The organism is Serratia sp. BNK-33-b, from assembly GCF_048684565.1.
Classification (GTDB): Bacteria; Pseudomonadota; Gammaproteobacteria; order Enterobacterales; family Enterobacteriaceae; genus Serratia; species Serratia marcescens.
On sequence record NZ_JBLQTZ010000001.1, the window covers coordinates 625,181 to 855,211 of the forward strand.

The window sequence follows — 230,031 nt, forward strand, 5'->3', positions numbered from 1 at the left end:
TCAAATCGCCGTGACCGAAGCCGCTCACAACGTTGTGTTACTTCACCTGCTACGCTGCATGGGGCCGATGCTGGAACAGAACGTGCGTCAGAACTTTGAATTGCTCTACTCGCGCCGTGAGATGTTGGCAAAAGTGAGCAGCCACCGCGCCGGAATTTTTGAGGCGATTGTGGCACGCGAGCCGGAAAAGGCCCGTGAAGCCTCGCATCGCCACTTGGCGTTTATCGAGGAAATCTTGCTGGATCTCAGCCGGGAGCATACTCGGCGCGAGAGATCGCTACGGCGTCTCCAGCAACGCAAGGATTAAGAGCTGTCCTCTTCAGGGTACACCAGCCTGCGGGGGTTAAGTTCGAGGTACTTAGTTAAGTACTTAAGCGGCAACTAAACTGATGGGCCTGTCTTCGTGTGTTTTTTCACAGAGCACAGGAAGACAGGCTCCAAACAAACCATTAGACAGATAAGGAATACCACCATGTCAGAACGTTTAAACAATGACGTGGATCCGATCGAAACCCGCGACTGGCTGCAGGCGATCGAATCGGTCATCCGTGAAGAGGGTGTTGAGCGAGCTCAGTTTCTGATTGATCAGGTATTGGGAGAAGCCCGCAAAGGCGGCGTTAACGTTGCGGCCGGTGCTGCAGCGCACAACTACGTCAACACCATCGCGGTAGAAGACGAACCGGCCTACCCAGGCAACCTGGATCTGGAACGCCGCATTCGCTCTGCGATCCGTTGGAACGCGATCATGACCGTTCTGCGCGCATCCAAAAAAGACCTGGAGCTGGGCGGCCACATGGCTTCCTTCCAGTCTTCCGCGACCTTCTATGAAGTCTGCTTTAACCACTTCTTCCGCGCACGCAACGAGAAAGACGGCGGCGACCTGGTGTACTTCCAGGGCCACATCTCTCCGGGCGTTTACGCGCGCGCCTTCCTTGAAGGCCGCCTGACCGAAGAACAGATGAACAACTTCCGTCAGGAAGTGCATGGCAACGGTCTGTCCTCTTACCCGCATCCTAAGCTGATGCCGGAATTCTGGCAGTTCCCGACCGTATCCATGGGCCTGGGCCCAATCAGCGCCATCTATCAGGCGAAGTTCCTGAAATACCTGGAACACCGCGGCCTGAAAGACACCTCTGAGCAGACCGTTTACGCCTTCCTGGGCGACGGTGAGATGGATGAGCCGGAATCCAAAGGCGCCATCACCATCGCGACTCGCGAGAAGCTGGACAACCTGGTGTTCGTCATCAACTGCAACCTGCAGCGCCTGGACGGCCCGGTCACCGGTAACGGCAAGATCATCAACGAACTGGAAGGCATCTTCTCCGGCGCAGGCTGGCAGGTGCTGAAAGTGATCTGGGGCGGCCGTTGGGATGAGCTGCTGCGCAAAGACACCAGCGGTAAACTGGTTCAGCTGATGAACGAGACCCTGGACGGCGACTACCAGACCTTCAAATCCAAAGACGGCGCTTACGTGCGCGAGCACTTCTTCGGCCGTTACCCGGAAACCGCGGCGCTGGTCAAAGACATGACCGACGACGAAATCTGGGCGCTGAACCGTGGTGGTCACGATCCGAAGAAAATCTTCGCTGCACTGAAAAAAGCGCAGGACACCAAAGGCAAACCGACCGTTATCCTGGCCCACACCATCAAAGGTTACGGCATGGGTGAAACCGCGGAAGGTAAAAACATCGCTCACCAGGTGAAGAAAATGAACATGGAAGGGGTTCACCACTTCCGCGATCGTTTCAATGTGCCGGTTGCCGATGCTGACATCGAAAAACTGCCGTACATCACCTTCGAGAAAGATTCCGAAGAATACAAATACCTGCACGAACGTCGCCAGGCGCTGAAAGGCTACGTGCCTACCCGTCTGCCGGAGTTCACCCAGAAGCTGGAAATGCCGGCGCTGGAAGATTTCAGCTCGCTGCTGGAAGAGCAGAACAAAGAGATCTCCACCACTATCGCCTTCGTGCGTGCCCTGAATGTGATGCTGAAGAACAAGTCGATCAAAGATCGCCTGGTGCCAATCATCGCCGACGAAGCGCGTACCTTCGGTATGGAAGGTCTGTTCCGTCAGATCGGTATCTACAGCCCGAACGGCCAGCAGTACACCCCGCAGGACCGTGAGCAGGTTGCTTACTACAAAGAAGACGAGAAAGGCCAAATCCTGCAGGAAGGCATCAACGAACTGGGCGCAGCCTCTTCCTGGCTGGCCGCAGCGACCTCCTACAGCACCAACGATCTGCCGATGATTCCGTTCTACATCTACTACTCGATGTTCGGTTTCCAACGCATCGGCGACCTGTGCTGGGCAGCGGGCGACCAACAGGCGCGCGGCTTCCTGATCGGCGGGACCTCGGGCCGTACTACCCTGAACGGCGAAGGTCTGCAGCACGAAGATGGCCACAGCCACATTCAGTCTCTGACTATCCCTAACTGCATCTCTTACGATCCGGCTTACGCGTACGAAGTGGCGGTGATCATGCACGACGGTCTGGTGCGCATGTATGGCGACAACCCGGAAAACGTGTACTACTACCTGACCACGCTGAACGAAAACTACCACATGCCTGCGATGCCGCAGGGTGCGGAAGAAGGTATCCGCAAGGGTATCTACAAGCTGGAAACGCTGGAAGGCAGCAAAGGCAAGGTGCAGCTGTTGGGCTCCGGCGCCATCCTGCGCCATGTGCGCGAAGCTGCGCAGATCCTGGCGAAGGACTACGGCGTGGGTTCCGACACCTACAGCGTGACCTCGTTCACTGAACTGGCGCGCGACGGCCAGGATTGCGAGCGCTGGAACATGCTGCACCCAACCGAAACGCCACGCGTGCCTTACATCGCTCAGGTGATGAGCGACGCGCCTGCGGTAGCGTCTACCGACTACATGAAACTGTTCGCCGAACAGGTTCGTACTTATGTGCCGGCCAGCGATTATCGCGTACTGGGCACCGACGGCTTTGGTCGTTCGGACAGCCGCGAAAACCTGCGTCACCACTTCGAAGTCGATGCATCTTACGTGGTGGTTGCTGCTCTGGGTGAACTGGCTAAACGCGGTGAGATCGAAGCTTCTGTGGTTGCTGATGCAATCAAGAAATTCGACATCAACCCGGAAAAAGTTAACCCGCGTCTGGCCTAAGAGGTACTGAATAATGTCTATCGAAATCAACGTACCGGACATCGGTGCAGATGAAGTCGAAATCACCGAGATTCTGGTGAAGGTCGGCGATAAAGTTGAAGCGGAACAATCGCTGATCACCGTGGAAGGCGACAAGGCTTCCATGGAAGTGCCCTCCCCGCAGGCGGGCGTGGTGAAAGAGATCAAAGTGGCGGTCGGCGATAAAACCGAAACCGGCAAACTGATCATGATCTTCGAAGCGGCAGGCGCAGCGGAAGCTGCACCGGCGGCGAAATCGGAAGAAAAACCGGCAGCAGCAGCTGCTGCCCCGGCTGCTGCTGCGGCCAAAGACGTTGCCGTGCCGGACATCGGCGCCGACGAAGTCGAAGTGACCGAGATCCTGGTGAAAGTGGGCGATAAGGTGGAAGCCGAGCAGTCCCTGATCACTGTGGAAGGCGACAAGGCTTCCATGGAAGTCCCTGCGCCGTTCGCGGGCACCGTGAAAGAGATCAAGATCGCGACCGGCGACAAAGTGAAAACCGGTTCCCTGATCATGGTGTTCGAAGTGGCTGGCGCCGCTTCCGCTGCGGCCCCGGCTGCGGCTGAAGCACCGGCTGCCGCTGCAGCGCCTGCGGCCTCTGCGGCCAAGGACGTCGCCGTGCCGGACATCGGCGGTGATGAAGTCGAAGTGACCGAGGTGATGGTCAAGGTGGGCGACAAGGTTGCCGCCGAGCAGTCTCTGATCACCGTGGAAGGCGACAAGGCCTCCATGGAAGTGCCTGCGCCGTTTGCGGGCACCGTGAAAGAGATCAAGATCGCGACCGGCGATAAAGTGAAAACCGGCTCCCTGATCATGGTGTTCGAAGTGGAAGGCGCTGCGCCTGCCGCTGCCGCCGCCCCAGCCGCTAAAGCGGACGCTGCGCCGGCGCCGGCGCCGGCCGCCGCTAAAGCCGCCGCGCCGGCTGCGAAAGCTGAAGACAAAGGCGAGTTCGCCGAGAACGCGGCCTACGTGCACGCGACTCCGGTCATTCGTCGTCTGGCGCGCGAATTCGGCGTTAACCTGGCGAAAGTGAAAGGCACCGGTCGTAAAGGCCGCATCCTGCGCGAAGACGTTCAGGCTTACGTGAAAGACGCGGTGAAACGCGCTGAAGCGGCTCCGGCTGCTGCCGGCGGCGGTCTGCCGGGCATGCTGCCATGGCCGAAAGTGGACTTCAGCAAGTTCGGCGAGATCGAAGAAGTCGAGATGGGCCGCATCCAGAAGATCTCTGGCGCGAACCTGAGCCGCAACTGGGTGATGATCCCGCACGTGACTCACTTCGACAAAACCGACATCACCGATCTGGAAGCGTTCCGCAAGCAGCAGAACGAAGAAGCGGCCAAGCGCAAGCTGGACGTGAAGTTCACGCCTGTCGTGTTCATCATGAAAGCCGTCGCTGCCGCTCTGGAGCAGATGCCGCGCTTCAACAGCTCGCTGTCCGAAGATGGCCAGAAGCTGACGCTGAAGAAATACATCAACATCGGCGTGGCGGTAGATACCCCGAACGGCCTGGTGGTTCCGGTGTTCAAGGACGTGAACAAGAAGAGCATCACCGAGTTGTCTCGCGAGCTGATGACCATCTCCAAGAAAGCGCGCGACGGCAAGCTGACCGCCGGCGAGATGCAGGGCGGCTGCTTCACCATCTCCAGCCTGGGCGGCATCGGGACGACTCACTTCGCGCCGATCGTCAACGCGCCGGAAGTGGCTATCCTGGGCGTCTCCAAGTCTGCGATGGAGCCGGTCTGGAACGGTAAAGAGTTCATGCCGCGCCTGATGATGCCGATGTCGCTGTCCTTCGACCACCGCGTTATCGACGGTGCCGATGGTGCGCGCTTCATCACCATCATCAACAACATGTTGTCCGACATTCGCCGTCTGGTGATGTAATGCAAAAGGGGCGCAGCATGCTGCGCCCCTGACGATTCTGTAGCAGTTTTGTCGGATTTTGCATAACTCGACAAAATTGTTGAGACACGGGTCACTCGAACACGCTTTGCAGATTATTAACAATTCTGTAAACTGCTCGCGGTGTAAGCGTCCCGGTGGATGAAGGGCGTTATGAGATCGATTAGCAATAAAAATGACGTCTGACCCGCCGGACAATCAATTAAGAGGTCATGATGAGTACTGAAATTAAAACTCAGGTCGTGGTACTTGGGGCGGGCCCGGCAGGTTACTCTGCAGCCTTTCGTTGCGCTGACTTAGGTCTTGAAACCGTTCTGGTTGAACGTTATTCCACTCTGGGCGGGGTTTGCCTGAACGTGGGATGTATCCCTTCCAAAGCACTGCTGCACGTTGCCAAAGTGATCGAAGAAGCCAAAGCGCTGGCCGAACACGGCATCGTTTTCGGCGAGCCGAAAACCGACATCGACAAAGTGCGCGTCTGGAAAGAAAAAGTCATCACTCAGCTGACCGGCGGTCTGGCTGGCATGGCGAAAGGCCGTAAAGTGAAAGTGGTCAACGGCCTGGGCAAGTTCACCGGCGCTAACACCCTGGTTGTGGAAGGCGAAAACGGCCCAACCACCATCAACTTCGACAACGCCATCATCGCTGCAGGCTCTCGTCCGATCCAACTGCCATTCATTCCTCATGAAGATCCACGCGTGTGGGATTCCACCGATGCGCTGGAGCTGAAAACCGTCCCAGAGCGTCTGCTGGTTATGGGCGGCGGCATCATCGGCCTGGAAATGGGCACCGTATACCATGCGCTGGGTTCACAGATCGACGTCGTTGAAATGTTCGATCAGGTTATCCCGGCGGCAGATAAAGACGTGGTGAAAGTCTTCACCAAACGTATCAGCAAGCAGTTCAACCTGATGCTGGAAACCAAAGTGACCGCGGTAGAAGCCAAAGAAGACGGCATCTACGTCACGATGGAAGGTAAAAAAGCGCCGGCAGAACCACAGCGTTACGACGCGGTGCTGGTGGCGATCGGCCGCGTGCCGAACGGCAAACTGCTGGATGCCGGCAAAGCCGGTGTGGAAGTTGACGAGCGTGGCTTCATCAACGTCGACAAACAGCTGCGCACCAACGTGCCGCACATCTTCGCCATCGGCGACATCGTCGGGCAGCCGATGCTGGCGCACAAAGGCGTGCACGAAGGCCACGTTGCCGCAGAAGTTATCGCCGGCATGAAGCACTACTTCGATCCGAAAGTGATCCCATCCATCGCTTACACCGAGCCGGAAGTGGCGTGGGTGGGTCTGACCGAGAAAGAAGCGAAAGAGAAAGGCATCAGCTACGAAACCTCCACCTTCCCGTGGGCGGCTTCCGGCCGTGCGATCGCTTCCGACTGTGCAGACGGCATGACCAAACTGATCTTCGACAAAGAAACTCACCGCATCATCGGTGGCGCGATTGTCGGCACCAACGGCGGCGAACTGCTGGGTGAAATCGGTCTGGCCATCGAGATGGGCTGCGACGCGGAAGACATCGCGCTGACCATCCACGCTCACCCGACCCTGCACGAATCCGTGGGCCTGGCGGCGGAAATCTACGAAGGCAGCATCACCGACCTGCCTAACCCGAAAGCCAAGAAGAAGTAATTCTGCTGGCTTGACCGGTTAACAAGCGGCTCCTGAGAAGGGGCCGTTTTTTTTGCCCAGATGCACAAAACGGTTTTTTGTGGCCGCTGCGCCAAATTCCGATCCTCATGCTTATATCCGTTTTAATTATGTGGATATAATGCCCTGTTTGTCCGGCAGCCGATTACGCTGCGCTCAACGATTCAGCAAAGATTTAATGTTGCTTTTATGTGAACGAATTAACAACCGTTTCAAATCCTGATATGCTGGCTGAGCGGAACCGGGCACTGTACCTTACAGTCCAGGACATCGACAGCAGTGCCCCGTCAGGATAGATGGCATCAATATCGCCGTGCGCTCTACCCATCAGTCTTTCATGCTGTAACGCTGTTTGACCGCGCTTGTTTGCCCCAGTCACCGTTTCGGGGCCTTTACGGGCCGATCGCCTAGCCACAGAGTGAAACCCAAAGGGTATAAACCCGGTTTGCATATACGCCAGGCACAATAAATGACAATGAGAGCGAGGAGAACGTCGTGCTAGAAGAATACCGTAAGCACGTAGCCGAGCGTGCTGCTGAGGGCATCGCCCCTAAGCCGCTAGACGCCACCCAAATGGCCGCGCTGGTCGAACTACTGAAGAATCCGCCAAAAGGCGAAGAAGAATTCCTGTTAGACCTGCTGATTAACCGTGTTCCACCGGGCGTCGACGAAGCCGCCTACGTCAAAGCAGGTTTCCTGGCGGCCATCGCCAAAGGTGAAGCGACATCCCCCCTGGTTACCCCCGAGAAAGCCATTGAATTGTTAGGCACCATGCAGGGCGGCTATAACATTCATCCGCTGATCGAAGCGCTGGACAACGAGAAGCTGGCGCCGATCGCCGCCAAAGCGCTGTCCCACACGCTGCTGATGTTCGACAACTTCTACGACGTGGAAGAGAAGGCCAAGGCCGGCAACCCGCACGCCAAGCAGATCATGCAGTCCTGGGCTGACGCCGAATGGTATCTGTCGCGCCCTGAGCTGGCGGAAAAGATCACCGTCACCGTGTTCAAAGTCACCGGCGAAACCAACACCGACGACCTTTCTCCGGCGCCGGACGCCTGGTCGCGCCCGGACATCCCGCTGCACGCGCTGGCGATGCTGAAAAACGAACGTGAAGGCATCGTGCCGGATCAGCCTGGCAGCGTCGGCCCGATCAAACAGATCGAGCTGCTGAACAAGAAAGGCTTCCCGCTGGCCTACGTCGGCGACGTGGTCGGCACCGGTTCCTCCCGTAAATCCGCCACCAACTCGGTGCTGTGGTTCATGGGCGACGACATCCCGCACGTGCCGAACAAACGTGGCGGCGGCGTGGTGCTGGGCGGCAAGATTGCGCCTATCTTCTTCAATACCATGGAAGATGCCGGCGCCTTGCCGATCGAAGTGGACGTGTCCGAGCTGAATATGGGCGACGTGATCGACGTTTACCCGTACAAAGGTGAAGTGCGCAACCACGAAACCGGCGCGCTGATCGCCAACTTCGAGCTGAAAACCGACGTGCTGTTGGATGAAGTGCGCGCCGGCGGCCGTATCCCGCTGATCATCGGCCGCGGCCTGACCACCAAGGCGCGCGAAGCGCTGGGTCTGCCGCACAGCGACGTGTTCCGCATCGCCAAACCGGTAGCCGCCAGCAGCAAAGGCTTCTCGCTGGCGCAGAAAATGGTCGGCCGCGCCTGCGGCGTCGCCGGCATTCGCCCAGGCGAATACTGCGAACCGAAGATGACCTCCGTCGGCTCTCAGGACACCACCGGCCCGATGACCCGCGATGAGCTGAAAGACCTGGCCTGCCTCGGCTTCTCCGCCGATCTGGTCATGCAGTCGTTCTGCCACACCGCCGCGTACCCGAAACCGGTCGACGTGACCACGCACCACACGCTGCCTGACTTCATCATGAACCGCGGCGGCGTATCGCTGCGTCCGGGCGACGGCGTGATCCACTCCTGGCTGAACCGCATGCTGCTGCCTGACACCGTCGGCACCGGCGGCGATTCCCACACCCGCTTCCCGATCGGCATCTCCTTCCCGGCCGGTTCCGGTCTGGTGGCGTTTGCCGCCGCGACCGGCGTGATGCCGCTGGATATGCCTGAGTCGGTGCTGGTGCGCTTCAAAGGCAAAATGCAGCCGGGCATCACCCTGCGCGATCTGGTGCACGCCATCCCTTACTACGCGATCCAGCAGGGTCTGCTGACCGTCGAGAAGAAGGGCAAGAAAAACATCTTCTCCGGCCGCATTCTGGAGATCGAAGGCCTGCCGGACCTGAAGGTCGAGCAGGCGTTTGAGCTGACCGATGCGTCCGCCGAACGTTCCGCCGCCGGTTGTACCATCAAGCTGGACAAGGCGCCGATCGAAGAGTACCTGAACTCCAACATCGTGCTGCTGAAGTGGATGATCTCCGAAGGCTACGGCGATCGCCGTACGCTGGAGCGCCGTATTCAGGGCATGAAAAAATGGCTGGCGGATCCGCAACTGCTGGAAGGCGATGCGGATGCGGAATACGCGGCGGTGATCGACATCGATCTGAACGAGATCAAAGAGCCGATCCTGTGCGCGCCGAACGATCCTGACGACGCGCGCCTGCTGTCCGACGTGGCCAACAGCAAAATCGATGAGGTATTCATCGGTTCTTGCATGACCAACATCGGCCACTTCCGCGCGGCCGGCAAGCTGCTGGATCAGCACAAGGGCCAGCTGCCGACCCGTCTGTGGGTGGCGCCGCCAACCAAGATGGATGCGGCTCAGCTGACCGAAGAAGGCTACTACAGCGTCTTCGGCAAGAGCGGCGCGCGTATCGAGATCCCGGGCTGCTCGCTGTGCATGGGCAACCAGGCGCGCGTGGCGGACGGCGCGACGGTGGTTTCCACCTCAACCCGTAACTTCCCGAACCGTCTGGGCACCGGCGCCAACGTCTATCTGGCGTCTGCCGAACTGGCCGCGGTAGCGTCCCTGCTGGGCCGCCTGCCGACGCCGGACGAGTACCAGACCTATATGGCGCAGGTCGACAAGACGGCGGCGGATACCTACCGCTACCTGAACTTTGACCAGCTGGGCCAGTACACCGAAAAAGCCGACGGCGTGATCTTCCAAACCGCCGTGTAAGCCGCTATATTGCGCAACTGTTTAACGGGAGGCCTTGGCCTCCCGTTTTATTTTGCTCAGTTGCCAACTTTGCGAGCGCTCACTGAGTTAGTCAGCCATTTATGTTTACACTAAGAAAAAGGGCTCAGGAGGGCATGCTATGGATTACGAATTTCTGCGTGACGTCACCGGTCAGGTGATCGTCAGATTTTCGATGGGGCATGAAGCGATTGGCCACTGGATCAATGAAGAAGTTAAAGGCGATTTCAACCTGCTGGACCGGATTGAAGCCGGTGCGGCCGAGGTCAAAGGCAGCGAGCGTCAATGGCAGCTGGAAGGCCATGAATATACGCTGCTGATGGACGGTGAAGAAGTGATGATCCGCGCCAATCAGCTGGAGTTCGAGGGCGATGAAATGGAAGAGGGGATGAACTACTACGATGAAGAAAGCCTCTCATTCTGCGGCGTTGAGGACTTCCTGCGGGTGTTGAAGGCCTATCGTTCTTTCATGCTGAAGTACTAAGCATCAGGGCGCGGCGTGCCGCGCCCTTTCCATCATAGATGCGGAATATTGCGGCCGTAATAGATTTCCTGCATCTCTTTCCATAACAGATCGGTGATCTGCTTGCGCTCGGCGGCGCTCAACGCCTCCGGCTCCGCGTTAAACAGGTAGTGCTTCAGATCGAAATCCTTCAGCAACATCTTGGTATGGAAGATATTTTCCTGGTAAACGTTCACGTCCATCATGTGGTACAGCGCCTTGATGTCTTCCGACATAAAGTTCTGGATCGAATTGATCTCATGATCGATGTAATGTTTCACGCCGTTCACGTCGCGGGTAAAACCGCGCACGCGATAGTCCATGGTGACGATGTCGGATTCCAGCTGGTGAATTAAATAGTTCAGCGCCTTGAGGGGCGAAATGACGCCGCAGGTCGAGACCTCGATATCGGCGCGAAAGGTGCACAGCCCGCCTTCCGGATGGCTTTCCGGGTAGGTGTGTACGCAGATATGGCTTTTGTCCAGGTGCGCGACGACCGTATTCGGCAGCGGGCCTGGGTGTTCCGACGTATCGACGTCTTTCGGATCGATCGGCTCTTCGCTGACCAGGATGGTGACGCTGGCGCCCTGCGGCTCGTAGTCCTGACGCGCGATGTTCAGAATATTGGCGCCGATGATCGAGCAGGTTTCGCTCAGGATCTCGGTCAGCCGGTTGGCGTTATATTGTTCGTCTATGTAGGCGATATAGCCATCGCGATCGTCCGCGGTTTTGGCGTAACAAATATCGTAAATACAAAAACTCAGGCTCTTGGTCAGGTTGTTGAAGCCGTGCAGTTTTAGCTTATGCAATTTGGGCCACCTCCTTTATCTTCTCGCTTAACGTGTTACGTTCAGGGCATTGAGCAAATATTGCGGCAGGGCAAAGCTGCCGACGTGAATTGCCGGGTTGTAATAACGGCAGTGTAGGCCGCTTTGGTTAAAGCGCTGTTGCAGGGTAGGCAGATCGCGCTGGCGCAGCGCCGGGTTCTGGCTCGCCCAGGCAAAGGTCATGATGCCGCCGTAATAGGTCGGGATCGCCGCCTGATAGAAGCTGACGTCGCTAAAGTAGCGGCTCAGTTTGGCGTGGCTGTTGACCGCCTCGTCCTGTTGCAGGAAGCAGACGCCGTTCTGCGCAACGAAAATGCCGCCCTCATTCAGGCAGCGGGCGCAGCCTTCATAAAACGCCGAGGTGAACAGGCTTTCGCCGGGGCCGATCGGATCGGTGCAGTCGGAGATGATCACATCGAACGTTTCGTCGGTTTGATTCACGAAGTTGACGCCGTCGTCGATCACCAACTTGAAGCGCGGATCGTCATAGGCGCCGGCGCTGTGGTTGGGCAGGTATTGGCGGCAGAACTCGACGACGCCGGCGTCGATCTCGACCATGGTGATCTGCTCCACGCCAGGGTGCCGGCTGACTTCGCGCAGCATGCCGCCGTCGCCGCCGCCGATGATCAGCACTTTCTTCGCCTGGCCATGCGCCAGCAGCGGCACGTGGGTCAGCATTTCGTGATAGATGAACTCGTCACGCTCGGTGGTTTGCACCACGCCGTCGAGCGCCATCACGCGCCCCAGCACCGGGTTCTCGAAGATCACCAGATCCTGATGATCGGTCTTCTCGCGGTACAGCACCTTCTCTACCGAGAAGTACTGGCCGAAGCCCGTATGCAGCGTTTCGTACCAAATTTCTTTCTGGGTCATGTGCGGGAAACTCCGTAATAACAGCCATGAAAAATCGGCGCAACATCATAGCTAACTCTGTCTGGCGATGCACGGTTGAATTTCAGACAGAGAGAGCGAAAGGCGGGTGGGGGAGAGAGGCGGAATTAGTTGGCGTAGGCCAGCAGGCTCAACGAGTCGCGCGCCAGCGATTTGCACTTCTTAGGCGTTGGAATGGCGATGCCGCTGAGATCGCGATAGCTGTCTTCGCCCAGCGCTTTCATGTTAAAGCTGTTGTAGTTGCTCAAATCCCAGCGGTTTTGTTGTGCGAAATAGACGATAGCGCGTTTGATTTGCACATTTGGCAAATCGTTGTAGCCGCAATCATTTTTCAAATAAATAAATACCGCCGTCAGATCGGCCAGATCTTCCGCCTCGGATTCATTCAGCGCCAGACTGGCGTTGGAGAAGCCCAGCATCGCCAGCAACAGCATCGATAACGTTGTTTTTTTCATCATGAAATAGGCCTGTTTGTCGTCTGTTGACGTTACCACACTTGCCTGTAAAGGCACCAAATTTTATTGCTGCCGGGCCGGCGTCGCGTGTGTCAGTCACACTCTCTGATTGTGAGGCATAGCTTAAAATACCGCCAGGAAAGGCTTGACCTTCCGCCTGGGGGAAGGTTTAGGCTGGCGGCATTGAGTTATGTCACTGAGAAAAGGGAGTCAGCGATGTTACGCCGTGATTTTATTAAATTAACCGCTGCGCTGGGCGCGGCGAGCGCATTGCCGTTATGGAGCCGGGCGGCTTGGGCGGCCGATCGGCCGGCCCTGCCGGTACCGCCGCTGTTGACGCCGGGCGCGCAGGGAAAGATTGCGCTGGCGCTGCAGGCGGGGGAAACCCGCTGGTTGCCCGGCGCCGCCACCAAAACCTGGGGATTCAACGGCGCGCTGCTCGGGCCGGCGGTGAAGCTGCAGCGTGGCCAGCCGGTGACGGTCGATATCAAAAACAGCCTGGCGGAGGCCAGTACCGTCCACTGGCACGGGCTGGAAATTCCCGGAGACGTCGATGGCGGCCCGCAGGCGCTGATCCACCCCGGCGCGACGCGCACGGTGAATTTCACCGTCGATCAACCGGCGGCCACCTGCTGGTTCCACCCGCACACGCACGGTAAAACCGGCAGCCAGGTGATGATGGGGCTGGCGGGGTTGGTACTGCTGGAAGACGATGAAAGCGCCAAACTGCCGCTGCCGAAAACCTGGGGGCAGGATGATATTCCGGTGATCCTGCAGGATAAGCGGCTGGATAAAGACGCGCAGATCGAATACCGCCTGGACGTGATGAGCGCGGCGGTGGGCTGGTTTGGCGATCGCATGTTCACCAATGGCGCGCAGTATCCGCAACATCTGGCGCCGCGCGGCTGGTTGCGTCTGCGTTTTCTCAACGGCTGCAACGCCCGCTCGTTGAATCTGGCGGCCAGTGACAACCGTCCGCTGTATGTTATCGCCAGCGACGGCGGTTTCCTGGCGGAGCCGGTGAAGCTGACCGAGCTGCCGATGCTGATGGGCGAACGCTTTGAAGTGCTGGTCGATGCCTCCGACGGGAAAGCGTTTGATATCGTGACGCTGCCGGTGAAGCAGATGGGCATGACGTTGGCGCCGTTCGATCAACCGCTGCCGGTGCTGCGCATTCAGCCGTCGTTGGCGCAGGGTATCAAAACCATGCCGGACAGCCTGGTGAAGCTGCCGACATTGCCTGCCACCACCGGCATCCAGGAGCGTTGGCTGCAGCTGATGATGGATCCGCAGCTGGATAGGCTCGGCATGCAGGCGCTGATGGATCGCTATGGCCACCAGGCGATGGCCGGCATGAGCATGAATCATGGCGCGACGGGCGCTGGAGACATGAAAGGCATGGAGAAGGGCGGCATGCAGGGCATGGACCACGGCAACATGAAGGGCATGGATCATGGCAAGATGGCCGGGATGGATCACGGCGGCGCGCAGAGCAAAGCCAAACCGTTCGACTTCAGCCACGGCAACATGATCAACGGCAAGGCCTTCGATATGACCAAGCCGATGTTCGCCGCCAAACGAGGCCAGTATGAGAAATGGACCATTTCCGGTGAGGGCGACATGATGTTGCACCCGTTCCACATTCACGGCACCCAGTTCCGTATCTTGTCGGAAAACGGCAAACCGCCGGCGGCGCATCGCAGCGGTTGGAAGGACACGGTGCGCGTCGAAGGGTGGCGCAGCGAAGTGCTGGTACGCTTCGATCATTCGGCAAGCAGCGAACATGCGTATATGGCCCACTGCCACCTGTTGGAACACGAAGATACCGGCATGATGATGGGCTTTACCGTCGACGAATGATCGCGGTTCATCGCTCAGGTGGCGGTGCGCTCGCGTCGCCACCGCTTGGTTCAATGAAAGGAAGCCGTTATACTGATTAAAATATCAGCTTTTGAGGAGTGCGTCATGCCGACAAAATTGGATCCCATCGTTTCTGAGTTTGAGACTCAAGAGCAGGCTGATAGCTACGATCGTTGGTTCAGAAGCACTGTGGAATCTTCCATCAATAGCGACTCCTCCCGTATCCCCCATGACGAAGTCATGGCCGGCGCTCGTCACATTATCGAGCAGGCGAAAGCCAAAAGAAAATCGGCCTGACCCTTATGTTAACCGTCAAATGGACTGACGAAGCAAAAACGGGTTTATATACGCTGCTGGCTTTTATCGCTGAGCGAAATCCACTTGCCGCTGAGGCTTTGTTACAACGCATTGAAGAGTCGGTTATCCCGTTAGCGGAACATCCTTATCTATTCCGGCCAGGCAGGGTGAACGGGACTCGTGAAATGGTTGTTCATCCTAATTACATTGTGGTTTACCGCGTGCTGGCTGCACATATTGAAATAGTGAGTGTCCTGCACGCTCGTCAGGAATACCCTTAATAAAGAAAACTCCCCTGTCCGGGAGAGAGGCAAGTCGTAACGGCCTATGCTAAACTCTGCGCCTTTCTTCCGGCAACTGACCTGAATACTATGAAACACACTGTAGACGTAATGATTTCCGAGCAGGAAGTTAAGACCCGTATCGCCGAACTTGGCCGCCAGATCACCGAACATTACCGCGACAGCGGCAGCGACATGGTGCTGGTCGGGCTGCTGCGCGGCTCCTTCATGTTCATGGCCGATCTCTGCCGCGCGATCGAGGTGCCGCACGAAGTCGACTTTATGACCGCCTCCAGCTACGGCAGCGGCATGTCCACCACCCGCGACGTGAAGATCCTCAAGGATCTGGACGAAGACATTCGCGGCAAAGACGTGCTGATCGTGGAAGACATCATCGATTCCGGCAACACGCTGAACAAAGTGCGCGAGATTTTGGCGCTGCGCGGGCCGAAGTCGCTGGCGATTTGCACCTTGCTGGACAAACCTGAGCGCCGTGAAGTACAGGTGCCGGTCGAATATGTCGGTTTCTCGATCCCGGATGAGTTCGTGGTGGGGTATGGCATCGACTACGCTCAGCGCTACCGTCACCTGCCGTACGTCGGCAAAGTGGTGCTGCTGGACGAGTAATTGGATGTGGGGCGCGGCAAGCCGCGCCCGCGGCGGGGTTATACGCCTTTATCCTGCTTCAGTTTGGCTATCGCTTTGCGGTAGCCCATCTCCAGGCTCTCGCGGCTGGTCGCCAGCACTTCCATATCGCGCAGACGGCCGTCCTGAATGCCGTACACCCAACCGTGGATCATCACCTTCTGGCCGCGCTTCCAGGCGGACTGCATGATGGTGGAGTGGCCCAGGTTGTACACCTGTTCAATGACGTTGATCTCGCACAGCATGTCGAAACGCTGTTCCGGCGGCAGCTCGCCCAGCAGCGAGCTGTGCTTGTACCACAGATCGCGAATGTGCAGCAGCCAGTTGTCGATCAATCCCAGCTCCGGGTTTTCCACCGCCGCCTGCACGCCGCCGCAGCCCAGGTGGCCGCAGATGATGATGTGTTCGACTTCCAGCACATCTACCGCATACTGCACCACCGACAGGCAGTTAAGATCGGTGTGGATCACGAGGTTCGCCACGTTGCGATGGACGAACAGTTCACCCGGCTCGAGGCCGGTCAGGCGTTCTGCGGGAACGCGGCTGTCAGAGCAACCAATCCATAAGAAGCGGGGCTTTTGCGCCTGGGCTAAACGTTCAAAAAATTCCGGGTCTTCCTGACTGATATTGGCCGACCAGGCCTGGTTGTTGGCGATAAGCTCTTCGATTTCTTTCATGAAGGTGATTGACCCGTAACGGACAGATTGCGTTGGGGTAATATAGGGTAAGCGTCACAATTTGGAAATCGGAACAGTGGTGCAGCCTCATTTACCGCACGGATTCGACGCAGTGAAAACGCCGTCGATGCTAGGATTATTGTTAGTGTTTCAAGCCTCGCAAACAGGGGCGCGGCGGCATACTCATCGTTATAAGGTACTATTTTACATATGAATTATGCACTGGAATTAGCGCAGCTGACCAAGACTTACGCCGGTGGCGTCAAGGCGCTGCGCGGCATCGACCTGAGCGTCGAAGCGGGGGACTTTTATGCCCTGCTGGGGCCAAACGGCGCCGGAAAGTCCACCACCATCGGCATCATCAGCTCGCTGGTGAACAAAACCGCCGGCAGCGTGCGGGTGTTCGGTTACGACATCGATAAAGACATCGTCAACGCCAAGCGCCAGCTCGGCCTGGTGCCGCAGGAGTTCAACTTCAACCCGTTCGAGACCGTGTTGCAGATCGTGGTGAACCAGGCGGGTTACTACGGCGTCACGCGGCGTGAAGCGATGGCGCGCGCCGAAAAATACCTCAATCAGCTGGATCTGTGGGGCAAGCGCAACGAGCGCGCCCGCATGCTGTCCGGCGGCATGAAGCGCCGCCTGATGATCGCCCGCGCGTTGATGCATCAGCCGAAGCTGCTGATTCTCGATGAGCCGACCGCCGGGGTGGATATTGAGCTGCGTCGCTCGATGTGGGGCTTCCTGAAAGAGCTGAACGCCCAGGGCACCACCATTATCCTCACCACCCACTATCTGGAAGAGGCGGAGATGCTGTGCCGCAACATCGGCATCATCCAGAACGGGGAACTGGTGGAAAACACCTCGATGAAGGGGCTGCTGGCCAAGCTGAAGTCGGAAACCTTCATCCTCGATCTGGCGGCGAAGAGCCCGCTGCCGAAGCTGGACGGTTACCACAGCCGCCTGACGGATACCTCGACGCTGGAAGTGGAGGTGATGCGCGAGCAAGGGCTGAACGGCCTGTTCGCCCAGCTGAGCGCGCAGGGCGTGCAGGTGCTGAGCATGCGCAATAAGGCGAACCGCCTGGAAGAGCTGTTTGTCACCCTGGTTAACGGCAATGGAGAGAAAGCATGACGCGTTTGTATTGGGTGGCCTTACAGAGCATCTGGGCCAAAGAGGTAAACCGGTTCGCGCGCATCTGGATCCAGACCCTGGTGCCGCCGGTGATCACCATGACGCTGTACTTCATCATCTTCGGTAACCTGATCGGCTCGCGCATCGGCGATATGCACGGCTTCAGCTACATGCAGTTCATCGTGCCCGGCCTTATCATGATGGCGGTGATCACCAACTCCTATGCCAACGTCGCCTCGTCGTTCTTCAGCGCCAAGTTTCAGCGCAACATTGAGGAACTGCTGGTGGCGCCGGTGCCGACCCACGTGGTGATCGCCGGCTATGTCGGCGGCGGCGTGGCGCGCGGCATCTGCGTCGGCATGCTGGTGACCATCATCTCGCTGTTCTTCGTGCCGCTGCAGGTGCACGCCTGGTGGGTGATTGCGCTGACGCTGCTGCTGACGGCGATCCTGTTCTCGCTGGCGGGGCTGATCAATGCGGTGTTCGCCACCACTTTCGACGACATCAGCCTGATCCCGACCTTCGTGCTGACGCCGCTGACTTACCTGGGCGGGGTGTTCTACTCGCTGTCGCTGCTGCCGCCATTCTGGCAGGCGGTGTCCAAGCTGAACCCCATCGTTTATATGATCAGCGGCTTCCGCTACGGTTTCCTCGGCATCAACGATGTGCCGCTGGCGTTCACCATGGCGGTGCTGGTGGCATTTATCGCGGTGTTTTACCTGCTGTCCTGGTACCTGATCGAGCGCGGCCGCGGCCTGCGCAGCTGATCGTATCGCGCCCTCGCTTTCCCGGCGGGGGCGCTTTTCTTGATTTGGCGCAGGCGGCGCGTAAATCAATAGAATTGCTCAAATAACCGCTAGTTCCCCGCTGTTCAAATCGTGCTATGCTGGCGCTCCACATTTCCTCCACTTTTGTCATTACGCACTCGTAAGCAGAACATCATCATGCGGTCTCAATACACGTTAACGGCTGGGTTGCTCGGCATTCTGATGTCGTTGGTTTCCCCTGTGAGCCTGGCTAGTTTGCTGTCGGAAGACAGCGCGGTTAAATCTGAATACATGGAAGCGCAGCGCGATAGCGAAGTCTATGCGTTGGTGGGCGAGCATGTGATCCCGGTAGGGGAGGTGAAGCGCGGGCAACTGATCCAAGTCTTCCCGGCGGATGCGGAATACTACGAATTCAAATTTGGGCATGGTACCGGCTTTATCGATAAAGACGACGTGCGTGAATTGAAGAAGTCGCGCAAGGTGCAAGACGATCTGGGCGAGCTGAACAAACCGCTGACCAACCAGAATCTGATCACGCAAAAAACGATCGACGTATACACCGCAGCGGACAAGGACAGCGAGGTCTTGGGCACGCTGGAAGGCAACCTGCGCTATCCGATCATCGGCAAGCTGAAGGATCGCCTGAACAACACCTGGTACGAGGTCAACATCGGCGAGCGGCTGGGGTTCATTAATGAGTTGGACTGCGAGATCGATAACGGCATACCGGTGCTGACTTACCACCACCTGCTGAAAAACGAAGAGAACAAACGCTTCCGCCACACCTCGACCACCACTTCAGACGTGGCGTTCAGCAACCAGATGACCTACCTGAAGCAGGCGGGCTACGACACCATTTCGCTGTACCAGCTGGAAGCCTACCTGAAAAATCAGATCAACCTGCCGGGCAAGGCGATCGTGCTGACTTTTGACGACGGCCTGAAATCGGTGTATCGCTACGCTTATCCGGTGCTGAAGAATTACGGTTTCCGCGCCACGGCGTTCATCATCTCTTCGCGCATCAAACGCCACCCGCAGAAATGGAACCCGGACTCGCTGCAGTTTATGAGCGTCTCGGAGCTCAAGCAGATTCAGGACGTGTTCGACGTGCAGTCGCATACCCATTTCCTGCACCGCACCGACGGCAATCGCCAGCCGATTTTGCTGAGCCGTTCGCTGCACAATATCGAGTTCGATTTTGAGCGCTCGCGCCGCGCGCTGTCGCAGTTCAATCCGCACGTGCTGTATCTGTCCTACCCGTTCGGCGGCTATAACCAACGGGCGATTCAGGCGGCGCAGGACGCCGGTTTCCATCTGGCGGTGACCACGGTGCAGGGCAAGGTAAAGCCGGGGGATAACCCCTATACGCTGAAGCGGCTGTATATTCTGCGCACCGACTCGATCCAGACCATGGCGGATCGGATAGCCAACAAGCCGGGCACGGTGGTGGTGCAATAAGGAAGAACGGGCGCGCAAGGCGCCCGTTTTATTGTCAGGCGACCTGAACCGGCACGGCTTTCGCCTTGCGCTGCAGGTTGTTGTCACCTTCGAAATAGGCGACTTTCGGGTGGTGCTGGCGGGCGTCGGCGTCGGTCATTTGCACATAGGAGCAGATGATCAGTTTGTCGCCGACGCAGGCGCAGCGCGCGGCGGCGCCGTTGACCGATATGATGCGCGAACCGCGCTCGGCGGCGATGGCGTAGGTGGAGAAGCGCTGGCCGTTATCCACGTTGTAAATATCGATCGCTTCATATTCCAGAATGCCGGCGGCCTCCAGGAAATCCTGGTCGATGGCGCAGGATCCTTCATAGTGCAAGTCAGCCTGAGTGACTTTGACGCGATGCAGCTTGCCTTGCAGCATAGTACGTATCATAGCTTTACCTAACTGAATATCGGCCTTCACAGGCGCTGGGGTTGAACATCTCTCCTGCATCCCTGCAATCTCTATCGTCACCGATTGCTTCGCCATTGTCTACCAATGGCCAGGGCTTCAGGGTGACGACAGTATAAAAAACGGCTTACAGCGTCAGGTCGACCTGCTGGTTGTCGATAAGACGCGCCTTGCCCAGCCAGGCGGCCATCAGCACCACCGCCCGCTGGCTGTCCACCGTCAGCGGCTGCAGGCTGTCGGCGTCGCGAATAAACAACTCATCCGGCGTAAAGCCGGCGGCGCGCAGCTGCTCGGCGGTCTGCTCCAGCAGCGCTTCGACCTGGCGCTCGCCATTGGCCAGCTGTTGCGCCAGCGCGTTCATGATCTTGCTCAGCTGCGGCGCTACCTTGCGCTCTTCGGCGGTCAGGTAGCCGTTGCGCGAGCTGAGGGCCAGGCCGTCTTTGGCGCGCACGGTCGGCACGCCGACGATATTGATGTCGTAACCCATGTCCGCCACCATTTTGCGGATCAGCGCCAGCTGTTGGTAATCCTTCTCGCCGAAACAGGCCAAATCAGGCTGCACCAGGTTGAACAGCTTGCTGACGATGGTGGAAACGCCGCGGAAGTGGCCCGGCCGGCTGGCGCCTTCCAGGATGGTGGAGATGCCCGGCACGTCGACGTAGGTCTGCTGCTCCAGGCCCTGCGGATAAACCGCGGCCGGGGCCGGCGCGAACACCAGATCGACGCCGCGGCGGGTCAGCTTTTCGCTGTCTTCCTGCAGCGTGCGCGGGTAGCGCGCCAGATCGTCCGGGCGATCGAACTGCATCGGGTTAACGAAGATGCTCACCACCACCACGTCGGCGCGGGCGCGCGCTTCATCGACCAGCGTCATGTGGCCGTCGTGCAGGTTGCCCATGGTCGGCACCAGCGCGATGCGTTTGCCTTCCTGGCGCCAGCGGCGGATCTGCTGACGCAGCATCGGCAGGGTTTCGATAATAATCATTGGGTGACTCCTGGAACCATTGCTTAGTTAAAAGAGTGTTCAGCCGCCGGGTAGAGGCCTTGCTCCACTTCCTGAATGTAGTGCTGCACCGCCGTGCGGATATCGCCGCTCTGCGCCAGGAAGTTCTTGGCGAACTTCGGCGTGTGGCCGCCGGTGATGCCGAAGGCGTCGTGCATCACCAGGATCTGGCCGTCGGTGCCGTTGCCGGCGCCGATGCCGATGACCGGAATGGAGAGCGCTTCGGTGATCTGGCGCGCCAGCTCGGTCGGCACGCACTCCAGCACCAGCAGCTGAATGCCGGCCAGCTCCAGATTCTGTGCGTCCTGCAGCAGCTGTTTGGCGGCCAGTTCGTCGCGCCCTTGTACCTTATAGCCGCCGAACACGTTGACCGACTGCGGCGTCAGGCCCAGGTGGCCGCATACCGGCACCGCGCGCTCGGCGAGCATTTTCACCGTGTCGCACAACCAGCTGCCGCCTTCCAGTTTCACCATGTTGGCGCCGGCGCGCATCAGCTCGGCGGCGTTGGCGAAGGTTTGTTCCGGGGTGGCGTAACTCATGAACGGCAGATCGGCCAGCAGCAGACAGGCCGGCGCGCCGCGGCGCACGGCGCGCGTGTGATAGGCCACGTCGGCGACGGTGACCGGCAGCGTGGAGTCGTGGCCCTGCAGCGTCATGCCCAGCGAATCGCCCACCAACAGGACTTTGATGCCTTGCTCTTCAAACAGTTTGGCAAAGCTGGCATCGTAGGCGGTAAGGGTAGCAAACTTGCGTTGCTCCTGTTTCCACTGGCGCAAGTGGGTCACGGTGGTGGGTTTCATCACAACGTCTCCTGAAACGGGCCGTGCGGCGTACGCAGGCCCAGGCTGCAAAAAAGTGCAGTCATTCTACTGTAACCCGATCGGGGTGGGTAGCGCGGATCGCCATGCTTAAGCGGTTCTTAAGAACCTTGTGGTGCAATGGCGCCAAGACTCAAAAGGGATACTCATGCGAATTCTGTTGATCGAAGATGACAAACTGATCGGGGACGGCATCAAGGCCGGGCTGACCAAACTCGGCTTCAATCTGGACTGGTTCACCGACGGCGCCGTCGGCAAAAATGCGCTGGACAGCGCGCCGTACGACGCGGTGATCCTCGATCTCAGCCTGCCGGGCCTCGACGGCCTGGATCTGCTGCGCCAGTGGCGCCAGGCCGGGCAGGACGTGCCGGTGCTGATCCTCACCGCCCGCGATGCGCTGGAGCAGCGGGTCAGCGGGCTGCAAAGCGGTGCCGACGATTATCTGTGCAAGCCGTTCGCGCTGGCCGAAGTGGCGGCGCGCCTGCAGGCGCTGATCCGCCGTCGCCACGGCCAACTGATGCCGCAGCTGACGCATGGCAACGTGGTGTTCGACAGCGCCACCCGCAGCGTGAGCTGCAACGGCGAGCCGGTGACGCTGACGCCGCGCGAATTGGCGGTACTGGAGCTGTTTCTGCACAACAAAGGGCGCGTGCTGGCGCGGCCGTTGATTCAGGAGAAACTGTACAACTGGGACGACGAAGTGAGCAGTAACGCGGTGGAGGTGCATATTCACCACCTGCGGCGCAAGCTGGGTAACGGCTTCATCCGTACCATCCACGGCGTGGGTTACACGCTGGGGGATGCGCCGTGAAGCGTCTCAGCCTGCGGCTGCGTCTGATCCTGATCTTCAGCCTGCTGGCGCTGCTGACCTGGAGCACCGCCAGCGTGGTGGCCTGGGTGATGTCGCGCAATACCATCAACGAAGTGTTCGACACCCAACAGATGCTGTTCGCCAAACGGCTGGCGACCGCCAACCTCGGCGATCTGTTGGCCGATGAAAGCGCGCGCAGCCTGCCGAAAACCAAGAAGCTGGTGCATCACGGCAAGCGTGGCGAGCAGGACGACGACGCGCTGGCGTTCGCCATCTTCGATCGCCAGGGCAAGATGCTGCTCAACGACGGCGAGAACGGTGCCGACTTCCTGTTTGACGGGGAGCGTGAGGGTTTTACCGACGGCGAGCGCAAAGGCGATGACGACAGCTGGCGCCTGGTGTGGCTGACCAGCCCGGACGGGCGCTACCGCATCGTGGTCGGCCAGGAGTGGGATTACCGGCGCGATATGGCGCTGGGCATGGTGACCGGCCAACTGGTGCCCTGGCTGGTGACGCTGCCGGTGCTGATGCTGCTGATCGCGCTGATGGTCGGGCGCGAGCTGCGGCCGTTGCGCACGGTAGCCGCCGGTTTGCGCCGGCGCGCGCCCGATGATGCGACGCCGCTGGACGCGCGTCAGGTGCCGACCGAGGTGCGCCCGCTGGTGGATGCGCTCAATGCGCTGTTTGCCCGCATCAACGCTTTGCTGGTGCGGGAGCGACGCTTCACCTCCGATGCCGCGCACGAGTTGCGCAGCCCGCTGGCGGCGCTGCGGGTGCAGACTGAAGTGGTGCAGCTGGCGGGGGACGATGCGCCGATGCGCGAGCACGCGCTGGACAATCTGACGCTCGGCATCGATCGCGCCACCCGGCTGGTGGATCAGCTGTTGACGCTGTCGCGGCTGGATTCGCTGTCGGATCTGGCCGAACTGGCGCCGATCGACTGGAACGATCTGGTGACGATGACCCTGGCGGAACAGGACCGGCAGGCCCATGCGGCGGGCGTGACGCTACGCTATGAACATCGGGGAACGCCGCCGCCGCGTCAGGGAGAAACCTTGCTGCTGTCGTTGCTGTTGCGCAATCTGCTGGACAACGCGGTGCGCTATACCCCGCAGGGCGGCGTCGTCACCGTGACGTTGAGCGAACGTTCGCTGACGGTGGCGGACGACGGTCCGGGTGTCACCACGGAGCATCTGGCGCGGCTCGGAGAGCGTTTCTATCGCCCGCCGGGGCAGGAACAAACCGGCAGCGGGCTGGGGCTCTCGATCGTACAGCGTATTGCCGGCTTGCATGGTTTACAGATCAGTTTCGCCAATCGCCCGGCGGGGGGATTTGTCGCGCGGTTGGCGCTGTAGGCGGGTCAGGATTTCGGTTTTGGCGAGTGCCACAGCGCCATGCCGTTTTCCGGCACGCGCTTGAGGCAGCTGGCGAGCGGTTCGCCATCGGGGAAAATCAGATCGGGGGCGATTTCCGCCAGCGGGTAGAGCATGAATTCGCGCTCTTTCAGGCCGTAATGCGGCACCGTCAGGCGCTCGGTATGGATCACCTTGTCGCCGTACAGCATGATATCCAGATCGAGCGTGCGCGGCCCCCAGCGCTCATCCTTGCGCACGCGCCCCTGATTGCGTTCTATCGCCTGGGTATGGTCGAGCAGCTGTTCGGGCGGCAACAGGGTATCCAGCGCCACCACCGCGTTGAGAAAGTCCGGCTGGTTTTGCGGCCCCAGCGGCTTGGTGCGGTAAAACGAAGAACAGATGACCAGCCGGGTGCGCGGGAGATGCTCCAGCGCCTCCAGCGCGGTGTTAACCTGTTGCAGCGGCTGCGCCAGGTTGCTGCCCAGCGCGATATAAACGCGGATCATTATGCCCCTTCTTTGCGCGGTGCCCGGCGGCGAGGGCGGCGTTGGCGCGCGCGGCGCGGCGCCGGATCGTCGCCCAGGGTGCTCAGCATGGCTTTCTGCCGCGCCGGCGTGGCGTCCTGGAACTCTCCCCACCACTCGGCCAGACGCAGCATCTCCTGATTGTCTTCCACCTCCGCACGCAGCGCCAGCAGGTCATAGGCGGCGCGGAATTTCGGATGTTCCATCAGTTTGTGCGCGCGTTTGCCCTGACGGCGAGACAGGCGCAGCTGCAGCTGCCAGATATCGCGCACCAGCGTGGTGATGCGTTTCGGGATCGCCAACGAGCGGCACTGCTCGTCGAGCACATCGTTCATCGCCAGCGCGAAGGCGTCGTAGTAGGCCAGGCCGCTTTCCTGCGCCAGCTTCTGCGCGTGCTCCAGCAGCGGGTACCACAGCATGGCGGCGAACAGGAACGCCGGGTTGACGCGCATGTCGTTCTGCAGGCGATGATCGGTGTTCTTCAGCACCTGCACCAGAATGCGCTCCATCGGCGTATCGTGGTTCGGCGTGAAGTTGCGGGCGATCAGCGGGAACAGCGGTTGGAACAGCTGATATTCGCACAGCTTCAGGTAGGTTTGGAAACCGTAACCCGCCTGCAGCAGCTTGAGGGATTCTTCGAACAGACGCGCCGGCGGGATCTCATGCAGCAGCGAGGCCAGGCGCGGGATCGGCTCGGCGGTCTCTTCGCTGATGCGCATGTCCAGCTTGGCGGCGAAGCGCACCGCGCGCAGCATGCGCACCGGATCTTCGCGGTAGCGGGTTTCCGGATCGCCGATCAGGCGGATCACGCCTTGTTTCAGATCGTTCAGGCCGCCGACGTAATCGCGCAGGGTGAAATCCGCCACGCCGTAGTACAGGCTGTTGATGGTGAAATCACGGCGCTGGGCGTCTTCCTCGATCGAACCGAAGATGTTGTCGCGCAGCAGCATGCCGTTTTGCGCCTGCTGGGAGGAATTCTTGTCGGATTCCTGATTCTGTTCGTGGTGACCGCGGAAGGTGGCCACTTCGATGATCTCCGGCCCAAACATCACGTGTGCCAGACGGAAGCGGCGGCCGACCAGGCGGCAGTTGCGGAACAGTTTGCGCACTTGTTCCGGCGTGGCGTTGGTGGTGATGTCGAAGTCTTTCGGCTTTTTGCCGAGCAACAGATCGCGCACCCCGCCGCCGACCAGATAAGCCTCGTAGCCGGACTTGTTCAGGCGATAAAGCACTTTTAGTGCATTCTCGCTGATGTCTTTGCGCGAAATCGAGTGCTGTTCGCGCGGGATCATGGTCATCGAGTCGTTGCTCTCGGCGAGAGGGAAAGGCGGACGCTTGCGCGGCGTTGAGCGGCGGGCAGGGGCGTTGCTGCCGTTATCGGCGGCGCGCGGCTGCGGCGCAGGGCGGCTTGGCGCCGCGGCACGCTCTTCGCGGACTACGTTTTTATCGCCGGCCGCCGCGTCGTCGCGGGGCAGCTTGTCATCGCGGGTCAGTACCTTACGACAGAAGTTGGCTACTCGGGTAAAAATGGTACACCTCGATAGTGACTGATAAAAATGGAGCTAACAAAAAATAGCGGCTAATCATAGCTCACCATGGCTCTTTTGAGAATGCCGGCGTGTTTTCATCCAGAGGGATAGCCTCCTGACGCGGCACGTTTTCCAACCGCCAGTGTTCGATCGCCCAGCTCAATAATAATGGCAGGTCAAGATCTTGCCAGCTTTCCGGCAGCGGTTGGCGCAGAAATTTCAGCGCGGCGATCAGCACCGGCCGCGGATCGCCTGCGGGCAACGCCGGCGCATGATTTTGCTTCGACAGCTTGATGCCGTTGGCGCCCAGCGCCAGCGGCAGATGCACATAAGCGGGCACCGGCGCCTGCAGCTGGCGGTAGAGGGCAATTTGGCGCACCGTCGGTTCGATCAGATCGGCGCCGCGGACAATCTCGGTCACGCCCTGAAAATGGTCGTCGATCACCACCGCCAGGTTGTAGGCGAACAGCCCATCGCGGCGGCGAATGATAAAGTCTTCCCCTGCCAGCGCCGGATCGGCCTGCAATTCTCCCTGCAGGCGATCGTGGAACCGGTAAACGGGCGCGGTCTGGCGCAAGCGGATGGCGGCGCCCTGCGGGCCGAGCTGCAAGTCACGACAGTGGCCGTCGTATAATCCGCCGATGTGCTGGATGCGGCTGCGGGTGCAGGTGCAGTAATAGCTGAGCCCCTGGCGCTGCAACAGATCCAGCGCGGCGCGGTAGGCGTCGTGACGTTGGGATTGATAGATGACCTGGCCGTCCCAGTGGAGACCATAATGTTCCAGCGCGGACAGGATGCGAGCGGCGGCGCCGGGGACTTCACGCGGCGGGTCGATATCTTCGATGCGAACCAACCACTGCCCGCGTTGGGCGCGAGCCTGAAGGTAGCTTCCCAGAGCGGCAATCAGCGAACCGAAATGCAGATCCCCGGAAGGCGATGGGGCAAAACGCCCCACATAATGACTTTCTTGCATATCAGAGGGGAGGGGTTCCCTTTTCTCTGTGCGGCGCACGCGGGTACGCACGCCGCAGCGGTAACATACTCGTTATGCTTGAAACTGCATCTGTGTTAGCTGCGCCTGCTTACCCGAATCACTTACTTGAGTAAGCTCATCGGGATGCGCATTCTTGCCACCTTGATGCAGCTCCAATCATTTAGAGTAGCGGTATTAGCCGGCCATCTGCTTTTCGCGGATCTCGGCCAGCGTCTTGCAGTCGATGCACAGATCGGCGGTCGGACGCGCTTCGAGGCGACGAATACCGATCTCCACGCCACAAGATTCGCAGTAGCCGAAATCATCGTCTTCCACTTTCTTCAGCGTTTTCTCGATCTTTTTGATCAGTTTGCGTTCACGGTCACGGTTACGCAGTTCAAGGCTGAACTCTTCTTCCTGAGTGGCTCGGTCGGCCGGATCAGGGAAGTTGGCTGCCTCTTCTTGCATATGCGATACAGTACGGTCCACTTCGTCCCTGAGCTGGTTGCGCCACGCTTCAAGAATGCGCTTGAAATGCGACAACTGGGCGTCGTTCATGTACTCTTCGCCCGGCTTCTCTTGGTACGGCTCCACCCCAGCGATGGCGAGAATGCTCAAGGACGAGGTTTTACGGTTTTGCCCTTCTTGCATGTTGCTTCTCCTACATACACACGCACTATCGAATCCCCAATGCGGGGGAAAAACAGGCCGCTATAAATAACAGAAGGAAGGTAGGTTGGCAATTATTCCTGTCGCCCGCTTGACAATCGTGTGAAGGAGGGCGTATTTGGCGATCGTGCTGGCCGGTTGTCTATTTATAGGGACCCGACTGCGCTAATCGATAAAAAACGGCAGCTTATCGCAGAGATAAATACCGTCAGGTGATAATTTTGCCCCGTAGCAAACCACTTCCACTCCCAACTGCCGGACCTGTGCCAACAGCGCCGCATAGCGCTCATCTATATGATGTGCCGGTGCGACCTGCTCAATACCGCTGTGTAACACGGCAAAGAACAACACCGCCCGTTGCCCGCTTTCAACCACGCTGAGCAACTCACGCAGGTGCTTTTGCCCTCTGAGCGTTACCGCATCAGGAAAGTAACCACGTTGTTGTTGCAGTAATGTGACTGACTTAACTTCAATATAGCAGTTAACCCGATTTTCTGCCTGTAATAACAAATCGATACGGCTGTTTTCACCGCCGTATTTCACCTCGCCGCTGATTTTACTGTAACCGGATAATTCATTGATTAAATTGTGTTCAATCGCCTCGCGCACCAGCGCGTTGGCGCGCAGGGTATTGACGCAGATCCAGTGCCCCTGTTGGGTATGGGTCAACTCCCAGCTGTGAGCGTATTTGCGCTTGGGATTGTCCGAGGTGGAGTACCAAACGGTGTCGCCGGGCGTGGCGCAGCCGGTCATGGCGCCGGTATTGGCGCAGTGCAGCGTAAAGGTTTCCCCTTCCGGGGTGATCACGTCCGCCAGAAAGCGTTTGTAACGTTTGATCAGCGTGGCGGAACGCAGCGGTGGAGAAAAAATCATGCGGATGCCTGTTTGGCCAGCGGCCACTGTTCGAGGTGTTGATAGCGGGTGCGGCCGTTTTCGAACACCGACTCATATAAGGAAAAGGCGTCGGCGCTGAACGCCCAGCCCGGCGTCGCCGGCGGGATCGCCACCGGCTGGGTGGCGGCGCGCAGCAGCGTGACATGCGGATGGAACGGCAGCGCGCTTTGATGGCAGCCGCTGCGGGCGGCCTGCGATCGCAGCAGCTCGGCCAGCTGCAGCAGCCCGCGCGGCGCGCGGCGGGTGCCGAGCCAGACCACGCCGGGGCGCGGCCAATGGCCGAGATCGTCGAGCCGCATGCTGAACCCGGGTTGTACGATGCGGCCGGCCAGCTTGCGCAGCGCTTGCTCTTTCTGCGCGGTGACCTCGCCGAGAAACGCCAGCGTCAGATGCAAATTGGCCGCAGCCACCGGCCGGCCGGCCTCCGGCGCAAACGCCTCGGCGCGCCAGCGGATCACCTGCTGTTGCAGGGCGTCAGGCAAGGACAGGGCGAAAAACAGGCGGCGCGAATTGGACATAAGGGCTCGGCAAATGCATGACAAAACGGTCGGGAACAGCGGTAAACGTTGCTGGCAGCGGCCCCGCGAGGGGCGCGGCGCACGAATGAGCTCCGTACTATAGCTAACGACGCCGCAGTTTGAAAGGCTACGGGGACAAAGCTAATGCTACACTGTACGCCGTTTAACGTTAACCACCACGGAGAGTTCAGTGTCTTCATTGCCCGTCAGCGCGGTGCTTGATGAGTTGCTGGCTGCGTTGCAGTCCGCTCCTCAGGTGCTGTTGCACGCCCCGACCGGCGCCGGTAAATCCACCTGGCTGCCGCTGCAGCTCCTGGCGAAGGCCGGGCTGCCGGGGCGCATTATCATGCTGGAGCCGCGGCGGCTGGCGGCGAAAAACGTCGCTTACCGCCTGGCACAGCAACTGGGGGAGGAGCCCGGCCAGACCGTGGGCTACCGCATGCGCGCCGAAAGTAAAAGCGGGCCGCAGACCCGGCTGGAAGTGGTGACGGAAGGCATTCTCACCCGCATGTTGCAGCAGGATGCCGAGCTGCAGGGCGTGTCGTTGGTGATCCTCGATGAATTCCACGAACGCAGCCTGCAGGCCGATCTGGCGCTGGCATTGCTGCTCGATGTGCAGCAAGGGCTGCGCGACGATCTGAAGCTGCTGATCATGTCGGCCACCTTGGATAACGCTCGCCTGTCGCAGTTGCTGCCGGAAGCGCCGGTAGTGGTGTCCGAGGGGAGAAGCTTTCCGGTTGAGCGTTTATATCAGCCGTTGGCCAGCCATCAGCGGCTGGAGGACGGCGTAGCGGCGGCGGTGAAGCGGTTGCTGGCCGAACAGCCGGGATCTTTGCTGCTGTTCCTGCCGGGCGTGGCGGAGATCAATCGGGTGCTGGAGCGATTGACCGGCGAGGTGGCGAGCGATACCGATCTTTGCCCGCTGTATGGCGCCTTGCCTCTGGCGCAACAGCAAAAAGCGATTCAGCCGGCGGCGCCTGGTCGCCGCAAGGTGGTGCTGGCGACCAACATCGCCGAAACCAGCCTGACGATCGAGGGCATTCGGCTGGTGGTGGACAGCGGTCTGGAGCGCGTGGCGCGTTACGACGTGCGCAACGGTTTGACGAGGCTGGCGACGCAGCGCATCAGTCAGGCCTCGATGGTGCAGCGCGCCGGGCGCGCCGGGCGGCTGGAGCCGGGCCTTTGCTGGCATCTGTTCGCCAAAGAACAGGCGGAACGCGCGGCGGAACATGCCGAACCGGACATTTTGCAGAGCGATCTCACCGGCTTCTGGCTCGAACTGTTGCAGTGGGGTTGCCACGATCCGGCGCAACTGACCTGGCTGGATGCGCCTCCGGCGGCGGCATTGACGGCGGCCAGGGCGCTGTTGCGCCGGTTGGGGGCTACGGATGACGGCGACAAACTCACCGCGCCGGGGCGCCAGATGGCTGCGTTGGGGTGCGAGCCGCGGTTGGCGGCGATGCTGGTTGCCGGCGCGACGCTGAGCGCCGACGGCCTGGCGACGGCGGCATTGTTGGCGGCATTGCTGGAAGAACCGCCGCGCGGCGGGCAGATGGATATCGGTTATTGGCTGAGCCGCCCGCAAGCGAACTGGCGGCAGCGCGCCGCGCAGTTGGCCAAACGCCTGCCGCAACGTGCGGGGCTAGTCGACGTCGAGCTGGCGCCGCGTCTGTTGGCACAGGCATTTACCGATCGCATCGCCCAGCGGCGTGGCCAGGACGGCCGCTACCTGCTGGCCAACGGCCTGGGCGCGGCGATGAATCAGGACGAGGCGCTGTCGCGCGCCCCCTGGCTGATCGTTCCCAGCCTGTTGCAGGGCCACAACAGCCCCGATGCGCGTATCCTGCTGGCGCTGCCGGTGGACATCGAAGCGCTGGCGGCGCAGCTGCCGGCGATGGTCATGCAGCGCACGGCGGTGGAGTGGGATGAAGAAAAGGGCACGCTGCGCGCCTGGAAACGCCAGCAGATCGGCCGTCTGACGCTGCGCGCTCAGCCGCTGGCCAAACCGGCGGACGAAGAGCTGCAGCAGGCGCTGCTCGACTGGGTGCGCGCGCAGGGGTTGGCGGTGCTCAACTGGGAGGGCGCCGCTGAACAATTGCGGGTGCGCCTGCAGTGCGCGCAAGCCTGGCTGCCGGAGGCGGAATGGCCGGCGATGGATGAAGAGCCGCTGCTGGCGGCGCTGGAGCAGTGGCTGTTGCCGTCGCTGAACGGCGTGCGCGATCTGCGCGGCTTGAAGCAGGTCAACATCGCCGAGGCGCTGTCCCGCCTGCTGGACTGGCAGCAAAAGCAGCGGCTGGATAATGCGTTACCCACTCATTACACTGTGCCGACCGGTAGCCGCCTGCCGATCCGTTATGAGGCCGGTAAACCGCCGGCGCTGGCGGTGCGCTTGCAGGAGGTTTTCGGCGAGCAGCGCAGCCCGATGTTGGCGGAGGGTCGCATCCCGGTGGTGCTTGAGTTACTCTCACCGGCGCACCGGCCGTTGCAAATCACCGGCGATCTGGCGGCCTTCTGGCAAGGCGCCTACCGCGAGGTGCAAAAAGAGATGAAGGGCCGCTACCCGAAACACGTGTGGCCGGACGATCCGGCCACGGCGGTACCGACGCGCCGAACGAAGAAATATCAGTAGGTCGCGATCATTCAAGGTTTGGAATTCAGATGTTTCTTCTGGTCAGCGCTGCGGCGTCGGCACAGATTAAGCGACTAATCATGGCCGGCAGTGTCGGCAAGCTCGGAGAACAACAGCCATGGCTGGGGATGACCGCGAGCCCATCGGGCGCAAAGGAAAACAACCAAAAAGCACCGCGTCGCGCAAGCCGCCGCGCCGTCGCCGAGACGACGATTATGACGATTACGAAGAAGACGAGTATGACGATGATGAGTATGAAGAGGAGGAGGAACGCATGCCGCGTAAGGTAAAAGCGACTCCGCCGCGTAAAAAACGCCGCTGGCTCGGCCTGATTATCAAACTGATCCTGGTGCTCGCCGTCTTGTTGGCGATCTATGGCGTCTACCTGGACTCGCAGATCCGCAGCCGCATCGACGGCAAAGTCTGGCAGCTGCCGGCGGCGGTGTACGGCCGCATGGTCAACCTGGAACCGGGCATGCCGTACAGCAAGAAGGAGATGGTCAACCTGCTGGAAGGCATGCAGTATCGCCAGGTCAGTCGCATGACGCGTCCGGGCGAGTTTACCGTACAGGCCAACGGCATCGAGATGCTGCGTCGCCCGTTCGACTTCCCGGACGGTAAAGAAGGGCAGATCCGCGCCCGCCTCGATTTCCAGAACAACCGTTTGGCGAAGATCGAAAACCTGGACAGCGGCCGCAGCTTCGGCTTCTTCCGCCTCGATCCGCGTCTTATCACCATGCTGCAGTCGCCGAACGGTGAACAGCGCCTGTTCGTGCCGCGTTCCGGTTTCCCGGATCTGTTGGTGGACACGCTGATCGCCACGGAAGACCGCCACTTCTACGAGCATGACGGCATCAGCCCATACTCCATCGGCCGCGCGGTGCTGGCCAACCTGACCGCCGGCCGTGCGGTGCAGGGCGGCAGTACCCTGACGCAGCAACTGGTGAAGAACCTGTTCCTGACCAACGAACGTTCGCTATGGCGTAAGGCCAACGAAGCCTATATGGCGCTGTTGGTGGATTACCGTTACAGCAAAGACCGCATCCTGGAGCTGTATCTGAACGAGGTGTACCTCGGCCAGAGCGGCAGCGACCAGATCCGCGGTTTCCCGCTGGCCAGCCTGTATTACTTCGGCCGCCCGGTGGATGAGCTGAGCCTCGATCAACAGGCGTTGCTGGTCGGCATGGTCAAGGGCGCGTCGCTGTATAACCCGTGGCGTAACCCGAAACTGGCGCTGGAACGCCGCAATCTGGTGCTCAAACTGCTGCAGAACCAGGGGGTGATCGACGGCGAGCTGTATGACATGCTGAGCGCGCGTCCGCTGGGCGTACAGCCGAAAGGCGGCGTCATTACGCCACAGCCGGCGTTTATGCAGATGGTGCGTCAGGAACTGCAAACCAGGCTGGGCGATAAGGTCAATGACCTGTCCGGTGTGAAGATCTTCACCACGCTGGATCCGGTGTCGCAAGACGCGGCGGAAAAAGCGGTTGAAGACGGCATCCCGGCGCTGCGCGCCGCGCGTCACCTGCAGGATCTGGAAGCGGCGATGGTGATCGTCGATCGCTTCAGCGGTGAAGTGCGCGCCATGGTCGGCGGCGCCAACCCGCAGTTCGCCGGTTTCAACCGCGCCATGCAGGCGCGACGCCTGGTCGGCTCGCTGGCCAAACCGCCAACGTACCTGACCGCGCTGTCCGAGCCGGACAAATACCGCCTCAACACCTGGCTGGCGGATGCGCCGCTGTCGCTGAAACAGCCCAACGGCGCCGTCTGGCAGCCGAACAACTACGATCGCAAATTCCGCGGTCAGGTGATGCTGGTGGATGCGTTGGCCAACTCGCTGAACGTGCCGACGGTGAACCTCGGCCTGTCGGTCGGGCTGGATCAGATCAGCGCCACGCTGCAACGCCTGGGGATCCCGAAAGCGGAGATCAATCCGGTGCCTTCGATGCTGCTGGGAGCGATCGGCCTGACGCCGATGGAAGTCGCGCAGGAGTACCAGACCATCGCCAGCGGCGGTAACCGTGCGCCGCTGTCGGCGGTGCGTTCGGTGATCGCCGAAGACGGCACCGTGCTGTACCAGAGCTTCCCGCAGGCGGAGCGCATGGTGCCGGCGCAGGCCGCTTACCTGACGCTGTACGCGATGCAGCAGGGCGTGGCGCGCGGGACCTCCCGCTCGCTGTCGGTGAAGTTCCCGAACTACAACCTGGCGGCGAAAACCGGTACCACCAACGATCTGCGCGACAGCTGGTTCGCCGGCATCGACGGCAAGGAAGTGGCGATCGCCTGGGTCGGGCGCGATAACAACGGCCCGGCCAAGCTGACCGGCGCCAACGGCGCGTTGACCCTGTATCGCCGCTATCTGGAAAACCAGACGCCGCTGCCGCTGATGCTGCAGCCGCCGGAAGGCATTAACCAGATGAGCATCGACTCTGCCGGCAACTTTATCTGCGGCGGCGGCAGCTGGCGCACCATCCCGGTCTGGACCGACAATCCGCAGGGATTGTGCCAGGCCAGCCAGGCGGCGGTGCAGCAACAGCAGCAACAGCAACAACCGGCGGCGGGTGAGCAAAAAGATGGCGATGGCGTCGCCGGCTGGATCAAGGATATGTTCGGCCAGTAATCGCTACCGGGGCGTCGGCCCCGGTGAAAGTTTTTTCTTTGTTATTAAGCCCGTAACCTTGGTTGCGGGCTTTTTTATTTTTCTGCTCGTTTTATTTCCCTGCTAACCGCAAGGCTAAGCGTCTAATCCTTAACCTATTTGCCCTATGAATTCGACTTGCAGTTTAATTTGGCTTCTGCATAAAATGCGACGCTTATAATAATTATTATCGTTTACATTCGTCATTTAATTATTCATCAGAGAAATCAACTATGCCGACCAAGCGTCTTCCATCATTCGCGGCCAAGCAGGGCCGCCTCCCCGTCAGCGCGTTAGCGATCACCGTCGCCGCGGCGCTGGGCACGCTGGCGATGCCGGCCTTTTCCGCCGACGCCAAGTCGTCCGCCAAGGAAGACACGATTACCGTTGTGGGCGGCAGCAATACCGCCCAGCAGGAAAGCGCCTGGGGGCCGGTCGGCACCTATGTCGCCAAACGCAGCGCCACCGGCACCAAAACCGATACGCCGATCGAAAAGAACCCGCAGTCCGTTTCCGTGGTGACGCGTGAAGAGATGGACATGCGCCAGCCGGATACGGTGAAGGGCGCGCTGGCCTATGCGCCGGGCGTATTCGCCAGCCGCGGCAGCTCCACGACCTATGACGCGGTGGCAATCCGCGGCTTCCCGGCTACCAACACCACCCAGTATCTGGATGGCCTGCGGTTGCTGGGCGACAACTACAGCGAAGCGTCCATCGATCCTTATTTCCTCGAACGTGCCGAGCTGCTGCGGGGCCCGGTCTCGGTGCTGTACGGTAAAAGCAACCCGGGCGGTTTGGTCTCGATGGTCAGCAAGCGGCCAACCACCGAGCCGCTGCGCGAAATCCAGTTCAAAATGGGTACCGATAACCTGTTCCAGACCGGTTTCGATTTCAGCGACGCGCTGGACGATCAGGGCATTTATTCCTATCGCCTGACCGGCCTGGCGAAAGACAGCGATACGCAGCAGAACATGAGCAAAGAGAAGCGCTATGCGATCGCGCCGTCCTTTAGCTGGCGCCCGGATGACAAAACCAACTTCACGCTGCTGGCCAACATTCAAAACGATCCCTATACCGGTTATTACGGCTGGTTGCCGAAGCAGGGCACGCTGATCCCGTTGCCGGACGGCAGCAAACTGCCGACCGATTTCAACGAAGGCGAAGCCAGCAACTATATGGCGCGCAAGCAGCGGATGATCGGGTACAGCTTCGAACACGCCTTCAACGATACCTGGGCGGTGCGCCAGAACCTGCGTTATATGCAGGTGGACACCGATATGAAGAGCATTTACGGGTTCGGCTTGTCATCACCGACGACGATCAATCGCGCTTACGTTCAGTCGAAAGAACACCTGAACAATTTTGCGGTTGATACTCAGGCGCAGGCGAAGGTGAAAACCGGCGATATCGACCATACGCTGTTGTTTGGCGTAGATTATTCGCGTATGCGCAACGATATCAATTCCGGCTATGGTTCCGCAGACGGCCTGAGCATGACCCAGCCGCAGTATGGCAATGATGTGGTCAATATCAACTTCCCATACAAGTACTTGAACCGTCAGGAGCAAACCGGCCTGTATGTGCAGGAGCAAGGGGAGTGGAACCAGTGGCTGTTGACGCTGGGCGGGCGCTATGACTGGGCGAAAACGTCGGCCAATAACCGCGTTCTCGGGTACACCAACGAACGCTCCGATGGGCAGTTTACCTGGCGCGGCGGATTGAATTACCTGTTCGACAACGGCGTGACGCCGTATTTCAGCTACAGCGAGTCGTTTGAACCGACCCTCGATACGTCAATCAATGGCCAGACCTTTAAGCCCTCGATCGGCAAGCAGTATGAAGCCGGTGTGAAATACGTGCCGAAGGATCGCCCAATCGTGCTGACCGGCGCGCTGTACCAGCTGACCAAGAACAACAACCTGACGCCGGATCCGGATAACGCGCAGTTCAGCGTGCAGAGCGGCGAGATCCGTTCGCGCGGTGTGGAGCTGGAAGCCAAGGCGGCATTGAATGCCAACGTCAACCTGATCGCCTCCTATACCTATACCGATGCGAAGTATACCAAGGACAATACCTATCAGGGCAAACCGACCGTCGAGGTGCCGAAACATATGGCGTCGCTGTGGGCGGATTATACCTTCCACGAAACGGCGGTGAGCGGCCTGACGCTGGGTTCCGGCGTGCGTTACGTCGGTTCCAGCTCGAGCTTCAACAGCGATAACTCCACCTTCAAGGTGCCGGACTACACGCTGGTGGACGCGACCATTAAATACGATCTGGCGCGCTTTGGCCTGCCGGGCTCGTCCGTGGGCGTCAACATCAATAACCTGTTCGACAAGACCTACGTGTCGAGCTGCTACCGCGACTACGCCTGCTACTGGGGCGCAGAACGCCAGGTGGTCGCCACCGCAACCTTCCGTTTCTAACCGGATAGCCGGGGCGGCGCCGCGTCGCCCCGGACAAAGCAGGATCTATGCAGGACAAACTTCTTAATCCCGGCGCGACCTTCGCGCTGGATAACGCCAGTTTCGCCGTCCCCGGCCGGGTGCTGCTGCAACCGCTGTCGCTCAGTTTTCCCCAGGGCAACGTCTGCGGCCTGATCGGCCATAACGGTTCCGGTAAATCCACCCTGTTGAAACTGCTCGGGCGGTACCATGCGCCCAGCGGCGGCCAGGTACTGCTCAATCGGCAGCCGTTGGCGCAGTGGGACAGCAAATCCTTCGCCCGCCAGGTGGCCTACCTGCCGCAGCAGTTGCCGGCGGCGGAAGGCATGACGGTGCGCGAACTGGTGGCCGTCGGGCGCTATCCGTGGCATGGCGCGCTGGGGCGGTTTGGCGCCAACGATCGCCAATTGGTGGAAGAGGCCATTTCACTGGTGGGGCTGAAGCCGTTCGCCAACCGCCTGGTGGACAGCCTGTCCGGCGGCGAGCGCCAACGCGCCTGGCTGGCGATGATGGTGGCGCAGGACAGCCGCTGCCTGCTGCTCGACGAACCGACCTCGGCGCTGGACATCGCGCATCAGGTTGAGGTGTTGGCGCTGATCCAGCGCTTGAGCCGCGAACGCGATCTCACGGTGATCGCCGTGCTGCACGACATCAACATGGCGGCGCGCTACTGCGACCATTTGGTGGCGCTGCGCGGCGGTGAAATGATCGCCCAGGGCGGCCCGCTGGAACTGATGCAGGGGCCGGTGCTGGAGCAAATTTACGGTATTCCTATGGGCACGTTGCCGCACCCGAGCGGCGGCGCGCCGGTGAGTTTTGTCTACTGATGTCCTCTGCATTCACTTCTTCTCACGATCCGCTGCGCCGCCGTCTGTTGATGGCGCTGGCGCTGTCGCCGCTGTTGGGATCGTGGCCCGGGCGAGCGGCGGATACGCCGCCGGATATCGCGCGCGTTGCGGCGTTGGAATGGCTGCCGATCGAGCTGCTGTTGGCATTGGGCGTAACGCCGCTGGCGGTGGCCGATGTGCATAACTACAACCTGTGGGTGGCGGAGCCGAAACTGCCGGCGACGGTGGTCGACGTCGGCCAGCGCACCGAACCTAACCTCGAACTGCTGCAGCAGCTCCAGCCTTCGCTGGTGTTGCTGTCGCAGGGCTATGGCCCGACGCCGCGCAAAATCCAACCCATCGCGCCAACCATGAGCTTCGGCTTCAACGACGGCAGCGGCAAACCGCTGACCGTCGCCCGTCAGTCGCTGCTGGCGCTGGGCCAGCGGTTGGGCATAGAAAGCCGGGCGGTAAACCACCTGGCGCAGTTCGACAGTTTTATGCAGGATGCGCGTCAGCGCCTGCAAAGCTACACCCGCCAACCGTTGCTGCTGTTTTCACTGATCGACACGCGTCATGCGTTGATCATCGGCCAGAAAAGCCTGTTCCAGGAAGCGATGGACCAACTGGGCATCCGCAATGCCTGGCAGGAGCCAACCGACTTTTGGGGCACGGCGGTGGTGGGGATTGAACGGTTGGCCTCGGTGCGTAACGCCCGGGTCATCTATCTCGATCACGGCAATCAGGCGATGATGGACAAGGTCAGCGCGACGCCGCTGTGGCAGTCATTGCCCTTCGTGCGGCAAAACCAGCTGCGGCAGGTGCCGGCGGTGTGGTTCTATGGCGCCACGCTGTCGACGATGCGGTTTTGCCGCCTGTTGGCGCAGGCTCAGGAGAGTGCGTCATGAATGCGGGCATCCGGAAATTGCCGCTGACGCTGATCCTGCTGTTGCTGGCGGCGGCAGGTGGCCTGACGATATACAACCTGACGCAGCAGCTGCCGCCGGCGCAATGGGCGCGGGCGCTCAGCGCGCCGGACATCGACGACGTGCGGCAAATGCTGTTCCATTACAGCCTGCTGCCGCGGTTGACGGTGTCGCTGTTGGCCGGCGCCGGCCTGGGCTTGGTCGGCGTGCTGTTCCAGCAGGTGTTGCGCAATCCGTTGGCGGAACCGTCGACGCTCGGCGTGGCCGCCGGCGCGCAGCTCGGCCTGACCATCGCCACGCTGTGGGTGCTGCCGGGGGGGGAATTCACCCGCCAGCTGGCCGCTATGGTGGGCGCGATTGTGGTGGGCGGGCTGGTGTTCGGCGTCGCCTGGGGCAAGCGTATGTCGCCGGTCACGCTGATTCTAGCCGGGCTGGTGCTGGGGCTGTACTGCGGCGCGGTCAACAGCCTGTTGGCGCTGTTTCATTACGATCAGCTGCAGGGCATGTTCCTGTGGGGCACCGGCGCGCTGAACCAACAGGATTGGAGCGCCGTACAGTTCCTCCTGCCGCGTTTGCTGGTGGCAGGCCTGCTGGCGGCGCTGTTGCTGCGCCCGCTGACGCTGCTGGGGCTGGACGACGGCGTGGCGCGCAACCTGGGGCTGGGGCTGTCGATGGCGCGCTTCTGCGCCCTGGGGGTGGCCATTATCTTCAGCGCCATGCTGGTGAGTGCGGTGGGCGTTATCGGCTTTATCGGCCTGTTTGCGCCGCTGATGGCGAAGATGCTGGGCGCGCGCCGCCTGGCGCACCGCATGATGCTGGCGCCGTTGCTGGGGGCGCTGCTGCTGTGGCTGACCGATCAGGTGATGCTCGGGGTGACGCAGGTGTGGCGCGAGATCCCGACCGGTGCGGCCACCGCACTGTTCGGCGCGCCGCTGCTGTTGTGGCTGCTGCCGCGTTTGCGCAGCGCCGCTACGCCGCCGCCGATGAACCTTGGCGACAAGGTGCCTGCCGAACGCGGGAATCTGCCTGGCTGGGCAGCGCTGGCCGGCGTCGTGCTATTGATCGGCCTGACGCTGGCGCTGATGCTGGGCAAAAACGCCGGCGGCTGGCACTGGAGCCTGGGTGCGGAGCTGGACGCGTTGCTGCCGTGGCGTTGGCCGCGGGCGCTGTCGGCGCTGGCGGCGGGCATGATGCTGGCGGTCGCCGGCACGCTGATCCAGAAGCTGACCGGCAACCCGATGGCCAGCCCGGAAGTGTTGGGCATCAGTTCCGGCGCCGCTTTTGGCGTCGTGATGATGCTGTTTATGGTGCCGGGCGACGCCTTCGTTTGGCTGCTGCCCGCCGGCAGTTTGGGGGCGGCCGCGACGCTGCTGATCATCATGATCGCCGCAGGCCGCGGCGGTTTCTCGACTGAGCGCATGTTGCTCGCCGGTATCGCGCTCAGCACCGCCTTTACCACCGTCATCTTCCTGCTGTTGGCCAGCGGCGATCCGCGTATGGGGGGCTTGCTGACCTGGCTCTCCGGTTCAACCTATTCGGTTGAGCCGGCGCAGGCGCTGCGCACCGCGCTGGTGGCCGCCGGCCTGATGGTATTGGCGCCGCTGTGCCGTCGCTGGCTGACCATTCTGCCGCTCGGCGGCGCCACCGCCCGCTCGGTGGGGATTGCGCTGACGCCGGCGCGGTTGACCATTCTGTTGCTGGCCGCCACGCTGACCGCCATGGCGACCCTGACCGTGGGGCCGCTGAGCTTTGTCGGGCTGATGGCGCCGCATATGGCGCGCATGTTGGGCTTCCGCCGCGCGCTGCCGCAGATGGTGATCGCCGCGCTGTTGGGCGGTTTGCTGATGGTATTTGCCGACTGGTGCGGGCGGATGCTGCTGTTTCCGTATCAGATCCCCGCCGGGTTACTGGCGACCTTTATCGGCGCGCCGTACTTCGTTTATCTGTTGCGTAAGCAGACGTCGTAAGCTTCATCCCTACTTTGCTTTCTCCGCCATCAAGGGCCCAGCGTTGCTGGGCCTTTTTTCAACGCCTTGCAAGGCGTTGCGTGTCGCTGCGCAAGAAAGACATTTAACGTGAAAAGGAACGCGGGAAGAGAGGGGGAGGTGAATATACTGCGTGCGGGTGCTCTGGATCTTTGTCTCTGGAGCCTGCGTGAAAGATACAAAGAGAAAAGCCCCGAGTCGATATCCATCAACCCGAGGCCTACTCTAACGCGTGACAACGTTAAGTTAGCCTCTTACCCGCCGCGAGGCAAGGAGAAGAAGGCATGATGCCGAACAAACGGAGCCTGTTAAAATTGGTGGTTATTTGTGCCACGGTAATATCACTGGCATGGATAACCCGCAGCACGCTGTGTGAACTGCGTATCCGATCGGGCACTACGGAGGTTGCGGCCATTTTGGCTTACGAATCCGAACGGTAAGACAACCCGGCGGCGGGGGCTTTGCCTCCGCCGGCCGGCAGTTGATGCGTTGATCCATGAGCACCCATCTGCTCAAAAAAAACGGCGAGCCCAGGCTCGCCGTTTTCATGTTGATGTCGGGGCTTATTTCAGGCCGGCGGCATCGCGCAGCAGTGCGGCTTTGTCGGTCGCTTCCCATGGGAAGTGTTCGCGGCCGAAGTGGCCGTAGGCGGCGGTTTCGCGGTAGATCGGCTGCAGCAGATCCATCATCTGGATCAGGCCGTATGGGCGCAGATCGAAGAATTCGCGCACCAGCAGCGTCAGCTGTTCGGTTGGCACTTTCTCGGTACCGAAGGTTTCCACCATGATGGAGGTCGGTTCCGCTACGCCGATAGCGTAAGACACCTGAATCTCGCAGCGATCGGCCAGGCCGGCGGCAACGATGTTTTTCGCCACATAGCGCGCCGCGTAAGCCGCGGAACGGTCAACCTTGGACGGATCCTTACCGGAGAAGGCGCCGCCGCCGTGGCGCGCCATGCCGCCGTAGGTGTCGACGATGATCTTACGGCCGGTCAGGCCGCAGTCGCCCATCGGGCCGCCGATAACGAAACGGCCGGTCGGGTTGATGTGGTATTTGGTGCCCGCCGTCAGCCATTCCGCCGGCAGTACCGGCTTGATGATCTCTTCCATCACCGCTTCTTGCAGATCTTTCAGCGAGATGTCTTCAGAGTGCTGGGTGGACAGCACCACGGCGTCGATGCCGACGATTTTGCCGTCGTCGTACTGGAAGGTCACCTGGCTCTTCGCATCCGGGCGCAGCCACGGCAGGGTGCCGTTTTTACGCACTTCGGACTGGCGCTGCACCAGACGGTGCGCGTAGGTGACAGGTGCAGGCATCAGCACGTCGGTTTCGTTGGTGGCGTAGCCAAACATCAAGCCCTGATCGCCGGCGCCCTGTTCGAGAGGATCGGTACGATCAACGCCCTGATTGATATCCGGGGATTGCTTGCCGATAGCGCTCAATACTGCACAGGAGTTGGCGTCAAAGCCCATGTCCGAATGAACGTAGCCGATCTCGCGCACGGTCTTGCGGGTAATCTCTTCGATATCGACCCAGGCGCTGGTGGTGATTTCACCGCCGACCAAGACCATGCCGGTTTTCACGTAGGTTTCGCAGGCGACGCGCGCCTTCGGATCTTGTTCCAGGATGGCGTCGAGGACGGCATCGGAGATCTGATCGGCGATTTTATCGGGATGTCCTTCGGAGACGGATTCGGACGTGAAGAGGTGTTTAGCCATTGTGTTCTTTACCTTGCATAAGACGGGTTAGAAATTACTGCACAGCGCTGGAGATCCGGCATCGAAGCGAAGGGTCTTCCGCTGATGGCGCGAGATGCATCCTGCAACGCCCCTCAGGCAAAGCCGTTAAGCAGTTTATCAGTTAACCAGTATAGATGGATTAACATCTGGACGTCTATTTTAGGTCAGGGTTTAGCCAGATTGCCAGTAATTTTTTGCGCTTTCGCTCTTTTGCGCAAACGGGTTGGCGCCATTTTCATCGCTTGAAACAGTTTTCGGCGAATTTTCATTTTGCTTTTTCACCTGCTTACCGGTATAAACTGCGCGCGCGGTTCATTTGCTGCACAGTACGGCGGTCTGGCGTGGTGGAAGGTGCGATTAACTTCCGCTTTGCATTCGCCGGCGTTGCGCTATTATCCGTCGCGGGCGTTCGCCGTAAGCGCCGCCGCTTCATCGAACGGTCACGTTCTTACACTATTTTAGAGGCTGGGTCGTTCACTCCGAACGGCGCGCGTGGAGGTGGTTGGATTAATGATCCGTTGTCTACCGGTTGTTGGTTCTCAACAGCAGTGCCGTTCTGGCGCACATTCTTCTGCTATTTCCCGTCTTGTCTCTCTGTCACTTACCAGGTGCGATAAACACTTGGCCGCTACTCAGGATTCTCGGGCCGGCTAACGGTCGTCTGAAGAACTGAACAAGGGTAGCCTGCAGCCTTCCTGTGGGATGTTTCTTGGCCCGATTCACGAGGTTTGAACAGGGTGTCTTACAATTATATGAGTGATAAACCGATCGCTGACCGCGAACGGCAGTTCTCTTCGCTGCCGCCGGCGCGGCTTGTTGGGTTGTTCTCGCGGGTTGTAGCTGCGATAGTGGCTGACGGTTTCGTCAGTAGGGAATGTGAGGCGAACCATGTCTGATGATCTGTTGATTCACCGTCCGCCGGTTGCGGGCGAGTCTTTATCTTTGCGCTCCATGCAGGAGGTTGCCATGAATGATCGTAATGCCAGCAAGATGCTGCGTACTTATAACGTCGCCTACTGGGGCAACAATTACTATGACGTCAACGAGCTGGGCCATATCAGCGTGTGCCCGGATCCGGATGTCCCGCAGGCGCGCGTCGATCTGGCAGAACTGGTGAAAACGCGCCAGAAAGACGGCCAACGTCTGCCGGCGCTGTTCTGCTTCCCGCAGATCCTTCAGCATCGCCTGCGTTCGATCAACGCCGCGTTCAAACGCGCGCGTGAATCCTTCGGCTACCAGGGCGGTTATTTCCTGGTGTATCCGATCAAGGTGAATCAACACCGCCGCGTGATTGAATCGCTGGTGAATTCCGGCGAACCGCTGGGGCTGGAAGCCGGCTCCAAGGCAGAGCTGATGGCGGTGCTGGCGCATGCCGGCATGACCCGCTCGGTGATTGTCTGTAATGGTTATAAAGATCGTGAATACATTCGCCTGGCGTTGATCGGGGAAAAGCTGGGGCACAAGGTGTACCTGGTGATCGAGAAAATGTCCGAGATCAACCTGGTGCTGGAAGAGGCCGAACGGCTGAACGTCATACCACGCCTGGGCGTGCGTGCGCGTCTGGCGTCGCAAGGCTCCGGCAAATGGCAGTCGAGCGGCGGCGAAAAATCCAAATTCGGTCTGGCGGCAGTGCAGGTGCTGAAGCTGGTGGAGACCCTGCGCGAAGCGGGCCGTCTCGACAGCCTGCAGCTGCTGCACTTCCACCTGGGCTCGCAGCTGGCCAACATTCGCGATATCGCCACCGGCGTGCGCGAATCGGCGCGCTTCTACGTTGAGCTGCACAAGCTGGGCGTCAACATTCAGTGCTTCGACGTGGGCGGCGGTTTGGGCGTCGACTACGAAGGCACCCGCTCGCAGTCCGATTGCTCGGTCAACTACGGCCTGAACGAATACGCCAACAACGTGATTTGGGGCATCGGCGACGCCTGTAACGAACACGGCCTGCCGCACCCGACGGTGATCACCGAGTCCGGCCGCGCCGTGACTGCGCACCACACGGTGCTGGTCTCCAACGTGATCGGCGTCGAGCGCAACGAGTTCAGCGAACCGCAGCCGCCGGAAGCCGATGCCCCGCGCGCGCTGGAAAGCATGTGGGAAACCTGGCTGGAAATGAACGAGCCGGAAAACCGCCGCTCGCTGCGCGAATGGTTGCACGACAGCCAGATGGATCTGCACGACGTGCATACCCAATATGCGCACGGCATGCTGGACCTGACCAAGCGCGCCTGGGCCGAGCAGCTGTATCTGAACATCTGCAACAAGATCCAGCAGCAGCTCGATCCGAGCAACCGCGCGCACCGCCCGATCATCGACGAATTGCAAGAGCGCATGGCGGACAAGTTCTACGTCAACTTCTCACTGTTCCAGTCGATGCCGGATGCCTGGGGTATCGATCAACTGTTCCCGGTGCTGCCGCTGGAAGGGCTGGATAAGCCGCCGGAAGGCCGTGCGGTGCTGCTCGATATCACCTGTGACTCCGACGGCACCATCGACCATTACGTCGATGGCGACGGCGTGGCGACCACCATGCCGATGCCGCCGTACGATCCGGAGAACCCGCCGGCGCTGGGCTTCTTCATGGTCGGTGCGTATCAGGAGATCCTCGGCAACATGCACAACCTGTTTGGCGACACCGCCTCGGTTGACGTGTACGTGTTCCCGGACGGCAGCGTCGAGACCGAATTGTCCGACGAGGGCGACACCGTGGCGGACATGCTGGAGTACGTGCAGCTGGATCCGAGCGCGCTGCTGTCCAAATTCCGCGATCAGGTCAAAGAAACCGATCTGGACAGCGAGCTGCAGGCGCAGTTCCTGGAAGAGTTTGAAGCCGGCCTGTACGGTTACACGTATCTGGAAGACGAGTAATGAAGTGAAGAAAGGCCGGGCGGCTTAAGGACGCCCGGCCTTTTCTTTTCTGCCGCACGACTAAGTTTTCGATGGCGTACAGGTTGCAGGCAGCCATGCTGCCGTTCGAACGGCGGCGCAGGGCGTACTTAACATTACCGGGACCGGGCTTTTGCCGCCCTGATGCAACGTCCAACTCTGCAGTGGTGAGTTCAACGCGTTACGAAAAGTATGTTTTCTTTCATCCATCTTCTTTATTGAATGCATCCTATATTATAAATCCATTTACTAAATACAAGAAGTTTCTGAAATTAACCTTTTCATTCACTAATTAGATCTTTCAATTATAAAACATAACTATTATTAGTTATTGTTGTTCATTATAAAGGCGATAATTGATCAGTTTCTCTTTCATTTCACCTCTTTTTCTTGATGGGTTTGAATTTTTAATCAAGTATCTATATGGTTTTGTCTTTCTGAGTGTGGTGGGTAATCTCTTTGTTTTATAATGGATTGTATTTTATTTGTGTATTTTATATTCCTGTAAATAGGGCATGGTTCTGATTTTTTAAAAAACAAACCCATTAATTATGAATTATGGTTCTGTTTTTTTGTTCCGTTTCTCTTTGTGGTTGAATTAATAATTTTAAATGACTTATTATCCTTGGTGGGTTTCTGATTACTAATGACCTTCCTTAGGTTTTATAAAGCCGATGCAATGCATGGTGCTCGTATTTTTCGTGCATGCGCACCATATATTTTCATCGGTAATAACGATGCGTAGTAAACGTGGTGTTCACGCCACGGTCAATGTATGTATATCGACATATAACTTAGTAGTTTAAATAATATAAGGGACTTATATGAAAAAGTATCTGGTAGCTTCCGCACTGGCCTGTGCGGCGATCTCTTCCTCGGCATTTGCCGCTGATGGTGTGATTAACTTCACCGGTAAGATTGTCGATAACGCCTGTGTGGTTAACCCGACGCTGAATGTACAGATGGGCGATGTGGCGGCGGCTAAGTTTAAAAATGTGGGTGATGAGTCTGGTACCCAAGACTTTTTACTGGAGCTGAAAGACTGCCCGGCTAACCTGAGCAGTGCCAAAGTGACCCTGGATGGCGCGGCGGACGCCAACAACGCCGAGCTGTTCAAACTGAATGACGCAGGTGCTGCCGGCCTGGCGCTGCGTATTGCAGGGCCAGACAAAAAAGATGTCATCCCTGGCGGCTCGTCGGCAGAAGTAAAACTGGCAGAGGGCGATAACGTGTTGCCTTTCACCGCGGCTTATAAATCAACGGATAAAGTCACCGCCGGTGATGCCAACGCCACTATCCAATTCAGCGTTTCGTATAACTAATTTTCTATCCGGGCGTTAATCTACCGGCGAAATACGCTTTCGCCGGTTATTTTACATGTTTGCGCTAGGCGGAATCGTTATTCCTCAGCGCTGATTAAAAAATAACATCAAGGGAATGGATAAAATGAAGGCCGTCTATTTGGCGCTTTGTGCCGCACTGTTAATCAACAGTTTTCAGGCCGCTGCCGGTGTGGTGATCGGCGGCACCCGGCTGGTGTATCCCGGCGGCAAGAAAGAAGCGACCATCACGGTGAAAAATCCGGACGATATTCCTTATCTGGTGCAATCGTGGGTCAACGCCGATCTGGAAGGCAACGTCAAGGCGCCGTTCCTGGTCACGCCGCCGTTGTTTCGTTTGAATGGCGGCAAAGAGAATACGCTGCGGGTGGTGAAAACCGCCCAGGCGCTGCCGGAAGATCGCGAGTCGGTATTCTGGTTCAGCGTCAAGACCGTGCCGCCGGAGGCGGAAGGCAAGGGCAACCATCTGCAAATCGCGGTGCGCACCCGCATCAAACTGTTCTATCGCCCGGCGTCGCTGGCCGGCTCACCGGAAGAAGCGGCGAGCAAAGTACGCTGGGAGCGCAGCGGCAATACGCTGAAAGCGATCAATGATTCCCCCTACTACCTGAGTTTCTCCACGGTCTCGGTCGCCGGTGAAAAAATCAAGGAGCCGCAGATGGTGGCGCCGTTCGCCACGCTGGCCTATACCCTGCCGCCTTCAGCCACCGGCAAACAGGTGAGCTGGCAGGTGATCAACGACTACGGCGGCCTGAGTGCGCAGCACCAACAAGCGTTGTGATGGCGCGGTTGATAACCAGGGGGGCGGTGTGAACAGGGATGTGGAACATGAACAGCAAAACAGCGCGTCGCCAATCTGGGCGGCGCGGCGAATATCGGCTGACGCCGTTGGCCTGGCAACTTGCCGGCCTGCTGATGTACAGCGGCGTGGCGCAGGCGGAATACCGTTTTAGCTCTGCTTTATTGCAGATAGGCAATACGCCGCAAACCGAAGTGGATCTGGCGTTGTTCTCTGATGAGGATAAGCAGCCGCCGGGAGAGTATCGCGTTGATCTGTTCCTCAACGAGCAGCGGCTGGATACCCGTACGCTGGCCTTTTCTCTGCAGCCGGATGAGCAGGGCAAAGAGCGTCTGGCTCCTTGCCTGAAATGGGAGGACCTGAAGGGCTTTGGCGTGGATCTGGCCGCCTTTCCCGCGCTGCAGCCCTCCGAGGCGTGCATCAATCTGCCGCAGGCCATTCCCGGCGCCAGAACGGAACTGCTGTTCGAGCAACAGCAGTTGAAGCTGAGCATCCCGCAGGCGGCGTTAAAACGCCAGGCGCGCGGCTATGTGCCGCCAGAGCAGTGGGACAGCGGCATTCCGGCGTTGCTGAGCAACTATACCCTGCGTGGGGCGCACGATCGCAGCCGGCAGGGGGGCGGCAATGAAAGCAGCTATTTCGTCAATCTGCGCAATGGCGCTAACTGGGGCGCCTGGCGGTTGCGGCATGACGGCGTGTGGAACCGGAACGGCCAGGGAGAGGCGCACTGGCGCACGTTGAACAGCTATGTACAGCGAGACATCACCCCGCTGAACGGGCTGTTGACGCTGGGCGATGCCACCACGCCGGGCGATATCTTCGATTCGCTGCCGCTGCGCGGCGTACAGCTGGTCTCGGTGGAGGAGATGTACCCGGACAGCCTGCGCGGCTACTCGCCGGTGGTGCGCGGCATCGCCAAAAGCAACGCGGAGGTGATCATTCGCCAAAACGGCGTGGTGGTCGATCAGCGCTATGTGCCGCCAGGCGCCTTTGAAATCAGCGACCTGTATGCGGTTTCCGGCAGCGGCGATCTGGATGTCATCATCAAAGAAAGCGACGGTACGGAACAGCGCCTGCTGGTGCCGTTTGCTTCGCTGCCGGTGCTGCAGCGCGAAGGGCGGCTCAGCTACGGCCTGGCCGCCGGTCATTACCGTGCGCAAGAGGCAAATACTGAAGACGCGAAGTTTATGCAGGGCACGCTGATCTACGGCTTGCCGCTCGGCGCCACGCTGTATGGCGGTGGCCAATGGGCCAATCGTTACCGTTCGCTGGCGCTGGGCGTGGGGCAAAACCTGGGCCGCGCCGGCGCGTTGTCGCTGGATATGACGCAAAGCTGGGCCCGGCGACCGGAAGAGGCCGTTCAGAGGGACGATCGGCAGGGCAAAATGTGGCGTCTGCGCTATGAAAAAAGCTTCCCGCTCACCGGCACCCAGCTGAGCATGGCCGGTTATCGCCATGCCAGTGAGGGCTACACCACGTTGCAACAGGCGATGCAACCCCGCGAACGCACAGGCAACAGCGCTACCCGCAGCCGTAAAGAACTGTCGCTGCAGCAGGGGTTGGGGCCGCTGCCAGGCTCGCTGTTCCTGAGCCTGGCAGAAGATCGGCGCTGGGGAGAACAAGGCAAGCGCCAGTCCGTCAGCCTGGGCTACAACGGCAGCATCAAAGGAGTGAGTTATGGCCTTAACTACAGCCAGAACCAGAGTTATCAGGCTCAGACCGATCGCGTCGTGGCGCTGAATGTCAGCATTCCACTGAACCTGTGGGCACACAACACCTGGGCTGGTTACGGCATCAGCAATAGCAACAACGGCAAAACGTTGCAGACGCTGGGGCTGAATGGCACTGCGCTGGAAGGCGACAACCTGAATTGGGGGCTGACCGGTGGCTACGGCAATCAGGGGGAGGGCGAGAATGGCAATCTGGCGCTGGGCTATCGCGGCAGCAAGGCGTTGCTTGGCGCCGGGCTGAGCCACGATGGGCAGCGCCAGCGGCTGAATTACGACATTCAGGGCGGGGTGTTGCTGCATGTCGGCGGTGTGACGCTGTCGCAACCGCTTAACGATACGGTGGCGCTGGTGCGCGCGCCGGGTGCCGGCGGGGTCAGCGTGGTGAATCAGGTGGGGGTGAAAACCGATAGCCGCGGCTATGCGGTGGTGCCTTATCTCTCTGCCTATCGCCAGAATGCGATCGCGCTGGATCCGACCACCCTGGCGGACAACGTGGAGCTGGGGTTGACCAGCCAGACGGTGATCCCAACCCGTGGCGCGGTGGTGCTGGCGGATTATCAAACCAAGGTAGGCGCACGGATGATGATGACGCTGACGCGCGCCGATGGCCGGCCGGTGCCGTTCGGTGCGATTGCCAGGCTGACGGGCGCAGGCGGTGACGGCAGCATTGTCGGCGACGGCGGGCAGCTGTTCCTGGCCGGCATGCCGGCCAACGGCATGCTGCACGTGCAGTGGGGCAAACAACCGGACCAGCAATGCCAGGTCGTCTACAGCCTGCCGGAAACGGCCGGCCCGGAGATCCCAGAGATAGCGGCAGAGTGTCGTTAAGGAGCAAAGGATGAAAGCGGGAGTATGGATGCTCGGCCTGTGCGGGCTGTGGGCGGCGGGCGGCGCCTGGGGAGCGGAATGTCCGCCGGCCGGCAACCCGGAACGGCTGCTGTTCGACATTCCGGCGCAGACGTTGCAACGCGATCTGCCGGTCGGCAGCGTGGTGTGGCAGGGCACGCGCCAGGTGCAGCAAGCCGCGTCGCTGGCGCCCTGTGCGGGAGCGGAAGACGCACGTCTCAACCTGTTGGGCAGCGATAGCGGGTTGAAAAGCGGCAACAGCGCGGTCTACGGCACCACGATCAGCGGGCTGGGCTATGCGCTGGATACCGACGCCGCCTTCAGCGAGGGTTGGCCGGCGAGCGGCGCCCTTGCCGCCGGAAAACGGCAAATCAGCCTGCGGCTGGTGGTGACCGGGCCGCTGGCCTCCGGCGTGTTGGCGACGGAAACCCTGGCCCGCCGCACGCTCAACGGCCAGCCGGTGCTGGATATCGCCTTGCAAAAGCCGGTTGCCATCACCCGCCTGGCCTGTGAGCTGCAGGGCGGCCGCCACCGCACGGTGGCGTTGGGCGAGGTGGCGCGCAGCGATTTTCGCGGCGTGGGCAGCACGCGCGGCGAACAGCCGTTCTTGCTGGATCTGGCCTGCGATGCCGGCGCCCGGGTCAATATTCAGTTCGATGGCATCGCTGCAGAGGATGACCTGCCCGGCGTGTTGGCGCTGGTTAACCCCGATGCGCAGGCCAGCGCGCGCGGCGTCGGGGTGCAGTTGCTCTACCGCGGCGCGCCGCTGACGCTGGGCGAACGGCTGCCGCTGGAAACGGCCCCGCAAGGCCTGCGCAGTTACCCGTTCAGCGCCCGTTATTACCAAACGCAACCGCAGATCGCCGCCGGCGAGGCCAACGCGGTAGCAACCTTTAGCCTCACCTATCAATAAGGACGAAGATAATGATGAGAAAAATAGCACTGCCCCTGACGCTGCTCGGCGCCGCCGTGTTGGCGCCGCCGCTGCAGGCGGCGGAGGGGAATATTAATGTGACTGGCAGAGTGGTGGAGAGTAGTTGTGTGCTGCATGCCAGTTCTAAAAGCCAGAAGGTGGATATGGGAACAATGTTCGCTGGAGGCCCTATCGGCGTACTTAATGTCGGTCAATCCATCACGGTGATTTTGGAGAATTGCCCGGAAAGTATCAGCCAGGTGCAGATCAGGTTTGAGGGAACTGCGGCAAGCAGCAATGATTTTCCAGGCAAGGTTTTTGCTGCCGACAATAGTGATCAGCCTGATGCCGCTAAAAATGTGGGTTTTCTCATTTCCAATGCACAAGGAGATCGTGGTGGATATTTTGAAGATCTTCTGAGAGTTAATGAATTCAGCCCGGCGATTGGGTTGGTAAATGGTATAAATTTCCTTTATTTCTATATGGGATATTCTACCGGCAGTGCCATGCCGACAGTAGGGGTTGCTCGGGCACGGGTGCAGTTTAGCCTGATTTACCCTTGATGTTATTGAGTAGTCCATTTGATTAATATAGGGAAAAATTAATGAAAAATATCATCAAGGGGTTGTTGCTGATCGGCAGTGGACTGGCGTTTAACGCTTATGGTGCGGATGGCAGCGCTGATATTGAGCTGCGTTTAGTCCATGGAACCTGCAACCTTAGCGCCGATAACAAGAGTATGTCGGTGGCGTTGGGGAATATCTCACGCACTGAATTGGCACCAATGGGGGCGGTCAGCAAGCCGGTTGATTTTGTCATCAGGGCGGCTGACTGCGTACCGGGGATGACGGTCTACTATCGTTTTGACGGCACTTCCGCCGGTCAGATGGGCGCATTTGCGTTGGATGATGATTCCGAGGCTCAGGGGATTGGGGTGCGGATATCTGACATGTATCGTGTGAAAGGACCTGGTGAGCGATATGGGGCGGTGAGCATTCCAGGAAAGGACGGAATTGTTTCTATGCGATTCAATGCACAATATATTTCTTTAGCCAATAATATTATTCCAGGTGATGCCAATGCTACTGTACAATTGAGCATAGTCTATGAATAAATGACTTGACGTTATTTTTCCTCTTTTGGGTTGATTATATTATAAATAATTCCTCCCCTAGTAATAAGGAATATGGCGAGAGTAACAAGTAAATCAGCGGCGCGGCTGTCTATATTGCCACGAAGGCGCAAACGGTTACCCCCGGCAGCGCCAACCTGACCACGCAGATTAGCCTGGTCTATCCATAATAACCGGGCCTGTTTCAGCACGATGATTGTTTGGCATTATCAGAGAGATAAGGAAATTAACGATGATAGCAACAGTGAGAAAAATGCCGCTGCTGGCCTTACTCAGTGCGGCAATGTTATCTCCGCTGCTATACGCAGCGGATGGTAATATTAACGTCACCGGCCGGGTGTTGGAGAATGCCTGTGTGGTGGATGAGGACTCTAAGAATGCAACATTCGATTTCGGTGTGCTGGCAGGGAATTCTGGGTTAAGTAGTACGGGATATGGATTTTATATGAAGCTCCTGAATTGCCCTTCAGGGGTTAATCAGGTGAAGATTCGATTTGAAGGCACTGCTACTAGTGAGGATGTTGATAGAAAAGAATATATTTTCGCACCCGATGACCAGGGGCAGTTAGGGGCAGTAAGGAACGTGGGATTTATGTTGTCATCGGCTGGTGATAATGTAAAGGTCAACAGTGATTCGTTGCCTTATGAGCTAAAAAATACTGGTTCAGGTAGCGTAAATTCCCTCTGGGTTGGTGTGACGTTGTTATTGCTTAATGATAAAAGAGAACCGATCTCCCCGGGTGAGGTTACCAGCACTATCCAGTTTACCATTATGTATAACTAAGTTGTCCGTGGTTTATTATTTGGTGGTTAAGGAGTGTTTATGAACAATGAGTTAAAGCGAATGATTCAAGGTGTGTTGCTCTGTTTTAGTGGGTTGGTATTACCTGCACAAGCGGGGGATGGTACTCTAAAAATTAAAGTGAAATTTATTAATTACACCTGTAATCTGACTGCTGACAGCAAAAACATGAACGTACCTTTGGGGGATATTAACCGTAGTCAGTTAGCTAAAAAAGGGGACCGTAGTCCAGCAGTAGTTTTTGAATTAAAGGCTACCGATTGCCCTACGAAAACGAGGAGCTATGTTGAGTTTAAATTCGCTGGCAAAGCTCCGTCTGAAGACTATCGTGCATTTGCGTTAGATAAAGAATCCACTTCGTCAGGTGTTGCAGTGAAAATAAAATCCGGTGATGATTATGATATATATCCGAATCATTCTGCGGGAAACGGCTACCCGAAGTCTAACGGAGAGGTTACTGTGCGCTACGCAGCGCAATATGTTGCCTTGAGCGATGACATTACGCCTGGCACAGCTAATCTTACTACTCAGTTTGATATGGTGTATTACTAGTTTTTCCCATAATCCCGATGGCGTAAAAACTGTCGGGCTGGTGATATTGACTGCAAAATAAAGCTGCCCAAAATAATTCAAGCCGCATCGTGGCGGCTACGGAGCGAGTTCCCAGGCGCTGACTCCAGTAAGTGCCTGAGGTGAACGAAGGTAGCCACCAAGAGGCGCCAGTTTCAGGATTATAAATTGCTATGGCGGCGGCGCTGACATCATTGCCGGCGAGTTTCTTACTGTCGAACGACGTGGCGATGAGCTTTATCAATAATCAGCCCGGAAGGGCAAATGTTCTTGCTGTGCCGCTGTTGAGCGTTCGTTTTTCTGGCATAGGGTTCCATTGGCATATCAAGATGCTGCTCGGGCTTGTGCGGCCTGGTAGCGGGGAACGAAAAAAAAGCGCAGGCTTGCTACCCCCGTCCACCAGCTAACTTTATGAGTAGAATAAGGACGTTATTTGCTTCATCAACCAGGGAAAATATGATTGATATGGCCGCTAGCCTGCGCGGATCATCCCCCTTGAAGCATGAACAAAATGCGGCCATAATCTGCTGCATCGGTAGCACCGAAACAAACATCGAATTACCCGTCATACTTGAAGTTGCCTCTGTGTTGGCTGCGTGCGCTCACCCCAGTCACTTACTTGAGTAAGCTCCAGGGGATTCCCGCCCTGGCCGCCTTGATGCAGCTCCAATTATCTAGGGTATCAATCCCTTTCTCGTCGGGCTAACGACGCGGGAGGGATTTTTTTTTGTAACGGCCCGGCGTCTGCGCCCGGCAACTTGTTGAACTACGAGGGTTTACTATGAGCACCTTAGGCCATCAGTCCGATAATTCATTAGTGTCCAACGCCTTTGGTTTCCTGCGCTTTCCGCTGAACTTCATGCCTTACGACAGCGATGCAGAGTGGGTCATCACCGGCATTCCGTTTGACATGGCGACCTCCGGTCGCGCCGGCGGCCGTCATGGCCCGGCGGCCATACGCCAAGTGTCCACCAACCTGGCCTGGGAAGGCAACCGTTGGCCGTGGAGCTTCGATCTGCGCGATCGCCTGAACGTGGTTGACTGCGGCGACATCGTGTTCAACTTCGGCGATGCGCAGGACATGAGCGACAAGCTGCAGGCGCACGCGGAGAAACTGCTGAAGGCCGGTAAGCGCATGCTCTCGTTCGGCGGCGACCACTTCGTCACCCTACCGCTGCTGCGCGCGCACGCCAAGCATTTCGGCAAGCTGGCGCTGGTGCACTTTGACGCCCATACCGATACCTACGCCAACGGCAGCAAGTTCGACCACGGCACCATGTTCTATCATGCGCCGAACGAAGGCCTGATCGATCCGCACCACTCGGTGCAGATCGGCATTCGCACCGAGTTCGATCACGACAATGGCTTTACCGTACTGGACGCCGCGCAGGTGAACGATCGCAGCGTGGACGACCTGCTGACCCAGATCAAAGGCATCGTCGGCGATATGCCGGTGTACCTGACCTTCGACATCGACTGCCTGGATCCGGCGTTCGCACCGGGCACCGGCACGCCGGTGATCGGCGGTCTGACTTCCGATCGCGCGCTGAAACTGGTGCGCGGCATGCAGTCGCTGAACATCGTCGGCATGGACGTGGTGGAAGTGGCGCCGGCCTATGATCAGTCCGAGATCACCGCGCTGGCCGCGGCGACCCTGGGTCTGGAAATGCTGTACCTGCAGGCGGCCAAGAAACACGCCTGACGCTTGGCCACGCCTCGCTGAAAAAGCGGCTTCCATCGTATGGGGCCGCTTTTTTTATTTCATTTTTCGTCATCCGCGCGGCGATTTTCAGTCTGTTGCAACGCCTTTGCGCAATTTTGCGCAGAAATGAAACGGAGTCAGTAAAAAGGAACCGGGATAACGGGGAGGATGAATATACTGCGCGCGGGTGCTCTGGATCTTTGTATCTAGAGCCTGCGTGAAAGGTACAAAGAGAAAAGCCCCGAGTCGATATTCATCAACCCGAGGCCTACTCTAACGCCAGCAACGTTAAGTTAGCCTCTTACCCGCCGCGAGGCAAGGAGAAGAAGGCATGATGCCGAACAAACGGAGCCTGTTAAAACTGGTGGTTATTTGTGCCACGGTAATATCACTGGCATGGATAACCCGTAGCACGCTGTGCGAGCTGCGGATCCGATCGGGCACTACGGAGGTTGCGGCCATTTTGGCTTACGAATCCGAACGGTAAGGCAACCCGGCGACGGGGGATGTCCCCCGTCTGCTGGTTGTTGGCGTCCAGATCCATGAGCACCCTCTCAAGGCCATTGGCTTTCTCTGCCGCAACGGTGCGGGAACAGACTATGCCCGTTTCACCTGGCGCGCCAGCAACATGCGGCTAAACAGCGCACCGCCCGCCAGCAGCGTCAGCAACTGTGAGGCGATCAGTACCGCAAAGCCCGAGGACACCTTGCCCTGGCTGGCCATCACCATGCCCATCGCCATCGGCACAAACGCCGAGAACAGATTGCCGATGCCGTTGATCAGCCCATAGGCGCTGCCGACCGCCTCCGGCCGCGCATAATGCTGCAGCAGCGTGGGGATCGCCGCGCCCTGCGCACCCCAACAGGCGTTGGCCGCCAGCAGGAAGAAGGCGATCCAACCAAGCTGATGGCTGTTCATTACGCCATAGATGCACAGTGCGGTCGCCGCGCCGCCAAAGACGAAGATCAGCGGCGCCTGATAGGGGCGGATACGATCGAGCAACGCGCCGCCGAGGTATTTGGAGGCGATGCTGACGATGAACGGCAGCGCCGCCATCCAGCCCATTTGCTTGATGGAGAACCCCTTTTCATCGGTCAGGTAAGCCGGCAGCCAGGCGCTGGAGCCCCACAGGTAGCTGAGCGTGGCGATCTCGATCAGCAGGATCCAGCCGAGCATCGGCGTGCGCCAGGCCAGCGCAAAGGTGTGCCAGACGCGGCTTAGCACCGGTTGCGAATCGGCAGGGCGTGAAGAAGATGAGGGTAAGGCGAGCGGATGAACGAACAACCGCACCAGCGCCAGGCCCAGCAGCAGGTTGAGCAGCGCCAGCAGGTGAAACGACATCGCCCACCCGAAGTGCGCCATCAGAAAACTCACCAGCGGAAAGCCGAGCACCAGCCCCAACGAGACGCCCAGCGCGCTGACCGCGTTGGGCTTGCCGCGCTCGTCGGCGGCGAAATGATCGCTGATGTACATGGTTTTCAGCGAGAACAGCGGCCCTTCGCTGACGCCAAGCAGCGCGCGCACCGCGCACAGCAACAGCAGCGATCCCGCCAGCGGCGAGGCGGCGGTGAGCAGCGCCCACAGCACCACGCTCAGCGTCAGCGCGCGGCGGTAACCCATCAGCGTTTCCAGAAACGGCGTCAGCAACATGGCGGACAGGCCGTAACCGAGTAAAAACACCGTCATCAGCGTGCCCTGGTGAGCGCGGTCACCGCCGAGTTGAAAGTGTTGCAGGAAGTCGGGATTGACCAACATCACGGCGATATTAACCCGATCCGCATAGGCGATAACGATCAGAAACAGCAGGGCGATCACCCCAAACCAGCGTTGACGTTGTTGCACGGCGCGTTCCTCAGTGCGAGCGGTTGACGAATTCAGGCAGCAGTAAACTCACCCGAGGATGCCATTTGGCGCAAACGCGGGGATGGGGCTGATTGATGTAAATTTATTGTTATCAAATAGGGTGTAAATGACAGAGGGAAAACACTTTTACGCGCAATTCGCCGCAGAGATCAACGCGTTTTTTGCCATAAATTAGCGAGGGAGCGCACAACTGACATAGGTTTTTCATATCGGTGCATGATTTCGTGATCCTTCCCACATTTGTCATTTTTAAACAACCTTTCATTAACATTTGCCGTTCCGCTCGCTTGACGAAAGTTTCGCCAGACTTATAGTGGCTGTATTAAATAAGAAACTGAGTTTCATATATGAAACAATCAGATAGAGGATAAAAGCAATGAGCTGGAAGAATGTGTGCGAAGTGTCTCAGGTGAAAGAAGATTTTCCTTTCTCCGGCAAAGTGGAAGGAAAAGAGATCGGGGTGTACCTGCTCGACGGTAACTACTACGCGCTGGAAGACGTCTGCCCGCATGCTTATGCCTTGCTCAGCCAGGGGTTTGTAGACGACGGCAAGGTTGAGTGCCCGCTGCACGAAGCGCTGTTTGACGTGCGCACCGGCCAGTGCCTGCGCGAGCCGGGCGGCCGAGATCTGCAAACCTATCCCACCCGGGTGGTCGACAACCAAATCCAGATCACCTTTATCGCGGAGGAGTAATCATGCAGCACATCACCGATTTCAATCCCTGGCTGCCGGACACCCAACAAGTGACGCCAGCCCGCGAAGGCGGCAACGGTCAAATCCATCAGCCGGGCCAGTTCCGCAATGTCATCTGGCAAAACCGCGCCCGGGTGCCGGACGGTTTCGAAACCGCCCTGGTGGCGGCGCTGGAAACGATCTTCGATCAGGGGGGGAAGAGCTGGAGCAGATCGTTAGCGCGTTGAATCAGCGTCGTCTGTTCGATCGCAGCGGCCAGCCGTGGAATGAGGCGACGTTCCGCGAATTCCTTCACGTTAACGGTTTCTGAGCGACACCCGGGAGAAGACAATGACAGCAAACACAACATCCTCCGAACAGAGCTTGCAGGACTATCTTGACCAGGGGCTGCGCGGCATGTGGTATCCGGTGCTGGCCAGCTGGGAAGTGGGCAACAACCCGGTCGGCATCACCCGCCTGGAGCAGCAAATCGTGGTGTGGCGCGACGGCGAAGGCCAGATCCACGCGCTGGAAGACCGCTGCCCGCACCGTGGCGCGCGGCTTTCCATGGGGTGGAACCTCGGCGATCGCATCGCCTGTTGGTATCACGGGGTGGAAGTCGGCGGCGACGGGACGGTGAAAGACGTGCCGGCGGTGGATCGCTGCCCGCTGGTGGGGCAAAAATGCCTGCGTTCTTACCCGGCCAAAGAAGCCTATGGCGCGGTGTTCCTCTATTTCGGCGTGACGGCGGATGAAGCGCCGGCGGAGCTGACTTTCCCGCAAGAGCTGGCGGACGAAGCGTCGTACAGTAATTTTCTGTGCACCGCCAGCTGGAACTGCAACTACCAGTACGCCCTGGAAAACGTGATGGATCCGATGCACGGCACTTACCTGCACTCCTCTTCACACTCGATGGCGGAAGGGGATCGCAAGGCGGACATGGCGCTGGAGCCGACCGACAGCGGCTTCATCTTCAAGAAAAACGGCCAGATCGGCGTCAACTTCGACTGGGTGGAATTCGGCAACAGCGGCGCGTATTGGATGCGCCTGTCGATCCCGTACAAGAAGCGTTTCGGGCCGGGCGGTCACTTCTGGATCATCGGCATGGTGGTGCCGGAAGACAAGGATCACTGCCGGGTATTCTTCTGGCGCATTCGTAAGGTCAAAGACTGGCAGCGCGACATGTGGCGCTTCATGTACCGCAATCGCCTGGAATCGTTGCATTGGGACGTGCTCGAGCAGGATCGCATCGTGCTTGAGAACATGGCGCCTAACGCCCGCGGCCGCGAATATCTGTACCAGCACGACGTCGGTCTTTCTCGCCTGCGCCGCCTGATGCAGAAAGAGGCGCAAAAACAGCTGGCGACGCTGCGCGAGCGGGAGGCGGCGCAGTGAAGGGTCTGCTGAACGATAAACGCATCGTGGTCACCGGCGCGGCGCGCGGCCTGGGCTACAGCTTCGCCGCCGCCATCGCGGCTGCCGGCGCGCAGGTGGTGATGTGCGACATTTTGGCGGATGAGCTGGCGGCGAGCGGCGCCGCGCTGCGCGAGCAGGGCGCTCAGGTGGAAACGCAAATCATCGATCTGGCCTCACCGGATTCGATCCGTTCGGCGTTCGAGAAGATCGCCACAGGCGGCGGGATCGACGGGCTGGTGAACAACGCGGCGCTGGCGACCGGCGTCGGCGGTAAAACCATGATGGAATACGACATCGATCTGTGGGATCGGGTAATGCAGGTCAACGTGCGCGGCACCTGGCTGGTGAGCCAGGCGGCGGTGCCGCTGTTGGCGCGCAACCCGCACGCCAAGATCGTCAACGTGGCGTCGGACACCGCGCTGTGGGGCGCGCCGCGCCTGATGGCCTATGTTGCCAGTAAAGGCGCGCTGATCGCGATGACCCGATCGATGGCGCGTGAACTGGGGCCGCAGGGGATCTGCGTCAACGCCATCGCGCCGGGCCTGACGCGGGTGGAAGCCACCGAGTATGTCCCCGCCGAACGCCACCAGCTGTACGAGCAGGGGCGCGCGCTGGCCGGGGCGCAGCACCCGGACGATGTGAACGGTACGGTGCTTTATCTGCTGTCGCCGCTGGCGAATTTCGTCACCGGTCAACTGCTGCCGGTCAACGGCGGCTTCGTATTCAACTGACGGCCCGCAGGGCAGGCGCACAGCGCAGGAGCGAGAGATGGCGGACGAGCAAGCACAAGCATGTAAGTATCTGATCCCGGGGCTGGATCGCGGGTTGCAGTTGCTGCTGGCGTTTGGCGAGCAGCATAAGGAGATGACCTTCGCCGAGTTGCATCGCTTGGTCGATATGCCGAAGGCCACCGCTTATCGCGTGGTGCAGACGCTCGAACACCTGGGCTTTCTGGAGCGCAATCCGCGCACCAACACCTTTGCGCTCGGCATCAAGGTGCTGCGCCTCGGCTTCGAATATATCGCGTCGCTGGACGTCGCGCAGGCCGGCCAGCCGGTGATCGAGCAGCTGCGCGATCGCAGCCAGTGCAGCAGCCATCTGGCGATCCGCGACGGGCGTGATGTGATCTATATCGCCCGCGTCAGCGCTGCCGGTTCGCAGATCAATCAGGTCAGCGTCGGCACCCGCTTGCCGGTGCACCAAACCTCGCTCGGCCGCATGTTGTTGACCAGCGCGACTCGCAGTGAGTTCGAACAACTTTATCCAGACGCGCAACTGCCGGGCAATGCGCCGGGCACCCCGGCGGATCGCGAAACGCTGTGGCAGATGGTGCAGCAAGACAAGGCGCGCGGCTATGTGATCGGCGAATCGTTCTTCCGCCACGGCATCTCCTCGATCGTCTATCCGATCTTCAACCGCGAGCAGCGGGTCGAGGCGGTGGTCAGCATCATGGTGCCGTCCGATGAGATCCCGAAAGCGGATCGCGAGCGGCTGCGCATGGAAGTGCGCGACGCGGCGGAGAAAATTTCCGGCTTCCTCGGCGCGCCGCCGCAGGCCAACGTCGGCTAACCGACAGGACCGACTCTTTTACTCAGGCAGGGATAAGGCCCGCAGCAAACACGGGCCGGGGTTCAGTCATGCCTGAAAACCGTATGCAGCGAGAATGTGAGGCTGAACAATGAGCGTAATCGGAATCGAAAAACTGGAATTTGGCGTCGAAGATCTGCCAACCTGCGAAAAATTCATGCAAGATTTCGGCCTGCAGCCCGCCACGCAACATTGGGGCGAAGCGCAGCGCGAATTCACGACCCTGAGCGGGGCGCGGGTTGTCCTGCACCCGTTGCAAAGCGCGGCGCTGCCTGCGGCGTTTGAAGGCGGTTCCACCCTGCGCCGCATGACCTGGGGCGTGGCCTCGCCCGCCGAACTGGCGCGCCTGCAGCCGCGTTTGGCGTTGATGCCCGGCTTCCGTCAGGTGGGAGAAGAGTTGGAATGCCGCGATCCCAACGGCATGACGCTGCGCTTCGTCGTCAGCCGCCAGCAGGCGGTCGAGGTGCCGGTCACGCCGATCAACCAGTGGGGCGACGTGCGCCGCATCGATCAACCCAGCCCGGTCTATTCGCAGGCGCAGCCGATCAACATCGGCCACGTGGTGTTCTTCGTCGACGATCTGGCGGCGACCGAGCGTTTCTACCGCGAGCTGTTGGATTTCCAGGTTTCCGATCGCTATATCGATCGCGCCGTCTTCCTGCGCACCCAGGCGCGCGGCGGCCATCATAACCTGTTCCTGCTGAAGTTGCCGAACCGCCCACGCGGCCTGAATCACGTGGCGTTCACCGTGCGCGATATCCACGAAGTGATCGGCGGCGGCATCGCCATGAACAAAGAGCAGTGGAGCACCTTTATCGGCCCCGGCCGTCACCCGATCTCCTCGGCCTATTTCTGGTACGTCAACAGCCCGACCGGCGGCGCGTTCGAGTACTACACCAACGACGATTATCTGACGGAAAACTGGCAGCCGCGCGAGCTGGAGCATTCGCTGGTCTCCTTCACCGAATGGGCGGTAGAGGGCGGCATCGATCACGACACGCGCCGCCAGCATAAAAAAGCGGAGGCGTTATGAACCGGGCTGAACAGGCGGGCATCGTCATCGTCGGTGGCGGCCAGGCCGGCGGCTGGGCGGCCAAGACGCTGCGCGACCGCGGTTACAGCGGCCGGCTGACGGTTGTCAGCGACGAACCCTACGATTTTTACGAGCGGCCGCCGCTGTCGAAAGCGGCGTTGCTGGATGCCGCGGCTCCCCTCAGCCGGCTGTTCAGCGAACAGACGGTGGCGGAGCTGAATATCGACTGGCGCCGCCCGCTGCGCGCCGAGTCCATCGACGCCGAACAGCAAATCGTTACGCTCAGCGATGGGCAACGGCTGCAGTTCGAGCAGTTGCTGATCGCCACCGGCGGGCGGCCGCGTGTGCCGGGCGCCGCCTGGGCGCAGCACCCGCGCGTGATGACGCTGCGTTCCTGGGACGATGCGGCCCGGTTGCGGCAGGGGCTGCAGGGCTGTCGTCGCCTGGCGATCGTCGGCGGCGGTTGGATCGGGCTGGAGATCGCCGCTTCCGCGCGGCGTCTCGGTGCCGAGGTGACGGTGTTTGAACGCCAGCCAGCGCTGTGTATGCGCAGCGTCGGCGCCGATGTCTCGCAGGCGTTGCTCGAACTGCATCGCCGGCAGGGCGTCACGGTGCTGTGCGGCTGCGGCGAGATCTCGCTGGAAGATCGCGACGGCGCCGCCTGGATCGGCAGCGAAGTCAGCGATCCGCAGGCCTTCGATCTGGTGGTGGTGGGGATCGGCGTCGAGCTGAATCTCGAACTGGCGCGCAGCGCCGGGCTGGCGATCGAGTCCGGCATTGTGGTCGACGGCCAGGGGCGCACCAGCCATCCGGCGATCTTCGCCGCCGGCGACGTGGCGCGTCACCCGACGCTTGGCCTGTGCCTGCAGTCCTGGGCCTACGCGCAAAATCAGGCCATCAGCACCGCCTGCGCGATGCTCGACGCCTTCGCCGCCCCGTATGACGACGTGGCCTGGCTGTGGTCGGATCAATATGACGTCAATATCCAGATCCTCGGCGTGCCGAGCGGCGGCGTACACCATGTGGTGCGCCGCACGCCGCAGTCGCAGGTGTTCTTCACGCTGAACGCCGATCGGCAGCTGGTGCAGATGGTGGCGTTCAACGACGCGCGCACCATCAAACTCGGCAAGCGTTGGCTGGCGAGCGGCCGGGTGCTGGATCTGCAGCAACTGGCGGATGCGGAGTTTTCTTTGATGGCGTTGAAATAACGCCCGAACCTCGGGAGCGTTTTATGACTACGCAAGACATTGACGCCCGCGCTGGACGGGCGGGGGAAACCGTTGCCGAAAATCCGCAGCAGCGGGTGCGCTGGTCGGTGCCGATCGCGCTGTTCGCCTGCGTACTGCTGGCGTTTTTCGACAAGATCAGCATCGCGGCGCTGTTTTCCGACGCCGAGTTTCAGCAGGCGTTGGGCATTGGTTTTGACCCGGCGCGGCTGGGCTTGCTGATGAGCGCGTTTCTGTTCTCCTACGGCATTTCCTCAATGCTGCTCAGCGGCATCGGCGATCGGCTTAATCCGGTCAAGGTATTGATTGGCATGATGGTGGTGTGGGGCGTGCTGATGGTGTTGATGGGGCTGGTGCGTTCCTATCACGCCATGATGACGCTGCGCATCCTGCTCGGCATCGCCGAAGGGCCGTTGCTGCCGATGGCCTACGCCATTATTCGTCAGGCTTTCCCGCCGCAGCTGCAGGCGCGCGCCACCATGCTGTGGTTGCTCGGCACGCCGTTGGGGGCCGCGCTCGGCTTCCCGGTCACCCTGTACATCCTCAATACCTTCGACTGGCAGGCCACCTTCTTCTTTATGGCGTTTCTGACGTTGCCGGTGATGTTGCTGGTGCTGTTCGGCATGCGCCACCTGAACGTCTCGCGTCCGGCGGCGGCGGCCAAACCGGCGGTGTCCGAACGCAAACAGCACCGCCGCGAGCTGCTGCGCAGTCCGCACTTTTGGATGATCTGCCTGTTCAACATCGCCTTTCTGACCTACCTGTGGGGCATGAACGGCTGGTTGCCGAGCTATCTGATCAAGGGCAAAGGCATTCATCTGGAGCATGCCGGTTACCTCTCTTCGCTGCCGTTCATCGCCATGCTGCTCGGCGAAGTGCTGGGCGCCTGGCTGTCGGACAAGCTGGATCGCCGCGCGCTGGCCTGCTTCCTGTCGCTGTGCGGCGCCGGCCTCGGTCTGGCGGTGGTGTTGCACCTGCAGGGCACCTACAGCGTGATCGCCGCCATGGCCTTCAGCACCTTTATGTGGGGCGCCGGCGCGCCGAATATTTTCGCGCTGTTGGCGAAGGCCACCAGCAGCAAGGTGAGCGCCACCGCCGGCGGCATCTTCAACGGGTTGGGCAATTTTGCCGGCGCGCTGGCGCCGGTGCTGATGGGGGCGCTGATCGCCGCCACCGGCAATATGGATAACGGCCTGCTGTTCCTGGTGGTGATGGCGTTCGTCGGCTGCCTCATTCTGCTGCCGTTGCTGAGAAAGTACTGAATTAACAATTACTAAGCCCAATGGATTTCATGCTGTGGCTAGGCGGCAAGTTCGTGAGTCTCCAGGAGCTTACTGCGGTAAGTGACTGGTGCGAACGAATGCAGCCAACAACGCGACAGCGTGAAAGACGAAGGGGATAACCATTTGATTCAACAGAGGAGTGACAACATGTCTCAGGTTGAGAACAAAGCTGGCGTCAAGCCGCAGGATCTGTCGATAGAGAACTGGGTGGAGTCGCGCATTGCCCGTTTCGAAGGCCGCAAATATGACTGGAACGCGCTGAAATTCCAGGCCGATTTTGACCCGAAATACCGCCGCGCGCAGATGCGCTACATCGGCACTGGCGCCACCGGCGTGGCCAGCGACGCCAACACCATTCCGGCGGGCAACTTCACCTTCTCCACCATGGTGCTGCCGTCGAAGTGCGAGGGCCCGCTGCACCTGCACGACGACGTGGAAGAAGTGTTCTTCATGCTGAAAGGCAGCATCACGCTGATGATTCAGGATGGGGAAGAGTATTACGAAACCAGGCTGAAAGAGCGCGATCTGATCTCGGTGCCGGCGGGGGTGTATCGCGGCCTGTTCAACCACGGCGAGGAAGAGGCGCTGATGTGCGTGATGCTCGGCACCGCCAAGCCGGAGATCCCGACCTATCCGGCGGATCACCCGCTGTCCAAAGTGAAGCGCAACTGATGAACGGCCTGGCGCAACGCCAACGGGCGCGCTGCGGGGCGTACACCCTGAGCTGGCGCGAGGCCGGGCAGGGGCGGCCGGTGGTGTTGCTGCACGGCATCAGCTCCGGATCCGCCTCGTGGATCAAGCAGTTCAACGATAACGGCCTGACGGACGGCCACCGTCTGTTGGCGTGGGACGCGCCGGGCTACGGCGGCAGCCTGCCGTTGGCGGATCCGCAGGCCGATGCCGCCGGTTATGCGGCGGCGTTGGCGGCGCTGATTGATGAGCTGCAGCTGGTGCAGCCGCTGATCGTCGGCCATTCGCTGGGGGCGCTGATCGGTAGCGCCTATGCCGCCGGCTATCCGGATGGGCTGTGCGGGCTGGTGTTGGCGGATCCGGCGCAGGGCTATGCCACGGCGCCGGAGGAAAAACGCCGGCAGGTGTACGGCCAGCGCCAGCAGATGATAGAGACGCTGGGGCCGGTGGGCTACGGCGAGCAGCGGGCGGCGGCCTTGCTGCGTGAAGGGGCGGATCCGCAGGATATCGCCTGGGTGCGCAACGGCATGCAGCAGCTCGATCCCGACGGTTTTCTGAGTGCCGCCTGGATGTTGGCCAACGATGATATCGGTCGCTATCTGGCGCGCTATCGCGGCCCGCTGGAGGTGTGGTGCGGTGAACAGGATCGCATTACGCCACCGGAGAAGGCGGCCGAGCTGGCGCGCGAGCAGGACGCGACGCTGCGTCTGATCGCCGCCGCCGGTCATGCCAGCTACCTCGATGCGCCGGCGTGTTTCAACCGCTATCTGCGGGACTTTACGGGAGCAATCCAACGATGAATTTTCAGCTTGAGGATCGGGTGGCGGTGGTGACCGGCGGCTCGTCGGGCATCGGTTTTGAAACCCTGAAGCTGCTGCTGGCCGAAGGGGCGAAAGTGGCGTTCTGCGGCCGCGATCAGGACAAGCTGGCCGGCGCAGCAGCCAGCCTGCGCGCGGACTTCCCGCAGGCGGATATCCTGGCGCTGCGCTGCGACGTGCTGGACGCGCAGCAGGTGGCGCAGTTCGCCGCTCAGGTGACGGCGCATTTCGGCGGCGTGGATCTGCTGATCAACAACGCCGGTCAGGGCTTCGTCGCCCATTTTGACCAGACGCCGCGCGAGGCCTGGCTGCATGAGGCCGAGCTGAAGCTGTTCGGCGTGATCAACCCGGTGCAGGCGTTCTTACCGGCGCTGGAACGATCGGCGATCGCGTCTATCACCTGCGTGAACTCGCTGCTGGCGCTGCAGCCGGAAGAGCACATGATCGCCACCTCGGCGGCGCGTGCCGCGCTGCTCAACATGACGCTGACGCTGTCGAAAGAGCTGGTGGGCAAAGGCATTCGGGTTAACTCGATCTTGCTGGGGATGGTGGAGTCGGGCCAGTGGCGCCGCCGTTTCGACGAGCGCAGCGATAAAGATCAAAGTTGGGAGCAGTGGACGGCGGCCATCGCCGAACGGCGCGGCATCCCGATGAAACGCCTGGGCAAGCCGCAGGAGCCGGCGCAGGCGCTGTTGTTCCTCGCTTCGCCGCTGGCTTCCTTTACCACCGGCGCGGCGCTGGACGTTTCCGGCGGCTTTAACCGCCATGTGTAGCAGGGGCCGAGAAAGATGAAGAAGATCATGATGATTGGCTACGGCGCGATGGCGAAGGAAGTGATCGCCCGTCTGCCGGAAGGCGTGGAGGTTGGCTGGATCCTGGCGCGCGCAGCTCATCATGCGGCGATCGCCGAGGCTTTTGACGGGCGGGTGCAGGCGCTGACCCATCCGGAGCAGTGTTCGCAGCGGCCGGATCTGGTGCTGGAGTGCGCCAGCCAGCAGGCGGTGGCGGAGTTTGGCGAGGCGGTGCTGCAGCGCGGTTGGCCGCTGGCGGTGGTCTCGACCGGCGCGCTGGCGGACGCCGCATTGCAACAGCGGCTGCAGCAGGTTTGCCGCCGCCATCACGGGCAGCTGATCGTGCTGTCCGGCGCGGTGGCGGGGATGGACGGGCTGGCGTCGGCGCGTGAAGGCGGGTTGGAGAGCGTGACCTATCAGGCCAGCAAGAGCCCGGCCAGCTGGCGCGGCAGCCCGGCGGAGCAACTGATCGAGCTCGATGCGGTGCGCGAGGCGCAGGTATTTTTTGAAGGCTCGGCGCGCGAAGCGGCGCGTTTGTTCCCGGCCAACGCCAACGTGGCGGCCACTATTGCGCTCAACGGTCTGGGGATGGACGCCACCCGGGTGCGCCTGCAGGTCGATCCCGCCACCCGGCGCAATACCCATCGCCTGCAGGTGTGCGGCGACTTTGGCGAGTTTCACATTGAGCTGAGCGGCAACCCGCTGGCGAGCAATCCCAAAACATCAACCCTGGCGGCGCTGAGCGCGGTACAAGCCTGCCGCCGTCTGGTGGACGGCGGTTTTATTGCCTGAACGGCAGGAGCGGAGCATGGAACGATTGAATATTTTTGTCGCCGGGCGCTGGCGTGAAGGGCGCGGCGAAGAGATGGCTTCGGTATTCCCGGCCGACGGCAGCGTCAACGCGCGGCTGCGCGCCGCTAACGTCGAGGATGTCAACGAGGCGGTAGAGGCGGCGGAAAAGGCCTGGCGCGCGCCGGAATGGCGCGGGCTGGTGCCGCACCAACGCGCCTCAATTCTCTACCGCGTGAGCAACCTGATCCTGGCGCAGCAGGAACAGCTGGCCGAGTTGCAGACGCGCGACAACGGCAAACCGCTGGCGGAAACCCGCGGCCTGGTGGCCAGCGCGGCGGCGACCGCGCGCTACTTCGCCGCCGCCTGCGAGGTGTTGGAAGGCGAGCTGCCGACCCCGCGCAGCGCCGAAGTGATGACGCTCAGTCAGTATCAACCGATGGGGGTGATCGCCGCCATTACGCCGTGGAACTCACCGATCGCCAGCGAAATGCAGAAGGTGGCGCCGGCGCTGGCGGCGGGCAACGCCGTGGTGCTCAAACCGGCCGAAGCCACGCCGCTGATGGCGCTGAAGCTGGCCGAGCTGTTCGAACAGGCGGGGCTCCCTGCCGGGCTGCTCAGCGTGCTGCCGGGCAAAGGTTCGGTGATCGGCGAGGCGTTGGCGCGCCATCCGCTGGTGAAAAAGATCGCCTTTACCGGCGGGACCGGCACCGGGCGCCATTTGGCGCACATCGCCGCCGACAAGCTGATCCCCACCTCGCTGGAGCTGGGCGGTAAATCGCCGACCATCGTGCTGGAGGACGCCGATCTGGAACAGGCGGCGCGCGGCATCTGCTACGGCATTTTCAGCTCCGCCGGCCAGGCGTGCATCGCCGGTTCACGGCTGTTCGTGCATCGTTCGCTGTATCAGCCGCTGCTGGCGCGCTTGACCGAACTGACGGCGGGGCTGCGCATCGGCAACCCGCTGGTGCCGGGCGTGCATCTCGGCCCGCTGATCAGCGCCAAGCATCGGCAAAGCGTGGCGGACTACGTGGCGTTGGCGCGGCAGGAGGGCGGCCGGGTGAGCATCGGCGGCGAAGCGCCGGCCGATCCGCAACTGGCGAGCGGCAGCTATTACCTGCCGACCATTATCGAAGGTTTGAACAACGATGCCCGCGTGTGCCAGGAGGAGATCTTCGGCCCGGTGCTGGTGGCGCTGCCGTTCGACGACGAGCAACAGCTGATCGAACAGGCCAACGACTCGGTGTACGGCCTGGCGGCCGGCATCTGGAGCCGCGATTTCCCGCGGGCGATGGCGCTGGCGGAGCGGCTGGAAACCGGCACCGTCTGGATCAACACCTACAAAACGTTCTCGATTTCCACGCCGTTCGGCGGCTTCAAGGAAAGCGGACTGGGCCGCGAAAAGGGCCTGAACGGCATCAAGGCCTACATGCAGCAGAAAAGCGTGTATCTGGCGCTGAGCCATCAGGTGAACCGCTGGAGCGACTAGGCCGACACCTCTACGCATAACCCTAATAACGATTACCCTAAGAAGGCAGATGATGAGCGATAAAATCACGGTTGGCGAGGCGATAGCCCGGACTCTGGAACAGTACGCGGTGTCGGCGATGTACGGCATCATTTCGATTCATAATCTGCCGATCGCCGATGCGGTGGGGCAGCGCGATAAAATTCGCTTCGTGCCGGCGCGCGGCGAAGCGGGCGCGGTGACCATGGCCGACGCGCACGGGCGTTTCTCCGGCCTGGGCGTGGCGTTGACCAGCACCGGCGCCGGCGCGGGCAACGCGGTGGGGGCGATGATTGAGGCGCTCAACGCCAACACGCCGCTGTTGCATATCACCGGCCAGGTGGAAAAAGCCTATCTGGACGCCGACGCCGGTTTTATTCATGAAACCCGCGATCAGCTCGGCTTCCTGCGCGCCTGCTCCAAGCGCGCCTACCGGGTCAATTCGCCGGAACAGGCGGTGGCGGTGATCCAGCGAGCGATCCTGGATGCGCAAACCGCGCCCTGCGGCCCGGTGGCGGTCGAGATCCCGATCGATATCCAAAGCAGCCTGGTGTCCCGCTCGGTGCTGGCCGAAGCGTTGGCGCCGGCGCCGCTGCCGAAGGCGGACGCCGCAGCGGTGGAGCGGCTGCATCAGCGGCTGAAACAGGCCAAGCGCCCGCTGTTATGGTTGGGCGGCGGTGCGCTGGCCTGCGGCGACGCGGTGCGCAAGCTGGCGGACGCCGGCGTGGCGGTGATCTCCAGCACCCACGGGCGCGGCATTCTGCCGGACAGCCATCCGCGCAGCCTGCGGGCGTTCCACAACTCGCCGAGCATTGAAGCGATCCTGACGCAGTGCGACCTGACGCTGGTGGCCGGTTCGCGCCTGCGCAGTAATGAAACCCGCACCTGGACGCTGCCGCTGCCGCGCCCGTTGGTGCAAATTGACATCGATCCGGCGGCGGCCAACCGCAACTACCTGGCCGATGAACAGATCAATGGCGACTGTGCGGCGCTGCTGACGGCGCTGGCGGCGCGGTTGACCCCTGGCGAGAAGGTGAGCGCCGAGTGGGATGCCGAGATCGCGGGAGCGGTGCAGCAGGCTGAGAGCGCGCTGCGCCAGCAGTCCGGCGAATACGCCAAACTCAATGACGCCATCGACGCCGCGCTGCCGCAGGACGGGCTGTTGGTGCGCGATATCACCGTTTCCGGCAGCGTCTGGGGCAGCCGGCTGTTTCGGGCGATTTCGCCGCTGTGTAACATACACTCGCTGGCTGGCGCCATTGGAATGGGGCTGCCGATGGCGATCGGCACCGCAATCGCCAACCCGCAGCGCAAGGTGGTGGGGCTGGTGGGCGATGGCGGTCTGGCGCTGGGTCTGGGGGAACTGGCGACCATGGCGCAGGAACAGGTGAACATCACCCTGCTGATCATGAACGACGGCGGTTATGGCGTGATGCGTGGCATTCAGGACAAGTATTTCGCCGGGCGCCAGTATTACAACGAGCTGCATACGCCGGCCTTTACCCAGATCGCCGAAGCGATGGGGTTGAAAGCCTGGAAGGTGGACGCGGCGGCGCAGTTCAACGGCGTATTGGCCGAGGCGATCAATTACCCGGGGCCGTCGGTGGTCGAGGTGGACATGAAGCGGGTCGGGCCGCTGACCTTCGCCGGGCCGCCGCAGAAAACCCTGTATTGATACGATAAAAAACGCCCGGCGGTTGCCGGGCGTTCTCGTTGTTACTTCTCTGCCGCGATGCGATCGCGAATGTGCTGCGCGCGCGCTTGGGAAGATGGGTGATCGTCGAACATGCTGCTCTGACGGCCGGCTTCCATTTGGGCCAGTTTTTCGAAGCTGGTGGCCAGGCCGTTCGGATCGATGCCGCGTTTTTTCAGCAGATCGAACGAGTAATCATCCGCTTCGCTTTCCTGCTTCTGCGAGAACTGGGCGCTGACCAGCTTCTCGCCGATATCCGCCAGCTGCGACTGCGACAGCGAGCCGATGACGCCGCCGGCGGAGGACGCCGCGGTGCGCAGCGCCACGGTGCCGTAAGCCACCTGCATCGCTTTACGGGTGTGGCCCAACGCCACGTGGCCCATTTCGTGGCCCAGCACGCCTTCCACTTCGTTGTCGTTCATCATGTCCATCAGGCCGCTATAGACGCGGATACAGCCGTTGGCCATCGCCCAGGCGTTGACGTCTTTGGTCACGTAGACCTTGTAGTTGGCCGGGGTGCCGTTGATGTTGTCGCCCAGCGCCGCAGCGATTTTGTTGAGACGCTTGGCGTAGGTGCTGCCGGCCGGCGCGATTTGTGCCTTGCTGTCCATCTCGGCGCAGGATTTATCACTCAGGGCCTTAACGTCGTCGTTGCTCAGGGTCGCCGCCTGGAACGCCTGCGCGCCGGACTGCATCAAGGTTTCGGTATTCAGGTTTTGACAGCCGGTTGCCAAGGTGGCAATGCCCAACGCAATCAAAGAGGTACGAATTTTCATAACGCCATCTTCCTGTGAAGGTAACAAGGTAAAAGAGTCATTTTGCTTTGAGGAAATCTTGTCGCAAGAGCCTAGTGTACGCCAGCTAAGGCGAGAATAGTGTTATTCCGAAAAAGCGTCCAATCGTGCTAATAAGTGGTGAACTCGCTCTCATTTGGCATTAGGGATTGCCGTTGTGATGTGGAGTCTGAGAAAATAGGGAACTTGACTGCTTTTTTTATCCGACCTGGAGTAAAACATGTCCTCTCGTAAAGAGCTTGCCAACGCCATCCGCGCACTCAGCATGGACGCCGTACAAAAAGCAAATTCCGGCCACCCGGGGGCCCCTATGGGCATGGCGGACATCGCCGAAGTCCTGTGGCGTGACTACCTCAACCACAACCCGACTAACCCGCACTGGGCTGACCGCGACCGTTTCGTGCTCTCCAACGGCCACGGCTCCATGTTGATTTACAGCCTCCTGCACCTCACCGGCTACGACCTGCCGATGCGCGAGCTGGAGAACTTCCGTCAGCTGCATTCCAAAACCCCGGGCCACCCGGAGTACGGCTACACCCCGGGCGTTGAAACCACCACCGGCCCGCTGGGCCAGGGCATAGCCAACGCCGTCGGCTTCGCCATCGCCGAACGCACCCTGGCGGCGCAGTTCAACCGCCCCGGCCATGACATCGTCGACCACCACACCTACGCCTTCATGGGCGACGGCTGCATGATGGAAGGCATCTCGCACGAAGTCTGCTCCCTGGCCGGCACCCTCAAGCTCGGCAAGCTGACCGCCTTCTACGATGACAACGGCATCTCCATCGACGGCCACGTCGACGGCTGGTTCACCGACGACACCGCCCTGCGTTTCGAAGCCTACGGCTGGCACGTGGTGCGCAACGTCGACGGCCACAACCCTGACGCCATCAAGGCCGCGATTGAAGAAGCCCGCAAGGTGACCGACAAGCCGTCGCTGCTGATGTGCAAGACCGTTATCGGCTTCGGTTCGCCGAACAAGGCCGGCACCCATGACGTGCACGGCGCCGCGCTGGGCGCTGCCGAAGTGGCCGCCACCCGCGAAGCGCTGGGCTGGAAATACGCCGCCTTTGAAATCCCGCAGGACATCTACGCTCAGTGGGACGCCAAAGAAGCCGGTCAGGCCAAGGAAGCGGCCTGGAACGACAAGTTCGCCGCCTACGCCAGGGCTTTCCCGGAACTGGCCGCCGAGTTCAAGCGCCGCATGAACGGCGAGCTGCCGGCCGACTGGCAAGCCGACGCCAAAGCGTTCGTGGAAAAACTGCAGGCCAACCCGGCCAACATCGCCAGCCGCAAGGCGTCGCAGAACGCGCTGGAAGCGTTCGGCAAGGTGCTGCCGGAGTTCCTGGGCGGCTCCGCCGACCTGGCGCCGAGCAACCTGACCATGTGGTCCGGCTCGAAAGCGCTGAACGTTGACCCGGCGGGCAACTACATTCATTACGGCGTGCGCGAGTTCGGCATGACCGCCATCACCAACGGCATCGCGCTGCACGGCGGCTTCCTGCCGTACTCGGCGACCTTCCTGATGTTCGTGGAATACGCCCGCAACGCGGTGCGCATGGCGGCGCTGATGAAGCTGCGCAACGTGTTCGTCTACACCCACGACTCCATCGGTCTGGGCGAAGACGGCCCGACCCACCAGCCGGTGGAGCAGCTGGCGAGCCTGCGCGTGACCCCGAACATGAGCACCTGGCGCCCGTGTGACCAGGTGGAATCGGCGGTGGCGTGGCAGTACGGCATCGAGCGCAACGACGGCCCGACCACCCTGGTGTTCTCGCGCCAGAACCTGACCCAGCAGCCGCGCACCGCAGAGCAGCTGGCGAACGTGTACCGCGGCGGCTACGTGCTGAAAGACTGCGCGGGCACGCCGGACGTGATCCTGATCGCCACCGGCTCCGAAGTGGGCATCACGGTGGAAGCGGCGGACAAGCTGACCGCAGCGGGCCGCAAGGTGCGGGTGGTGTCGATGCCGTCGACCGACGCGTTCGACAAGCAGGATGCGGCGTACCGCGAGTCGGTGCTGCCGGCGGCGGTGACGGCGCGTGTGGCGGTGGAAGCGGGTATCGCGGACTACTGGTACAAGTACGTGGGGCTGAACGGCGCCATCGTGGGCATGACCACCTTCGGTGAGTCGGCGCCGGCGGAGCAGCTGTTCGCCGAGTTCGGCTTCACCGTGGACAACGTGGTGGCGCAGGCGCAGGCGCTGCTGAAGTAAGCGGTCTGGCGCCAGCCGATAAAAAAGCCGGTCATCATGACCGGCTTTTTTTATGGGCGGAAATCGCGCTTACGACGCGGCATTGGCGCTTTCGACGCCGCGCAACCGGTCGTAAGCCGCCGCCAGCAACAGCACCAGCAGCGTAGGCTGCAGCCAGACCAGCCCCTGTTCGGCCAGCGGCAGCTTATCGAACCAGGCGGGCAGCAGGCCGCTGAAGCTGGAAGCCTTCAGGCCGTCGGCCAGGCCAAACACCAGGCTGGTGGCGATCACCGGCGCGAAGACGCGCCTGGCGCTGCGCCAGCGGTTCTGGCTGAAGCTGAGCAACACCAGCGCGATGCAGGGCGGGTAGATCGCCGTCAGCACCGGCAGCGAGACGCGGATCAGATTGGCCAGCCCCATGTTGGAGACCAGCATGGCGAAGAGGGCGAGGATGACCACCAGCGTGCGGTAAGAGAGCGGCAGGTAGCGGGAGAAGAAGTCCGCGCAGGCGCAGGTCATGCCGACCGCCGTCACCAGGCAGGCGATGAACATCAGCACCGCCATAAAGACGCTGCCCAGATCGCCGAAGGTGTGCTGTACATAGGCGTGCAGGATTGCCGCGCCATCCTGAGCGCCGTTCTCGATCAGGCTACCGCTGCCGGCGCCGAGTTTGAACATGCAGATATAGACCAGCGTCAGGCCGACGCCGGCGATCAGGCTGGCCCACAGCGTATAACGCAGCAGCAACCCGCTGTCGCTGACGCCGCGCGAGCGGGCGGCGGTAACGATAATCGAACCGAACATCAGCGCCGACAGCGTGTCCATGGTTTGATAACCCTGTACGAAGCCGGTGGAAAACGCCGAGGCTTGATAGCTGCCGACGGCGGAGAGCGGCGCGCCTGCGGGCCAGACCAGGGCGGCGATGCCGAGCGCGGCCAGCGCCAGAATTTTCAGCGGCGCCAGAATATGGCCGACGTTATCGAGCAACCGTCCGGGATAAAGCGACACAATCATCGCCAGGGTAAAGAACAGCAGGCTGTAGATGAACTGCGGCAGGGCGCCGTCGCCGGTGAAAGGTGCAATGCCGAGGGCGAAAGAGACATTGGCGGTTCGCGGCGTGGCGAATAACGGGCCGAGCGCCAGATAGCAGACGGTCGCCAGCAGCAAGCCGGCGGTGCGGCCGATGGGGCCGGTCAGCAGGCTGATGCTGCCGCCGACGCGCGCCAACGCGATCACGGCGATCACCGGCAGGGCGACGGCGGTCACCATAAACCCGATAGCGGCCGGCCACAGATGTTCGCCGGACTGCAGTCCCACCAGCGGCGGGAAGATGATGTTGCCGGCGCCGACAAACAGGGCAAAGGTCATAAAGCCCAGGGCGATAATGTCTTTCGGGGATAAACTCTTGGTCATAACGGTATGGCACTGCCTGTATTCATGAAATAAACGGCCTGCCTGCAGAGGGCTGGCGCGTGGGGCAGCGAGCGCCCGCAAAAATTTTCGTCCGGCAGGATATAATAATTCGGCGACAAAAACCTGATTAATCCAGCGCTGTTTATCCTTGCGTGAACCGGCCGCACAGATGAATCCTGGCGGCCGGCCCGGCAGCGCGTTAGCTCGCGCGCGCCACCATGTCTATCGACAGCGGGATTTCGATATGCGGTTTAAAAGAGTCATACGCGAAGGAGACGTGGCCGTCTTCGACCGGTTTACGGGTGAAAAAGATCAGCATATCGCGGGTTGAATTCTTACGTTTGTCCTGCGCTTCCACCGGTGAGAGGCTGTGTTTGCGTTCATGGTCGACAATCAGCAGGGTATCGAGGAAATGCCGATGCTGTATTGCGCCCAAAATCCATTCCGGCCGGGCCCGATCGAATTTGATCCCGCTGGTTTCGCGCATATCGTGAATAAAGGTCTTGGCGCTGTCGTCGGTCATGTTGTCGCAGCCGAGGAAGGTCGTCATGGTGTGGTCGACGCCGTCGCTGTGTACGCCTTCCAGCGCCGGTTCGCCCAGCATCTGCGGCGTGGTGACGGTGCGCAGGTTGAACACCGTGCAGACGAACTTGTTGATCTCCTGATTAAGCCGGGGGCGCGGCGTCACGCTCACGCCATCGATCACGTAGGCTTTGAATTTCATCAGCGCCTGAAATGCCGTATTCAACTGCAGATCGTCGTTGATGCCGCGGAAATGGCGCACCTTTCCCGAATCGTAGCGGATGAAGTCTTCCTCGACCGAGAGCACGAAAGGCTGGAACTCCAGCCGCTCAATCCGGGCGCGATCGAAGTCGAAACAGAAACGGCCGTTTCTGGACTTGCGGAAAGGCAGCGTGGGATCGTCCGCCAGATTGGCGCTGACCTGCTGCAGCCTGGCGAAATCTTCCGGCCGCGCGCCCAGCGCCAGCAGGATTGCCTGCATGGTAGCGCCGGGGATAAAGGCTGAACGGTGTTCCTGGTATGCTTTCTTAACTTCATCAAGCAGAGATAACTGTCGCATTTCTCGGAGGCCTCACGAATGATGGGGCGGTTATAAAATCTTGCTGCCGATCTCCACGTCGAAATCGGGTTTCAGCAAGACGGTGCCTTGATCCCTGGTGACCGCGGCAAGAACCAGCACTTCGGATTTAAATCCGGCAACCCGCCTGGCGGGGAAATTAACGACGGAGATGACTTTTCTGCCAAGCAGATCATCTTCCTGATAGTTTTCGCATAATTGCGCCGAACTGTTTTTAATGCCAATTTCCTCGCCGAAATCAATGCGCAGCTTATAGGCGGGTTTTAACGCCTTGTCGTTATATTCCACGGAAATAATTTCGCCAATACGCATATCCAGTTTCATAAAATCAGTGATTTCGGCCATGAGTCAGTCCCGTTAATTAAATGGCTTCAGAAAGGCTAGCAAAGGGGAATTATCCCGACAATGTCGCCGATAGGGGAATATTTATACCTGATGTAGCAATTAATTTACATTATCGTAACGTAGCGCAATTAATTATAAGCTCGATGAATTATATGAAATTGAAACTTCATTATTCACCGGTAATTATGTGCACCACCTGAACTTGGGCGTTCGCTCGGCACTGTTAAGCCCGTGTTAAATTGGTTAGTATGCCCTCATTCATCAACCGCATTCTTTCAGGTAGTGATATGGAAATAACCCCGCGTGAAAAACGCGATCGGCGAAAGGCATTTATCGCGCCGTTTTTCCTGATATTAATTTGGTCGACGGGTTTTATTGCCGCGCGTGCGGTGGCGGATCATGCCGATCCCAACCTTTTCCTGACCTTTCGCTTTTTGATCGCCGCCGCGGTATTCGCTTTGCTGGCATTGCATTGCGCCTGGCCCAAGGGGCGGCAGTTCGTGATGCACCTGCTGACCGGCATGTTGATGAATGGCGTTTATCTCGCTGCAAGCTGGTGGGCGGTGGCGAACGGCCTGGCGGCCGGGGTGATGTCGCTGATCGGCGGATTGCAGCCGTTGTTCACCGCGCTGATTTTCGCGTTGGTGCTGCGCAAATCGATAGGGTTACGCTCCTGGGCCGGACTGGCGGTCGGTTTTATCGGCGTTGCGCTGGTGCTCTCCCCTCGACTGACCGGTATCGACGTCGGCAATATGGCGCTGTTGCCGATCCTGATGGGGTTTGGCAGCATCGTCGCGCTGACGATCGGCATCATGGTGCAGAAGTCTTCGCTGGCGGCGGCCGATCTGCGGGCGGCGGGCGCCATTCAGCACCTCGGCGCCGCGATCGTGACCGGCGCGTTGGCGGCCGTGATGGGCTCCGGCGCCTGGGACAATTCGCCGACGCTGTGGTTCTCGCTGCTGTGGTCGGCCGGCGTGTTGTCGCTGGGCGGCACCGCGCTGTTTATCTGGATGGTGCGCCACGGCGATTTGACTCGCATTACCGCGCTGATGCTGCTGGTGCCGCCGGCGGCGGCGCTGCAGGCTTACGCGCTGTTTGGCGAGGCGCTGTCGCTGGTGCAGTTGGCGGGGTTTGCCCTGACCCTGCTGGGGGTCGCCATCGTACAGCGAATTCGCCTGCTGCGGCGTTCTCGCCTGGCCGAATAGTTTGCGACAGGAAGCGCCGTAAAGCCCGCGCTGCCGGGCTTTTTTATTGGCTGAAAAACGTCCAACCTCACAAAACCGAAAGATAACAAAGCAACGCCGTTGCCTCGTCACAGTTATTAACTATATGTTAATTTTTAGTTTATTAAATGTGATCAGGGGATGGATGATGATGATGAAAAAAATCAGCGCGACCGTAGCGGCAATCACTTTGCTAGGCTCCGTTTCCGCCTATGCGGCCTTCCCGGCGGGCTACCCCGCCGACTACCAGAAACTGGTCGACGGCGCGAAGAAAGAAGGCAAGGTGGTGATTTACTCGACCACCGACACCAAGGCGGCGGCGCCGCTGATCCAGGGGTTCGAGGCGTTGTATCCGGGCATCAAGGTCGAATACAACGACATGAACAGCACCGAACTGTATAACCGCTTTATCAGCGAGCAGGCGGCCGGCGGCACCAGCGGCGACGTGGTGTGGAGTTCGTCGATGGACACCATTTTGAAACTGGCGGGCGATTACGCGCAGGAATACGCCTCTCCCGAGCAGGCTCAACTGCCGAAATGGGCGGTATGGCAAGATAAGGTGTATGGCACCACCTATGAGCCGGTGGTGTTTATCTATAACAAACGCCTGATCCCGCAAGGCGATGTGCCGGATTCGCATGCGGCGCTGGCCAAGCTGATCGCCGGCCAGACGGACAAATTCAAGAAGAAAGTCACCACCTACGACATCGAAAAATCCGGCGTCGGCTTCATGCTGTCGGTGCAGGACTTCAAGGCCGATCCTAACTACTTCAAAACGCTGGCCGACGTGGCCAAGGGTGGCCTGGCGGTGCAATCCTCCACCGGCACCATGATGGAACGCGTTTCCTCCGGTGAAAACCTGATCGGCTTCAATATCCTCGGTTCATACGCCGAGGCCCGCGCCAAGAGCGACCCGTCGCTCGGCATCGTCTATCCGAAAGACTATACCCTGGTGCTGTCGCGCGTGAGCTTCATCGGCAAAGAGGCCGGCAACCCTAACGCCGCCAAGCTGTGGTTTGACTATGTGCTGTCGGAGAAAGGGCAAAATATTCTCGCCAATCAGGCGGATATCCCCTCGATCCGCAACGACATCGAAGGCAAGAACGACATCGATGGCATGACCAAGCTGTTGGGTAACGCGCTCAAACCGATCCCGGTCGATGACAGCCTGCTGGAATATCTGCAGCCGGCCAAGCGTCTCGACTATATCAAACAATGGCGCGCCGCCGCGGCGAAATAACAGGGACTGCATTCGGACGCGCGCCTGTCGCACGGGCGCGCGCCCTTTGGTCGTCGTTTACAACCATAGGGAGCATTTATGCAAGCATGGCGCAGAAAGTGGCAGAGTCTGCCGCGCGGCCTGGTGGTGTTGATAACCGCGCTGGTTATCTATGTCCCCCTGTCGTTTATCATCATTCAAAGCTTCCTCTCGGCACCGTTTTTCTCTCCTTCCAAGGTTTTCAGCCTTGAGGCCTTCGAGTTCATCTTTACCGATCCGGATTTCTACAAGGCGCTGAAAAGCGGCTTTATTTTGGCATTCGGCCTGGTGATTATCGCCATCCCGCTCGGCGGTGTTTTGGCCTTCCTGATGGTGCGCACCGATCTGCCGGGGCGGCGGATCATCGAACCGCTGATTCTGGTGCCGATCTTCGTGTCGCCGATGGTGCTGGGTTTCGGTTACGTGGTGGCGGCGGGACCGGTAGGTTTCTTCTCGCTGTGGGCGGAGGCGCTGCTGGGTTTCGTGCCGTGGAACATCTACTCAATGGCCAGCATCGTGGTGATAGCCGGATTGACGCACGTGCCTCACGCGTATCTGTACATCTCCTCGGCGCTGCGCAGCGTGGGCTCCGACGTTGAAGAAGCGGCGCGCACCGCCGGCGCCACGCCGCTGCAGGTGATGACCGCCGTCAGTCTGCCGATGGTGCGGCCGTCTATCTTGTACGCCGGGGTGCTGTTGTTCTTCCTCGGGCTGGAAGTGTTCGGCCTGATGCTGGTGTTGGGCGATCCGGAAGGCAACCTGGTGCTGGCGACCTACCTGTACCAGTTGACCAACAAGCTGGGCACGCCGTCTTACCATCTGATGGCGGCGGTGGCGGTGGTGCTGATTTGCATCACTATTCCGTTGGTGATGCTGCAGCGCCGGCTGATGCGCACCGCCAATCGCTTTGTCACCGTCAAGGGCAAAGCCTCGCAGGCCCGCGCGCTGCCGCTCGGCAAATGGCGCTGGGTGGCCGGCGCGGTGGTGGTGTTCTGGCTGACCGTGACCATCGGCGTGCCGCTGATCGGCGTGGTGCTGCGCGCCTTTATCTCTAACTGGGGCGTGGGCGTGTCTGTCTGGGACGAGCTGTCGATCAACACCTTCCGCACCATCTGGGCGCAGCCCAACCTGCTGCGCGCCATCGTCAACTCGATGGCGATCGGGGTGATCGGCGGGGCGCTGGCGGTGGCGTGCTACCTGTTTATCGGCATCGCCATGCACCGCAAGCCGGATGGCGCCACGCGCTTCCTCGACTACAGCGTACTGGTGCCGCGCGCGGTGCCGGGGCTGTTGGCCGGTCTGGCATTCCTGTGGGTGTTCCTGTTCTTGCCGATGTGGCTGGACAAATCGCTCAAGGAGGGCTGGCTGTCGGCGTTGCCGATGGCCGAGTGGCTGCGTGCTAACTGGATTGTCTGGCTGCGTTCGCTGCGCAGCACTATCTTCAGCGTCTGGCTGGCTTACACCGTGGTATGGATGGCCTACGGCCTGAGGCTGATCTCTTCCACGTTGCTGCAGGTGGGGCCGGAGCTGGAAGAGGCGGCGCGCAGCGCCGGCGCCAGCCGCGGCCAGATCACCCGCCACGTCACCATTCCGCTGTCGCGCTATGGCCTGATCGGCTCTTGGCTGCTGATGTTCCTGATTTTTGAACGCGAATATTCCACCGGGGTGTATCTGCTGTCTCCGGGCACGGAAACCATCGGCTCGATGCTGGTTTCTCTGTGGGCCGCGGGCGCTATCGATATCGTCGCCGCGCTGTCGTTCATCAATATCCTGCTGGTGGTGCTGGGGCTGGGGATCGCCTTGCGCTTTGGAGTGAAATTACATGATTGAACTTTCGGTAGAGAATCTGCATTTGACCTATGGCGACAACCCGGTGCTGAAAGGGGTGTCGATGGATCTGAAACGGGGCGAGGTGGTCTCGCTGCTGGGCCCGTCGGGCAGCGGCAAAACCACGCTGCTGCGGGCGGTGGCCGGGCTGGAGAAACCGAGCCAGGGGCGGATCGTCATCGGCAATAACCCCGTGTACAACGGCAGCGCGCGCAGCGAAATTCCCGCCGAAGAGCGCAACCTGGGGCTGGTGTTTCAGTCCTATGCCCTGTGGCCGCATAAAACGGTGTTTGAGAACGTCGCTTACCCGCTGAAGCTGCGTAAGACCGCCTCGGCGGAAATCGCCCAGCGGGTGCAGGCGGTGCTGGATCAGCTCGGGTTGGGGCATCTGGCCAAGCGGCACCCGCACCAGCTTTCCGGCGGCCAGCAGCAGCGCGTGGCGATCGGGCGTGCGCTGGTCTACAACCCGCCGGTGATCCTGCTGGATGAGCCGTTGTCCAACCTTGACGCCAAGCTGCGCGAAGAGGCGCGGGTATTCCTGCGCGAGCTGATCATCAAGCTCGGTCTGTCGGCGCTGATGGTGACCCACGATCAGAACGAGGCGATGGCCATTTCCGATCGCATCCTGCTGCTCAATAACGGCAAAATCGAACAACAGGGCACGCCGCAGGAGATGTACGGTTCACCCACCACGCTGTTCACCGCCGAGTTCATGGGCAGCAACAACCGCTTGCCGGGCAAGGTTGTCGCGCGGGAAGGCGACCGGGCGCGCATCGAAGGCAAGGATTGGGCGCTGTGGGGCAAAGCGGGCGCCGGCGTGCAGGTCGGGCAGGAGGGCACGGCGGTGATCCGCGTGGAGCGCGTACGGTTGGGCGAAGATCCGCAGGGCAACCAGCTTGAGCTGCCGTTGCTGACCAGCATGTATCTCGGCGATCGCTGGGAATACCTGTTCCGCACCGTGGCCGAAGATTTCGTGGTGCGCGCCTATGGCCAGGAGGCGCGCGATCGGGCGTTGTGCCGGCTCTCCCTGCCGGCCGATCATCTGTGGATATTCCCGAAAGCCTAATCAGGACGCCCGCTGATGCGGGCGTTCCGTTTACAAATCCAGCACCAGTCGGCTGCCTTTGGCGCGCGAGCAGCAGATCAACAGGGTTTGCTGCGCCGCGCGTTCTTCGTCGCTGAGATACTGATCGCGGTGGTCGGCTTCCCCCTCGACGATGCGGGTTTCGCAGGTGCCGCAAATGCCTTCGCGGCACAGACACTCGACCCTGGCCGCCTTGCTGTTTTCCAGCGCCTGCAGGATGGTCATGTCTTCCGCCACTTCAAGTTCAATACCCGACCGGGCCAGCACCAGCGTAAAGGCGCCGCCCGCCGTGTCTTCGGCGGCGAAGGCTTCGCTGTGTAAACGCGCGGCGTCGATACCCAGTTCGGCGGCGGTCCGGTAGACCGCTTCGTTCAGCGCCCTCGGGCCGCAGACGTAGATATGGGCGCCGGGTTCCACGTCGGCCAGCGTGCGTGCCAGATCCAACCGGCCGCCAAGGCTGGAGACATGGCAACTGACGTTGTCGGTGAACGGCGCTTGCGTCAGCTGCTGCTGGAAGGCGTTGTGTTCCTCGCTGTGGAAGCAGTAGTGCAGATGGTAGCGTTGGCCGCTGCGTTGCAGCTCATGCAGATGGGCCATAAACGGCGTGATGCCGATGCCGCCGGCGATCAACACGTGATGCCGTGCCTCCGGCGCCAGCGCGAACAGGTTATTCGGGGTGCTGATGGTCAGCGTATCGCCGACCGCCAGCCGGTCATGCATGAAGTCAGAACCGCCTTTGGAAGGAGACTCGCGCCGAACGGCGATCTGGTAATGCTCTGGCTCGAACGGTGAGCTGAGCAGCGAGTAAGCGTTGCTGTAGCGCTTCTCGCCGTCCTGCATTTGCACGATGATGTGGCTGCCGCCGCTGAAGGCGGGCAGCGGCCGGCCTTGCGGATCCGCCAGAGTAAAGCGCTTGACCTGTGCGGTGACGGTTTCGATGTCGACGACGCGAACATCAAGCATCTGATAGCTGGTCATTCATTGGCTCCAAAGCGCGGGCGTCCCCGCGCATAAAAAAGTTATACCGCCTGGCACAGGTATTTGAGCTCCAGATAGTCTTCGATGCCGTATTCGGAGCCTTCACGCCCCAGGCCCGACTGTTTCACTCCGCCGAACGGCGCGACCTCGTTGGAGATAAGCCCGGTATTGATACCGACCATGCCGTACTCCAGCCGCTCCGAAACGCGCCAGATGCGCGCCGCATCGCGGGTGTAGAAGTAGGCGGCCAATCCGTAGATGGTATCGTTGGCCTGGCGGATCGCCTCGGCTTCGTCATCGAACACCACCAGCGGCGCGACCGGGCCGAAGATCTCTTCCTCCAGCAGTAGCGAGCCGGGCTGCACGTTGCCCAGCACCGTCGGGGTGAAGAAGTTGCCGCCCAGCGCGTGCGGCGTGGCGCCGGTCAGCACCTGAGCGCCTTTGCTCAGCGCGTCATCGAGCAGCTCCAGCACCTTGTCGCGCGCCTTGCGGTTGATCAGCGGGCCTATTTGCACGCCCGGTTCGAAGCCGTTGCCGACCTGCAGCGCCGCCACGCGGGAGACAAACTTCTCGGCGAACTGCGGGTAAACGCCGCGCTGCACGTAGAAACGGTTGACGCAGACGCAGGTCTGCCCGGCGTTGCGGTATTTGGCGATCAGCGCGCCTTCCACTGCGGCATCGATGTCCGCATCGTCAAACACGATGAACGGCGCGTTGCCGCCCAGCTCCAGCGACACTTTCTTGATGGTGTCCGAACTTTGGCGCATCAGCAGCCTGCCCACCGGCGTGGAGCCGGTAAAGCTCAGTTTGCGCACCTGCGGGTGGCGGGTCAGCTCGGCGCCGATCGCCTGCGAGTTGCCGGTCACTACGTTGAACACCCCGGCGGGAATGCCGGCGCGCTCGGCCAGTTCGGCCATCGCCAGCGCCGAATAAGGGGTTTCGTTGGCGGGTTTGACCACCAGCGTACAGCCGGCCGCCAGCGCCGGCGCGGCCTTTCGGGTGATCATCGCCGCCGGGAAGTTCCACGGCGTGATCGCCGCGCACACGCCGATGCCCTGCTTCAGCACCATCAGGCGTTTATCGCTGCTCGGCGAAGGAATGATGTCGCCGTTGGTGCGCTTGGCCTGTTCGGCGAACCATTCGATAAAGGAAGCGGCGTAGCGGATCTCGCCCAGCGATTCCGCCAGCGGTTTGCCTTGCTCCAGCGTCATCAGGCTGGCCAAATCCTGCTGGTGTTTCAGCATCAGTTCGAACCAGCGGCGCAGCAGCTGCGCGCGCTGTTGCGCCGGCAGCGCGCGCCAGCCTTCCAGCGCCTGCTGGGCGGCGTCGATCGCCGATTGGGTTTCGGCCGTCGCCATGTTGGGCACGCTGCCGATGAGTTGGCCGGTGGCGGGATCGCTCACCGGCAGGGTTTCCTGGTTGTCGGCGTCGCGCCATTGGCCGTTGATGTAGGCCTGTTGGCGGAATAGCGCCCGATCGGAAATATTCACGAGAACCTCACAAGTCAGGGGAAGGGGCCCTTGGGCCCCGTCGCATCAGGGTTGATAAACCTGCGCCAGCAGGTTGTGGAAGTGGGCGATGCCGTGCTCGCTGACGCCGCTGCCGGCGCCGTCGGCCATGATGCGCCCCTGCCCGCGATAGCCGCGCGATTTGAGGCCTTTTTGCACGCTCTCCACCAGCCGCAAATCTTCCGGGCGGAACACGTCGCGGTACCAGTCGATCAGTTTGAGCTGTTCGTCGCTCAAATCGGCGTTGGTGAAGTAAATGTCGTAGTGCTGCAGGGTGGTTTCCGCATCGACCGGGAACTCATAGATCACCGTCATCATGCCTTCCAGCGGCGGCATGTTGAACATGGTGCACGGCCACAGCCAGATGCCGTGGAAGCTGGCTTCTTTACCCTCTTCAAACTTGAACGACTGCTCGGAAGGGCGGGCGTAGCCGAACTGCAGCGTCCAGTTGCCGTGCAGGGTGTGCCAGTAGCGGTCGACCTGCACCGAGTCGGCGAAGCCGGGGTGCGCCGGGCCGCAGTGGTAGCACTCGAGGTAGTTGTCGACGATGTTCTTCCAGTTGGCCGGAGTGCGGGTGACGAAGCGCGCCGCCAGCTTGAGATCGTCGACCTGTGGGCAGGCCTCGCGCACTTTGGCGCCGAGGCCCGGCAGCTGGTCTTCCACCGTGCCGGCCTGCGAGTCCAGATTGACGTAAATAAACCCGGCGTACTCTTCGACCCGCACCGGCACCAGATGCGAGTTTTCCTTATCGAAGTTCTGCACGTTTTCGCAGTTGCGCGCGTGCGCCAGTTCGCCGTCCAGCTTGAACGCCCAGGCATGATAAGGGCAGGTGATGACGTTTTTCGCCCGGCCGTCGCCCGCCAGCAGCTGGTGGCCGCGGTGCGGGCAGACGTTGTAAAAGGCGCGCAGTACTTTGTCGCGGCCGCGTACCACCAGAATGTTTTCACCGATGATCTCGCGGGTGATGTAGTCGTTCGGTTGGGCGAGCTCGCTGCGGTGCGCCACGCAGATCCAACTGGTGGCGAACACCTGCTCTTTCTCGTGTTCGAACGCCGCCTGGTGGGTATAGAACCGGGCCGGAATGGTGTAAGCCTCGCGGGCGTCGGCGCAGAAATCTTTCGGTAAGGTAAATTCAGGGATCAGAGTGCTCATAAGTTAACCTTCCTCTTTTCTTATTGTCATTTCGCCATAGGGCGCGGTTGATACGACGATGGAGCGGAGAGTTCGGCGGCCGGCGGCGCGTCTGGCAGCGCCGGTGGGCTGCTTTCGATCAGGTGCGCCGGGATGGCCGCGTAGTCCTGTTTCAGCCAGCGGGCAAAGCCGTAGGTTTTCACCAGCAGCACCAGCAGGAACGGCAGCGCGGTCAGGATCACCGTGGTTTTCATGGTGTCCAGCGAAGCGCCGGTGAACAGGATCGACAGCGGGATCAGGGTGATTACCACGCACCAGAACAGGCGCAGCATCGGGCTGGGATCTTGCCCTTCCTGCAGGTTGCGGGTGCTGGTGGCGGCCATGGTGTAGGCCACGGCGTCCATGTGCGAGGCCAGGAAAATGATCATGATGAACAGATAGGCGGCCAGGAACAGCTTGCCGAGCGGCAGCGCCGTCAGCAGCATCTGCACGGCGGTTTCGCCGCCCTGGGTGCTGAGGATCTCCGGCACGTTGAGCTGCCCGCTGATGAACTGGTGCATGGCGTAACTTTCCAGCGAGCCGAAGAAGAACCAGCAGCCGAGGGTGCTGCCGAGCAGCAGCGCCCAGATCACCTCTTTAATCTTGCGGCCGCGCGAGACGCGGGTGACGAACATCGCCACGCCCGGGGTATAGGAGATCCACCACAGCCAGTAGAACACCGTCCAGCTGCGGCTGAAGCTGCCGTCGCCCATCGGATCGGTGAACAGGCTCATCTGCAGGAAGTTTTGCGCCGTCAGGCCGATGGCGTTGATGGTGTTGTTGATGGTGAACTCGGTGGGGCCGACCAGCAGCACCAGCCCGGCGAAGGCGAAGGCGCCCCAGCCGACCATTTTGCTCAGGCGCTGCATGCCGCCGTCGATGCCGATGTAAGAGCTGAGACAGAAGATCACCGCCGCCAGCAGGATCACCGTCGCCTGTACCGTGAAGTTATCCGGGATGCCGGTCAACGCCGTCAGCCCGCGGGTAAAGGTGGAGGCGGTCAGCACCAGCGAAATGGTGAGGGCGCCGACGGTGGCGACCAGGAAAATCAGATCCACCATCCGCCCGATCGGGCCGTTAGCGCGCACGCCGGTGATGGCGGAAATGATCCCCGACAGGCTGAGCCCTTTGTTCTTACGCACGTGGAAGTGGTAGGCCATGATCAGCGAGGCGAGGGCGTAGGTCGCCCAGGCGCTCAGACCCCAGTGGAAGAAGGAGTAGCTGATGCTGTATTCCAGCGCCTTTGGGGTGCGCGGCGCGATGTTCAGCCCCGGCGTCTGGTAATAATACGCCCATTCCATCACCCCCCAGTACAGGGTGGACGAGCCCAGGCCGGCGCAGATGAACATGAACAGCCAGGCCAGCGTGGAGTATTGCGGTTTGCCTTCGCCGAGGCGGATGTTGCCGTATTTGCTCAACGCCAGATACAGCACCACCAGCAGGGCGATCAGCACCAGGATTTGAATGGTTGAACCGAACAGCCGGGTGACGCCGTTGAAAATGGTGTTGGCGATAAGCGCGGATTGAGCCGGAAAGAGCATCAGGCAAATGGCGATCAGCGCAATACTGCACAGGCTGATGGCGATGAGCGTGACATCCTTTTTAGGGGTGCTCTGCATGGGAGTGAACTCCTGTTATCGGTGGTGGGCCGGTGCGCGAAGCGTAGGGTGCGCCCGGGCCTTGTTGGTTTGAACCCTTTGTTTTGTTACACCGCGAGGAGCAAACGCCCCGACAGAACGCCACCGGAAATGTTTACTCTTCATTAACATTTTTGAGTGTGCACAAATTACAGGAGGGCCACAATTGGGGCATCTGTAAAAGGATAAAACACAGTATGTAAACAATTTGTTGTGATCTTGACCGGGGTATTGGCGTGCTTTCTGCGGTGATTTTCAGCGGATTTGCGGCGGCGATCGAAGCGGAAAAACGGACGTGGCAAAGCAGGGCGCGAAAGGGCGCCCTGCGCAGGAAAATCAACGGCGTTTAGCGTTGCAGCAGGGCGGCGATCGCCTGGCCGACTTGCTGGGTGGAGGCGCCGCCGCGCATATCCGGCGTGCGCGGCCCGTCGGCGATAATGCGCTCAATCGCCTGCAGGATGCCGTCGTGCGCCTGGCGGTAGCGGGCATCGCCGTCGCCGAGGAAATCCAGCATCATCGCGCCGCTCCAGATCATGGCGATCGGGTTGGCGATGTTTTTGCCGAAAATGTCCGGCGCCGAGCCGTGTACCGGCTCGAACAGCGACGGGAAGTTGCGCTCCGGGTTCAGGTTGGCCGACGGCGCGATGCCGATGGTGCCGGTGCAGGCCGGGCCGAGATCCGACAAAATATCGCCGAACAGGTTGGAGGCCACCACCACGTCGAAGCGTTCGGGGTTCAGCACGAAGCGCGCGCACAGAATATCGATGTGCTGTTTGTCCCAGGCGATATCAGGGTATTGGCGCGCCATCTCCGCCACGCGCTCATCCCAGTACGGCATGCTGATGGCCATGCCGTTGGACTTGGTGGCTGCAGTCAGGCGCTTGCGCGGGCGCTGCTGCGCCAGCTCGAAGGCGTACTTCAGGATGCGGTCCACGCCCTGACGGGTGAAGACCGATTCCTGGATCACCATCTCGCGATCGGTACCTTCGAACATCCGTCCGCCGAGCGAGGAGTACTCTCCTTCGGTATTTTCTCGCACCACGTAGAAATCGATATCGCCCGGCTGTTTGTTCGCCAGCGGGCAGGGCACGCCGGGAAACAGCCGTACCGGGCGCAGGTTGACGTACTGCTCGAAGTCGCGGCGAAATTTCAGCAGTGAACCCCACAGCGAAATGTGATCGGGCACCGTATCCGGCCAGCCGACGGCGCCGAAATAGATGGCGTCGAAGCCCTTGAGCTGCTCAAACCAATCGTCCGGCATCATCTGGCCGTGGTGCTGGTAGTAGTCGCAGCTGGCCCACTCGAAGGTGTCGAATTCCAGCGACAGATCCCAGCGCGCTGCCGCCGCCTGCAATACTCGTATGCCTTCCGGCAACACTTCCCGCCCGATACCGTCCCCGGGGATGGCGGCAATCTTGTAAGTTTTGCTCATACAGAGGTCTCATTTGTAGGTAGGGGAGATTGACAACACTGCTATCCTATAATTGACTAACTGTTAATCAATCGCGAAAACGGTGAAACATAAAACACGAATCATGAACAATATGCCGATCCTGAGTGACCTGCGGGTGTTCGTGCTGGTGGCGCGCCGCGCCGGGTTCGCCGCCGCTGCCGAAGAGCTGGGCGTTTCGCCGGCCTTTATCAGCAAGCGCATTGCGTTGCTGGAAAAGGCGCTGGACGTGTCATTGCTGCACCGCACCACGCGGCGGGTGGCGATCACCGAAGACGGTGAACGCATCTACGAATGGGCGCAGCGCATTCTCAACGATGTCGATCAGATGATGGACGAGTTGTCCGAGGTGCGTCAGGCGCCGCAGGGCATGCTGCGCGTGGTCAGCAGCTTCGGCTTCGGCCGGCGTTTCGTGGCGCCGGCGCTGTCGGCGCTGGCGCGGCAGTACCCGCAGCTGGAGCTGCGGCTCGACGTGTCCGATCGGCTGGTGGATCTGGTCAGCGAAGGATTCGATCTGGATATCCGCATCGGCGACGATATCGCCCCCAATTTGATTGCGCGCAAGCTGGCGGACAATCAGCGCATCCTGTGCGCTTCGCCGGCATACCTGCAGCGCCACGGCGTGCCGAAAAATCCGGCGGAGCTGGCGGGCCGCACTTGTTTGGTGATCAAGGAACGCGATCACCCGTTCGGGCTGTGGCGGCTGCAGGGGCCGGGCGGCGAAGAGACGGTGAAGGTGACAGGGGCGCTGGCGTCGAACCACGGCGAAATCGTGCACCAGTGGTGCCTGGACGGGCAGGGCGTCGCGCTGCGTTCCGCCTGGGACGTGAAAGAGAACATCGACAGCGGCAGGTTGGTGCACATCCTGCCGGAGTATTATCAGCCGGCCAACATCTGGGCGGTGTACGTTTCCCGGCTGGCAACGTCGGCGAAAGTGCGGGTGACGGTCGAATTTTTGCGCGACTATTTCCGCGAGCACTACGGCGAAACGGGGCCGGCGAGCGAAAATCCACCGCGGCCTTAAGGCCAAAAATGTGCGCCAGATCATCTTATGCTCGTAAAACTCCCCTCCGTTACCTGAGGAACTGTTGCACCTGTTTCTTTTGCCAAAACTTTGGTTTATGCTCAGCTGAAGCGTTTCAGTTGAAGCACTCTTCGACAGAAATGCCGATGTGACGGCGGCGAAAAGCCGCTGAAGCGCGGGAATAATGCAAACTCGGCGATTCACAGCGGGCGGTGCGATCCACTACTCTATGCGGGTTAGTGAGACAACCAGTCAGCGCCGGGCGGCGCCGGTGAGTCACCCGGCGTGGACGGCCCTTTTTCAGGAGCAGCATGACCATCCGCATAGCGATAAACGGCTTTGGCCGCATCGGCCGCAGCGTATTGCGCGCACTGTACGAATCGGGACGACGGGCGGAAATCTCCGTGGTGGCGATCAACGAGCTGGCGAACGCCGAAGGCATGGCCCATCTGCTGAAGTACGATTCCAGCCACGGCCGCTTCGCCTGGGATGTGCGGCAGGAGTGCGACACGCTGAGCGTCGGAGACGACGCGATTCGCCTGTTGCACCAGCCGGCGGTGGAGCAGTTGCCCTGGGGCGAGCTGGGCGTCGACGTGGTGTTGGACTGCAGCGGCGTGTACGGCAGCCGGGCGGATGGCGAAGCCCATCTGGCGGCGGGGGCGAAGAAAGTGTTGTTCGCCCATCCGGGCGGCAACGATCTGGACGCCACCATCGTGTTCGGCGTCAACCATCAGACGCTGCTGGCGGAGCACCGCATCGTGTCCAACGCCTCGTGCACCACCAACTGCATTATTCCGGTGATCAAGCTGCTGGATGACGCTTACAGCATCGAATCCGGCACCGTGACCACCATTCACTCGGCGATGAACGATCAGCCGGTGATCGACGCGTATCACGCGGATTTGCGGCGCACCCGCGCGGCGAGCCAGTCGATCATTCCGGTCGATACCAAGCTGGCTGCGGGCATCACCCGTATCTTCCCGCAGTTTTGCGATCGCTTCGAGGCGATCTCGGTGCGCGTGCCGACCATCAACGTGACGGCTATCGATCTCAGTGTCAGCGTGAGCGCCGCGGTGAAGGTGGCGGAGGTCAACCAGCTGTTGCAAAAGGCCGCACGGGAATCATTTCGTGGTATAGTTGACTACACGGAATTACCATTGGTCTCGATCGATTTTAACCATGACCCGCACAGCGCTATCGTCGACGGTACGCAGACTCGGGTCAGCGGGCAGCACCTGATAAAGACCTTGGTCTGGTGCGACAATGAATGGGGCTTTGCCAATCGGATGTTGGATACAACACGGGCAATGGCCGCCAGCGGTTTCTAGTACGGCGGCGCCGGCGTGATTGGCGCGCTGCTCAGGCAATTTTATAGAGATTCAATAAAGAGGGTTCACCATGTCTGTAATTAAGATGACCGATCTGGATCTGGCGGGTAAACGCGTACTGATCCGCTCCGATCTGAACGTGCCGGTAAAAGACGGTAAAGTGACTTCCGACGCGCGTATCCGCGCTTCCCTGCCGACTATCGAAGCTGCGCTGAAGCAAGGCGCCCGCGTGATGGTAACCTCCCACCTGGGTCGTCCTACCGAAGGCGAGTACAACGAAGAATTCTCCCTGCTGCCTGTGGTCAACTACCTGAAAGAACACCTGAAATCCCCAGTGCGTCTGGCGAAGGATTATCTGGATGGCGTCGACGTCGCCGAAGGCGAACTGGTGGTGCTGGAAAACGTCCGCTTCAACAAGGGCGAGAAGAAAGACGACGAAACCCTGTCCAAGAAATACGCGGCGCTGTGCGACGTGTACGTAATGGATGCATTCGGCACCGCGCACCGCGCGCAGGCTTCCACCCACGGCGTGGGCAAGTTCGCGCCTGTCGCCTGTGCCGGTCCGCTGTTGTCCGCCGAACTGGAAGCGCTGGGCAAAGCGCTGGGCAACCCGGCCCGTCCGATGGTCGCCATCGTGGGCGGTTCTAAAGTGTCCACCAAACTGACCGTGCTGGATTCCCTGTCCAAAATCGCCGATCAGCTGATCGTCGGCGGCGGCATCGCCAACACCTTCGTGGCGGCGCAGGGCAACAACGTGGGCCAGTCCCTGTACGAACCTGACCTGATCCCGAACGCGCAGAAACTGCTGGAAACCTGCGACATTCCGGTGCCGACCGACGTGCGCGTAGCGACCGAGTTCTCCGAAACCGCAACCGCGACCGTGAAGCAGGCCAACGAGATCCAGGACAACGAGCAAATTCTGGATATGGGCGACGTCTCTGCCGAGCGTCTGGCCGTTATCCTGAAGAACGCCAAGACCATTCTGTGGAATGGCCCGGTTGGCGTATTCGAGTTCCCTAACTTCCGTAAGGGCACCGAAATTGTCGCCCGCGCGATCGCCGATAGCGACGCTTTCTCTATCGCTGGCGGCGGCGACACTCTGGCAGCCATCGATCTGTTCGGTATCGCTGACAAAATTTCCTACATCTCCACCGGCGGTGGCGCATTCCTGGAATTCGTTGAAGGGAAACCGCTGCCTGCAGTCGTGATGCTGGAAGAGCGCGCTAAGCAGTAATTCAGACAACGGGAGGCGAAAGCCGCCCGTTTGTTTTATACCGCGCGGCTAACGCTGCGCGGCGTGAAAACATCGATTTACATCCATCTACGGCCGACGAAACAGGACAAAGTAACATGTCTAAAATTTTTGATTTCGTAAAACCGGGTGTCATCACGGGTGATGACGTTCAGAAAGTCTTCGCAGTTGCTAAAGAGAACAACTTTGCGCTGCCAGCGGTAAACTGCGTGGGTACCGACTCCATCAACGCAGTGCTGGAAGCCGCGGCTAAAGTGCGCGCGCCGGTCATCGTTCAGTTCTCCAACGGCGGCGCCGCGTTCATCGCCGGCAAAGGCGTGAAGACCGATGTGCCGCAGGGCGCAGCGATTCTGGGCGCCATCTCTGGCGCACACCACGTTCACCAGATGGCTGAACACTACGGCGTGCCGGTGATCCTGCACACCGACCACTGCGCGAAGAAACTGCTGCCATGGCTGGACGGCCTGCTGGACGCCGGCGAGAAGCACTTCGCCGCTACCGGCAAACCGCTGTTCTCTTCCCACATGATCGATCTGTCTGAAGAGTCTCTGGAAGAAAACATCGAGATCTGCAGCGCCTACCTGAAGCGCATGGCCAAAATCGGCATGACGCTGGAAATCGAACTGGGCTGCACCGGCGGTGAAGAAGACGGCGTGGACAACAGCCATATGGACGCTTCCGCTCTGTACACCCAGCCGGAAGACGTGGCTTACGCGTACGAAAAACTGAACGCCATCAGCCCGCGCTTCACCATCGCAGCTTCCTTCGGTAACGTGCACGGCGTGTACAAGCCAGGCAACGTTAAGCTGACTCCGACCATCCTGCGCGATTCTCAGAAATACGTTTCCGAGAAATTCAACCTGCCGCATAACAGCCTGAACTTCGTGTTCCACGGCGGCTCCGGTTCCAGCGATGCGGAAATCAAAGAGTCCGTCAGCTACGGCGTGATCAAGATGAACATCGATACCGATACCCAATGGGCGACCTGGGACGGCATCCTGCAGTACTACAAAGCGAACGAAGCTTACCTGCAGGGCCAGCTGGGCAACCCGAAAGGCGCCGATCAGCCAAACAAGAAATACTACGATCCACGCGTATGGCTGCGCGCAGCGCAGACCAGCATGGTGACGCGTCTGGAGCAGGCTTTCAAAGATCTGAACGCGGTAGACGTTCTGTAATCTTCGGCACCTGTTGCACGATGCAAAAGGCTCCCTGCGGGGAGCCTTTTTTGTTTTCAGCCCAGCAGGCCGGCGCCGACGTTGATCGACAGGCCCAGGATCAGCATGTTGAACACGAACGAAATAACTGACTGCACGAGCGCGATTTTACGTACCTCCGCGGCGCCGACCGCCACGTCGGCGGTTTGCGACGCGACCGCGATGGTGAAGGAGAAGTAGGCGAAGTCCAGATAGGTCGGCTCGGTGAGATTGCCGGGGAACAGCAGCGGCAAAGGATCCCGCTGTGCGCCCTGACGATAAAACTGATGGGCATAGTGCATGGTGAAGGCGGTCGGCAGCAGCAGCCAGGAGACTGCCAGCGTTGCGCCGGTTAACGCCAGATGTAGCGTTTTCAGCGAGTCGCTGGCCTGTTTGGCGCTGCTCAATTCGAACAGGATCGCCAGAATGCTCACCAGACAACCGAAACTGACCAGCGCCAACACCGTGCTGGCGCTTTCATCCTGTCGCCGGGCGATCTGGCGAATGTGCTGCGGCGTGCTGACCAGCATCAGCCGCCAGAGAAACAGCAGATAGAGCCAGGCCAGCGTATTCCAGCCGATCATCAGGCGCTGCAGCAACGAGAGCTGGGCGGGCAGCAGCAGAAAGCACAACAGCCCCGCGCCGACGGAAAACAGCAGCCTGGGCCGCACTTGCCAATAGTGTTTGAGCGAAGAGCGAATGTGCATGAAGAACGGATCTCTTGTCGTGAAATGGCCAACGCGCTGTTTTCAGCATAGAAGAAGCGGCGGGCGGTTTCGGCTATTTTTAACGCTGACGGTTGGCATGAGCCTTTAATGTTGGTTACCCTTAGGCGGTGGTTTCCTACTGGCTGCCGAAGCCAGTGTATTTTTGCGAGTTTCTCCCGTTAGGGACTGAGTTAGGACGACACGAATGAAAGATTTGAATGTAGTAGACGGCATCAACGGTGCCGGCGACTGGTTGGTGAAGAACCAGGATCTGTTGATCCAGTACGCGGTGAATATCGTCGCCGCCATCGTTATCCTGATCATCGGTTCGATCGTGGCCCGCGTGGTCGGCAATGCGCTGAACCGCGTGATGAAACTGCGCGGCATCGACGCCACGGTAGCTGACTTCCTGTCGGCGATCGTACGTTACGGCGTGCTGGCGTTCACCTTCATCGCGGTGCTGGGGCGCGTCGGCGTGCAGACCACCTCGGTGATCGCCGTGCTGGGTGCCGCCGGTTTGGCCGTCGGTCTGGCGCTGCAAGGCTCGCTGTCCAACTTCGCCGCCGGCGTGCTGCTGGTGATCTTCCGCCCGCTGCGCGTGGGTGAGTATGTCGATCTGGGCGGCGTGGCCGGCACCGTCGATCAGGTGCAGATTTTCTCCACCACCCTGCGCACCGCAGACAACAAAACCATCGTGGTGCCGAACGGTAAAATCATCGCCGGCAACATCATCAACTACTCCCGCGAACCGAACCGCCGCGTGGATATCGTGGTAGGCGTGGCCTACAACGCCGATATCGACGTGGTGAAAAAGGTGTTGGGCGACGTGATCGCCGCCGACAAACGCATCATGCACGCTAAAGGCGTGACCGTGCGTCTGAACGAGATGGCGCCATCTTCCCTGAACTTCGTGACCCGTTCCTGGACCACTAACGCGGAATACTGGAACGTGTACTTCGATCTGATGGAAAACTTCAAGCGCGCGCTGGATGCCCACAACATCGGCATTCCGTTCCCGCAGATGGACGTGCACCTGTATCGCACCGAAGACGCTTTCGCCAAGGCGGAATAACACAGAAGGGGGCCTTGGCCCCCTTTTTTATTGCGGGCCGAGACGCTACCGATGGCGTCTCGGCCTTTTATTTCCGCGAGTTCAGATGCCGGCCGCCGGTTCGGTCAACGGCGCGCGGCGGCGCAGGCTGAGGCGATAAAGCAGGAAGATGGCGGCTGCGCCCAGCAGCGCCGGCAACGCCAGCCAGAGGAAGAACACTTCTGGCGATCCGGCGGCGGTCATCATCCAGGCGCCGAGCATCGAGCCGACGATCGAGCCGAAGCGGCCATTGGCCATGGCCCAACTGACGCCGGTGACGCGGGCTGCGGTCGGGTAAAGGGTGGCGGAAACCAGGTTCAGGCCGTTCTGCGCGCCGGCCACGCCGAAGCCGATAAGGAACACAATGGCGGCCAACGTGTAGACGTCGCCCATCAGATACCCGGTCGCGCCAATCACCAGCGCGGCGCCCAGGTAGGAGACGGCCAATACGCGGTAGGGCCCGACCCGATCCATCAGCAGCGCCATGAGGATGGCGCCCAGAGTGCCGCCGAGCGGCACCATGGCTCCGATGCGCGAGGCGTGGGCGATATCGTAACCGGCGTCTTTGAGGATCGTCGGCAACCAGCTGGTGAGCAGGTAGAACACGAACAGCGAACAGAAGAACGCCGCCCACAGCAGCAGGGTGCGCACGGCGCGCCCTTCGATAAACAGATGCGAGATCGGCGATTTGACCTGCGCCGGACGCTCGTCATCGACAATCGTCACACCGGCCCAACGCTGGCCGGTGATGCGCTCGACCACCCGGCGCAGCCGATCGGCATGTTTGGCGCTGGCGGCCATAAAGCGTACTGATTCGGGCATCTGCCAGGCTAACAGCGGCAGCAGCGCCAATGGCGCAATGCCGCCGACCACCAGCAGGCCGCGCCAGCCAAATGCAGGAATGATCTGCCCGGCCAGCAGGCCGCCCAGGGCCAGCCCGGCGGTAAAGCCGCTCCAGCTCAGGGTGACCATCAGCATGCGCCGGCGCGCCGGTGAGTACTCAGAGCTGAGGGTGATGCAGGTCGGTATCGCGCCCCCGAGGCCAATGCCGGTGATGAAGCGCAACAGGGTCAGGGATTCGATCGAATGCGCATAGGCCGAAGCCAGGGTGCAGCCGCCAAACACCAGCACCGCGACGAGCAGCACGCGTTTGCGGCCGATGGCGTCGGCGAGCGGCCCGAACAGCAGGCTGCCGATCAGCAGGCCGAACAATCCCGCACCGAAGGCGGGGGAGAGCTGCGCTGGCTGCAGGCCCCACTCTTCGCGCAGCGCCGGGGCGATATAGCCGATGATGGCGGTATCGAAGCCGTCCAGCAGGGCGATCAGGAAACACAGGGCGAGGATGAGAATTTGATAAGGCGAGATCTTGGCGCGATCGATAATTTCGCTGATGCGAGCGGTATCTGGGCTCATGAGGGTTCCACTGTTATTAAGCTGGTGTGGGCTGGCTGAGGGGCCGTTCAGGCCGCTTTGGCTGGCATCGCGTAGAAATCCGAGTATACACCAGAGCGGGGGCGTTGCGGGGAGGGGGAGTCGATGATAATCGCCCGCCGCAGGAGGCTACTGCGGCGGGCGCTGGCGCGGTTATTTAGCCAACAGTTCTCGGCGCACGATTTCGGCGCCTGCGCTTAAGGCATTCAGCTTGCCGCTGGCGACCTGACGGGGCAGGGGAGCCATGCCGCAGTTGGTCGACGGATAGAGCTTGTCGGCATCGACAAACTGCAGCGCTTTGCGCAGCGTAGCGGCTACTTCCTCCGGCGTCTCAACGGCATGATTCGCTACGTCGATGGCGCCGACCATCACTTTTTTACCGCGAATCAGTTCAAGCAGATCCATCGGCACGTGCGAGTTATGGCACTCCAACGAGATAATATCGATAGTCGACGTTTGCAGCTTGGGAAACGCCTCTTCATATTGCCGCCACTCAGAGCCCAGCGTCTTTTTCCAATCGGTATTGGCCTTAATGCCGTATCCATAGCAGATATGTACGGCCGTTTCACACTTAAGCCCTTCAACGGCTCTTTCCAGGGCGGCGATGCCCCAGTCATTCACCTCGTCAAAGAACACATTAAATGCGGGCTCATCAAACTGAATAATGTCGACGCCGGCGGCCTCAAGCTCTTTGGCTTCCTGATTGAGGATCTTGGCGAACTCCCAGGCCAATTTCTCGCGGCTTTTATAGTGGTTGTCATAAAGCGTGTCGATCATGGTCATCGGCCCCGGCAGGGCCCATTTAATCGGCTGCTTGGTCAGCTGGCGTAAAAATTTGGCGTCTTCAACGAAAACGGGTTTTTGGCGCGAGACCGCCCCCACAACGGTTGGCACGCTCGCTTCGTAGCGATTGCGGATTTTAACCACTTCGCGTTTCTCGAAATCGACGCCGCTGAGGTGCTCGATAAACGTCGTGACGAAGTGCTGACGCGTTTGCTCGCCATCGCTGACGATATCGATGCCGGCCTGTTGTTGCTCTGCCAGCGACAAACGCAAGGCGTCCTGTTTCCCTTCGATTAATTCTTCATTCTGCAATTTCCAGGGCGACCACAGGGTTTCCGGTTGGGCCAGCCAGACAGGTTTGGGCAAGCTGCCGGCGGTCGACGTAGGGAGCAATATTTTCATGATAGATGACCTGTATTTGAGTGAATCAAAGCGCGTAGTGAGCAGACCATTGCTCAAGAAGAGGTTTGTAGGGTTTGATAAATTGCTCTTCCGTAAATTTCCCCTGCTCAATCGCCAACTGGCTACGCTCTTCGCGATCGTAAACAATCTTGGTTAATGAATGATCCTGGTTATTCAGGCTGGGCTGATAGCATTGCCCCGCCGCCGAGTTGGCATTGTAAATTTCAGGCCGATAAATTTTCTGGAAGGTCTCCATCGTGCTGATGGTGCCGATCAGTTCCAGATCGGTGTAATCGCTCAGCAAATCCCCGGGGAAATAAAACGCCAGGGGCGCGACGCTATTTTTCGGCATGAAGTAGCGCACCTGCAGGCCCATTTTTTTAAAATACCGGTCGGTCAGCGAAGCGCCGTCTTGCCGATACTCGTCGCCCAACACCGGGTGTTGATTGCCCGTCCGATGGTAGGTGTCTTTGCTGGACACGCTGAGGCAAATCACCGGCGGTTTGCTGAAATTTTCATGGTATTCGTTTGAATTGACGAAGTGCTTAAAGATATTGCCGTGCAAATCGCCGAAATCATCCGGAATGGTAAATTCCGCCGTGTTTTTATTGTGCGCCGGCAGCAAGACGCTAAAGTCGTAATCGCGCACGTAAGAGGAGAAATTGTTCCCAACGATGCCCTCGATACGCTTTTGCGTTTTTTTATCAAGGATGTTGGTTTTCAGGATTTCGATCACCGGGAAGCTGGCGCCCTGATCTTCAATGCGCATCTCAACCGAGATGATTTCAAGCTCGACCGAATAGCGATCGGCCTTGGGGTTATCCCAATGCGCCAACGTATTGAAGCGATTGTTAATCATCACCAGCGTATTGCGCAGGTTCTCCCGGCGATTTTCCCCTCTGGCCAAATTGGCGAAGTTGGTGGTGATACGCGTACTTTCAGAAGGGTTATAATCTTCATCGAAAGAACTGCTCTTAATCGTAAAGGTAAAGTCTCTATTCATCGTCTTATAGCATCCTGTTATATGATATGAAGGCTGTATTTATCCATTTATTTCAATGGTTTGTTTTTCTCTTTTTTCATTCAGCCGATTTCATATTGTCTGTCGTTAATGAGGTCTATTTTTGCCAGAGTCCCGGTGGGAGTGAAAGAGACTTAATTTCATTACCACATGAGCGGTATTCATGTTCTGGCGTTCGGGGCGGTTTATCGCCGTTGCCCTGCGGCGCAAACCGCCGGTGGGTTGGGCCGGCAACCTGGTGCAGCCTGAAAAATTACGGGTATAATCCCTCCATGATCCCACGGCTTCAGACACGAACATGACAAAACTCACCTTACAAGAGCAGATGCTCAAAGCGGGCTTGGTAACCAGCAAGAAAATGGCCAAAGTCCAGAGAACGGCTAAAAAATCACGCGTTCAGGCCCGCGAGGCCAGAGAAGCGGTGGAAGAGAATAAAAAGGCGCAACTTGAGCGCGATAAGCAGCTGAGCGAGCAGCAAAAGCAGGCCGCGTTGTCCAAAGAGTACAAGGCGCAGGTGAAGCAGCTGATCGAGATGAACCGCATCGTCCTGGCGAAAGGCGATATCGGTTTCAACTTCACCGACGGCAACCTGATTAAAAAAATCCTGGTGGATAAGGCGACGCAGACGCAGCTGATCAATGGCCGCCTCGCCATTGCCCGCTTGGTGGTCGAGAATCGGGAAGAGTGTGAATACGCGATTATCCCCGCGAGCGTCGCCGATAAAATCGCGCAGCGCGATGCGGCCAGCATAGTGCTGCACAGCGCGCTGAGTCAGGAAGAACAGGATGAAGACGATCCGTACGCCGACTTTAAAGTGCCCGACGATTTGATGTGGTAAGCCGCGTTCAGAACGGCGCTGCGTGACGAGCGGTTATCCGCTCTCCGCTGATGGGGTGCACAAAGTCCAGCTCGCTGGCGTGCAGCATCAGCCGCGGCGTCTGTTCGGTACCCGGCAGCAGGCGCCCGCCATACAGATCGCAACCTAAAATAGGATGGCCCAATTGCCGGCTGTGAATACGCAGCTGGTGGGTGCGTCCGGTCTCCGGGGTGAGCTGCACCCGCGTCAGCGGCAGCGAGATCCCGCCTTCCATTTCACGATAAAAACGTTCGACGACCCGATAGCGGGAGCGGGCGGGCTTGCCGTGGAGGGCGCAAATCGACATCAGCGGGAACAACGCCGGATCTTTGGCGATCGCCGCGTCTATTACCCCTTCGTTATCCGCCAGATGGCCGCAGAGCAGCGCGCTGTACACTTTGCCGACGATGCGTTCGCTGAACTGCCGACAGAGCGCGGCGTTGACGGCCTTGTTGCGGGCCACCACCATCAAACCGGACGTGCCGAAATCCAGGCGGTGCGCCAGGGCGCAGCCGGGGAACCTCTGTACCAGCCGGTGGTGTACCGAATCGAGATTCTGCGGATTCTTGCCCGAGAGGCTGAGCAGCCCGGCCGGCTTATTGATCAGCGCCAGATGATCGTCCTGATAGAGGATCTCTATCTGGTCATGGCATGGCGGGGCGATAAAGGTATCGGTGATCGTAGACATCGGGCGGCCGGCTGGAGGGTGGGTGCGGATGATAGCGAATTTTTCGCCGATGGGCGAATGCGGTTTTCGCTACACTGCGCCTCATGCCCGTTGGCACCCGATGCGGCAAAGCATCGGGTGCCACGGTTAAAGCCCCGGCGCGCTACTGCCCGTAGTAGGCGTGTTGGCCGTGTTTGCGCAGGTAGTGTTTGTCCAACAGTTCGCGCTGCATGCTGTGAATGCCCGGCGTCAGCTGGCGCGAGAAAATGCCCATGTAGGCAATTTCTTCCAGCACCACCGCATTATGCACCGCATTGTGGGCGTCTTTGCCCCAGGCGAAGGGGCCGTGGGCGTTGACCAGTACCGCCGGGATCGCGTTGGGATTGATATCGCGCTGGCGGAAGGTTTCGATAATCACGTTGCCGGTTTCCAGTTCGTAATCGTGCTCAATTTCATCCTGGGTCATCAGGCGAGTGCAGGGGATCGCGCCATAAAAGTAGTCGGCGTGGGTGGTTCCCCAGGCGGGGATGTCCAGCCCGGCCTGCGCCCAGATGGTGGCGTGGCGCGAATGGGTGTGCACGATACCGCCGATATCGGCGAATTCGCGGTACAGCGCCAGATGGGTGGCGGTGTCCGACGACGGTTTTTTTACCCCCTCGACGGTGCGGCCGCTGGCCAGATCGACCACCACCATATCCTCCGCCGTCATATGCTCGTATTCAACGCCGGAAGGTTTGATCACCACCAGGCCGCGTTCGCGATCCACCGCGCTGACGTTGCCCCAGGTAAAGGTCACCAGCTTATGGCGTGGCAGATCGAGATTGGCCTCCAGCACCTGTTGTTTTAACTGAGTCAGCATGTCATGCCCCCTTGTTGCATTTTCTGTTCGATCCAGCGGCGGGCCTGAACGATCTCGGCCACCGGCTCCTCGGCTTTTTCGGTCCACATCTCAATCAGGAATGCGCCGCGGTAATTGAGGCGCTGCAACGTGCGAAACACCTCGACGAAGTCGACGCAGCCTTCGCCAAACGGCACGTCGCGGAATTGTCCCGGCGAAACGGCGGTGACCGGGTAGGTGTCTTTCAGGTGAATGGCGGCGATGCGGTCGATGCCCAGCTCCAGCTCGCGCGGCACGTCATTGCCCCAGGCGCTGAGGTTGCCGACGTCCGGATACACCGTGAACCACGGCGAGGCCAGCAGGGCGTCCCAGGCTTTCCATTTACCGATCGAGTTCATAAAGGCGGTCTCCATGATTTCCACCGCCAGCATCACCTGGGCGGCGGCGGCACGCTCTACCGCCCACTGCATGCCTTCGCTAAAGCGCGCCAGCGTCCCCTCGTCCTGCTCTTCGTAATACACGTCGTAGCCGGCCAGCTGGATGGTGCGGATACCGACGTCTTTGGCCAGCTGAATGGCCTGTTCCATCACGTCGAAGGCGCGCTGGCGCAGCGCCGGATCGTGGCTGCCAAACGGAAAGCGCCGGTGGCCGGAGAGGCACATCGACGGGATGCGGATGCCGGTTTCCAGCATGGCGTCCACCAGCGCCAAGCGCTGCGCCTTGCTCCAGCTCAGGCGCGCCAGGCGTTCATCGCTTTCGTCCACCGACATTTCGACGAAGTCGAAGCCGCAGGCCTTGGCCAGCGCCAGGCGCTCGGGCCAGCTCAGGTGTTTCGGCAGCGCTTTCTCGTAAATTCCCAACGGGTGCTGACGCATATCATGATCTCCAGATGTCATCGATGGCGGCGCGGAACTGCCTGGCGGCCGCCGGCGGATCGCCGGCCTCGGCCAGCGCGCGGCCGGCGATAAAGGCGGTGACGGCGATCTCTTTAAACAGCGGCAGGTCGGCGGGCGTGATGCCGCCGGTCACCGACAGCTCGATGCCCAGATCGGACAGCGCCTTCATCCGATCCAGATCCTGCCGGCCCCAGGTTTGCCCGCTGGCCTGCGCGTCGCGGCCGCGGTGATAGATCGCCTGGCGAATGCCAAGGCCGCGCCATTGCCGCGCATCCTCCAATGTCCAGCGGCCGAACAGTTCGATCTGGATTTCGCCGCTGTGACGCTCGGCGACCTCCCGCGCGCTGGCCATGGTGGCCAACGGCGCGGCGCAGATCACCGTCATCCAGTCCGCGCCTTGGCCGAAGGCCTGCTCGGCCAGCGTCGCACCGGCGTCGGCCACCTTGAGATCGGCCACCAGCGTGTGCTGCGGACAGCGCTCGCGCAACGCGCTAACCGCCTGAATGCCGGCGCTGATGCACAAAATGGTACCGGCCTCGATGATGTCCACATGGGGGCTGAGGGTCTCGGCGGTGCGCAGCGCCGTATCCAAACGGGTTTGATCGAGCGCCAGCTGCAGGCGCGGTTTCGTGCTCATGGGGCCTCCTTGTTGGCGGGCTGCAGATTTTGCAATGCAGCAATCAGCGCCTGATAACGTTGGTGTTTGTGGTTGTAAGCTTCGGCGGCGGCCGCATCAGGCAGCAGCCGCTCGATACGCGGCGCCAGCCGGCGCTGGGCGGCGGTAAAATCGCTGAAGACGCCGCTGCCGACCATGGCCGCCATCGCCGCGCCCAAACAGCCGGTTTCTTCCACCTGCGGCAGCTCAACCGGCAGGCCGCTGACGTCGGCGAACATTTGCATCCAGGGGAGGGATTTGGCGGGACCGCCGGTCACGCGCAGCGCCTGCGCCTCAGGGAAACGCCGGCGCATGCGGTTAAGGTGCGTCATGTGGCAGAACACCACGCCTTCGTAGATCGCCTGCACCAGGTGCTCGCGTTGGTGGAAGGCCTGCAGGCCGTAGAAGCTGGCGCTCAGCCCCAGGCCGGCGTTGGAGCCATACAGGAAAGGGGCGAACAGCAGATCGCCGGCGGCTTTCGGCAGGGCGGCGACCCAGCGGTTAAGCTGGTCGTAGTCCTGCAGCCCCCATTGGTGACAGAACCATTCCAGGTTGGCGGCGGAAGTGGGGCTGGCTTCGTGCACGATGTATTGGCCGTTTTCGGCGTGGCGGCCATAGACAAAGGGATGATCGAAACCCTCGACGATGGCGTCGGTGATGCCGCTGGTGACCGACCAGGTCCCCATCACCGCGTTGAGCTGGGTTTCGTCCTGCAGGCCGGCGCACAGCGCGGTGGACACCACGTCGAACAACCCGCCGACCACCGGGGTGCCGATTTGCAGGCCGGTAATGGCCGCGGCGTTTGCCGCGACGCGTCCGGCGATGTCGGCCGAACCGACAATCGTCGGCAGGGCGGGCATGATGTCGCCGATGCCCAGCAGCTGCGCCAACGCCGGGTCATAGCGTCCGCTGCGCATCTGATACAGGTTGGATTCGGAGATATTGGTTTCTTCGCAGGCCAGCTCGCCGGTCAGGCAATAGCGCAGGTAGTCGTGCGCCATCAGCACGCTGCCGATGCGGGCGTAACGTTCAGGCTGATGCCGCTTCAGCCAGCGCAGCAGTGAGACCGGGTGCCCGGTCCACAGCGTTTGGCGCGTTTGCGGATACAGCGCCTGCGGCACGCCCTGCCGTTGCCATTCCTGCACCAGCGCCAGCGCGCGCTGATCGGAAGAGAGCATGGCGTTGCCCAGCGGCTGCCCCTGCTTATCCAGCAGAAACGCGCCCTTGCCCTGCGCCGAGATGCCGATGGCCTGGATGGCGCCGGCGGCAACGCCGCTGGCGGACAGCACTTCACGGATCACGTCGGCGGCGGTGCGCCACAGCGATGCCATATCGCGCTCGGCCCAGCCGGGATGCGGCGCGACGATCGCCAGATTGCGCCGCGCAACGCCGTGTTCATGGCCCCTGTGGTCGTATAAACCCGCCTTGATGAAGGTGCCGCCGCAGTCGAGCCCCAGCCAATATTCCATCATTCGCTCCTCGTACTGTGGTCGCATTTATTGGGCAGCATCAACGCCAGCACGGAGGCGATCGCCAGCGAGGCAGCCAGGCTGTAGACACCGACATCCTTGTTGAACAGGCTGATCAGGACGCCGACCATATACGGGCCGCAAAAGCCGCCGAGGTTGCCCAGCGCATTGATCACGCCGCGCGCACCGCCGGCCACTTCGGCGTTGAACAATTTGGGCGGGATGGTCCAGAACACCCCGGCCGCCGCCTGAATAAATACGCCGCAGCCGACCAGCGCAGCGTAAGACCACCAGACGTGATCCTTCAGCAGCACCGACAGCGCCATGCAGGCGGCAAAGCAGGCCAGCGGCAGGGCGACGAAGATTTTGCGCTTGCCGGTGCGATCGGAGAGGGTGGAGATGATCAGCATGCCGAAGATGGCGCCGATATAGGGCAGGATAGCCAGCAGGCCCACTTGCTCCATATCGCCGTGGGTCAGCCCTTTCAAAATGGTCGGCAGCCACAGGGTGTAGCCGTAGATACCGGTCTGGTAGAAAAAATTCACCAGGATCAGCTGCCACATGATCCGGTCGCCCAGCACCCGGCGCAACGAGGCGTTGCGCACCGTTTTTCCTTTGATCAGCAGCTGTTCGTCGTGCAGGGTCTTTACCAGATACTCTTTTTCCGCCTGCGAGATCCATTTGGCCTCCTGGGGGCGGTTGCTGATGGTGAAGTACCACAGCGCCATGACTATCAGCGACAGAGCGCCCTCCACCAGAAACAGCATGCGCCAGTCCCAGGCGGTGATGATCCAACCCGACAGCGGGGCGGTGAGAATGCCGGCGATCGGCACGAACATGATGACGATGGCGTTGGCGCGGCCGCGCTCCTTATCCGGGAACCAGTTGCTGATCATGGTCAGCACCACCGGCAGCATGCCGCCTTCGGAAACGCCGAGGGCGAAGCGCAGGAACAGCAGCTGGTACTGGTTGGTGACCAGCCCGGTCAGCACCGAGATCACCGCCCAGGCCAACAGTGACCAGCCGATGAATTTCTTGCCGTTGCCGTATACCGCCAGCTTGCCGCCGGGCACCTGCAGAAACAGGTAACCGATGAAGAAGATGCCGCCGGCCAGTCCGGCCATCGAGGCGGTGATGCCGAGTTCGTCATCCATGCCGCCGGGCATGGCGAAGGCGATGTTGACCCGGTCCATGTAAGAAATGATGCAGGTGATGAGGATCGGCGGCACGATCCTCAGCCAGCGGAGCTTGGGGATCGCCTGGCTTTGGCTGACGGAAACGGAGGCTGTATTCATAAGGACCTCTTTCGATGTTCGCTTTTTTGTAGGGTCGGGCGTTTGTTTTGCTTGATTTGGGCGCAGGGGCGCCCGCACAGGCCCATGGACCGGTGTTGTTATCGTTACGGGTGTGGCGGCTATCAGGCGCTAAACGACGCCAGCGGTATCTTCACCACCACCTTGCGTATCGCGCTTGGGCGTTGGTTAATGCAGGCCGGGCGATGCACGTCCTGTGGGAAAAATACCGCGAAGTTGCCGGGCCGCATCGTGAGCCAGGATTCGTCGGCCACGTCCTGATAAAACAGGATGTCGCGCTGTGCCAGCAGCTCCTGATGAACGACGTTGTCGCCGTTGTCCGCCGCTACGCCGATAAGTTCGGTGCCGCTGACCAGAAACTGCACGTCGACGTTTTGCCGGTGGACTTCCGGGCGCAGCGCATCCGGTGGTTGGGTATGCAGATCCAGCACTTGCACCACGTAGCCGGTGGCGGGATCTTCATAGCGCCCTGCGGGCAAGACGCTGAAATCGGTGCGCTGCAAATAGGCGACGGCGTTGGCGACCGGCGTCGGGTACTGCTCGGGCGCGGTGTTGGCGATGTGGCCGAATATCATGATGCTCCTCCCGTTACAGCGCCTGAATGCGCGCCCAGACTCGTTCGTCGACCGGAATGCCGTCGCGCAGGTTCTCTGCCAGAATGCGCGGGAACTTGTGGCCCGGCAGGCGAATGGCGACGTCGGGGTTGTCCCGTTCGGCGCTGGTGACGTAATCCATGATGCGCTGCAGTTTTTGATCGCGGCTGTCGCCGTCGATCAACCGGTCTATCTCAATCGCGATGAACACCTGCGAGACGCCGTATTCGTCGCGGTGATCTTCCGTCACTTCCGCCACCGAGGCGCCGCCTGACAGCAGGGTGGCGATCATGTCCAGCACGATCGACAACGCCGATCCTTTCCAGTACCCCATCGGCAAAATGCGCCGATTCTCTTCGATGGTGGCCGGATCGCGGGTCAGATGGCCGTCGTTGTCGAAGCCGCCGTCCACCGGCAGGGTTTTGCCCGCAAGCCGGTTCAGCTCCAGCGCGCCGTAGGAAAACATCGACATCGACATGTCCACCATAGTGATCGGGTTGCCCGGCACGGCGACGATCAAAGGGTTGGTGCCGATACGGCACGTTTTGGCGCCCCACGGCGGCATCACGGCGATCGAGTTGGTCCAGCAAATGCCGATATAGCCTTTCTCCGCCGCCTGCCAGCCGTAACCGCCGCCGCGCATCCAGTGGTTGGCGTTGCGCAGCGCCACCAGGCCGATGCCATGATCATCGGCCAACTGCATGGCGCGATCCATCATGCGGCGGGCGGTAAGGTTGCCGATACCCTGGTGCGCATCCCATTGCTCGATCGCCCCCAGAGACAACAGTTTGCTGGGTTCAGCGTCTGGCACGATATCGCCGGCGTCCAACTGCTGAATAAAGCGCGGAAAGCGGTTAACGCCGTGGGAGTAAACGCCGCTGGCGGTGGTGTCGGCGAACATGCCGGCGCAGTCGTCGGCGAGATGTTCCGCCACGCCGCGCGCCAGCAGCACGCGTTTGAATTGCTGTTTTAATTCGCTGTAACTCACTCTCATGCCGGTTCTCCGCCTGTGCGAATCGTCTGTTTTTGGTTCGCTAGATTTCAATATGCGAAATTGCATTTCAAATAAATGCTATCCCGGCGATTCAGGGAAGTCAAAGCAAGGGGGAGTAAAATTATTCATGAAAAACATGACGTTAAAATTGAGTGGTGATTTTGTGATCGTCGCCACATTTTGGTGGAGATGGCGTGCTTCAGACATGGCAAAGCAGGGCGGATCGACACCCACCCTGCGTCTTGCAAGACCCCGGCTAACCGCGGGTGTTCAACACCATGCGGTAGAGTGAGGTGGTGGCGGTGATATAGAGTTCATCGCCGTTCGGGCCGCCGAAGGTGCAATTGGAGACGCGTTCCGGCACGCTGATTTTGTCGATCTGTCGCCCCTCTGGATCAAAGACCAGCACGCCGTCGGCGCAGCTGCAAAACAGATTGCCGGCCCGGTCGACGCAGAACCCGTCCGGGAAACCGGGCTCCACCGTCGCGAAACGGCGGCCGGCTTCCAGCTCGCGGCCGTTGACCGCATAGACGCGCAGCTCGCGGCGGCCCAGCGTCGGGAAATCCACGATCGACATGTCCGCCACGTACAGCCATTTTTCATCCGGTGAAAACGCCAGACCGTTCGGGCGCTGCAGGTCGCAGGCGGCGATGGTCAGCGAACCGTCGCGCGGATCGAAGCTGTAGAGGTAACAGCCGATCACCTGGCTTTCCGATTTGTAGCCCTCTTCGTCGCCGATGATGCCGTAGGGCGGATCGGTGAACCACAGGGTGCCGTCGGAACGCACCGCCACGTCGTTCGGCGAGTTAAAGCGCTTACCGTCGACGCGGTCGATCAACAGGCGCACTTCGCCATCGCTTTCGGTGCGGCTGATGCCGCGCCGCCCGTGTTCGCAGCTGACCACGCGCCCCTCGCCGTCGCGCGCATTGCCGTTGGCGTAGTGCGACGGCGAACGGTATAGGGCCAGCTCACCCCGGCGTGACCAGCGGAACATGCGATTGCCTTTCACGTCGCTGAACACCACCGCATCCTCCTGCGGTAGCCAGACCGGCCCTTCGGCCCAAATCGCAGGTGAGCACAAGCGCTCGAGCTGAGCGTGCGTGCGCAATGAATGCCGAATGCCGCCGTTCACTTCACGCCCCAGATCGCTTTGTAATGGCCCTGATAATCATTTTGCGGGTCATACAGGTTATTGGCGCCGCCGTCGGCGGCGATATTGTCGCGTGTCACCAGGTGCGCCGGCGTGACGTAGCCGGAAGGCGGGTGCTTGGCGAAGGCGCGGTTGAATTCGTCCAGCAGTTGCCAACCGTGCAGCTTCAAGGGCTCCGGCACCGTCGCCGACTGGCTGTCGCCTGACCGGATACGCTGGTAAGCGGAGATCGAACCGTCGCCGGCCGACACGTTGTAAGGCGCGTTCTTGCCGCCTTTGCCGGCGGTCTTCAGCGCCGGGGCCATAAAGTCGAAGTACAGATCGTTGATCGCCAGCGCATATTGGAATTTGTCGCCGTACTTCTGCTGCAGGCTGAAGGTCATCGCCGGCATGCGGTTGGCGGTATCGGCCAGCGGCGTGTCGATGAATTCCAGCAGCGTGCAGCCGCTGCATTTGGCGATCTCTTCTTTCATGACGTTGGCCTTGTCCAACGCGATTTGGTACAGCGAGTCGGTGAAGATCAACACGCTCGCCTTGCCGCCGGACTGAACCACCGCGTATTGCGCGGCGATGCGCGCCACTTCGTTGGAATCCGACGTGACGTTATAGAACACGTTGTATTTGGCGATGGGGCCCGGTTCCGGCACCGCGTGCCAGGCGGTCAGCACGATGCCCTGCTGTACGGCCTTTTTCAGCGGGATCTTGGCGACGTTAGGGTTCCAGCCGCCGATCACGATGCCGTCCGGTTTCTGGGCGATGGCCTGATTGAGCGATGCCAGCTGATCTTTCACCGAGCCGCCGCCGTCGAGCGTTTCCAGCTTCCAGCCGGCGGCTTTCGCCGCTTCGCTCAACCCCTGTTGCACCCCTTGCACGCCGCCGTTCTTCATGTCGGAGGCGATAAAAATGATCTTCTTGTTGGCCTGCAGCTGCGGGCCGCTGGTGGGGCCGTCCCACTGGGTGGCGCTGGCGGTGGCCTTCGCGACGGCGGCGGTGGCCTGATCGAGATAGGCGTCGGCCCAGACCGGCGATGCGGCGAGCAGCAAGGTCGTGAACCCCGGTAACAGCCAAATGCGTTTCATGGTGTGCTCCTGGTTTAAGGGTGGGTCGCTGTCTGATTGTTGTTGTCAGCCGGCGTCGCCTGGCTGCGTTGTACCGCTTTCTGATTGAGCAGCCGACGGCGTTGGGCATAGCCGGCCAGGGTGATCGACAGCAACAGCGTCGCGCCGTTGAACAGCGGTTCGACCCAGAATTCGCCGCCGAACTGCTGAATGCCGGCGATGCCGATTGCCAGAATGGCGATGCCGACCACGGTGCCCCAGACGTTGACGCGCCCTGGGCGAATGGTGGTGCTGCCGAGGAAGGCGCCGACCAGCGCCGGCAGCAGATAGTCCATGCCGACGCTGGCCTGGCCGACGCCCTGTTCGGCGGCGATCAATACGCCGCTGAAACCGGTGAGCACGCTGGAGGCGATGAAGGCGCCGATGGTAAAGCGATTGACCGAGATGCCGTTCAGACGCGCCGCCGCCGGGTTGCCGCCCACCGCATACATGCAGCGGCCGAGCGGGGTATGTTCGGTGATGAGCCACAGCACCACCGCGACGATCAGCACGTAAAACGCCACGATCGGAATGCCGGCGATCTCGGTGTGGTGCAGCGCGATAAAGGCATCCGGCAAGTCGCCGACGATCTGCCGCCCGCCGGAGTGCCACAGGGCAATGGCGTACAGTACGGTGCCGGAGCCGAGGGTGGCGACGAAGCTGTCGATATCGGCCAGCGCCACCAGAATGCCGTTCAGCAACCCGTACAGCGCCGAAATCGCCAGCACCGTCAGCACCGCCATCTGCCAGGTGAAGCCGTATTCCACCTGCAGCGTGATCGCCAGGATGTGCCACAGCACAATGCCGAAGCCGACGTTAAGATCGATCTTGCCCACGATCATCGGGATGGTCGCCGCCAGCGCCAACAGGGCGATTTTGGCCTTGCTCGACAGAATCGCCTGCAGCGTCAGCATCGATGCGAAGGAGGGGGTGAGCAGTGAGAACAGCACGACCAGCGCGATGCACAGCAGCAGCAGGCCATAGCGGGTGAGAACCTGCATCAGCCACGGGCCGGCGCCGTCCTGCGCCAGGCTGACGCGCTGCTCCAGCGCGGTTGATTTAACGGATGTTTTAGACATGGCCTACCTCGGATTCTGACGTGATTGCGACGCTTTCCCCGGTGCTGGCAGAGGCCAGCTCCAATAAATTGGCGAATGACACCTGTTGATTTTTCAATTCCCCGACCACTTTCCCGCGGTTGAATACCAGCGCGCGGTTGCAAATATGGGCGATCTCCTCGAAATCGTTGGAGATCACCAGCACTGCCACGCCTTCCGCCAGGGATTTATTCAACAGGTGGTAGATTTCCGCGCGCGCGCCGACGTCCACGCCGGCGGTGGGATCTTCCAGGATCAGCAGCGGCGCCCCCAGGTGCATCCAGCGCGCCATCACCACCTTTTGCTGGTTGCCGCCGGACAGCGCGCTGATATCGATATTGACGTCCTTGGGGCGTACGTCGAACAGCTGCACCTTCCACCAACTGGCACCGATCTCCGCTCGCCGCCCGTAGCGGGAGAGCAGCCGGTGGCCGCTGGCGCAGGGGTTGATAAACAGGTTTTCACGCACGCTCATCGACATCACCAGGCTTTCACCGGTGCGATCGCCCGCCACCAGTGAAACGCCGCAGGCCATCGCCTGCTGCGGGGAACTCGCCAGATAGGGCCGATCGCGAAACCGAATCGCGCCGCCGTCGGCCTGACGCAACCCGAACAGCAGACGGCCAATCTCTTCTTGCCCGGCCCCGCGCAGGCCGGCCAACGCCAGCATCTCGCCCGGCTGCAACTCGAAGCTCACCGGACCGATGTCGCCCACCGTGACGCTATCGAGCTGCAGCACCGGCGGACGATGCTCCGGCAGCGGTTCGCGCTGATCGTCCGCCATCGCTTCGCCAACGATGGTTTGCACCAGATCGCGCAGCGAGTAGTCGGCGGTGCGGCCGCCGGCGACATAGCGCCCGTCGCGCATCACGCAGACTCGATCGGCGATTTCGATCACTTCGTCCAAACGGTGGGTGACGTAAATCATGCCGACCTTTTTGGCGCGCAGCCGGTTGATCACGGCGAACAGATGACGCACGTCGTTGGCGGGCAGGGAGGCGGTCGGTTCATCCAGCACCAGCAGCTCGGCATTGACCGCCACCGCGCGGGCGATCGCCAGCAGCGATTTTTCGGTGCGCGACAGTTCGAAGACGCGCGCATCGGGATCGAGCGCGATGCCGACGTCTTGCAGCGCCTGCGCCGCCCGGCGGCGAATGGCGCGCCAGTCGATCAACCCAAAGCGGCGGGGAAACCCCATCACCAGCGCCATGTTTTCCGCCACCGTCATCCATTCGATCAGGCCGAGATCCTGATGAATAAAGGCGATCGGCTGGCGGCTGGCGCTTTTTATCGCGGCGGCGGAGGCGATGCTTGCGCCCTGAAAGCGAATATCGCCGCCGTCGCGCGGGTAGACGCCCGCCAGCACTTTGATCAGCGTCGATTTGCCGGCGCCGTTTTCGCCCAGCAGCGCCAGAACTTCGCCCGGCATCACCTGCAGGCTGACGTCGTTGACCGCCACGTTGCCGCCAAATCGTTTGACGATGTGGCTGAGGGTAAGGATGGGTTGTGCCGCATTATCGATAGTCATGTGATGCGCCCCTGGTGTTGCGCCCGTGCGAAGATGCCGGGCAAATCAGCTAAACCGCTGGTGAGTATCTGGCCTTTAAATTTCAACATGCGAAATTCAATTTCAAAAATAATATGACGTTCGTTGCGCTAAATCAAAGGCGATGAGGTTTTAATTGCTGTTATTAAACAATGGGTTATTTTTTACTTTGCGGAAGTGTGACCGATGGCTCACTTCAATGCGGGGGAAATATTGCGGATTTTTGGCCCGCTGCGGACAATGAAACGGCGTTCCGTCTTCACCTGATGCGGGCCTTGGGGTAACATGCCCGGCAAAGAGCCTGCTGACTTCGCCGCAGCGCCGGTTGGCGGTTCGACACTGGAGAGATTTTCGCTATGAGCCTGAAAGCCGTCGACGAGAAAGATGACAAGAAAGACAAACCGCTGGGCAGCCAAAGCCTGTTCCGCGGTTTGCAGTTGATTGAGATCCTGAGCAATTTTCCCAACGGGTGCCCACTGGCGCATCTGTCTGAGCTGGCCGGCATGAACAAGAGCACGGTGCACCGTCTGCTGCAGGGGTTGCACACCAGCGGCTATGTGACCCAGGCGCCGTCGCCGGGCAGCTACCGCCTGACCACCAAGTTCATTTCCATCGGCCAGAAGGCGCTGTCGTCACTCAACATCATCCACGTGGCTGCGCCGCATTTGGAGCAGCTGAACCTGGAAGTGGGGGAGACGGTCAACTTCTCCAGCCGCGAAGACGATCACGTCATCCTGATCTACAAGCTGGAGCCGACCACCGGCATGATGCGCACTCGCGCTTATATCGGCCAGCATATGCCGCTGTACTGTTCGGCGATGGGTAAAATCTTCATGGCCTACGGCAACGACGATTATCCGGCTCACTACTGGCAGACTCACCAGCAGGAGATTCAGACGCTGACGCGCAATACCATTACCGAGCTGCCGAAGATGTATGAGGAACTGGCCGATATTCGCCAGCGCGGCTTGGCGATGGATCGCGAGGAAAACGAGCTGGGGGTCTCCTGCGTGGCGGCACCGGTGTTCGATATTCAACAGCGCGTGCCTTATGCGGTGTCTGTTTCTCTGCCGACCGCCAAGCTGCAGCAGATCGGCGTCAAAAGCCTGATCAAACCGGTGCTGGCCACCGCGCAACGCATCTCGCAGGAGCTGGGGTTCGTCACGCCGATTTGAGTATTAGCTCTGCTGATGCTGGATTAGAAACATCAATTTCAACTAATGATCGCTTCCTCGTATGATGCGCGTGTTGACCGATACGCGCCCACGTCCGGCGCCTTTTATCATTCGAGGAATCTCCCATGTTAGCCGTCTTCCTGCAGGGTTTTGCTCTGAGCGCCGCCATGATCCTGCCGCTGGGCCCGCAGAACGTATTCGTGATGAATCAGGGCATTCGCCGTCAGTATCATCTGATGATCGCCTCATTGTGCGCACTGAGCGATATCGTGCTGATCTGCGCCGGTATTTTCGGCGGCAGCGCGTTGCTGACCCGCTCGCCGCTGCTGTTGGCGCTGGTCACCTGGGGCGGTGTGGCGTTTCTGCTGTGGTACGGCTGGGGCGCGTTCCGTTCCGCCTTCAGCCCGCAACCGGCGCAGGCCGCGGCGCAGGAGCTGGCGCAGAGTCGCTGGCGCATCGTGGTCACAATGCTGGCGGTCACCTGGCTGAATCCGCACGTCTATCTGGACACCTTCGTGGTGCTCGGCAGCCTGGGCGGACAGCTGACGGCGGATGTGCGCTCCTGGTTCGCGCTTGGCGCGGTCAGCGCGTCGGCGGTGTGGTTCTTCGGCCTGGCGCTGCTGGCCTCCTGGCTGGCGCCGTGGCTGAATACGCAGCGGGCGCAGCGCATCATCAATGCGCTGGTCGGGCTGGTGATGTGGGGCATCGCGCTGCAGCTGGCCTGGCAGGGGGCAAATTTATAAGAATTTGTCACTAATCCGAATTCAAAACGCCGTGCGATATGCTACGTTTGATGCCAGGAATCCGGCGGTTCTCGCAGGGAAAAGCCGGCGATCAGAGACAGCCTGTCATTAAGGAGACACTGTGAAGCTAAAAGCATTGGCTATGGCCGCAATGGTCGGATTAGGGACGTTACCGATGGCGCTGCAGGCGGCTGAAGTGCCTGAAGGGCCGCACGTCGTCACCTCCGGCACCGCCAGCGTGGACGCCACGCCGGATATCGCCACCCTGGCGATCGAGGTGAGCGTTTCCTCCAAAGACGCCGCTCAGGCGAAGAAGCAGGTAGACGAGCGCGTGGCGCAGTACTTTGATTTCCTGCAGAAAAACAACATCGAGAAAAAAGACATCAGCGCCGCCAACCTGCGCACTCAGCCGGAATACGACTACCTGAAAACCGGCGAGTCGGTGCTGAAGGGCTACCGGGCGGTGCGCCAGGTGCAGGTCACTCTGCGCCAGTTGGACAAGCTGAACGAGTTGCTGGACGGCGCGCTGAAATCCGGCCTGAACGAGATCCGCGCGGTGGAGCTGGGCGTCGCCAAACCGGACGTATATCGCGAGCAGGCGCGGCAAAAAGCGATCGAGAACGCGACTCAGCAGGCCGAATCCCTGGCCAAGGGCTTCCACGCCAAGCTGGGGCCGGTGTACAGCATTCGCTACCGGGTCGCCAACTACCAGCCGATGCCGGTGGCGCGGATGTATAAGGCGGCCGGCGCGGCGGCGGAAAACGACGCGGCGCAAACCTATGAACAGCAAAGCATTCACTTCGACGATCAGGTGGATGTGGTGTTCGAGCTGCAGCGCAACGCCGCGCAGTAAGGGTGTTGTCATGAAGAAAAGGTTCGCTGCGGCGAACCTTTTTTCGTTTTAATCCTGGCGCAGCACCTGGTGACCGTGCTCCAGCAACGCGTCGGTCACTTTACGCATCATGCGGCTCTCCGGCGCGAAGCGGTGCCAGTACAGCATGCGGCGCTGGTACAGCCCCGGCGTCAAATCGATCAGTTCGCCGGATGCCAGCTCCTTTTCGATCTGCAGATGTGGGATCATACAGCAGGTGGTGCCCTGACGGGCCAGCTGCACGAAGGCTTCCGATGAGTTCACGATGTGGCAGGGCACGCTGCCCGGCGACAGATCGAAGTTCTGCTGCAGGAATGCCTGGTGCATGTCGTCGAGATGATCGAAGGCCACCGCCGGCGCTTTCAACAGCGCGGAGCGGGTGACGCCGTTCGGGAAATAGCGCTCGGCGAAGCCGCTGGAGGCCACGAACAGGTAGTCCAGCGCCCCCAGCCGATCCACCAGGCAACTCGGCAGCGGCTGCGGCTGAATACTCACCGCGCCCACCACCTCACCGCGGCGCAGCCGCTCCTGGGTGCGGGTTTCATCTTCCACCTGCAGATTCAGACGAATGGGGGAGTCCGCCAGCACCGGCTTCAGCGCCGGCAGCAGCCAGGTCGCCAGACTGTCGGCGTTGACCGCCAGCGACAGCAGCAGCGGCGTATCGACGCCGGTGTCATTGCCGAGCCACTCTTCTTCCAGCAGCTCCACCTGATGCAGCAGCGCCAGCAGCTTTTGCCCTTGTTCGGTCGGGCGCGGCGGCACGGTACGAACCAGCAGCGGTTGGCCGAACAGGTTTTCCAGCTGTTTGATGCGTTGGGATACCGCCGATTGCGTGATACAGAGTTTTTGCGCGGCGCGCTCGAAGCCGCGCTCACGGATCACCGCGTCCAGCGCTTGCAGCGTACGATAGTCTGGGCGTTTCATCGGAAAGATATCCCTTAAATTAGAATGATACCGGCACTATGCCACATTTTGCGTGCGGCGCAGGTGGAAAAATCACGCCCCCAGCTCGCCGCCAAGCGGGTAAAAATGCGGGCTGCGGTAAATAAGTGTGATCCTGCCGGCGTGAAAAACAGCGTTTTACCCTATAATACGCACACGTTTTCGTACAGAGGCAAGGGACATATTATGACGCAGGATGAACTGAAAAAAGCGGTGGGCTGGGCGGCGCTGGAATACGTGACGCCGGGCACCATCGTCGGGGTCGGCACCGGCTCTACCGCCGCCCACTTTATTGACGCGCTGGGCTCCATCAAGCACCAGATCGAAGGCGCGGTGTCCAGCTCCGATGCCTCCACCGCCAAGCTGAAAAGCCTCGGCATCCACGTGTTCGACAGCAACGAAGTGGACTCGCTCGATATCTACGTGGACGGCGCGGACGAAATCAACGGCCATATGCAGATGATCAAGGGCGGCGGCGCGGCGCTGACGCGCGAGAAGATCATTGCCGCCATCGCCAAGAAATTCATCTGCATCGTCGACGCCAGCAAGCAGGTGGACGTGCTGGGCAAGTTCCCGCTGCCGGTGGAAGTGATCCCGATGGCTCGCTCTTACGTGGCGCGCGAGCTGGTGAAACTCGGCGGTCTGCCGGAGTATCGCCAGAACGTGGTGACCGACAACGGCAACGTGATCCTCGATGTGCATAACCTGAGCATCACCGACGCCGTGGCGCTGGAGAACAAGATCAACGGCATCGCCGGCGTGGTGACCGTGGGGCTGTTCGCCAACCGCGGTGCGGACGTGGCGCTGGTCGGCACCCCGGAAGGCGTGAAAGTGGTCAAATAAACTTCTGCCGTCTGTGGCCCGGCAGTGCCGGGCCGCATAATTCTTCGGTTAAAATATCTTTTCTGAAAAACGGCAAATTTGGTGACTTATGTCACATTGTGAAAACTGACTCCCCAAAGCTTCTGCCGAAAACTTTCCCTATGGCATTTTCTGCCGTAAACCGCCATCAACGCTGCGCCTTGTCCTGCCGGGCAGGCAATCGTTTGTATTGCCGCCCGCGTTATTTTTGTTATGTTGGATGGGAGCTGTGTCGTCACAGCCGCTTCTGAAGTCTGAACATAGGGTCGGGTAAATGGCAAAAGTATCATTGGAGAAAGACAGGATTAAATTCCTGTTGGTGGAAGGGGTTCATCAGAGCACGGTCGATAATTTACGTGCCGCCGGTTATACCAACATCGAATACCACAAGGGTGCGTTAGACACCGAATCGCTGAAGGCATCCATCCGCGATGCACACTTCGTCGGCATCCGATCGCGCACGCATCTGACCGAAGAGGTGTTCGCCGCCGCAGAAAAACTGGTGGCGGTGGGCTGCTTCTGCATCGGCACCAACCAGGTTGAGCTGAAAGCGGCGACCAAACGCGGTATTCCGGTCTTCAACGCCCCCTTCTCCAATACCCGATCCGTGGCCGAAATGGTGCTGGGCGAGCTGCTGTTGATGCTGCGCGGCATTCCGGCCGCCAACGCCAAGGCGCACCGCGGCGTGTGGCACAAACTGGCCGTGGGCTCCTATGAGGCGCGCGGCAAAAAGCTGGGCATCATCGGTTACGGCCATATCGGCACCCAATTGGGCATTCTGGCCGAAGGGCTGGGCATGAAGGTGTTCTTCTACGACATCGAGAACAAACTGCCGCTGGGCAATGCGCAGCAGGTGCGCCATCTGTCCGATTTGCTCAATATGAGCGACGTGGTGACGCTGCACGTGCCGGAAACGCCATCGACCAAAAATATGATGGGGGCGGAAGAGCTGGCGCTGATGAAACCGGGCGCCATTCTGATCAACGCCTCGCGCGGCACCGTGGTGGATATTCCCGCGCTGTGCGACGCGCTGGCCAGCAATCACCTGGCGGGCGCGGCGATCGACGTCTTCCCGGAAGAGCCTGCGACCAACAGCGATCCGTTCAACTCGCCGCTGTGTGAGTTCGACAACGTGCTGCTGACGCCGCACATCGGCGGTTCCACGCAGGAAGCGCAGGAGAACATCGGCGACGAAGTGGCCGGCAAGCTGGCGAAATACTCCGACAACGGATCGACTCTGTCCGCCGTCAACTTCCCGGAAGTGTCGCTGCCGGCGCATGGCCCGAACGCCAGCCGCCTGCTGCACATCCACGAAAACCGTCCGGGCGTTCTGACGCAGATTAACCAGATCTTCGCCGAAGAGGGGGTTAACATCGCCGCACAGTATCTGCAAACCGGGCCGGAAATCGGCTATGTGGTGATCGACATCGAAGCGGAAACCGCGCGCGCCGACGCCGCGCTGCAGCGTATGAAGGCCATCGACGGCACCATCCGCGCCCGCCTGCTGTTCTGATTCGGCGGCATGCCGCAACGAAAAAGGCCGGAGCGATCCGGCCTTTTGCTATTTGGGCTCATGCCACGCCCAGCTGCAGAGCGGGGTGAGGATTTCCGGCAGCGGGATATCCCAATGTTCGGTCGGCAGGTGTTCCACCTGCTGGCAATCATGGGCCAGGCCGATGGGATAGGGGCCGCCGCTGCGCCAGTTTTGCAGGGTGCGATCGTAAAAGCCGCCGCCCATGCCCAGACGCTGCCCGGTATGATCGAACGCCACCAGCGGCGTCAGCACCACCTCCAGTTCACCCAGCGGCAACACCTGGCGCACATCGAGGCGTGGTTCGAGAATATTGAAGCGGTTGCGCACCAGCGGCGTTTCCGGCGCATAGCGCAGGAACAGCAGGTGGCCTGGGCTGAACGGATGCAGCACCGGCAGGTAAACCCGTTTGCCGAGCGTCCACAGCCGCTCGATCAGCGGCCCGGTATCGAGTTCGCCGTCAAACGACAAAAACACCGCGATGCTGTGCGCCGCCTGAATGCGTTCATGCGCGACGAGGCGTTCGGCTATCTTGTCTGCGGCAAAGCGTTGCTGGCCCGGCGTAAGCTCGCGCCGACGTTGGCGAATGAGTTGACGAATGGCTTGGCGCTGCTGCGCGAATTGGGGTTGAAAAGACATCGTATCAGGCTTGCTCAGTGTGGCGTTCAGCACACATAAACCGCTGAGAAGGGGAATCTCCGAGATGCCGTCGCAGGCTGTAACCCTTGAACCCATGGTTCAAGGTGAACGTGCCGTCGCAATCTTAAGGCTTCTCGGCGCACCGAGCGTGCTCACCGATCGCGGAGCAACACATTCTGTTTGTACTAAATATCGGCTCAGGGGACTGGCCCGCTGGCGAACATCTCAGAGAAATTTTGTACTCGTTGCCGAAACTTTGATTTCAACAACTTAAGTTATTCGAATTGTGCATCCTGACGTTCAGAGATGCGACCTTGTTCAAGCAGCGCTTGTTCAATGGTCTGCTGCAGCATCCGTATGCGTTGTTCCATATTGGACGCATAGTCACGGGTTTTCAACCGTTCTTGAGCAAGTTCGTGACAGACGTTCAATGCCGCGATGAAAACCAGTTGCTCAGTATTGGAGACTCTAGTGCGAACTTTAAGATCTTGCAACCGCTGGTTAAGATCGTCCGCCGCCATATTCAACGCATCTTGTTGTTCTGGCGGGCAATTGACTCTTAACGAGCGGCCAAAAATTTGAATATCTACCGGTTGTGCAGACATGCCACCTTCCTGCCTAAATTTCGCGCCAGCCTTGTCCGCCCTGGCCGGGCCGTCAAAGCGGGCGCCACTATATATACCTCGGTACCAAGATACAACCCCTTTTTCAGTACCTGGTTGTAATCTACTGTGGCGCACATTGCCAGTCAAAAAAGGGTTTCAAAATGCGTATTTACCGCACTTTCGCCACCCGCCGGCGCAGTGTGAAACCTGCCACATCGCGATTATAACTAGCCACTGAGGTGTCGCGCTTATCTGGTATAGCGACGGACCTTGGTGGTAGCATAACACGAACTTATCCTGCCAACGATGACGAATGCGCATGTCTATACAGAATACATTTCCAAGTTACCAATCTTTAACCGTGGCCCTCAACCAGCAGTCGGTGGCGTTGACCGCGGCAGAAATGCACGGCCTGATCAGCGGCCTGCTGTGCGGCGGCAGCCGTGACGCCGGCTGGCAGGCGCTGGTGCACGATCTGACCAACGAAGGCGTCGCCTTCCCGCAGGCGCTCAGCCAACCGCTGCAACAGCTGTATGAAGCGACGCGCGACACGCTGGAAGATGACGAATTCCTGTTCCAACTGATGCTGCCCGAAGGGGAGATCGTCAGCGTGTTCGATCGCGCCGACGCGCTGGCCGGTTGGGTCAACCACTTCCTGCTCGGGCTGGGCATGATGCAGCCGAAGCTGGCCCAGGTGAAAGACGAAGTCGGTGAAGCGATCGACGACCTGCGCAACATCGCGCAACTGGGCTACGACGAAGACGAAGATCAGGAAGAATTGGAACAGTCGCTGGAAGAAGTGGCGGAGTATGTGCGGGTCGCCGCCATCATGTGCCACGGCGAATTCGCCCGTCACAAGCCGACGGCACCGGAAAACATCAAACCGACGTTGCACTAAACGTTTTATCACCCCTCCGCCGGCGGTGCGGATGGCATGATTTCAGGAGAAGGCAATGACTCAGCAGGAATTCAACAACCGCCGCCAGGCGCTGTTGGCGAAAATGGCGCCGGCCAGCGCGGCGGTTATTTTCTCTGCGCCGGAAACGACGCGCAGTGCAGATTCAGACTATCCCTACCGGCAGAACAGCGACTTTTGGTACCTGACCGGCTTCAATGAGCCCGAAGCGGTGCTGGTGCTGATTAAAAGCGATGAAACGCACAACCACAGCGTGTTGTTCAACCGGGTGCGCGATTTGACGGCGGAAATCTGGTTTGGCCGCCGCCTGGGGCAAGACGCCGCGCCGGCGAAGCTGGGCGTGGATCGCGCGCTGCCGTTCGATGAAATCAATGACCAACTGCACCTGCTGCTCAACGGCCTGGATGCGGTCTACCACGCGCAGGGCGAATACGCCTATGCCGATCAGATCCTGTTCGGCGCGTTGGACAAGCTGCGCAAGGGGTTCCGCCAGAATCTGCAGGCGCCGGCCACCGTTACCGACTGGCGGCCGTGGCTGCACGACATGCGCCTGTTCAAATCGCCGGAAGAGCTGGCGGTGATGCGCCGCGCCGGTGAGATCAGCGCGTTGGCGCATACCCGCGCGATGGAAAAATGCCGCCCGGGCATGTTCGAATACCAGCTGGAAGCGGAAATTCATCATGAATTCACCCGCCTCGGCGCCCGTTATCCGTCTTACAACACCATCGTCGGCAGCGGCGAAAACGGCTGCATCCTGCACTACACCGAGAACGAGAGCCAGATGCGCGACGGCGATCTGGTGCTGATCGACGCCGGTTGCGAGTACCAGGGGTACGCCGGCGACATCACCCGCACCTTCCCGGTCAACGGCAAGTTCAGCCGGCCGCAGCGCGCGGTGTACGACATTGTGCTGGCGTCGCTGCAGCGCGCTTTGGAACTGTTCAAACCCGGCACCAGCATCCGCGAAGTCAATGACGAAGTGGTGCGCATCATGGTGGTCGGGCTGGTGGAGCTGGGCGTATTGAAAGGTGAAGTCGATCAATTGATCGCCGAGCAGGCCCACCGTCAGTTCTTTATGCACGGGTTGAGCCACTGGTTGGGGCTCGATGTGCATGACGTCGGCCACTACGGCACGCCGAGCCGCGATCGGCTGCTGGAGCCGGGCATGGTGCTGACCGTGGAACCGGGGCTGTACATCGCGCCGGATGCGGACGTGCCGGAGGAATACCGCGGCATTGGCATCCGCATCGAGGACGACATCGTGATCACCGCCGACGGCAATGAAAACCTGACTGCCACCGTAGTGAAAGATGCCGATGCCATCGAAGCGTTGATGGCGGCGGCAAGGTCATAGCATGAGCGTAATTATCGTTGGCGGCGGTATGGCGGGCGCGACGCTGGCGCTGGCTATCTCGTCGCTTACTCAGGGAAGAATGGCGGTGGATCTGGTCGAGGCGACCCGGCCGGACGACCGCAGCCATCCTGGTTTTGACGCCCGCGCCATTGCTTTGGCGCAGGGCACCTGCCAACAGCTGGCGCGCATCGGCGTTTGGCCGGCGCTGCGCGACTGCGCCACGCCGATCACTCAGGTGCACGTCAGCGATCGCGGTCACGCCGGTTTCGTTAATCTGCAGGCGCAGGATTATCAGGTCGATGCGCTCGGGCAGGTGATCGAACTGCACGACGCCGGGCAGCGGCTGTTTGCACTGCTGGCGAAGGCGCCGGGCGTCACGCTGCACTGCCCCGCGCGGGTGGTGGACGTGATCCGCACCGCGGAGCGGGCGGAAGTGCTGCTGGACAACGGCCAGCGTCTGCGCGGGCAGCTGCTGGTGGCGGCCGACGGTTCGCGTTCGGCGCTGGCGCAGGCCTGCAACGTGCAGTGGCGGCAGGAGGACTATCCGCAGTTCGCCACCATCGCCAACGTCACCACGGCGGAAGATCCGCAGGGGCGAGCTTTCGAGCGCTTTACCCGTTATGGGCCGCTGGCGCTGTTGCCGATGTCGCAGGGGCGCAGTTCGCTGGTGTGGTGCCATGCGCGCGAAGATCGCGCCCGGGTGGATGCCTGGGACGACGCGCGTTTTATCGCCGAGCTGCAACAGGCTTTCGGCTGGCGGCTGGGGCGCATCCTCAAGGCCGGTAAGCGGCACAGTTATCCACTTGGCCTGCTGACCGCCGATCGCCATGTCAGCCACCGGCTGGCGCTGGTGGGCAACGCGGCGCAGACGCTGCATCCGATCGCCGGGCAGGGGTTCAATCTTGGTCTGCGCGACGTGATGTCGCTGGCGGAAACGCTGGCGGAAGCGGCAGACAGCGGCGAAGACGCCGGCGGTTACGCATTGCTGAGCCGTTATCAGCAGCGGCGGCAAAACGATCAGCAGGCGACGATCGGCGTGACCGATGGGTTGATCCACCTGTTCGCCAATCGTTATAGCCCGCTGGTGGTCGGCCGCAATCTGGGGCTGATGGCGATGGCGCGTTTGCCGGCGGTGCGCGACGCCTTCGCCAAGCGTACGCTGGGCTGGGTGGAACGTTAGACACAGAATCGGGCGCCCTGTGGCGCGCCCAAAAACGCGGCGCGGCAAGGCGTCGCGCGTTATTTAAGGAAATCGAGCAGCATGCAATCATTTGACGTGATTATCGCCGGTGGCGGTATGGTGGGGCTGGCGTTGGCCTGCGGCTTGCAGGGCAGCGGGCTGCGCGTGGCGGTGTTGGAGCAGCGCCAGCCGGAGATGACGCCGCCGTCGGAGCAGCCTGCGCTGCGCGTCTCCGCCATCAATGCCGCCAGCGAGCGGTTGCTGCAGCACATCGGCGTGTGGGACGACATCCTCCAACAGCGCGCCAGCGCTTACAACGCGATGGAAGTGTGGGATCGCGACAGCTTCGGCAAAATCGCCTTCCGCGGCGATGAGTGCGGCTTCAGCCATCTCGGCCACATCATCGAAAATTCGGTGATCCAGCAGGCGCTGTGGAAACGCGCCGAAAGCCTGTCGGACATCACGCTGATTACCCCGGCCGCGCTCAAGCAGGTGGCGTGGGGCGAGAATGACGCCTTCATCACGCTGGAGGACGGCCGTATGCTGACCGCCCGGTTGGTGATTGGCGCCGACGGCGCCCAGTCGTGGCTGCGCCAGCATGCCGATATCCCGCTTACCTTCTGGGACTATCGCCACCACGCGCTGGTGGCCACCATCCGCACCGAAGAGCCGCACCAGGCCACGGCGCGGCAAATTTTCCACGGCGACGGCATTCTGGCGTTCCTGCCGTTCAGCGATCCGCATTTGAGCTCCATCGTCTGGTCGGTCGCGCCGGAAGAGGCCGAGCGTCTCAAGCAGCTGGAGCCGGAACAATTCAACCGCGAACTGGCGATGGCCTTCGATATGCGTCTGGGCGCCTGCAGCCTGGAAAGCGAACGGCTGGCGTTCCCGCTGACCGGCCGCTATGCGCGCAGCTTCGCGGCGCACCGCCTGGCGCTGGTGGGCGATGCGGCGCATACCGTGCATCCGCTGGCCGGACAGGGCGTGAACCTGGGCTTTATGGACGCCGCCGAGCTGATTTCCGAACTGCGTCGCCTGCAACGGCAGGGCAAGGATATTGGCCAGCACCTCTATCTGCGCCGCTATGAGCGCCGCCGCAAACATGGCGCGGCGGTAATGCTGGCCAGCATGCAGGGTTTCCGCGAACTGTTCGACGGCAATCACCCGGCCAAAAAGCTGCTGCGCGACGTGGGCCTGCGGCTGGCGGACAGCCTGCCGGGCGTCAAACCGAAGCTGGTGCGTCAGGCGATGGGCCTGAACGATCTGCCCGAGTGGCTTGCCTGACACCTGCCTTCTGCGGGCCCGCAGCGGGCTCGCGCTTCTCGCCTTATGCCATCGCGTTTCCTTATATAACCCCTCATTTGAAATAATCTAATTTCAGCCGCTTTTTATCATTACTTTTTCTAATTCCATGTTCGGTTATCAAAAGTCCGGATCCCATGTGCGGCCATAGGTTTGTTATATAAGTTCGGTGTTTTGCCGCTTTAATTGTTAATTTTGTGCCTTAAGGCGCATTTTTCCAGTGAAAAACTCTGCACACTAGCCCGGCGTTTTACCGCCCGGGAACGGCGATGAGCCTATTTTAACTTATGGTTAATGTGGTCGTTCGGTGATAAGTTCGAGGGAAAGGTATCGTTTGCGTCACGGCGGTTGCACGCAGTTTCCGCCCGTCCCGGCGCAGCATTTGTGTTGAGCAGTCAGTGCGCCATGGCGATCGGGCCGCGAGCCAGTCTCCGCCGCATTGCGTGGCAGCACCCTAACTTCTAGCGACGAGTGGAAAGAGGGAAAAGATGGCAAAGCAAACCCCACTGTACGACCAGCACGTGGCGTGCGGTGCGCGCATGGTAGACTTTCACGGCTGGATGATGCCGCTGCACTACGGCTCGCAGCTCGATGAGCACCACGCGGTGCGTCAGGATGCCGGCATGTTCGACGTGTCTCACATGACCATTGTGGATCTGCACGGCGCCCGCACCCGCGAGTTCCTGCGCTACCTGCTGGCGAACGACGTCGCCAAACTGACCCAACCCGGCAAAGCGCTGTACACCGGCATGCTGAATGCCTCCGGCGGCGTGATCGACGACCTGATCGTTTATTTCCTCACTGAAGACTATTTCCGCCTGGTGGTGAACTCCGCCACCCGCGACAAAGACCTGGCCTGGATCGAAGAGCACGCCGCGCCGTATGGCGTCGCGCTGACGGTGCGCGACGATCTGGCGCTGATCGCGGTGCAGGGCCCGCAGGCCAAAGAGCGCGCCGGCACCCTGTTCACCCCGGAGCAAAAAAGCGCGGTCGAAGGCATGAAGCCGTTCTTCGGCGTGCAGGCCGGCGAGCTGTTCATCGCCACCACCGGTTACACCGGCGAGGCCGGGTATGAGATCGCGCTGCCGAAAGAGCAGGCGGCGGATTTCTGGCAAAAATTGCTGGCCGCGGGCGTCAAGCCGGCCGGTCTGGGCGCGCGCGACACGCTGCGTCTGGAAGCGGGCATGAACCTCTACGGGCAAGAGATGGATGAAGGCGTTTCGCCGCTGGCCGCCAACATGGGCTGGACCATCGCCTGGCAGCCGGAAGATCGCCGTTTCATCGGCCGCGAAGCGCTGGAACAACAGCGCGAGCAGGGCACCGAGCAACTGGTCGGCTTGATCATGACGGAAAAAGGCGTATTACGTAATGAGCTGCCGGTGCGTTTCACCGACGCGGCGGGGCAAACCCACGAAGGCGTGATCACCAGCGGTTCGTTCTCCCCGACGCTGGGCTTCAGCATCGCGCTGGCGCGTGTGCCGGCGGGCATCGGCGAGCAGGCTATCGTGCAGATCCGCAACCGCGAGATGCCGGTCAAAGTGACCAAGCCCGGTTTCGTTCGCGCCGGCAAGCCGCTGGCAAATTAATTTCTATTGATTGATTTTTTATTTCTTCGAAGGAGTAACCGGCGATGAGCAATGTGCCAACAGAATTGAAATACGCATCCTCCCACGAGTGGGTTCGTGCAGAAGGTAACGGCGTTTACACCGTAGGCATCACCGAACACGCGCAGGAACTGCTGGGCGATATGGTATTTGTCGATCTGCCGGAAGTGGGCCGCACAGTCGCCGCCGGTGAAGATTGCGCCGTGGCGGAATCCGTCAAGGCGGCGTCGGACATTTACGCACCAATCAGCGGTGAAATCGTGGCGGTGAACGGCGAGCTGGAAAGCTCCCCGGAGCTGGTGAACAGCGAACCTTACGGTGACGGCTTCCTGTTCCAGATTAAAGCCTCCGACGAAGGCGAGCTGGCGAACCTGCTGGACGCCGCGGCTTATCAGGCCTCGATCGACGAGTAATCGTGCCCACGCCCCAGGCCTTTCGGCCGGGGCGTTTTAGTTACCGTTCAAGCTATATCCCGTATCACGCAAGCATTCAGGAATTTGTAGCAATGACTCAGACACTCAGCCAACTCGAACACAGCGAAGCGTTCATCGAACGCCACATCGGCTCTTCTGCGGAACAACGCCAGGAGTTGCTGGCAGCGGTGGGCGCTCGCTCGCTCAGCGCGCTGATCCAACAGATCGTGCCGGCGGACATTCAGCTGCCGGGGCCGCCGCCGGTTGGCGACGCGGCGACCGAACACCAGGCGCTGGCTGAGCTGAAGGCGATCGCCTCGCAGAATCAGCGCTACAAATCCTATATCGGCATGGGCTACAGCGCCGTGCTGACGCCGCCGGTGATCCTGCGCAACATGCTGGAAAACCCGGGCTGGTACACCGCTTACACCCCTTATCAGCCGGAAGTGTCGCAGGGCCGTCTGGAAGCGCTGCTGAACTTCCAGACCGTGACCCTCGATCTGACCGGCCTGGATCTGGCCTCCGCATCGCTGCTGGATGAAGCCACCGCCGCCGCCGAGGCGATGGCGTTGGCCAAACGCGCCAGCAAGCTGAAAGACGCCAACCGCTTCTTCGTGGCTGACGACGTGCATCCGCAAACGCTGGACGTGGTGCGCACCCGCGCCGAAACCTTCGGCTTCGACGTCATCGTCGATAAAGCGGAAAAAGTGCTGGAGCTGGACGGCGTGTTCGGCGTGTTGCTGCAGCAGGTGGGCACCACCGGTGAACTGCACGACTACAGCGCGCTGCTGGCCGAACTGAAATCGCGCAAAATCATCACCAGCGTGGCCGCCGACATCATGGCCCTGGTGCTGCTGACCGCGCCGGGCAAGCAGGGCGCCGACGTGGTGTTCGGCTCCGCGCAGCGCTTCGGCGTGCCGATGGGCTACGGCGGCCCGCACGCCGCCTTCTTCGCCTGCCGCGACGAGTTCAAGCGTTCGATGCCGGGCCGCATCATCGGCGTTTCCCGCGATGCCGCCGGCAACACCGCGCTGCGCATGGCAATGCAGACCCGCGAGCAGCATATCCGCCGCGAGAAGGCCAACTCGAATATCTGTACTTCGCAGGTGCTGCTGGCCAACATCGCCAGCCTGTATGCGGTGTATCACGGCCCGCAAGGGCTGCAGCGCATCGCCGGGCGCATCCATCGCCTGACCGACATTCTGGCCGCCGGGCTGCAGAAGGCCGGCCTGACGCTGCGCCACAACACCTGGTTCGACACCCTGACCGTTGAAGTGAAAGACAAGGCCGCCGTGCTGGAACGTGCGCTGAGCTTCGGCATCAACCTGCGTACCGACATCCACGGCGCCGTGGGCATCACGCTGGATGAAGCCACCTCGCGTGAAGACGTGCAAACGCTGTTCGCACTGCTGGCCGGCGACAATCAGGGTCTGGACATCGACGCGTTGGACGCGGCGGTGAGCAAAAACAGTCAATCGATCCCGGCCGCCATGCTGCGCCAGGATCCGATCCTGACCCACCCGGTATTCAACCGTTATCACAGCGAAACCGAGATGATGCGTTACATGCATCGCTTGGAGCGTAAGGATCTGGCGCTGAACCAGGCGATGATCCCGCTGGGTTCCTGCACCATGAAATTGAACGCCGCGGCGGAAATGATCCCGATCACCTGGCCTGAATTCTCCGAACTGCACCCGTTCTGCCCGCCGGAGCAGGCTGCCGGTTACCAACAGATGATCGGCCAACTGTCTCAGTGGCTGGTGCAGCTGACCGGCTATGACGCGGTGTGCATGCAGCCGAACTCCGGCGCGCAGGGCGAATACGCCGGCCTGCTGGCGATCCGCCGCTACCACGAAAGCCGCAACGAAGCGGGCCGTCACGTCTGCCTGATCCCGAGCTCGGCGCACGGCACCAACCCGGCCTCCGCCCAGATGGCGGGCATGAGCGTGGTCGTGGTCGCCTGCGACAAGAACGGCAACATCGATCTGCACGATCTGCGCGTCAAGGCGGAGCAGGCAGGCGAAGAACTCTCTTGCATCATGGTGACCTACCCGTCGACCCACGGCGTGTATGAAGAAACCATCCGTGAAGTGTGCCAGATCGTGCATCAGTTCGGCGGTCAGGTGTATCTGGACGGCGCCAACATGAACGCCCAGGTGGGCATCACCACGCCGGGCTACATCGGCGCGGATGTTTCGCACCTCAACCTGCATAAAACCTTCTGCATCCCGCACGGCGGCGGCGGCCCGGGCATGGGCCCTATCGGCGTGAAAGCGCACCTGGCGCCGTTCGTACCGGGCCACAGCGTCGTGCAGATCGACGGCGTAACCACCCAGCAGGGCGCGGTCTCCGCGGCGCCGTTCGGCAGCGCCTCCATCCTGCCGATCAGCTGGATGTACATCCGCATGATGGGCGCGGAAGGCCTGAAGCAGGCCAGCCAGATGGCGATCCTGAACGCCAACTACATCGCCACCCGTCTGAAAGACGCCTATCCGATTCTGTATACCGGCCGCGATCACCGCGTGGCGCACGAATGCATCCTCGACATTCGTCCGCTGAAGGAAGAGACCGGCATCAGCGAAATGGACATCGCCAAGCGCCTGATTGACTTCGGCTTCCACGCGCCGACCATGTCGTTCCCGGTGGCGGGCACGCTGATGGTCGAGCCGACCGAGTCGGAAAGCAAAGTGGAGCTGGATCGCTTTATCGATGCGATGCTGGCGATCCGCAGCGAGATCGACCGCGTCGCCAAAGGCGAATGGCCGCTGGAAGACAACCCGCTGGTGAATGCGCCGCACGTGCAGGCGGAGCTGGTCAACGACTGGCAGCACCCGTACAGCCGCGAGCTGGCGGTGTTCCCGGTGGCCGGCGTACGCGAGAACAAGTACTGGCCGAGCGTTAAGCGTCTGGACGACGTGTACGGCGACCGTAACCTGTTCTGCTCTTGCGTGCCGATGAGCGATTACGAATAACACGTTCGGCAAAGTTTGTGTTCGGGGGACACCGCATCATGCGGTGTCCCTTTTTATTTTATAGCGGCCTATTCTTTCCTGTACGTTCCCACGATTTGAGGAGTCACCATGCAAGCGGCAATCGTAACAGCGCTGGGGCAAGCCCCGGTTTTCGGCACCTTTGAGGAGCCCCAGGCGCAGGTGAATGAAGTGCCGATCGACGTTCTGGCGGCCGGCATCAAACAGTTGGATCGCGCCACCGTCGCCGGCACCCACTATTCCAGCCCGAAGCAATTGCCGATTGTGCCCGGCACCGACGGCGTGGGCCGTACGGCGGACGGAAAACGGGTGTACTTTGCCTCCTTCCGCCGCCCTTACGGTGCGATGGCTGAGCGCAGCGTCGCGTCATGGACGGTGCCGGTGCCGGAGGCGGTGGATGACGCCACGGCGGCAGCGCTGATCAATCCGGCCTTCGCCGCCTGGCTGCCGCTGCGTTGGCGGGCGGATCTGCAGTCCGGTGAAACGGTGCTGATCATCGGCGCCACCGGCACCTCAGGCAAGCTGGCGGTTGCCGCGGCGCGTCAGGCAGGAGCAGGGCGTATCGTTGCCGCCGGCCGTCGGCTGAGCGTGCTGGAAGCGTTGGGCGTGGATGCCACGGTGGATCTGAGCCTGCAGGGCGAGGCGCTGACGCAGGCCTTCGCGGCGGCGGCGGGGCCGGGCGGTTATCAGGTGATCGTCGATTACATCTGGGGGCCGGCGACCGAAGCGCTGCTCGCGACCCTCAATAATCACGATCTCTCGTCTTACGCCGGCGGACGCGGCATTCGCTTGGTCAACGTCGGTTCGATGGCCGCGCCGGACATCCGGCTGCCGGCGGCGGTGTTGCGCAGTAATCAGCTGCAGATCCTCGGCAGCGGCACCGGCAACTTCCCACCGATCCCGGAAATGCAGCGCTACGCGATCGAGATTCTGGCGCTGGCGGCGACCGGAGCGCTCACTATCGAGACGCAGGAACACGCGTTGGCGGAGATCGCCGAGGTGTGGGATCTGAACAAGAAAAGTGACGTGCGTTCGGTGATACGCATCGCCCGTTAAGCCCCGGCCGTTAGCGGCAAGGGCAGACCAGATGAATATCCTCCGGCTCACGGGCGAACAATTCCGTATCCGGCTGTTCGATGAGTCGGCACCCTTGCGCCAGATAGAAGTCTACGGTGCTTTTATTGGGGATGGAGGAGACATACAGCCCGGCGGCGCCTTCTTGCGCCGCCTGACGCAGGCAGAGCTGGAACAGCTGCCTGCCTAACCCCTGGCCGCGTTTGTGCGCGCTGACGTAAAAGAACAGCAGCTGGCGCAGATCCCGCTGTGGGCCGCGCGGTTCGGTGTCCAGCGCCGCCGCCGCCGCGATCTCCTCGCCTTCGAACAGCGCGAAGAACGCCCCGCCGCGATCGAAGCACGCTTCGTGGATCGGCGTATAGGTTTCCCGATCGTGCGGATCCCAGCCGCGCACATCGTAGTAGTCCGGGTAGGGGTGCAACTTGCCGTCCTGCAGGCGATACAGAGTGTCGATAATTTCGCTGCGGTCGATATCCCATAGCCGGTCGAGTTGCTGCCGTTGTAGCAGAACAGGGGCAATCATGGTCGTTGTTCACTCTCAGTCTGTGGCCGGTAACTTTCCGGCAAATCGATGATGAAGCCGATGCCGCGATCGTCGAGGCCTTCGGTGACGCGCAGCTGCGCGCCGATTTTGTCGGCCAGGTTGCGGGCGATGGCCAATCCGAGCCCGCTGCCGGTTTGCTGCGTGCCGGGCACGCGGTAAAAGCGCTCAAACAGGCGGGAACGGTGTTCTTCGCTTACTCCTGGGCCGTTGTCGCGCAACGTAATATAGCAGCCGAGCGGCGCCAGCGAGCGGATATTGGCTTCGATGCGGCTGCCGGGTGGCGCGTATTTGAGCGCATTGTCCAGCAGATTGGTGAAGATGGCGATCAGCGCACGGCGATCGGTGCTCACCACCACATCCTCGCTGCCGTCGAGCGACAGTTCCACATCCTTTTCCAATGCATAGGGAACGTGCTGCGCGATGCATTTGCCAATTTCGGCGTAGATGTCCACCGCCTCAATCTTCAGCGGAAAATCTTCCGCCTCCAGCTTGGCCAGGTTGATCAGCTGGCGTGACAGCGACGCCGCGCGATCCAGCCCTTGCTGCATGTCGCCGATGATCTCCCGGCGCTCCTGCTGCTCGGTGACCTGGGTCAGCAAATGCAGCTGCGCCAGCACGGCGGCGATCGGCGTGCGCAGTTCGTGCGCGGCGTCGGCCATAAACCGTTTCTCGCGCTGATTGGCGGCGTCGATGCGCGCCATCAGTTTGTTGACCTCCATCACCACCGGCCGGATTTCCTGATACTGCTCGCTGACGTTGATCGGCGACAGGTTGCCAGGCTGGCGATCGGAGATGGTGCGGGCGATCTGGCGCAGCGGCCGCAGGCTGAAATAGGCGGTAAACAGCAAGGTGACGATGATGGCCGCCAGAATACCCAGCAGCGGTACGGCGGTGCTCTCCGCCGGATTGCCGAACAGCGTGGTGCGATCGTTGAACGATTCGCCGACGATCACCCGGTACTGGCGCTTTTCGCTCCAGCTGCCGGCGAGATGCCAGTTGGCGCCGGCGTAATTGACGGAACCGGACAGCACCGAAGGCGGCAGGCGCAGCGGCTCTCCCTGCGTTTGCGAACTGTAAAGCACCCGGTTGTCTCGATCGTAAACCACAAACAGCGGGTGATAGTCGATTTCATCCTGCATGCCGTTATTGATGGAATCAATGTACATGCCTTCAATAGTCTTGATGATGCCGCGGTAATCGATATTGTCAGTGCCTGTTTCGTCGAGAATATTGGCGATGCCTGCAGCGACGATGCGTTGCTGGTTATCGAAATATTTCTCCATGTCGGGGTAATACCAATATTTTACCCAGGCGACGAGGAGCCCCCACAACAATAAAATGGCCAGCACCTGGAAAATAATGGTGCGCATAAAGAAGGATTTGAAACCGATCATTCCGCTACTCTTTCTTCAGCAAATAGCCAATGCCGCGTACGGTAATCACTCTTTCTTTACCGATCTTGCGCCGTAAATTATGCATGTGCACTTCCAGCGAGTTGCTTTCCACGCTGTCGCCGTGGCCGAACAGCCGCTGTTCCAACACCGCTTTGCGCACCACGGTGCCGGCGCAACGCATCAGTTCGTGCAGCAGGTGATACTCTTTTTTCGACAGCATCAGCAATTCGTTATCCAGCATGACCTGATGGTTGACTGGATCGAGATACAGCGCGCCGAGGCTCCAGGTTTGTGACGCGAAGCCCGCCATGCGCCGGTTGACCGCCTTGACGCGCGAGATGAGTTCGGGCAGCGCAAAGGGTTTGGCCAGAAAGTCGTCCGCGCCGGAGTCCAGGCTGTTCACCAGGCTTTCAATGCGGTCGCGGGCGGTCAGGATGATGATCGGGATATTTTGCCCGGCGGCGCGCCAGGCGATCAGCTTCTGCAAACCGTCGCCGTCCGGCAGCGTGAGATCCAGCAGCATCAGATCGAATCCGCCGGATGAAAGTTTATTTTCCGCGTCGGCGATCAGGCGCACCCAGCACAAATTAAAGCCGGCCAGCTCCAATGCGCGGCACAGCGCCTTGCCTAATTGCAGGTCGTCTTCCACCAACAGTATGTTCACGTTATTTCCGCTGAGATCCTTGAGTCGCGCTTATCTAACTATAACGCTGACGGGAAGACAACGGGGAAACCTGCTCGGCCTGCGCGTTCTTAAGCAAACCTTAATCTGGCTTTAATCTCGCGTTAAGGGAGCACGGAAGAATTTCAGTTATTTTGCTGCCATTCGAAATCATGGCTGGGGGAGCGAAACATGCAGACTGAAGGTTTCCCGAACGCGGGCGCCTCGCGGCGGCTGATGTATTCAAGCGTGGCGATGCTGCTCGTTCTGTTGCTGTTGTCTTTTCGCGGTGATGCGCAGAGCCATAGCCACGGCGGCCATCATGCTTCCGCTTTGCAGCGGGTGCATCAGGCGGCGGCGACGGATGCTTACGGCTGCGCCAAGTCGCGCATTAAAAAGCAGCTGCGCCGCCTGGCTCAGCTTTGAAGCGGTTTTTAGGACGCCGCTCTATACTCTGACGGGCATACGGGGCGCCTGCGGGCAGGCCGCTGTGTTGATATCGTTAACCAGAGAAAAAACAGTATGACGAAAGTGGCATTGGTAACCGGCGCAAGCCGGGGGATTGGCCGCGCGACCGCTCTGCTGCTGGCCCGGCAGGGCTATGCGGTGGGCGTGAATTACCTGCGTGACGAAAATGCGGCGCGCCAGGTGGTGGCGGAGATCGAGGCGCAGGGCGGCAAGGCGCTAGCGCTGCAGGCCGACGTGGCCGATGAAGCGCAGGTGATGGCGATGTTCAGGGCGCTGGATGCCGGGCTGGGCACGCTCAGCGCGCTGGTCAACAACGCCGGCATTCTGTTCCGGCAGGCGAACATTGAACAGTTGACCGCCGAGCGCATCAATCAGGTGCTCGGCACTAACGTCACCGGTTACTTCCTGTGTTGCCGCGAGGCGGTGAAACGCATGGCGCAGCGTCATGGCGGGCAGGGCGGCGCTATCGTCAATGTGTCTTCCGCCGCTTCTCGTTTAGGCGCGCCGGGGGAGTACGTGGATTATGCCGCCTCGAAAGGCGCCGTCGATTCGTTGACCATCGGGCTATCGCTGGAGGTGGCGGCGCAGGGCATCCGCGTCAACGGCGTGCGGCCTGGGCTTATCTATACCGAGATACACGCCAGCGGCGGCGAACCCGGCCGGGTGGATCGCGTGAAGGGCAGTTTGCCGATGCAGCGCGGCGGCCAGCCGCAAGAAGTGGCGGAGGCGATCGCCTGGCTGCTGTCCGACGCCGCGTCTTACGTGACCGGCACCTTTATCGAGGCCGCAGGCGGGCGTTGAACGCATCCGGAGAATTTTGACATCCCTTCGGAGGTGATGTATTTTGATTAAATAACAACCAAAATGTAGTTACAAAAATGTATGTTTATTTTGAATGGAATCAGGATAAAAATCACAGTAACCAGCGCAAACACCGTGTCAGTTTTGAGATAGCGCAACGGGTTTTTCTGGATCCCAACCATTTGGCTGTGCTGGAAAGGATCGAGGATGGAGAAGAACGTTGGCAAACGATCGGTATGGTCGGATCCTGTTTGCTGTTGCTGGTGGCACATACGACGATCGAAACGGATGTCGAAGGCGATACAGTAGAGATCGTGCGTATCATTTCAGCACGCAAGGCCGATGGCAAAGAGAGGGGAAGATATGAAGCGCAAAAATTCCGCCAAAAATCTGGCCCATAGCGTACTCCCGCCGTTGACGGAGGAGCAGAAAGCGCAAATTGCTTCACTGAGTGCGTTGCCGGACGAGGGCATCGATTATGCCGATGCGCCGGCGCTGGGGGAAGAAACGTGGCAGACTGCGGTTCAGGGGCGTTTTTATAAGCCGATGAAAGTATCAAAAACCATCCGAATCGATGCGGATGTGTTGGCCTGGCTTCAGCGGCCAGGCAAAGGCTATCAGAAACGCCTGAACGCCGTGTTGCGTGAGGCGATGTTGAAAGAGCATGAGCACGAGGAATAATGTGTGTCAGGCGGCTAACGATCCGGTGAGATTCTCACCGGATTTTTTTTGCAGTTTTTTAAGGCAACACCTGCCAACGTCGGCCACCTCTCGATGGAGCTCGATCAAAACTATAAAAACGGTCATTCCGCGGAGCGTGAAATGTGACCGTTTACCGTTTATCTCCTGCTCATCGGCAGAACAGGGTCATCATAACTATTCCCGGTAATATCCTGCGCCGCGGGGTTACCCGTCGTGCAGCAGCGCAGTGCGGAATGACAGGATATGCGCCTGCGCGGCCTCGGCGGCGGCGGCGCTGTCTTGTGCGGCCAGCGCGGCGATAATTGCCCGGTGTTCGTCGATCACTTCGCGCATATGCCCTTCCCGCGACAGGGTGCTGGCCCAAAAGCGCTGCGCCCTGGCATGCAGTACACTCAGGATATCCGCCAGCATGTTATTGCCGGCGATCTGCGCCAGTTCCTGGTGAAATTCATGGTCGAGTGTCATCATGCGCACCCTATCTCGCTCCTGGCTCGCGGCTTCGATTTGCCGATTGAGTTCGGTCAGCGTCGCTATCTGCCTCTCGGTAATCTTCTGGCTCGCCAGCCGCATACACAGCATCTCGTTAGCCAGCCTTACTTCGATCAATTCCAACGCATCGTCCATCGACAACGGTGAAACCATCACGCCTTTGCGCGGGATGACCTGCAATAACCCCTCGTTGGCCAAGCGGTGGATTGCCTGATTGATCGGCGTTCTGCCCATATCCAGGTCGTTCATCACCTGCGCGGTATTGAGATATTCGCCCGGCTTGTAGCTGAGTGTGACCAGCGCCTGTTTGAAACGCCGGTAGGCCAGCTCGTTCAGTGACACGCCGGCTTCTTCCGTCATCGGGCGCTGCGGGCTTTCTGCGTCAACAGTCTTCACGTTTTGCTCCTGCAAGAAGAAAGTTTTTAGACATAGTACACAAAAACATGGCATGGAAATCGCTTATTTGGTAACTAAAGATATAGTGAAATTTCACAGTGTTTTAACAAAAGGGGCGAAACTGCCATGAGACTGACCTTCACTTTACCTGAATCCTGCGGCGCGGCGACGTTGAATGTTGAGATTGATCATCTGGTGATCGCCGGTTGGACCGGACGCGATCGCGAGGCGATCTTGCACCATATTCGTGAATTGGCCGAGCTGGGCGTGCCCCAGCCCAGTGCAATCCCCCTGTTTTACCGCGTTGCCGCCAATCAGTTGAGCCAGCAAGAGACCATTGAAGTCATTGGCAACGCGACGTCCGGCGAAGTGGAGCCGCTGATTTTTGCCCACCGCGGCGAACTGTTCGTGTCATTGGCGTCCGATCACACCGATCGTCAACTCGAAGCGCACAGCGTGGCGCTGTCGAAACAGATTTGCGTTAAACCGGTGGCGCGAGCCGCCTGGCCGCTGCAGGAGGTGTTGGAACATTGGGACAGTTTGATCTTGCGTTCGTGGATCAGAGAAGAGGGCGAATGGCGATTGTATCAACAGGGCTGCCTTGCCGCGTTGCGTACGCCCGGTGATTTGCTGGAACGTTACTTCACCGGTATGCAGCCGCCGGAGTGCGGGCTGGCGCAGCCGCAAACGCCCGACGGGTTGGCGATGACTTGCGGCACGGTGGCGGCGATCGGCGGCATTCGGCCGGCTGGCGAGTTTCGCATGGAACTGGTGGACGACGTGCTCGGGCGAACCATCAGTCATCGCTACCGCAGCATCGAACTGCCGGTGGTGGCGTAATGAAAAAGCTGACTTTGATGCAGGCCACCGCCGGGCTGGCTAGCGGTGAGCTCACCGCAGTGCAACTCACCACCGCCGCTTTGGCGCAGATCGTCGATGAGCGGGGAGAGGGGGGGCGCGCATTTACGCGTACCTACACCGAGTGGGCGCAACGGCAAGCGCAGGCCTCCGATCGGCGACGCGCCGCCGGCTCGCCTCTGTCGGCGCTGGATGGCGTGCCGATCTCGGTCAAGGACCTGTTTGACGTGGCCGGTGAGGTGACCACGGCCGGTTCGCGCGTATTAGCGGACGCGCCAGCCGCTGAAAAACACGCTGCGGTAGTGGAACGGCTGTTGCAAGCCGGCGCGGTGGTGGTTGGCAAAACGACGATGACGGAGTTCGCCTATTCCGGTCTGGGCATCAATCCGCATTACGGGACGCCGGCCAATCCTTGGGAGCGCCAGGCGGCGCGCATTCCCGGCGGCTCCTCTTCCGGTGCGGCGGTGGCGGTGGCCGACGGCATGTGCCTGGGCGCGATTGGCAGCGATACCGGCGGGTCGGTACGCATTCCCGCCGCGCTGTGCGGGTTGACCGGTTATAAACCCACTGCACGGCGCATCAATGACGCCGGCTTACTGCCGTTGTCGCCTTCGCTGGATTCGATCGGCGTGATCGCTCATGACGTCGCCAGCTGTATTGCGCTGGATGCACTGATTGCCGACTGTCCGCTGCGGGTGCCGCAAAAAACGTTGGCGCAGGCGCATTTTGCCGTGCCGCAAGCGGTGGTGCTGGATGAACTGCAGCCGGAAGTCGCCGGGGCGTTCCAGCGCAGCCTGCAATGCCTGAGTCAGGCAGGCGCACGTATTGAATTTATCCCCGCCACGGCGTTCGCCGAGCTGGCGGCGATCAATGCCGATGGCGGTTTCACCGCGCTGGAGTCCTGGCGCTGGCATCAAGCGTTGATCGCTGAACGGGGCGATGGTTATGACCCAAGGGTGCTGTCGCGCATTCGCCGCGGCGCATCCTTGGGCGACGCCGAGCTGCAGCTGTTGCAGCGACAACGCGCCGGCTGGCAGCGGCGAGTTACGGCGGAGCTGCAGAGTTTTGACGCTTTGCTGATGCCGACCGTGCCGATGATTGCGCCAACTATCGGCGAGCTGGCGGCGGATGATGCCTACTTCCGTTGCAACGGACTGATGCTGCGCAATCCCGCGATCATCAATTTCCTCGACGGTTGCGCGTTGTCCTTGCCTTGCCAACAGCCAGGAGAGGCGCCGGTCGGACTGATGCTGGCTGGGTTGCCGATGCGTGATGAGGCGTTGTTGGGGTGGGCGCTGGCGATCGAACGCTGCCTCGCCGACGCGTGATTTTCCGGTGGGCGCAGGCCTGCCTTTTGAGATGACCAGGAGAATATCCATGAACGATTCCCAGAACGGAATGCTGTTTGTCGCGACGGATGTCGCCACGCAGGATGATGCGGATTTCAATCGCTGGTATGACCGCGAACATGTGGAGGAGCGAGTGCGGGTGCCCGGTTTTTTATCCGGCACCCGCTATCGGGCATTGCAGGGGGGGCGTCAATATTTGGGGTTGTATAAAACCGAATCATTGGCCAGTTTTACCTCCGAAGCCTATCGCGCCGCGTTTCAACACCAAACGCCATGGTCGGTGGCGAGCCTGGAGAAAATGCGTGATCCAATGCGCAGAGTGTGTGCGGTGGAGGCGGTCACTGGCCAAGGGTGCGGCAGTCATCTCTGTATCTTTGTGCTGCCGTCGGCGGCATCGGAAGCGCTGCATGCCCGCGTCTTGCAATTGGGTGCGCAGCTGGCTGAACAGCCCGGATTCGTGCGCAGCAGCCTGTTGACGCCGGATGCCGAACTCAGTTCCCCGCTGCCGAAAGAATCGCGAGAAAACCGCCGAATGTTGCCGATGCTATTGATCGAAAGCAGCGACGCCGAAGCCGGCCTGCGTTTAAGCGAGCAGGCCGCTGAAGCGCTGAACATGCCCGCCGCCGATGCCTGGCATTATGCCCTTGGCTGGCAACTGACCGCACAGGAGCTGACATCATGAATGCATACACCACTGAAACGGCACAGGCTGCCGCACCGGCCGCAGAAAGCACCGCCGCACCGCCCAATACCGGCAAACTGGCGGCGGCCAGCTCGATCGGCACGGCGCTGGAATGGTACGATTTCACCGTCTACAACATCATGGCCGCGTTGATTTTCAACCATGTATTCTTCCCATCGTTCGATCCGCTGGTGGGCACGATTCTGGCTTTCTCCACTTATGCGGTGGGTTATGTTTCCCGGCCGATCGGTGGCATCGTATTCGGCCACCTTGGCGATGTGTTGGGACGGCGCTTTGTACTGGTCACCACGCTGGTGATCATGGGCGTGACCACGGCGCTGATGGGATTGCTGCCCGGCTACGCCAGCTGGGGGATTTGGAGCCCGCTGCTGCTGGTGACGCTGCGCTTTATTCAGGGCATTGCGCTGGGCGGAGAATGGGCGGGTGCGGTACTGTTGTCGATGGAACACGGCAAGCCGCATCAGCGCGGGCGCAACGCGTCCTTTGCTCAGGTAGGGCCGTCCTGCGGTTCGCTGATCGGCACAGGCCTCATTACGTTGGTGACGTTGGCGATGTCGGCGGACGATTTCCAGCAATGGGGCTGGCGGATCCCGTTCCTGCTGAGTCTGGTGCTGGTCATCTTCGGTTTGTGGCTGCGCCGGGGGGGGTGAGACGCCGGCATTTTTACAACTGGAGGCGTCGAAAGATGTTACGCAGTCGCCGATCCGCGAAGTCTTCACGCAGCACATGCGTCCACTGCTGATCGCCGGCGGATCGCGAATCGGCTCTGACGTGCTCTATGCGTTGGTGGTCGTGTTCACGTTGACCTACGTCACCACCGTGCTGAATCTGCCGCGCCCTCTGGCGCTGGGTGCCACCATGCTGGGGGCGATAGGCAACGCCGTCGCAGTACCGCTGTTCGGCGCGTTGTCGGATCGCTTCGGCCGTCGTCCGGTGTATATCGGCGGTGCATTGGCGGCGATAGTGTGGGCGTTTGCGTTCTTTGTCCTGCTCGACAGCAGTCAACCGGTGTTGATCTGCATGGCTGTGGTGATTGGGCTGTTGATCCATGCGGCGATGTATGGGCCACAGGCGGCATTCATCACGGAACAGTTCCCGACACGGGTGCGTTATGCCGGATCTTCGTTAGCCTATACCTTGGCGGGGATTATCGGTGGCGGCTTTGCCCCGCTGATCATCACTTCTTTGTTTAAATCTTACGACAGCACGCTGGCGATTTCCGCCTATGTCGCGTTGGCTCTGCTTATCACGCTTTGGGCGGTATGGGCGGCGCGGGAAACGGCGCATAAGCCGCTGTAAATAGAACGCCGGGCTACTTTGGGCCCGGCGTTCGGTCAAAACCACACAAACGGTCATTAACGGTCATGCTGCGGAACGTGGAATTGTGACCGTTTACCGTTTCTCGCCAGTCTGCCTCAGGCGGTCGCGCATCATAACTGTCTGTTACTCCACACTTTCGTAATTATTCATTTCATTTCCTTCCCGATTTTTTTGACAACTATCACAGCGCGATCGTTGCCCGATCGCGGGGCGATGCGCTTTGCGTCTGCGCGCAAAACGCGGCGCGGCAAATCGATATCGTAATCATCGTCGTGGAGGAGAAAAGAAACATGCTGCCTGTAGAACGTCATCGCTTTATCACCGAAGTCTTGAGCCAGCGCGGCCGCGTGATGGTGCAGGAGGTGGCGCAGCTGTGCCACATCTCTATCGAGACGGCGCGGCGTGATCTGGCCCTGCTTGAACGGCGCGGCCTGCTGCTGCGCAGCCACGGCGGCGCGGTGTTCGTCGAGCCGCCGGCGGCGGAGAAAACCTATGTGCCCGCCGAGATAGACCAGGGGGAATCTTTCCGCCAGCGCAGCAACGAGGCGCCGGAGCAGAAGACGCGCATCGCCAAACGCGCGCTGGAGTTTATCGCGCCGGGGGATTGCCTGCTGTTGGACAGCAGCTCTACCAGCTGGTTTTTGGCGCGCCAGCTGCCGGATATCTCGCTGGTGGTGCTGACCAACTCGCTGCACATCATCCAGACGCTGGCCTGCAAGGCCAACGTGCGCACCATCGGCCTGGGGGGCGAGTATTCCGCCAAGTACGAGGATTTTATCGGCGTGCTGGCGGAGCAGATGCTGAAAGAGTTCGTGATCAACAAGCTGTTCTTCTCCTGCCACGGCATTTGCCAGGACGGCGGCATCCGCGAGAGCAACGAGCACCATGCGCGGTTGAAGCAACAGATGCTGCTGGCCTCGGAGCGCAAGTTCCTGCTGGTGGACAGCAACAAGTTCGGCCGCCGCTCGTTCGCGCGTATCTGCCACTACCGGGAGATAGATACCTTAATCACCGACAGGCTTGGCGACGACGAATTTCGTCAGGAACTGGCCTGGAACAACGTCGACGTGATTGAAGTTTCACCCGCCGCGAAAAGGGCGGCGCGATAACAACAACGAAAACCCTTTATTACAGCCAACACTTGTGGAGAGAGAACAATGAAAAAATCCGTACTGGTCGGTCTGTTTGCCTCGCTGCTGCTGTCGGTCTCCGCGCAGGCGGCGGACAAGCTGAAAATGGGCGTGGTGGTGAAGATCGGCGGCATTCCCTGGTTCAACGCCATGGAGGCCGGCATCAAAAGCGAGAGCGCCAAACGCGGCATCGACGCCTGGATGGTCGGGCCGACGGCGGCGGATCCGGCGCTGCAGGTGCGCGCCATCGAGGATCTGATCGCGCAGAAGGTGGACATCATCGGCGTGGTGCCGAACGACGCCCGGGTGCTGGAGCCGGTGCTCAAGCGCGCGCAGGAAGCGGGCATCAAGGTGATCGTGCACGAATCCCCCGGCCAGAAGTACGCCGACTGGGATTTTGAGCTGGTGGACGCCTCGCAGCACGGGGTCAACCACATGAAAGCGCTGGCCGCCTGCATGAAAGAGCAGGGCAAGTACGCGGTATACGTCGGCAGCCTGACGGTGCCGCTGCACATCACCTGGTCGGACTCGGCCATCAACTACCAGAAGCAGCACTACCCGAACATGCAGCTGGTGGGCGATAAGTTCGGCGTGGGGGAATCGCTGGATGACAGCGTACGCACCACCAACGATCTGATGGCCAAGTATCCCGATCTGAAAGGCGTGCTGGCGTTCGGTTCGCAGGGGCCGATCGGCGCCGGGCGCGCGGTGCTCAACCGCGGAAAAATCAACGATATCTGCGTCATCGGGCCGTTCAGCCCGGGGCAGGGCGCTTCGCTGGTCAATCGCGGCGCCATCAAGGGCGGTTATATCTGGAATCCGATGGTGGCGGGCGAAGTGTTCGTGCGCATCGCTGACATGATGCACAAGGGCGAAAAAATCACCGATGGCATGACCATCGAAGGCATGGGCAAGGTGCAGGTGGATGCGCAGCAGCACACCATTCTCGGCAACGCCACCGAAAGCCTGGATAAGCAAAACTTGCCGAAGCTGGTGAAGATGGGGCTGTAATCATGGCGATTTCCGGCAATACGGCAATGCAGGGCGCGCCGCTTATCGAACTGCAACAGCTGTCGATGACCTTTGGCGGGCAGCGCGCGCTGAACGATATTTCATTGGCGCTGATGCCGGGGGAGGTGCACTGCCTGGCCGGCACCAATGGCTGCGGCAAGAGCACGCTGATCAAGGCGATCGCCGGCGTGTATCAACCGGATGATGGCAGCCGTATTACTCTTGATGGGCAAACCTTCGGCCGACTGTCGCCGGATCAGGCGCGCGCCTTCGGCATTCAGGTGATCTATCAGGATCTGTCGCTGTTTCCCAACCTGACGGTGGCGGAAAACATCGCCTTTGAGCACAACCTGCGCGGGCTGTTGGGGTGGCACCGCCCGGCCAGGCTGCGGCGCGCCGCCGAGCGCCTGCTGCAGGCGCTGAGTTTTAATCTGGATCTCGACAAACGGGTGGCGGAGCTGCCGATCGCCCAGCGCCAGCAGGTGGCGATCTGCCGCGCGCTGGTGGCGGAAGCGCGGCTGGTGATCATGGATGAACCGACAGCCTCGCTGACCCGCACCGAAGTCAACCAGCTGCTGCGTACGGTGGACTATCTGAAAGCGCAGGGCATCTGCGTGGTGTTCGTCAGCCACCGGCTGGACGAAGTGCTGGAGATCTCGGATCGCGTCACGGTGATCCGCGACGGTAACAAAGTCGGCACCTGGCCGGCGGCGGAGATCACCGGCGATCGTCTGACCGAGCTGATGACCGGCTTGAAGCTGGATTATCGCCTGAAGTCACCGAGCATGAATAAGGATCGGGTGATGCTGGAGGCGGATCGTCTCAGCCGCGCCGGGCAGTATCAGGATGTGAGCTTCCGGCTGCATCAGGGGGAGGTGCTCGGGCTGTGCGGGTTGCTCGGCTCCGGGCGCACCGAGCTGGCGCTGAGCCTGTTCGGCATGACCCGGCCGGACAGCGGCAAACTCTACCTCGACAGCAAACCGGTGCGCTTTCGCGGCCATGAGGACGCGATCAAGGCCGGCATCGGCTACGTCTCGGAGGATCGCCTGACGCTGGGGCTGGTGCAGCAACAGTCGGTGGCGGATAACGCGGTGCTGACCATTCTCGATAAGCTGCGCGGGCGCTTTCGCCTGATCGACGACTACCGCAAGAATCGCATCGTCGCGGAGTGGATCGCCAAGCTCGGCGTGCGGGTGGCGGATCCGGATCAGGCGGTTTCGACGCTGTCCGGCGGCAATCAGCAAAAGATCGTGCTGGCCAAGTGGGTGCTGACCCAGCCGCGGATCCTGATCCTCGATTCGCCGACCGTCGGCGTCGACGTCGGCGCCAAGGCCAGCATCTACCAACTGATCCATCTGCTGGCGCAGGAGGGGATCGCCATTTTGCTGATCTCCGACGAGGTGCCGGAGGTGTATTACAACTGCGATCGGGTGCTGCACTTCAGCGGCGGCAGCGTGATCGGCGAATACCTGCCGGGGCAGGTGAGCCAGCAACAGCTGGCGGAGGCGGTCAATGCGTAGATTCAGTTTGAAACCGCGCGGCAACGAAGGCTATCTGGCCTGGGTACTGCTGCTGACGGTCATCGTCTTTTCACTGCTTAGCGATCGTTTTTTGACGGTGCAAAACCTGCTCGATCTCAGCGAAAGCTACGCGGTGAGCGGCATATTCGCCCTCGGCCTGTTTGTGGTGCTGGTGACCGGCGGCATCGATATCTCCTTCGCCGCGGTCGCCTCGGTGGTGCAGTACCTGATCGCCACGCTGGCGACGCACTACGGCCTGGCCAACCCGGCGGGCAGCATTTTGCTGGCGTTGGCGTTCGGCGCCGCGCTCGGCATGGTCAACGCGCTGCTGATCTACTGCCTGCGTATCGTCTCGATCATTGTCACCATCAGCATGCAGGCGTTGTTGTTCGGCATGCTGATGTGGTTGACCAACGGCCGCAGCCTGTACGCATTGCCGGACTGGTGGACGTTGCCGCGCAGCGTGCTGCCGTTCCAACTGGGTGAACAGAGCTATCAGCTCGGTTTGCCGACGCTGGTGATGCTGGCGGTGGCGCTGTTGACCTGGCTGCTGCTGAACAAAACGCACCTCGGGCGCCAGCTGTTTGCCGTGGGCGGTGATGCGGAGTCGGCGCGGCGCATCGGCATCCGCGTTGGCCTGCTGCATCTGTTCGCCTATGGCTATCTGGGCGCGATGGCGGCGATCGGCGGCCTGGTGCAGGTGTATCGCATGGGGGAAGTGGTGCCCAACGCGCTGGTGGGCGGGGAGCTCGACGTGCTGGCGGCGGCGGTGCTGGGCGGCGCCAGCCTGAATGGCGGCAAGGGCAGCGTGGTCGGCACGCTGATGGGCGTCTTCCTGATCGGCGTGCTGAAAAACGGCCTCAACCTGATCGGCGTGTCCAGCTACTTCATGAACGTGGTGATCGGTCTGGTGATCGTCGCGGCGATCACCGTCACTCACTACAAGAAACGCAAAGAAACCGACGTTGGTTTCGCCTGAGGAGCGCCTGATGGGCAACAACCTGAAATTTCGTCCGGACGGGGTCGCCGTCGGTCTGCTGGCATTGCTGCTGGCGGTGGTGCTGGCCTTTAGCCTGCTGATGCCGGGGCGCTTCTTAAGCGGCGCCACCTTCACCAGCGTGGCCTTCCAGCTGCCGGAGCTGGGCCTGCTGACGCTGGCGATGTTCATTCCGATCCTCAGCGGCGGCCTGAACCTGTGCATTATCGCCAGCGCCAACCTGACCAGCCTGCTGATGGCCTGGCTGTTCATCAGCTATCTGCCGGCGGACGCCGGGCTGGGCTTGCAGGCGCTGTGGCTGGCGTTGGCGCTGGCGGCGGCGATGCTGCTGGCCGGGCTTATCGGCGCGGCGACCGGCGCACTGGTGGCGTACGTCGGCGCGCATCCGATTCTGGTGACGCTGGCCACCATGACCACGGTCAACGGCATCGGCATCTACCTGACGCGCGGCGCGGCCCTGAGCGGCATGCCGGAGATCGTGCGGTTTATCGGCGCTGAGCGCGTGCTGGGCGTGCCGGTACCGCTGTGGATCTTCCTGGCGGTCGCCGCCTTGCTGGCGCTGTTCTTGCAGAAAACCCGGCTCGGCAAATGCATCTACATGAGCGGCAGCAACATCAACGCCACCCACTTCAGCGGCGTGAATACCCATCGGGTGCTGATCGCTATTTACACCCTCTCCAGCCTGCTGTGCGTCATTGCCGGGCTGGTGATGATGGCGCGCTTCAACTCGGCGCGCATGGGCTACGGCGACTCCTACCTGCTGCTCACGGTGCTGGCGATCATTCTGGGCGGCACCGATCCGTTCGGCGGTTTTGGCCGGGTCAGCGGCGTGGTGTTGGCGCTGATCGTGCTGCAGGTGATCGCGACCGGTTTGAACCTGATGAACGTCAGCCCGCATTTCAGTCTGGCGATGTGGGGCGCGGTGCTGATTGCGGTGCTGGCGATGAAGTTTTTCCGACATCGCTATCGGCAGCGGCGGGCGATGCGCCGCAGCGCGGCCCAGGCCAGAACCGCGGCGGGCCACTGATCCCTTTTCCCTTTTGCGCAGGATAACGCTAATGAAATACCAGATTTCACCTTCATTGATGTGCATGAACCTGATGGATATCCGCCAGCAATTGGCGGTGCTGAATCGCCGCGCCGATATGCTGCATATCGACATCATGGACGGGCACTACGTTAAAAACATCACGCTGTCGCCGTTCTTTATCGAACAGATCCGCCCGCACACCTCGTTGTTGCTGGATGTGCATCTGATGGTGGAGAACCCGACCGATTTCATCGACCCGATCGCCCGCGCCGGCGCGGACTTTATCTGCCCGCACGCCGAAACCATCAACCGCGACGCGTTCCGCGTGATCAATCAAATCCGCGCGCTGGGCAAAAAAGTGGGGGTGGTGCTGAACCCGGCCACGCCGGTGGAGTTTATCCGCCACTACCTTCATCTGCTGGACAAGGTCACGGTGATGACCGTCGATCCCGGCTATGCCGGGCAGCCGTTCATTCCCGAAATGCTGGACAAGATCCGCCAGTTGCGCGATCTGAAAAGCCAACAAAATCTGCGCTATCTGATCGAGATCGACGGATCCTGCAATCAGCGCACCTACCGCGATCTGATGGGCGCCGGCGCGGAGGTGTTGATCGTCGGCAGCTCCGGGTTGTTCAACCTCGATCCGGATCTGGAGGCGGCATGGGAAAAAATGCTGGATCAGATGCGGCAGGCGGCCTGAGGCGGGGGATATGATGCGGCATTTTCTTGGCGTTGACGTTGGCGGCACCAATACCCGCCTGCTGTTGATGGATGATGACGGCGAGTTTAGCGCTTACCGCAAGATAGCGACCGCCGACTGGGCGCGGCAGGCCGATCCGCTGGCGGCGTTGGGCCGCCTGATCGCCGGGCATAGCCAGGATCGTCAGGTGGCGCAGGTGATGCTTGGGTTGCCGGGGATCCTCAGCCGCGATCGCTCGCGGGTGCTGTCGCTGCCGTTCATTCCGGCGCTGGACGCCCAGCCGGTGGCGGCGCTGTTGGCCGATTTGCTGGCGCTGCCGGTGCGAATGGACAAGGATGTCAACCATCTGCTGTGGTGGGATTTGCAGCAGTTGCCGGCGCTGCCGCAGGTGGCGGTGGGGCTGTATCTGGGCACCGGCATGGGCAACAGCCTGTGGCTTAACGGCGACTTTTACCACGGGGCGCACGGCGCCGCCGGCGAGTTGGGGCACATTCCCTGGCCGGGCCATCTGGGCGAGTGCCCGTGCGGCAAACGGGGCTGCGTCGAGAGTTTGACCTCCGGCCATTGGCTGACCGGCTGGGCGCGCGCCAACGCGGCGCAAACGCCGTTCGACCGGCTGTTCGAGCGCCACGGCGATCATCCGGATTTGCAGCGTTTCGTCGAACGATTGGCGCAGACCATCGCCATCGAAATGAACGTGATCGACCCCCAACGGCTGATCCTGGGCGGCGGCGTGATCGCCATGCGCGGTTTTCCGTTGGCGCGGCTGGAGCAAGAGATCCGCCGTCATCTGCGCGGGCCGCAGCCGGCACAGGGGCTGGCGATCTCCATCAGCCGCCTGACCGATGAAACCGGCAGCAAAGGCGCCTGTCTGGCCGCACGGCGCCACTTCCAATTAAGCAGGGAGTACCAGCAATGAAAGGCAAAGTCTGCGTGTTCGGTTCGTTCAACCTGGATATCGTCGCCGGCATGGCGCGGTTTCCGCAGCCCGGCGAATCGCTGATCGCCCGTAACAGCATGATGGGCGCGGGCGGCAAGGGCGCCAACCAGGCCACCGCCGCCCTGCGCGCCGGGGCGCGGGTACATTATATCGGCAAGGTGGGGCGCGACGACTTCGGCACCTTCGCCCGGCGCCATCTCGCCGCGGCCGGTTTCGATGCGGTGACGCTGTTCTCGACCGGCGATTGCCCGACCGGCAATGCGCTTATCTACGTTGCCGGCGAGGATGCGGAGAACATGATCGCCGTCGATCCCGGCGCCAACCTGACGGTCAGCGAGGACGAGGTGCGCCAGTGCCGCCCGGCGATCGCCGCGGCGGATATTCTGTTGACCCAACTGGAGAACAACCTGCCGGCGATCGAACAAGTGATCGCCATCGCCCGCGAGGCGCGGACGTTCATCATTCTCAACCCGGCGCCGTTTCAACCGGTGCCGGACAGCCTGTTGGCGCAGGTCGATCTGCTGACGCCCAACGCCACCGAATGCACATTGCTGACCGGCGTGCCGGTGCGGGATGTGGCTTCGGCGCGCCAGGCGGCGCAGGTGCTGCACGCCAAGGGCATTCGTTTGCTGATCGTGACCTTGGGCACGCAGGGGGCGTTGTTCTCGGATGGGGAACACAGTGAGCTGATCCCGGCGTTTCCGGCGCAGCCGAAAGACACCACCGGCGCGGGGGATGCGTTTAACGGCGCCCTGGCGGCGCAGTTGGCGAATCAGGTGCCGTTAGCCGATGCGGTGCGCTTCGCCGCCGCCTACGCGGCGGTCTGCGTGGAACGCGCCGGGGCGGCGGGGTCGATGCCGAGCTATGAGGAAGCGTTGGAACGCCAGCAGGCGTTCGCGTGACAAAGACGGGCTGCGGCCAAGAGGCGGCAGCCCGGTTCCCTTACTTCAACCAGCCTTTGCGCTGCGCGTCCCGCAGATGTTGCTCCATATGGTGCCACAGTTCGGGGTGTACGTCGGCGATAGACGCATTGCGCGCCAGCACCTGCTCCAGGCTGATGCCGTTTTCCACCCAGCTCTGGCCTTCGTTGTGCAGATTCATCAGCATCGGCATGGTGCGATCCAGCAGCAAGGCGAAGCGCGCATCGGCGCTTTCGCCATCTTCATACTCCTGCCATAAAGCGGTGAAATACTCGCGCTGAGCCTCCGGCAACATGCCGAACAGACGGCGCGCCGCCGCCACTTCCTGATCGTGGATCGCCGCGCGAGCCGCCAGATCGTAGACCAGCACGTCGCCGGCGTCGATTTCCACGATGTCATGCAGCAGCGCCATCTGGATCACGCGCTGAATGTCTACGTCCTCACCGGCGTAGGGCGCCAGGCTCATGGCGGCGATGGCGAAGTGCCAGCTGTGTTCGGCGGAGTTTTCCTGGCGCTGGGTGCCCAGTACCTTGGTGCGGCGTTGTACGCCTTTCAACTTATCGATTTCCATCAGGAACTGGATGGTCTGGGTCATTGAACCGAAATCTAACGCGGGTACAGCGGATGACATGGTGTAAACCTCAAGATGGGTGGGTTGAAGCCTGACGATTGTAGACCAGCGGGCGGGGGATTTCGATGGTTACACGCGTTCACATTTTTATTTTAGCGTACACGTGTACACTGGAATTATTCTCAGTTAAGCTGCTTTGCGTTAATTTCGCACAAAGCAGGGCATTTTGAGGGGTTGCGCGTTATGGGGAAAACGGACGTAGTGAAAGCCGGAAGCAATAAGATGGTCGCCGCGGCTTATCCGTGGGCGGAAGAGATCGCCAACAGCATCAGTCACGGTATCGGGCTGGTGTTCGGCATCGTCGGCCTGGTATTGCTGTTGGTGCAGGCGGTGAATACCGGCGCCGATGCGACGGCCATCACCAGTTACAGCCTGTACGGCGGCAGCATGATCCTGCTGTTTCTCGCTTCCACGCTCTACCATGCGATCCCGCATCAGAAGGCCAAGCATTGGCTGAAAAAATTTGACCACTGCGCCATTTATCTCCTGATTGCCGGCACTTACACCCCATTTTTACTCGTGGGACTGGATTCGCCGCTGGCGAAGGGCCTGATGGCGGTAATCTGGGGATTGGCGCTGCTCGGCGTGCTGTTCAAACTGGCCTTCGCCCACCGTTTTGAAGCCCTGTCGTTGGTGACCTACCTGACGATGGGCTGGCTGTCGCTGATCGTGATTTATCAGTTGGTTACGCGGCTGGAGGCCGGCGGCGTCACGCTGCTGGCGATCGGCGGGGTGGTTTATACCCTGGGCGTGATTTTCTACGCCTCCAAGCGCATTCGCTTTGGCCACGCCATCTGGCACGCCTTCGTGCTCGGCGGCAGCGCCTGCCATTTCATGGCGATCTATCTGTACGTCTAAGCGTTCACGCTACATCTGAATGCGTATTGAACTGGCGCCTCTTTTGTTTTAAAAAAGAGGCGCTTGCTTCTTTCGGGTATCCAGCAAGCCCGTTCCTTCATTTCTGAGCCCGCATACCGTTTCTTTAACCTCTGTTCAGGACTCACCAAGATGATCGTTCGCTTATCCAAAGCGCTGCTGGTCTGCGCTATCGCCTTGTTCGCTTCGCTGGTCGCCTTCGGCAACATCACCGACTACGGTTCCAACTTCGCCTTCGTGCGCCACGTCTTTATGATGGACACGATTTTCCCCGACGCCACCATCGGCTACCGCTCGATACAGACGCCGTGGCTGCATCACGCCGGTTATATTTTCATCATTGCGCTGGAGGGCCTGACCGCGCTGCTGTGCTGGATTGGCGGCCTGCGCCTGCTGTGTGGCCTGAAACTGCCTGCGCACGCCTTTAACGGCCGGAAAAAGCTGGCGGTAGCGGGGTTGACGCTGGGCTTCCTCACCTGGCAGGTCGGCTTTATGTCGATTGGGGGCGAGTGGTTTGGCATGTGGATGTCGAAGCAGTGGAACGGCGTGCCGGATGCGTTTCGCTTCTTCGTCACCATCATTCTGGTGCTGATTTATCTGGTGCAGCGCGACGGGGAATTGGACGAGTAACGAAGATGGCCGCAGGCAGGGGGCCTGCGGCCGACGGATTATTTCTCTTCGGCCAGCGAGTAGGGCAACGGTTTGATCGCCAACTGGCTGGCGGCATCGTCGCGCACCCGCAGCTTGCTGTCGGCATCCAGATCGTTGTTCATCACCACCTGCACCCACAGCGTGCCGTCGGCCAACTGACTCGACGCCAGTACGGTGCCGGTGCGGCGCCAGTTTTCCCCCAGCTGCAGCTCCAGATCCTCCGCCGCCTGCGGGGCGCGGGCCGCTTTACCTTCCAGCCAGTAGAGCGCACGCTTGTTGGCGCCGCGGAATTTGGCGCGCGCCACCATCTCCTGACCGGTATAGCAACCCTTGCTGAAGCTGATGCCTTCCAGCGCCTGCAGGTTGGTGGCCTGCGGGATCAGCTGCGCGCTGTTGGCGGCGTCGATAACCGGATAACCGGCTTCGATCTCCAGCGCCAGCCATTGGCTGCTGTCATTCAGTTCCGCCTGGTCATGCAGTTTGCCGATCAGCTGTTCGGCTACGGCGGGGCGGGTCACCAGCAGAAAACGTTCCGCCGGCGCAGCGAAGTGCAGAATCGTGGTCTCGCCGTCCTGCACCACCGGGTGCTCGGCGCTCGGCAGCGTGGCGAACAGGCCCGTCAGCGCGGCGCGCGCCTGGAAACCGGCGACGCCCAGCAATACCGCGTCATTATCGGCGGCGATAGTGACTTTGGAGAACACCGCGTATTTTTTGATTTCCGCCAGTTGGCTGTCCAGCACGCTGCGACGTTCCAGATAGGCGAAGCCTTCGCCTCGGTGGAACAGACGCAGGTTGCTCCACATTTTGCCCTTGGCGTCGCAGTGGGCGCACAGCACGTGTTGATCGGCCGCAAGCGCGTCGATGTCCGCCGTCACCTGGCCCTGGAGATATTTCACCGTGTCCGGCCCGTTCAGCGTCACCAGCGCCCAATCTTCCAGCGAGATCAGCGTCAGGGGAAGATGGGTGGAAGCGGAGGGCTGACGGGGTGGGAATGGAATGTTATGCGCCATAGTAAGTTCCTGCTCAACGTTTAGCTTACCTGAAGGGTATTGAGCCCATGGTAAAAGAGGCGGCGGGCTTTGCAAACTGTTATTCGCGCCGTGGCGCCGGGGTGCGCTTTTTTTGGCATTTTGCGCTTTATTGCGTTTTCCGCAGCAAAGCGCCTTCCCGGCGTGTATGTCAAATTGTTACTCTATAGGCTTGCGGCCAGGGCACCCTTGCAGACAGATCCCCGGCTGATGGAATTATATTGCGACGGCGTTGCCATACAGTGTGTCATTTGAACCCTGCGCTGGCGCTGCCGCGCTGAAAAGAGGTGAGTCATAACAACATGGATATTAACAACAAAGCACGTATTCACTGGGCTTGCCGTCGTGGCATGCGCGAGCTGGACATCTCCATCATGCCGTTCTTCGAATACGAATACGACAGCCTGAATGACGCGGACAAGGCGCTGTTTATCCGCCTGCTGGAGTGTGACGATCCCGATTTGTTCAACTGGCTGATGAATCATGGCGCGCCGCAGGACGGCGAGCTGCAGAGAATGGTGACCCTGATCCAAACGCGAAATAAAGACCGTGGCCCAGTGGCGATGTGATATCCGCATTTCCTGGCGCACCCAGCTGTTTTCACTGTTGACCCACGGCGTTCTGATCCTGCTGATCCTGATTTCGCCCTGGCCGGAGGGCTTTGGCCCGCTCTGGCTGGTGCTGCTGACGCTGGTGGTGTTTCAGTGCATTCGTAGCCAGAAGCGCATCGCCGCGGTGCAGGGCGAGCTGCGGCTGCTGGCGGACAGGCGTTTCAGCTGGCACGGCCGCGAGTGGCGGCTGGCGAAAAAACCGTGGATGCCGGGTTACGGCATGCTGTTGACGCTGCAGCCGATGGAGGGCAAAAAGCGCCGCCGGTTGTGGCTGGCTTCCGACTGCATGAGCAAAGAGGAGTGGCGCCACCTGCGGCAGCTGTTGCTGCATCCGCCGGCGGGTAACGGCGAGGAACCCTGATGAAATCCGTACTCTGGTTGGTGGAGGATGAACCCAGCATTGCCGATACGCTGGTTTACACGCTGGAGAGCGAAGGCTTCGAAGTACGCTGGTTCGAACGCGCGGAGCCGGCGTTGCAGGCGCTGGCGCAAGAAGGCGCGCCAGCGCTCGCTATCCTCGATGTCGGTTTGCCGGATATCAACGGCTTTGAATTGTGTCGCCGCCTGCTGGCTCAGGCGGCCGACCTGCCGATTCTGTTTCTTACCGCCCGCAGTGATGAAGTGGATCGCCTGATCGGGCTGGAGATCGGCGCCGACGACTATGTCGCCAAGCCGTTCTCCCCTCGCGAGGTCAGCGCCCGGGTGCGCACCATTTTGCGCCGCCTGCATAAGCAGCAGCGCCTGCAACAGAGCGCGCGCTACCATTTCGGCGCTTTCGCCCTCGACGAAGACGCGGCCACCATCTCCTACCATCAGCGGCCGCTGCCGCTGACCCGTTACGAATACCTGCTGCTGAAGACGCTGTTGTTGGCGCCTGGACGGGTGTTCTCGCGGCAGCAACTGATGGAAAGCGTTTGGGCGCAGGCGGAAGAAAGCCTGGATCGCACCGTCGATACCCACATCAAAACCCTGCGCGCCAAACTGCGTGCGGTGGATCCCGGTGAGCCGCCGATCCACACCCACCGCGGATTGGGCTACAGCGTGAGCCGCCAGCCATGAAAATTGGCCTGCGCCTGCTGCTGGGATATTTTCTGATCGTGGCGGTGGCCGGGTACTTCGTGCTGAGCATTTTCGTCCAGGAAGTGAAGCCCGGCGTGCGGCGCGCTACCGAAGGCACACTGGTGGACACCGCCAACCTGCTGGCGCAGATCGCCCGTCAGGACATGCAGCGCGGCGATGCGGCGCATGGCCAACTGGCGCAGGCGTTTACGCAGCTGAACCAGCGGCCGATCGGCGCCAATATCTCCGGCATCCGCAAGGATCGCAGCGAATACCACGTCTATCTTACCGATGCGCGAGGCAAGGTCATCTTCGATTCCGCCGGCCGCGCGCAGGGGCAGGATTATTCGCGCTGGAATGACGTTTATCGGACGCTGCGCGGCCAGTACGGCGCCCGCAGCACCCGCAGCGACCCGCAGGATGAAAACAGTTCGGTGATGTATGTGGCCGCGCCGGTGATAGAACAAGGGCGCATTATCGGCGTGCTTACCGTGGGCAAACCCAACAGCACCATGGCGCCGGTGATCAAACGCAGCGAACGGCGCATTTTGTGGGCCGGCGCATTGCTGCTGGGGATCGCGCTGCTGATCGGGGCGGCGTTCGTCTGGTGGATCAACCGTTCCATAGGCCGTCTGGTGCGTTATGCCGACGGGGTGGCGCAGGGAGAAAACGCGCCGTTGCCCAAAGTGGGCGGCCGGGAATTGACGCAGCTGGCGCAGGCGTTGGAGAGCATGCGTCTGAAGCTGGAAGGCAAAGCTTATATCGAACAGTATGCACATACCCTGACGCATGAGCTGAAAAGTCCGCTGGCGGCGATCCGGGGGGCGGCGGAACTGTTGCAGGAGCTGCCACCGCCGGAGACCGCCCGGCGTTTTCTCACCAATATCGAACAGCAAAGCGCACGCATCCAGCAACTGGTGGATAAACTGCTGGTGCAGGCGCGGCTGGAGAGCCGGCCAGAAATGGAGACCGCGCCCATCGCGATCGCGGCGCTGATCGGCCAGACGATGGCGGGCAAAGAGGCGCAGGCGACGCAGCGCGGCGTCAGATTGCAACTGGAGGCGTTGGCGGAGGTGACGCTGAACGGCGATGCATTGCTGATCAGCCAGGCGCTGACCAACCTGCTGGACAACGCGATCGACTTTACCCCGCCGGGCGGTTGCGTCAGCGTGCGAGGGGAACGGCGGGAACAGCATTACTGCATCAGCGTCTGTGACGACGGCAGCGGCATTCCGGACTATGCGCTCGATAAAGTGTTCGAGCGTTTTTATTCGCTGCCGCGCGCCGAACGGCCTAAAAGCAGCGGGCTGGGCCTGAACTTCGTGCAGGAGGTCGCCCGTCTGCATCATGGCGGCATTCGCCTGCGCAACCGCCGGCCGCACGGGGTGGAAGCGACTTTCATGTTATCGCTGTGACTTCACCTTCCCTTCACATAACCACATTCTGATTTCACCTGCGGGTTTTATCGTGGCCTCATTACCTACGAGGAGCGAGCATGATGAAATCGGTACTTTTCTGGAAAATAACCACGTTGCTGGGATTGATGGTGGTGATGTTGATCCCCATCGCCCAACTGATGAGCGTGATCGACGAACGCAGCGGCTATCGGCAAAGCGTGGTCGGGCAGGTGAGCGAAAGCACCAGCGGGGCGCAGCGCGTGCTCGGCCCGTTGATTGTCATTCCCTATATCGAACGCGAAGAGAAGAAAGACGAGAAAGGGCAAACGGTGGTGCAGCGGGTGCAGCATTACCGCTATTTGCTGCCGGAGTCGCTTCAGGTGCAGGGCGCGCCGAAGGTGGAAGTGCGCAAGCTGGGCATCTATCAGACGCAGGTTTATCAGGGGCCGCTGAACTTCAAGGTGCGTTTCGGCCAGCCGGAGCTGACGGATTTGCAGCGCGCCAACGTGGCCGTCGGCCAGCCGTTCCTGCTGGTGGCGCTGAGCGACTCTCGCGGCATCAAGCGCATTTCCCCGCTGGCAACACCGCAGCCGGTGGCGTTTGAGCCGGGCACCGGCGTGGGTTCGTTGCGCCAGGGGATCCACGCACCGCTGACGCTGGCGGCGTTGCAACAAAAAGAGGGGCTGAACGCTGACTTCACCCTGACGCTGGCGGGCACCAGCAGCCTATCGCTGGTGCCGCTGGGGCGCAGCAGCGAGCTGCAATTGCAAAGCAACTGGCCGCACCCGAATTTTCTCGGCAACTTCCTGCCGGACGAACGTAAGGTGACGGATCAAGGGTTTAGCGCTCGCTGGCGCAGCACCTGGTTCGCCAACAACATTAACAGTGCGTTCCATTACGACGATGGCATTATCGACGAGGACAAGCTGCCGGCCTTCAGCGCCAGCCTGGTCGAACCGGTCGATCACTATCAACTGACCGAGCGCGCGGTCAAATACGCGCTGCTGTTTATCGGGCTGACGTTTATGGCGTTTTTCCTGTTCGAAACCCTGACCGGGCTGCGGGTGCACCCGATTCAGTACCTGCTGGTCGGTGCGGCGCTGGTGTTGTTCTACCTGATTCTGCTGGCCTTCTCCGAACACCTGGGATTCGCTCTCGCTTACCTGGCGGCCAGCATCGCCTGCAGCGGACTGATCGGCTTCTATCTGAGCGCCGTGCTGCGCGGCAAGCTGCGCGGTGCGCTGTTCGCCGCGAGCCTATTGCTGTTGTACGGCGTGCTCTATTTGCTGTTGCAGTCGGAGGACAATGCGTTGGTGCTGGGGGCGGGGCTGCTGTTCGCCATTCTGGCGGGCATTATGCTGTTGACGCGCAAGCTGGACTGGTATCAGGTGGCCGATCCGGCGCGTTTGACCAAGGAAACGCCGGCCGGGGAAGACGAGCCACGCTTTCGTCTGTGGAAATAAGTGAGGGAAATCGGGCGCGTTACGCGCCCGATAGCGGCTACAGCAGCGGCTCCATCTCCAACAGGATCTGTTCGCACCATTGCTGCAGGCGCTCTTCGCTCAGATCGTATTGGTTGACCTCATCGAGCGCCAGGCCGACGAAATGTTTGCCGTCGGCGCTCAGCGGTTTGGGGCTGGTGAACTCGAAGCCCTCAGTTGGCCAGAAGCCGATGAACTGTACGCCCAGCGGCGCGATGTGATCGTGCAGCATGCCCAGCGCGTCGAGGAACCACTCACCGTAACCGAGCTGATCGCCCATGCCGTACATGGCGACGATTTTGCCTTTCAGATCCAGCGCCGCCAGCTGCGGCCAGATCGCTTCCCAGTCTTCCTGCAGTTCGCCGAAATCCCAGGTCGGGATGCCGAGGATCAGAATGGAATAGTCCTCCATCAGCTTGGGCGAGACGTCTTTCAGGTTGTGCAGGTCGACCAGGTCTTCACCCAGAATCTCACGGATTTTTTCTGCCGCCATTTCGGTGTAGCAGGTGCTGGAGCCGTAAAACAGACCAATCTTCATGTGTAAACCGTTACGTTGCTGTTTAGAGAATTGCAGCGAGTATACCTGATTTGCTCCGGCTTAAGGCATAATGGCGCGGGTGGAAATGCAACAAAGAGAGGACCGCGTGCAACAGCAAGACAATGCGCTGATTGAACAATTCCTGGATGCGCTGTGGCTTGAGCGCAATCTGGCGGAAAATACGCTGGCCTCCTATCGGCTGGATTTGCAGGCACTGGGCGCCTGGCTTGGCCAGCAGAAGACCGATTTGCTGCAGGCGCAGGCGTTGGATCTGCAGGCGTTTCTCGCCGAGCGGGTGGATGGCGGTTACAAGGCCACCAGCTCCGCGCGTTTGCTGAGCGCCATGAGGCGCCTGTTTCAATATCTGTACCGCGAAAAGCTGCGCGCCGACGATCCCACCGCGCAGCTGGCGTCCCCCAAACTGCCGCAGCGCTTGCCGAAGGATCTGAGCGAGGCGCAGGTCGATGCGTTGCTGCAGGCGCCCTGCGTCGATCAGCCGCTGGAGCTGCGCGACAAGGCGATGCTCGAAGTGTTGTACGCCACCGGGCTGCGGGTTTCCGAGCTGGTGGGGCTGAGCATCAGCGACGTCAGCCTGCGTCAGGGCGTGGTGCGGGTGATCGGCAAGGGCAACAAGGAGCGGCTGGTGCCGCTGGGCGAAGAGGCGGTCTACTGGATCGAAAATTATCTGGAGCACGGCCGCCCATGGCTGGTCAACGGCCAGACGCTGGATGTGCTGTTCCCCAGCACCCGCTGCCAGCAAATGACCCGACAGACGTTCTGGCATCGCATCAAACACTATGCCATCCTTGCGGGCATCGACAGCGAGCGTCTGTCGCCGCACGTGTTGCGGCACGCGTTCGCTACCCATTTGCTGAACCATGGGGCCGATCTCCGTGTCGTACAGATGTTGTTAGGGCACAGCGATCTCTCGACCACGCAAATTTATACACATGTAGCGACCGAACGACTGAAACAGCTACATCAACAGCATCACCCGCGCGCCTGAGCGGCGGGTTCGAAAGGATTGGAACAATGAAAAAAGGTTTAATGCTGCTCTCTCTGCTGGTGGCTTCGGTGGCCGGCGCCGCCCATGCCGATGACGCGGCGATCAAAAAAGCGCTCGCCAGCCTGGGCATCCAGCAGGCGGACGTGCAGCCTTCGCCGGTCAACGGCCTGAAAACCGTGCTGACCGACAGCGGCGTGCTGTACGCCTCCGAAGACGGCAAGCATATCCTGCAGGGCCCGCTGTTCGACGTCAGCGGCAAAGAGCCGGTCAACGTGACCAACCAACTGCTGAGCAGCAAGATGGACGCGCTGAAAGATCAGATGATCGTTTACAAAGCGCCGAAAGAGAAACACGTGATCACCGTGTTCACCGATATCACCTGCGGTTACTGCCACAAACTGCATCAGCAGATGAAAGAGTACAACGATCTGGGTATTACCGTGCGTTATCTGGCATTCCCGCGCCAGGGGCTGGCTTCCCAGGCTGAAAAAGACATGCAGTCGATCTGGTGCACCGCCGACAAGGCCAAGGCGTTTGACGCCGCCATGAAGGGCGACGCCGTTTCTCCGGCGACCTGCAAAACCGACATCAGCAAGCATTACGAGCTGGGCGTGCAGTTCGGCATTCAGGGCACGCCGGCCATCATCCTGGAGAACGGCATGATGATCCCGGGCTATCAGGGGCCGAAAGAGATGGCCGCCATGCTGGATGCGCACCAGGCCGCCACCAAAGCCGGTGGTTAATCGCCGGTGAGTATCAAAACGCAACTACGCCGCCGACCGGCGGCGGACGACACGCATCTGCCCGCCAGTTTGCCGCCGCTGCTGCGTCGGCTTTACGCCCTGCGCGGTGTGCAGGCTGAGCAAGAGCTGGAACGCGGCGTCAAGGGCATGCTGCCCTGGCAACAGCTGGACGGCATCGACGACGCCGTCGGCCTGCTGCAACAGGCGCTGGCCGACGGCCGCCGCATCATGGTGGTGGGCGATTTCGACGCCGACGGCGCCACCAGCACCGCGCTGACGGTGTTGGCGCTGCGCAGCATGGGCGGCGCAGCCGTCGATTATCTGGTGCCTAACCGTTTCGAAGACGGTTATGGCCTGAGCCCCGAAGTGGTGGAGCAGGCGGCGGCGCGCGGCGCAGAACTCATTGTCACCGTCGATAACGGCATCTCCTCCCACGCCGGCGTCGACGTGGCGCACGCCAAGGGCATGCAGGTGCTGGTGACCGATCACCACCTGCCGGGCGAGACCCTGCCGGCGGCCGAAGCGATCGTTAACCCCAACCTGCGCGGCTGCGCCTTCCCGTCCAAATCGCTGGCGGGGGTAGGCGTCGCGTTCTACCTGATGCTGGCGCTGCGCGCCCGCCTGCGGGACAGCGGCTGGTTCGAGCAGCGCGCGCTGGCGATGCCCAATCTGGCGGAGCTGCTGGACCTGGTGGCGCTCGGCACCGTGGCCGACGTGGTGCCGCTGGACGCCAACAACCGCATTCTGGTGTATCAGGGATTAAACCGCATCCGCGCCGGCAAATGCCGACCGGGCATCCGCGCGCTGCTTGAGGTGGCCAACCGCGACGCCCGTCAACTGGCGGCCAACGATCTCGGTTTTGCTCTCGGGCCGCGGCTCAACGCCGCCGGCCGGCTGGACGACATGTCGATCGGCGTGGCGCTGCTGCTGAGCGACGACATCGCGCAGGCGCGCATGCTGGCCAACGATCTCGATGCGCTGAACCAGACGCGACGCGAGATAGAGCAGGGCATGCAGGTGGAAGCCCTGCAGCTGTGCGATCAGCTGGAACGCACCAGCACCGAGCTGCCTTACGGATTGGCGATGTATCACCCGGAATGGCACCAGGGCGTGGTGGGCATCCTCGCTTCGCGCATCAAAGAGCGTTTCCACCGCCCGGTGATCGCGTTCGCGCCGGCGGGTGACGGCATCCTGAAAGGCTCCGGCCGTTCGGTGCCCGGCCTGCACATGCGCGACGCGCTGGAGCGGCTGGATATGCTGAACCCCGGGCTGATGATGAAGTTCGGCGGCCACGCGATGGCGGCCGGGCTGTCGCTGGAAGAAGCCAAATTCGACGAGTTCCGCCAGCGTTTCGGCGAGCTGGTGGGCGAATGGCTCGATCCGGCGATGCTGGAAGGGGTGATCTGGTCCGACGGCGAACTGGCGATGCAGGAGCTGTCGCTGACCACGGCGGAGCTGCTGCGCGAGGGCGGCCCGTGGGGCCAGGCGTTCCCGGAACCGACCTTCGACGGCAAGTTCCGCATCCTGCAGCAGCGGCTGGTGGGCGAGAAACACCTGAAGCTGATGGTGGAGCCGCTCGGCGGCGGCCCGCTGCTCGACGGCATCGCGTTCAACGTGGATACCACGCTGTGGCCGGACAGCAGCGTGCGCGAAGTGGAACTGGCCTACAAGCTCGACGTCAACGAGTTTCGCGGCAACCGCAACGTGCAGCTGCTGATCCAGCATCTTTGGCCGCGCTGAGGCGAAATTGAACACAATTCGGGGATTGGGCTCTCCAATCCCCGGCATCCTTCCCGATCGCCACAAAAACTGACCAACTCGCTATAAACTGCCGCCCGGATCCGTTAGAATTAGCGGTTCCAATGGCATTCCGCCATCGACGACATCAACGTAAAAGAACGAAACCATGTTTGAAATTAACCCGGTAAAAAACCGAATTCAGGACCTGTCCGAGCGGACTGCGGTTCTTAGGGGGTATCTTTGACTATGATGCCAAGAAGGAACGCCTAGAAGAAGTCAACGCCGAGCTGGAGCAGCCGGACGTTTGGAACGAGCCGGAGCGCGCACAGGCGCTCGGTAAAGAGCGCGCTGCGCTGGAAGCCATCGTTGAAACCATCGATCAGCTGGAGCAGGGCGGCGAAGACGTTGGCGGGCTGCTGGAACTGGCGGTGGAAGCCGACGATGAAGAGACCTTCAACGAAGCGGTCGCCGAGCTGGATCAACTGATGAGCAAACTGGATCAGTTGGAATTCCGCCGCATGTTCTCCGGCGAATACGACAGCGCCGACTGCTACCTGGATATCCAGGCCGGCTCCGGCGGCACCGAAGCGCAAGACTGGGCCAGCATGCTGCTGCGCATGTACCTGCGCTGGGCCGAAGCCAAGGGCTTCAAGACCGAAGTGATCGAAGAATCCGACGGCGACGTCGCTGGCCTGAAATCGGCCACCATCAAGATCATCGGCGACTACGCGTTCGGCTGGTTGCGCACTGAAACCGGCGTGCATCGCCTGGTGCGCAAGAGCCCGTTCGACTCCGGCGGCCGTCGCCACACCTCGTTCAGCTCGGTGTTCATCTACCCGGAAGTGGACGACGATATCGATATCGAAATCAACCCGGCGGATCTGCGTATCGACGTGTACCGCGCCTCCGGTGCGGGCGGTCAGCACGTCAACAAAACCGAATCCGCCGTACGTATTACTCACCTGCCAACCAACATCGTGGTGCAGTGCCAGAACGATCGTTCTCAGCATAAGAACAAGGATCAAGCGTTTAAACAGCTGCGAGCCAAGCTGTACGAGTTTGAGATGCAAAAGAAAAATGCTGATAAGCAGACGATGGAAGACAACAAGTCCGACATCGGCTGGGGCAGCCAAATCCGTTCTTACGTGCTGGATGACTCCCGCATCAAGGATTTGCGCACCAACGTCGAAACGCGTAACACGCAGGCCGTACTGGATGGCGACCTGGATAAATTCATTGAGGCAAGTTTGAAAGCCGGGTTATGAGGAATAGAAATGTCTGAACAACAAGTACAGGGCGCCGATCAGGCGCTGGATCTCAATAACGAACTGCAGTCCCGCCGCGAGAAACTGGCCGGCCTGCGTGAGAACGGCATTGCGTTCCCGAACGACTTCCGTCGCGATTCCACCTCCGACAAACTGCACGCTGCGTACGGCGATAAAGACAACGAAGAGCTGGAAGCGCTGGGCGTAGAAGTGACCGTCGCCGGCCGCATGATGACCCGCCGCATTATGGGCAAGGCATCCTTCGTCACGCTGCAGGACGTGGGCGGCCGCATTCAGCTGTACGTCGCGCGCGACGATCTGGCTGAAGGCGTGTACAACGAGCAGTTCAAAAAGTGGGACCTGGGCGATATCCTGGGCGCGCGCGGCAAGCTGTTCAAAACCAAGACCGGCGAACTGTCGATCCACTGCACCGAACTGCGTCTGTTGACCAAAGCGCTGCGTCCGCTGCCGGATAAATTCCACGGCCTGGCGGATCAGGAAACCCGTTACCGCCAGCGTTACCTGGATCTGATCGCCAACGAAGAATCGCGCAACACTTTCAAAGTGCGTTCGCAGGTGATGTCGGCTATCCGCAACTTCATGGTGGAACGCGGCTTCATGGAAGTCGAAACCCCGATGATGCAGGTGATCCCGGGCGGCGCGTCCGCGCGTCCATTCATCACTCACCACAATGCGCTGGATATCGACATGTACCTGCGCATCGCGCCGGAACTGTATCTGAAGCGTCTGGTGGTCGGCGGCTTCGAGCGCGTGTTCGAAATCAACCGCAACTTCCGCAACGAAGGCGTTTCTCCGCGCCATAACCCAGAGTTCACCATGATGGAACTCTACATGGCTTACGCGGATTACAAAGACCTGATCGAGCTGACCGAGACCCTGTTCCGCACCCTGACCGAGAAAGTGCTGGGCACCTCTCAGGTGCAGTACGGCGATGAAGTGTTCGACTTCGGCAAGCCGTTCGAGAAGCTGACCATGACCGAGGCGATCAAGAAATACCGTCCGGAAACCGATCTGGCTGACCTGGCCGACATGGGCAAAGCGGTGGCCATCGCCGAATCCATCGGCATCAAGGTTGAGAAGAGCTGGGGCCTGGGCCGCGTCGTGACCGAGATCTTCGAAGAAGTGGCGGAAAGCCATCTGATTCAGCCGACCTTCATCACCGAGTACCCGGCTGAAGTGTCGCCGCTGGCGCGCCGCAACGACGTGAACCCGGAAATCACCGACCGCTTCGAGTTCTTCATCGGCGGCCGTGAAATCGGCAACGGCTTCTCCGAGCTGAACGACGCCGAAGACCAGGCGCAGCGCTTCGCCGATCAGGTGAATGCCAAAGACGCCGGCGACGACGAAGCGATGTTCTACGACGAAGACTACGTCACCGCGCTGGAGCACGGCCTGCCGCCGACCGCCGGTCTGGGCATCGGCATCGACCGCATGGTGATGCTGTTCACCAACAGCCACACCATCCGCGACGTGATTCTGTTCCCGGCGATGCGCCCACAGAAATAATTCCGTTTAGCGTGAAACAACCGGTGCAGGCAACTGCGCCGGTTTTTTTTCGCCCACTGAACTTAACCGCTTAAAACATCGGCAGTTACGCGCCATCTCCGCTTGCCCGCCGCCGATAACCGGTTATAATGCCTGTCGCACACCGATGCGGGTGTAGTTCAATGGTAGAACGGCAGCTTCCCAAGCTGCATACGAGGGTTCGATTCCCTTCACCCGCTCCAAAATCTCCCTATGCATCACCCCCATTGAGTTATAACCGTTTTCAGAAAAGCTGATTCTCAACGATGCATCACCGTTTGGTGCGGGTTGACGTGTGAGTCGCTCAAGCCATTGGCCTGGCATTTAACCGCGATAACACAACGCGCCGCCCAATCCTGATGCGGGTGTGAGCCGCCGTCGCTGCCCACACCGCGTTATTGCCGCTTAACTCCATTTCTGTTTGGCCCCGGATGGCAGGCGGTTATCCGCTTCTTCGCAGGTGCGATCGCATTCTTTCGGCAGCAGGAAGGTGATACTTCCCGCCAGCAGCAGCGATGCCGCCAGCGCGCAAACCGCGACGTTCTGTCCGTACAGATAAATCATGACGCCGACCAGATAGGGGCCGCAAAACCCACCGAGGTTGCCCAGCCCGTTGATCACCCCGCGTGCGCTGCCCGCCACTTCCGCCGCCGCAATGCGTCCGGGAATTGACCAGAAGGGGCTGGTCGCCGCTTTAAGGAAGAAGCCGCACACCACCAACGCGATATAGGCGGCCACCACGTGCTCATGCAGGATCACCGAGGCTATCAGCGCCGCCGCAAAACAGTACAGGGAGATCCTGACCCACAAACGTCGTTTACCGCTGCGATCGCTGAACATCGAAATCACATAAATCCCCGCCAGAGTGGCAACAAACGGCAGGATCGCCAATACCCCCACATTGGCCATGCTGCCACCGGTCAGGTTTTTCAAGATGGTGGGCAGCCACAACGTATACCCATAGTCTCCGGTCTGGTAAAAGAAATTCAGCACGACCAGGCGCATCAATCCCTTGTTGCGAAACACCGCTTTTAACGGCGCCTTCGCTGCCGGCACCCTCCCTTCCCGCGCTTTGCGCTCCCGGGCCAGTTCGGTCAATAAATAGTCGCGTTCCTTCGCCGGTAGCCAACGCGCCTCTTCCGGACGGTCACTGATTACCAGCCACCAAATGGTCAACACCACGACCGACAACAAGCCTTCGATAATGAACAGCCAGCGCCAGTCGAGAGTGGCAATAATCGCGCCGGAAACCGGGGCGGTCAGCATCCCCCCTAGTGGGGCAAACATCATGACAAAGGCATTGGCGCGCCCCAGTTCTTTTTCCGGGAACCAATTGCTTACCATGGTCAGCACGACGGGCAACATTCCTCCTTCGGAGATCCCGAGAATAAAACGCAGCACGAGCAGTTGATATTCATGGGTGACGAACCCGGTGGCGATAGAGACAATCGCCCAGGCCACGAGCGACCAGGCTATAAAACGTTTTCCGCTACCGTAAACCGCAAGTCGTCCGCCAGGGATTTGCAGAAATAAATAACCAATAAAAAAGATACCGCTGGCCACGCCAGCCATCTGGCTGGTAATACCTAAATCCTGTTCCATGCCACCCGGCAGAGCAAAGCTGATATTAACGCGATCCATAAATGAAATAATACAGGTGATAAGGATCGGCGCGATAACCCGCAGCCAGCGAGTTCCTGGTATTTTATCGGTCATAATAGCGTCTCGATGATATCCGCCATTCACAGAGAATATTGTGTTGGCGGATAAAAATGATTATTCGTAACTCAAACGATCATTTTTATTGAATTAACCCAGGAATATCCTGATGTGAAAAATAACCTGCCAGATTATCCAAAACGGATTGGCTCATTCCCTGACGGGTTTCTACGGTAGCGCTGGCCACATGGGGTTGAAGCAGAACATTCTCGAGCGCAAAGAACGCTGTCGGGACATAGGACTCGTTTTCAAAGACATCCAGAGCGGCCCCGGCGATAACATGATTTTGTAACGCCTTTATCAGCGCCGCCTCATCGACCAGGCTGCCGCGGGCAATATTGATAAGCCAGGCGCGTTCGGGCATGGCGTTAAATACGCTGGCATCAATAATCCCGCGGTTTTCCGCACTGCCGGATGCCGCGATCACCAGGAAATCACTCTGCGCTGCGAGCGTATGCAGATCGGCGCACCACTGGTAATCCAGGCCGTCTTTGCGCTGGCGGTCAGTATACAGGATGGTCATATCGAAGCCTTTCGCCCGGCGGGCGATGGCTTGGCCAATATTCCCCATGCCGAAAATACCGATGCGTTTACCGCTCACTTTGGTCGCCAGCGGTGGCGGCGTCGTTTCCCAGCGGCCTTCGCGTACAAATCGGTCCCCTTGGCAGAGGCGGCGGCTGGCGGACAGCATTAGCCCCAGAGCCAGATCTGCCACATCATCGGTCAGCACGCCGGCGGTGATCCCGACGCTGATATGGCGTTCCCGGGTGTAGTTGAGATCGATAGCGTCAGTCCCCACGCCAAAGACGGCAATCATGCCCACCTGCGGCAGCTGTTCCAGCGTCTCCCGGGTTACCCCCACATCACCACGGGTGACCACCGCCTGAACGTCTGCGCCATGGCGAACCAGGAAGGCTGGAATATCTGATTGTTCATAGAGACGGAATACCCGGTAGCGGGCGTCCAACGCGGCTTGCAAAGCATCCATCACCGGCGCGATAAGTAAAATGGTAGGTTGAGTGTCAGTGTGCATCGTTGCGATCCTGTCTGAAAAATAGGGGATACCCTGTATCAGACGTTTTTTTACCGCTTATTTTTGCGATCTGCATCACGCCAAAGAGTGTTAAAAAAGCATGTTACTGCTGGCGTGATCTCGTGTGCAATTTCGTGGTTTCTGTCAGTGACTATCGGGGAAAATAATCCATTATGCCCGTAGGGGGAGAAGGCGGAATCGAGCGATTTTGGTGAGAGCGGTGAATATCCAGTGATTTTCTGCCGTGGATCACAGGATAAGTAACGTCGTTTCGTAACACTTAATTAAGTGACTTTTGTCACAGTTTTAAGCGGCTAAAAACCGTGAGATAGGTCATGACTTATTTCACCATGCCGAATAGCCTTTCAGGTGGAGTTTACTCACAGTGGTGATAGGCTGTAAATATTAACAACAAAGCGGTTTGCTTTGTTGCTTATTCATAGTGGCGCCCGTAGAACGATCTAATAGCGATTCTACCGTAATTACACCGAGATTGCCTGTTGCCATAAAACTACCCAGCCATTGTTCTTGTCGGTGAAATACCGAGCCGATATTGACCAGAGAAAATATTATGATTATTGATGCCTTAACCACTGCCGTAAATAATAAATTCTATCCGGCAGCCATTCGAAAAATGCTGGCCAGCATTATTGAAAGTGAGCCGTACAATTTACCTGTCGGCCACTATCAGGTGCAGGGTAAACAGATGTTCTTTAACGTCGTTGAAGGGGAAACCAAACTATTGGCCGACCAGAAGCCGGAGTTTCATCGCCAGTATCTGGATATCCATCTTGTCCTGGAAGGGAGAGAAGTGATTGGCGCCGGAGTTCTGGGGCTGCCTTTGCCCCTGAGTGAGCCATTTAACGAGGCGCACGACCTTGGGTTTAGCCCGGCGATCCCCGGTGAGACTCTCATCCACCTGCAACCCGGTGAACTTGCCGTTATCTTTCCGGGGGAGCTGCATCGCCCGATGAGTACCTGCACAACACCGGCAGTTCTGCGCAAAATTGTGGCGAAAATCGACGGCGCCCTGCTGACGTAGCAAGACGTTCAGCGGCGGCTGGTATCGCTACTTCAGGCTGCCGGCGGAAAGCCTCGCTCATCCGCCGTCTGCCGCGATTCCGAAGAATACGCCTTTCCCGTCAACGCCATAGCCCCTAACTTTTAAAAATTGAGTTGGGTTGAATAAATTTACGGCAGAGATTACGCCGTATTATTTACAGGGATATTTGCTTCAGGTTCAGATTACATCATTAAAGGCCGTGAGTTTACCTCTGTCGTAGATGTAGCCAATCTCATAACGCCTTGATCTTTTAATGCGATTCCTCCCCATTAGCACAATTTTTTATTTTGGTTTGCCTGCGTTCTGATAGATATTAAAAAAACTATATAAAAATAAATTATTTCGGAGCTAATAATGTCGTTGCAAATCGTGCTTACCCGCAGGGAGGCGCTGGGGAAAATGGTGGGCGTCATCGTCGCCGCCAGCCTGTTGCCTTATTCAAATATAACCTATGCCGAACGGGCGCAAATTGCCGCCTCGCCCGTTGAATACGCGCAATTTTTACAAATTTCGAGAAAAATTACCGAGTTTGACGATTTGGACGTCACACTCTCCGCCCGCTATTTTTCCGCACTGCGCGAACATTTTCCGCAGTTGAACTCGCAACTCAACGCCCTGTTCATCCTGAGCCAGCAAGCCACCGATGCGGAAACCTTGAACCGACATGCGATTGAACAGGGGCAAAGGGAGCTTATCCAGGCGATCGTGACCGCGTGGTATACCGGAACCGTAGATCCTTCAAGCGCCGAGCAGGGGCAGTTGATTAGTTATAAAGAAGCGCTGATGTATCGCACGGTTCAGGATGCCCTGGTTGTGCCGACCTGGTGCAATTTTGGCCCGCTGTGGTGGACCGGCTTGCCGCCGGGCGTTACCCGCCAACCTTCCATTCCCGCAACAGATTTGCCTGCCGTAGCCGATAAAAAATATGAGGATCGCGTGTGAAAAGCCCAATAATTAATGCTTCCGGCGATGCAGAGGCCGATGTCGTCATTGTCGGTTCCGGTATTGTGGGCGGTCTGATGGCGGATGCTTTGGTGAGCCAGGGCTACTCGGTGCTGGTACTTGAGGCAGGCCCGCGCATTGAGCGCGCACAGGCTGTGGAAAACTGGCGCAATATGCCACTGCACAATCGTGCGGGGTCGGATTTTCAGGGGCTTTACCCGCAATCGGAGTACGCCACCGCGCCGCTCTATTTCCCGGAGAACGACTATATCAAACTGACCGGCCCCAATGGCTCAGGCTTTAAACAGGGCTATTTGCGTGTGGTGGGGGGAACCACCTGGCACTGGGCCGCTTCTTGCTGGCGCAACCATCCCAATGATTTTCGCATGAAATCCCTCTATGGCGTGGGGAGAGACTGGCCTATTTCCTACGAAGATATCGAACCGTGGTACGCGAAAGCCGAAGAGGAAATAGGCGTTGCCGGCCCGAATAATCCGGAGTGGCAGTCCCCTGCGGAACGCAGCGGGCCTTACCCGATGGACATGGTGCCCTGGGCCTACGGCGACAGACGCATTGCTGAGATTGTTAATCCTCACGGCTTTAAATCGGTGCCCATTCCGCAAGGCCGCAGCACCCGGCCCTGGAATGGACGGCCCACCTGCTGCGGCAATAACAATTGCCAGCCGATTTGCCCGATCGGAGCCATGTACAACGGCATTCACCACGTTGAACGGGCCGAACACAAGGGGGCGAAGGTGATCCCCGAGGCGGTGGTGTACAAAATTGACACCGACGACAATAACCGCGTCACCGCCGTTCACTGGTACGACACGGCGCATAACTCCCATCGGGCGATCGGTAAAGCGTTCGTTCTGGCCTGCAATGGGATTGAGAACCCGCGCTTACTGCTGCTGGCGGCCAACGAAAAGAACCCGAACGGCATCGCGAACAGCTCGGATCAGGTGGGGCGCAACATGATGGATCACTCTGGCCTGCACTGCTCCTTCCTGGCGCGAGAGGCCCTGTGGGTTGGCCGCGGCCCGGCGCAGAGCAGCTGCATGGTGGGGTATCGTGACGGCGCGTTCCGCAGCGACCACTCCGCCAACAAGATCATCATCAACAACATCAACCGGGTGATCCCCTCCGCCCTTGAAGTACTGACATCGGGCAAGGTCGGCAAGGCGCTGCAGGATGAAGTGCGCGATCGCGCCAGCCGCTCGGTGGATCTCTCCATTAGCCTGGAACCGCTGCCGGATCCGAACAACCGTCTGACCCTGAGCCCTACCCGCAAAGACAAGCATGGCCTGGCCTGCCCGGACATCCACTACGACGTCGGCGAGTACGTGCGCAAAGGGCTGGAAGTGGTCAAAACCCAGCTACGGCAGATTGGCGACTTGTTCGATGCGCAAGAGTTTGTGATTAACGACAAGCTGAATGCCAACAACCACATTATGGGCGGCACGATCATGGGCAGCGATCCCACGAACTCGGTGGTGAACGGCAATTGCCGCGCCCACGATCATGACAACCTTTGGATCCCGGGTGGAGGCGCCATGGTTTCAGCCAGCGTTGTCAACACCACGTTGACGATGGCGGCGCTTGGACTCAAGGCGGCCAATGACGTACTGCGCGCCCTGGAGAGCAAATGAATAAAATCACCCATTCGTTGGCAGCGACGCTGCTGCTGGGAAGCGGCTTCGCGGCGCATGCCCAGGACGGCGATCTGATCGCTAAAGGGCAAGCGCTGGCTATCGCCTCGGACTGCATGGCCTGCCATACGAATACGCAGCAGCAGGGCAAGCCTTTTGCCGGGGGGTACGGCATTGCTTCTCCCATGGGCACTATCTACGCCACCAATATAACCCCATCGGTAAAATACGGCATCGGCGGCTATTCCGAAGCGGCGTTTGCCGACGTTCTGCGCTCGGGGATCCGGCAAGATGGGACGTATCTCTATCCGGCAATGCCCTACACCGCCTACACCCGTCTGAGTGATGACGAGATCCACGCGTTGTATACCTATTTCATGCATGGCGTTGCCCCGGTCGATGAGCCAGCCAAGCGCCAAACCGATCTGCCGTTTCCGTTCAACATCCGCCTCTCCATGGCGGTGTGGAACATGCTTTATTTGGATAATCGGCGTTTCACCCCGGATGTGACGAAAGGTGAGGCGTGGAACGAGGGGGCCGCGCTGGTGCAGGGGCCGGCTCACTGCGGAACCTGTCATACGCCGCGTAATGTGCTGATGGCGGAAGACAATTCGCGCTTCCTGATGGGGGCATCGTTGGGTTCTTGGTACGCGCCGAATATCACCGCCGATCGCCAGGAAGGGATCGGCGACTGGAGCGAGCAGGAGTTAGTGAACTATCTGAAAACCGGTCGGGCGGAAGGGCGCGCACAAGCTGCGGGGCCAATGGCTGAAGCCGTTGAGCACAGCTTCCAATACCTGACCGACCGGCAGCTGCAGGCGATTGCAACTTATCTGAAGACCGTGCCGTCACAGGGCGAGGGGCGCCAGGGCAATGGCCTCAGTCAGGCGCACTACAACGTTGAGCACCATCTACGCGGCATGAATTCGCCCAACGCCAACCACACGCTCAATAGCGGCGAGGCGCTCTACAGCGGCTACTGCGCCAGTTGCCATCAGCCGGACGGCAGCGGCAGTTTGAACCAGGCTTACCCTTCGCTATTCAACAACTCCACCACGGCCGCGAACAACCCGTCAAACCTGATTGCCGCCATTTTGCAGGGGGTTGATCGCCGGGTTGACGGTAAGCACGTCCTGATGCCGAGCTTTGGCGCCGGTTCCTATGTCGGAGAACTGACGGATAAGCAGGTTGCCGATATCGCTAACTTCGTGCTGCAGAAATACGGCAACAGCACGCTGAGCGTGAGCGAGGCCGACGTGAGTGAGGTGCGCGCCGGGGGGCCGAAACCGCTGTTGGCGCGCGCACAGCCGATGATTCTGCCTGGCATGGCCACCACGGCGGTCGTCATTATTCTGCTGATCCTATTCTGGCTCCGGCGCCGCAAGGCACGTTAAGGGGGCGTTCGGTCAGGTGGGTGACGCCATCTGGCCGAATTTCTGGCCGGGATAGCGAGTGATGTTCTTCTGACGACGCGGGCAGCTATGGCCAGTGATGAAGTCACTGGCGGGGAACGCTATATTGTCTCCCCCATTGACAGGCGGAAGTGGAGATCGACATGTTCAATGGTCGGCAGCCCTTTAATTTTTTTTATTATGATCTCTGTCGCCACTTTCCCCATCTCATACCGTGGCGTCAGTACGCTGGCTAACCGGGGGGTAATGATCTGCCCGATCTCAAGACCGTGAAATCCGGCAATGGCAATTTGCGCTGGAACGCCGATACCGTTTGCCAGGCATTCCTGTAACACTCCCACGGCCAGATCGTCGTTGGTACAGAGAATACCGTCCATATCCGGATACATTTGGCTCGCAAGCGTCATCATGCCTGTCCCAATCGAAATGGAAGAGATTTTATTGGGGGAAATGCGACCGGTAGGCAAATCATGGTTAGCCATTGCCTGACAGTATCCCGTGTAACGCTGTTCATCGCGGATATCAGACATTGAACCAAAATAGATAATGCGTTTTTTACCGCTTGCCAGCAACATGGTGGTCATATCGTAGCCGGCTTTCACATTATCAAAACCCACGTTAATTCGATCTGCATTGCCTGACAGCCCCATGATTTCAGCAACGGGTATTTTTGCCGCCTTCAGGAGTTTTTCCGCCCGCAGGCTATGGACCGACTCGGTCAGCAGCAGCCCTTTAATCTTAAAAGCCAGGATCGCGGCGATTTGCTCCTCTTCGCGTTTGCTGTTGTAGTCATAATTGACGACCAGCGTCTGATAACCCTGTATAGACGTCACGGATTCAATGCCGGCGAGGACATCAGCAAATATCAGATTGTTAAAAGAAGGAACCAGAACGCCGATGAGGGGAGGGCTATTGGAATAGAGGGCGGGATTGTCGGGATCGGCCTGATAGCCGACTTCCTCGATCACGGCGGCGATGCGCGCAGCCGTTTCCGGTTTAACCCTGTCCGGCGTGCGCAGATAGCGACTGACCGTCATTTTGGTGACACCAGCCAGTACAGCAATGTCATTTAACGTAATTCGCTGCGACTTCACCATTCATACTCATCTGACCCAGACCGTGTTTGTCATTATGCCCACTGCCGAGTCAAAAGAGAATGCGCGCAATGCGCTGCCCCGGCCGTATCCGGTGACAACCGCACGATGCGCCGATCCCGGCCTCTTTTCCCGTTCCGGCATTATATGTCCGTTATCTCCGCATTTCGTAACGCGGGGAAAGAAAGGCACGCATCTGCGTGCCGTGGACGCGGTGGAAGAAAAGACGGGCAGTTTGATACCTTATTCGGCCTGCCCAATAAGATGAACGGGCCGATATGGCCGGGTTAACTGAGAATATCTTCGGCGATCACGTTGAACAGCGTATCGATCTCGCCCCGAGTGTTGTAGTGCATCATGCCGATGCGCAGCACGCCGCCGTCCTGCAACCCCAGCTGTTGCACCAAGCCCAACGCATAGAAATGCCCGCTGCCGGCGCAGATGTTGTGCTGCCCCAGGCGGCGGGCGATCGCGTCAGGCGTATGGCCGCTGAAGGTCAGGGCGAAGGTTGGCGTGCGGCGCGCGCTGTCCGCCTGGGGATTGCCGTAGAGCCGCACGCCGTCGAGTTGCTGCAGCCGTTGCAAAAAGTGACTGCACAGCGCCTCTTCATGCCGGTGGTAGGCGGCGAAGCTCTCCTGCAAGCGCTGCCTTAACGGCGCTCCGGGCGCGCCCCACTGCGCCAGATACTCGATAGCGGCCGCGACGCCGGCCAGTGCCTCGAAGCTTTGCGTGCCGGTCTCGAAACGGCCGGGGCCGACGTCGGTGGCCGGCTCGACTTTGTACGGCCGCAGGCGCTGCAACCACTGCGTCGCGATGTAGGCCATGCCGACGTGCGGGCCAAAGAACTTGTAGGCGGAGCACACCAGGAAGTCACAGCCCAGCGCCTGCACGTCGATCAGGTTATGCGGCGCGTAATGAACGGCGTCGACATACACCTGCGCGCCGACCCGATGCGCGGCTTCAACGATGGTTTTGATATCGACGATGCCGCCGGTGACATTGGAGGCGTAGCTGACCGCCACCAGACGGGTGTTGGCGTTGATGCGCTCGCACACTTTCGCGGCATCCAATGCGCAGTCGGCGCTCTCCAGCGGTATCTGATGTACCGTGGCCCCTTTGTCGGCGGCGGCCTGCTGCCAGCTGGAGACGTTGGCGTAGTGATCCAGCGCGGTGACGATGATTTCATCGCCGGCCTGCCAGTCGCGGCTGATGATGCGGCTGAGATGAAAAGTCAGCGTGGTCATGTTCATGCCGAAGACGATGTTGTCGGGCGACGGCGCATTTAACAAGGCGCGCACCGATTCCCGCGCCTGGCCCATCACCTCGCCGGTGACCCGGCTCGAGAAATAGTGGCCGCCCAGGTTGGCGTTGTACCTTCCCAGGTAGTCGGTCATTTTTTCCAGCACGCCCCGTGAAACTTGCGCACCGCCGGGGCCGTCGAAAAAGATGGCCGGTTTGCCGTCGATCTGCTGTGACAGGGCGCTGAACTGGGCGCGGGCGAGCTCGGGGGTAAAGGTCATGCTTTCTCCCCCCGCGCGGTGAGGACAAAGAGATCCAAATGACCTTCTTCTTCCGGGCTCACGGCGTTGATCGGCGTGGCGTTGTGCCACAGTTTGCTGTCCGCCAGCAGCACGGCCTCACCGTCCGCCAGCGCTTTTTTAAAGAAAGGATCGTGGCGGCTGTCGTCATACAGCATGATTTCACCGCCGACGATGTTGTGCCGGTGAATGGCGATCATCGCGATATGGTCGAAACCGTCCTGGTGTATGCCTTCCGGCGCCACCTGGGTGTCTTTCTCGATAGCGACCACGCGCATCTGGTGGATCTCTATCTCGGCGCCTTCCGGCAGGTCGTTGCTCTCTGCAAACAGGTTGCACATCTCTGCCATGCCGGCGCTCTGCAACACGGCGCTGTCGATAGGTTCGAAGCGGCGCACCACATTGCCCTGGAAGTGGTTGATCTGATCCGACTGCATGAAAGTGCGCGGCCCTACTTCGGCGACGTTGGGGTTGAGGTATTTAACGACCGAATAACGGCGCAGGCGATATTTGCCGTCGGCGTGTTGCGTGTGGGGCAAGAAGGAGAACGATGGCATCAGCTGTTGGGTGGCTTGCGGGCTTAGTACAGTCATACTTATTACGTTTTCGTGTTTCTGTAACATAATCACCTCTAATAATAATAATTTCTGATGTTGTAGGGGGTAATTCGATTGAATTGTAGACGACTCTATAACCAACGCAATTTAGCGGTAGCGAGGTGTGACGGCGGTCGTAAAGTGGGGTGAACAGCAGAGAGGATGAGCGGAAGGGAATGCTGGTATGAAGCCGTCATTCAGCAAAATAAGCGCTAACGGGGGAGAATTCATGCGCAAGCATAACGTGACCAAGGTTACGCTTTCAGGGATAACTCTCATGAATATGAGGTGCTTTACTATAATTCCGGGACAGAGTGACCGCAGTGGCATTGCCTGGTTGTTGAAAGAACAATCTTCAATTCCCCCTGAATAAGGACTCCGATCATGCAGCATGTCAGAAAATTCGTCATTTCCTGCCTGTTTGCGTCGATAATGTTCCCCGGCATGGCCTTCGCGGAAGATCCCCCCGTGACACCGTTGGCTACCGGGATCGTCAGCAGCGGCGTAGCCGAAGCGCAAGTGACCGAGGCCGTGCGCCACGGTGAAATCCTGACCATCAAAGTGCGTTTCAAAGGGTTGAAAGACAACCTTAATGGACAAGGCTTGTATAGCAGTCTGGATAAAAGCAGTCTTGAGAAATCCTTCTATATTCTGGTGGGTAATAAAAAATACCTGCTGCTTACCGATAGCAATAATGTCCCACTGGCCTCTCCCAGCGTGTCATTCAGCTCAAGTTCAGGCATTCCCTATGTCGCCACCTGGTTTGGCAGCTTCCCTGCGCCTCCACCTGATGTGAAAGAGGTGTACCTGACGATCGCCAATGTCGAGCCGCTCGGGCCGATAGCCATTACGGATCGTTGAGCGATGAACGGCCTCAGGAAAGCCGCCTGTGTGGGGGGGATGTTAGCCTTTGGGTTGGTGTCATTGGGTTCATGGGCTGACAGCGGAGAGCCGGCATCCGTGGGGAAACCGGTGATACTCGATCTTAAGGCCACCCGGCTGGATTTGGTTGGTTTGCCTTCGGGGCTGAATGCCGGCGTCCTTGATCTGCAGAGTAAGGCAGCGGATTTGGCTAAACAATCCGCCGACATTTCCGTCAGAGACAGCAAAAATGCCGTAACGTTATCGATGCGCAGCGATGTGCTGTTCGCCTTCGACAGCGATGCGATTGCTGCTAAAGCGGAGCCTGCGCTGCAACAGGTGGCGCAATTTATCGCGGCCGAACCGGTAGGGAACGTGGTGATCGAGGGGCATACCGATGCGGTGGGCAGCGATAAATATAATCGGGATCTGTCGCTGCGACGCGCACGTGCGGTGGCTGTTTGGCTGATCGCACATGGGGTAGAAAAATCTCGTCTGAGTGAACGGGGAAAAGGGGAGGCTGAACCGGTGGCTTCCAACGACACGCCGACGGGCCGGGCCAAGAATCGGCGGGTTGACTTCGTGTTGCCGAAAACCGCTGCCGCCGGTTAACCCCGCGCCGGTGGACGTTTCCTTTGCCAGAGCCGCTTTTAAACGGGCTCCTCCCGCTGACTGCTCGCGGAGTTCAGGCTGTATGGCGTGGAGCCGGTGACGTTAATGATTGATGAACATAATCGCGTCGCCAAAAGCCTGTATCTCGCTTTCGGTTTTCGCTTTAGCGGCCCCGATAAAATGCGGGGTCAGAACGTCTCGAAATACAGCTCGCGCAACAGCCAGGATATTTCGTTATTGGTGCGGTTCAGGACGTCTATTCTGTGAACCCCTATCGCTTCTGCGCGCAGATCGAGCAGCAAGTTGCGAATCTGCCGGAATAACGGGGTTTGCGGGTTGGGTTTGGCCAACTGCTGGCCGCACAGTTTGATACCGGCGTCGCAACCGGTGGCGATGTCCGTCAGGCAGCACGGGCAGGTGGTATTTTGGCGCGCCATATTGCGGCATTGTTGCCCGATTACCTGATTGAAATGGCGTAATTGCAGGCAGACTTCCCGCGAGTTCAACGGGTTGGAATGGGTTGTCATCGGTTTCAGCTCCCTTGTCTGCGCCTATATTGGCACTTACCGATGAAGATAACCACGGACAAGCCGAGGGGGTATCGCCTTGTTGTGTCTGGAAGCGACGAAATCGATGAGGCCCGCGATGGCGGGCCGGTAGAGTCAGGCGCGTTTAAACAGATTCGCCGCCTGGAACAGCGCAAAGGAGCTGACCAGCATTTCGATGCCGACGATCGCCGTCACCAGCGTGACCGACGCCGCCGGGCCTGAACCGATCAGCATCCAGGCGATGATCAAATCGAGCACGCCGATAACGAACTGTAGCCAGTTGCCCGGCAATCCGCGGCGCATATAGCCGGCCGCCAGGCGCGCGATGCCGCCGAGCGCGAACAGCACGGCAAGGTACACCGCCAGCGCCAGAATGCCCGCCAGTGGGCTGGTGATGAACACATAGCCGATAATCAGGTAAGCCACGCCCAGCAGAATGCCGCCGATCATCGGCCAGGTATTCTGCGCCCGGTTGGCGATCATGGCGATAATCAGCCCGGCGCCGCTCAACAGCAGCAGGACGCCGACCACGATGCTCAGCGCCGCGCCGGAGGCGAAAGGGTTGACCAGGCACAGTATGCCGCCCGCCAGCAGCAGGAAGGCGATGATCAGCAGGGTGGTGCGTTGCTTTTTGAGCAGTTCTTCGCTCAGGAGGGGCAGATTATTGCGATCAAGGTTTAGCATGTTACAGCTCCATTCTCTTTGTTGCGATCCTCGGGGGCACTCTATTTTTCCGAGCGCTCTATTATAGTAGTCACTTTTTAATCGCTGCGGTAAATCCGGCGTGGCGTTTATGCTTGGAAGCGGCGTGTTATTCGGCCAGTTCATCAACGATGAAATCAATCAGCGCCCTTACCGAAGGGGGGAGTCCTTGTCTGGAAGGGTAAAACGCGACAATCTTGTGTTGTTCCAATGTCAAGTCGTCGAGCAGCGTTTTCAGGCTGCCGTCGAGCAGTTCCTGGCGGGCTAATTTCAGCGGCAGACAGCCAACGCCGACGCCTTTTACGATCGATTCCTTGATCAGGCGAATGTCATCGCACACCATGCGTGACTCGTTGTTTATTTTGACTTCGCGATCGGCTTGTTGAAACGTCCAGGCGGCCTGAAGATGGGTCGATAACCACCCGACCGTTGGCAAACTGGAGAGATCTTCGGGCGTATTTATACTTTGGTACTGAATAGCTGCAGAGGGGGCGACCATAAATGCGGTGGGCACAGTGCAAATTCGACGCATCACCAAATTGCTGTTTTTGGGCTCATCGGCGATGAGTTTTAATGAGAGGTCATACCCTTCAGAAATAATATCCACGTTGCGATTAAATATTTTCACATGCAAATTGACCTTGGGATATTGCAGCATGAATCTCGCCAGCACTTCCGTTAGGCCAAGATCCAGGAGAATGTTTGAGCAGGTCAGTTTTATTTTTCCAGTGGGTTTTTCGCTTTTGTTAATAATAAGGCATTCCGCTTTCTCTGCGGTGCTAATCATCTGCAGGCAGTACTGAAAATATTCTTTTCCTATATCGGTGACCATGAGGTTTCGCGTTGAGCGCTGAATAAGCCTGACATTAAGCCTTTTTTCCAAATTGGATATTCGTCTTGATAGCGTCGATTTGGGTATACCAAACTTCTTACTGGCGGAAAGAAATCCACCGCATTCAACTACTCTGGTAAACATAACCATCTCATTGAAATCTATCATATAAAATTAACCTTCCCAGTGGTGAAACACTCATTCCCAATAATCGTGCTATTTACCCGGCTGGTTCATTGCTAGCCTGATGTCGGAGCGTTTGAAAGCATGCTACATGCTTGGAATGCATGGGGCGATCGGAATTTGATGATTTTGATGATAAAGGAGAAGGGAATGACTTTTAAATATAACCGATTAGATAAGACACAGGCCGCCGTTTTATTAGTCGATCATCAGACGGGGCTACTGTCCCTGGTTAGAGATCAGGATCCGGATAAATTCAAAAATAATGTTTTGGCGCTGGCCGATCTGGCTAAATACTTCAATTTACCGACGATACTGACCACGAGTTTTGAAAACGGACCGAACGGCCCTTTGGTGCCAGAGCTAAAGCAAACTTTCCCTGACGCCCCCTATATTGCTCGTCCCGGCAATATCAATGCCTGGGATAATGAAGATTTCGTCAAGGCGGTAAAGGCCACGGGCAAGAAACAACTGATCATCGCCGGCGTGGTGACCGAGGTTTGCGTGGCGTTTCCTGCGCTCTCTGCGCTGGAAGAGGGGTATGAGGTTTTCGTCATCACCGACGCATCCGGCACGTTCAATGCGATTACGCGCGATGCGGCTTGGGATCGCATGTCCCAGGCCGGCGCACAGCTGATGAGTTGGTTTGGCGCGGCGTGCGAATTGCACCGCGATTGGCGAAATGATATCGAAGGGTTGGGGAACCTGTTCTCTCAACATATTCCTGACTATCGCAATCTGATGACCAGCTTCAGTTTGCTGACCTCAGGTAAACAGTAATCCCGGCATCGCTGCATGGTTTGGCGCCTTATGGCGCCATTTTCCTCCCGCCGATCGCGCCGCAGCGGCCTCCGTGCCCGCTGTTTTCCGATAGTTGCCTCTTTCCCGCTTTTTGACTGACCCGGCGCAAATGTTACACTGTGCGGCTGAGGCGTATCAGAACCGAAAAGACGATTGGGGACAGGATTTGAGCACAGGAAGCAAGCTGGCGAGGTGGCGCCGCATCGCGGTGTGTCTGACATTGGGGCTATTGTTGGCCGGGTGTTCGGGTAAAAATACCTACAACCGCGACTACGACAAACTGCCGAAGGGCAGCTACACCGGCAAGTCCTACACCGTCAAACGGGGCGATACGCTGTACTACATCGCCTGGATCACCGACAGCGAAGTCAGCGATCTGGCCAGAATCAACAAGATACGCCCGCCTTATAGCCTGGAAGTGGGGCAAAAGCTGCGGCTGAGCGGCAGCGCGCCGACCAAAACCGCCGCCACGCGCCGTAAAACGTCTTCCTCCGCGATCGCCAAGCAAACGCCGCCGCCGGGCGCCGCCCGCTGTTGGCGCTGGCCGGCCAGCGGCCGGATCGTGCAGGCGTACTCCAATGCCGATGGCGGCAACAAGGGCATCGACATCGCCGGTAAACGCGGCCAGCCGATCTATGCTTCCGCCAAGGGCAAAGTGGTGTACGTCGGCAACCAACTGCGCGGCTACGGCAACCTGATCATGATTAAGCACGGCGAAGACTTTATTACCGCCTACGCGCACAACGACACTACGTTGGTGCGCAACGGCCAGGATGTGAAAGCGGGGCAGAAGATTGGCACTATGGGCAGCACCGGCACCGATTCGGTGTTCCTGCATTTCCAGATCCGCTATCGCGCCACCGCGCTCGATCCGCAGCGCTATCTGCCGCCGCAGGGTTCGTCGCCGTCCTGTTAACGTCAATCCGGCTCCTTGCGGAGCCGGATGTCAGCTATTTCAGCGGCAGATAAAGATCGGTCACCAGTTCATATTCCGCCACCTCGTGCACGAAGTTGTGGTAGTGGAAATAGAGCGGAAAATCGCGCAGCACCTCGCCGCTGGCCGGCAACCACTCGCTGTAAAGATAGCGGGCGCTTTCCGAGAGCCCATCCAGCGATCCGAGATGGCGCAGCACCGCACAGCGCCCGGCCGGCAGCGTGCCGTTCACCACGCCGAAGGCGTTGTCCTCCGGGATCGGCGCAGTGACCTCGCCGCAAATGAAGAAGCGGAAGTCCTGCGCTTCGGTGGTGGCCGGATCGTGCGGTGCGATACCGTAAGTGCGGCTGCTTCTGACCGGCGACAGGCCACTGGTTTTGCGCCACTCGATAAAGCGTGCGGCGGTTTCGTTGACCAGCGCGGACGGGCCGCGATGTTCGATCATCGCCACCGGCGTGGCCGGGAAGTCGACAATGTCTACTTTCATGGGTTGTTTCCTTTTGTGTTTCGGCTCGGGAAAGCGCTGCTGCCAATCGATCCAGGCCGGCCGTTTGCGAAACTGGCTTGGCGTTTGGCTGAACGCCTGTTTGAAGGCGCGGCTGAAGGACTCCGGGTTTTGAAAACCGGCGTCCAGCGCGATGTCAATCACCGGCTCCAGCGGGTTATACGCCAGGCGGTACGAGGCGCGTTTGAGCCTCATCCACTGGATATAACGCCACACCGAGATGCCACAATACGCGCTAAACTGGCGTTGAAAGTGAAAGCGCGAAAAGTGGGCCACTTCGCTCAGTTTTTCGACGGTGAGCGCCTCGTCCAGGTGGCGGTCGATATAGTCAAAGACCAGCGCAAAGCGCTTTGCATACGTCTGGGTCATGTGATTGTCTCCTCCATGCCTGAACTTTGCCCGAGCCGCCGCCGCTTCTCCTGACGGATGATGCTGAGTTGTCGCCGCAGGAAAATGGGAGGGTGCGGCGTTCGCCGTCGGCCAGGCCAAACTCATAACCCCGCGCGGCTGTGCGCCGCGATCCCGATCGAGAAGATGAATATTACATGATGGATCGTTCCCGTTTGCTGAAATTCCTGCTGCCCTATCTGTGGCCGAAAGACAACCCGCGGCTGCGGGGGTATCTGGTGGTGGCCTTCGTGTTCATGGTGGCGGCCAAGGTCAGCACCACGCTGGTGCCGCTGGCTTATAAAGCGATGGTCGATGCGCTGAGCGGCGAGACGGCGAAAATGCTGGCGGTGCCGCTTGGGCTGATCGTCGCCTACGGCGTGGCGCGGGTGGGCGGCGCGCTGTTTGAGGAACTGCGCAACGTAATGTTTATCCACGTCAGCCAGAACGCCACGCGCCTGTTGGGCGTGCGGGTGTTCCGCCAGCTGCATGCGCTGAGCCTGCGTTTCCATCTGGAGCGCCAGACCGGCGGGTTGTCGCTGTCCATCGAGCGCGGCACTCAGGCGGTGTCCACGGTGCTGTCGCGGCTGCTGTTCTCCATCGTGCCGATCCTGTTCGAGCTCTCGCTGGTCACGGCGATCATGTGGCATATGCTGAACGGCTGGTTCGCGCTGGCGATCCTGACGACGGTCGGCTGCTACATCCTGTTCACCGTGTTGGCGGTCAGCTGGCGCACCCGCTTTCGCCGCGAGCTCAACAAGGCCAACGCCGACGCCAACAGCAAATCCATCGACAGCCTGCTGAACTATGAAACCGTGAAGTACTTCGGCAATGAAGAGTTCGAGGCCGAGCGTTTCGACCTCTCGCGCCGGCTGTACGAATACGCCGCCATCAAGAACCAATTCAGTTTTACGGCGATCAACCTGGGACAAACCGCCATTATTTCGATCGGACTGATCGTGATGATGACCATGGCGGCGCAGGGCATTACGCAGGGGACGATGACGGTCGGCGACTTCGTGCTGGTCAATGCCTATCTGCTGCAGCTGTATCAGCCGCTGAACTTCTTCGGCTTTATTTATTCCGAGGTGCGCCAGGCGCTGATCGACATGGAGAACATGTTCGATCTGCTGCAGGAACCGCGTGAGATCGTCGATAGCCCGGATGCGCAGCCGCTGCGCCTCGATCGCGGAGAAGTGAAGTTCGACGCGGTCAGCTTCGGTTACGACACGCGTCGGCCGATCCTCAAGCAGGTGAGCTTTACCATTCCGGCGGGCCACACGGTGGCGGTGGTCGGCGCCTCCGGCGCGGGCAAGTCCACGCTGTCGCGCCTGCTTTTTCGCTTTTACGACGTGCAGGGGGGCGCCATTACCCTCGACGGCCAGGACATTCGCCAACTGACCCAGGCCAGCCTGCGGCAGGCGATCGGCATCGTGCCGCAGGATACGGTGCTGTTCAACGATACGTTGCGTTATAACATCGGTTACGGCAAAACCGGCTCCAGCGATGAAGAAATCGAGCGGGCGGCGCGGCTGGCGCATATCCATGATTTTATCGTCGGTCTGCCCGACGGTTACGACACCCGGGTGGGTGAGCGCGGGCTGAAGCTGTCGGGCGGGGAAAAGCAGCGGGTGGCGATTGCGCGCACCATTCTGAAAAATCCGGCCATCCTGGTGTTTGACGAGGCGACCAGCGCGTTGGATACCCAGACCGAGCGCGAAATCCAGGGGCACCTGCGCGAGGTGAGCCGCAACCACACCACGCTGGTGATCGCTCATCGGCTCTCCACCGTGGTGGACGCCGATGAAATTATCGTGCTGGAGGCGGGGGAGATCGTCGAGCGCGGGGGGCACGAGGCGTTGCTGGCCGCGAACGGCCGCTACGCCGCCATGTGGCAAACCCAGTACAGTGAAGAGCAGGAACCGCACTGATGGAGCCGCCGTTCACGTTCACCCCTGCTGCTGGGCGGCGTTGAGCCGCTGCGCCACGTAGTCGCAGGCGATGCGGCAGTCCTGTTTTAGGTCTGTCTCGTCGCCGGCCAGGCTGCCGCGCAGCCAAAGCCCATCGATCATCGCCGCCAGCCCGCGCGCCGCGTCGCGCGCCTGCTGCAGCGGCAGCTCGCGGCGGAACTGGCTGCAAATATTGGAATAGAGCCGCCGATCGTTGGCGCGCTGCAGGCGGCGCAGCACCGGCTGATGCATGCTGGCGGCCCAGAAGTCGAGCCAGGCGCGCATGGACACGGCGTTGGTTTGGCTGGGGTGGAAGTTGCCCTGGATAATGGCGAACAGCTGTGACTGGCTGTCGCTCGCCGCTTGCGCGCGGCACTCGGCCACCGCGTCGCGCAGATCGCGCAGGATCTTGCGCATGGTGGCGCTCAGCAACCCCTCTTTATCGCCAAAATAGTGGCTGACGATGCCGGTCGACAGCCCGGCTTCTTTCGCCACCTGAGACAGGGTGACGCCGGCCAGCCCGACGACGTTTATGGTCTCGAAGGCGGCGTTAATCAACTGCTCCTTGCGCTGCTCAGGAATGTCTCTGCGGTACATATTTTCCCCAACTGATAGGCAAATCACACTTTGAATTTGATTGATTGAACGGTCAATCAATACTCTATATGCTGCGAAAATGTCAAATAAATGACGATAGAATGTTAATTAAAAGTTGCATTTAAATCGTCTGTCTTTCGCATCATGGAAGCCTGCCAATGACAACAAAAACTCCTCCATCGCTTGACGAAGAACCTGTCAGATTGAATGTTCCGGTATTTTTCGGCCTCGGCGGCGGTGATCCTGCTGCTGGGATCGCTGGTCGTGCTGTTTCCCGCTGCCAGCAAACAGTGGTTGAACGCCGCGCAAAGCTGGGTCGCCGACGTGTTCGGCTGGTACTACATGCTGTTGATGGTCGCCTGCATGGTGTTCGTCTTCTGGCTGGCGCTGTCGCGCTTCGGCCATATTCGCCTCAGCCAGGATGACGAACCGCCGCAGTTCAGCTATCCCTCGTGGGTGGCGATGCTGTTCTCGTCGGGCATCGGCATTGCGCTGGTGTACTACGGCGCCTACGAACCGCTGGATCACTTCCTGTCGCCACCGGAAGGCAGCGGCGGCACCGTGCAGGCGGCGCGGCAGGCGATGGCGCTCACCTTTTTGCACTGGGGGCTGCACGGTTGGGCGCTGTATGCGCTGATCGCCACCGCGCTGGCCTATTTCGCCTATTGCCGCGGCCTGCCGTTGGCGCTGCGCTCTGCGTTATACCCGATCTTCGGCGAGCGTATCCACGGCGGCGCCGGCCATCTGGTGGACAGTTTCGGCATTCTGGTGACGGTGATTTCGATGGTGACCAACCTGGGGATCGGCGCGCTGCTGGTGAACTCGGGGCTGTTTTATCTGTTCGACATTCCGCAAAGCACCGGCGTGCTGCTGGCGCTGATCGTGGTGATGATGGTGGTGGCCACGCTGGCGGCGGTCACCGGCGTCGAGAAGGGCATTGCCATGCTGTCGAACATCAACGTCGGCTTCCTGTGCCTGTTGCTGCTGTTCGTGTTTCTGGCCGGCCCGACGCTGAATCTGCTCAACGGCATGTTGCAGAACCTTGGCGATTATCTCACTTCGCTGGTCAGCCGCAGCTTCGATATGTATCTGTACGGCAAGGCGCGCCAGTGGCAGGGCGCCTGGACGTTGTTCTATTGGGCCTGGTGGGTGGCGTGGGCGCCGTTTGTCGGGCTGTTCATCGCGCGCATTTCCAAAGGGCGCACCATTCGTGAACTGATCTTCGGCGTGTTGCTGATCCCGTTGGGCTTCACGCTGGCGTGGCTGTCGATCTTCGGCAATACCGCCATCAGCCTGGTGTTGGAAGGCGGGCAGGCGATCCTCGGGCAGGTGGCGCAAAGCGATCCGCCGATGGCGGTGTTCAAGCTGTTCGAATACCTGCCCTATACCCAGCTGACCGCCGGTTTTGTGGTGGCGATCAGTTTCGTGCTGTTCCTGACGCCGGTCGATTCCGGCACGCTGATGATAGCGAACCTCTCCTGCCAGGGCGGTTCCGCCCACGATGACGCGCCGGCCTGGCTGCGGGTATTTTGGGCGGCGGTCACCACGTTGATCTGCGCCGGGTTGCTGTACGCCGGCAGTTTCAGCGCGATGCAGACTGCGGTGGTGCTGTGCGGCCTGCCGTTCTCGGCGGTGATCGTGTTGTACATGGTCAGCCTGCGCAAGGATCTGCGCGGTTACGCCATGACGCCGGCGCTCCCCTGAGGCGGTTTATTCGTCCGCGCGCGGCCGGTGATGCACGTATTCGATAATCGTGCCGTCCGGCAGGCGGGCATTGAAACAGGCGCCGGTGGGCACTTCCACCGGGCCAAAGAAGATATCGGCTCCGGCGGCCAGCAGCCGCTGATGGTAGGGATAAATGTCATCGACCAGCAATGTGCCGACGGTGCTGCGGAAAGGGCGCAGGCTTTCTTCCGAGCCTTCCAGGATCAGAAACGGCCCCACCGCCGCCAGCACCAGCCGATGCGCGGGAAAGTCGAAACGCATATCCGCTTCCACGCCGTGCAGCTGCTCGTAAAACGCGATGGCGCGGTCGATCTCGCCTTCGTCGACGTAGACCCGGATCAGCACGCGCGGCACGCGCAGCGATGAAGAGTCGGCGGTTTTGCGCCAAAAGCCCGCTTCTGTCAGTTTTGCCGTCATTGCTCATTCCCCATGGTGGCTCGTTTCCCCGTCATCATGCCGCCGTTTGGCCGCAGGGATTAGACTGAGTTGTTATGAACCAGCAGCGGCGGAAATAAAAAAGCCCCGGTAACGGGGCAAAGACCAGCTCAGGTCGGAATAGCGGGCTAAAGCGGGCGTCAGGCGCGATGGAATTCCGGCAACACCAGTTGACCGATCTCCTGCATCGTCTCTTCCAGCGGCCGCTGGTTACGGCGGAAATGCAGGCCGATGTGGTTGACCCCGGCGTCACGCATGGCGCTCAGTTCCTGAATCAATCCATTACGGCCGCTCTTGATGCCGAAGCGATGGCGCTGAATCGGCGCGTCGGCGTTATCGGTGAGGTCGAGATGAATAAAGCTGACGTAGGGCTTGTCACCGGCTACGTTACGCCAGAGTTTGACCCGCGAAACGTGGTCCGCAGGCGTGCCGGGATACGACAGCCAGCCATCCATATTTTTGCCCACCCACTCGGGCGTTTGCTGCGCCAACCCGGCGACCAGCAGCGGCGGCGGCGGCGTGGCCGGCAGCAGGCGCAATCCAGGCTGGAGCGCGCTGTCGGCTTCCCCTTTGAGAATGCCGACGCTGGTGCGGAAGTTTTCACCGCGCGCGGCGTAATCGGCGCCGAACAGCGGGTACTCCACGGGGCGATCGCCGCTGGCGACGCCGAGCAGCAGACGATCGCCGCTCAGCGTTTGCAGCGTGGAAGCCGCTTTGCGCACCAGCCACGGCTGGCGCAGCGGCAGCACCACGGCCGCGGTGCCCAGCAGAATATTGCGCGTCAGGCTGGACAGGTAGCCGAGGTAGGTAAAGGTCTCAAACACCTGCGCGGCGTCGCCGAAGTCCGGATCGTACAGCGGCACGTCGCGAACCCAGGCGGCGCGAAAGCCGAGCTCATCGGCCAGCTTGATGCGCGCAGCATGTTCGCTCATGTCCGGCACGCCGAACGGTCGCCCGTCCTGCTGGCGTTTCAGCTGCCCGCTGGTGGACCAATCGTTGTCCAGCGGCAACTCGATGCCGATGGAAAGCGGCTCCCAGGTTAGTCTTTCGATGCTCATGTGTCACTCCGTCTCAGGCCTTGCGGCGCGGTGTCGAACGATGGCCCGAAGTGTTGCATGGCGCTAAATTGAGATAAACAGCCCTAATCGCAATAGATAATTGCTGTTGCGAGCATAATTGCTTTGCAGGATACGGCATGATTGCCGTGATTTACGTCACGCTCTGCGCTTTTGCTATTGTCCAGATGAAATTATGTAACCCTGCCAATAGCCTTTCCCTCATAAGAGTTAGTTTGTTGTGCGGCAATAAAATAAAACCAAATGATTCAATAGATAAAAGTAAAACTGAATATTCCCCAGCGTTCATTCAATACGGATAAAAAATTAATAAGCCTGAAGAGTGATCGTTGAGATTATTCGGGAATGGCGTGGAAATAGGCATTTTTAACCGAAGAAAAATACCCGTTATTATTTTATTGTCTGTAAAAACAGAGGGGTAAAATATCTTTTTGTGATAATGCGATTTTGAAATAGTACCGAATAAAAACTTCATTCGTCTCTAAGAAAGCGCCGGTTGACAGACCGCCGGCTTACGATAATTTTATGTCATTAACATGTTAATGAGTTGTTGTCGTGACGGAGGGCCAATATCTCTCTTGGCCGTGCGCTTAACACACTTATGCCATGGCGGCTTGCCATTCATAAGTTAACTTATGGACACATGACGCTATGAATACATCGCCAGAGCCTCGCAGCGCATTAAGTGAAGAGAACCGGTTGCTGATTATTTTATTTTTCGTTTTCGGCTGTGTGTTCGTCGATCGTCTGACCATCTCGTTTCTGTTTCCGATGATTGCCGCCGACCTCAAGCTCAGCAACGTGCATCTCGGCACCCTGTCGGCGGTGCTGGCGTTAACCTGGGCGCTGTCTGGCGCCGGGCTGGGGGCGATAGCCGATCGTTTTAATATCCGTAAACCGATGCTGATCTTGTCGATCCTGGTGTTTTCGCTGTTCTCCGCGCTGTCGGGGTTGGTCAGCGGCTTTGCCATGCTATTGATCTTCCGAGCGTTGATGGGGATCGCCGAAGGGCCGGTATTGCCGATCGCACAGTCGTTGATGGTGGAAAAATCGCAGCCGCAGCGCCGCGGTTTCAACATGGGATTGATCCAGGGCGCGGCGCCGGGGCTGCTGGGCGGCATTATCGCGCCGCCGCTGATCATCTATCTGGCGCAGAAGTGGGGCTGGAGCATGGCGTTTCACCTGACCGCCGTGCCGGGCATCATTCTGGCGTGGCTGATCTATCGCTATGTGAACGGCAAGAAGGATCCCGCTTTCAGCGCCCCGCCGGCGGTCGACAAGGCGGCGAACAAAGGTGCTTACGGCGAGCTGTTCAAAATCAAGAACGTGGCGCTGTGCATTCTGATCTCCTGCGTGTTCGTCACCTGGTTCATGATCATCATTACCTTCACCCCCAACTTTTTGGTGACCGACCGCGGCTTCGGCGAAGGCACGATGGGCGGCATCATGAGCGCCATCGGCGCCGCCTGGGTCTTCTGGGGCGTGGCGGTGCCGGCGATTTCCGATCGCTTCGGCCGCAAGCCGACGCTGATCTTCTTTTCGCTGCTGGCGGTGTGCTGCCCGCTGTTCCTGAGCTACGTCGATAACCCGTGGCTGCTGGGCGTGCTGGTGTTCCTGTCTTATACCGGCCTTGGCTGTTTCACGCTGTTTATGGCCACCATCCCGTCTGAAACGGTGTCGCCGGCTCGCATCGCTACCGCGTTGGGGCTGGTGATGGGGATTGGCGAGGTGATTGGCGGCTGCCTGGCGCCGTTTATCGCCGGGCTGATCGCCGATCGCTACGGGCTGGTCAGCGTGATGTGGCTGGCGGCCGCCGGCGCCGTGTGCGCCGGCGTACTGAGTTGTTTTCTCGATGAAACCGCCCCTGCCGTGGTGAACCGCCGAGCGGTGAAACCGGCGGGCGTCGCTGACGTCTGAGGCGATTTTCATCCCATTCAATCAAGGAGAGCGAAGATGTCAGCAGAACCATCCGTACTGAATCAAAATGCCGAACCGGACTGGAAGAATTACGACGATTTCGCGCGCGGCATCGACACCAACCGGCTGCCGGGCACTCAGGACTGGCGCGGCAAAACGTTGCAGATCGCCTTTGAAGGCGGCGGGGAAATCACGCTGCGTTTCAGCGCCGATCGGCAGCGGGTGCTGTGGGCCTGGGGCGGGGAGAGCGGCGAGGACGCTTACGAAGAGGTGCAAACCTCCGCCGCGCGCTATTTCTTCAATATTCCGCTGCAGACGCCGGGCAACGAATGCCTGACGCTGGTGCTCAACCGCGACAGCGGCCGGGCGCTGCTGGTGCGCAGCACGTTGCTGCCCGAGCAAACGGTGGAAAAGGGATCTCGCCTCAAGCAAAGCTTCCACGTTGGGCAGATTGCCGGCGTCACGCCGGGCGGCGTCGCGCCGCATCTGACCCGCGAGCTGATCGGTTATCGCACGCTGAATGTCTACAGCCCCAACCACTATTACGAACACTTCTACGTCAACACCGAGCGCTACGCCTGGCAAAACCTGCGCGGCGAACAATTCGGCCACGGCGACATGGACTACGCCACTTACTACAAGTTTGAGGACGAGATGTTCCTGTTCACCTTCCGGGAAAAGATTATCCCGGTGTGCTCGGTGTTCTTCTTCGACTTTGTCTCCGGGCGCTGCACCGGCACCTTCCTCGGGTTGGACGCCGCCGGCCGGGTGTTGGTGTCACCGGCCGGGGCGTTCATCAGCAAGATGAGCTACAACGCCTACCCGGAAGGGGTACAGCCGCTTTGATTCAGGCGTTTCTGACCAGCGATCCGGCGTTGATCTCCGCAATGGTTTTCGCGCCGGTGAGCGTCATGGCGACGCGCATCTCTTTGTCGATCAGATCCAGCAAGTTAGCCACCCCGGCTTCGCCGGCCGCCGCCAGCGCATAGACGAAGGCGCGCCCCAGCAGCACGCTGTCGGCGCCCAGCGCGATCATGCGCACCACGTCCAGGCCGCTGCGGATGCCGGAGTCGGCCAGCAGGGTGATGTCGCCTTTCACCGCGTCAGCGATCGCCGGCATGGCGCGCGCGGTCGACAGCACGCCGTCCAGTTGGCGGCCGCCGTGGTTGGAGACGATGATGCCGTCGGCGCCGAAGCGCACCGCGTCTTTGGCGTCTTCCGGATCCAGAATGCCTTTGATGATCATCGGGCCGTCCCAGAACTCGCGGATCCACTCCAGATCTTTCCAGGAAATCGACGGATCGAAGTTGGCGCCCAGCCAGCCGATGTAATCTTCCAGGCTGGTCGGTTTACCGCGGTAGGCCGAGACGTTGCCCAGGTCGTGCGGCTTGCCGAACAGGCCGACATCCCAGGCCCACTGCGGATGGGTAAACGCCTGCAGCACGCGGCGCAGGGCGGCGTTGGGGCCGCTCATCCCTGAGTGGGCGTCGCGGTAACGGGCGCCGGGTACCGGCATGTCGACGGTAAACACCAGCGTTTTCACGCCGGCGGCTTTGGCGCGCTCCAGCGCGTTGCGCATAAAGCCGCGATCTTTCAGCACGTAGAGCTGGAACCACATCGGCCGATCGATCGCCGGCGCCACCTCTTCGATCGGGCAGACCGACACGGTGGACAGCGTGAACGGGATGCCTTTTTTGGCCGCGGCGCGCGCGGCCTGCACTTCGCCGCGGCGGGCGTACATGCCGGTCAGCCCCACCGGCCCCAGCGCCACCGGCATCGCCAGCTGCTCGCCGAACAACGTAGTCTCCAGGCTGAGTTCGGACATATTGCGCAGCACGCGCTGGCGCAAGGCAATATCGGCCAGATCTGCGGTATTGCGCTTCAGCGTATGCTCCGCGTAGGCCCCGCCGTCGATATAGTGAAACAGAAACGGCGGCAGTTTGGCCTGGGCGGCGGCCCGGTAGTCGGTTGACGCGGAGATGATCATAGTGTTTACCTTCTTTTCTTGCTTGCGATAACGAGTGTTCGGTCAGAGCGTGAGGATCGTTGCCATACCGGCCGCAATCCCGCCGTACGCCAGCATCGGCAGTACGGTCTTTCTGATGATTTTGCCTTCGGCGTTGCCGATCCCGAGGATCGAACAGACCGCGATAATGTTGTTCAGGCACACCATGTTGCCCATGGCGCCGCCGACGGACTGCAAGGCCAGCGTCAGGTTGACATCAAGACCGCTGCTCTGGGCGATCGACTGCTGAATGCCGCCGAACGTCAGGTTCGAAACGGTATTGGAGCCGGAGAAGAACGAGCCCAGCGCGCCGAGGAACGACGAGAACAGCAGCCAGCTGTCGCCGGTCAGCGCCGCCAGCGCTTTACCGATCAGGATCACCGGCGCGTTGTCGCCGCCCTGCATCATCAGGTTAACCATCACCAGCGCGCCGAACAGGGCGATAAAGGGCCGCGCGATGCGCCCGCCGGTTTCGCTGAACATTTGCCGCACCTGGCCGCTATTCAGACGGAACAGCGGAATACACAGCAGCACCACCAACAGGAACGGGATCAGCGCCGGGACATACAGCGTTTTGTAGCCGGCGGCGGCGGCGGTGCCCAGCACCTGCTGCAGTTCGACGATCAGCGCCCGGCTGATGCGCAGCTCCCCGAGCCAGCCGAGGTTTTCCTGCCACAGCAGCGCGGTGTTGTTGAGCAGCGCCTTGAGGCCCAACTGGTGGACGCGCGTCACTATCAGAATAGCAATCAGCAGCAGGGTCGGGGTCATGGCCTTGACCACCTGCATGAACGGCACCGCCTGCGCGGCGCTCTGCGGTTTGTCGCCGCGGGCGAGGCCGATGCCACCGCGCGCCAGCAGCACCGACAGAGCCAGGCCGATCGCGCCGCCGACCAGCGCCGGGAACTCATAGTTCACCTGGGCCAACAGCAGATAGGGCAGGGTGCAGCTCAGCACGCTGAGCAGGATAAACGGCAGGTTGCGGCGGATATCCTGCCAGGAAACGATAAAGCGCAGCGCCAGCAGAGGAATGACGAAGCCGGCGACAACGTGGATCAGCGCGGTTTGCCGGCCGATATCCAGCAGGCTGGCGTCCGACAGGCCGAGGTTGGCAAAGCCGAACCAGGTGGGGGTGCCTACGGCGCCGAAGGAGACCGGCACCGAGTTCATCACCAGCGTCAGCAGGGCGACGCGCAGCGGGTTGAAGCCCAGCCCGACCAGAATCGGCGCGGCGATGGCGGCCGGTGTGCCGAAGCCGCTGGCGCCCTCGATCATAAAGGCGAACGCCCAGCCGATAATCATCAGTTGGGCCACGGGATTGGGGCTGATGGTTTCCAGCCAGCGGCGCACCACGTTTTCCGCGCCGCTTACCTGCATCAGTTTGTTGAGCAGGATGGCGCCGGCAATGATGGTGATCGGCGTCAGCGTCGACACCAGCGCGGTGATGATATTGGCATGCAGCAGCCGCAGCGAGGCATCGAACCACAGGAGCTGTACGGCATACACCACGGCGGCCGTCAGCGGCAGGGCGAGGTAAGAGGGCACGCCATTCCTTTTAGTCATCATCCAAATCAGCAGGATGATGGGCGCAATACTGAAAAGCAGGGGCATAAGATCCTCAGGGTTATTATTTTTATGGGCAGAGAGATGTAGCTGAAAGGTTAATTACCGCAACATTTTCATTCTAATCACAACGTTGGCGATGATGCCATGCGGTAATTTTTTAACATCGGCGAACGGCGTCGGGACAGGGAAAAACGCCGGTAGAAGGGGTTAAATTAATTGATTTAAAATCAGCATGATAGGGAGTGTTGATGTGCGATAAGTGCGCGAGCTCACATTAATTAGGCAGTAATGTTCAATAGATTATGTCCAAAAATGCCGTAATCCCCGCGGTCTTTTGCGGTAGCGGGGAAATAATCCGAGAGGAAAACTCAAAAATAATGGCTGATATTTTGGTAGGAACCGATGATATGTTCGATCAGCAGACGGGTTTTTAACGGCAGATTGCGGGTGTAAGGATAAACGGCGTAAATGCCCAGCACTTTGCCGCAGTGGCCGGCCAGGATCTCCGTCAGTTTACCGTCCTGCAAATCTTCATACACCATGCAGCGCGGCACCATGGCGATGCCGTGGCCGCCGATCACCGCTTTGCGGATCGCCCGCGCATTGTTGGCCGACAGGTTGCCGTTAACCTGCAGCTCGTAGATGTCGTTGCGCCCCGGCCGCTTCATCAGCCAGTTGGCGGTGCCGCTCTCTTGGTAGGTGTAGGTCAGGCAGTTGTGGCTCAGCAGATCGTCGGCGCTGCGCGGTTCCGGGTGGCTTTCCAGGTAGCCCGGCGAGCAGACGATCACCCAGCGGGAATCGAAGATCGGCCGGGCAATCAGGCTGGAGTCCGGCATGGTCCCGGTACGGATCGCCAGATCGATGCCTTCTTCCACCAGATCGACGAAGCGGTTTTCCAGCCGCATTTCGACCTTCAGGCTGGGATGCAGGGCGCAAAATTCCGCCACGCTTTCGCTCAGCAGCAGCTCGCCCGAAATGGTCGGCACCGACATGCGGATGGTGCCGGTCAACTCTTCGCTCTTTTCGCTGACGGCGTACAGCGCCTCCTGCACTTTGGCGCCGATCTCTTTGGCCTGTTGGTAGAGCGCCTGGCCGCTTTCGGTCAGCGTCAGGCTGCGGGTGGTGCGGTACAACAGGCGGGCGCCCAGCGATTTTTCCAACCGCCCGATGCGTTTGCTGACCACCGAGCTGGTGATGCCGGCGCTCTCCGCGGCTTTGCTGAACGAGCCGCAGTCGACAATCAGGGCAAACAGAATCAGGTCGTTGGCGTATTCGTGAGTCGCGAGCATAATCGGCTGTTCCCTTCAGCGGCAAGTGGCGCCAGTGTAAGTCTCTCGTTTCAATAAGCAATCATCAAAATGCCCTTGGCGTCGAAATCAGAGGCTGCGCGAGCAATGAGAATTCGTCTTGATCTCATTCTCGCGCCGCTTACAATGCCTGCCAGATCGCGACTTCAGAGGTTTTTTCATGGAACTGCTACGGGTGGTTTATCACCAGTATCGTTGGCCATTTCTGGCGGTTATGGCATTGACCATGACCAGCGCCGGCTTGGGCATCGGTATCATTGCGTTTATCAATCAATACCTGATGGACGCCGGCGGCGATGCATTGGCTGTGCTGCCGATGTTTCTCGCCCTGCTGGCATTGCTGATGGCGGTCACGCTGGGATCGCAATTGGCGCTGACGACATTGGGCCATTACTTCGTCTACCGCCTGCGCGGGCAGTTAGTGAAACGCATCCTGGATACCGATATTGAACGCCTTGAACAGTTAGGCAGCGCCTCATTGTTGGCCAGCCTCTCCAGCGATGTCCGCAATATCACCGTCGCCTTCGTGCGCTTGCCCGAACTGGTGCAAGGGGTGATTTTAACCCTGGGGTCGGCGGCCTATCTGGGGTGGCTATCGCCGAAAATGCTGGCGGTGACGGCGGTGTGGGTCGCCGTCACCGTGGTGGGCAGCGGCTGCCTGGTCTCGCGGGTTTATCGCCATATGGCCAGTTTGCGCGAGTCGGAAGAGCGCCTCTATCATCATTACGAATCGGTGATTGACGGTCGCAAGGAACTGACGTTAAACCGCAAGCGAGCGCAGGCGCTGTACGAACAGACCTATCAACCCGATGCGCAAGCTTACCGCCACCATATCATTCGCGCCGATACCTTCCATTTGAGTGCGCTCAACTGGTCAAATATCATGATGTTGGGGGCGATCGGACTGGTGTTCTTTATGGCTAACAGCCTGGGATGGGCGGACTCGGCGGTGGCCGCCACGTATTCCCTGACGCTGCTGTTCTTGCGCACGCCATTACTGCAGGCGGTCGGGGCGTTTCCGACGCTGGTCAGCGCCGAAGTCGCCTTCAACAAGCTGAAGACGCTGCGCCTGGCCGAGTACCAACCGGCGTTTCCTGCCGCCGCAGGCCGTTCCTGGCAGACGCTGGAGCTGCGCGACGTGGTTTTTCACTATGCCGATACGGCGCAACAGCCCGGTTTTGCCGTCGGGCCGCTTAATCTGACGCTGCGGCGTGGCGAGCTGGTCTTTTTGATCGGCGGCAACGGCAGCGGCAAGTCAACGCTGGCGATGCTGTTGACCGGGTTGTACCGGCCGGTGAGCGGGCACATCGTTCTGGATGGCGTCGCACAGACCGCGGCGGATATGCCGGGCTATCGTCGGCTGTTTTCGGCGATTTTCACCGATTTTCATCAGTTCGATCGTTTGCAAGGGCCGGAAGGCGGCGAGCCCGATGCGGAACTGGTCGCCGGCTGGCTCGAGCGGTTGAATATGAAAAGCAAACTGCAGTTCGACGGCGCCAGGGTGACCAACCCGCAACTGTCGCAGGGGCAGCGCAAGCGTCTGGCTTTGCTACTGGCCGTGGCGGAACAGCGCGATATCTTGCTGTTGGATGAATGGGCCGCGGATCAGGATCCGCAATTCCGGCGCATTTTCTATCGCGAGCTGTTGCCAGAACTGCGCGCGCTGGGCAAAACGGTGTTTGCCATCAGCCATGACGATCACTATTTCGAACACGCCGATCGGCTGCTTGAGATGCGCTCGGGTCATTTACGTGAGCTGACCGGCAGCGAGCGTGAACACGCCAGCCGGGATTCCGTCAGCAGAATCGGTTAACTCACACCGGCCCGAGCGAGACTAAAGCGGGCCGGTGCTTCTCTCCGCATGATCCCAGTACGTCGCTTCATTTTATCCCCCGCCTTCAGCGCTGTCTGTTGCCGATTTGGCTTATGGCCAGTCAAGTAATTGATAGTTGAATTATTTACCAGTGGTTTAATTTTGACCTTTAAAGATATGGCACACTGCACGTTCGTTCGCCTATCAATTCAAGTTATCGCCTGCCGATAACAGTGATATCCACGGTGCCGTTCTTACTGAGGCGGTGATGCAGGTCTATGGCTAGCAGCTGTTTTTTAAATTTCCATAGGAAAAAACTACTTTATCGATCGTTAAAACAGATCGATAATTGTGGTTTGAATGGTTTAATCTATTGGTTGAGGGCGCTGTGGTGAGCAAGGATGGATCTGATATCAAACGTAGAGCATGGCTGTGTGTGTTTATCGGTAGCGGGCTGTTCTGGCTGTTAACCGCCGCCGTGATTTATTGGTTACTGAGTTAGCAGGTTAAGCAGGAAGGCGATTCGTGAACAAAAAGCAGGCTAAAAACCGTGAGGGCGCTGAGCGTCGCGCACAGTCCAAAATTCCGCCGTCATGGGTGCTGAGCGATGAGCAGCGCGCCTTTATTGAAGATTTATGGCAGGACACCGACTCTGAGCCGGCGCGGCCCCCATTGCGCCGCAGCGTTAGCTGATCACGCGGCTGCGGCCGGCCAGCGCGCCGAACAGCATTTGCAAGACGGTCAGGCTCAGCAGGGCGATCAACGGCAAGCGCCAGCCTTCCGTCAGATCGTGCAGCAGGCCGAATAGGGTGGGCCCCAGCGCCGCCAACAGATAACCGACGGATTGCGCCATACCCGACAGCAGCGTCGCCTGATGATGATGCTGACTGCGCAATCCAAAGAACGACAGCGCCAGCACCAGCGAACTCCCCGCCCCCAACCCGGCAAACGTCAGCCACACCAGTGAACTGGCGGGTTGCACCAATAATCCCCCGACGCCGATGAAGATCAGCAGCGAGCTGCCCAACGCTATCGCCCGCTGATCGCGCGCCCGCGGCAAAATCACCACCATGACAAAGTTGGCGACGATCGCCACCACCTGGTAAACGAACAGTTCGAAACCCGCCTGCTGAGCGGAGGTGCCGTGGCTGGCGGCAAAAGCGCTGAACCAGCCGATGATGGTGTAGAAGGCGATCGATTGCAGCCCCATGAACATCGCCACTTGCCAGCCCAGCGCGCTGCCCCAGGGAGAGCGATAGCGTTGCGGCTCCGTCGGCTGCGGCTCTCTAGTGGCGGGAGTGGCGGAGCGCCGCAGTTGCGGCAACCACACCAGCAGCGCCAACAGCGCAGGCAAGCCCCAGCATAACAAGGAGAACCGCCAGCCAAGGTCGGCCAGCGAAGCCAGCGGCACGGCCAGACCGGAAGCGATGGCGGCAACCAGCGACATCACCGCCGCATAGGCGGCGATCATCGCGGCGGCGCGATGTGGGAAATCTCTTTTCACCAGCGTCGGCAGCACTACGTTGGCGAAGGCGATGGCGGCGCCGATCAGGATGCTGCCCGGCCATAGCATGGCGTCTTGCGGCAGGGAGCGCAGGGCGATGCCGCAGATCAGCAGCGCGAGGGCGAGGCCCAGGGTGCGCTCAATACCGATGCGTTTCGCCAGCGCCGGGGTCAACGGCGAGAGGATGGCGAACAGGATCAGCGGCAGCGAATTGATCAGGCCGGCGGCGGTGGCGGACAACGCCAGCTGTTGCTGGATCTGCTCCAGCAGCGGGCCGACGCTGGTCAGGGCGGCGCGCAAATTGGCCGCGATCAGCATAATGCCGACGATAAGCAGAATAGGGCGGTGTAACCGGCGACGCGGGGTCGCGGTGGACGCTGGGGGTGAAGCGGGTTGCGGCATGGGTTCCTCGCACCAAGGCATGCAGTCAATCAGTGCTGCATGGCGTGATGCGTTGATTGACGTTAACGCTTACGTACCGAAAATCGACGGTATCCGATCGCCAGTGTAGGGAAGATGGCTCGTGCTGACAAGGGTACGGCCCGGCGGGATGGCGGCGGTTAATCCCCGCCGGCCGCCGGATAATTGCCATTATGTGATCTTGGTCACTGAGTGAACTAAAAGTCATGGCGCGGAGCGCACCATGCGCCGCTTTCGCTTTCCGTGCAGCCCACGCCTCAGCGCTCCGGGGGTATCGCCCGTCATGGCATTTCACTTTTTCCCCCTTCCGCTTTTGGGCTTTTCGATCCGTTTCGATTCGAAAGGTTTTTTGGCGGTTTTTTTGCTAAAACGGGGCTGTAATCCCGATCACAATTTCATTGCTTTCGCTTTGCTGTAATGCGAGCGCAGTAGAGCGAAAGCCATCTTCTCCCCGGCGATGCCGGAAACCTGAGGACCGCAGCTCATGCCAGTGAATACCGCAAAGCGACGTGAACACATTATCGATCTGTTATGCGAGCACGGCAGCGTGCGCGTGGAACAGCTCAGCAAACAGTTTGCGGTATCCACGGTGACGATCCGCAACGATCTGCGCTTTCTGGAACGAAAAGGGTGTGCGCTGCGCGCTTACGGCGGCGCGATGCTCAATCAGCAATTCGCTTTCGATCGGCCGCTGCGGGACAAAGGGCGGTTGAATCGCGACGTCAAAACGCTGATCGCCAACGCGGCGGCCGGCTATGTGCGCGACGGCGATGCGCTGATCCTCGATTCCGGTTCAACCACCGCGCAGATCGTGCCGTTCCTGAAGGGGCGGCGCGATCTGGTGGTGATGACCAATGCGCTGAACATTGCCTACGAGCTTTCGGGAAACGACGGGGTGGAAGTCATGGTGCTGGGGGGCAGCGTGCGCCGCAACTCTTACTCGCTCTACGGTCCGGCTGCCGAGCAGCAATTGCGTCAGTACCGCTTCGACAAGCTGTTTTTGGGCGTCGACGGGTTCGATCTGAGCGCCGGCATCACCACGCCTCACCCCGGTGAAGCGCACCTCAATCGCGTGATGTGCGAGGTGGCGCGCGAGATTATCGCGGTGGCGGATGCCAGCAAATTTGGTCGCAAGAGCTTTTGCATGATTCGCGAAGCCGGACAAATCCATCGGCTGATCACCGACAGCCGTCTTCCGGACGATTACGAGCGGGCGTTAACCGAGCTGGGCGTGGAGGTCATCATCGCCGATCGGTAGCAGGGCGCCTGCATGGGGGCTTCATGCAGCAGTTGTTACAGCTTGTCGAGCAGCACAAGGCCGGTATGCCGGTCGGGATCTTTTCCGTCTGTTCCGCCCATCCCTGGGTTCTGAAGGCCGCGCTGCGGCAGGCCAAAGCCCGCGGCACGCCGGTGTTGGTGGAGGCGACGTCCAACCAGGTCAATCAATTCGGCGGCTATACCGGCCAAACGGCGGCCCAGTTCCGCGATGGGTTGTGGCGTCTGGCGGATGAAGTAGGCCTGGCGCGCGAGCGCGTGTGGCTGGGTGGCGATCATCTGGGGCCAAACGCCTGGCAAGATCGCCCGGCTCAGGAAGCGATGGCGCTGGCGGAAATCTTGATAGACGATTACGTTCGCGCCGGATTTCGCAAAATTCACCTCGATTGTTCCATGTCGTGCGCCGATGATCCCTCGCCCCTGGGGGATGCCACGGTTGCCGAGCGGGCGGCGCGTTTGTGCGCGGTGGCGGAACGCGCCTGGGCGCAGAGCGGCGGCGAAGCGCCGGTCTATGTGATCGGCACCGAGGTGCCGGTGCCGGGCGGCGCGCAGGAGGCGCTGGCGGGTCTGCAGGTCACCACGCCGCAGGCGGTGGCGCAAACGCTGGAAACGCATCGTATCGCCTGGCAAAAAGCCGAGCTGAACGATGCCTGGCAGCGAACTATCGCGCTGGTGGTGCAGCCGGGCGTCGAGTTCGATCACCACAGCGTTGAGCATTACCAACCGCAGCGCGCCGACGCATTGAGCCATTTCATCGAACGGCAGCCGGGCATGATCTATGAAGCGCACTCTACGGATTACCAACCGCCGCAGGCCTACCGCCAACTGGTGCGCGATCACTTCGCCATCCTGAAGGTGGGGCCGGCGCTGACCTTCGCGCTGCGCGAAGCGCTGTTCGCCCTCGATCGCATCGAACGCGAATGGTTGGGGGAACGCCAGTCGGCGCAGCTGTGCGCCACGCTGGAGCAGGTGATGCGCGAGCAGCCGCAGCAGTGGAGCCGCTATTACCACGGCACGCCGCACCAACAGTATCTCGATCGCCACTACAGCCTGAGCGATAGGGTGCGTTACTACTGGCCGCAGCCGCAGGTGCAGCAGGCGGTCGACGGTTTGCTGGACAACCTGCGCCGCAGCCCGGCGCCGCTGGCGCTGCTCAGCCAGTACCTGCCGGATCAGGCGCGGTCGCTGAACGCCGGCGAATTGAGCGCCGATCCGCAGGAGTGGGTGCTGCATAAAGTGACGCAGGTGCTCGACGATTACCACGCCGCCTGTTACCCGGAGGGCCGCTGACATGCCGAACATTTTAATGACTCGCATCGACAATCGTCTGGTGCACGGCCAGGTGGGCGTGACCTGGACCAATACCCTCGGCGCCAACCTGGTGGTGGTGGCCAACGACGAGGCCGCCGCCGATCCGGTGCAGCAGAACCTGATGGACATGGTGGTGGCGGAAGGGGTGCAGACCCGTTATTTCACGCTGCAGAAAACCATCGACGTGATCCACAAGGCGGCGGATCGGCAGAAGATCTTCCTGGTGTGCAAAACGCCGCAGGATGTGTTGACGCTGGTGCGCGGCGGGGTGCCGATCCGTTTCGTCAACGTCGGCAACATGCACTTCGCCGAGGGGAAGCGGCAGGTGCACAAAACGGTGTCGCTGGACGACGGCGACGTGGCCGCGTTCCGCGCGCTGGCGGAACTGGGCGTGGAGTGCGAAGTGCGCCGGGTGCCGGATGAAGCGGGCGAGGCGATCGGCAAACTGCTCTTTTGAGCCAGGGGGGAAGCATGTTGACGGATGCGCTATTGATTGCGTTGTTGGCCGGATTGGCCGGGGTTGACCTGTTCGACGGTCTGACCCATTTCCACCGGCCGGTGGTGATGGGGCCGCTGGTGGGGCTGATTTTGGGCGACGTCTACACCGGGTTGCTGGTGGGCGGCACGTTGGAGCTGGTGTGGATGGGCATGGTGCCGCTGGCGGGCGCCCAACCGCCGAACGTGGTGATCGGCGGAGTGATCGGCACCGCGTTCGCCATTCTGACCAAGGCCGACCCTAAAGTGGCGATCGGCGTGGCGGTGCCGTTCTCGATTGCGGTGCAGGGCTGCATCACGCTGCTGTTTACGCTGTACTCACCGATGATGCACCGCTGCGATCGCATGGTGAAAGCGCTGAACTGGCGCGGCATCGAACGGGTGAATTACCTGGGCATCAGCATTCTGTTCATCTTCTATTTCGTGGTGGCGTTCCTGCCGATTTACTTCGGCGCCGATGCGGCCAGCGACATGGTGCAGAAAGCGCCGGGCTGGCTGCTGGACGGGCTGGCGGTGGCGGGCGGCATGATGCCGGCGATCGGTTTCTCGCTGCTGATGAAGGTGATGATGAAAAAAACCTACGTGGCCTATTTTATCCTTGGTTTCATCTCGGTCACGTTTCTCAAGCTGCCGATCCTGGCGGTGGCGCTGGGCGCCCTGGCGATCGCTTTGATTGATTTCTTCAACACGCAACGCGGCACGGCAGAGGCGACCGCCCGGCCCGCTCCGCAGGAGGACGCCGAAGATGGCATTTAACGATTCCGACGATCTGCTGGCGCAAAAGGCCGAGCAGCGCATGGCGCAGGCGCTGGCCACCAGCCAGGTGGAGCAGGACGATTATCTGGACAGCCAGCCCGCCGAAGCGCTGACGCGCGGCGACATCAACCGCATGGCCTGGCGTTCGCTGCTGTTGCAGGCGTCGTTCAACTACGAGCGCATGCAGGCGGGCGGCTGGCTGTATCAGTTGATCCCCGGGCTGCGCAAGATCCACCGCAACCCGCAGGATCTGGCCAACTCGATGAAGATGCACATGGAATTTATCAACGTGCACCCGTTCGACGTCACCTTCCTGACCGGTTTGGTGCTGGCGATGGAGCAGAACAAGGAGAAGATCTCCACCATTCGCGCGGTGAAAGTGGCGCTGATGGGGCCGCTCGGCGGCATCGGCGACGCGCTGTTTTGGCTGACGCTGTTGCCGATCTGCGCCGGCATAGGCGCTTCGCTGGCATTGGAGGGCAGCCTGTTCGGGCCGATCGTCTTCCTGCTGCTGTTCAACCTATTCCACTTCGGCCTGCGTTTTGGGCTGGCGCACTACGGTTATCAGGCCGGCACCAGCGCGCTGGCGCTGCTGAAGACCCACACCCGGCGCATTTCTCACGCCGCGTCGATCGTCGGCATGACGGTGATCGGCGCGCTGGTGGCCTCGTATGTGCACCTGTCCACGCCGCTGGTGATGCACGCCGGCAAGGCCAGCGTGGCGCTGCAGACCGACGTGCTGGACAAGCTGATGCCCAACTTGTTGCCGCTGTGCTTCACGCTGCTCATTTTCTTCCTGATGAAGCGCGGTTTCTCGCCGGTGAAGCTGATTGGCGTCACCGTAGCGATCGGCGTGGCGGGCAAATTTATCGGTATTTTGTGAGGAGCGGGCTATGCCAGGCATTGTGATTACCGGCCACGGCGGCTTTGCCACCGGGCTGTTGCAGGCGGTGGAACAAGTGGTGGGGCCGCAGCGGCACTGTGCGGCGGTCGATTTCCCCGAACAGATGAGCACCGCGCAGCTCAACGACGCCCTACGCTCGGCGCTGGCGGCGGTGGCGCAGCCGGACGGTGTGGTGTTCCTGACCGATATGCTCGGCGGTTCGCCGTTTCGCAGCGCCTGCGAACTGGCGGATGCGCAGGGCGATTGCGAAGTGCTCACCGGCGTCAACATGCAGTTGGCGGCGGAAATGATGCTGGAGCGCGATGGGCTGAATCTGGATGAATTTCGCGAGATGGCTTTGGCGTGCGGTAAACGCGGCCTGACCAGCCTGTGGCATGAACGCCGCCGGGTGAAGTGCGAAGATGCGCAGGCCGATGGCATCTGAACGAAAACCGGGCGCGCCCGCGCCCGGCTTCGTGAGTTATGCCGGCAACGGGCTCAGCGCCAGGCGCGCCGGTTGGTCTTCGCCGCGGCTGAAGCGCCAGCAGGTCTGATGGTACTTCGCCACGCTGTTGCGGTGCGCTACGCTGATCAGCGTCATGTCCGGCAGTTCATCCACCAGCAGGCAGTACATCAGCTGCTCGGTTTCGTCGTCCAGCGCGCTGGTGGCCTCGTCGAGGAACAGGATGCTCGGGCGAATCAACAGGGCGCGGGCGAACGCCAGCCGCTGTTGCTCACCCGGCGACAGGCGATGGCTCCAGTTGGCGGAGGTATCCAGCCAGCGCTGCAGGTGTTTCAGACGGCAGTTTTCCAGCACCCGCATCAGCTGTTCGTCGCTGTATTCTGACGCCAGGCTCGGGTAGCTCAGCGCCTCGCGCAGCGTGCCGATCGGAATGTAGCTGCGCTGGGGCAGGAACAGCGTGTTGGCGTTGGCCGCCACCCCGATGGCGCCCGCGCCGTAAGGCCAGATACCGGCGATGGCCCGCAGCAGCGTCGACTTGCCGCAGCCGGAAGGGCCGACGATCAGCAGGCGATCGCCGCGTTGCAGCGTCATCTCTGCGCCGGCCAGCAGCGGTTGGCCGTCGGGCAAGTTCAGGCTGAGGTTATCCAGCGTCAACGGATGGGCGGTCTCTTCCCGCAGCTGAATGCCGCGCGGCTGATGGTGAACCTGATCGACGGCGGCGTTGAAGCCGGCCAAACGGTTAACGCAGGCTTTCCAGGTCGCCAAGTCGTTAAACGCGTCGATAAACCACGACAGCGCACCCTGCACCTGGCCGAAGGCCGAGGCGATCTGCATCAGGCCGCCCATCTGAATGGCGCCGGAGAAGTAGCGCGGCGCCGCCACCAGCAGGGGAAACACGATGGCGAACTGGCCGTAGAAGTTGGTGGCGATGTTCAGCCGCCGGGTGATGCGCATGATCGCCCACCAGTTGCTGCGAATGGTGTCGAAACGGTCACCCAACTGTTGCGCCTCGCGCGGTTCGCCGTGGTATAGCGCAATGGCGTCGTTGTTTTCGCGGATGCGGATCAGGCCGAAACGGAAGTTCGCCTCATACCGCTCCTGGTTAAAGCCCAGCATGACCAGCGGTTTGCCGACCCACCAGATCAGCAGCGATCCCAGCACCGCATACAGCAGCGCGAACCACACCATATAGCCGGGCAAGGTGATGGCGTGTTGACCGAGCGCGAAGGTCATCGGCCCGCTGACGTGCCATAAAATGTCGATAAAGGAAAACAGCGTCACCAGGCTGGAGAGCAGCCCGAGCGACAGTGACAGGGTATATTGAGTCAGTACGTTGAGATCTTCAGCGATACGCTGATCGGGGTTATCGACGATCTGCTGCTGCTCGGTATGGTAATACGCCTGGTGCGCCAGCCATTTTCCCATGAACTTTTCCGTCATCCAGCGCCGCCAGCGCATCTGCAGCCCCTGAGTCAGGTAGATCTTGTAGACCGCCAGCACGATGAAGATCAGCGCCAGATAGGTGAAGCGCCACAGCTGCGCCTTGAACACCGGGTAGTTTTTGTTCTGCAACGCATCGTAGAACACCTGGTTCCACTGGTTGATCTGCACGCTGATATAGACCAGACCAAGCGACAGGACGACGATGGCTGTTAGCATCATCCAGGCGCGCCATCGCTCCTCAGACACCCAAAAGGGTTTGATCAACTGCCACACGGCGTGTTTCTGCAAGGGGGTTGCGTTCATAACGGCTCGATAATTGCGGTGTTTTGTTCAGCATGGGCTGCGGGCCGGTAACAAACAAACCGCGACTGTAAGCAGTTTTGACTCCGCTAACCGTTTGAAATAAGGCGGCTGAATCGTCAGCGGCGCGCTGGCGGGCGCAATTGCGGCATACACTCCGGCGCAGGGCGGTTATACTGGCGCCGAATTTTTGCAGAAAGGATAAACGATGAAGGCTTGGTTTCCCCTGTTGCTGACCTGCGGCGTCTTCGCCAGCGCCCGGGCCTGGGCGCACATTGACGAGCCGGACATCGCCGCCGACTGTCAAAAGGTGGCGAGCTACGCCGAACTGGGAAAAAAGGCCTATCAGCGGCAGGATTACGCCAAAGCCGCCGACATCTTTCGCGATCAGGCGGCCTGGAGCGAGTTTTGCGGCCTGAGCGAGCAGGCTGTCGCCACGGCTTACAACAACGTGGCGCTGTCGCTGATGCACGCCGGGGAATTGCTCAAGGCGCAGGCCTATCTGGCGCTGGCGCCGCACGACGACAAATCGCAGCACAACATGAGCCTGTTGCGCCAACGCCTGGCGCAGCAGCCGCAGCCCAAGGGGCCGGGCGGCGTGTATTGGCAATACGCCGGGCGCGGCGTGTGGAGCGAAGTGGCGGTGAAGCCGCAGGGCGATCGCTGGTTGATCGCGTTTTCCGGCTACGCCATGCCGCAGATGGGGCTGTATTACGGGCCGAACATGGGCGACTTCACCGCCGAGCTGCCGATCGAACACGGCAAGGCTGTCTACCACCAGCATGAAGCGGAAAGCGCGCAGGTCTGCGACGTGACGATGGCGTTTGGCGAACAAGCGCTGGAGATGCATACGCGGGGGGATTGCGGGTTCGGTCACAACGTGCGGGCGGAAGGGCGGTTCGTGCGGGTCGAATGACTCGCCCCGGCGATCGGGGCGAGAAGGGTTACGCCAGCGCGGCGGCGCCCAGCAGGTTCTTCCAGGCTTCCACATTGCCCAGATAGTTCCCGGCCGGCAGCAGATGCAGGTGGCCTTCGCTGTCCTGCAGCGCAAAGGTCGGGAAGCCCTGGCCTTGCACTTTGGCGAGCAGCGCCCGGCTTTCCGCGATGTGTTGCGCGGTCGGTGCGCCGCTGTTGAAGCGCATTTCGGCGATAAACGCCGCCGAAGGCAACCCCAGCTCTTTCGCCAACGCTTCCAGCACCGGCGTGTCGGCGATGCGCCGGCCTTCCTTATAGTGCGCCTGCTGAATGCGATGCAACATGTCCAGCCCGCGTCCAGACAGCTTTTCCGCCGCCAGGATAGCGGTGATCGGCGGTTCGGAATCCATCACCGCCGTGGTGTCGCGCAGTAGGCCGTTGAAATAGGCTTCGCCGAACGGCTGGCCCGTCATTTCGGCGATGCGTTTGTCGTGCGGAATGACATAGTTGCGCCACTCGTCGGTGATCTGGCGGCGATTGTTGCCGGTCATCATGCCGCCGGCGTGCGGCACGATCTTCAGCCCGGGGAGGCTCTGAGCCGCTTTCACCAGCGGCGCGGCGCCATAGCACCAGCCACACAGCGGATCGAAAATGTAATGTAACGTGGTTTCGGTCATCTTTACTCCTCGCTTGGCGCGCGGCAACTCGCCGCGGCGCCGGGGCTGGTTCAATCACGCAGGGGCGCTTATTGCGGCCACTTCATCTCGCCTTTCAGCACTTTTGCGCTCAGTTCCAGGCTCGATTCGTCTTTCAGCGTCGGGTAGTGCTTTTTCATCGCTTCAATCAGCGCGGCGGAGTCCTTGGCCTTCGGCAGTTCGGCTTCCAGCGTGGTCAGGTATTTCTGGGTAAAGTGCACCGATGCCAGCGTTTGCGCGGCGCCTGGCAGGAAGTGGCCCGGCACGACGACCTGCGGCTTCAGCGCTTCGATGTTTTTCAGCGTCTGCTGCCAGTGCTGGCGCGATTCCTCGGTCTGGTTGTCGGCGATCCACGGATGGATATTGTCACCGGCGACCGCGACGCCGCCCACGACCGCTTTCAGCGCCGGGATCCAGACGAAGGTGCGATCGGGGGTCGGGCCGTTCAGGCCTTTCACTTCCACTTTCTGGCCGTCGATGGTGAAGCTGTCGCCCTGCAGCGGCTGTGGCACGATCACGGTTTTCGGCGCGTTGTCTTTCAGGATCGGGCCCCAATAGGCGACTTTGCCGTCTTTGGTGGCGTTGATGTCCTTGATGGTGCCTGGCGAAGCGATGATTTTCGCCTCCGGGAAGGCCGCCTTAATCACGTCCAGACCGAAATAGAAATCCGGGTCTGAGTGGCTGATATAAACGGTGGTCAGCTTCTTGCCGGTCGCCTTGATCTTTTTCACCAGCTCTTCGGCATCGTTACGCTGGAACTGAGCGTCAATCAGCGCCACTTCGTGTTGGCCGCTGACGATTTCGGAAGACACCGGGAACACGCTTTTCTCGCCCGGGTTATACACTTCCATGGTCAGGGTATCGGCAGCGGTGGCGTAAGTGCTCAGTGTGGCGACGCCGGTGAAGGCCAGAGTTAACAGTGATTTCTTAAACATGGGCAGAGGTCCTTAGGTATCGGTTAATGTTGTAACGATGTTAGGTTGCATAAAGCGATAGAAAAACCGGATAATAAGCAATTATTCGTTGCATAAATCGGACTAATCATGGATCGCATTACCGCCGCTGAGGTTTTTGTCACCATCGTCGATCGCGGCAGCATGATCGCCGCCGCGGAAACGCTGGAGATGTCGCGCGCGATGGTGACGCGCTACCTGGCGCAGATGGAGCAATGGGCCGGGGCGCGTTTACTGCACCGCACTACCCGTAAGCTTAGTCTGACCGACGCCGGTGAGCGTACTCTGGAACGTTGCCGACAAATGTTGGCGCTGGCGGGGGAAATCGATCTGGTGGAGGAAGGGCAGAGCGACGAACTGCGCGGCCTGCTGCGCATCACCTGTTCGCAGTCGCTCGGGCAAACGGCGCTGGTGGGGGCGGTCGCTCAGTATCTGAAGCGTCACCCGCAGGTGGCGGTCGATCTGCAGATGAACAACCGGGCGGTGAACCTGGTGGAAGAGCGCATCGATCTGGCGCTGCGCATCACCAACGAGCTGGATCCCAATCTGATCGCCCGTCCGCTGTCCACCTGCGCATCGGTGGTGTGCGCCGCGCCGGCGTATCTGGCGGCACACGGCACCCCGCGCCAACCGCAGGATCTGGCGTTGCACAACTGCCTGACCTACTCCTATTTCGGCAAAAGCCTGTGGCACTTCGATGCTCAGGGCGTGAAATCGGCGGTGGCGGTCAGCGGCAACCTGAGCGCCAATGAGTCGGTGGTGTTGATGGCCGGCACGGTGCAGGGCGCGGGCATTTCCATGCAGCCCTATTATTCGGCGGCCCCGCTGCTGGCCAGCGGCGAACTGGTCGAATTGTTGCCGGATTACCGGCCGCAGTCGATGGGCATCTACGGCATCTACACCTCGCGTCGCCAGATGCCCGCCACCTTGCGCACCATGCTGGACTTTCTGGTGGAGTGGTTTGCCACCGATCCGCAGTGGCAGGCGACGCTGCGCTAAGGCCTCGGCAATATTCCCACGCCGCTTTCAGCGCCTGACAGCGGCGGCCAGCCGGGCGGAGAAGCGTGCCGCCTGCTGATGCAAATGGTCGATAAAGGCCGTGACCAGCGCCGATGAAGGGCGGTGCAGCGGCCGGATCAGGCTGACGGTGAACGGCACGTCGATGCTGAACGGCCGCACGTGCACGCCGCTGCCGGCATAGTCGAGCGCCGTCAGCGGGTTAACGATCGACACCCCCACGCCGGCTCTCACCATGGCGCACACTGACGCCGCACTGTGCGTTTCCATCACCATGCGGCGCTCGACGCCTTGCTCGGCGAACAGCGCATCCAGCAAGTGACGATAGCTGTCGGTGCTCGACAGGCTGATGAAGTTCTGCCCGGCGAAGTCCTGCGGCGTCAGCTGGTCTTTTACCAGCAGCGGGTGGCCCGTCGGCAGCACGCACACTTCGTTCAACGTCATCAGCGTCACCCGTTCGGTGCCCGCCGGCGTGAGGGTGGTTTCCGTCAGCCCGAGATCGTGGCGCTGGGCAGACAGCCACTCTTCCAGCAGCGGCGACTCTTGCGGGATCACGCTGAAGCTGACTTCCGGATAACGTTCGATAAAGGGCTGGCACACCGCCGGCAGCAGCGATTGGGAAAATACCGGCAGGCACACGATCGACAGCTGCGCCTGCTGAAACTGGCGGATGCCGGCGGCGGCGTTGACGATGCGATCGAGGCCGTAATAGGAGCGTTGCACCTCTTCGAACAGCCGTAGGCCCTGCACCGTGGGGGACAAGCGCCCGCGCACCCGGTCGAACAACTGCAGCCGAATCAGCTTTTCAAAGCGCGCCAGCTCGCGGCTGACGGTCGGTTGCGAGGTTTGCAGCAGGGCCGCCGCCTCGGTCAGGTTGCCGGTGGTCATCACCGCCCGAAAGATTTCGATCTGCCGCAAAGAGATACTGTGCATGGCGAGGCCGCTCGACTGTAGAGAAAGCCATATCATAAATGAATAGACTACGGCTAAATAGATATTTTTCACTCGATTCAGCGTGCGGCACTATGGCTTTATCTGCCGTCATTTTCGAATTGGGAATATCGCCATGCCACGCCCGTTGCACGACACCTCCACCGCGTTGAACGCCGCTAACCTGCTGGCTTTGCCGCAGCGTTTCGGCTGCCCGGTCTGGGCTTATGATGCGGACATCATCAGCCAGCGCATCGCTCAGCTGCGCCACTTCGACACCATTCGTTTCGCGCAGAAGGCCTGTTCGAACATTCATATTTTGCGCTTGATGCGCGAGCAGGGCGTGAAGGTGGATTCGGTGTCGCTGGGCGAGATCGAACGGGCGCTGCAGGCCGGTTTTCAGCCGGGCGGCGAACCGAGCGAGATCGTGTTTACCGCGGACGTGTTGGATCACGCCACGCTGGCGCGCGTCAGCGAATTGAAGATCCCGGTTAACGCCGGTTCCATCGACATGCTGGATCAGCTCGGCCAGGTTTCCGCAGGGCATCCGGTGTGGCTGCGCGTTAACCCGGGATTTGGCCACGGCCACAGCCAGAAAACCAACACCGGCGGCGAGAACAGCAAGCACGGCATCTGGTATGCCGACCTGCCGCAGGCGGTGGAGAAGATCCGCCGCTATGGCCTGCAACTGATCGGCGTGCACATGCACATCGGTTCCGGCGTCGATTACCAGCATCTGGAGCGCGTCTGCGATGCGATGGTGCAGCAGGTGATCGATCTCGGTCATGACATCAGCGCCATTTCCGCCGGCGGCGGCCTGTCTATCCCGTATCAGTACGGCGAAGAGGCGATCGATACCGAACACTATTTCGGTTTGTGGAATCGGGCGCGTGAACGCATCGCCGCGCATCTGGGGCATCCGGTGCAGTTGGAGATTGAACCCGGGCGTTTCCTGATGGCGGAAGCGGGCGTCTTGGTGGCCGAGGTGCGGGCGGTGAAAGACATGGGCAGCCGCCACTTCGTGCTGGTGGACGCCGGTTTTAACGATCTGATGCGCCCGGCGATGTACGGCAGTTACCACCATATTTCGCTGTTGCCGGCCGATGGGCGCGATACCTCGGGGCAAGCGCTGCGCGAAACGGTGATCGCCGGGCCGCTGTGCGAATCCGGCGACGTGTTCACCCAGCAGGCGGGCGGCGGCGTGGAAACCCGAGAGCTGCCGCCGGTGCAGATCGGCGATTATCTGGTGTTTCACGATACCGGCGCCTACGGCGCGTCGATGTCCTCCAACTACAACAGCCGTCCGCTGTTGCCTGAAGTGCTGTTCGAAAACGGCGAGCCGCGATTGATCCGCCGCCGCCAAACCATCGAAGAACTGATCGCGCTGGAACTTATCTGATCAGCCGGCGGGCGTCTGGCGCCCGCTTCACAGCGTTATGCGGCGGCATGATTACGGCTGTTCGTGCGCGTTGTTGAGGGTGGCGACCGAGTGGCGGCGCACCAGCGTTGGGCTGAACATGTTGGTGATTTCCGGCAACGGTTGCCGGTTGGCCAGCGCCAGCGCCAGCTCCGCCGCCTGGGTCGCCATCGCCACGATCGGGTAGCGAATGGTGGTCAGGCGTGGGCGCAGGTAGCGCGAAATCAGCACGTCGTCGAAACCGATCAGCGAAATCTCCCCCGGTACGTCGACGCTGTTATCGCTCAGCACCGACAGCGCGCCGGCGGCCATCGGATCGTTGTAGCAGGTAATGGCGGAGAACGAACGGCCGCGGCCGAGCAATTCTGTCATCGCCTGTTCGCCGCCGATCTCGTCCGGTTCGCCATAGGCGATCAGCTTTTCATCCACCGCGATGCCGTGTTCCCGCAGCGCGTCGAGATAGCCCTGCAGCCGGTCGGTGGCGTCGGAAATCTGGTGGGTGGAGCAGATGATGGCAATGCGCTGATGCCCTTGCTGGATCAGATGACGGGTCGCCAGCCAGGCGCCGTAGCGATCGTCGAGCGCCACGCAGCGCGTTTCGAAGCCCGGCAGCGTGCGGTTGATCAGCACCATGCCCGGGATCTGTTGCATCCAGCCGCAAAGTTCCTGATCGCTCAGCCTTTTGGCGTGCACCACCAGCGCTTCACAGCGGTGCCGCACCAGCTGTTCAATCGCCTGACGCTCTTTTTCGGCGTCGTGGTAACCGTTGCCAATCAGCAGAAAATTGTGGGTGGCGTAGGCCACCTGCTCGACCGCCTTGACCATCGCGCCGAAGAAGGGATCGGAAACGTCGGAGACGATCAGGCCCAGCGTCTCGGTGGATTGCTGCGCCAGCGCTCGTGCGTTGGCGTTAGGGTGATACTGCAGCTGTTCCATGGCGGCCTGCACCGCGGTGCGCGACCCTTCGCTGGCCTTGGGGGAATTGTTTATCACGCGGGATACCGTGGCCACGGAAACCCCCGCCAGCCTGGCAACATCCTTTATCGTAGCCATATCAGTCAACACATCCTGGGTAATCGCTTACATCCCCCAGTTTTGCGGAAAAAAACCGGGGCTGCAAGCGGTCTCGTGCGCAACTTGTGGCGGCCGTTGCAGAATCTCTTCGAGTCTGTACGCATAACCATCGACGACCGAACGATAGCGCAATTTGTACGTTGGCACTGGCGGCGGGCTGAGGTAACGTCTGTGCATTCCGATTTGCGCCGAGAATGCCATGTCCATTAAACGCTATCCGCAGCTCGCCCATTGGGGCGCTTATACCGCCGTGGTTGAAGACGGCCGGCTTATCCGTTGTGAACCCTTCGTCGACGATCCCGATCCTTCGCCGCTGCTCGATTCCATCGTACCGATGGTCTACTCCGACAAACGCATCCGCAAGCCGGCGGTGCGCCGCTCGTGGCTGCAAAAGCGCGAGGGCAGCGACCGTACGCTGCGCGGCAGGGAAGATTTCGTCGAGGTGGATTGGGAGTTAGCGCTCGATTTGGTGGCGCAGGAGAATCGCCGGGTGCGCGATCGCTACGGTGCCTCCGGGCTGTTTACCGGCTCTTATGGCTGGTCGTCGGCAGGGCGGCTGCACCATGCCCGCTCGCTGGTGCGGCGGTTCTACTTCAGCGGCGGCGGCGGCGTCGATCAGCAGGGCAACTACAGCTGGGGCGCGGCGCAGTTTTTCCTGCCGTATGTGATCGGCACTTTCTCGCCGTTGACCGGGCGCGTCACCAGTTGGCCAAGCGTGGTGGAGCACTGCGAACTGTTTGTGGCGTTTGGCGGGTTGGCGCTGAAAAACGCCCAGGTGTCTTCCGGCGGCGCGGCGGAGCATGCGCTCAAGCCCTGGCTGCAAAAGCTGGCGCGCAAGGGCACGCCGGTGATCAACATCAGCCCGATGCGCGACGACTGCCCCGAGTTCGTCAATGCGGAATGGATCCCGATCCGGCCGAATACCGACGTGGCGCTGATGCTGGCGCTGGCTTACGAAATCCAGCAGCTGGGCGCGCAGGATGAAGCCTTCCTGCACAGCCACTGCGTGGGTTATCAACAGTTGGCGGATTACCTGAACGGCGTGAGCGACGGCGTGGCGAAAACGCCGGCCTGGGCCAGCGACATTACCGGCATTCCGACGGCGCGCATCGCGCTGCTGGCGCGGCAACTGATCGGCGTGCGCAGTTTTATCACCTGTTCCTACTCCGTGCAGCGCGCGCATCGTGGCGAGCAACCGTACTGGATGATGATCGCGCTGTCGGCGATGCTGGGCCAGGTGGGGCTGCCGGGCGGCGGCTTCTCGTTCGGCCACGGCTCAATGAACGGCGTCGGCAACCCGCGCGTGGATACCCCCGCGCCGACCATGCCGGTAGGCGATAACCCGGCCGGGCTGGCGATCCCGGTGGCGCGCATCTGCGACATGCTGCTGCACCCTGGCGAAGCCTATCAATTTTGCGGCGAGACGCGGCATTATCCGGATATCCATCTGGTGCACTGGGCCGGCGGCAACCCGTTCCATCACCATCAGCAGTTGAACCGACTGGTGGAAGGCTGGCAGAAGCCGGATACGGTGATCGTACAAGATATCTGGTGGACCGCGGCAGCCAAAATGGCGGATATCGTGTTGCCGGTCACCAGTTCGCTGGAGCGCAACGACATCGGCGGCTCGTCGCGCGATCGTTACGTGCTGGCGATGCATCAGGCGATTGCACCGCAGCATCAGGCGCGCAACGATTTCGATATCTTCGCCGATCTGGCGGAGCGCCTGGGCTATCGCGAGCGCTTTACCGAAAACCGCGACGAGCGGGCCTGGATCGAAGCTATCTACCGGCAATGCGGCGCTGCGCAGCAGCGCGCCGGCGTCGCCTGGCCCGAGTTTGAGGTGTTCTGGCAACGGGGCTATGTCGAGCTGCCCGCTCCGGCCAAAGAGTTTGTATTTTTTGACGCGTTCCGCGCCGATCCCCAGGTTAACCCGCTGCAAACGCCCAGCGGCAAGATCGAGTTGTTCAGCGAGCGGATCGCCGGCTATCGCTACGAAGATTTCGCTCCGCATCCGCAGTGGCGGCCGCCGGTGGAGTGGCTGGGCGCGCCGCAGGCCAAGAATTGGCCGCTGCACCTGATCTCCATTCAACCGAGCGATCGCCTGCATAGCCAGATGGATCCGGCGCCGCTGGCGCAGGGCAACAAGACCGCCGGGCGCGAAACCCTGTATATGCATCCGGACGATGCGGCGCCGCGCGGGGTGGCGGACGGCGCCGAAGTGCTGGTCAGCAATGCGCGCGGCAGCTGTCTGGCGGGGGTATCGCTCACCGATGGTGTGACGCGCGGCGTGGTGTTGATGGCGACCGGTGCCTGGTTCGAGCCGGGTTTCGACGCACAGCGCCGGCCGCTCGAGCAGGCGGGCAACCCGAATGTGCTGACGCTGGATATTGGCACCTCGCCGCTGACGCAGGGGCCGAACGCCATGAGCTGCCTGGTCGAGGTCAGCGCGCGATGAGTGAAGATTTCACGTCTGGGTCACTGGCTCGTCGTTGTTATATTTATTTTCGTCGCTGCGGGAAGGTTTAAGTTTCATTGAGTTATTACAGCAGATCGCGGGAAATTTACAGCTGGTTGCATTTGGAGCAGAACTCTTGCGATTCGGCGGTAGTTTCCTGCACGCCATCTCTCTAGAGTAGGTGATCCCAGAGGTATTGATTGGTGAGAAATCAGCATACTCTGTATGTTGAAGCCATTTTCAATTGCACCAACCTACGCGGATGCGTAGGTTTTTTTTTGCCTGCCATATAGTATTCTTTTCCCTACAACGATTTACGCCTCCATGGCCAAGGGAGAAGGGCATGATCTTTTCACTGCTGCGCGCGCTGTTTCGCCTGTTGTTTCGGGTTCGGGTCGAAGGGGGTGTCCAGCACTTCGAACGGCAAAAACTGCTGATTACGCCGAACCACGTCTCTTTCCTCGACGGCGTGCTGTTGGCGCTGTTCCTGCCGATAAAACCGGTGTTTGCGGTTTACGCCAGCATCGGCGAGAGCTGGTTCATGCGCTGGCTTCGGCCCTACATCGATTTCGTCTCGCTCGATCCCACCAAGCCGATGGCCATCAAGCAGCTGGTGCGCATGGTCGAACAGGGGCGGCCGATCGTCGTGTTCCCTGAAGGGCGCATCACCGTGACCGGCGCGCTGATGAAAATCTACGACGGCGCGGCGTTTATCGCCGCCAAATCGGGCGCCACCGTGGTGCCGGTGCGGATCGACGGCCCCGAATTCAGTCCGTTCGGCCGCATGGCCGGGGTGTTCAAGATCCGCTGGTTTCCGCAAATCAGCATCCGCATCTTGCCGCCGACCACGCTGCCGATGCCGGAGGCGCCGCGTGCGCGCGTGCGTCGGGCGCTGGCGGGCGATCGGCTGATGCAGATCATGATGCGGGCGCGCATGGAGACGCGCGAACCGCAGACGCTGTTCCATGCCTTGCTGGCGGCGCAGCGCCGCTATGGGCGTCGCAAGCCGTGTATCGAAGACATCGCTTTCAAAGAGGACAGCTACCAAACGCTGATCAAGAAATCGCTGGGCGTCAGCCGCATTCTGCAGCGCTTTACCGCCGAAGGGGAACACGTCGGGCTGCTGTTGCCAAACGCCACCATCACCGCGGCGGCGATCTTCGGCGCTTCGCTGCGCAACCGCATTCCGGCGATGCTCAACTACACCGCCGGCGCCAACGGCCTGAACAGCGCGATGACCGCCGCCGGCATCAAGACCATCGTCACCTCGCGCCAGTTCCTGGAGAAGGGCAAACTGACCCACCTGCCGGAGCAGGTGACGCAGGCCAACTGGGTGTATCTGGAGGATCTGAAAGACACCGTTACGCTGGCGGACAAGCTGTGGATCCTGCGGCACTTGCTGCAACCGCAGCGCGCGGCGTTGCCGCAACGCCCGGAGGACGCGGCGCTGATCTTGTTCACTTCCGGCTCCGAAGGCCACCCCAAGGGCGTGGTGCATTCGCATGCCAGCCTGCTGGCCAACGTAGAACAAATTCGCACCATCGCCGATTTCACGCCGCGCGACCGTTTCATGTCATCGCTGCCATTGTTCCACTCGTTCGGCCTGACGGTGGGGTTGCTTACGCCGCTGATCACCGGCAGCCGCATTTTCCTCTACCCCAGCCCGCTGCACTATCGCGTGGTGCCGGAGTTGGTGTATGACCGTAACTGCACGGTGCTGTTCGGCACGGCGACCTTCCTCAACAACTATGCGCGCTTCGCGCATCCGTATGATTTCGCCCGCCTGCGCTATGTGGTGGCCGGCGCGGAGAAACTGGCGGACAGCACCAAACAGATCTATCAGGATAAATACGGCATCCGCATTCTGGAAGGCTATGGCGTGACCGAGTGCGCGCCGGTGGTGTCGATCAACGTGCCGCTGGCGACCAAGGTGGGCACCGTTGGCCGCATCATGCCGCAGATGGAGGCGCGCTTGATCGCGGTGCCGGGCATCGATAACGGCGGCCGTCTGCAGCTGAAGGGGCCAAATATCATGAAAGGCTATCTGCGGGTTGAACGTCCCGGCGAGCTGGAACCGCCGGCGGCGGAAGATGCGAACGGCGTGCTGCAGCCGGGTTGGTATGATACCGGCGATATCGTCAGCCTGGATGAGCAGGGTTACTGCACCATTCGCGGGCGCGTGAAGCGCTTCGCCAAGCTGGCGGGCGAGATGGTGTCGCTGGAGAGCGTCGAATTGCTGGCGCAACGGCTGTCGCCGGAAAAGCTGCATGCCGCCACGGTCAAAAGCGACAGCAGCAAAGGCGAGGCGCTGGTGCTGTTCACCACCGATCCCGCCATTACCCGCGAGGCATTGCTGCGGGTGGCGCGCGAGCTGGGCAGCCCGGAGCTGGCGGTGCCGCGCGATATTCGCCTGTTGAAAACGCTGCCGGTGCTCGGCAGCGGCAAACCTGATTTCGTCACCCTGCGTCATATGGCCGAACAGCCGGAGAGTGCCTGATGAATCCTTCGACCGAATCCCCTTTGTTGTCACGCGGCATGATCGCGGTGATCAGCGCGCAGTTCCTCTCGGCGTTCGGCGACAATGCGTTGCTGTTCGCCACGCTGGCGCTGATCAAGCAGCAGCTGTATCCGGACTGGAGCCAGCCGATCCTGCAGATGGCCTTTGTCGCCACCTACATCATCCTGGCGCCGTTTGTCGGCCAGGTGGCCGACAGCTTCGCCAAAGGGCGGGTGATGATGTTCGCCAACGCCCTGAAGCTGGCGGGGGCGTTGATGATCTGTTTTGGGGGGAACCCGTTTTGGGGTTACAGCCTGGTCGGCGTGGGTGCCGCCGCGTATTCTCCAGCCAAATACGGCATTCTGGGCGAGATCACCAGCGGCGAGAAGCTGGTCAAGGCTAACGGCCTGATGGAGGCCTCGACCATCGCCGCCATTCTCACCGGTTCGGTGGCCGGCGGTATTCTGGCGGACTGGCACGTGGTAGCGGCGCTGGCGGCCTGCGCGTTGGTTTACGCAGGGGCGGTGGTCGCCAACCTGTATATTCCACGTCTGGCGGCGGCGCGCCCAGGGGCTTCATGGCGGCCGCGGGCCATGACGAACAGCTTTCTTACCGCCTGCGTCACATTATGGCGCGATGGGCAGACGCGTTTCTCTTTGATCGGCACCAGCCTGTTTTGGGGGGCCGGCGTGACGCTGCGTTTTCTGTTGGTGCTGTGGGTGCCGGTGGCGCTTGGCATTGCCGATAACGCCACGCCGACGCTGCTGAACGCCATGGTGGCCGTCGGTATCGTGGTCGGCGCCGGCGCCGCCGCGCGCTTCGTCACGCTGAAGACGGTGAAGCGCTGCATGCCGGCCGGGATCCTGATCGGCGTCGCGGTCGCGGTGTTTGCGTTGCAAACGACCATGCTCAATGCCTACGTCTTGCTGGCGATCATCGGCATGCTGGGGGGCTTCTTCGTGGTGCCGCTCAATGCGTTGCTGCAGGAGCGGGGCAAGCATTCGGTCGGCGCCGGCAATGCGATCGCGGTGCAAAACCTGGGTGAAAACGCCGCCATGTTGCTGATGCTGGGCCTGTATTCTTTGGTCGTGAAGCTGGGCGTGCCGGTGGTGGGCGTCGGCGTAGGGTTTGGCGTGGTGTTTGCGCTGGCGATTAGCGCATTGTGGTGGTCTCAGCGGCGGTGAAACGGGGCGCAGCCTGGCTGCGCCCTCAGAGGAATTAAGGCGCCGGAATGGTAAACCGGGTGTGGATTTCTTCGAGCGCCTGCAGCACGTCCTCATCCAGAATCACGTCAAGGCTGTCGAGGTTGATTTTCAACTGATCCACCGAGGTGGCGCCCAACAGGGTGCTGGCGACGAACGGCTGCTGACGCACGAAGGCCAAGGCCATCTGCGAAGGATCCAGTCCGTGTTTTTTGGCCAGCGCCACGTATTCGGCGATCGCCAACTGGGTTTGCTGCCCTGAATAACGGTTGAAGCGGGTGAACAGCGTATTGCGCGCGCCGGCCGGTTTTGCGCCGTTGAGGTATTTACCGCTCAGGGTGCCGAACGCCAGGCTGGAATAGGCCAGCAGTTCCACCCCTTCGTGCTGGCTGATCTCGGCCAGGCCAATCTCAAAGCTGCGGTTCAGCAGGCTGTACGGGTTTTGAATCGACACGATGCGCGGCAGCTCATGTTTCTCCGCCAGCTGCAGGTAGCGCATCACGCCCCAGGGCGTTTCATTGGAAACCCCGATATAGCGGATCTTGCCGGCGCGCACCTGCTCGGTCAGCGCCTCCAGCGTTTCCAACAGCGTGACCGTGGCTTTGTCGTCGGTGTATTGATAGTTGAGTTTGCCAAAGCAGTTGGTGGCGCGCTGCGGCCAGTGCAGTTGATAAAGATCGAGATAATCGGTGTTCAGCCGTTTGAGGCTGGCGTCCAGCGCGGCGCGGATGTTCTTGCGATCGAGCGCCTGCTGCGGGCGGATGCTGCTGTCGGTGCCGCGCACCGGCCCCGAAACTTTGCTGGCCAGGACGATTTTTTCGCGATTGCCGCGCGCCTTGATCCAACTGCCGATATAGCTCTCGGTCAGGCCCTGGGTTTCCGGGCGGGGCGGCACCGGGTACAGTTCGGCGGTGTCTATCAGGTTCACGCCTGCGGCCAATGCATAGTCCAGTTGCGCATGGGCGTCGGCTTCGCTGTTCTGTTCGCCAAAGGTCATGGTGCCCAGTCCCAGCACGCTCACTTCTAAAGAACTGTGGGGAATACGGTGGTATTGCATTAACGGCCTTCCTTTCTTGTTAGCGCTGACGGGCCGCGCGGCCCGGTGAAACAGGAGCCCAATTCAGAAGACGGCGCAAAGTCCGTCGGGCGGCGATGTCGCCTTTCCTGACTATAACCAAGCGGTGAAGATGGGGGAAGCGGATTCAGTGCGCAGGCGAATGAGGGCTACCGCGCTTGAACGGGCGATAGCCGGCGAGCGGTGATTAGCGTTCGATAACCTGGGAAACCTGATCGCCGTTGATCTGGCGGTGGTTGCCTTTCTCGTCTTTATAACTGATGAGTCCGGTGTCTGTGTCGATCTCCGGTTTTCCTTGCGTCAGGATCATGTTGCCGTCTTTAGTCGCCATGACGTAGTCGCTGGAACATCCCGCCAAACCGGCGGCCATAACCAGCGCAGACACTGCCATTACCCACTTTTTCATCCTGCGGATCCTCGATTATGCAGAAAACAATGTTCTTTCAAGATTAGCAAACTCTCGGCCGGGGGCGTCTCAGATAAGTCTTTATCTGATAAGAAAAAGTGAAATGAGGGGGCAATGAAACGGCGGAAGCCGCCGGTGGCGGCTTCCATATCGCGTTATTCCGGCGCGTGATTTTTTTTGCTGCGCATCAGATTGAGCGCTTCTACCGACATGGAGAAGAACATGGCGAAATAGATGTAGCCTTTCGGCACGTGCACCTGGAAGCTTTCCAGCATCAACGTGAAGCCCACCAGGATCAGGAACGCCAGCGCCAGCATTTTTACCGACGGATGGCGGTTAACGAACTCGCCGATCGGCCGGGCGGCGAACATCATCACGCCGACGGCGATCACCACCGCCGCCATCATGATGAACAGATGGTCGGAAAGGCCCACGGCGGTAATCACCGAATCCAGACTGAAGATGATATCCAACAGCATGATTTGCACGATCGCGCCGAAGAAGCTGTGCACCTTGGTGTGGTGCTCTTCTTCCGAACCTTCGATGGTTTCGTGGATCTCTTTGCTGGCTTTCCAGATCAGGAACAATCCCCCCAGCAGCAGGATTAAATCGCGGGCGGAAATGGCGTGATCCAGCACGGTGAACAGCGGGTGCGTCAAGCGGATCACCCAGGCGATAGAGGCCAGCAGCGCCAGGCGCATCAGCATGGCGGCGGCCAGCCCGAGCCGGCGAGCTTTGTTCTGTTGCGCTTTGGGCAGCTTGGCTACCACCAGCGACAGAAAAATGATGTTATCAATACCCAGTACGATCTCAAGAATGGTTAGCGTACCTAACGCTAACCAGGCATTGGGATCCATAATCCATTCGAACATTGCCCGACACACCTTAATAAATGCAAAGCGTGAATTATACGCGTTTATCGCGGCGCTGACAGGGTTAGCTAAACCAGAGTTAAACGAAATCGCTTAGATTGAGAAATGTCTTGCCAGCAGCGCGCCGGTAAAGCCCTTTTTCAGATAGAAACCGCGCGGCAGCGTCATGATAGGTTGCCCCTGTTCGCCGATGGCTTCGGTGAGCGCCTTGTTGTTGGCCGCTTTGGGGCGCAGTTGCAGCACTTCGCCGTGGCGTGCGGTGATGCGTTCTACGTGACCGAGCACGATCAGATCCATCAGTTCTTCCCAATCGCGGCGTAACCTCTCTTCTTCTGCAAGGCTCGGGCTCCACAGCAGCGGCGAACCGACGCGGCGCTGGGCCAGCGGGATTTGCCGTTCGCCTTCTACCGGTATCCACAACACGCGCGCCAGCTTGTGGCGAACGTGGCTGCTGGCCCAGGTGACGCCGCTGTTGCCGGTGAGCGGGGCGACGCAGACGAAAGTGGTTTCCAGCGGTTTGCCGGCGGCGTCGACAGGAATGGTTTTCAGCTCAATGCCCAACTCGGGAAAATCCTGTTCCGGTTTGCTGCCGGCCATGGCGCCGAGATACAGCTCCAGCAGCATGCCCACCCAGCCTTTATCGCGTTTCAGATCCTTGGGGATCGGCAATTGCGCACGGGCGGCCAGTTCGCCAAAGCTGAAGCCGGCCAGCGCCTGAGCGCGCTCGAACAGCTGCCGTTCATTTTCCGGCGGGGGCGGCAAAGGGGATAAAAATGCCATAAATCAAGCCTGTCGAATTTGGTTGAAAAACGTACTGCAATTATACACGGCGAGCGATAACCGCTATCGCCTGGGGAAAAGAATAATAGTAGCATGATTTTACATGACTTTTTTTCTTTCTTTACGCGGGCGACAATGCACTCGCGGGGCTTGTTCACCTGAAGCCACCGACAATAAACAGGATCTTACACCTATTTATCCACAGATTTATGGGATAACCCAAATTTTTACCGATCACTGGTTCAATTTACAGCCTTGACTCAGGCGGGTTTTTACGAATTTGTCCGTTTTGTGCGTAACTTGCCCGGATAATCTGTGGATAAAAACGGCGTTGGTGGATCTTTCGCCAGGGTAAGATCCTTACCGTGCATAGATCACATTTTTGTCCTGTGCATCACTGCGAGATATTGGTTAACTATATGTTTTTAAATTTAATATTTGTTTTTGGGTATGAGGGCGGATTTTAGGGGACGAGAGTTTTACCGGCTTATCCCTCGAGTTCTGCACACACCTATCCACAGAAAAAGTGAATAAAACCGGTCTAAAAGGCTGGGGTATGTTTATAACTTTGCCAATATCTGTGAGTTATCCCAATGTTATCCGGCCCGCAGCGCCGTAAAGCAGTGGTTTACCGCCTGTAGCTTGTGTGAAACAATCAGGACATCTATGCGAATTTAAGCTTATCGAGGTAGTCCGGTGATCGATGATGATGGCTACCGCCCGAATGTTGGTATCGTAATCTGTAATCGTCAGGGGCAGGTCTTATGGGCCCGCCGTTACGGTCAGCACTCCTGGCAGTTTCCCCAAGGTGGGATTAACCCTGGCGAAACTGCGGAGCAGGCGATGTACCGTGAGCTGTTCGAAGAAGTGGGGCTGAGTAAAAAGGATGTGCGCATCCTGGCTTCGACCCGCAACTGGTTGCGCTATAAATTGCCGAAACGTTTGGTGCGTTGGGACACAAAGCCGGTTTGTATCGGCCAAAAGCAAAAATGGTTTTTGTTGCAGCTACTGTGCAATGACGCTGATATCAATATGCAGCGCAGCAGCACGCCGGAGTTCGACGGTTGGCGCTGGGTGAGCTTCTGGTATCCGGTGCGCCAGGTGGTGTCGTTCAAACGCGACGTCTACCGCCGGGTGATGAAAGAATTCGCCGTGACCGTGATGCCGATGCAAGAGCAGGCGGCGCCGCGGCAGGCTCCCGCTTATCGCCGAAAGAGAGGTTAAGTTAAGCCGACTATGCTCACGCGCTTGCGAGAAATTGTAGAGAAGGTGGCCGCGGCGGGCAGTCTGACGGATGCGCTGGATCTGCTGGTCAATGAAACCTGTCTGGCGATGGACACCGAAGTGTGTTCCATCTACCTGGCGGACAACGATCGCCGCTGCTACTACCTGATGGCCACGCGCGGGCTGAAAAAGCCGCGCGGGCGCACTATCGCATTGGCGTTTGACGAGGGCGTCGTCGGGTTGGTCGGCCGCCGAGCCGAGCCTATTAACCTGGCCGATGCCCAAAGCCACCCCAGTTTCAAATACGTTCCGCAGGTGAAAGAGGATCGTTTCCGATCCTTCCTCGGGGTGCCGATCATTCATCGGCGCCAACTGCTGGGGGTGCTGGTGGTGCAGCAGCGCGAGCTGCGCCAGTTCGATGAAAGCGAAGAGTCTTTCATGGTCACTCTGGCCACGCAGATGGCCGGGATCTTGTCACAGTCGCAGCTCAACGCCATTTTCGGCCAGTATCGCCAAACGCGCGTGCGCGCACTGGCGGCCTCGCCCGGCGTGGCGGTGGCTGAAGGGTGGCAGGACAGTAGCCAGCCTTCGCTCGATCAGGTTTACCGCGCGTCGACGCTGGACACCGCCAGCGAGCGCGAGCGCCTGACGCTGGCGCTGGAAGAGGCCGGCGCGGAGTTTCGCCGCTTCAGCAAGCGTTTTGCCGCCAGCTCGCAAAAAGAGAGCGCGGCGATCTTCGATCTTTATTCTCACCTGTTAAATGACGCCCGCCTCAAGCGCGAACTGTTCGCCGAAATCGACAACGGCTCGGTGGCGGAGTGGGCGGTGAAACAGGTGATAGAAGCCTTTGCCGAACAGTTCGCCAAACTGCAGGACACCTACATGCGCGAGCGCGGCAGCGATCTGCGCGCGCTGGGCCAGCGCCTGCTGTTCCACCTCGATGACACCACCCAGGGCGCCACCCAGTGGCCGGCGCGTTTTGTGCTGGTGGCGGATGAGCTGACCGCGACATTGCTGGCCGAAGTGCCGCAGGATCGCCTGGTCGGCGTGGTGGTGCGCGACGGTGCCGCCAACTCGCATGCGGCGATTTTGGTGCGGGCGATGGGGGTGCCGACGGTGATGGGCGCCGACATCCAGCCTTCTCTGCTCAGCCAGCGGTTGCTGATCGTTGATGGGTATCGCGGTGAACTGTTGGTCGATCCTGAACCGGTGCTGGTGCAGGAATATCAACGGCTGATCAGCGAAGAGCTGGAGTTGAGCAAGCTGGCGGAAGATGACGTCGAGCAACCGGCGCAGTTGAAAAGCGGCGAGCGTATCCAGGTGATGCTGAACGCCGGCCTCAGCCCGGAACATGAACAACTGTTGGGCGGCCGAGTGGATGGCGTGGGGTTGTACCGCACCGAAATCCCGTTCATGTTGCAAAGCGGTTTCCCCTCCGAAGAAGAACAGGTCGCGCAGTATCAAGGCATGCTGCAGCTTTATCCGAGCAAGCCGGTTACGCTGCGCACCCTGGATATCGGCGCCGACAAGCAACTGCCCTATATGCCGATCAGCGAAGAGAACCCTTGCCTGGGGTGGCGCGGCATCCGCATCACTCTGGATCAGCCGGAGATCTTTTTGATTCAGGTACGCGCCATGCTGCGCGCCAATGCCGGCACCGGCAACCTGGGTATTTTGCTGCCGATGATCACCAGCCTTGAAGAGGTCGACGAAGCTAAACGCCTGATTGACCGAGCCGGGCGCGAGGTGGAAGAGGTGCTCGGCTACGCGATCCCGAAACCGAAAATCGGCGTGATGCTGGAAGTGCCATCGATGATTTTCCTGATCCCGCATTTGGCCGGGCGCGTTGATTTCATCTCGGTCGGCACCAACGACTTGACCCAGTACCTGCTGGCGGTGGATCGCAACAACACGCGGGTCGCCGCGCTGTATGACAGTTTGCATCCCGCGATGTTGCAGGTGCTGAACTTGATCGCCGAGCAGGGGAAAGCGGCCGGGCTGCAGCTTAGCCTCTGCGGTGAGTTGGCCGGCGATCCCATGGGCGCGCTGTTGCTGGTGGGCATGGGCTATCGCAATCTGAGCATGAATGGCCGCAGCGTGGCGCGCATCAAATACCTGCTGCGACATATTGACCTGGCCGACGCCGAAATGCTGGCTCACCGGGTGTTGAATACCCAGATGACCACCGAAGTGCGCCATCTGGTGGCGGCGTTTATGGAGCGGCGCGGCATGGGTGGGCTGATCCGCGGGGGCCGATAACCGCCGCGCGGTGTGATTTTTTTACAGAACTTTTCCCGCCCTGCCGGACCGGACCGCGCTAAGCCTATGTTATGATGCGCAACCTCAGCGCGGCGCATGCTCGTCGCCTTGCAGACCGCAGCGGCCAATGCCGCCGTTTGCAAGGCGCGGGATAATTTCCGTCGCCGCTTGGCACCTGCCGCCCCCGCATGGGGAAAAATAACAGACATGTTGTGGTGATAGATGAGCAATAGCTATCTGGCGTTTCCTAAATTTGATCCGGTCATTTTCTCCATTGGCCCGGTTTCTCTGCATTGGTACGGCCTGATGTACCTGGTCGGCTTCGTTTTTGCCATGTGGCTGGCGGTGCGTCGCGCCAACAAGCCGGGCAGCGGCTGGACCAAAGACGAAGTGGAAAACCTGCTCTACGCCGGCTTCCTGGGCGTATTCGTCGGCGGCCGCGTCGGCTATGTGCTGTTCTACAACCTGCCGCTGTTCCTGGATAACCCGCTCTATCTGTTCAAGGTCTGGGATGGCGGCATGTCGTTCCACGGCGGCTTGATGGGGGTGATTCTGGTGATGTTCTGGTTCGCTCGCCGCACCAAACGCACCTTCTTCCAGGTTTCCGATTTTATCGCGCCATTGATCCCATTCGGCCTGGGCGCCGGCCGCCTCGGCAACTTTATCAACGGCGAACTGTGGGGCCGCGTGACCACCGATACCCCTTGGGCGATGTTGTTCCCAAGTTCGCGCAGCGAAGACGTGGCCCTCGCCACCGCCGATCCCTCTCTGCTGCCGTTGCTGAATCAGTACGGCGTACTGCCGCGCCACCCGTCGCAGCTGTATGAACTGCTGCTGGAAGGCGTGGTGCTGTTTATCATTCTGAACCTGTTTATTCGCAAGCCGCGGCCGATGGGCGCCGTATCAGGCCTGTTCCTGATCGGGTATGGCGCATTCCGCATCATCGTTGAAGCGTTCCGCCAGCCGGATGCCCAGCTCGGCCTGTTCGACGGCGTGATCAGCATGGGGCAGATCCTGTCCATCCCGATGGTGGTGGCCGGTATTATTATGATGATTTGGGCGTACCGTCGTCGCCCACAGCAACAACTGTCGTGAGGAACAAATGAAACAGTATCTGGATTTGATGAATAAGGTGCTCGCCGAGGGCACCCCTAAAGCCGACCGTACCGGCACTGGCACATTGTCGATTTTCGGCCACCAGATGCGTTTCAACTTGCAGGAAGGTTTCCCGTTGGTGACCACCAAGAAATGTCATCTGCGTTCGATCATTCATGAGCTGTTATGGTTCCTGAACGGCGATACCAACATCGCCTACCTGCGTGACAACAAGGTCACCATTTGGGACGAGTGGGCCGATGAAAACGGCGATCTCGGCCCGGTGTACGGCAAACAGTGGCGCGCCTGGGGCGCAGCGGACGGCCGTCAGATCGATCAGCTGAGCAACGTGCTCCAACAGCTGAAGCAAGATCCGGATTCGCGTCGCATCATTGTTTCCGCCTGGAACGTCGGCGAGCTGGATCAGATGGCGTTGGCGCCGTGCCACGCGTTCTTCCAGTTCTACGTGGCGGACGGCAAGCTCTCTTGCCAGCTGTACCAGCGTTCCTGCGACGTTTTCCTCGGCCTGCCGTTCAACATCGCCAGCTACGCGCTGTTGGTGCACATGATGGCGCAGCAGTGCGATCTGGAAGTGGGCGACTTCGTCTGGACCGGCGGCGATACCCACCTGTACAGCAACCACATGGAACAGACTCAGCTGCAGCTGACGCGTGAACCGCGTCCGTTGCCGAAACTGGTGATCAAACGCAAACCGGCTTCACTGTTCGATTACCGTTTCGAAGACTTCGAGATCGAAGGTTACGATCCGCACCCGGCCATCAAGGCGCCGGTCGCGATCTGACCTTAACCGCATCACACCAGGGGCGCAGCGATTGCGCCCCTTTTTTTATCCGCATTGCGTACCGCACCGCATTTTTTTGTCGCCGTCTGCCATCGTAGAGAAAACATTGCGCAGCTTGCCGCAGCGCTTGCGCATGCGGCTTTACCGCGTTGTTACGGCCCTTACACTGGCGGCATGAACGACAATACTCTCTCGAACATCGATGATCGCCAACGGGGCATGACGCTGATTGAGCTAATGGCGGCGATCCTGATCGCCGCCATGCTCACCGGCTGGGGCGTCGGGCAATGGCGCTATCATCAGCAAGCGCTGCGGCTGGAACACACGGCCCAACAACTGCTGGCGTTTTTGCTGCGATTACAGGCGGACGCCAACTGGCGTAACCGCACGGCGCTGCTGTGGTTCAAGAATGGCACGCCCTGGTGCCTGGGCGGCGGTGTGCCACCGACGGATTGCGTTTCCGCCGAAGGCTCCGTTTTCTTGCCGCCTTATCGCGACGTTGTGCTGAGTGGCTACTCCGGCAAAGAGATTGGGTTTTATGGTTTGCGCAATACTGCGCAGGCGGGGCACATCCTTCTCAGCAACGACGCAGGCAGCCTGCGGCTGGTGCTGTCCGCCCGTGGGCGGCTGCGTTTGTGCAGCGAAGGGCTCCGGATAAGGGGGATCGCGCCATGCTGACTGTCGAACGCGGTTTTACCTTGCCGGAGGTGATGTTGGCGCTGGTGTTCGGCAGCGTGATCGCGCTCGGCGCGGCGAAAACTTACCCGGTGTTACGCCAGCAGAACGTGGCCGTCGGTCAGCACTTTCGGCTGGAGTCAACGCTGCGACAGTTGGCGTTCGGCATTGAGAAAGATCTGCGCCGCGCCGGTTTTTGCGCCGGGCAATGCGCCGGCCGGCCGCTGCTGATAGGCCAGGCATCGGGGGAAACGGCTGGCAGCTGCGTTATCGTTGCCTACGACATTGCTCGCAGCGGGCAATGGCTCACTTCGGGTGAGGATGCAGGCTATTTCGGTTATCGACTACGTAATGGCGGCTTGGAAGGGCAGCGCGGCGTGAGCCAATGCGAGGGCGGTGGCTGGGAGCGGCTACTCGATCATGACGAAGTGCGCATTGAGCGGTTTCATGTGGCGATAGAGCGGGGCGATCACGGCGCGGCATTGGCTCGCCTGACGCTGACGGGGCGCTCCGCCAGCGATACGCGTATCAGGCGCAGCCTGAGCGGGAGCGTCGAAATGGCGGCGCTGCCATGAAGCGGCGAACCCAGCGAGGTGGTAGCACCCTGGCGGCGGTGATGTTGCTGCTGGCGCTGGGGCTGATGTTGCTCAATGCTCAACAGCGGCAATTGGATAACGCGCTGTTACTGGCCGCCGATCAGCAGCGTTACCTTCAGGCTTACAATCAGGCCGCTTCGGCGCTGAGTTGGGGCATGAGCCAGCGTTGGCCGCGCGCCGAGCTGAGTGCAGCGGCCTGGCTATGCAGGCAGCGCGTGGAACTGACGGCTTGCGCTCGGCTGTCAGCCAGAGCGGGAGTGGTGACGGTTCGCGGCCTTGGTGAGATGCGCGGCGGTGAACCGGTATGGCTGTATCAATGGGGCACCTTTAACGGCGCGGAGGCTGCTGGCAAGTTGCAAGCACAGCCGGGCGGTCGGCTGGATTTTTGTCCCGAGAAAAGGTTGGCCGACTGTGAAGGCTAACGCTCGGGCAGCGTGGATATCCCGCAACGGCTTCAGTCTGCCGGAAGTGTTGGTGGCGGCCTTGCTGTTCTCGGTGTCGCTGCTTGGCTTGTTACAGTATCATCAGGTGCTGTTGCAGTCGTTCCAGCGCCAGTGGCACTACCGGCAAGCCTGGGGGCTGGCGCACCAGCAGTTGGAGGCGTTCGCCGTCATCGGCCGGCTCGAGGCTGAACCGCTGCCGGAAGGGTGGCGGCGCGAGACGGCACTTGACGATGCGGGGAGCGATTGTCGCCGATTGACGGTCAGGATCCAAACGCCGCAGCGGCAGTGGGCAACGCTGAGCCGCTGGTATTGCGCCCGTTTTTGAGCCGTATGTCTTTTGTTTTAAAGGAGTCTTCATGTTCACTGTTTATCATTCCAATCAGCTGGATTTGTTGAAAACGCTGACCAGCGCGCTGATAGCCAGAGATCCGTTGACCGATCCTTTTCAACAGGAGGTGGTGCTGGTGCAAAGCCCCGGCATGGCGCAATGGCTGCAGATGCAGCTGGCGGAACAGTTCGGTATCGCAGCCAATGTCGCGTTTCCGCTGCCGGCGACCTTCATTTGGGACATGTTCACCCGGGTGTTGCCGGATATTCCGAAAGAGAGCGCCTTCAGCAAGGATGCCATGACCTGGAAGCTGATGTGGTTGTTGCCGGAGATGCTGACTCAGCCGGCATTTGCGCCACTGCAGCACTATCTCACCGATGACGGCGACAAGCGCAAAATCCACCAATTGGCCGGCCGGGTTGCCGACCTGTTCGACCAGTATTTGGTTTATCGCCCGCAGTGGCTGGAGAGCTGGCAGCGCGGCGAGCGCATCGACGGTCTGCCCGAGGCTCAGCAGTGGCAGGCGCCGCTCTGGGCGCGGCTGGTGGAGTACACGCGCGAATTGGGGCAGCCGGAATGGCACCGCGCCAATCTGTACAGCCGCTTTATCCACGCGCTCGAGCAGGCAACAGCGTGCCCGCCCGGTTTGCCGCCGCGGGTGTTTATCTGCGGCATCTCGGCGTTGCCGCCGGTCTATCTGGAAGCGTTGCAGGCGCTGGGGCGGCATATCGACATCCACCTGATGTTCACCAACCCTTGTCGCTACTATTGGGGCGACATTCAGGATTATGCTTTCCTGGCCCGCTTGCAGAGCCGCAAGCGTCGTCATTACCACCAGGCTCGCGAGCAAGGGCTGTTTCGCGAGCCGGCCGACGCGGCGCGCCTGTTTGACGCCGAAGGGCAGCAGCAACTCAGCAACCCGCTGCTGGCCTCTTGGGGCAAGCTGGGGCGCGATCACCTCTATTTGCTGTCGCAGATGGAAGGGGCGCAAGAGGTCGACGCCTTTGTCGATATCCCGGCGGATACCATGCTGCACGCCGTTCAGCGCGACATGCTGGAGTTGGAAGATCATGCGGTGATCGGTATTACCGCGGAAACGCTGGAAAGCAGCTTCAGCAAACGCCCGCTTGATGAGAACGACCGCTCCCTCAGCCTGCACGCCTGCCACAGCCCGCAGCGGGAAGTGGAGGTGCTGCACGATCAACTGCTGACCATGCTGGCGCAGGATCCCGCGTTGACGCCGCGCGATATCATCGTGATGGTGGCGGATATCGACAGCTACACGCCTTATATTCAGGCGGTGTTCGGCAATGCCCCCGCCGAGCGCTACCTGCCGTTCGCCATTTCTGACCGCAAAGCGCGGCAGGCGCATCCGGCGCTGCAGGCGTTCATTTCACTGCTCGATCTGCCGCAAAGCCGCTTTACCTCGGAACAGGTGCTGGCGCTGCTGGAGGTGCCTGCCCTGGCCGCCCGTTTCGCCATTGGCGAAGAGGGGCTGCGTCTGTTGCGCCACTGGGTCGGTGAATCCGGCGTGCGCTGGGGCCTGGACGACGATAACGTGCGCGAACTGGATCTGCCCGCCACCGGCCAGCATACCTGGCGCTTCGGTATTACGCGCATGCTGCTCGGCTACGCGATGGACAGCAATGCCGGCGATTGGCAGGGCATTTTACCTTACGACGAATCGAGCGGGTTGGTCGCCGAACTGGCGGGGCAGTTGGCAGACCTGCTGGCGCAGCTCAGCCACTGGCGGCAAATTTTGAGCGAAGCGCGCCCGCTCGAGGCGTGGCTACCGCTGTGCCGGCAACTGCTGGATGCCTTCTTCGAAGCGGAGAGCGACACCGAAGTGGTGCTGGCATTGATCGAGCAGCAGTGGCAGCAGGCCATCAATTTTGGCCTGGCGGCGCGCTATCCCGATGAGGTGCCGTTGACCATTCTGCGCGACGATCTGGCGGCGCGTCTCGATCAGGAGCGCATCAGCCAGCGCTTCCTTGCCGGGCAAATCAACTTCTGCACGCTGATGCCGATGCGCTCCATTCCGTTCAAGGTGGTGTGCCTGCTGGGCATGAACGACGGCGTGTATCCGCGCACGCTGCCGCCGCTGGGTTTCGATCTGATGGCGCAGCAGGTCAAACGCGGCGACCGCAGCCGGCGCGATGACGACCGCTATCTGTTCCTGGAAGCGATTTTGTCCGCGCAACAGCGGCTGTATATCAGTTTCATCGGCCGTTCCATCCAGGACAACAGCCCGCGCTACCCTTCGGTGCTGGTCACCGAGCTGCTGGAGTACCTGGAACAAAGCTATTGCCTGCCGGGAGATGAAGAGCTCAGCGCAGACGACAGTGCTCGGCGGGTTGGTGAGCATTTGCTTAAGTGGCACGCGCGCATGCCGTTCGCCGCCGAGAATTTCTTGCCGGGCTCGGAGGAGCAAAGTTATGCCGCCGAGTGGCTGCCTGCCGCCGATGGTCGCGGTGCGGCGCACCCGGCCTTCAACCAACCGCTGCCCGCCGAAGCGCTGCAGCAAATATCGTTGGATGAGCTGCTGCGGTTTTACCGCCATCCTATCCGCGCCTTCTTCCAGCTGCGGCTGGGCGTCAGTTTTATCCTGGAAGAGACTGAGCTGCCGGACGAAGAGCCCTTCACGCTGGATAACCTCAGCCGCTACCAGTTCAACAGCCAACTGCTGAATACCCTGATCGACGGCGACGATCCCGAACGTTTGTTCCAACGGGTGCGTGCCGCCGGCGGCTTGCCCTATGGCGCCTTCGGCGAGATCTATTGGCAAAAGCAGCAGGAAGAGATGAGCGAACTGGCCGAGCAGGTGCGTGCGGAACGCGCAGAGAGCCATAGCCTGGAGCTGGATATCGATATCGCCGGCGTACGTCTCAGCGGCTGGCTGCATCAGGTGCAGGATGACGGCCTGTTGCGCTGGCGGCCCGCCACGTTGTCGGCGGTGGACGGCATATTGCTGTGGCTGGAGCACCTGGTGTACTGCTGCGCCGGCGGCACCGGCGAGAGCCGCATCTACGGTCGCAAGAACTCCGCCTGGCGCTTTGCCGCGCTGGCGCCTGAAGAGGCGCAGGCGCAGCTGGCGGAACTGCTGGCGGGCTATCAGCGCGGTTTGTGTCAGCCGCTGCTGTTGCTGAACAAGAGCGGCTGGGCG

208 protein-coding genes, 1 tRNA gene, 1 other RNA gene and 2 pseudogenes (2 of these 212 only partly in view) are annotated in these 230,031 nt (G+C 60.3%); 136 read left to right on the top strand and 76 right to left on the bottom strand.

Annotation, left to right across the window (positions count from 1 at the left end):
* From pdhR to yacL, 6 genes are all read left to right on the top strand, one after another.
* A protein-coding gene (pdhR, locus tag ACMGGK_RS02940) for a pyruvate dehydrogenase complex transcriptional repressor PdhR (protein WP_004937490.1) crosses the window boundary here: on the top strand, positions 1–307 show its 3' end. Its footprint begins 458 nt before the window's first position; the window shows 307 of its 765 coding nt (coding positions 459–765); its start codon lies off the left edge, out of view; its stop codon occupies positions 305–307.
* Positions 308–472: 165 nt separating this feature from the next.
* The gene (aceE, locus tag ACMGGK_RS02945) at positions 473–3,136 is read left to right on the top strand and encodes a pyruvate dehydrogenase (acetyl-transferring), homodimeric type (protein WP_004937495.1); all 2,664 of its coding nucleotides are present in this window, start codon (positions 473–475) and stop codon (positions 3,134–3,136) included.
* A gap of 13 nt (positions 3,137–3,149) precedes the next feature.
* Positions 3,150–5,039 (top strand): pyruvate dehydrogenase complex dihydrolipoyllysine-residue acetyltransferase, encoded by a 1,890-nt coding sequence (aceF, locus tag ACMGGK_RS02950; protein WP_420276675.1) that lies wholly within the window; start codon positions 3,150–3,152, stop codon positions 5,037–5,039.
* 233 nt (positions 5,040–5,272) lie between these two features.
* Positions 5,273–6,697 (top strand): dihydrolipoyl dehydrogenase, encoded by a 1,425-nt coding sequence (gene lpdA / locus ACMGGK_RS02955; RefSeq protein ID WP_004937500.1) that lies wholly within the window; start codon positions 5,273–5,275, stop codon positions 6,695–6,697.
* A gap of 513 nt (positions 6,698–7,210) precedes the next feature.
* Entirely contained in the window at positions 7,211–9,808 is a 2,598-nt protein-coding gene (gene acnB, locus ACMGGK_RS02960) for a bifunctional aconitate hydratase 2/2-methylisocitrate dehydratase (protein WP_420276676.1), read from the top strand.
* A 139-nt stretch (positions 9,809–9,947) separates the two neighbouring features.
* Positions 9,948–10,310 carry a protein YacL gene (gene yacL, locus ACMGGK_RS02965; RefSeq protein WP_016930072.1) on the top strand — a complete coding sequence of 121 codons (363 nt, stop codon included), beginning with the start codon at positions 9,948–9,950 and terminating at the stop codon, positions 10,308–10,310.
* A gap of 32 nt (positions 10,311–10,342) precedes the next feature.
* Here yacL and speD read toward each other — a convergent pair whose 3' ends face one another.
* The 3 genes from speD to ACMGGK_RS02980 form a co-directional block, all read right to left on the bottom strand.
* Positions 10,343–11,137, bottom strand: a complete 795-nt coding sequence (speD, locus tag ACMGGK_RS02970; protein ID WP_004937510.1) for an adenosylmethionine decarboxylase — start codon at positions 11,135–11,137, stop codon at positions 10,343–10,345.
* 27 nt (positions 11,138–11,164) lie between these two features.
* Positions 11,165–12,028 carry a polyamine aminopropyltransferase gene (speE, locus tag ACMGGK_RS02975; protein ID WP_016930071.1) on the bottom strand — a complete coding sequence of 288 codons (864 nt, stop codon included), beginning with the start codon at positions 12,026–12,028 and terminating at the stop codon, positions 11,165–11,167.
* A gap of 125 nt (positions 12,029–12,153) precedes the next feature.
* Positions 12,154–12,501, bottom strand: a complete 348-nt coding sequence (locus ACMGGK_RS02980; protein ID WP_033634347.1) for a YacC family pilotin-like protein — start codon at positions 12,499–12,501, stop codon at positions 12,154–12,156.
* A gap of 216 nt (positions 12,502–12,717) precedes the next feature.
* Here ACMGGK_RS02980 and cueO point away from each other — a divergent pair, with 216 nt between their 5' ends.
* From cueO to hpt, 4 genes are all read left to right on the top strand, one after another.
* Positions 12,718–14,361 (top strand): multicopper oxidase CueO, encoded by a 1,644-nt coding sequence (cueO, locus tag ACMGGK_RS02985; RefSeq protein ID WP_420276677.1) that lies wholly within the window; start codon positions 12,718–12,720, stop codon positions 14,359–14,361.
* A gap of 105 nt (positions 14,362–14,466) precedes the next feature.
* On the top strand, positions 14,467–14,658 hold the full coding sequence (locus ACMGGK_RS02990; RefSeq protein ID WP_016930068.1) for a hypothetical protein: 192 nt from the start codon (positions 14,467–14,469) through the stop codon (positions 14,656–14,658).
* A 5-nt stretch (positions 14,659–14,663) separates the two neighbouring features.
* Positions 14,664–14,939 carry a type II toxin-antitoxin system RelE/ParE family toxin gene (locus ACMGGK_RS02995; RefSeq protein WP_049208401.1) on the top strand — a complete coding sequence of 92 codons (276 nt, stop codon included), beginning with the start codon at positions 14,664–14,666 and terminating at the stop codon, positions 14,937–14,939.
* Positions 14,940–15,029: 90 nt separating this feature from the next.
* A complete protein-coding gene (gene hpt / locus ACMGGK_RS03000; RefSeq protein WP_004937527.1) occupies positions 15,030–15,566 on the top strand; it encodes a hypoxanthine phosphoribosyltransferase in 537 nt (178 codons plus the stop codon).
* A 38-nt stretch (positions 15,567–15,604) separates the two neighbouring features.
* On the opposite strand, the gene can is transcribed toward hpt, so the two are convergent.
* Entirely contained in the window at positions 15,605–16,261 is a 657-nt protein-coding gene (can, locus tag ACMGGK_RS03005) for a carbonate dehydratase (RefSeq protein ID WP_016930066.1), read from the bottom strand.
* A gap of 210 nt (positions 16,262–16,471) precedes the next feature.
* On the opposite strand from can, the gene ACMGGK_RS03010 reads away from it, so the two are divergent.
* The 3 genes from ACMGGK_RS03010 to ACMGGK_RS03020 all read left to right on the top strand — a co-directional run bounded on the left by ACMGGK_RS03010 (position 16,472) and on the right by ACMGGK_RS03020 (position 19,620).
* The gene (locus ACMGGK_RS03010; protein WP_015379030.1) at positions 16,472–17,395 is read left to right on the top strand and encodes an ABC transporter ATP-binding protein; all 924 of its coding nucleotides are present in this window, start codon (positions 16,472–16,474) and stop codon (positions 17,393–17,395) included.
* A complete protein-coding gene (locus ACMGGK_RS03015; protein WP_240430109.1) occupies positions 17,392–18,162 on the top strand; it encodes an ABC transporter permease in 771 nt (256 codons plus the stop codon). The genes ACMGGK_RS03010 and ACMGGK_RS03015 overlap by 4 nt, the downstream gene beginning before the upstream one ends.
* A 177-nt stretch (positions 18,163–18,339) precedes the next feature.
* Entirely contained in the window at positions 18,340–19,620 is a 1,281-nt protein-coding gene (locus tag ACMGGK_RS03020) for a polysaccharide deacetylase family protein (RefSeq protein WP_176062680.1), read from the top strand.
* 34 nt (positions 19,621–19,654) lie between these two features.
* Here ACMGGK_RS03020 and panD read toward each other — a convergent pair whose 3' ends face one another.
* The 3 genes from panD to panB form a co-directional block, all read right to left on the bottom strand.
* Complete coding sequence (panD, locus tag ACMGGK_RS03025; protein WP_004937544.1) at positions 19,655–20,035, bottom strand: aspartate 1-decarboxylase; 381 nt, start codon at positions 20,033–20,035, stop codon at positions 19,655–19,657.
* A 145-nt stretch (positions 20,036–20,180) separates the two neighbouring features.
* Complete coding sequence (gene panC, locus ACMGGK_RS03030) at positions 20,181–21,035, bottom strand: pantoate--beta-alanine ligase (RefSeq protein WP_049300405.1); 855 nt, start codon at positions 21,033–21,035, stop codon at positions 20,181–20,183.
* Positions 21,036–21,058: 23 nt separating this feature from the next.
* Positions 21,059–21,853, bottom strand: coding sequence for a 3-methyl-2-oxobutanoate hydroxymethyltransferase (gene panB / locus ACMGGK_RS03035; protein WP_004937548.1), 795 nt, complete (start codon positions 21,851–21,853; stop codon positions 21,059–21,061).
* 166 nt (positions 21,854–22,019) lie between these two features.
* On the opposite strand from panB, the gene qseB reads away from it, so the two are divergent.
* Both qseB and qseC read left to right on the top strand, forming a co-directional pair.
* On the top strand, positions 22,020–22,682 hold the full coding sequence (qseB, locus tag ACMGGK_RS03040; protein WP_004937550.1) for a quorum sensing response regulator transcription factor QseB: 663 nt from the start codon (positions 22,020–22,022) through the stop codon (positions 22,680–22,682).
* Entirely contained in the window at positions 22,679–24,037 is a 1,359-nt protein-coding gene (gene qseC / locus ACMGGK_RS03045; RefSeq protein WP_176062681.1) for a quorum sensing histidine kinase QseC, read from the top strand. The genes qseB and qseC overlap by 4 nt, the downstream gene beginning before the upstream one ends.
* A gap of 5 nt (positions 24,038–24,042) precedes the next feature.
* On the opposite strand, the gene folK is transcribed toward qseC, so the two are convergent.
* The 6 genes from folK to thpR all read right to left on the bottom strand — a co-directional run bounded on the left by folK (position 24,043) and on the right by thpR (position 29,144).
* Positions 24,043–24,543 (bottom strand): 2-amino-4-hydroxy-6-hydroxymethyldihydropteridine diphosphokinase, encoded by a 501-nt coding sequence (folK, locus tag ACMGGK_RS03050; protein ID WP_420276679.1) that lies wholly within the window; start codon positions 24,541–24,543, stop codon positions 24,043–24,045.
* Positions 24,543–25,859 carry a polynucleotide adenylyltransferase PcnB gene (pcnB, locus tag ACMGGK_RS03055; protein ID WP_420276680.1) on the bottom strand — a complete coding sequence of 439 codons (1,317 nt, stop codon included), beginning with the start codon at positions 25,857–25,859 and terminating at the stop codon, positions 24,543–24,545. The genes folK and pcnB overlap by 1 nt, the downstream gene beginning before the upstream one ends.
* A 292-nt stretch (positions 25,860–26,151) precedes the next feature.
* Complete coding sequence (gene gluQRS, locus ACMGGK_RS03060) at positions 26,152–27,063, bottom strand: tRNA glutamyl-Q(34) synthetase GluQRS (RefSeq protein WP_016930059.1); 912 nt, start codon at positions 27,061–27,063, stop codon at positions 26,152–26,154.
* A gap of 195 nt (positions 27,064–27,258) precedes the next feature.
* Positions 27,259–27,714, bottom strand: coding sequence for an RNA polymerase-binding protein DksA (gene dksA, locus ACMGGK_RS03065; RefSeq protein ID WP_004937569.1), 456 nt, complete (start codon positions 27,712–27,714; stop codon positions 27,259–27,261).
* Between the two features lie 183 nt (positions 27,715–27,897).
* Entirely contained in the window at positions 27,898–28,605 is a 708-nt protein-coding gene (gene sfsA / locus ACMGGK_RS03070; RefSeq protein ID WP_004937572.1) for a DNA/RNA nuclease SfsA, read from the bottom strand.
* Positions 28,602–29,144: an RNA 2',3'-cyclic phosphodiesterase gene (gene thpR / locus ACMGGK_RS03075; RefSeq protein ID WP_016930058.1), complete on the bottom strand. Its 543-nt coding sequence runs from the start codon at positions 29,142–29,144 to the stop codon at positions 28,602–28,604. Before thpR ends, sfsA begins: the two co-directional genes overlap by 4 nt.
* 190 nt (positions 29,145–29,334) lie before the next feature.
* Between thpR and hrpB the strand changes: the two genes are divergently transcribed.
* From hrpB to ACMGGK_RS03110, 7 genes are all read left to right on the top strand, one after another.
* Entirely contained in the window at positions 29,335–31,773 is a 2,439-nt protein-coding gene (gene hrpB, locus ACMGGK_RS03080) for an ATP-dependent helicase HrpB (protein ID WP_420276681.1), read from the top strand.
* A gap of 118 nt (positions 31,774–31,891) precedes the next feature.
* Positions 31,892–34,393: a bifunctional glycosyl transferase/transpeptidase gene (mrcB, locus tag ACMGGK_RS03085; protein WP_420276682.1), complete on the top strand. Its 2,502-nt coding sequence runs from the start codon at positions 31,892–31,894 to the stop codon at positions 34,391–34,393.
* Positions 34,394–34,644: 251 nt separating this feature from the next.
* Positions 34,645–36,837, top strand: coding sequence for a ferrichrome porin FhuA (gene fhuA, locus ACMGGK_RS03090; RefSeq protein WP_420276683.1), 2,193 nt, complete (start codon positions 34,645–34,647; stop codon positions 36,835–36,837).
* Positions 36,838–36,884: 47 nt separating this feature from the next.
* Positions 36,885–37,682: a Fe3+-hydroxamate ABC transporter ATP-binding protein FhuC gene (gene fhuC / locus ACMGGK_RS03095; protein WP_420276684.1), complete on the top strand. Its 798-nt coding sequence runs from the start codon at positions 36,885–36,887 to the stop codon at positions 37,680–37,682.
* Complete coding sequence (gene fhuD, locus ACMGGK_RS03100; protein ID WP_016930053.1) at positions 37,682–38,590, top strand: Fe(3+)-hydroxamate ABC transporter substrate-binding protein FhuD; 909 nt, start codon at positions 37,682–37,684, stop codon at positions 38,588–38,590. The genes fhuC and fhuD overlap by 1 nt, the downstream gene beginning before the upstream one ends.
* The gene (fhuB, locus tag ACMGGK_RS03105; protein WP_016930052.1) at positions 38,587–40,575 is read left to right on the top strand and encodes a Fe(3+)-hydroxamate ABC transporter permease FhuB; all 1,989 of its coding nucleotides are present in this window, start codon (positions 38,587–38,589) and stop codon (positions 40,573–40,575) included. The genes fhuD and fhuB overlap by 4 nt, the downstream gene beginning before the upstream one ends.
* A 305-nt stretch (positions 40,576–40,880) precedes the next feature.
* A complete protein-coding gene (locus tag ACMGGK_RS03110; RefSeq protein ID WP_004937610.1) occupies positions 40,881–41,033 on the top strand; it encodes a Hok/Gef family protein in 153 nt (50 codons plus the stop codon).
* A 123-nt stretch (positions 41,034–41,156) separates the two neighbouring features.
* Here ACMGGK_RS03110 and metK read toward each other — a convergent pair whose 3' ends face one another.
* A complete protein-coding gene (gene metK / locus ACMGGK_RS03115; RefSeq protein ID WP_016926681.1) occupies positions 41,157–42,311 on the bottom strand; it encodes a methionine adenosyltransferase in 1,155 nt (384 codons plus the stop codon).
* Positions 42,312–43,220: 909 nt separating this feature from the next.
* Here metK and speA point away from each other — a divergent pair.
* From speA to ACMGGK_RS03175, 12 genes are all read left to right on the top strand, one after another.
* A complete protein-coding gene (speA, locus tag ACMGGK_RS03120; protein WP_028127388.1) occupies positions 43,221–45,197 on the top strand; it encodes a biosynthetic arginine decarboxylase in 1,977 nt (658 codons plus the stop codon).
* 842 nt (positions 45,198–46,039) lie between these two features.
* Positions 46,040–46,537 (top strand): fimbrial protein, encoded by a 498-nt coding sequence (locus ACMGGK_RS03125; RefSeq protein WP_164123081.1) that lies wholly within the window; start codon positions 46,040–46,042, stop codon positions 46,535–46,537.
* Between the two features lie 124 nt (positions 46,538–46,661).
* A complete protein-coding gene (locus tag ACMGGK_RS03130) occupies positions 46,662–47,336 on the top strand; it encodes a molecular chaperone (protein WP_085337134.1) in 675 nt (224 codons plus the stop codon).
* Between the two features lie 47 nt (positions 47,337–47,383).
* Complete coding sequence (locus ACMGGK_RS03135; protein ID WP_350024335.1) at positions 47,384–49,912, top strand: fimbria/pilus outer membrane usher protein; 2,529 nt, start codon at positions 47,384–47,386, stop codon at positions 49,910–49,912.
* A 10-nt stretch (positions 49,913–49,922) separates the two neighbouring features.
* Complete coding sequence (locus tag ACMGGK_RS03140; RefSeq protein WP_420276685.1) at positions 49,923–50,843, top strand: fimbrial protein; 921 nt, start codon at positions 49,923–49,925, stop codon at positions 50,841–50,843.
* Between the two features lie 11 nt (positions 50,844–50,854).
* Complete coding sequence (locus tag ACMGGK_RS03145; RefSeq protein ID WP_216474392.1) at positions 50,855–51,406, top strand: fimbrial protein; 552 nt, start codon at positions 50,855–50,857, stop codon at positions 51,404–51,406.
* Positions 51,407–51,447: 41 nt separating this feature from the next.
* Positions 51,448–51,957 carry a fimbrial protein gene (locus ACMGGK_RS03150; protein WP_216474391.1) on the top strand — a complete coding sequence of 170 codons (510 nt, stop codon included), beginning with the start codon at positions 51,448–51,450 and terminating at the stop codon, positions 51,955–51,957.
* Between the two features lie 250 nt (positions 51,958–52,207).
* Entirely contained in the window at positions 52,208–52,759 is a 552-nt protein-coding gene (locus ACMGGK_RS03155) for a fimbrial protein (RefSeq protein WP_216474390.1), read from the top strand.
* Between the two features lie 39 nt (positions 52,760–52,798).
* Complete coding sequence (locus tag ACMGGK_RS03160) at positions 52,799–53,329, top strand: fimbrial protein (RefSeq protein ID WP_216474389.1); 531 nt, start codon at positions 52,799–52,801, stop codon at positions 53,327–53,329.
* Between the two features lie 191 nt (positions 53,330–53,520).
* Positions 53,521–53,754, top strand: coding sequence for a hypothetical protein (locus ACMGGK_RS03165; RefSeq protein WP_216474388.1), 234 nt, complete (start codon positions 53,521–53,523; stop codon positions 53,752–53,754).
* 374 nt (positions 53,755–54,128) lie between these two features.
* Entirely contained in the window at positions 54,129–55,049 is a 921-nt protein-coding gene (gene speB, locus ACMGGK_RS03170) for an agmatinase (protein WP_004937606.1), read from the top strand.
* Positions 55,050–55,383: 334 nt separating this feature from the next.
* The gene (locus ACMGGK_RS03175) at positions 55,384–55,536 is read left to right on the top strand and encodes a Hok/Gef family protein (RefSeq protein WP_004937610.1); all 153 of its coding nucleotides are present in this window, start codon (positions 55,384–55,386) and stop codon (positions 55,534–55,536) included.
* Between the two features lie 110 nt (positions 55,537–55,646).
* On the opposite strand, the gene ACMGGK_RS03180 is transcribed toward ACMGGK_RS03175, so the two are convergent.
* Positions 55,647–56,891, bottom strand: coding sequence for an MFS transporter (locus ACMGGK_RS03180; RefSeq protein ID WP_164053462.1), 1,245 nt, complete (start codon positions 56,889–56,891; stop codon positions 55,647–55,649).
* A gap of 397 nt (positions 56,892–57,288) precedes the next feature.
* Here ACMGGK_RS03180 and ACMGGK_RS03185 point away from each other — a divergent pair, with 397 nt between their 5' ends.
* The 14 genes and pseudogenes from ACMGGK_RS03185 (at position 57,289) to ACMGGK_RS03250 (ending at position 70,400) form a co-directional block, all read left to right on the top strand.
* Positions 57,289–57,606: a non-heme iron oxygenase ferredoxin subunit gene (locus tag ACMGGK_RS03185; protein WP_004937614.1), complete on the top strand. Its 318-nt coding sequence runs from the start codon at positions 57,289–57,291 to the stop codon at positions 57,604–57,606.
* Positions 57,607–57,608: 2 nt separating this feature from the next.
* Positions 57,609–57,916 (top strand): annotated as a pseudogene (locus tag ACMGGK_RS03190) (recombinase-like helix-turn-helix domain-containing protein).
* Between the two features lie 20 nt (positions 57,917–57,936).
* Complete coding sequence (locus tag ACMGGK_RS03195) at positions 57,937–58,980, top strand: aromatic ring-hydroxylating oxygenase subunit alpha (RefSeq protein WP_028127706.1); 1,044 nt, start codon at positions 57,937–57,939, stop codon at positions 58,978–58,980.
* The gene (locus ACMGGK_RS03200) at positions 58,977–59,732 is read left to right on the top strand and encodes an SDR family oxidoreductase (protein WP_049299795.1); all 756 of its coding nucleotides are present in this window, start codon (positions 58,977–58,979) and stop codon (positions 59,730–59,732) included. Before ACMGGK_RS03195 ends, ACMGGK_RS03200 begins: the two co-directional genes overlap by 4 nt.
* A gap of 37 nt (positions 59,733–59,769) precedes the next feature.
* Positions 59,770–60,570 carry an IclR family transcriptional regulator gene (locus tag ACMGGK_RS03205; RefSeq protein WP_049299794.1) on the top strand — a complete coding sequence of 267 codons (801 nt, stop codon included), beginning with the start codon at positions 59,770–59,772 and terminating at the stop codon, positions 60,568–60,570.
* A gap of 109 nt (positions 60,571–60,679) precedes the next feature.
* The gene (locus ACMGGK_RS03210) at positions 60,680–61,621 is read left to right on the top strand and encodes a VOC family protein (RefSeq protein WP_016930047.1); all 942 of its coding nucleotides are present in this window, start codon (positions 60,680–60,682) and stop codon (positions 61,619–61,621) included.
* Entirely contained in the window at positions 61,618–62,829 is a 1,212-nt protein-coding gene (locus ACMGGK_RS03215) for an NAD(P)/FAD-dependent oxidoreductase (RefSeq protein ID WP_420276686.1), read from the top strand. The genes ACMGGK_RS03210 and ACMGGK_RS03215 overlap by 4 nt, the downstream gene beginning before the upstream one ends.
* Before the next feature lie 23 nt (positions 62,830–62,852).
* Complete coding sequence (locus ACMGGK_RS03220) at positions 62,853–64,109, top strand: MFS transporter (protein ID WP_016930045.1); 1,257 nt, start codon at positions 62,853–62,855, stop codon at positions 64,107–64,109.
* Between the two features lie 168 nt (positions 64,110–64,277).
* The gene (locus ACMGGK_RS03225) at positions 64,278–64,802 is read left to right on the top strand and encodes a cupin domain-containing protein (protein ID WP_074055124.1); all 525 of its coding nucleotides are present in this window, start codon (positions 64,278–64,280) and stop codon (positions 64,800–64,802) included.
* Positions 64,802–65,620, top strand: coding sequence for an alpha/beta fold hydrolase (locus ACMGGK_RS03230; protein WP_048796837.1), 819 nt, complete (start codon positions 64,802–64,804; stop codon positions 65,618–65,620). Before ACMGGK_RS03225 ends, ACMGGK_RS03230 begins: the two co-directional genes overlap by 1 nt.
* Positions 65,617–66,411 carry an SDR family oxidoreductase gene (locus tag ACMGGK_RS03235; RefSeq protein ID WP_049299792.1) on the top strand — a complete coding sequence of 265 codons (795 nt, stop codon included), beginning with the start codon at positions 65,617–65,619 and terminating at the stop codon, positions 66,409–66,411. The genes ACMGGK_RS03230 and ACMGGK_RS03235 overlap by 4 nt, the downstream gene beginning before the upstream one ends.
* A 15-nt stretch (positions 66,412–66,426) precedes the next feature.
* Positions 66,427–67,221 carry an aspartate dehydrogenase gene (locus tag ACMGGK_RS03240; RefSeq protein ID WP_420276687.1) on the top strand — a complete coding sequence of 265 codons (795 nt, stop codon included), beginning with the start codon at positions 66,427–66,429 and terminating at the stop codon, positions 67,219–67,221.
* Positions 67,222–67,237: 16 nt separating this feature from the next.
* Positions 67,238–68,707 carry an aldehyde dehydrogenase gene (locus ACMGGK_RS03245; protein ID WP_016930041.1) on the top strand — a complete coding sequence of 490 codons (1,470 nt, stop codon included), beginning with the start codon at positions 67,238–67,240 and terminating at the stop codon, positions 68,705–68,707.
* A gap of 52 nt (positions 68,708–68,759) precedes the next feature.
* Positions 68,760–70,400 carry a thiamine pyrophosphate-binding protein gene (locus tag ACMGGK_RS03250; protein WP_197766400.1) on the top strand — a complete coding sequence of 547 codons (1,641 nt, stop codon included), beginning with the start codon at positions 68,760–68,762 and terminating at the stop codon, positions 70,398–70,400.
* Positions 70,401–70,441: 41 nt separating this feature from the next.
* Here the strand turns inward: ACMGGK_RS03250 and ACMGGK_RS03255 are convergent, their stop codons facing one another.
* Positions 70,442–71,194 (bottom strand): M48 family metallopeptidase, encoded by a 753-nt coding sequence (locus tag ACMGGK_RS03255; protein WP_016930039.1) that lies wholly within the window; start codon positions 71,192–71,194, stop codon positions 70,442–70,444.
* Between the two features lie 238 nt (positions 71,195–71,432).
* Here ACMGGK_RS03255 and tkt point away from each other — a divergent pair, with 238 nt between their 5' ends.
* Positions 71,433–73,427, top strand: a complete 1,995-nt coding sequence (tkt, locus tag ACMGGK_RS03260; RefSeq protein ID WP_206194867.1) for a transketolase — start codon at positions 71,433–71,435, stop codon at positions 73,425–73,427.
* 69 nt (positions 73,428–73,496) lie between these two features.
* On the opposite strand, the gene brnQ is transcribed toward tkt, so the two are convergent.
* The 3 genes from brnQ to ACMGGK_RS03275 form a co-directional block, all read right to left on the bottom strand.
* Positions 73,497–74,819 (bottom strand): branched-chain amino acid transport system II carrier protein, encoded by a 1,323-nt coding sequence (brnQ, locus tag ACMGGK_RS03265; protein WP_016930038.1) that lies wholly within the window; start codon positions 74,817–74,819, stop codon positions 73,497–73,499.
* A 199-nt stretch (positions 74,820–75,018) separates the two neighbouring features.
* Positions 75,019–75,900, bottom strand: coding sequence for a 2OG-Fe dioxygenase family protein (locus ACMGGK_RS03270; protein WP_028127702.1), 882 nt, complete (start codon positions 75,898–75,900; stop codon positions 75,019–75,021).
* A 30-nt stretch (positions 75,901–75,930) separates the two neighbouring features.
* Positions 75,931–76,263, bottom strand: a complete 333-nt coding sequence (locus tag ACMGGK_RS03275) for a tRNA-binding protein (RefSeq protein ID WP_004931561.1) — start codon at positions 76,261–76,263, stop codon at positions 75,931–75,933.
* 287 nt (positions 76,264–76,550) lie between these two features.
* Here ACMGGK_RS03275 and ACMGGK_RS03280 point away from each other — a divergent pair, with 287 nt between their 5' ends.
* The 4 genes from ACMGGK_RS03280 (at position 76,551) to ACMGGK_RS03295 (ending at position 81,637) form a co-directional block, all read left to right on the top strand.
* Positions 76,551–77,468, top strand: a complete 918-nt coding sequence (locus tag ACMGGK_RS03280) for a DMT family transporter (protein ID WP_016930036.1) — start codon at positions 76,551–76,553, stop codon at positions 77,466–77,468.
* 169 nt (positions 77,469–77,637) lie between these two features.
* Positions 77,638–78,726: an ABC transporter substrate-binding protein gene (locus tag ACMGGK_RS03285; protein WP_033641358.1), complete on the top strand. Its 1,089-nt coding sequence runs from the start codon at positions 77,638–77,640 to the stop codon at positions 78,724–78,726.
* A 78-nt stretch (positions 78,727–78,804) separates the two neighbouring features.
* Positions 78,805–80,574 (top strand): ABC transporter permease, encoded by a 1,770-nt coding sequence (locus tag ACMGGK_RS03290; RefSeq protein ID WP_033639426.1) that lies wholly within the window; start codon positions 78,805–78,807, stop codon positions 80,572–80,574.
* Complete coding sequence (locus ACMGGK_RS03295) at positions 80,567–81,637, top strand: ABC transporter ATP-binding protein (RefSeq protein ID WP_016930033.1); 1,071 nt, start codon at positions 80,567–80,569, stop codon at positions 81,635–81,637. The genes ACMGGK_RS03290 and ACMGGK_RS03295 overlap by 8 nt, the downstream gene beginning before the upstream one ends.
* 30 nt (positions 81,638–81,667) lie before the next feature.
* Here ACMGGK_RS03295 and ACMGGK_RS03300 read toward each other — a convergent pair whose 3' ends face one another.
* The 5 genes from ACMGGK_RS03300 to ACMGGK_RS03320 all read right to left on the bottom strand — a co-directional run bounded on the left by ACMGGK_RS03300 (position 81,668) and on the right by ACMGGK_RS03320 (position 88,380).
* Positions 81,668–82,633, bottom strand: coding sequence for a PDR/VanB family oxidoreductase (locus ACMGGK_RS03300; protein WP_049300353.1), 966 nt, complete (start codon positions 82,631–82,633; stop codon positions 81,668–81,670).
* A gap of 41 nt (positions 82,634–82,674) precedes the next feature.
* Entirely contained in the window at positions 82,675–84,123 is a 1,449-nt protein-coding gene (locus ACMGGK_RS03305; protein ID WP_420276688.1) for an NAD-dependent succinate-semialdehyde dehydrogenase, read from the bottom strand.
* Positions 84,124–84,168: 45 nt separating this feature from the next.
* Positions 84,169–85,293, bottom strand: a complete 1,125-nt coding sequence (locus tag ACMGGK_RS03310; RefSeq protein WP_015378998.1) for an aromatic ring-hydroxylating oxygenase subunit alpha — start codon at positions 85,291–85,293, stop codon at positions 84,169–84,171.
* A gap of 26 nt (positions 85,294–85,319) precedes the next feature.
* Entirely contained in the window at positions 85,320–86,930 is a 1,611-nt protein-coding gene (locus ACMGGK_RS03315) for a BCCT family transporter (RefSeq protein WP_275095157.1), read from the bottom strand.
* A 364-nt stretch (positions 86,931–87,294) separates the two neighbouring features.
* On the bottom strand, positions 87,295–88,380 hold the full coding sequence (locus tag ACMGGK_RS03320) for a tartrate dehydrogenase (protein WP_048797020.1): 1,086 nt from the start codon (positions 88,378–88,380) through the stop codon (positions 87,295–87,297).
* 82 nt (positions 88,381–88,462) lie between these two features.
* On the opposite strand from ACMGGK_RS03320, the gene ACMGGK_RS03325 reads away from it, so the two are divergent.
* The 4 genes from ACMGGK_RS03325 to fbaA all read left to right on the top strand — a co-directional run bounded on the left by ACMGGK_RS03325 (position 88,463) and on the right by fbaA (position 93,180).
* On the top strand, positions 88,463–89,422 hold the full coding sequence (locus ACMGGK_RS03325) for a LysR substrate-binding domain-containing protein (RefSeq protein ID WP_272491432.1): 960 nt from the start codon (positions 88,463–88,465) through the stop codon (positions 89,420–89,422).
* A 311-nt stretch (positions 89,423–89,733) separates the two neighbouring features.
* Positions 89,734–90,750, top strand: a complete 1,017-nt coding sequence (gene epd / locus ACMGGK_RS03330; RefSeq protein WP_004931582.1) for an erythrose-4-phosphate dehydrogenase — start codon at positions 89,734–89,736, stop codon at positions 90,748–90,750.
* Positions 90,751–90,820: 70 nt separating this feature from the next.
* A complete protein-coding gene (pgk, locus tag ACMGGK_RS03335; RefSeq protein ID WP_028127700.1) occupies positions 90,821–91,984 on the top strand; it encodes a phosphoglycerate kinase in 1,164 nt (387 codons plus the stop codon).
* Between the two features lie 116 nt (positions 91,985–92,100).
* Positions 92,101–93,180: a class II fructose-bisphosphate aldolase gene (gene fbaA, locus ACMGGK_RS03340; RefSeq protein ID WP_004931586.1), complete on the top strand. Its 1,080-nt coding sequence runs from the start codon at positions 92,101–92,103 to the stop codon at positions 93,178–93,180.
* 56 nt (positions 93,181–93,236) lie between these two features.
* On the opposite strand, the gene ACMGGK_RS03345 is transcribed toward fbaA, so the two are convergent.
* Positions 93,237–93,905: a DUF1345 domain-containing protein gene (locus ACMGGK_RS03345; RefSeq protein WP_016930030.1), complete on the bottom strand. Its 669-nt coding sequence runs from the start codon at positions 93,903–93,905 to the stop codon at positions 93,237–93,239.
* 205 nt (positions 93,906–94,110) lie between these two features.
* Here ACMGGK_RS03345 and mscS point away from each other — a divergent pair, with 205 nt between their 5' ends.
* Positions 94,111–94,977 carry a small-conductance mechanosensitive channel MscS gene (gene mscS / locus ACMGGK_RS03350; protein ID WP_420276689.1) on the top strand — a complete coding sequence of 289 codons (867 nt, stop codon included), beginning with the start codon at positions 94,111–94,113 and terminating at the stop codon, positions 94,975–94,977.
* Between the two features lie 81 nt (positions 94,978–95,058).
* Here the strand turns inward: mscS and ACMGGK_RS03355 are convergent, their stop codons facing one another.
* From ACMGGK_RS03355 to ACMGGK_RS03365, 3 genes are all read right to left on the bottom strand, one after another.
* Positions 95,059–96,408 carry an MFS transporter gene (locus tag ACMGGK_RS03355; protein ID WP_016930029.1) on the bottom strand — a complete coding sequence of 450 codons (1,350 nt, stop codon included), beginning with the start codon at positions 96,406–96,408 and terminating at the stop codon, positions 95,059–95,061.
* A gap of 171 nt (positions 96,409–96,579) precedes the next feature.
* Complete coding sequence (locus ACMGGK_RS03360) at positions 96,580–97,611, bottom strand: methionine synthase (RefSeq protein ID WP_028127699.1); 1,032 nt, start codon at positions 97,609–97,611, stop codon at positions 96,580–96,582.
* Positions 97,612–97,636: 25 nt separating this feature from the next.
* Complete coding sequence (locus tag ACMGGK_RS03365) at positions 97,637–98,614, bottom strand: DUF1852 domain-containing protein (protein ID WP_016930027.1); 978 nt, start codon at positions 98,612–98,614, stop codon at positions 97,637–97,639.
* 316 nt (positions 98,615–98,930) lie between these two features.
* Here ACMGGK_RS03365 and ACMGGK_RS03370 point away from each other — a divergent pair, with 316 nt between their 5' ends.
* Positions 98,931–99,470: a DUF2058 domain-containing protein gene (locus tag ACMGGK_RS03370; RefSeq protein WP_025160208.1), complete on the top strand. Its 540-nt coding sequence runs from the start codon at positions 98,931–98,933 to the stop codon at positions 99,468–99,470.
* 7 nt (positions 99,471–99,477) lie between these two features.
* On the opposite strand, the gene ACMGGK_RS03375 is transcribed toward ACMGGK_RS03370, so the two are convergent.
* From ACMGGK_RS03375 to ACMGGK_RS03430, 12 genes are all read right to left on the bottom strand, one after another.
* The gene (locus ACMGGK_RS03375; RefSeq protein WP_420276690.1) at positions 99,478–100,176 is read right to left on the bottom strand and encodes an RluA family pseudouridine synthase; all 699 of its coding nucleotides are present in this window, start codon (positions 100,174–100,176) and stop codon (positions 99,478–99,480) included.
* A 142-nt stretch (positions 100,177–100,318) separates the two neighbouring features.
* The gene (gene araD / locus ACMGGK_RS03380) at positions 100,319–101,014 is read right to left on the bottom strand and encodes an L-ribulose-5-phosphate 4-epimerase (protein ID WP_016930023.1); all 696 of its coding nucleotides are present in this window, start codon (positions 101,012–101,014) and stop codon (positions 100,319–100,321) included.
* Complete coding sequence (locus tag ACMGGK_RS03385) at positions 101,008–101,868, bottom strand: L-ribulose-5-phosphate 3-epimerase (RefSeq protein ID WP_420276691.1); 861 nt, start codon at positions 101,866–101,868, stop codon at positions 101,008–101,010. The genes araD and ACMGGK_RS03385 overlap by 7 nt, the downstream gene beginning before the upstream one ends.
* A 1-nt stretch (position 101,869) precedes the next feature.
* Positions 101,870–102,526: a 3-keto-L-gulonate-6-phosphate decarboxylase UlaD gene (gene ulaD / locus ACMGGK_RS03390; RefSeq protein ID WP_420276692.1), complete on the bottom strand. Its 657-nt coding sequence runs from the start codon at positions 102,524–102,526 to the stop codon at positions 101,870–101,872.
* On the bottom strand, positions 102,523–104,013 hold the full coding sequence (locus ACMGGK_RS03395) for an FGGY-family carbohydrate kinase (RefSeq protein ID WP_275424129.1): 1,491 nt from the start codon (positions 104,011–104,013) through the stop codon (positions 102,523–102,525). Before ACMGGK_RS03395 ends, ulaD begins: the two co-directional genes overlap by 4 nt.
* Entirely contained in the window at positions 104,013–105,308 is a 1,296-nt protein-coding gene (locus tag ACMGGK_RS03400) for an MFS transporter (RefSeq protein WP_049300359.1), read from the bottom strand. Before ACMGGK_RS03400 ends, ACMGGK_RS03395 begins: the two co-directional genes overlap by 1 nt.
* 122 nt (positions 105,309–105,430) lie before the next feature.
* Entirely contained in the window at positions 105,431–105,901 is a 471-nt protein-coding gene (locus tag ACMGGK_RS03405) for a YhcH/YjgK/YiaL family protein (protein WP_016930018.1), read from the bottom strand.
* A 13-nt stretch (positions 105,902–105,914) separates the two neighbouring features.
* Complete coding sequence (gene yiaK, locus ACMGGK_RS03410) at positions 105,915–106,913, bottom strand: 3-dehydro-L-gulonate 2-dehydrogenase (RefSeq protein ID WP_016930017.1); 999 nt, start codon at positions 106,911–106,913, stop codon at positions 105,915–105,917.
* Positions 106,914–107,169: 256 nt separating this feature from the next.
* Positions 107,170–108,045, bottom strand: a complete 876-nt coding sequence (locus ACMGGK_RS03415) for an SMP-30/gluconolactonase/LRE family protein (protein ID WP_016930016.1) — start codon at positions 108,043–108,045, stop codon at positions 107,170–107,172.
* Positions 108,042–109,142, bottom strand: a complete 1,101-nt coding sequence (locus ACMGGK_RS03420; protein WP_420276693.1) for a substrate-binding domain-containing protein — start codon at positions 109,140–109,142, stop codon at positions 108,042–108,044. Before ACMGGK_RS03420 ends, ACMGGK_RS03415 begins: the two co-directional genes overlap by 4 nt.
* Positions 109,143–109,156: 14 nt before the next feature.
* Positions 109,157–110,239, bottom strand: coding sequence for an ABC transporter permease (locus ACMGGK_RS03425; protein ID WP_198636968.1), 1,083 nt, complete (start codon positions 110,237–110,239; stop codon positions 109,157–109,159).
* Entirely contained in the window at positions 110,232–111,785 is a 1,554-nt protein-coding gene (locus ACMGGK_RS03430) for a sugar ABC transporter ATP-binding protein (RefSeq protein ID WP_016930013.1), read from the bottom strand. The genes ACMGGK_RS03425 and ACMGGK_RS03430 overlap by 8 nt, the downstream gene beginning before the upstream one ends.
* A 374-nt stretch (positions 111,786–112,159) precedes the next feature.
* Between ACMGGK_RS03430 and ACMGGK_RS03435 the strand changes: the two genes are divergently transcribed.
* The 3 genes from ACMGGK_RS03435 (at position 112,160) to ACMGGK_RS03445 (ending at position 114,574) form a co-directional block, all read left to right on the top strand.
* Positions 112,160–112,978, top strand: a complete 819-nt coding sequence (locus ACMGGK_RS03435; protein ID WP_033632146.1) for an IclR family transcriptional regulator — start codon at positions 112,160–112,162, stop codon at positions 112,976–112,978.
* A 125-nt stretch (positions 112,979–113,103) separates the two neighbouring features.
* Entirely contained in the window at positions 113,104–113,721 is a 618-nt protein-coding gene (gene argO / locus ACMGGK_RS03440; RefSeq protein WP_004931603.1) for an arginine exporter ArgO, read from the top strand.
* A 121-nt stretch (positions 113,722–113,842) separates the two neighbouring features.
* On the top strand, positions 113,843–114,574 hold the full coding sequence (locus ACMGGK_RS03445) for an oxidative stress defense protein (RefSeq protein WP_004931607.1): 732 nt from the start codon (positions 113,843–113,845) through the stop codon (positions 114,572–114,574).
* Positions 114,575–114,622: 48 nt separating this feature from the next.
* Here the strand turns inward: ACMGGK_RS03445 and ACMGGK_RS03450 are convergent, their stop codons facing one another.
* The gene (locus ACMGGK_RS03450; RefSeq protein WP_004931613.1) at positions 114,623–115,516 is read right to left on the bottom strand and encodes a LysR family transcriptional regulator ArgP; all 894 of its coding nucleotides are present in this window, start codon (positions 115,514–115,516) and stop codon (positions 114,623–114,625) included.
* Positions 115,517–115,720: 204 nt separating this feature from the next.
* Here ACMGGK_RS03450 and rpiA point away from each other — a divergent pair, with 204 nt between their 5' ends.
* Both rpiA and serA read left to right on the top strand, forming a co-directional pair.
* Positions 115,721–116,377 (top strand): ribose-5-phosphate isomerase RpiA, encoded by a 657-nt coding sequence (rpiA, locus tag ACMGGK_RS03455; protein WP_004931614.1) that lies wholly within the window; start codon positions 115,721–115,723, stop codon positions 116,375–116,377.
* Between the two features lie 292 nt (positions 116,378–116,669).
* Positions 116,670–117,908: a phosphoglycerate dehydrogenase gene (serA, locus tag ACMGGK_RS03460; RefSeq protein ID WP_028127697.1), complete on the top strand. Its 1,239-nt coding sequence runs from the start codon at positions 116,670–116,672 to the stop codon at positions 117,906–117,908.
* 48 nt (positions 117,909–117,956) lie between these two features.
* On the opposite strand, the gene ACMGGK_RS03465 is transcribed toward serA, so the two are convergent.
* The 3 genes from ACMGGK_RS03465 to zapA all read right to left on the bottom strand — a co-directional run bounded on the left by ACMGGK_RS03465 (position 117,957) and on the right by zapA (position 119,170).
* Positions 117,957–118,565: a 5-formyltetrahydrofolate cyclo-ligase gene (locus tag ACMGGK_RS03465; protein ID WP_049300360.1), complete on the bottom strand. Its 609-nt coding sequence runs from the start codon at positions 118,563–118,565 to the stop codon at positions 117,957–117,959.
* 52 nt (positions 118,566–118,617) lie between these two features.
* Positions 118,618–118,800, bottom strand: a non-coding RNA gene (gene ssrS, locus ACMGGK_RS03470) — 6S RNA.
* Positions 118,801–118,840: 40 nt separating this feature from the next.
* Positions 118,841–119,170 carry a cell division protein ZapA gene (gene zapA / locus ACMGGK_RS03475; RefSeq protein ID WP_004931621.1) on the bottom strand — a complete coding sequence of 110 codons (330 nt, stop codon included), beginning with the start codon at positions 119,168–119,170 and terminating at the stop codon, positions 118,841–118,843.
* Between the two features lie 319 nt (positions 119,171–119,489).
* On the opposite strand from zapA, the gene ACMGGK_RS03480 reads away from it, so the two are divergent.
* The 8 genes from ACMGGK_RS03480 (at position 119,490) to ACMGGK_RS03515 (ending at position 129,985) form a co-directional block, all read left to right on the top strand.
* Positions 119,490–120,068: a YecA family protein gene (locus ACMGGK_RS03480; RefSeq protein WP_028127696.1), complete on the top strand. Its 579-nt coding sequence runs from the start codon at positions 119,490–119,492 to the stop codon at positions 120,066–120,068.
* Positions 120,069–120,123: 55 nt separating this feature from the next.
* The gene (pepP, locus tag ACMGGK_RS03485; protein ID WP_016930007.1) at positions 120,124–121,440 is read left to right on the top strand and encodes a Xaa-Pro aminopeptidase; all 1,317 of its coding nucleotides are present in this window, start codon (positions 120,124–120,126) and stop codon (positions 121,438–121,440) included.
* A 1-nt stretch (position 121,441) separates the two neighbouring features.
* On the top strand, positions 121,442–122,620 hold the full coding sequence (gene ubiH / locus ACMGGK_RS03490; protein WP_028128314.1) for a 2-octaprenyl-6-methoxyphenyl hydroxylase: 1,179 nt from the start codon (positions 121,442–121,444) through the stop codon (positions 122,618–122,620).
* A gap of 81 nt (positions 122,621–122,701) precedes the next feature.
* Positions 122,702–123,904: an FAD-dependent 2-octaprenylphenol hydroxylase gene (gene ubiI / locus ACMGGK_RS03495; protein WP_016930005.1), complete on the top strand. Its 1,203-nt coding sequence runs from the start codon at positions 122,702–122,704 to the stop codon at positions 123,902–123,904.
* 506 nt (positions 123,905–124,410) lie between these two features.
* The gene (gene gcvT / locus ACMGGK_RS03500) at positions 124,411–125,508 is read left to right on the top strand and encodes a glycine cleavage system aminomethyltransferase GcvT (protein WP_016930004.1); all 1,098 of its coding nucleotides are present in this window, start codon (positions 124,411–124,413) and stop codon (positions 125,506–125,508) included.
* A 44-nt stretch (positions 125,509–125,552) separates the two neighbouring features.
* On the top strand, positions 125,553–125,939 hold the full coding sequence (gcvH, locus tag ACMGGK_RS03505) for a glycine cleavage system protein GcvH (RefSeq protein ID WP_043142653.1): 387 nt from the start codon (positions 125,553–125,555) through the stop codon (positions 125,937–125,939).
* A 92-nt stretch (positions 125,940–126,031) separates the two neighbouring features.
* Positions 126,032–128,911, top strand: coding sequence for an aminomethyl-transferring glycine dehydrogenase (gene gcvP / locus ACMGGK_RS03510; RefSeq protein WP_420276694.1), 2,880 nt, complete (start codon positions 126,032–126,034; stop codon positions 128,909–128,911).
* Positions 128,912–129,019: 108 nt separating this feature from the next.
* Positions 129,020–129,985, top strand: a complete 966-nt coding sequence (locus ACMGGK_RS03515; RefSeq protein WP_206194934.1) for a quinone oxidoreductase family protein — start codon at positions 129,020–129,022, stop codon at positions 129,983–129,985.
* Between the two features lie 10 nt (positions 129,986–129,995).
* Here ACMGGK_RS03515 and ACMGGK_RS03520 read toward each other — a convergent pair whose 3' ends face one another.
* The 3 genes from ACMGGK_RS03520 to ACMGGK_RS03530 are packed head-to-tail and all read right to left on the bottom strand — an operon-like array spanning position 129,996 to position 132,605.
* A complete protein-coding gene (locus tag ACMGGK_RS03520; RefSeq protein WP_049300399.1) occupies positions 129,996–130,523 on the bottom strand; it encodes a GNAT family N-acetyltransferase in 528 nt (175 codons plus the stop codon).
* Positions 130,523–131,941 carry an ATP-binding protein gene (locus ACMGGK_RS03525; RefSeq protein WP_016930000.1) on the bottom strand — a complete coding sequence of 473 codons (1,419 nt, stop codon included), beginning with the start codon at positions 131,939–131,941 and terminating at the stop codon, positions 130,523–130,525. The genes ACMGGK_RS03520 and ACMGGK_RS03525 overlap by 1 nt, the downstream gene beginning before the upstream one ends.
* A 4-nt stretch (positions 131,942–131,945) precedes the next feature.
* Positions 131,946–132,605 carry a response regulator gene (locus tag ACMGGK_RS03530; protein ID WP_016929999.1) on the bottom strand — a complete coding sequence of 220 codons (660 nt, stop codon included), beginning with the start codon at positions 132,603–132,605 and terminating at the stop codon, positions 131,946–131,948.
* 189 nt (positions 132,606–132,794) lie between these two features.
* Between ACMGGK_RS03530 and ACMGGK_RS03535 the strand changes: the two genes are divergently transcribed.
* The 4 genes from ACMGGK_RS03535 to ACMGGK_RS03550 all read left to right on the top strand — a co-directional run bounded on the left by ACMGGK_RS03535 (position 132,795) and on the right by ACMGGK_RS03550 (position 134,552).
* Positions 132,795–133,028, top strand: a complete 234-nt coding sequence (locus ACMGGK_RS03535) for a hypothetical protein (RefSeq protein WP_016929998.1) — start codon at positions 132,795–132,797, stop codon at positions 133,026–133,028.
* A gap of 96 nt (positions 133,029–133,124) precedes the next feature.
* Entirely contained in the window at positions 133,125–133,871 is a 747-nt protein-coding gene (locus ACMGGK_RS03540; protein WP_048797029.1) for an SDR family oxidoreductase, read from the top strand.
* A 77-nt stretch (positions 133,872–133,948) separates the two neighbouring features.
* Entirely contained in the window at positions 133,949–134,272 is a 324-nt protein-coding gene (locus tag ACMGGK_RS03545; RefSeq protein WP_116404143.1) for a BrnT family toxin, read from the top strand.
* On the top strand, positions 134,235–134,552 hold the full coding sequence (locus ACMGGK_RS03550) for a BrnA antitoxin family protein (protein WP_016929995.1): 318 nt from the start codon (positions 134,235–134,237) through the stop codon (positions 134,550–134,552). The genes ACMGGK_RS03545 and ACMGGK_RS03550 overlap by 38 nt, the downstream gene beginning before the upstream one ends.
* Before the next feature lie 225 nt (positions 134,553–134,777).
* Here ACMGGK_RS03550 and ACMGGK_RS03555 read toward each other — a convergent pair whose 3' ends face one another.
* Positions 134,778–135,422, bottom strand: a complete 645-nt coding sequence (locus ACMGGK_RS03555) for a GntR family transcriptional regulator (RefSeq protein ID WP_169540627.1) — start codon at positions 135,420–135,422, stop codon at positions 134,778–134,780.
* Between the two features lie 162 nt (positions 135,423–135,584).
* On the opposite strand from ACMGGK_RS03555, the gene ACMGGK_RS03560 reads away from it, so the two are divergent.
* The 12 genes and pseudogenes from ACMGGK_RS03560 to rbsK all read left to right on the top strand — a co-directional run bounded on the left by ACMGGK_RS03560 (position 135,585) and on the right by rbsK (position 147,918).
* Entirely contained in the window at positions 135,585–136,298 is a 714-nt protein-coding gene (locus ACMGGK_RS03560; RefSeq protein WP_025304139.1) for a DUF2848 domain-containing protein, read from the top strand.
* Positions 136,298–137,644, top strand: coding sequence for an amidase (locus tag ACMGGK_RS03565; protein WP_049300364.1), 1,347 nt, complete (start codon positions 136,298–136,300; stop codon positions 137,642–137,644). The genes ACMGGK_RS03560 and ACMGGK_RS03565 overlap by 1 nt, the downstream gene beginning before the upstream one ends.
* Before the next feature lie 49 nt (positions 137,645–137,693).
* On the top strand, positions 137,694–138,347 hold the full coding sequence (locus ACMGGK_RS03570) for a DUF4286 family protein (RefSeq protein WP_016929991.1): 654 nt from the start codon (positions 137,694–137,696) through the stop codon (positions 138,345–138,347).
* Positions 138,344–139,667 (top strand): annotated as a pseudogene (locus tag ACMGGK_RS03575) (MFS transporter). The gene ACMGGK_RS03570 and the pseudogene ACMGGK_RS03575 overlap by 4 nt, the downstream one beginning before the upstream one ends.
* Before the next feature lie 311 nt (positions 139,668–139,978).
* Entirely contained in the window at positions 139,979–140,797 is an 819-nt protein-coding gene (locus tag ACMGGK_RS03580) for a DeoR/GlpR family DNA-binding transcription regulator (RefSeq protein WP_016929989.1), read from the top strand.
* 48 nt (positions 140,798–140,845) lie between these two features.
* The gene (locus tag ACMGGK_RS03585; RefSeq protein ID WP_079452408.1) at positions 140,846–141,829 is read left to right on the top strand and encodes a substrate-binding domain-containing protein; all 984 of its coding nucleotides are present in this window, start codon (positions 140,846–140,848) and stop codon (positions 141,827–141,829) included.
* Between the two features lie 2 nt (positions 141,830–141,831).
* Positions 141,832–143,349 carry a sugar ABC transporter ATP-binding protein gene (locus ACMGGK_RS03590; RefSeq protein WP_028127692.1) on the top strand — a complete coding sequence of 506 codons (1,518 nt, stop codon included), beginning with the start codon at positions 141,832–141,834 and terminating at the stop codon, positions 143,347–143,349.
* On the top strand, positions 143,342–144,328 hold the full coding sequence (locus ACMGGK_RS03595; protein ID WP_016929986.1) for an ABC transporter permease: 987 nt from the start codon (positions 143,342–143,344) through the stop codon (positions 144,326–144,328). The genes ACMGGK_RS03590 and ACMGGK_RS03595 overlap by 8 nt, the downstream gene beginning before the upstream one ends.
* A gap of 10 nt (positions 144,329–144,338) precedes the next feature.
* Complete coding sequence (locus tag ACMGGK_RS03600) at positions 144,339–145,373, top strand: ABC transporter permease (RefSeq protein WP_016929985.1); 1,035 nt, start codon at positions 144,339–144,341, stop codon at positions 145,371–145,373.
* 31 nt (positions 145,374–145,404) lie between these two features.
* Complete coding sequence (alsE, locus tag ACMGGK_RS03605) at positions 145,405–146,076, top strand: D-allulose 6-phosphate 3-epimerase (protein ID WP_016929984.1); 672 nt, start codon at positions 145,405–145,407, stop codon at positions 146,074–146,076.
* A 10-nt stretch (positions 146,077–146,086) separates the two neighbouring features.
* Positions 146,087–146,995: an allose kinase gene (gene alsK / locus ACMGGK_RS03610; RefSeq protein WP_016929983.1), complete on the top strand. Its 909-nt coding sequence runs from the start codon at positions 146,087–146,089 to the stop codon at positions 146,993–146,995.
* Positions 146,992–147,918, top strand: a complete 927-nt coding sequence (gene rbsK, locus ACMGGK_RS03615; RefSeq protein WP_033639466.1) for a ribokinase — start codon at positions 146,992–146,994, stop codon at positions 147,916–147,918. Before alsK ends, rbsK begins: the two co-directional genes overlap by 4 nt.
* Positions 147,919–147,958: 40 nt before the next feature.
* Here rbsK and ACMGGK_RS03620 read toward each other — a convergent pair whose 3' ends face one another.
* A complete protein-coding gene (locus ACMGGK_RS03620) occupies positions 147,959–148,567 on the bottom strand; it encodes an HD domain-containing protein (RefSeq protein ID WP_206194929.1) in 609 nt (202 codons plus the stop codon).
* A gap of 183 nt (positions 148,568–148,750) precedes the next feature.
* Here ACMGGK_RS03620 and trhA point away from each other — a divergent pair, with 183 nt between their 5' ends.
* Positions 148,751–149,425, top strand: coding sequence for a PAQR family membrane homeostasis protein TrhA (gene trhA, locus ACMGGK_RS03625; RefSeq protein ID WP_028127690.1), 675 nt, complete (start codon positions 148,751–148,753; stop codon positions 149,423–149,425).
* A gap of 150 nt (positions 149,426–149,575) precedes the next feature.
* Entirely contained in the window at positions 149,576–150,073 is a 498-nt protein-coding gene (locus ACMGGK_RS03630; RefSeq protein ID WP_143778659.1) for a DUF2165 family protein, read from the top strand.
* A 38-nt stretch (positions 150,074–150,111) separates the two neighbouring features.
* Here the strand turns inward: ACMGGK_RS03630 and ygfZ are convergent, their stop codons facing one another.
* Positions 150,112–151,104: a tRNA-modifying protein YgfZ gene (ygfZ, locus tag ACMGGK_RS03635; RefSeq protein ID WP_049300372.1), complete on the bottom strand. Its 993-nt coding sequence runs from the start codon at positions 151,102–151,104 to the stop codon at positions 150,112–150,114.
* 320 nt (positions 151,105–151,424) lie between these two features.
* Between ygfZ and sdhE the strand changes: the two genes are divergently transcribed.
* From sdhE to creD, 5 genes are all read left to right on the top strand, one after another.
* Entirely contained in the window at positions 151,425–151,691 is a 267-nt protein-coding gene (sdhE, locus tag ACMGGK_RS03640; RefSeq protein ID WP_004931679.1) for an FAD assembly factor SdhE, read from the top strand.
* Positions 151,672–152,094: a protein YgfX gene (locus tag ACMGGK_RS03645; RefSeq protein ID WP_016929976.1), complete on the top strand. Its 423-nt coding sequence runs from the start codon at positions 151,672–151,674 to the stop codon at positions 152,092–152,094. Before sdhE ends, ACMGGK_RS03645 begins: the two co-directional genes overlap by 20 nt.
* Positions 152,094–152,792 carry a two-component system response regulator CreB gene (gene creB / locus ACMGGK_RS03650; protein WP_420276695.1) on the top strand — a complete coding sequence of 233 codons (699 nt, stop codon included), beginning with the start codon at positions 152,094–152,096 and terminating at the stop codon, positions 152,790–152,792. The genes ACMGGK_RS03645 and creB overlap by 1 nt, the downstream gene beginning before the upstream one ends.
* Complete coding sequence (gene creC, locus ACMGGK_RS03655; protein ID WP_016929974.1) at positions 152,789–154,207, top strand: two-component system sensor histidine kinase CreC; 1,419 nt, start codon at positions 152,789–152,791, stop codon at positions 154,205–154,207. Before creB ends, creC begins: the two co-directional genes overlap by 4 nt.
* A gap of 80 nt (positions 154,208–154,287) precedes the next feature.
* The gene (creD, locus tag ACMGGK_RS03660; RefSeq protein WP_016929973.1) at positions 154,288–155,652 is read left to right on the top strand and encodes a cell envelope integrity protein CreD; all 1,365 of its coding nucleotides are present in this window, start codon (positions 154,288–154,290) and stop codon (positions 155,650–155,652) included.
* A 37-nt stretch (positions 155,653–155,689) separates the two neighbouring features.
* On the opposite strand, the gene fldB is transcribed toward creD, so the two are convergent.
* Positions 155,690–156,208, bottom strand: coding sequence for a flavodoxin FldB (fldB, locus tag ACMGGK_RS03665; RefSeq protein ID WP_004931683.1), 519 nt, complete (start codon positions 156,206–156,208; stop codon positions 155,690–155,692).
* A 106-nt stretch (positions 156,209–156,314) separates the two neighbouring features.
* Between fldB and xerD the strand changes: the two genes are divergently transcribed.
* The 6 genes from xerD (at position 156,315) to ACMGGK_RS03695 (ending at position 162,710) form a co-directional block, all read left to right on the top strand.
* Positions 156,315–157,214, top strand: a complete 900-nt coding sequence (xerD, locus tag ACMGGK_RS03670) for a site-specific tyrosine recombinase XerD (RefSeq protein WP_048795302.1) — start codon at positions 156,315–156,317, stop codon at positions 157,212–157,214.
* Positions 157,215–157,240: 26 nt separating this feature from the next.
* On the top strand, positions 157,241–157,957 hold the full coding sequence (gene dsbC / locus ACMGGK_RS03675; protein WP_004931688.1) for a bifunctional protein-disulfide isomerase/oxidoreductase DsbC: 717 nt from the start codon (positions 157,241–157,243) through the stop codon (positions 157,955–157,957).
* A 6-nt stretch (positions 157,958–157,963) separates the two neighbouring features.
* Positions 157,964–159,697 carry a single-stranded-DNA-specific exonuclease RecJ gene (gene recJ, locus ACMGGK_RS03680; RefSeq protein WP_016929971.1) on the top strand — a complete coding sequence of 578 codons (1,734 nt, stop codon included), beginning with the start codon at positions 157,964–157,966 and terminating at the stop codon, positions 159,695–159,697.
* Between the two features lie 166 nt (positions 159,698–159,863).
* Positions 159,864–160,962 (top strand): peptide chain release factor 2 gene (gene prfB / locus ACMGGK_RS03685; RefSeq protein ID WP_096242572.1). Its coding sequence is split into 2 segments (ribosomal slippage): positions 159,864–159,938 and positions 159,940–160,962, totalling 1,098 coding nucleotides; the frame shifts between segments, so codons are not numbered across the junction.
* Positions 160,963–160,971: 9 nt separating this feature from the next.
* The gene (gene lysS / locus ACMGGK_RS03690; protein WP_004931697.1) at positions 160,972–162,489 is read left to right on the top strand and encodes a lysine--tRNA ligase; all 1,518 of its coding nucleotides are present in this window, start codon (positions 160,972–160,974) and stop codon (positions 162,487–162,489) included.
* Positions 162,490–162,636: 147 nt separating this feature from the next.
* Positions 162,637–162,710 (top strand) — tRNA-Gly (locus tag ACMGGK_RS03695).
* A 202-nt stretch (positions 162,711–162,912) separates the two neighbouring features.
* On the opposite strand, the gene ACMGGK_RS03700 is transcribed toward ACMGGK_RS03695, so the two are convergent.
* Positions 162,913–164,223: an MFS transporter gene (locus ACMGGK_RS03700; RefSeq protein WP_193843064.1), complete on the bottom strand. Its 1,311-nt coding sequence runs from the start codon at positions 164,221–164,223 to the stop codon at positions 162,913–162,915.
* Between the two features lie 85 nt (positions 164,224–164,308).
* Complete coding sequence (locus ACMGGK_RS03705; protein WP_420276696.1) at positions 164,309–165,259, bottom strand: 2-hydroxyacid dehydrogenase; 951 nt, start codon at positions 165,257–165,259, stop codon at positions 164,309–164,311.
* A gap of 571 nt (positions 165,260–165,830) precedes the next feature.
* On the opposite strand from ACMGGK_RS03705, the gene ACMGGK_RS03710 reads away from it, so the two are divergent.
* The 4 genes from ACMGGK_RS03710 to ACMGGK_RS03725 all read left to right on the top strand — a co-directional run bounded on the left by ACMGGK_RS03710 (position 165,831) and on the right by ACMGGK_RS03725 (position 170,307).
* Positions 165,831–166,301 (top strand): YhcH/YjgK/YiaL family protein, encoded by a 471-nt coding sequence (locus tag ACMGGK_RS03710; RefSeq protein ID WP_015378962.1) that lies wholly within the window; start codon positions 165,831–165,833, stop codon positions 166,299–166,301.
* A 375-nt stretch (positions 166,302–166,676) separates the two neighbouring features.
* Complete coding sequence (locus ACMGGK_RS03715; protein ID WP_193843062.1) at positions 166,677–167,264, top strand: sugar dehydrogenase complex small subunit; 588 nt, start codon at positions 166,677–166,679, stop codon at positions 167,262–167,264.
* Entirely contained in the window at positions 167,261–168,913 is a 1,653-nt protein-coding gene (locus ACMGGK_RS03720) for a GMC family oxidoreductase (RefSeq protein WP_420276697.1), read from the top strand. The genes ACMGGK_RS03715 and ACMGGK_RS03720 overlap by 4 nt, the downstream gene beginning before the upstream one ends.
* Positions 168,910–170,307, top strand: coding sequence for a c-type cytochrome (locus tag ACMGGK_RS03725; RefSeq protein ID WP_079452402.1), 1,398 nt, complete (start codon positions 168,910–168,912; stop codon positions 170,305–170,307). The genes ACMGGK_RS03720 and ACMGGK_RS03725 overlap by 4 nt, the downstream gene beginning before the upstream one ends.
* A gap of 119 nt (positions 170,308–170,426) precedes the next feature.
* Here ACMGGK_RS03725 and ACMGGK_RS03730 read toward each other — a convergent pair whose 3' ends face one another.
* The 3 genes from ACMGGK_RS03730 to ACMGGK_RS03740 all read right to left on the bottom strand — a co-directional run bounded on the left by ACMGGK_RS03730 (position 170,427) and on the right by ACMGGK_RS03740 (position 173,550).
* Positions 170,427–171,419: a LacI family DNA-binding transcriptional regulator gene (locus ACMGGK_RS03730; RefSeq protein WP_004931713.1), complete on the bottom strand. Its 993-nt coding sequence runs from the start codon at positions 171,417–171,419 to the stop codon at positions 170,427–170,429.
* Positions 171,420–171,706: 287 nt separating this feature from the next.
* Entirely contained in the window at positions 171,707–172,939 is a 1,233-nt protein-coding gene (locus ACMGGK_RS03735; protein ID WP_420276698.1) for a cysteine desulfurase-like protein, read from the bottom strand.
* Positions 172,936–173,550 carry a 2OG-Fe dioxygenase family protein gene (locus tag ACMGGK_RS03740; RefSeq protein ID WP_227944643.1) on the bottom strand — a complete coding sequence of 205 codons (615 nt, stop codon included), beginning with the start codon at positions 173,548–173,550 and terminating at the stop codon, positions 172,936–172,938. Before ACMGGK_RS03740 ends, ACMGGK_RS03735 begins: the two co-directional genes overlap by 4 nt.
* 387 nt (positions 173,551–173,937) lie before the next feature.
* On the opposite strand from ACMGGK_RS03740, the gene ACMGGK_RS03745 reads away from it, so the two are divergent.
* Positions 173,938–174,414, top strand: a complete 477-nt coding sequence (locus tag ACMGGK_RS03745) for a hypothetical protein (RefSeq protein ID WP_004931717.1) — start codon at positions 173,938–173,940, stop codon at positions 174,412–174,414.
* A 3-nt stretch (positions 174,415–174,417) separates the two neighbouring features.
* The gene (locus ACMGGK_RS03750; RefSeq protein WP_016929955.1) at positions 174,418–175,026 is read left to right on the top strand and encodes an OmpA family protein; all 609 of its coding nucleotides are present in this window, start codon (positions 174,418–174,420) and stop codon (positions 175,024–175,026) included.
* 188 nt (positions 175,027–175,214) lie between these two features.
* Here ACMGGK_RS03750 and ACMGGK_RS03755 read toward each other — a convergent pair whose 3' ends face one another.
* From ACMGGK_RS03755 to ACMGGK_RS03765, 3 genes are all read right to left on the bottom strand, one after another.
* Positions 175,215–175,553 (bottom strand): hypothetical protein, encoded by a 339-nt coding sequence (locus ACMGGK_RS03755; protein WP_015378954.1) that lies wholly within the window; start codon positions 175,551–175,553, stop codon positions 175,215–175,217.
* 135 nt (positions 175,554–175,688) lie between these two features.
* Positions 175,689–176,258, bottom strand: a complete 570-nt coding sequence (locus ACMGGK_RS03760; protein ID WP_004931723.1) for an HdeD family acid-resistance protein — start codon at positions 176,256–176,258, stop codon at positions 175,689–175,691.
* A 127-nt stretch (positions 176,259–176,385) separates the two neighbouring features.
* Positions 176,386–177,252: a LysR substrate-binding domain-containing protein gene (locus ACMGGK_RS03765; protein WP_420276699.1), complete on the bottom strand. Its 867-nt coding sequence runs from the start codon at positions 177,250–177,252 to the stop codon at positions 176,386–176,388.
* Between the two features lie 189 nt (positions 177,253–177,441).
* On the opposite strand from ACMGGK_RS03765, the gene ycaC reads away from it, so the two are divergent.
* Together ycaC and actS are read left to right on the top strand one after the other, a co-directional pair.
* Positions 177,442–178,071, top strand: coding sequence for an isochorismate family cysteine hydrolase YcaC (gene ycaC, locus ACMGGK_RS03770; RefSeq protein ID WP_016929953.1), 630 nt, complete (start codon positions 177,442–177,444; stop codon positions 178,069–178,071).
* Positions 178,072–178,258: 187 nt separating this feature from the next.
* Entirely contained in the window at positions 178,259–179,008 is a 750-nt protein-coding gene (gene actS / locus ACMGGK_RS03775; protein WP_048324756.1) for an amidase activator ActS, read from the top strand.
* A 34-nt stretch (positions 179,009–179,042) separates the two neighbouring features.
* Here actS and ACMGGK_RS03780 read toward each other — a convergent pair whose 3' ends face one another.
* Positions 179,043–179,900 (bottom strand): AraC family transcriptional regulator, encoded by an 858-nt coding sequence (locus tag ACMGGK_RS03780; protein ID WP_420276700.1) that lies wholly within the window; start codon positions 179,898–179,900, stop codon positions 179,043–179,045.
* 179 nt (positions 179,901–180,079) lie between these two features.
* Here ACMGGK_RS03780 and ACMGGK_RS03785 point away from each other — a divergent pair, with 179 nt between their 5' ends.
* Positions 180,080–181,849, top strand: coding sequence for an ABCB family ABC transporter ATP-binding protein/permease (locus ACMGGK_RS03785; protein ID WP_028127682.1), 1,770 nt, complete (start codon positions 180,080–180,082; stop codon positions 181,847–181,849).
* An 18-nt stretch (positions 181,850–181,867) separates the two neighbouring features.
* Here the strand turns inward: ACMGGK_RS03785 and betI are convergent, their stop codons facing one another.
* The gene (gene betI / locus ACMGGK_RS03790; protein WP_033639489.1) at positions 181,868–182,464 is read right to left on the bottom strand and encodes a transcriptional regulator BetI; all 597 of its coding nucleotides are present in this window, start codon (positions 182,462–182,464) and stop codon (positions 181,868–181,870) included.
* A gap of 207 nt (positions 182,465–182,671) precedes the next feature.
* On the opposite strand from betI, the gene ACMGGK_RS03795 reads away from it, so the two are divergent.
* Positions 182,672–184,168, top strand: coding sequence for a BCCT family transporter (locus tag ACMGGK_RS03795; protein ID WP_420276701.1), 1,497 nt, complete (start codon positions 182,672–182,674; stop codon positions 184,166–184,168).
* 6 nt (positions 184,169–184,174) lie between these two features.
* On the opposite strand, the gene ACMGGK_RS03800 is transcribed toward ACMGGK_RS03795, so the two are convergent.
* Positions 184,175–184,606 (bottom strand): VOC family protein, encoded by a 432-nt coding sequence (locus ACMGGK_RS03800; RefSeq protein ID WP_016929947.1) that lies wholly within the window; start codon positions 184,604–184,606, stop codon positions 184,175–184,177.
* Positions 184,607–184,764: 158 nt separating this feature from the next.
* On the bottom strand, positions 184,765–185,682 hold the full coding sequence (locus ACMGGK_RS03805; protein ID WP_420276702.1) for a TIGR03571 family LLM class oxidoreductase: 918 nt from the start codon (positions 185,680–185,682) through the stop codon (positions 184,765–184,767).
* Positions 185,683–186,399: 717 nt separating this feature from the next.
* Here ACMGGK_RS03805 and ACMGGK_RS03810 point away from each other — a divergent pair.
* Together ACMGGK_RS03810 and ACMGGK_RS03815 are read left to right on the top strand one after the other, a co-directional pair.
* Positions 186,400–187,617 (top strand): MFS transporter, encoded by a 1,218-nt coding sequence (locus ACMGGK_RS03810; protein WP_079450546.1) that lies wholly within the window; start codon positions 186,400–186,402, stop codon positions 187,615–187,617.
* A 36-nt stretch (positions 187,618–187,653) separates the two neighbouring features.
* Complete coding sequence (locus ACMGGK_RS03815) at positions 187,654–188,463, top strand: MoaF C-terminal domain-containing protein (protein WP_016929945.1); 810 nt, start codon at positions 187,654–187,656, stop codon at positions 188,461–188,463.
* A 1-nt stretch (position 188,464) separates the two neighbouring features.
* On the opposite strand, the gene lldD is transcribed toward ACMGGK_RS03815, so the two are convergent.
* The 3 genes from lldD to ACMGGK_RS03830 all read right to left on the bottom strand — a co-directional run bounded on the left by lldD (position 188,465) and on the right by ACMGGK_RS03830 (position 192,474).
* Positions 188,465–189,604 (bottom strand): FMN-dependent L-lactate dehydrogenase LldD, encoded by a 1,140-nt coding sequence (gene lldD / locus ACMGGK_RS03820; RefSeq protein WP_033632193.1) that lies wholly within the window; start codon positions 189,602–189,604, stop codon positions 188,465–188,467.
* 42 nt (positions 189,605–189,646) lie between these two features.
* Entirely contained in the window at positions 189,647–191,230 is a 1,584-nt protein-coding gene (locus ACMGGK_RS03825; RefSeq protein WP_420276703.1) for an L-lactate permease, read from the bottom strand.
* Between the two features lie 323 nt (positions 191,231–191,553).
* Positions 191,554–192,474 (bottom strand): LysR family transcriptional regulator, encoded by a 921-nt coding sequence (locus ACMGGK_RS03830; protein WP_016929942.1) that lies wholly within the window; start codon positions 192,472–192,474, stop codon positions 191,554–191,556.
* A gap of 178 nt (positions 192,475–192,652) precedes the next feature.
* Here ACMGGK_RS03830 and ACMGGK_RS03835 point away from each other — a divergent pair, with 178 nt between their 5' ends.
* Together ACMGGK_RS03835 and ACMGGK_RS03840 are read left to right on the top strand one after the other, a co-directional pair.
* Entirely contained in the window at positions 192,653–194,305 is a 1,653-nt protein-coding gene (locus ACMGGK_RS03835) for a multidrug ABC transporter permease/ATP-binding protein (RefSeq protein WP_028127677.1), read from the top strand.
* Between the two features lie 388 nt (positions 194,306–194,693).
* Entirely contained in the window at positions 194,694–194,807 is a 114-nt protein-coding gene (locus tag ACMGGK_RS03840; RefSeq protein ID WP_049232362.1) for a YmiA family putative membrane protein, read from the top strand.
* Between the two features lie 183 nt (positions 194,808–194,990).
* Here ACMGGK_RS03840 and ACMGGK_RS03845 read toward each other — a convergent pair whose 3' ends face one another.
* A complete protein-coding gene (locus ACMGGK_RS03845; protein WP_420276704.1) occupies positions 194,991–196,211 on the bottom strand; it encodes a CynX/NimT family MFS transporter in 1,221 nt (406 codons plus the stop codon).
* Between the two features lie 502 nt (positions 196,212–196,713).
* Here ACMGGK_RS03845 and agaR point away from each other — a divergent pair.
* From agaR to agaF, 6 genes are read left to right on the top strand one after another with little or no spacing between them, the layout of a single operon-like run.
* Positions 196,714–197,487 (top strand): transcriptional repressor AgaR, encoded by a 774-nt coding sequence (agaR, locus tag ACMGGK_RS03850; RefSeq protein ID WP_004931804.1) that lies wholly within the window; start codon positions 196,714–196,716, stop codon positions 197,485–197,487.
* A 23-nt stretch (positions 197,488–197,510) separates the two neighbouring features.
* Complete coding sequence (locus ACMGGK_RS03855; RefSeq protein ID WP_420276705.1) at positions 197,511–198,794, top strand: D-tagatose-bisphosphate aldolase, class II, non-catalytic subunit; 1,284 nt, start codon at positions 197,511–197,513, stop codon at positions 198,792–198,794.
* Between the two features lies 1 nt (position 198,795).
* Positions 198,796–199,272 carry a PTS N-acetylgalactosamine transporter subunit IIB gene (gene agaV, locus ACMGGK_RS03860; RefSeq protein ID WP_004931808.1) on the top strand — a complete coding sequence of 159 codons (477 nt, stop codon included), beginning with the start codon at positions 198,796–198,798 and terminating at the stop codon, positions 199,270–199,272.
* A gap of 14 nt (positions 199,273–199,286) precedes the next feature.
* The gene (agaW, locus tag ACMGGK_RS03865; RefSeq protein WP_239442480.1) at positions 199,287–200,066 is read left to right on the top strand and encodes a PTS N-acetylgalactosamine transporter subunit IIC; all 780 of its coding nucleotides are present in this window, start codon (positions 199,287–199,289) and stop codon (positions 200,064–200,066) included.
* A complete protein-coding gene (locus ACMGGK_RS03870; RefSeq protein ID WP_420276706.1) occupies positions 200,056–200,949 on the top strand; it encodes a PTS system mannose/fructose/sorbose family transporter subunit IID in 894 nt (297 codons plus the stop codon). Before agaW ends, ACMGGK_RS03870 begins: the two co-directional genes overlap by 11 nt.
* Positions 200,950–200,959: 10 nt before the next feature.
* Positions 200,960–201,394, top strand: coding sequence for a PTS galactosamine/N-acetylgalactosamine transporter subunit IIA (gene agaF, locus ACMGGK_RS03875; protein ID WP_016929935.1), 435 nt, complete (start codon positions 200,960–200,962; stop codon positions 201,392–201,394).
* 36 nt (positions 201,395–201,430) lie between these two features.
* Here agaF and ACMGGK_RS03880 read toward each other — a convergent pair whose 3' ends face one another.
* Positions 201,431–203,158 carry an ABC transporter ATP-binding protein/permease gene (locus tag ACMGGK_RS03880; RefSeq protein WP_028127675.1) on the bottom strand — a complete coding sequence of 576 codons (1,728 nt, stop codon included), beginning with the start codon at positions 203,156–203,158 and terminating at the stop codon, positions 201,431–201,433.
* Positions 203,159–203,363: 205 nt separating this feature from the next.
* Between ACMGGK_RS03880 and ACMGGK_RS03885 the strand changes: the two genes are divergently transcribed.
* Complete coding sequence (locus tag ACMGGK_RS03885; RefSeq protein ID WP_420276707.1) at positions 203,364–204,071, top strand: tetratricopeptide repeat protein; 708 nt, start codon at positions 203,364–203,366, stop codon at positions 204,069–204,071.
* 28 nt (positions 204,072–204,099) lie between these two features.
* On the opposite strand, the gene ACMGGK_RS03890 is transcribed toward ACMGGK_RS03885, so the two are convergent.
* On the bottom strand, positions 204,100–204,747 hold the full coding sequence (locus tag ACMGGK_RS03890; protein ID WP_048324783.1) for a DsbA family protein: 648 nt from the start codon (positions 204,745–204,747) through the stop codon (positions 204,100–204,102).
* Positions 204,748–204,815: 68 nt separating this feature from the next.
* A complete protein-coding gene (locus ACMGGK_RS03895; protein ID WP_016929931.1) occupies positions 204,816–205,700 on the bottom strand; it encodes an MBL fold metallo-hydrolase in 885 nt (294 codons plus the stop codon).
* Between the two features lie 108 nt (positions 205,701–205,808).
* Between ACMGGK_RS03895 and ACMGGK_RS03900 the strand changes: the two genes are divergently transcribed.
* A complete protein-coding gene (locus ACMGGK_RS03900) occupies positions 205,809–206,717 on the top strand; it encodes a LysR family transcriptional regulator (protein WP_015378928.1) in 909 nt (302 codons plus the stop codon).
* Positions 206,718–206,744: 27 nt separating this feature from the next.
* Here the strand turns inward: ACMGGK_RS03900 and ACMGGK_RS03905 are convergent, their stop codons facing one another.
* Complete coding sequence (locus ACMGGK_RS03905) at positions 206,745–207,668, bottom strand: LysR family transcriptional regulator (protein ID WP_016929930.1); 924 nt, start codon at positions 207,666–207,668, stop codon at positions 206,745–206,747.
* Between the two features lie 133 nt (positions 207,669–207,801).
* Between ACMGGK_RS03905 and lysA the strand changes: the two genes are divergently transcribed.
* Positions 207,802–209,064, top strand: coding sequence for a diaminopimelate decarboxylase (gene lysA, locus ACMGGK_RS03910; RefSeq protein ID WP_016929929.1), 1,263 nt, complete (start codon positions 207,802–207,804; stop codon positions 209,062–209,064).
* Between the two features lie 51 nt (positions 209,065–209,115).
* On the opposite strand, the gene galR is transcribed toward lysA, so the two are convergent.
* Positions 209,116–210,135, bottom strand: coding sequence for an HTH-type transcriptional regulator GalR (gene galR / locus ACMGGK_RS03915; protein ID WP_004931832.1), 1,020 nt, complete (start codon positions 210,133–210,135; stop codon positions 209,116–209,118).
* Positions 210,136–210,355: 220 nt separating this feature from the next.
* On the opposite strand from galR, the gene ACMGGK_RS03920 reads away from it, so the two are divergent.
* The 3 genes from ACMGGK_RS03920 (at position 210,356) to lplT (ending at position 216,295) form a co-directional block, all read left to right on the top strand.
* On the top strand, positions 210,356–212,614 hold the full coding sequence (locus ACMGGK_RS03920) for a molybdopterin guanine dinucleotide-containing S/N-oxide reductase (RefSeq protein ID WP_420276708.1): 2,259 nt from the start codon (positions 210,356–210,358) through the stop codon (positions 212,612–212,614).
* A 343-nt stretch (positions 212,615–212,957) separates the two neighbouring features.
* The gene (gene aas / locus ACMGGK_RS03925; RefSeq protein WP_197759228.1) at positions 212,958–215,111 is read left to right on the top strand and encodes a bifunctional acyl-ACP--phospholipid O-acyltransferase/long-chain-fatty-acid--ACP ligase; all 2,154 of its coding nucleotides are present in this window, start codon (positions 212,958–212,960) and stop codon (positions 215,109–215,111) included.
* Positions 215,111–216,295 carry a lysophospholipid transporter LplT gene (gene lplT, locus ACMGGK_RS03930; RefSeq protein ID WP_016929925.1) on the top strand — a complete coding sequence of 395 codons (1,185 nt, stop codon included), beginning with the start codon at positions 215,111–215,113 and terminating at the stop codon, positions 216,293–216,295. Before aas ends, lplT begins: the two co-directional genes overlap by 1 nt.
* 34 nt (positions 216,296–216,329) lie before the next feature.
* On the opposite strand, the gene ACMGGK_RS03935 is transcribed toward lplT, so the two are convergent.
* The 4 genes from ACMGGK_RS03935 to mutH all read right to left on the bottom strand — a co-directional run bounded on the left by ACMGGK_RS03935 (position 216,330) and on the right by mutH (position 219,446).
* On the bottom strand, positions 216,330–217,370 hold the full coding sequence (locus ACMGGK_RS03935; RefSeq protein WP_016929924.1) for an NADP(H)-dependent aldo-keto reductase: 1,041 nt from the start codon (positions 217,368–217,370) through the stop codon (positions 216,330–216,332).
* Between the two features lie 205 nt (positions 217,371–217,575).
* Positions 217,576–217,794: a YgdI/YgdR family lipoprotein gene (locus ACMGGK_RS03940; protein ID WP_016929923.1), complete on the bottom strand. Its 219-nt coding sequence runs from the start codon at positions 217,792–217,794 to the stop codon at positions 217,576–217,578.
* Between the two features lie 155 nt (positions 217,795–217,949).
* The gene (locus tag ACMGGK_RS03945; protein WP_016929922.1) at positions 217,950–218,666 is read right to left on the bottom strand and encodes a TerC family protein; all 717 of its coding nucleotides are present in this window, start codon (positions 218,664–218,666) and stop codon (positions 217,950–217,952) included.
* 93 nt (positions 218,667–218,759) lie between these two features.
* Entirely contained in the window at positions 218,760–219,446 is a 687-nt protein-coding gene (gene mutH, locus ACMGGK_RS03950) for a DNA mismatch repair endonuclease MutH (RefSeq protein ID WP_033632226.1), read from the bottom strand.
* A 696-nt stretch (positions 219,447–220,142) separates the two neighbouring features.
* Between mutH and rppH the strand changes: the two genes are divergently transcribed.
* From rppH to recC, 9 genes are all read left to right on the top strand, one after another.
* The gene (gene rppH / locus ACMGGK_RS03955; RefSeq protein ID WP_004931849.1) at positions 220,143–220,670 is read left to right on the top strand and encodes an RNA pyrophosphohydrolase; all 528 of its coding nucleotides are present in this window, start codon (positions 220,143–220,145) and stop codon (positions 220,668–220,670) included.
* Positions 220,671–220,682: 12 nt separating this feature from the next.
* Positions 220,683–222,929, top strand: a complete 2,247-nt coding sequence (gene ptsP, locus ACMGGK_RS03960; protein ID WP_420276709.1) for a phosphoenolpyruvate--protein phosphotransferase — start codon at positions 220,683–220,685, stop codon at positions 222,927–222,929.
* Between the two features lie 222 nt (positions 222,930–223,151).
* Positions 223,152–224,024: a prolipoprotein diacylglyceryl transferase gene (gene lgt, locus ACMGGK_RS03965; RefSeq protein ID WP_049300392.1), complete on the top strand. Its 873-nt coding sequence runs from the start codon at positions 223,152–223,154 to the stop codon at positions 224,022–224,024.
* Positions 224,025–224,031: 7 nt separating this feature from the next.
* Positions 224,032–224,826 (top strand): thymidylate synthase, encoded by a 795-nt coding sequence (gene thyA / locus ACMGGK_RS03970; protein WP_016929918.1) that lies wholly within the window; start codon positions 224,032–224,034, stop codon positions 224,824–224,826.
* 174 nt (positions 224,827–225,000) lie between these two features.
* Positions 225,001–225,504: a prepilin peptidase-dependent protein gene (locus tag ACMGGK_RS03975; protein WP_033639503.1), complete on the top strand. Its 504-nt coding sequence runs from the start codon at positions 225,001–225,003 to the stop codon at positions 225,502–225,504.
* A complete protein-coding gene (locus ACMGGK_RS03980; RefSeq protein ID WP_049300393.1) occupies positions 225,498–226,076 on the top strand; it encodes a prepilin peptidase-dependent protein in 579 nt (192 codons plus the stop codon). Before ACMGGK_RS03975 ends, ACMGGK_RS03980 begins: the two co-directional genes overlap by 7 nt.
* Complete coding sequence (locus ACMGGK_RS03985; protein WP_028127672.1) at positions 226,073–226,519, top strand: YgdB family protein; 447 nt, start codon at positions 226,073–226,075, stop codon at positions 226,517–226,519. The genes ACMGGK_RS03980 and ACMGGK_RS03985 overlap by 4 nt, the downstream gene beginning before the upstream one ends.
* A complete protein-coding gene (locus tag ACMGGK_RS03990; protein WP_049300394.1) occupies positions 226,509–226,865 on the top strand; it encodes a prepilin-type N-terminal cleavage/methylation domain-containing protein in 357 nt (118 codons plus the stop codon). Before ACMGGK_RS03985 ends, ACMGGK_RS03990 begins: the two co-directional genes overlap by 11 nt.
* Positions 226,866–226,896: 31 nt before the next feature.
* Positions 226,897–230,031 carry the 5' portion of an exodeoxyribonuclease V subunit gamma gene (gene recC, locus ACMGGK_RS03995; protein ID WP_016929913.1) on the top strand. It continues 237 nt past the right edge of the window, so only the first 3,135 of its 3,372 coding nucleotides appear in the window; it begins with the start codon at positions 226,897–226,899; its stop codon lies beyond the right edge, outside the window.

Coding starts and splice junctions, on each gene's coding strand:
- brnQ (WP_016930038.1), bottom strand. CDS start 74,819: ATGACCAAGAGTTTATCCCCGAAAGACATTATCGCCCTGGGCTTTATG.
- ACMGGK_RS02980 (WP_033634347.1), bottom strand. CDS start 12,501: ATGAAAAAAACAACGTTATCGATGCTGTTGCTGGCGATGCTGGGCTTC.
- ACMGGK_RS03945 (WP_016929922.1), bottom strand. CDS start 218,666: ATGTTCGAATGGATTATGGATCCCAATGCCTGGTTAGCGTTAGGTACG.
- ACMGGK_RS03740 (WP_227944643.1), bottom strand. CDS start 173,550: ATGACTGTACTAAGCCCGCAAGCCACCCAACAGCTGATGCCATCGTTC.
- ACMGGK_RS03275 (WP_004931561.1), bottom strand. CDS start 76,263: ATGGCCGAAATCACTGATTTTATGAAACTGGATATGCGTATTGGCGAA.
- zapA (WP_004931621.1), bottom strand. CDS start 119,170: ATGTCTGCACAACCGGTAGATATTCAAATTTTTGGCCGCTCGTTAAGA.
- ACMGGK_RS03590 (WP_028127692.1), top strand. CDS start 141,832: ATGGCGATTTCCGGCAATACGGCAATGCAGGGCGCGCCGCTTATCGAA.
- ulaD (WP_420276692.1), bottom strand. CDS start 102,526: ATGAGCACGAAACCGCGCCTGCAGCTGGCGCTCGATCAAACCCGTTTG.
- panB (WP_004937548.1), bottom strand. CDS start 21,853: ATGAAACCCACCACCGTGACCCACTTGCGCCAGTGGAAACAGGAGCAA.
- agaV (WP_004931808.1), top strand. CDS start 198,796: ATGCCGAACATTTTAATGACTCGCATCGACAATCGTCTGGTGCACGGC.
- ACMGGK_RS03905 (WP_016929930.1), bottom strand. CDS start 207,668: ATGCACAGTATCTCTTTGCGGCAGATCGAAATCTTTCGGGCGGTGATG.
- ACMGGK_RS03165 (WP_216474388.1), top strand. CDS start 53,521: ATGGCGGCGGCGCTGACATCATTGCCGGCGAGTTTCTTACTGTCGAAC.
- ACMGGK_RS03360 (WP_028127699.1), bottom strand. CDS start 97,611: ATGAAAATATTGCTCCCTACGTCGACCGCCGGCAGCTTGCCCAAACCT.
- ubiI (WP_016930005.1), top strand. CDS start 122,702: ATGCAATCATTTGACGTGATTATCGCCGGTGGCGGTATGGTGGGGCTG.
- ACMGGK_RS03240 (WP_420276687.1), top strand. CDS start 66,427: ATGAAGAAGATCATGATGATTGGCTACGGCGCGATGGCGAAGGAAGTG.
- ycaC (WP_016929953.1), top strand. CDS start 177,442: ATGACTTTTAAATATAACCGATTAGATAAGACACAGGCCGCCGTTTTA.
- gcvT (WP_016930004.1), top strand. CDS start 124,411: ATGGCAAAGCAAACCCCACTGTACGACCAGCACGTGGCGTGCGGTGCG.
- ACMGGK_RS03885 (WP_420276707.1), top strand. CDS start 203,364: ATGAAGGCTTGGTTTCCCCTGTTGCTGACCTGCGGCGTCTTCGCCAGC.
- sfsA (WP_004937572.1), bottom strand. CDS start 28,605: ATGATTTTTTCTCCACCGCTGCGTTCCGCCACGCTGATCAAACGTTAC.
- ACMGGK_RS03425 (WP_198636968.1), bottom strand. CDS start 110,239: ATGTCTAAAACATCCGTTAAATCAACCGCGCTGGAGCAGCGCGTCAGC.
- ACMGGK_RS03160 (WP_216474389.1), top strand. CDS start 52,799: ATGAACAATGAGTTAAAGCGAATGATTCAAGGTGTGTTGCTCTGTTTT.
- ACMGGK_RS03295 (WP_016930033.1), top strand. CDS start 80,567: ATGATTGAACTTTCGGTAGAGAATCTGCATTTGACCTATGGCGACAAC.
- ACMGGK_RS03630 (WP_143778659.1), top strand. CDS start 149,576: ATGATCGTTCGCTTATCCAAAGCGCTGCTGGTCTGCGCTATCGCCTTG.
- ACMGGK_RS03480 (WP_028127696.1), top strand. CDS start 119,490: ATGTCTATACAGAATACATTTCCAAGTTACCAATCTTTAACCGTGGCC.
- agaW (WP_239442480.1), top strand. CDS start 199,287: ATGTTGACGGATGCGCTATTGATTGCGTTGTTGGCCGGATTGGCCGGG.
- pepP (WP_016930007.1), top strand. CDS start 120,124: ATGACTCAGCAGGAATTCAACAACCGCCGCCAGGCGCTGTTGGCGAAA.
- ACMGGK_RS03890 (WP_048324783.1), bottom strand. CDS start 204,747: ATGACCGAAACCACGTTACATTACATTTTCGATCCGCTGTGTGGCTGG.
- ACMGGK_RS03420 (WP_420276693.1), bottom strand. CDS start 109,142: ATGAAACGCATTTGGCTGTTACCGGGGTTCACGACCTTGCTGCTCGCC.
- ACMGGK_RS03580 (WP_016929989.1), top strand. CDS start 139,979: ATGCTGCCTGTAGAACGTCATCGCTTTATCACCGAAGTCTTGAGCCAG.
- panD (WP_004937544.1), bottom strand. CDS start 20,035: ATGATACGTACTATGCTGCAAGGCAAGCTGCATCGCGTCAAAGTCACT.
- ACMGGK_RS03745 (WP_004931717.1), top strand. CDS start 173,938: ATGCAGCATGTCAGAAAATTCGTCATTTCCTGCCTGTTTGCGTCGATA.
- speA (WP_028127388.1), top strand. CDS start 43,221: ATGTCTGATGATCTGTTGATTCACCGTCCGCCGGTTGCGGGCGAGTCT.
- ubiH (WP_028128314.1), top strand. CDS start 121,442: ATGAGCGTAATTATCGTTGGCGGCGGTATGGCGGGCGCGACGCTGGCG.
- ACMGGK_RS03535 (WP_016929998.1), top strand. CDS start 132,795: ATGCAGACTGAAGGTTTCCCGAACGCGGGCGCCTCGCGGCGGCTGATG.
- folK (WP_420276679.1), bottom strand. CDS start 24,543: ATGATCCGCGTTTATATCGCGCTGGGCAGCAACCTGGCGCAGCCGCTG.
- ACMGGK_RS03935 (WP_016929924.1), bottom strand. CDS start 217,370: ATGCAATACCACCGTATTCCCCACAGTTCTTTAGAAGTGAGCGTGCTG.
- rpiA (WP_004931614.1), top strand. CDS start 115,721: ATGACGCAGGATGAACTGAAAAAAGCGGTGGGCTGGGCGGCGCTGGAA.
- dsbC (WP_004931688.1), top strand. CDS start 157,241: ATGAAAAAAGGTTTAATGCTGCTCTCTCTGCTGGTGGCTTCGGTGGCC.
- metK (WP_016926681.1), bottom strand. CDS start 42,311: ATGGCTAAACACCTCTTCACGTCCGAATCCGTCTCCGAAGGACATCCC.
- agaF (WP_016929935.1), top strand. CDS start 200,960: ATGCCAGGCATTGTGATTACCGGCCACGGCGGCTTTGCCACCGGGCTG.
- ACMGGK_RS03110 (WP_004937610.1), top strand. CDS start 40,881: ATGCCGAACAAACGGAGCCTGTTAAAATTGGTGGTTATTTGTGCCACG.
- alsK (WP_016929983.1), top strand. CDS start 146,087: ATGATGCGGCATTTTCTTGGCGTTGACGTTGGCGGCACCAATACCCGC.
- ACMGGK_RS03560 (WP_025304139.1), top strand. CDS start 135,585: ATGAGACTGACCTTCACTTTACCTGAATCCTGCGGCGCGGCGACGTTG.
- thyA (WP_016929918.1), top strand. CDS start 224,032: ATGAAACAGTATCTGGATTTGATGAATAAGGTGCTCGCCGAGGGCACC.
- ACMGGK_RS03465 (WP_049300360.1), bottom strand. CDS start 118,565: ATGTCTTTTCAACCCCAATTCGCGCAGCAGCGCCAAGCCATTCGTCAA.
- ACMGGK_RS03900 (WP_015378928.1), top strand. CDS start 205,809: ATGGATCGCATTACCGCCGCTGAGGTTTTTGTCACCATCGTCGATCGC.
- ACMGGK_RS03525 (WP_016930000.1), bottom strand. CDS start 131,941: ATGATCGGTTTCAAATCCTTCTTTATGCGCACCATTATTTTCCAGGTG.
- ACMGGK_RS03015 (WP_240430109.1), top strand. CDS start 17,392: ATGACGCGTTTGTATTGGGTGGCCTTACAGAGCATCTGGGCCAAAGAG.
- ACMGGK_RS03270 (WP_028127702.1), bottom strand. CDS start 75,900: ATGCGACAGTTATCTCTGCTTGATGAAGTTAAGAAAGCATACCAGGAA.
- ACMGGK_RS03805 (WP_420276702.1), bottom strand. CDS start 185,682: ATGAGCATCGAAAGACTAACCTGGGAGCCGCTTTCCATCGGCATCGAG.
- ACMGGK_RS03290 (WP_033639426.1), top strand. CDS start 78,805: ATGCAAGCATGGCGCAGAAAGTGGCAGAGTCTGCCGCGCGGCCTGGTG.
- ACMGGK_RS03450 (WP_004931613.1), bottom strand. CDS start 115,516: ATGAAACGCCCAGACTATCGTACGCTGCAAGCGCTGGACGCGGTGATC.
- ACMGGK_RS03145 (WP_216474392.1), top strand. CDS start 50,855: ATGATGAGAAAAATAGCACTGCCCCTGACGCTGCTCGGCGCCGCCGTG.
- ACMGGK_RS03355 (WP_016930029.1), bottom strand. CDS start 96,408: ATGAGCCCAGATACCGCTCGCATCAGCGAAATTATCGATCGCGCCAAG.
- ACMGGK_RS03880 (WP_028127675.1), bottom strand. CDS start 203,158: ATGAACGCAACCCCCTTGCAGAAACACGCCGTGTGGCAGTTGATCAAA.
- fbaA (WP_004931586.1), top strand. CDS start 92,101: ATGTCTAAAATTTTTGATTTCGTAAAACCGGGTGTCATCACGGGTGAT.
- ACMGGK_RS03830 (WP_016929942.1), bottom strand. CDS start 192,474: ATGCTCGCGACTCACGAATACGCCAACGACCTGATTCTGTTTGCCCTG.
- araD (WP_016930023.1), bottom strand. CDS start 101,014: ATGCTGACTCAGTTAAAACAACAGGTGCTGGAGGCCAATCTCGATCTG.
- ACMGGK_RS03825 (WP_420276703.1), bottom strand. CDS start 191,230: ATGCCCCTGCTTTTCAGTATTGCGCCCATCATCCTGCTGATTTGGATG.
- ACMGGK_RS03395 (WP_275424129.1), bottom strand. CDS start 104,013: ATGGAATATTGGCTGGGGCTCGACTGCGGCGGCACCTTCATCAAGGCG.
- fhuD (WP_016930053.1), top strand. CDS start 37,682: ATGTCCTCTGCATTCACTTCTTCTCACGATCCGCTGCGCCGCCGTCTG.
- ACMGGK_RS03215 (WP_420276686.1), top strand. CDS start 61,618: ATGAACCGGGCTGAACAGGCGGGCATCGTCATCGTCGGTGGCGGCCAG.
- trhA (WP_028127690.1), top strand. CDS start 148,751: ATGGGGAAAACGGACGTAGTGAAAGCCGGAAGCAATAAGATGGTCGCC.
- ACMGGK_RS03515 (WP_206194934.1), top strand. CDS start 129,020: ATGCAAGCGGCAATCGTAACAGCGCTGGGGCAAGCCCCGGTTTTCGGC.
- lgt (WP_049300392.1), top strand. CDS start 223,152: ATGAGCAATAGCTATCTGGCGTTTCCTAAATTTGATCCGGTCATTTTC.
- ACMGGK_RS03300 (WP_049300353.1), bottom strand. CDS start 82,633: ATGACCAGCTATCAGATGCTTGATGTTCGCGTCGTCGACATCGAAACC.
- ACMGGK_RS03185 (WP_004937614.1), top strand. CDS start 57,289: ATGAGCTGGAAGAATGTGTGCGAAGTGTCTCAGGTGAAAGAAGATTTT.
- ACMGGK_RS03235 (WP_049299792.1), top strand. CDS start 65,617: ATGAATTTTCAGCTTGAGGATCGGGTGGCGGTGGTGACCGGCGGCTCG.
- ACMGGK_RS03365 (WP_016930027.1), bottom strand. CDS start 98,614: ATGAATAGAGACTTTACCTTTACGATTAAGAGCAGTTCTTTCGATGAA.
- lysA (WP_016929929.1), top strand. CDS start 207,802: ATGCCACGCCCGTTGCACGACACCTCCACCGCGTTGAACGCCGCTAAC.
- fhuC (WP_420276684.1), top strand. CDS start 36,885: ATGCAGGACAAACTTCTTAATCCCGGCGCGACCTTCGCGCTGGATAAC.
- fhuA (WP_420276683.1), top strand. CDS start 34,645: ATGCCGACCAAGCGTCTTCCATCATTCGCGGCCAAGCAGGGCCGCCTC.
- lpdA (WP_004937500.1), top strand. CDS start 5,273: ATGAGTACTGAAATTAAAACTCAGGTCGTGGTACTTGGGGCGGGCCCG.
- ACMGGK_RS03540 (WP_048797029.1), top strand. CDS start 133,125: ATGACGAAAGTGGCATTGGTAACCGGCGCAAGCCGGGGGATTGGCCGC.
- panC (WP_049300405.1), bottom strand. CDS start 21,035: ATGATTATTATCGAAACCCTGCCGATGCTGCGTCAGCAGATCCGCCGC.
- ACMGGK_RS03545 (WP_116404143.1), top strand. CDS start 133,949: ATGTATGTTTATTTTGAATGGAATCAGGATAAAAATCACAGTAACCAG.
- fldB (WP_004931683.1), bottom strand. CDS start 156,208: ATGAAGATTGGTCTGTTTTACGGCTCCAGCACCTGCTACACCGAAATG.
- serA (WP_028127697.1), top strand. CDS start 116,670: ATGGCAAAAGTATCATTGGAGAAAGACAGGATTAAATTCCTGTTGGTG.
- agaR (WP_004931804.1), top strand. CDS start 196,714: ATGCCAGTGAATACCGCAAAGCGACGTGAACACATTATCGATCTGTTA.
- ACMGGK_RS03815 (WP_016929945.1), top strand. CDS start 187,654: ATGTCAGCAGAACCATCCGTACTGAATCAAAATGCCGAACCGGACTGG.
- ACMGGK_RS03280 (WP_016930036.1), top strand. CDS start 76,551: ATGGAAATAACCCCGCGTGAAAAACGCGATCGGCGAAAGGCATTTATC.
- ACMGGK_RS03715 (WP_193843062.1), top strand. CDS start 166,677: ATGTCGTTGCAAATCGTGCTTACCCGCAGGGAGGCGCTGGGGAAAATG.
- lplT (WP_016929925.1), top strand. CDS start 215,111: ATGAATCCTTCGACCGAATCCCCTTTGTTGTCACGCGGCATGATCGCG.
- ACMGGK_RS03210 (WP_016930047.1), top strand. CDS start 60,680: ATGAGCGTAATCGGAATCGAAAAACTGGAATTTGGCGTCGAAGATCTG.
- ACMGGK_RS03750 (WP_016929955.1), top strand. CDS start 174,418: ATGAACGGCCTCAGGAAAGCCGCCTGTGTGGGGGGGATGTTAGCCTTT.
- ACMGGK_RS02990 (WP_016930068.1), top strand. CDS start 14,467: ATGCCGACAAAATTGGATCCCATCGTTTCTGAGTTTGAGACTCAAGAG.
- speE (WP_016930071.1), bottom strand. CDS start 12,028: ATGACCCAGAAAGAAATTTGGTACGAAACGCTGCATACGGGCTTCGGC.
- ACMGGK_RS03725 (WP_079452402.1), top strand. CDS start 168,910: ATGAATAAAATCACCCATTCGTTGGCAGCGACGCTGCTGCTGGGAAGC.
- mrcB (WP_420276682.1), top strand. CDS start 31,892: ATGGCTGGGGATGACCGCGAGCCCATCGGGCGCAAAGGAAAACAACCA.
- ACMGGK_RS03565 (WP_049300364.1), top strand. CDS start 136,298: ATGAAAAAGCTGACTTTGATGCAGGCCACCGCCGGGCTGGCTAGCGGT.
- ACMGGK_RS03125 (WP_164123081.1), top strand. CDS start 46,040: ATGAAAAAGTATCTGGTAGCTTCCGCACTGGCCTGTGCGGCGATCTCT.
- can (WP_016930066.1), bottom strand. CDS start 16,261: ATGAAAGAAATCGAAGAGCTTATCGCCAACAACCAGGCCTGGTCGGCC.
- creC (WP_016929974.1), top strand. CDS start 152,789: ATGAAAATTGGCCTGCGCCTGCTGCTGGGATATTTTCTGATCGTGGCG.
- galR (WP_004931832.1), bottom strand. CDS start 210,135: ATGGCTACGATAAAGGATGTTGCCAGGCTGGCGGGGGTTTCCGTGGCC.
- fhuB (WP_016930052.1), top strand. CDS start 38,587: ATGAATGCGGGCATCCGGAAATTGCCGCTGACGCTGATCCTGCTGTTG.
- ACMGGK_RS03570 (WP_016929991.1), top strand. CDS start 137,694: ATGAACGATTCCCAGAACGGAATGCTGTTTGTCGCGACGGATGTCGCC.
- thpR (WP_016930058.1), bottom strand. CDS start 29,144: ATGTCCAATTCGCGCCGCCTGTTTTTCGCCCTGTCCTTGCCTGACGCC.
- ACMGGK_RS03870 (WP_420276706.1), top strand. CDS start 200,056: ATGGCATTTAACGATTCCGACGATCTGCTGGCGCAAAAGGCCGAGCAG.
- ACMGGK_RS03010 (WP_015379030.1), top strand. CDS start 16,472: ATGAATTATGCACTGGAATTAGCGCAGCTGACCAAGACTTACGCCGGT.
- ACMGGK_RS03230 (WP_048796837.1), top strand. CDS start 64,802: ATGAACGGCCTGGCGCAACGCCAACGGGCGCGCTGCGGGGCGTACACC.
- ACMGGK_RS03765 (WP_420276699.1), bottom strand. CDS start 177,252: ATGTTTACCAGAGTAGTTGAATGCGGTGGATTTCTTTCCGCCAGTAAG.
- ACMGGK_RS03855 (WP_420276705.1), top strand. CDS start 197,511: ATGCAGCAGTTGTTACAGCTTGTCGAGCAGCACAAGGCCGGTATGCCG.
- hpt (WP_004937527.1), top strand. CDS start 15,030: ATGAAACACACTGTAGACGTAATGATTTCCGAGCAGGAAGTTAAGACC.
- ACMGGK_RS03940 (WP_016929923.1), bottom strand. CDS start 217,794: ATGAAAAAGTGGGTAATGGCAGTGTCTGCGCTGGTTATGGCCGCCGGT.
- ACMGGK_RS03285 (WP_033641358.1), top strand. CDS start 77,638: ATGATGAAAAAAATCAGCGCGACCGTAGCGGCAATCACTTTGCTAGGC.
- argO (WP_004931603.1), top strand. CDS start 113,104: ATGTTAGCCGTCTTCCTGCAGGGTTTTGCTCTGAGCGCCGCCATGATC.
- creD (WP_016929973.1), top strand. CDS start 154,288: ATGATGAAATCGGTACTTTTCTGGAAAATAACCACGTTGCTGGGATTG.
- ACMGGK_RS03370 (WP_025160208.1), top strand. CDS start 98,931: ATGACAAAACTCACCTTACAAGAGCAGATGCTCAAAGCGGGCTTGGTA.
- ACMGGK_RS03845 (WP_420276704.1), bottom strand. CDS start 196,211: ATGCCGCAACCCGCTTCACCCCCAGCGTCCACCGCGACCCCGCGTCGC.
- ACMGGK_RS03195 (WP_028127706.1), top strand. CDS start 57,937: ATGACAGCAAACACAACATCCTCCGAACAGAGCTTGCAGGACTATCTT.
- ACMGGK_RS03255 (WP_016930039.1), bottom strand. CDS start 71,194: ATGAAAATTCGTACCTCTTTGATTGCGTTGGGCATTGCCACCTTGGCA.
- speB (WP_004937606.1), top strand. CDS start 54,129: ATGAGCACCTTAGGCCATCAGTCCGATAATTCATTAGTGTCCAACGCC.
- ACMGGK_RS03250 (WP_197766400.1), top strand. CDS start 68,760: ATGAGCGATAAAATCACGGTTGGCGAGGCGATAGCCCGGACTCTGGAA.
- aas (WP_197759228.1), top strand. CDS start 212,958: ATGATCTTTTCACTGCTGCGCGCGCTGTTTCGCCTGTTGTTTCGGGTT.
- ACMGGK_RS03550 (WP_016929995.1), top strand. CDS start 134,235: ATGAAGCGCAAAAATTCCGCCAAAAATCTGGCCCATAGCGTACTCCCG.
- gcvH (WP_043142653.1), top strand. CDS start 125,553: ATGAGCAATGTGCCAACAGAATTGAAATACGCATCCTCCCACGAGTGG.
- rbsK (WP_033639466.1), top strand. CDS start 146,992: ATGAAAGGCAAAGTCTGCGTGTTCGGTTCGTTCAACCTGGATATCGTC.
- ACMGGK_RS03130 (WP_085337134.1), top strand. CDS start 46,662: ATGAAGGCCGTCTATTTGGCGCTTTGTGCCGCACTGTTAATCAACAGT.
- ygfZ (WP_049300372.1), bottom strand. CDS start 151,104: ATGGCGCATAACATTCCATTCCCACCCCGTCAGCCCTCCGCTTCCACC.
- ACMGGK_RS03220 (WP_016930045.1), top strand. CDS start 62,853: ATGACTACGCAAGACATTGACGCCCGCGCTGGACGGGCGGGGGAAACC.
- pgk (WP_028127700.1), top strand. CDS start 90,821: ATGTCTGTAATTAAGATGACCGATCTGGATCTGGCGGGTAAACGCGTA.
- creB (WP_420276695.1), top strand. CDS start 152,094: ATGAAATCCGTACTCTGGTTGGTGGAGGATGAACCCAGCATTGCCGAT.
- aceE (WP_004937495.1), top strand. CDS start 473: ATGTCAGAACGTTTAAACAATGACGTGGATCCGATCGAAACCCGCGAC.
- ACMGGK_RS03600 (WP_016929985.1), top strand. CDS start 144,339: ATGGGCAACAACCTGAAATTTCGTCCGGACGGGGTCGCCGTCGGTCTG.
- qseB (WP_004937550.1), top strand. CDS start 22,020: ATGCGAATTCTGTTGATCGAAGATGACAAACTGATCGGGGACGGCATC.
- aceF (WP_420276675.1), top strand. CDS start 3,150: ATGTCTATCGAAATCAACGTACCGGACATCGGTGCAGATGAAGTCGAA.
- ACMGGK_RS03405 (WP_016930018.1), bottom strand. CDS start 105,901: ATGATATTCGGCCACATCGCCAACACCGCGCCCGAGCAGTACCCGACG.
- alsE (WP_016929984.1), top strand. CDS start 145,405: ATGAAATACCAGATTTCACCTTCATTGATGTGCATGAACCTGATGGAT.
- lysS (WP_004931697.1), top strand. CDS start 160,972: ATGTCTGAACAACAAGTACAGGGCGCCGATCAGGCGCTGGATCTCAAT.
- gluQRS (WP_016930059.1), bottom strand. CDS start 27,063: ATGCAAGAAAGTCATTATGTGGGGCGTTTTGCCCCATCGCCTTCCGGG.
- ACMGGK_RS02995 (WP_049208401.1), top strand. CDS start 14,664: ATGTTAACCGTCAAATGGACTGACGAAGCAAAAACGGGTTTATATACG.
- ACMGGK_RS03020 (WP_176062680.1), top strand. CDS start 18,340: ATGCGGTCTCAATACACGTTAACGGCTGGGTTGCTCGGCATTCTGATG.
- mutH (WP_033632226.1), bottom strand. CDS start 219,446: ATGGCATTTTTATCCCCTTTGCCGCCCCCGCCGGAAAATGAACGGCAG.
- ACMGGK_RS03345 (WP_016930030.1), bottom strand. CDS start 93,905: ATGCACATTCGCTCTTCGCTCAAACACTATTGGCAAGTGCGGCCCAGG.
- ACMGGK_RS03175 (WP_004937610.1), top strand. CDS start 55,384: ATGCCGAACAAACGGAGCCTGTTAAAACTGGTGGTTATTTGTGCCACG.
- ACMGGK_RS03710 (WP_015378962.1), top strand. CDS start 165,831: ATGATTATTGATGCCTTAACCACTGCCGTAAATAATAAATTCTATCCG.
- ACMGGK_RS03375 (WP_420276690.1), bottom strand. CDS start 100,176: ATGTCTACGATCACCGATACCTTTATCGCCCCGCCATGCCATGACCAG.
- ACMGGK_RS03435 (WP_033632146.1), top strand. CDS start 112,160: ATGAGCCTGAAAGCCGTCGACGAGAAAGATGACAAGAAAGACAAACCG.
- mscS (WP_420276689.1), top strand. CDS start 94,111: ATGAAAGATTTGAATGTAGTAGACGGCATCAACGGTGCCGGCGACTGG.
- ACMGGK_RS03315 (WP_275095157.1), bottom strand. CDS start 86,930: ATGCAGAGCACCCCTAAAAAGGATGTCACGCTCATCGCCATCAGCCTG.
- ACMGGK_RS03980 (WP_049300393.1), top strand. CDS start 225,498: ATGCTGACTGTCGAACGCGGTTTTACCTTGCCGGAGGTGATGTTGGCG.
- ptsP (WP_420276709.1), top strand. CDS start 220,683: ATGCTCACGCGCTTGCGAGAAATTGTAGAGAAGGTGGCCGCGGCGGGC.
- yacL (WP_016930072.1), top strand. CDS start 9,948: ATGGATTACGAATTTCTGCGTGACGTCACCGGTCAGGTGATCGTCAGA.
- ACMGGK_RS03785 (WP_028127682.1), top strand. CDS start 180,080: ATGGATCGTTCCCGTTTGCTGAAATTCCTGCTGCCCTATCTGTGGCCG.
- ACMGGK_RS03760 (WP_004931723.1), bottom strand. CDS start 176,258: ATGCTAAACCTTGATCGCAATAATCTGCCCCTCCTGAGCGAAGAACTG.
- ACMGGK_RS03385 (WP_420276691.1), bottom strand. CDS start 101,868: ATGCGTCAGCACCCGTTGGGAATTTACGAGAAAGCGCTGCCGAAACAC.
- ACMGGK_RS03585 (WP_079452408.1), top strand. CDS start 140,846: ATGAAAAAATCCGTACTGGTCGGTCTGTTTGCCTCGCTGCTGCTGTCG.
- ACMGGK_RS03400 (WP_049300359.1), bottom strand. CDS start 105,308: ATGAATACAGCCTCCGTTTCCGTCAGCCAAAGCCAGGCGATCCCCAAG.
- ACMGGK_RS03150 (WP_216474391.1), top strand. CDS start 51,448: ATGAAAAATATCATCAAGGGGTTGTTGCTGATCGGCAGTGGACTGGCG.
- ACMGGK_RS03595 (WP_016929986.1), top strand. CDS start 143,342: ATGCGTAGATTCAGTTTGAAACCGCGCGGCAACGAAGGCTATCTGGCC.
- pcnB (WP_420276680.1), bottom strand. CDS start 25,859: ATGACCATGATCCCGCGCGAACAGCACTCGATTTCGCGCAAAGACATC.
- ACMGGK_RS03735 (WP_420276698.1), bottom strand. CDS start 172,939: ATGACCTTTACCCCCGAGCTCGCCCGCGCCCAGTTCAGCGCCCTGTCA.
- ACMGGK_RS03620 (WP_206194929.1), bottom strand. CDS start 148,567: ATGTCATCCGCTGTACCCGCGTTAGATTTCGGTTCAATGACCCAGACC.
- gcvP (WP_420276694.1), top strand. CDS start 126,032: ATGACTCAGACACTCAGCCAACTCGAACACAGCGAAGCGTTCATCGAA.
- ACMGGK_RS03705 (WP_420276696.1), bottom strand. CDS start 165,259: ATGCACACTGACACTCAACCTACCATTTTACTTATCGCGCCGGTGATG.
- ACMGGK_RS03975 (WP_033639503.1), top strand. CDS start 225,001: ATGAACGACAATACTCTCTCGAACATCGATGATCGCCAACGGGGCATG.
- tkt (WP_206194867.1), top strand. CDS start 71,433: ATGTCCTCTCGTAAAGAGCTTGCCAACGCCATCCGCGCACTCAGCATG.
- ACMGGK_RS03780 (WP_420276700.1), bottom strand. CDS start 179,900: ATGACCCAGACGTATGCAAAGCGCTTTGCGCTGGTCTTTGACTATATC.
- ACMGGK_RS03135 (WP_350024335.1), top strand. CDS start 47,384: ATGAACAGCAAAACAGCGCGTCGCCAATCTGGGCGGCGCGGCGAATAT.
- ACMGGK_RS03795 (WP_420276701.1), top strand. CDS start 182,672: ATGTTCCGGTATTTTTCGGCCTCGGCGGCGGTGATCCTGCTGCTGGGA.
- ACMGGK_RS03155 (WP_216474390.1), top strand. CDS start 52,208: ATGATAGCAACAGTGAGAAAAATGCCGCTGCTGGCCTTACTCAGTGCG.
- ACMGGK_RS03800 (WP_016929947.1), bottom strand. CDS start 184,606: ATGACGGCAAAACTGACAGAAGCGGGCTTTTGGCGCAAAACCGCCGAC.
- ACMGGK_RS03245 (WP_016930041.1), top strand. CDS start 67,238: ATGGAACGATTGAATATTTTTGTCGCCGGGCGCTGGCGTGAAGGGCGC.
- betI (WP_033639489.1), bottom strand. CDS start 182,464: ATGTACCGCAGAGACATTCCTGAGCAGCGCAAGGAGCAGTTGATTAAC.
- ACMGGK_RS03985 (WP_028127672.1), top strand. CDS start 226,073: ATGAAGCGGCGAACCCAGCGAGGTGGTAGCACCCTGGCGGCGGTGATG.
- ACMGGK_RS03430 (WP_016930013.1), bottom strand. CDS start 111,785: ATGACTATCGATAATGCGGCACAACCCATCCTTACCCTCAGCCACATC.
- ACMGGK_RS03320 (WP_048797020.1), bottom strand. CDS start 88,380: ATGAGCAAAACTTACAAGATTGCCGCCATCCCCGGGGACGGTATCGGG.
- dksA (WP_004937569.1), bottom strand. CDS start 27,714: ATGCAAGAAGGGCAAAACCGTAAAACCTCGTCCTTGAGCATTCTCGCC.
- sdhE (WP_004931679.1), top strand. CDS start 151,425: ATGGATATTAACAACAAAGCACGTATTCACTGGGCTTGCCGTCGTGGC.
- ACMGGK_RS03920 (WP_420276708.1), top strand. CDS start 210,356: ATGTCCATTAAACGCTATCCGCAGCTCGCCCATTGGGGCGCTTATACC.
- ACMGGK_RS03700 (WP_193843064.1), bottom strand. CDS start 164,223: ATGACCGATAAAATACCAGGAACTCGCTGGCTGCGGGTTATCGCGCCG.
- ACMGGK_RS03140 (WP_420276685.1), top strand. CDS start 49,923: ATGAAAGCGGGAGTATGGATGCTCGGCCTGTGCGGGCTGTGGGCGGCG.
- ACMGGK_RS03205 (WP_049299794.1), top strand. CDS start 59,770: ATGGCGGACGAGCAAGCACAAGCATGTAAGTATCTGATCCCGGGGCTG.
- ACMGGK_RS03555 (WP_169540627.1), bottom strand. CDS start 135,422: ATGACGGAAGAAGCCGGCGTGTCACTGAACGAGCTGGCCTACCGGCGT.
- epd (WP_004931582.1), top strand. CDS start 89,734: ATGACCATCCGCATAGCGATAAACGGCTTTGGCCGCATCGGCCGCAGC.
- cueO (WP_420276677.1), top strand. CDS start 12,718: ATGTTACGCCGTGATTTTATTAAATTAACCGCTGCGCTGGGCGCGGCG.
- yiaK (WP_016930017.1), bottom strand. CDS start 106,913: ATGAGAGTGAGTTACAGCGAATTAAAACAGCAATTCAAACGCGTGCTG.
- lldD (WP_033632193.1), bottom strand. CDS start 189,604: ATGATCATCTCCGCGTCAACCGACTACCGGGCCGCCGCCCAGGCCAAA.
- ACMGGK_RS03755 (WP_015378954.1), bottom strand. CDS start 175,553: ATGACAACCCATTCCAACCCGTTGAACTCGCGGGAAGTCTGCCTGCAA.
- ACMGGK_RS03895 (WP_016929931.1), bottom strand. CDS start 205,700: ATGTTTAAGAAATCACTGTTAACTCTGGCCTTCACCGGCGTCGCCACA.
- ACMGGK_RS03835 (WP_028127677.1), top strand. CDS start 192,653: ATGGAACTGCTACGGGTGGTTTATCACCAGTATCGTTGGCCATTTCTG.
- ACMGGK_RS03310 (WP_015378998.1), bottom strand. CDS start 85,293: ATGAGCACTCTGATCCCTGAATTTACCTTACCGAAAGATTTCTGCGCC.
- ACMGGK_RS03225 (WP_074055124.1), top strand. CDS start 64,278: ATGTCTCAGGTTGAGAACAAAGCTGGCGTCAAGCCGCAGGATCTGTCG.